Below are 201,911 nucleotides of genomic sequence, written 5' to 3' on the forward strand. Positions count from 1 at the left end.
TTTACAGAACAAACGTGATCTGCCATGGCGAAAAACGACCAATCCATACCTAATTTGGCTCTCAGAAATTATGTTGCAACAGACCAGAGTTGCGCAAGGAATGCCCTATTTTTTTTCTTTTACAAAGGAATTTCCTACTGTTTTTGATTTAGCAAATGCCGATGAAGAGCAGGTTTTGAAACTTTGGCAGGGGTTAGGGTACTATTCTCGTGCCCGAAATCTGCATAAAACGGCTCAGTACGTCGCCAATGAGTTGAATGGTGTTTTTCCTCCTTCCTATAAAGACTTACTAAAATTGAAAGGAGTTGGAGAATATACAGCCGCTGCAATAGCCTCTTTTTCTTATAATGAAGTGGTGCCTGTTGTAGATGGAAATGTATTTCGCGTGCTTTCTCGTTACTTTGATGTTGAATCCGATATTGCATTGCCTGCGACTAAGAAGGAATTTACAGCACTGGCACATGAATTAATGCCGAAAGACAATCCGGCTATCTTTAATCAGGCGATTATGGAATTTGGAGCTTTGCAATGTGTTCCTAAAAGTCCCAATTGCCCTGTTTGTGTCTTTACTGATAGTTGTGCGGCGCTGCAAAAAAAGAAAGTCGATGTTCTGCCCGTTAAATCCAAAAAGATAAAAGTGACGAATCGGTTTTTTAATTACTTGATTCTGGAGGATGATTTAGGGAATACTTTGATACAAAAAAGGACTTCAAAAGGCATCTGGCACAATCTGTATGAATTTCCGCTTTTAGAAACGCAGGAGATTGTTGGTTTTGATTTTGTCTCAAAAGCAGCTGCGAATGATATTTTTCCTGCCTATACTATTATAGGTATAGAGGAGTGTAGTGATGCGACCGTTATTCATAAACTTTCGCACCAGCATTTACATATTCAGTTCTGGAAAATTAAAATAAAAGACAGAATTGAAAACGGTATAGAAGCTAACAATTTGAAAACGTTTCCTTTTCCAATTGCCATTTATAATTTTATCGAAAAGCAGGAAATAAATTGCTAAAATAATGTATCTTTGGGATAAATACCACAATTAAACCATGAACGGAACATTAAATAAAGTGATGCTCATTGGCCATTTGGGCGATGATGTAAAGATGCATTATTTTGATGGAGGAAACTGCATCGGACGTTTTCAGTTGGCAACAAACGAAGTTTACATTAATAAAACTACGAACGAAAAAATAACTTCGACAGAATGGCACAATCTGGTTGTGCGCAATAAGGCAGCTGAGATTTGCGAAAAATACCTTTCTAAAGGAGATAAAATATATATCGAAGGACGCATCAAGTCACGCCAGTGGCAAGCGGAAGACGGTACAACAAAGTATACGACCGAAATTCAGGTGACGGAGTTTACTTTCCTGACAACCAAAAAAGAAACTACAGGACATAAACCGAATTCCGAGTCAGAATCCGCAAAAAATGCTAACTTTGACGCGACTAACGAAGGCTTGCCTGTAAATGACCTGCCTTTTTGATTGTTTAACTAATTTTTTTCAGTTTGGACCCGGAGCCCAGTTTACTTTTTAATGCAAATTTAGACGTCAATTTAATAATTGGATTTGTCGGAATATTTATTTTGCTGTTTTTGTCGGCAATTGTTTCAGGTGCAGAAGTCGCACTTTTTTCATTGTCGCAAAAGGATATTGACGAGGCATTACAGGAAAATTCACCAAAAGGAAAAATTATTTCCACTCTTTTAGACCGCCCCAAAAAACTTTTAGCAACATTACTGGTAGCCAATAACTTTTTGAATATTGGAGTTGTGATTCTGTTCTCCTTTGTAGGGAAGAACATTTTTGCCGATGTAGATTCACCGGTTTTAAAATTTATTCTGGAGGTAATTCTGGTTACTTTCTTTATTTTATTGTTTGGTGAAGTTTTGCCAAAAGTGTATGCCAGTCGTAACAATATAAAATTTGCGAAATGGGTGGCTTATCCCGTAGTCGTTTTAGATAAATTACTTTCTCCAATAAGTTTGCCTATGCGCAGTGTTACCCTATATTTGCAAAATAAATTAGGGAAGCAGAAAAATAATTTCTCCGTAAATCAATTGTCACAAGCTTTAGAACTTACAGATTCTGAAGGAACATCAAGTGAGGAGCAAAAAATATTAGAAGGAATTGTCTCTTTTGGTAACACGGATACCAAGCAGGTAATGAGTCCGAGAATTGATATTTTTGCTTTAGAAATTTCAGAATCATTTGAAGCTATTTATTCGAGAATAGTAGAAAAAGGATTTTCGAGAATTCCGGTTTACAGAGATAATATTGATCAGATCGAGGGTGTTTTGTTTGTTAAGGATTTATTACCTCACCTTGATAAAAAAGAATTTGATTGGGTGTCTTTAATTAGAGAACCCTTTTTTGTTCCTGAAAATAAAAAGCTGGACAACTTGCTAAAAGATTTTCAAAGCCTTAAAAGCCATTTGGCAATTGTGGTCGATGAATATGGAGGAACCTCCGGATTGGTTTCTTTAGAAGATGTTATCGAAGAAATTGTGGGTGATATTAGTGATGAATTCGATGACGAGAATTTGAATTTTTCGCAAATTGACGAAAAGAATTTTCTCTTTGAAGGAAAGATTAATATGAAAGATTTTTACAGAATTGTAGAAGTAAACGAGGATGCTTTTGAATCTCGTAAAGGAGAAGCAGAAACGCTGGCCGGTTTTATTTTGGAAATTCTGGGTAATTTCCCTAAAAAGGATCAGAAAATTGCGTTTGAAAACTGTGTCTTCACTATCGAAACAGTAGATAAAAAACGTGTAAAACAAATAAAAGTAACATTAGATTAAAATGCTTAAAAAGATATTTTCAACAATTATAATTTTGCTGGTTTTTACAATGTTAAGTTGTAAAAATGAAACATTACCTAAGCCGTCAAGTTATTTACGTTTAGATTACCCGGAAGCGAAATATGTGAAATTTGAAAATAATTGCCCATTTACTTTTGAAATGAATGAAGGTGCAATTATTAAAGGAGAGAAAAATTGCGGGTTTGCTATTACCTATCCTAAGATGAAAGCAACAATCTATCTGACGTATAAACCGGTAAATAACAATATCGATAAATTGCTAAAAGATGCGCAAAAGCTTACTTATGAACACGTAATTAAGGCAGATGATATTTTAGAGCAACCTTATTTGAATCCCGAAAAAAAGGTGTACGGTATGTTTTATCAGGTGGATGGAAATGCGGCCACAAACTCACAGTTTTATGTAACAGACAGCACGAAGCATTTTATTACAGGATCGGTTTATTTTTACGCAAAACCTAATTTTGATTCTATAATGCCGGCAGCCAGTTATATTAAAAACGACATGCGCGAATTAATGGAAACATTGAAGTGGAAATAAAGATTTTAGATTTTAGATTTTATAAAAAAAGCATCCTTTGGATGCTTTTTTTATTTGAAATCTTTGTGATTATGATTTTACGTTTGAAACCTTGTAGGTTTTTCCGTCTCCGGTTGCCTGAACTACTTTGGTTAGGTTTTCCGGGTTTTGGATTGTTTTGTCAAAGGTTACGGTAGCTGTTTTTTTGTCAAAATCTACAGCTGCTTTCTCAACGCCTTCCAGGTTCGACAATTCTTCTTCGATGGTTTTTGCACATCCAACAGCACAAGTCATTCCGTCGATAGTGAAACTTGCTGTTTGTACATTCTCAGCGGCAATGGCAACTTGTTTTTTAGGTGCTTCTTTTGTCTCAGTTGTTGCTGTCGTTAAGGTTTCGGTTTCTGTTTTTTTGCATCCAACGAATACTAAACCTGTTAGTGCTAAAGTGGCTATGATTTGTGTAAATTTCATCCTATATATGTTTTAAGTTTATTATTGATATTCTTTGCAAAATTAATAAAAAAGCGAAGGTCAATTCATAAAAATAGTACAAATTTGTAATAAAAACAAGATTTATGGATGCAAAACGATTGAAGTGGTTTTATTTGCTGTTACTTTCTCTTATCTGGGGAAGTTCTTTTATTTTAATCAAAATTGGCTTAATTGGTTTGACAGCAATTCAGGTGGGTTCCCTCCGAATTATTTTTGCAGCTGTATTTTTGCTGATTATCGGATTTTCCAGTTTAAAGAAAATTTCGCGTCGTCAATGGAAATTTATTGCACTGACATCTGTTTTTGGGACTTTTATTCCGGCTTTCTTTTTTGCGATTGCAGAAACCCGTGTTGACAGTTCGATTGTTGCTATTATGAATTCACTTACGCCATTAAATACCTTAATTCTTGGTGCGATTGCCTTTGGAATCCAATTTCAAAAAAGGCAAATTCTGGGAGTTTTTGTAGGCTTTGTGGGTTGTTTGCTGCTGGTTTTAAGCGATGCTATGACGCATTCCGGACAAGATTATTATTATGTAGTTTTGGTGGTCATTGCAACGATTTGTTATGCTATAAATGTAAATTTAATCAAGAGATATTTGTCTGATTTGAATTCGTTAAGTATTACAACGGGGAATTTTGCTGTTTTGCTCGTGCCGGCATTAATCATTCTAAGCACAACCGATTTTACACAAAGAATAAGTCTTGAAGTATCACAACATTCTATTTTATTTGTGTTGATTTTAGGAGTTTTGGGAACGGGAATTGCAAATGTTGTTTTTTTTAAATTGATCCAAATGTCATCGCCTGTATTTGCAACTTCAGTAACTTATCTGATTCCGATAGTAGCTTTCTTCTGGGGATTATTAGATAATGAAATGCTGACACCAATCCAGTTTTTTGGAGCGTTTATCATACTGATTGGAGTCTATCTCTCGGCAAAAAAATAATTTCGCAAGTGAAAAGGTTTTTTTTGTGAAGTGTAAAATGTGAAATGCAGAATAAGGAATGCAAGATGTGAAATATAGAGCAAGAAAAATCGAAGATTTTAAGTGCTAAAAAAAAATCTCAGAATCTCAGAACCTCAGAACCTTTGCAACTTAAAAAAGAAAGACTATCAATATTGACAGTCTTTCTTTTTTTTTGAGAGTTATTTGAAATCCGCTTCAGAAACGCCTTCGTTGATTTTGATATCAGACATTTTAATATCCAGTTCAAAACCTGCATTTTGAATGATATTGAAAGGGACTTTTATGCCCTTTACCTCTTTGTAGTCATTAAAGTAAGTGGTTTGTGTGGTAGATTGACCACTTTGTTCTTTTACTTTAAGTTTAGCTACTTTTAAACCCGATTTTACATCATAGTAATAAACAGTTTTGCCGTCTTTTATAGTGTAAGATTCCTGTCCGTTTATAGATTCAATTCCATCCACTTTTAGATCGGTTCTTTTGCTTAGGCGTAATTCTTCAAATGGAGTAGCGCTTGCTTTCATTTCGGCTAAATCATCGCCTTCTAAGTTTTTGCGTTGTCCTTGTTGTTCTACGTAAGCACCATTTGCATTTACAACTTGTTTCATTAAAGGCATGCTACCAAGGTTTAGCGAAACCATCATTTTTCCTTGTGAATCTAATTTCGAAGTAAAACTCAAGGGAGATGGGGCTTGCGGAATTGTAGTAGTCCCGGTCATGAAAAGTGTTTTAGCTGTAGAAACCGTTTTTTCGCCACCAATTGCTTTAATGTAGTTTTGAAAAACCGTTTGTGCAGTAACTCCGGCTGGAGCTTCTTTTTTAGAAACAGGTTTGTCAATTGGATTTCCGTACTTGTCAAAATAGTAAATAGGGATCTGAAGTTTTTCAAGACCAGGAAGCACTTCAGCGCCTTTTCCGGCAATTACAATACGCATATGATCCAGTAAGAAATATTTGTTGGCTACACGATAAATATCATCAGGAGTAACATTGTTAATCGTTTGAATGTATTTTTCGTAGAAATCTGCAGGAAGTTTTTCTGTTTCAATGTTTAGTGCATAACGTGCGACTGTTTGTGGTTTTTCAACCTGCATTACAAATCTTCCGATATAACCCGCTTTTACATTTTTTAAAACATCATCAGCCACTTTTTCAGTTCGGATTCTTTTTATTTCTTTTACAAATTCAACAACTGCACTATCGGTAACGGCATTTCGTACGGCAGATGAAGCTCTGAATTTGGTAATGTATTTTCCGCTTCCAATATTTGAACTTGCTCCGTAGGTCCAGGCGTGTTGCTCACGTAAGTTCATGTTAAGGTAACTGTTAAAATCACCGCCCAGAATCTGATTTGCTATTACAGCAGAGAAGAAATCAGGGTCGCTCATTTTTAAATTCAGCGTATTAACTAATGAGATTTCAGATTGAACTGCATTTGGCACATCTACAAAATCAATTTGAAGTTTAGAAACATTTTCGGGATCCGGATATGTGTTTTTTGGAGCAGTTTGTTTTTTCCATCCGCCAAAAAGTTTTTCAACCGCCGCTTTTGTTTCTTTGAATTTTACATCGCCAATTATAACTAAATAGGCATTTTCGGGAACAAAATAAGTAGCGTAGTTTGCCTGCACATCGGCAAGAGTAACATTTTTTAAGGTTTCTTCAGAAACGTACTCTCCTGCAGGGTGGTTTTTTCCAAAAGCCAAAACATCAACAACACGATTTGCAATTGCGGGAACGCTTTTTTCGTCGGCTTTAAGGCCTTCAGATAATTTTGCTTTTTCCTTGTCAAATTCGGTTTGTGTGAAATTGGGTTGTAACGCACCTTCAGCTAAAAGCTCTAAAATACGTCCGGAGTATTTTGAAAGTGAACTGGCATAGGCTCCCTGTGAGTTGAAATTGATCTGCGCTCCGTAAAAGTCGATCTCTTCGTTAAAAGCTTCTTTAGCTGTTTTTTTAGTTCCGTTTCCAATCAGGCTGCTGGTAAGTTCATCTACGCCTTTTTTGTTTCCTTCGATGAAAGGAGCGTTGTCCAGGCTTAGGTTGAAGCTTACTCGGGGTAGCTTATGGTTTTCAACTACCAAAACTTTCATTCCGTTTGCCAAAACAAAGGTTTGTGGTTTTTTGATATTGACGACAGGAGAGTTTCCTGGTTTCGGTTGTGGACGATCTTGTGCTTGCATAATTCCGCTGAGGAATAAAAGGATTAAAACGGTATGTATTTTTTTCATGATTCGATTCTTAGTTTTGAACTTTTGTTGAAGGAACATAATCTAAAATTAAACGCTGGTTAGGGTTTAAATACTTTTTGGCAACCTCTCTGATTTCTTCTCTGGTGATAGAGTGATAGAGGTCGATTTCGGTATTGATCAGATTGACATCTCCATAAAGTAAATAGTAAGAAGCCAAATTTTCTGCAATTCCTTCAACGCTTGCATTTGCGTTGACAAAATTGTTATCGAATTTGTTTTGTAATTTTTCATAATCTTTTTCAGAGATCAAATCGGTTTGGATTTTTACGATTTCTTCATCGATTTCTTTTAAAAGGTCTGTCGTTTTGTAGATTCCCATTGGTAAGCCGTACAAAATATAGGTTCCGTAATCTTCCTGGCTGAATCCTACAGCGCCAATTTGAAGCGCCATTTTTTTATCGTCAACAATTTTTTTATACAATTTGGAACTTTTTCCGTCGCTCAGATAAGAAGAGATTAGATCCAGAACTCTGGCATCTCTTGTTTTCATCGAAGGGGTTCTGTAAGCTGCCACCACCATCGGAATCTGAATGTTGGGATCTTCATAGGTTGCTTTTATAGTCTCAGTAATAGGGGCCTCGGTAAAAGTTTGTTTTTTTACGTCTTCTCCTTTTGGAATTGGTCCAAAATATTTCTGAATCCACTCTTTGGTTTTTGCTTTGTCGAAATCTCCGGCAACAACCAGAACAGCATTGTTTGGGGTATAGAATTTTTTATTGAAAGCTTGAAATTCTTCTAAAGTAGCAGCATCAAGATCTTTCATAGAGCCAATAGTAGTCCAGCGATACGGGTGATTTTTGAATATGTTTTTCTTTACCTCAGGAAGGATATTTCCGTAAGGCTGATTGTCGTAACGCATTCTTTTTTCCTCTTTGACTACCTCGTTTTGCGTGTCAACTCCTATTTTATTAATAATAGGATGCATTAAGCGCTCCGATTCCAGCCATAAGCCAAGTTCTAAGTTGTTTGATGGGAAAACCTCGTAGTAATACGTTCGGTCATCAGAAGTGTTGGCGTTGTTTACACCGCCATTGGCAGTGACGATTTTCATCCATTCGCCACGTTTTATATTTTGAGTTCCTTCAAATAATAAATGTTCAAAGAAATGGGCGAAACCCGTTCGATCCGGACGCTCGTCCTTAGAGCCGACATGGTACATTACAGAAGTAATGACAACAGGAGCCGAAGGATCGTTATGCAGAATGACATGCATGCCGTTGTCTAAGTTGTATTCTTCAAAAGCTACTTTTTGAGCATGAGCTACTCCGCCAAGCATTAGTGCCGCGCTTAACATCATTATTGCATTTTTCATAAAGATTAATAATTTTATATACCTAATAGTGTAGGCAGCTAAGATTTAGTTACATCAAAAATAACTTTTTTTTAATTACCAGATTGCAATAATTATGATTTTAGTAATAATTAACTTATAAAATGACATTTATTAGAGTAAAAACCCCTGAAAGACAGCTCTTCTATCATTGAAAATATTTTTGAAATAAGGGATTGCATACTAAATTATTAATTGTATATTTGCAACCTTAAAAATCAATAAATCAATTTGGTATGTATGCAATCGTAGAGATAGCAGGGCAACAATTCAAAGTAAGCAAAGACTTAAAGGTTTATGTTCACCGTTTGACTAATGAAGAAGGTTCAAAAGTTTCTTTTGACAAAGTTCTTTTATTAGACGATAATGGAAACGTAACTTTAGGCGCCCCAGCTATAGAAGGTGCTTCAGTAGAAGCTAAAGTGTTACAACACTTAAAAGGAGACAAAGTTATCGTTTTCAAAAAGAAAAGAAGAAAAGGATACAAAAAGAGAAATGGTCACAGACAATATCTTACTCAAATTGTAATTGAAGGTATTACTGCAGCTGGAGGAACTAAAAAAGCAGCAGCTAAAAAAGCGGTTGTAGCAGAAGATGCAGCTACTGAAGAAGTAGAAGCTCCAAAAGCTAAAAAAGCAGCTCCAAAAGCAAAAAAAGAAGCTACTAAAGAATAATAACAATATTTAAACTCATACGTCATGGCTCACAAGAAAGGTGTCGGTAGTTCGAAGAATGGTAGAGAATCAGAATCAAAACGTCTAGGCGTTAAGATTTTTGGTGGACAAGCTGCTATTGCTGGGAACATCATCGTTAGACAAAGAGGTTCAAAACATAATCCAGGTGAAAACGTTTACATCAGTAAAGATCACACCCTACACGCAAGAGTAGCTGGAGTTGTAAAGTTCCAAAAGAAAAGAGATAACAAATCTTATGTATCTATCCTTCCATTCGAAGCATAATTCATTAGACTACTTATTACAAAACCCGTTCTGAAAAGAGCGGGTTTTTTGTTTTTGGGAGGGTTGGGATTTTAGGTTTCGAGTTTTAAGTTTTAGGTTTCAAGTTTCAAGTTTCAGGTTTTGATGCGAATTTGTGTCATTTCGAGGAACGAGAAATCACACCCAATATTCGACAACGATGCGCCCTTAGCTTGTGCGATTTCTCGTTCTTCGAAATGACATAAATAACGCAAAAAAAGAAGAACGAGAATCACGCAAGAAACTTCCGTAGAGACGCACAGCAGTGCGTCTAACTCCATATTACAAAATCCGTTCTGAAAAGAGCGAATTTATTATTTATAGGTACAAGAAATCACACAAGTTAAGGATGCATTGTTGTCGAATATTGGATGCGATTTCTCCTTCGTCGAAATTGACGCAAATGGCGTGAAAAGGAAAATAAAAGTGAACAAGAATCTTCCGTAGAGACGCACAGCAGTGCGTCTCCTTCCATATTAGTTACAAATGCAATTGATAATAAAAAGTCTCCGTATAATTTGTTATTCGAAATTTATACATTACAATTTAAACAAAAAAACCTGCTCATTTAAGAACAGGTTTTCAAATACTTTCATTCCAGTATTGGAATTTGGAATTTCAAAAATTTGGAATTTTACTTCATGTTATTCAGAATCTTTAGTTTCTTCCAGATCATCAGATTTTCTTCCCAGTTTTATTTTTGGATTATCCTGAGTTCCGGTTACGGTCAACGGAATTCCGAAGATACCTAGCGGAGGAAGACCTAAACGCATTTTTAGGTTTAGTTTTCCGTCCAGGCTTGTTGTTCCTTCAATTCGGGGTCTGAAGCCTGCAAATTTAAATTTAAAACGTTCTACCGTCATAATATTATTCTTGATGGTGGTTTTGATGTCTACTTTGGAAACATCGGGATTCTTGATAGCTTCAGAACTTGTTTCTTTACTTACGGCAGTAAACATTTTTAAGCCTCTTATTTTTACATCTTTTACAGAAAGTGTTCCACCACCAACAAGAGAAGGGTATACAGGGCTCATGCTGCTGTTTAATCTTCCTTTTAATTGATAGTCTAAAGAAACAATTCCTTGCGCTTTCTCTGCCGCACTGGCCATTTTTCTGAAAACGTCAATTTCGTTATAAGCTCTTTTAATATCAAAATCAGTTGCTTTGATAGCGTAATCAAAATTTGCTTTTTTCGGTGTAATCGCTTGATAATTTGCATTCATGGTAACATTACAGCCGATTAAGTTGAAACCGGTGTTTTGCATGCTTAGTTTGCCCTTGTTCATTTTTAGATTACCTGTTGCATTCAGTAGATTTAATTTGTCAAAATATACTTTTTGTGCATTTGCTAGTAATTGCAGATTCAAATTAGTAGGTATAATAATTACTCCTGTTTGTGCAGCTTGTGTTTGAGGTGCTTTATTTGGGTCTTCCGTTGGTGTTACTGTTGAATTTGCAGCTGTATTCGACATGAATTCATCCACATTAATGTATCGGGAAGTAACTTTAAACGATCCTTTTAAAATTCCTGTAGTGGTCGTTGCGTAGTTAAAAACGTTTTGCAAATACCCATTCATCCTAAAATCAGATTGGCCGTATGCAGCCAGAAAGTTATTAAAGGACATTTTATCCTGATTGATTTTAAAAATACCCTCTTTAATAATGAAGCGTTGCGGAAGATACTCAGACGTAATCGCAATATTTCTAAGTTCAAGAGTTCCTTTGTTGTGCAGTTTGCTGTAATTTCCTCTCTCAGCATCGCTTTGTTTTCCTTTTAGGGCTAAATCTGCTTTTACAGAACCGTCTAAATCAAGTCCTTTCTGAGAAAAAACATTGTATATTTTGCTGATATCAAGTTCTCCTTTCGCTTTGATGTCATACGTTAGATCATCAAAATTACTTAGTTCGGCCTCGACAAAAACAGGTTTTCCTTCAAAAGTAAACTGCGTTGGTTTTAGGCTTACTTTTAAGTCATCAAAAGTTCCTTTGTTGTTTTCTATTTTCGATTTAACAATAATATTAGTGATCGGATTGGGGTAATATTTGGTTTTCAAATACCCGTTATCCAGATTGATAAAGCCATTAGTTACAGGGAAAATTCTGTTTTTCTGATCAAATTTACCGTTTGTTTTTACGTCACCTGCTAAAGTTCCTTTTAGTGTTAAATCAGGTATTCCGAGCGCTTTAGTTAGTTTTTCGAGGTCAATTTTGGCTTTAAAGTCACCTTTTATATCCGGTGTATTGATACCTTTTATATAAAATTTTGACTTCAGATAATCCTGATTGATATTTAAAGATAAATTTTGAGCATCAACAATCAGAAGATCCGGATTTAAAGAAGGAACGGTCGTTTTTAGTTGCAAGTTTAAGTTTGAAATCGGGAAAGCACTTTTGTTATAATTCACCAAACCGCTGTCTATTTTTAAATCTAAATTCAAATCAGGAGCGACGTGTTGTGAGGCAATATAATCTCCTTTTAGCGTTAAAAGTAAATTGGTGTTTCCTTTTATGTCTGTTTTAGAAAGCCAGGTAATGTATTTTGGAGGGAAGGCAGTAAATACATCGTGCAGATCGCTATTGTTTGATTTAATAACAAAATCCATGTTGTAACCGTCTTTCAGGAAATCAAATTTTCCTTTAAAATCAACCAAAAGATCATTGATTTTTAGATCGTTTTGTTGGAAATAAAAAGACAATGAGTTCACATTTACCTTGGTAATCAGGTCTGCATTTATCTTTTTATTCATTAAATACGGTTCGTTTTCATAAACAATATTCAGCTTTTCAATTTTTGCTTTAGAATACAAATCAAATACCGCTTTATTCAAATCACCTTTCCCAAGATAATCAAAGCCCAGAGCGTCAAAATGAATCTTAGTGGATTTATCATCGTAAACAATCTTGCTGTTTTGAATCTCAATATGTTCTAATTTTAAGGCTGTTTCAGAACTGTCCTTTGGGTTTGAAGCCTTCGGTGACGATTTGTATATGTTGTAGTTGGCTTCCCCTTTCTCATTTACTTTTACATTAATAAAAGAGTCGGACAAATAGATCTGGTCAATTTTTACCGATTTGCTAAAAATCAAACTTGCGACATTGATTCCAAAAGAAACCTCTTTTGCCGTGATGAATTTTTCGTTTTTGTAAGGTGCCGAACCATTAAGCTTTAAATCGTTTAAAGTTAAAGTTAAGGAAGGGAAATGATGAAAAAACGAAATCGAAACATCCGAATAATTAAGCTCTGCACTTAATTTTTCATTGGCGGTTTTCTTGATTTGATCTTTAATCTGATCTGCAAAAACAATAGGAGTTAAAAATAACAACCCTAAAATAACAACGAAAGTTATTCCGGTGTATTTTGCGATTTTTAGTAAGACGGATTTTAATTTGCTTTTTGACATAACAAAAGAGTTAGACGGTGTGGTATTATAAATGGCGACTATTTAAAGAAAAAGAAACTGTAGACTATCCGTGTACAGTTTCTTTTTTTCCATAATTTGTAATGATAGAACCTTCGAATTCAATCCATTCTTTCCAGCGTTTATCGATATCTATATTATCAGTATATTTTCTGGCAAAACCTAAAAAAGTAGTATAATGTCCAGCTTCAGAAATCATCAGATCGCGATAGAATTTGGCTAATTCCGGATCTTGAATGTTTTCTGATAAAACTTTAAATCGTTCACAGCTTCTGGCCTCAATCATGGCAGAAAACAGCAAGCGGTCACAAAGTGCGTCTTTTCGGCTTCCGTCTTTCTTCATAAATTTGAAAAGTTCATTCACGTAATGATCTTTTCTTTCGCGTCCCAAAGTCAAACCTCTTTTTTTGATTAAGTCATGAACCATTTGCAAATGCTCCAGCTCTTCTCTGGCAATCACCAGCATTTCGGTTACTAATTCCTCTAATTCAGAGTTATAAGTAACTAAGCTAATGGCATTTGAAGCCGCTTTCTGCTCGCACCAGGCATGATCCGTCAGAATTTCTTCGATATTTGATTCGACTATATTTACCCAGCGAGGGTCCGTGGCTAATTTTAATCCCAACATAATTTACAAGAGAATTGTTTCCTGCAAAATTAGTCTTTTTATAACCGAAAATGAGTAATTATTGCGTAATTACGCTCAAAAAAGCATTATTTTGTAGCTTCAAAGAACTAAAATGAATAAAATAAAAAAACTTTTAATTATTGGTTTCGTATGGCCTGAACCAAATTCCTCAGCAGCAGGCGGCAGAATGATGCAATTGATTTCTATTTTTAAAGAAAATGGATTTGAAATTACCTTTGCAAGCCCTGCTTTAGACAGTGATTTCATGGTCGATCTGACCGCTTTTGGAGTGGAGAAAAAAGCCATTGAATTGAATAATTCGAGTTTTGATGTTTTTATAAAGGAATTAAATCCTGATGTCGTTTTATTTGATCGTTTTATGATCGAAGAGCAGTTCGGATGGCGCGTTTCTGAAAATTGCCCCAAAGCGATTCGAATATTAGATACCGAAGATTTACATAGTTTGAGAACGGCCAGGCAAAAAGCCTTTAGAGAAAATAGAACTTTCGGGCCGTTTGATTTGTTTTCTGAGGAAGTGGCAAAGCGCGAAATCGCCAGTATTTTGAGATGTGATTTGTCATTAATTATTTCACAATTTGAAATGAAGATCCTCAATGACATCTTTAAAATTGATTCGAGACTCTTGTTTTACCTGCCTTTTTTGGTTGATGAAATGAAAGAAGAGGACTTTTTGGAGCTGCCTTTATTTGAAGACCGTGAAAATTTTGTTTTTATTGGAAATTTTCTTCATGAACCCAATTGGAATACTGTTCAATATTTAAAAGAAGCCATCTGGCCTTTAATCAGAAAACAATTTCCGGAAGCAATTTTGAAGGTTTATGGTGCTTATCCGTCACAGAAAGCATTGCAATTACATCAGTCAAGAGATGGTTTTCTTATTATGGGAAGAGCTGCCGATGCAACTGAAATTGTCAAAAAAGCCAAAGTAGTTTTGGCTCCAATTCGTTTTGGAGCAGGTTTAAAAGGAAAGTTGTTGGAAGCCATGCAATGCGGAACACCCAGTGTAACATCAGAAATCGGGGCAGAGGCTATGCATGCTGATTTACCTTGGAACGGATGTATTACAAATGATATGGAATTTTTTGCAAAACAAGCCATTGCCTTATATCAGAATGAAAAGTTGTGGAAGCAATCTCAAAAAAACGGAGTTGCAATTCTAAACCACTGTTACCAAAAAAGTGCATTTTCTTCGGTATTAGTGGACATAATTAGCGCCTTAATGATGGATTCAGAAAACCATCGTCTGCATAATTTTATGGGAAGTCTGTTGCAACATCATACCTTAAAAAGTACCAAATACATGTCAAAGTGGATTGAGGCTAAGAATAAAAATTAAACCATTCTCCCAAATCCTATTGTTTCGCGATACAGTTGAGGCGAGACATCCGCATTGGTTTTGAAAAAGCGACTGAAATAATGTTCGTCATCATAACCCAGTTCGTAGGCAATTTCTTTTACCGTTTTGTTGGTCATGTACAATTCTCTTTTTGCTTCAATGATTATTCTTTCGGCAATGAGGTCTGTAAGTGTTTTGTTGAAATAGTTTTTAGATAATTTAGCCAAAGCCTTAGGTGAAATATTCAGTAACTCGGCATAATGTCCGGCGGAATGTTTGGTTTTGAAATTATCTTCGATTGCGTCTTTAAGGTTTTGAAGTATAAAAGGTTCCTTGGAATCGGGGAGTGGCTTTGGTTCTTCTGATTGATCTGTTTTCAAGCGAGTGGCAGTAATCAGGAAAATTTTCAAATAAGAAATAAGCAATTCATATTGTGCGATTGCGGTATTTTGAAGCTCCGTTTTTATTTGGTCAATGACCATTTGAAAGGTGGCTTTTGCCTGATCGGTAACGGCAGTAAAAGGAGGTTGATATACATTATTGAACAAAACGCCATTGCACGAAACTTCTTTCTGATGTTTAAGAATGCAGTAAAAGTCCGGATGAAAATGAATCGCAATTCCTTGAATGTCTTCTTTTGTGCCAATCATGAAAGGTTGATAGGGTGAAAAAGCGAGCAGCGAATCCGCGTTGAAATGATGCTCTGCAAAATCAGCCTTTATGGTGCCTTTTCCTTTTGTAATCCAAATTAAAGAAAAATAATTATTGCGTTGAATATGGTCAAAATGGCTGTTGTCATCAAACGAAAGTAGTTTGAAGGCCAGATTGCCATTTTGTGGATTTATTAAGGTAGAAACACTTTGGTTGGACATTATTTGGAAGCGTTAAAGTTTGCGATCAGCTTCATCAATAGCCAAATCATTAATACTGGCGAATCGTTTTTGCATATAGCCATTTTCATCAAATTCCCAAAGTTCATTTCCGTAGCTGCGAAACCATTGTCCGGCATGATCGTGCCATTCGTATTCAAATCTTACAGCCATTCTGTTGTCTTTAAATCCCCACAATTCTTTTTTGAGTTTGTAGTTTAATTCCTTTTGCCATTTTATGGTTAAAAATTCTTTTGCTTTCTCACGACCATTGATAAAATCAGTTCGATTTCTCCATTCGGTATCAATAGTATACGCCAGAGAAACTTTTTCAGGATCTTTTGTGTTCCAGGCATCTTCTGCTATTTGCACTTTTTGCAAGGCGGTTTCCATTGTGAATGGGGGTAAAGGATGTCTTTGTGGTTCCATAATGATTTTTTTATACTAAGATAGTCATGAAATCAATCATGACTATCGTTAGAGATTCTTTTTTTAGCAATTAGTTTTGCAGTTCTAAAGGTTGTACTGTAGGGAAGTCAATTTCTGTGTTGACAGCGTTGTTGAAATAGTTGGTTAAGATATTTAAGGCTACATGTCCTATAATTTCAGCTAATTCTGCTTCAGAAACACCTGCGTTTTTTGCCAGATTTACATCTTCATCGTTTATTGAGCCTCTTTTGTTTGTTAAAGTAGTAGCAAATTGCAAAATGGCAGCCGTTTTAGGATCAGCTGAATTTCCTGATCTGGCAGCATGTAAAAGTTCCGGATCTGTTTTTGCCAGGTTTTCTCCAATAAAAGTATGAGCGGCTAAACAATAATTACAAGCGTTCTTTTCAGAAACAGCCATAGCGATAAGTCCGCCGATTTTTGAACTCAATTTCCCTTGACCCAAAGCACCACTGAAGTTTAAGTAACCTTCTAATAGGGCGGGAGAATTTCCCATTGTTCGCATCATATTAGGAATGACTCCTAATTTAGCTTGTACAGCATTGAATAAATCTTTTGTTTTTCCTGTTGCTTCTTCCGGGTTTAATGCAGTTAATCGTGCCATTTTAATTTGTTTTATGAGTTGTTGTCTTTTGACATTACAAAGATGCGATGGCGGCAGATTTTAGAACATGGAGAATTTACGCTATGTGATGGACAATTTTTCCTTTGGTGTTTTTGAATAAAAAAATCCCCGAGTTACAAGAAGTAATCGGGGATTTGTAAGATGAAAACTGTTTACTGTTACTGTAAACTTTATTTCAGCAAATCTTCAACACTTTGAATAGTCGTGGCGTGATAACCGGATTTTGCTTTATCGAAAATCTGTTGTGCCCATTTTTTTCCTTCGGGAGTTTTTGCCATTTCTTTGTAAAGCATCATTACAGATCCTGTTCTGCTGCTTGTTAGTAAAAATTGCTCAATGGCAGGATAAGCTGCAGTGTATTTATAGCGAATAGAAGGAACAAACCATTGGCGTTTGATGATGAAATTACCTCCTTTTGTGAAGTTAAATTCAGCGTCAAGCTCCTGCATTTCTTTTGGAGTGATATCAGTTGGAAGGTTGTCTATAAAATGTTGTTTTTCTGGCGTACTTGTGATTTTTTGACTTAATCCTTTTACTCCTGTTTGTCTCCAGGTTTTTTGAATTTGATCAATTGCATCAAACTCAGGAGAGCTTACCGGTGTAATATTAGCCGGGATTCCAGGCTTGTAGATCCAGTCTTCCAGTTGTATTTTATCGGCCAAAGCTTTATCGCCTTTGATTAAATTTTCGTTTAAATATTTTACAAAATCTTCTGTTGTAATGGATTTAAAAGCGTGTGCGTCGAAATAATTTTTAATAAAGACATCGAATTTTTCGCGTCCAACCGCATTTTCAATTACTCTTAAAAAAGCGTATCCTTTTACATATGGAATTTGGTTAATTCCATCATCAGGATTTCTTCCCGTTAAACTAACTTTAAGTCTGGTGTCCGGATTTGTATCACCATATTCTGCTACGTTATCTGTTAATTCTTTGCGAGTGATAACATTTTGCATTTCAAATTCTTTTTTACCAAAAATGGCTTCGCCAATGCGATGCTCTACATAGGTGGTGAATCCTTCGTTCAACCAAATATCATCCCAGGTAGCATTGGTTACTAAGTTTCCGCTCCAGCTGTGTCCTAGTTCATGTGCTAATAAGCTTGTTAGGGAGCGATCTCCTGCGATAACACCCGGAGTTAAGAAAGTCAGGTTTGGATTTTCCATTCCCCCATAAGGAAAGCTTGGAGGTAAAACCAATACGTCATAACGTCCCCAACGGTACGGGCCGTATAATTTTTCGGCGGCAACAACCATTTTTCCTAGTTCGGCAAATTCCCAAGCTGCTTTTTTAAGTACAGATGGTTCTGCATAAACACCGGTTCTGTTGTCTATAGATTGAAATTGAAGATCTCCAACGGCAATTGCCATTAAATAAGACGGTATCGCCTTGTCTTGTTTAAAAGTATAAACTCCCGTATCATTTTTTTGCTGTGGATTTACAGCACTCATTACCGCTAATAAATCTTTAGGAACAGTAACTTTTGCGTTGTAAGTAAAACGAACGCCCGGAGAATCCTGACAGGGAATCCAGGTGCGCGACCAGATGCTTTCTCCCTGAGAAAAAAGGAATGGTTTCTTTTTGTCTGCTGTTTGTTGTGGGGTTAGCCACTGTAACGCAATAGCTTCCTTGCTTGTGGTATAGTAAATCGTAACTTTGGTAGTGTTAGGTTCAATAGTAACATGAAGTGGTTTTCCGTGAAATTCTACTTCTTTCCCAAGATCGAATTTGGTTTCTTTTTCGTCATCGCCTAAAGTTACTTTGGTAATGTCTAATGTGTTTTCGTCGAAAATAATTTCGGTTCCTTTACTGATATTGTCAATTTGCCAAGAGGCTTTTCCTGAAATGGTCTGCGTGTCAAAGTCAACTTTAATATCAAGGTCTAAATGTTTTACAACTGCCAGATCCGGTTTTGAAAACGTATGTTCGTCTTTTATGGTGGTGGATTCTTTATCCGTTTCTTTGGTGGTTTCTTTTTTTTGACACGCAATAGCAGTCAAAAATAAAGTGAGGAGGAGTATTTTTTTCATAGTTTGATGATTAAATTAGGAAACTAAATTAAATAAAAAATCCCGTTTTGAAAGTTCAAAACGGGATTTTAATATAAATAACCTTAGACTCGGTTCAGACTGACAAAATTACGCCAACATAGTTACCGGACTTTCGATGTATTGTTTTAATGTTTGTAAAAATTGAGCTCCGGTAGCACCGTCAATTGTTCTGTGGTCACAAGCCAATGATAACATCATGGTGTTTCCTACTACAATCTGACCGTTTTTAACAACCGGTTTTTCTACAATTGCACCTACTGAAAGGATCGCAGAGTTAGGTTGGTTGATAATTGAATTGAATTCAGTAATACCAAACATTCCAAGGTTAGAAACTGTAAAAGTGCTTCCTTCCATTTCTTGTGGTCCAAGCTTTTTGTTTTTGGCTCTTCCGGCAAGATCTCTTACGCTACCTCCGATTTGAGATAAACTCATAGCGTCTGTAAATTTCAATACAGGAACTACCAATCCGTCTTCAACCGCAACAGCAACTCCAATATTTACGTGGTGGTTGATGATAATGGCATCTTCTTTCCACTGAGAGTTGATTTTTGGGTGTTTCTTCAAGGCTAAAGCACAAGCTTTAATTACCATATCGTTGAAAGATACTTTTGTATCCGGAACCGAATTGATTGTTGCTCTTGCTTGCATTGCGTCGTCCATGCTTACTTCGATCACTAAGTTGTAGTGAGGTGCTGTAAATAAAGATTCTGCCAAACGTTTCGCGATAATTTTACGCATCTGAGAGTTTTTGATCTCTTCTGTGAAAACTTCTCCGGCAGGAACAAATACTTTCGGTGCAGCTGGTGCAGCAGTTTCCTGTGCTTTAGCGGCTGGTGCCGAAGTAGTAGCTTGTTGAGCAGCTGGAGTAAAGTTTTCGATATCGCTTTTTACGATACGTCCGTTTTCTCCTGAACCTTTAACCTGGTTTAATTGAATTCCTTTGTCAGAAGCAATTTTCTTCGCTAATGGTGAAGCTAAGATTCTTCCGTTTGAAGTTTCAACAATTGCTTCCGGTGCTTTTTCAGCAGCAGGAGCTGTTTTTGCCTCTTCAGTTGCTGGAGCACTTGCAGTACCTCCGGCAGTATAATTTTCAGAAATTCCTGAAATATCAGTTCCCGCAGGTCCGATGATCGCTAGTAAGCTGTCAACAGGAGCTGTGTTTCCTTCTTGAATTCCAATGTATAATAAAGTTCCGGCATTGAAAGACTCAAACTCCATAGTAGCTTTGTCTGTTTCAATTTCTGCCAAAATATCTCCTTCAGCAACCGCATCACCTACTTTTTTCAACCAGGTAGCTACAGTTCCTTCTGTCATAGTATCACTCAAACGAGGCATAGTTACAACGATAACGCCTTTTGGTAATTCAGTTGCAGCTTTTGCCGGAGCAGCTTCTGTTTTTGTTTCAGTAGCAGCTTCCGCTTTTGGAGCTTCAGCAGCAGGGGCGTCACCACCGGCTAAAAGAGCAGAAATATCTTCTCCTTCATTTCCGATGATCGCTAATAAAGAGTCTACTGGAGCAGTTTCTCCGGCAGGGATTCCAATATGTAAAAGAGTTCCTTCGTTAAAAGATTCGAACTCCATTGTTGCTTTGTCTGTTTCAATTTCAGCTAAGATGTCTCCTTCGCTAATTTTGTCACCTACTTTTTTTAGCCAAGTTGCTACCGTTCCTTCCGTCATAGTATCGCTCAAACGAGGCATTGTTACTTTTATCGCCATAATATTTTATAGTTTATGAGGTGTAAATGGATAGTCTTCTTGTGCGTAAACTACATCGTACAATTGTTGTAATTCAGGATATGGAGACTCTTCAGCGAATTTCACACACTCTTCAACCAAATCTTTAACTCTTTGGTCAATTGTTTCAATTTCTTCTTCTGTAGCATATTTTTGATCCATAATCACATCTAAAACTTGTGTAATAGGGTCAATTTTTTTGTACTCTTCAACTTCTTCTTTCGAACGGTACAATTGTGCATCAGACATTGAGTGTCCTCTGTAACGGTACGTTTTCATTTCAAGGAAAGTTGGTCCGTCACCACGACGAGCTCTGTCAATAGCTTCTGTCATTGCTTCAGCCACTTTTACAGGGTTCATTCCATCAACTGGTCCGCAAGGCATTTCGTACCCTAAACCAAGTTTCCAGATATCTGTATGGTTGGCAGTTCTTTCTACAGAAGTTCCCATTGCATAACCGTTGTTTTCAACGATAAATACAACCGGTAGTTTCCATAACATAGCCATATTGAATGCTTCGTGTAAAGAACCTTGTCTTGCAGCTCCGTCACCAAAGTAAGTCATAGTTACTCCTCCGGTTTCAAAATATTTGTCTGCGAAAGCTAAACCTGCTCCAACAGGAATTTGTCCACCAACGATTCCGTGACCTCCGTAAAAACGGTGTTCTTTAGAGAAAATGTGCATAGAACCTCCCATACCTTTAGAAGTTCCTGTTGCTTTTCCTAAAAGTTCAGCCATTACACGTCTTGGATCCACTCCCATACCAATTGGTTGAACGTGGTTTCTGTAAGCCGTGATCATTTTGTCTTTGGTTAGGTCCATAGCGTGTAAAGCACCTGCTAATACAGCTTCCTGACCATTATATAGGTGTAGAAAACCTCTAACTTTTTGTTGAATGTATAATGCTGCAAGTTTGTCCTCAAACTTTCTCCAAAGCAGCATGTCTTCGTACCACTTTAAATATACCTCTTTTGTAACTTCTTTCATTTGAATTCTCTCTTTTGCTAAAGTTGTTTGTGTTATCGATTGTGCCTGTAACGCAAAATAGTTTCCTCCCACAAATTTGCGCCCGAAAAGGTCGGGATGCAAAAATAAGACATTCCGTTTAAGAACTAAAATTTAAAAGGCACTTTTTGGGCTTTTTTTACAAGAACTTTTTATCGAACATAAAAGGGAGTAAGTTTTTTAGGGATGCCGATCTGTAAATCGCTCCAATTTCACCCATGAAATAAATCTCGATTGGAGTGTCTTGTTTGATTTCATATTCGGCAATTGATTGCCTGCAAGACCCACAAGGAGGAATTGGCGCTTTTGTCTGATTCGTATCGGATGCGGCTGAGATCGCTATCTTTAAAATTTTGGCTTCAGGATAAACACTTCCCGCATGAAATATAGCCACACGTTCTGCACATAATCCTGACGGATATGCGGCGTTTTCCTGGTTAGATCCCAGAACTATTTTTCCATTATCTAATAATAAGGCGGCTCCAACTTTAAATTGAGAGTAAGGGGCATACGCTTTTTTGCGAATTTCGACTGCCTGATTCATTAATTCCTGAATGTCTGTTGGAAGTTCTTCAAATGAATCATAAGATAAAAATGAGGAGGTAAAGTTTATTTCTTTCATTCTTTTTATGGGAAAAAAAATCCAAATTCCTAAAAGTAGAAATTTGGATTGTTGTTATTCTTTTAATTTATTTTCGTTTAGTATACTTCGTATTTGTCACCAAAGTTAAAGGTTAAAGAGAAACGAAGTGTATTTTCTAACGGATTTTTAACTTTTGAAGCTGAAAATAAGTAAGAGACGTCAACTTTTACGGCGCTATACTTAAAACCTGCTCCCAAAGAGAAGAACTGACGGCCTCCTTTTTCAGGGCTTTCGTGAAAGTAACCTGTTCGTATGGCAAACGAATCCTGATACAGGTATTCTCCAGCTATACTATAGGTGATTTCTTTTAATTCTTCGCTAAAGCCACCCGGTGCGTCTCCAAAAGATTTAAAGATTCCCGAAACCCAACCAATGTCGTTGTAGTTTTTATAGTTTATGGCATTCGCTTCCGTTTGGTTAATATCTTCCGGATCGGTAAAGTCTCCGTCACCATTAACATCAACAGGAGTTCCAGGTCCCGGAGGAGTTGGAACTAAAAGTTTTGTAAATTCGACACTAACGCCAATTTTGTTGTAATCATCAAGGATAAAATCGAAACCACCACCCAAACGCAGGTTGGCAGGTAAAAAGTTAGAGCTTATGTTGTCGTGGTCGTAGCTTATTTTTGGACCTATGTTTTGCATGTTAAAACCACCTCTCCATCTTCCGTTAAAAGTGTTGTAAGCAATTTCTTCTGACTGATAAAATCCGGCAACGTCTACAGCGAAAGAACCTGCTGCTGATGCATCAATATTTTCTGAAGCAATTTTTAAGTTAGAGCGTATGTATCTTGCTGCAACCGCCATTGAAAATTCATCACTTAATTTTAAGGAATAAGATCCGTCTAAAGCAAATTCATTTGGGGACACAATGTTTGGATCATCGTTTGGATTAGCTCTTAGTTCAATATCTCCAAAACCAAAATAACGCAAACTACCGGCAAAAGCACTTCGTTCGTTGATTTTGTTGTAGTACGTTACTTGCCCAAGGGAAATATCGTTGGCTAAATCTGTTAAATAAGGAGTGTAACTGATAGAGAAGCCTTGTTTGTCTTCTGAAAAGGCATACTTGGCAGGATTCCATTGTTGTGAGAAAACATCAGCTGATGTGGCAACACCCTGATCCGCCAGACCGGCTGCTCTGGCATCTGCTGCAACTAATAAAAATGGAACTCCAGTTGTAATTGGAACAATTTCCTGAGCTTTTACCTGTGAAAGAACTAAAAAACAAATTAAGAAGAGCGCTATTTTTTTCATTTATTGAACTAAAATATGATTACGATACAAATATAGAAATTTTTACAAAATGACAAGCTTTTCATATTTTTCTGCCTTTTTATTTGTTAAGGTAGATTTTACGGTCAGTTTGTAAATGTAAACACCTTTTCCGATTTTGTCGCCAAAATCATCTTTTCCGTCCCAGGTTATTTCTCTTGATAAAAATCCTTCAGTGGTAATGATTTGATTTTTTGTCCAAACAACTTTTCCGGTAATAGTCATTACCTGAACCTGAGCTTCTAAAGGCTCGTAAGGTCTGTTGTGTGAAAACCAAAATTGAGTGTAGGTCGAAAATGGATTGGGGTAATTAAGAACGTGTGACAGTGTCAGAGATTCGTCTCCAACTACTATAAATTGTATTTCGCTTGTTATGGGATTGTTGTAAACGTCCCATGCCGTAAAGCTTATAGTGTGCATTCCGGCAGCTAAATTTCGTAAAGGGAAACGCAGGTTTCCATTTGTATAATCGTCTAATTTGGTTTGATAGTAATCGTTTAATACGAACGGATTGCTAACATCGCCATCTAAAATGGCTATAATGTCATGACCAATTCCGCTCGCGGTATTTATACCATTTTCGTCCTCCAGAAACGCCAATAGAAAAGGAGAACTATTTGTAATTCCACCTGAAACAAATGTTTCATCGTTCATATATAACTTAACTTTTGGACTTATATTGTCCTGTGGTGCATTTTCGTTTACACCACCAATTTTAATGGTATTGTTAAAGCCGGTTTGGTTTTCCGGAAGGCCTTCTTTTTTGGAATAAAAGCTAATTCGGCCATTGTCAACAGGGATTCTGATGTCTCTGGGTACGATAAAGCTAAACTCGAATTGTCCGTTTTTAACAGAGGCATTTCCTCTGAAAATCGTTTCGCCAAGGATTTTAAACGACATGGGAGGGCTGAAGCCATCGTTGTTTAAGGTGGTGGTTGTAATTAGTTTGTCAAAAATAGCGGTAGATAATTCTCCGTTATAATTGCTTAACAGATTGTTGTTTTCATCGGTTATTTCACCCGTAAGTTTGATTTTTGAAAGGGACTTTAAATCAGGGATCGGTTGTGAGATAACAATATCGTTTACTTTTGTTAAATTAATTTTAGGTTTTGGAATGGCTAACATCAAAGCCGGGTCACCTAAGTACAAAATTACGTTACTGGAGGAACTAGGGGTGTCATTTTTAGAAATTCGCAGTGTTTCGGCAATGGTTGTATATTGATTGGATCCGTAAGCAAGTAAGTTTCTGCTCAGATTGTCATTGAAGTTTTCGGCATTAAATTGACCAATGGCGCGGATAGTGGTAAGCATCGAAATGGCACCTCCTCTGGGATTCCAGAAGACGTATTCTCCTGCCGTTGGTTTGGTAGGGTCGTCAAATCGGGAGAAGTCACAGGTGATGGTGATAAATAAGGGATATTTGTATTGATTGTTTAGGTTTTGCCCGTCTGCTTTTTCCCAAATACGTTCACTTGCCAAGCCATCTTCACCACCGTGTCCCAGATAATTAAACACCAAAGCACCTTTTTCAAAAGCATTAAAGAAATCTGTTCTTGCTTTCGGATATCTCGATCCACCCGAAGAAGCTTCCTGTGTGTAAGAGTCAAGGAAGATTTTATCAATGTTAAAAAATGGTTTTTCAGTAGCAATAACATCTGCTAAACTGTTTTGTCTGGCTTGTAAAGAGGCATCTGAACTTTTGTCTGCATCATCGCTGATTAGGACAAAGTTATTTCTCCAGTTTCCAAAAGACTTAATGTTGTGATAGTCGAGAACCTTATTAACCATTTCCTGCGCCTGACCATTGTCGGAAACCAACATTCGTCCAACGGCTATATCGATCCCTTTAGCAAAAGAAGTCAGGTTTCCTTCGTTGGGATCCATTAGTCCAAAAAAATCATCAGATGCAAAGGAGGCTTCTCCGGTTGTGTTGCTTATTAAAGATTGATATATAGGTACAATATTGTTGTTGTTTCGGGTGCGGTTTTTATAATCAAAAGAAGCGTCTCCAAATAAATTCAGGTATTTTATCTTTTTTTCAGGTGAAGAAGCATTATCGTAAATGTATTTAATGCAGTTTCTGATCGCTGCTATATCCTGCTTTCCGGAAGAGAATTCCTGATAGATGTTTTCCAATGCGATTACTTTTACACTTAGATTGGAATTGTTGCGGTGAAAATTAGCCAGATTTTCAGCTTGTGAAAGTAAAAATCGTGGTGTAACGATGACATAATCGATGTCCTGGAAAACATTTTGATTGTTCTTTAAAAGAGTTCCTTTTAAATTCTGATTGCCGATTTTTGATTGGTTTTCTTTTGAAGGACTGTAATAATCGGCAGGAACAAGTGTGATGTATTTTCGTATTTCTCCCAGCGAAGCTTTGAAGCTAAAATTAGTCAGATTTGGGTTTTCAATTTTCGATACATTATATAGGTCTGTAATATCCCAAATTTGTGCGATTCCTGCGGCATTGCCAATAGTGTAATTTACGATTCCTGCTGTTGAACCGGCTAAATCATATTGAAATCTAAATTGTTTTCCGGTTCCCAGTAGTTTTCTTTTGGCTACTAAGTTGATGTAATCCAGGTATCCTTTTGATCCGGGCACACCATTATTGATGTACGTTAGTTTTATTTTTACATTTTCACTGCCTAAAAAAGAAGTGTTTTGAGGGAGTTGAGCGCTGAAAAATTTTAAATCAGGATCCGATCCTAAGCTGTTAAAGTTAAGAGTGCCGATGTTTTGTTCATTTGCAGAAATTTTAAATGAAGTGGCTGTATAGGCTGCTGAAGCTGCGTTTAGCTGTATTTTTATAGGAGTTGCCGTTTCAAGATTGGGGAAGTTAAAATTGAATTCCTGCTCGGTGTCGATGTCGAATGCTTCTCCGTACCATTGACGACCGGTGTGGGCAATGTTTATTTTGTCAATTTCATGGTATTGATAGTCGTCATAGGTGCTTAATTCTAAGGTGCTGTTATTTGTTGGTTGATTGGCAGTTGGAATTCGCTTCCCGTCTCCACCGCTGATGGTAATATAATAGTACGATTTTGTGTCAAAGACATTCGAATTTGTTTGGCTTTCCGTGTTCCAGTTGTCTACTCCTTCGCCATAAAAAAGAATGTGGTCATCATTGTCGAAAGTACCGTCATTTTCTCCAATAACCACAATTGCATTTTCGGTTAAATCATCAGGGTAGTAAATGTTGTTAGCGAGAGGAAGCATTCTGCCCCCGTTTCCGTAGATTTTGATTCGCCTCGGGTCGACTTTTCCCGCATCAAAACCTAAGCTTTGCAAAAACGATTTGGAGATGCTGTAAATACCTGATTTTTCGATATAAAAGCGATACCAGTCCCCTGTTGCTAAAACCGAATTTTGTATTCCGCTTGATTTTTGAAAGGAAGAAGAGTTACTATTTCTGGATGTAGTGTTGTTTATTGAATACGAAAAAGAGCGGACACGTTTGAAGCTGTTTCCTTCTTTTATAATTGGATAAAGTGCGATGAAAGCTTGCTTTTTATCACGTGCCGAAGCGATTTCCAGCGTTTCGTTTAGCTTGGAAGGGATGTTTTCGAGTGTTAAATCTCCCAGTTCCGAAATCGAAATTGGTTCGTATACCACATTCGTAACCTGAAGCGAATTGGTGTTTGAGTAGTTGGATTCTCCTAAACTAAGAAGTAATGTTATGTTTTTTTTAGTAGTATCAAACCGGAATGCCGCTCCCGAAAAGAAAGGAATAACGATTTTATTGTCGCCAATGCCCGTCTCTTTTTTGCTTTTCCAATCTAGTGTAAAGCTCCCGTTTGTCTGGGAAAATGAGGCAAATGAGAGGAGTAGCAGGTATAGAAATAAGACTTGTTTCATAGACTGAAAAAACGTGATTATTTTTAAAATATTTTAGTAAGTAAAAATATAGTATTTCATGTTATAGTAAATAATAAAAAGTATATTTTTGCGTTCGTAACTATAGGTTATTTTCTGGTAAAAAACAGCTAAATAAAATTATTAGAACAGATGTTGCTAATTAAATGTTAATTATTATATTGCAGCACCTAAATTTATCACCTAAGAATGAGTATGAAAGTAAACAAAATTGTAGCCTTGCAATTAATGATGTCAATGGTATTGATGTTAGGCACGGCTAGTTGTAGCAAAAAATCGAGTTCCAGTCACGCTTCCAGAGCTACTGGTTGGGATGTAGATAGTCAGAATGGAACTGCAGCCAGAAACGCAGGCAAAAAACAACAGGCAGGTCCTGGTTTGGTTTTTGTTGAAGGAGGTACATTTACTATGGGTAAAGTACAGGATGATGTTATGCACGATTGGAATAACACACCAACTCAACAACACGTTCAGTCATTCTATATGGATGAAACAGAAGTTACCAACGGTATGTATTTAGAGTACCTGGAATGGCTTAAGAAAGTTTTCCCACCAACAGAAGAAAATTACAAAAACATTTACGAAGGAGCATCTCCTGATACTTTAGTATGGAGAAATCGTTTAGGATACAACGAAACGATGACGAATAACTATTTAAGACACCCATCTTATGCAAACTACCCGGTAGTTGGTGTGAACTGGATTCAGGCTGTTGAATTTAGTAAATGGAGAACAGACCGTGTAAACGAAGCTGTTTTAGAAAAAGACGGATATCTTAAAAAAGGAGCTAAAACTCAGGATGTAAGTGCTGAGAGTTTGTTTAATACAGAAGCTTACCTTGCATCACCATCTACTACTTACGGTGGTAATGAAGAATTGGTGTTGAAGAAAAATCCAAGCGGTAGAAAATTAAAAGCAGGGAAAGACGGTGTAGTTCCGGATGCTAAAAATGTATACGCACAACGTTCTTCAGGTGTGATTTTACCGGAGTACAGACTTCCTACAGAAGCAGAGTGGGAATACGCTGCTGCAGCTGATGTTGGACAAAGAGAATACAATATATATAAAGGACAAAAGAAATATCCTTGGTCCGGAGATTATACACGTTCTTCTAAACGTAAAAATAAAGGAGATCAATTGGCTAACTTTAAACAAGGAAACGGTGATTACGGTGGAATTGCTGGTTGGTCAGATGATGGTGCAGATATTACAAATTCTGTAAAAAGTTATGCTGCAAATGATTTCGGATTGTACGACATGGCAGGTAACGTTGCAGAATGGGTAGCTGACGTTTACAGACCTATTATTGATAATGAGGCGAATGATTTTAACTACTATAGAGGAAATCAATATGCTAAAAACAAAATTGGTAAAGACGGTAAACTTGAAATTATTACGAAAGAGAATATCAAATACGATACTTTAAGTAATGGTAAAGTTGTAGCAAGAAACCTTCCTGGTGAAATTGCTCAAGTACCAGTTGATGAAAACGAAACGTATTTGAGAACTAATTTCAGTACAAGCGACAATATCAACTATAGAGATGGTGATAAACAATCATCTAAATATTTTGACTTTGGAGATTCTGAATCTGGTGCAAAAGCTGATCAAGCAATGTACAATTCACCAAAACATAATATCACTACTGATAGTTTAGGTAAAATGATTAGAAAATATGACAACACTAGTAAACGTACTACTTTAATCGATGATAAAGTGAGAGTTTACAAAGGTGGTTCTTGGAGAGATAGAGCGTATTGGTTAGATCCTGCTCAAAGAAGATATTTCCCTCAGGATATGGCAACTGATTACATCGGATTTAGATGTGCAATGTCTAGAGTAGGTTCAAAAGCCGAAAAAAGAAAATCGCCTAGAAACTAAGTTTTAGAAATTTCAATATAAAAAGTTCCAAATTCCAAATGCTGAATATTTCAGTATGGAATTTGGAATTTTTTTATGTTTTTTTTCTATTTTTATGACCCTTAAAATTTTATATATGAATATTCAGGACATTCATAATTTGTTTTTACAATGTAAATCTGTTTCAATTGATACAAGAAAAATTGAAGCAAATTCTATGTTTTTTGCCATCAAAGGAGAGAATTTTGATGCCAATACGTTTACGCAACAAGCTCTTGATTTAGGAGCTCTGTTTGTTGTTATTGACAATGCTGCTTACTTTATTGACGAAAGAACAATACTGGTTGAGAATAGCCTGGAAACCTTGCAGGAATTAGCAAAATTTCACCGTACTTATTTAGGATTACCAGTTGTTGCTTTAACGGGTAGTAATGGTAAAACGACCACAAAAGAGCTTATAAATGTAGTTTTGTCTAAAAAATTCAGAACAAAAGCGACTATCGGAAATCTGAATAATCATATTGGGGTGCCGTTAACGATTTTGTCCTTTACAAAGGAAACAGAACTCGGGATTGTCGAAATGGGAGCAAATCATAAAAAGGAAATTGCATTTTTATGTGAAATCGCACAACCGGATTATGGCTATATAACCAATTTTGGGAAAGCGCATTTAGAAGGTTTCGGTGGAGTTGAAGGCGTGATACAAGGTAAAAGTGAGATGTATGAATATCTCGTTAAGAATAAAAAAACAGCTTTTATAAATCTCGAGGACCCTATTCAGGTCGATAAGTCTAAAGCCATTCAATCGTTTACTTTTGGTCTTAACAAAGAAGGGGCTGACATTAAAATCAGGAGTGTAGAGGCCAATCCTTTTGTAGCGATTCGTTATGACGGATTTGCTGTCCAATCGAATTTGATTGGACTTTATAATGCTAATAATATCAATGCTGCCGTGGCGATCGGTACTTATTTTAAAGTGGCTGATAGTGATATAAAATCAGCTATTGAAGCTTATACACCCGACAATAACAGGTCCCAATTATTGAAAAAAGGATCCAATCAGATTATATTAGATGCTTATAATGCGAATCCAAGTAGTATGGCCGTTGCAATTGCCAATTTCATACAACTGGACAATCAGAACAAAATAATGATTTTGGGAGATATGTTTGAACTTGGAAACGAAAGTGAGCAAGAACATAAAATTATTATGGATGCTGTGGTCGGTCAAGATCAATCTGTCTGTTATTTAATCGGAAAAGCTTTTTACCTGCATAAAATTTCAAACGAGAAGGTTCGTTTTTTTGAAACCTTTGACGTTTTTGCAGACTTTTTAAAATCGATTAAACTGGAAGATCACACTATTTTGATCAAAGGCTCCAGAGGAATGGCATTGGAGCGTACTTTGGATTATATGTAAATGAATAAAAGAGAATGCCATCTGTTAATGATGGCATTTTTTTTACACACTCATTAAAAAGCCAATCAGATTTTCTTTTTTATTCAGTTCCAGTTTTTTTCTTAAACGGTATCGGGCCAGTTCTACTCCTCCCGTTGAGATGTTCATGATTTCGGCAATCTCTTTGGTAGACATATTCATTAATAAATAGGTAGATAAATCCAGTTCTCGTGGCGAAATCGTGGGGTACTTTTCTTTTAGTCTTTTCAAAAACTCAAAATGCACGTTTTTAATGTGCTTCTCCAGATCTTTCCAGCTTTTATCGGTATTTACTTCTTTGACAATGCTTTTGTGTAATTTGTTGAATTCAAATTTTGTTGAATCGTCTAAAGTATTGGTGTCTATGTCTTTTATTTTTTGGATGATTCCATTTAGAACTTTATTTTTTTTCACGACCTGAAGCGAGTTGCTGACCAATTCTTTGTCTTTGGCAAGGATTTTTATTTGAAGTTTATCGCTTTTTAATCTTTCGATTTCTTTCTCTAACTCGTGTTGATCGTGTCTGATTTTGGATTCTTTTTCGAGATACAATCTTCTTTGTTCTATGGTTTCATAATATTTGTTTCTTCTAATCTTAAGTTTGATTCTGTTCGAAATGATATAAACTGCGGCAAGAATTAAAAAGAAGTAAGTCAGATAGGCTAAAAAGTGCCTGTACCAAGGCGGTGCTATTCTAAAATCAATCTGCGATACATCAGATTCGATCCCGTAGCTGTTCTTTGCTTTGATCTGCATTTTATAATTTCCTTCTCTCAGATTGGTGTATTCTTTGACTGAAACGGTGGACCAACTGCGCCAGTTGTCTTCAAAGGGCTCTAGTTTGTACGAGTACGTTATGTTTTCCTGATTTTCGTAAGTAGGAGAGGAGAAAGTAAATTTTACATGATTCGAGTTGTAAGGGATTCTAAGTTCTGTAATTGGTTTTTCGAGATTACCGGTTATGATGGTGTCGGTTGAGGAAGAAAAGCTTTCAAAAAAGACTTTCGGTTTGGTTATGAATTTGTTTGAAATTTTAGAATCATAATGCGCTAACCCATCCGTTAAGCCAATAAAAATGTTGCCCGGGTCAATGGTGTTTATAGAAAGGTAATTGTTTACCAAATTGCCTGTCAGGTTTGAAAACAAGGCTTCTTTGCGTTGGTATTTGCCATTTGCTGTTTTTACTAAAACGCCCAGTGACTCCTTATAAGAATACCATAAATTATGGTCGCGATCTTCTATTAAGGTGTTGATGGTTGGGATTCCATGAAACAATGCCGTTATTTTTTTGTCTTCAAAAAAACCTTCCTGTTCATTGCTATATCGATAAAAGTGATTTTTAGACTGAAAGTAAACCTTGTTGTGAATCGATTGTAAACTTCCAATTCCTTTATTGGAATTGGAAACGTTGGCGTGTTTTTTTATGTAATCGAATTTCTTTAAATCTTCGGACAGTTTCATTTGATAGAGGTAAGGATCTTTTTTTAGCCACAAAAAATTGTTGTCTAACTCCATTTCGAAAGTGTTAGTTGTCTCGTAGAATCCACCGATCTGATTCACGTAATGGATTTCATTATTGGTATTCTTAAATATAGAAAACCCATCGTAACTTTCTCCAATAATATAGCCCGGATGACTTGGAATTGTTTTAAAACCAAAGTATCCTCTTTTGTCTAAAGTTTTGGATACCCGATTTTGATCTATTACCAAAGCCCCGCTATTACTGGCGCACAGCAGAATATTGTTAATGACCTGAATGTTCCAGGCTTGAGCAATCGTTCCCTCAACCCGATTAAACGGTTCGTCTTTAAAAGGAGCGGACCAGGAATGATAAAAAAGGCCCTGATTGGTTGCTACGTATAGATTTTTGTTGAAAATAACCGAAGCGTAAACGGTACCTATATTATAACTGTAATCGAAAAAGGTAAAAGGTGAGTTTTGATTCACAAATGTGATTCCATTATCCAAACCCAACCAGAGATTGTTTTTATTGTCGACATAAGAGGTTAGTACGGTGTTGTTTTGTAATCCTTTTTGTCTGTTTAAATGCTGGATTATTTTCCCGTTCAAATCACAGATTATTACGCCGCTGAGAACGGAGTTCAAAACGATAAATTTGTTTTTTATAATAGATCCGCCTAACGAGGTGTTTTTTTTGATAAAGGCATTGGCTTCTGTTTCCCAGGATTTGACACTGTTATAGTCATAGACAAAAAGCCCTTTTTCCAGTGTTGCAAGAAGTATTTTGTTATTGGGCAGCGGAAACATAGCCCATATTTCTTTATCGTTTAAGTCTGTAGTACCTTTGAGAGCAATCAATTTATGATTACGGTATTCTAAAATACCCAATTCCTTGTCTTGAAAATAGAGATGGTTATTTATAAGAAAAGAAAATTGAAACTTTTTGGGTGCATTTATAACTTTCAATTTGTTGTTTTTATAAAAAAACACTTTGGTGAAAGATTGAAATACAACCTCATCTTTATAGAGGTGTATGCGCCAGATTAAATTGATGTTTTTGCTGTCGTTTTTACTAATTAAGTGTGTTAACGAATAGTATTTTAGTTTACCTTTCTGATCACTTTTAAAAAAACCAAATTCATTATTTCCTCCAACATAAATTTTTCCTGACGGATCGATTTTTAAACTTCTGATCGCGGTATTATTTGGAAGCGCATATTTATTCCAGATAGAACCGTCAAATTGAATCAACCCACTATTGTTTGCAAAGTAGATATTGCCATTTTTATCCTGATCAATATTCCAGTTTTGAGTGCCTCCTTTATACTCGGAACGTTTATAATTTTTAATTGCCGGTAATCCGATGTTTTTTACTTGGGAAAAAAGGGCAAAAGGCAGGATGAAAAGAATGAAAATTGAAATATAGTGGTTTATGAATTTCATAATTTAAAAACGGTATTTTTAATAGTAATGTTTTATAATCTACTTTTTTTCTGATTATAGTAATTGTGATAGTGTCTTTTTTTGGATATTTTTTTAATAAAAGTGAAAATAATTCATTTAAGGTAAATGTAGTGTTTATTTTAGTTAGTTAACAATTCTATAACAATATAAAAAATATTTTAAAATGCTTAATATTAGTATTTTAAAAAATATTTGATGTGTTTTTGTAATATAGTAATTTATCTTTTGATGTGTTTTTGTAGGGAATATAAAATGCAAATAGTAGAAATTTAACTTTATTATTGCATCAAATTACTAATTAATTAACCAAAATTTTTAGAAAAATGAAATTAACAAAATTACTTATTTTTTGTATTTCATCTTTATTGTTTTCAGTTATCGCAATGGCACAGGATGTGACGGTAAATGGAGTTATAAACGATGAAAGTGGGTTACCCGTCCCGGGGGCAACTATCTTACTTAAAGGCACTACTAAGGCAACTGCCTCTGATTTTGACGGTAAGTTTCAAATTAGTGTTCCTTCAAATGGTATTCTGACAATTAGTTTTGTAGGTTATATGACCGTACAGGAAACTGTAAACGGACGAAGTAAAATTGAAATTAGGTTAAAACCTGAATCTCAAAACTTAAATGAAGTTGTAGTAGTAGGATATGGTACACAAAAGAAAAGTGTAGTAACAGGTTCTATCTCCAGTGTCAAAGCAAAAGATTTGGAAAGTCTTCCTATAACAAGAGTAGAACAAGCCTTGCAAGGTAGAGTTTCTGGAGTTTCTATTGCTGCAAATGCAGGACAACCAGGATCTGCTTCTACAATCCGTATACGTGGTTTTACTACTTTAAACAATAATGATCCTTTATGGGTAGTTGATGGTGTAATCGTTGATAATGGCGGAATAGGCTATTTAAATCAATCTGATATCGAATCGATTGAGGTATTGAAAGATGGTGCTTCAGGTGCTATTTACGGTTCTCGTGCTGCTGCAGGGGTTATTCTTGTAACAACTAAAAAAGGTAAAGCAGGTAGGATTTCGGTAAGTTATACAGGTTTCTCAGGAACTTCACAGGCGGCAAAAAAATTAGATTTATTAGATGCCAGTCAATATGTAACGATTATGAATGAAGCGCATATAAATGGTGGTAAACCAGCGTTATTTCCAACACGTACTGCACCGACTCCGGGGAATCCATTAGGGTCTCCAATTGATTACGGAAAGGGAACGAACTGGCAGGATGTTATTTTTAATGATCATGCACAACGTTATTCTCATGAGTTAAGTTTTAGTGGTGGTAATGATGTTTCTACCTTTTATATGTCTTTTGGTTTAACCGATCAAGAGGGGATTATCACATCTGATATTTCTAACTATACCAGAAAAAACATTCGTTTAAACTCTAACCATAAATTGGGTAAGTATATTAAAATTGGTCAGACTTTAGGATATTCGAACGAAAAAACGGTAGGTATCGGTAATACAAATGATGAATTTGGAGGTCCATTATCATCTGCGATCAATTTAGATCCGTTAACTCCGGTACTTGTTGCACCGGGTCCTTTAACCGGAGCAGGTACTCCTTACGAAAATAAAAATGCGCTTAGAGATGCAAACGGAAATTACTATGGTATTTCTACAAATGTAACTCAGGAAACTTCAAACCCATTAGCGTACACGCAAACAAGACTGGGGAATAATGATTTCGCAGATAATTTTGTTGGAAATATTTTTATTGAAGCGGAAATTTTACCTGGTTTAAAATTTAAATCTACTGCAGGTGGAAAATTAGCGTATTACGGTTCAGATAACTTTACTCCGGTTTATTATTTAAATGGAGCTACCAAAAAAGATGTCAACGAATTGTTCCGATCGTACAAAAAATCGTTTAGCTGGAACTGGGAGAATACGTTGAACTATGATAAGAAAATTGGAAATCACCACTTCGGTATTTTATTGGGTAAAGGAACTTATGTAGATAATATTACATCCGGTAATGACATCACGTACAGAGGTGTTCCGGCAACAACACATGCAGAAGCGTCCTTTAATGTTGATATCCCAATCAAAGATAAAATAGCCAATGCTTATAATGGACAAGCGATGGAACACCGAGTAGAGTCCTTGTTTTCCAGATTAAACTATGATTACAAAGAGAAATATATTTTTACAGGTATTCTTCGTCGTGACGGTTCTACACGTTTTGGACCCAACCATAAATATGGAACTTTCCCTTCTGTATCTTTAGGATGGGTGCCTTCAAAAGAAGGTTTCTGGAAAGATAATAATGTAGTAAATACGTTAAAAATAAGAGGGGGTTACGGGGTGACCGGTAACGATTCATCTCCTGATTTCTTATACATTTCTACGGTTGGAATTCAAAGAAATTATACTATTGGCGGAGAAATAGCGAATGGACAAAGTCCAAATGCAATTCCAAATCCTGATTTAAAATGGGAAGAAACCAAACAACTTAACATTGGTTTTGAGACTACACTTTTGCGTGATTTCAATTTGAGTGTAGATTTATTCAACAAAAAAACGGAAGGAATCTTAATGAAAGTGCCAATTCCAGGATATGTTGGAGCAACAGGTAACACCTATGCGAACTTAGCAGATATGGAAAATAGAGGTATCGACATTGAATTAGGATACCGCAAAAAATTTGGAGCATTAAATCTTTCTGTGAATGGAAACTTCTCTTACATCAAAAATGAGATTACCTATATTGATAAAGGAGTTAATTTCATTGTTGGAGATGAGACCGTACAATCGAGCTCTTACGAAATCAACAGAACACAAGTTGGTCATGCTTACAATTCCTTCTACGGATTTAAAACAAATGGTATTTTCCAAACTCAGGCAGAAGTTGATTCTTATAAAAATGCTGCCGGAAAAGTGATTCAACCTAATGCAAAACCGGGAGATTTCCGTTGGCAGGATTTAGACGGAGATGGTGTAATCGGAGCAAACGACAGAACTTTTTTAGGAACATCACTACCTAAATTCACTTATGGATTAACGATAAATTTAGATTACAAAGGATTCGATTTGTTAGTATTCGGTCAGGGTGCCGGTGGAAATATGATCTATCAGGGACTAAGAAGACTTGATATTGCAACTGCAAATTACCAAACAGACGTTTTAGGTCGTTGGACAGGACCGGGATCAACAAACAGTTACCCAAGAGTCACTACAACTGATAGCAATAAAAACTTTACTAACCCGTCTGACTTCAATTTAGAAAAAGGAGATTTCTTCAGATTCAAAACAATTCAATTGGGGTATTCATTTCCAAAAGAATGGATCGAAAGCATTTCATTGCAAAAGGTGAGATTGTATGTAACAGGAGAAAATCTATGGACAATTACAAAGTACACTGGTTACGATCCTGAAATCGGAGGCCCTACTACAGCCGGTATGAACAATGTACAAGGAGTAGACAGAGGGTATTATCCTCAGGCAAAATCGTACATGTTGGGAGTTAATTTGCAATTTTAATTAAAAAAGAAAATATTATGAAACTTATACGTTTTAAACAATCATTTATTGCTTTCGGAGTGCTACTTACACTCGGAGCTTGCGATACCGATGAAAAATTAGAAGTGAAAGGTGATGGTGTAGTGTATGAAGATAATTTTTACAGAAATGAAACCGAAGCCTATTCAGGTTTGGTTGCCGCTTACGATAAATTAGGAAAGTTCGCAGGAGCAATGGAAAATGCGCCGCTATTATTCTTAAATTCTGCCTCTGATGATTTCTTTGCAGGAGGAGGTGGTTCAGACGATCAACCCGGACTTCAGGTTGCTTCTAACTACACTGTAAGTCCGGCAAATATTCCACCCGCAATTTGGGCAGATTATTACAAAGGGGTAGCAAGATGTAACATTATGTTGATCAAACTTCCGGGTATTCCAATGGATGCTGCCAAGAAAATAAGATTCGCAGCAGAAGTAAAAGCATTACGTGCTTACTATTATTTTGATCTGGTTAGAATGTTTAAAAACATTCCTTTGATATTGACACAACTAACTAAAGATGAAATTCCGTTAGTTATGCAAGCCAAACCGGAGGATGTATATGTACAAATCGAAAAAGATTTGAACGAAGCAATTCCAGATTTACCAATGACATTGCCTCCGGCTGAATTAGGAAGATTTACTAAGGGAGCGGCAACGGCACTTTTAGGAAAAGTATATTTATACGATAACAAAAAAACACAAGCCGCTGTTGAATTAGCGAAGGTTAATGGTACTCCGGGCGGAACAAGCAGCTACGGATATAAATTGATGCCTGCTTTTGCAGATTTATGGAACCACGCCAATAAATTTAATACAGAATCTATTTTTGAAATTACCTATACCGATAAATCGAATGCGGACTGGGGTAATTTTGAAAGAGGTGATGATGAAGGAAATGTTGCCGCTCAGTTAATGGGAATCAGAGATTACTCAAGAAAACCTAAAGGGATAGACGCACTTTTGCCGAATTATATTAACGGTTGGGGTTTCATGGTAGTGACACCTCAGTTGGTGGCTGTTTTGAAAGATGACCCTCGTTATGCTTCTACTATTTTTAATGCCGCTGCCGCAAGAGGTGTTGATAATGATGATGTAAATGGGCTTATAACGTACAAGGACAGTTATCAGGAAACAGGCTATCATTTTATTAAGTATGCCGCTTTTAATGCAGATATCAAACCGGGTAATCCTTTCCTGAATTTTGGGATCAATACTTATATTATTCGTTTAGCAGATACTTACCTATTAGAAGCTGAAGCTTTAGGAGGAACAGGAGCAAGAGCTCAGGCACTTTTAGATGCGGTTAGATTAAGAGCAGGATTAACAGCTGTGCCCGTTTCTATCCCTGCTATTTTAGCAGAAAGAAGATTAGAACTGGCAGGTGAAGGACATCGTTGGTTTGATTTAGTTAGAACGGGTGAAGCCGCTGCTAAATTGGCTTTTAAAGGATTTCAGGCGAATAAAAATGAAGCTTTCCCAATTCCTTATAGTGAATTCAATAACACTAAAATAGTTCAGAATACAGGATATCCACAATAATAGTACTGTTGAGAATTGATAGTAGAAACAGCTGTCTAACAGCTGTTTTTTCAAAGCAATCTCCTATAAGTTAGTTTAAGTTCGGTTGTTGAAATGGCCCATAATCGTTATGAGTATGGGCTATTTTTAAATCAAATGAGAGCTGATTTGGCGAATGAATTTTATAAAAGTCTTACCGATTAAAACATACTCAATGAAAAAAATGGGCTTTATTATTGCGTTTTTGTGTTTTTCTTTAACTGTTTTTCCACAGCAGAAAGATCAAAAAAAGCAACAGAAATTTACAACTACGAATAAAAAAATTACAGTTTATACCACGGCATCAAATACAGAATTAAGATTAACTCCTACAGCTAATTTAGATTTTACAGCATCAAAACAACCCGTAGAAACCGAGTTGTCAGTTTTTGTGGAACCTTCAAAACAATTTCAGCATTTTCTCGGAATTGGAGGGGCAATTACAGATGCCAGTGCCGAGATTTTTGCCAAATTATCAAAAGAAAAGCAAACTGAATTTTTAAACGCTTACTACGATACTCAAAAAGGAATCGGATATTCATTGCTAAGAACAACTATTCAAAGTTCTGATTTTAGCAGCGGAAGTTATTCTTATATCGAAGAAGGTGATAGAGATTTAAAAACGTTTTCGATTGATCATGATCGCAAATACCGCATACCCATGATCAAAGAAGCCATCAAAACGGCTGGTGGAAAATTGATAACCTATGTTGCACCATGGTCGCCGAATGCTTTCATGAAAAGCAATAAAAATGTATTAAAAGGAGGGAAGTTATTACCGGAATATTTTCAGTCATGGGCTAATTTTTATGTGAAATTTATAAAGGAATACAACAAAGAAGGAATTCCAATTTGGGCAACTTCAGTTCAAAATGAGCCAATGGCAACCCAAACATGGGAATCTTGTTTGTATACCGCCGAGGAAGAAAGAGATTTCCTGAAGAATTTTCTTGGACCAACATTAAAAAAAGACGGATTAGGGGATGTAAAACTAATCGCCTGGGATCATAACCGTGATTTAATGGTACAAAGAGCAAATGTAATTTTCTCTGATCCCGAAGCTTCTAAATATGTTTGGGGAATGGGTTTTCACTGGTACGAGACCTGGACAGGAGCAAAACCGATGTTTGATAATGTAGCGAAAGTACACGAAGCTTATCCCGATAAAAAATTAATTTTTACAGAAGGTTGTGTGGAGAAATTTGACGCGACAAAATACCAATTCTGGCCAAATGCAGAAAAATACGGTTTGTCGATGATTAACGATTTTAACAACGGTACCGTGGGCTGGACAGACTGGAACATTCTTTTAGACCAGTTTGGAGGACCCAATCATGTAGGCAATTTTTGCTTCGCACCGATACATGCAGACACCACTACAGGAGAATTAATTTACACCCCTTCGTACTATTACATTGGACATTTTTCTAAATTTATTCGTCCAAATGCGGTTAGAGTGAGTACTTCGGTAAGTCGTAGTTACCTGTCAAGTACTTCTTTTTTGAATACGGACGGTAAAATGGCGACGGTAGTAATGAACAATACAGACAATGAGATTACCTACAACTTTATTATTGCAACCCAACAAGCAATTGTAAAGATTCCTGCACATGCTATACAAACGCTGGTGTATTAATATTTTGTAAGTTAGTTAGGGGCTAATTTGAATCATCCCTATTAGTCCCATTTTTTAATGAGATATTAATTTAATAAGATCAAATGAAAAATACAAAGTTTCTAGTAATTGCCTTCCTTTTTTGTGGAGCAACATGGAGTCAGGAAGTCAAAAAGACGAGAGCTGAAATAGATGCTAAAGTTTCTGAGTTATTGTCTAAAATGACCTTGGAAGAAAAAGTGGGTCAAATGACTCAAATTACGGTTACTGTTTTTGAAGATGCAAAAAGACCGGGATATTTTGATGCCGCCAAGTTAAAACAAGGAATTCAGGAATATCATATTGGTTCTATTTTGAATGTGCCAAATCCCGGAGCGCCAACACTACAAAGGTGGCAGGAAACGATGACGGCTATTACAAATGAAGCCAATAAATCGAGACTTAAAATTCCAATATTGTATGGTATTGATGCGATACACGGAGCTAGTTATACGGCCGGAGCTACCTTATTTCCACAACAAATTGGATTGGCAGCCACTTTTAATACCGATTTAGTACAACGTGGTGCTGAAATTTCGGCTTACGAAACCAGAGCGTCTTCAATTCCATGGGTTTTTTCTCCCGATTTAGATTTTCCACGAAATCCCGCCTGGTCCAGAATGTGGGAGTCATTTGGAGAAGATGCCTATTTATCTTCCAAAATGGCTGTGGCTTTGGTAAATGGTTTTGAAAGAAACAATGTAGGTTCTAAATACAGTGTTGCATCCTGCATGAAACACTACATTGGTTACGGAAGTACCACAACCGGAAAAGACCGTACACCAAGTATTATTCCCGAACGTATTTTAAGACAATACGACCTAACAATCTATCAGGCCGCTATAAAAGCCGGAGCAAAAAGTGTGATGGTAAGTTCCGGAGAAATCAACGGAACTCCGGTGCATTCAAGCAAACATTTAATCACAGATATTCTTAAAAACGAACTGGGTTTTGAAGGTGTTGTAGTGACAGATTGGAAAGATATTATCTATTTGAATACAAGACATAAAGTAGCAGAAACAAAAAGAGACGCCGTTCGTATAGCTGTTATGGCCGGAATAGATATGAGCATGGTACCCGAAGAATTTACCTTTTATACGGATTTGGTTGATTTAGTTAAAAAAGGAGAGGTACCAATGTCTCGTATCGACGATGCGGTAACGAGAATTTTAAGAATGAAATTCGAATTGAATCTGTTTCAAAATACAGTAGCAAATCTAAAAGAGTATCCAAAATTTGGTTCTGCCGAACACATTGAGGAAGCCTATAAAACAGCAGCCGAATCGATTACTTTATTGAAAAATAATGATGCAGTTTTACCTTTAAATAAAAACGAAAAAATCCTTGTAACAGGAGCAACGGCCAATAGCATGAAAAACCTGAATGGAGGCTGGTCTTATAACTGGCAAGGAGAAAATGCAGATACCTATGCAGCCGAAAAATTAACCATCTTAGAAGCTTTTCAAGCCAAACTGGGGAAAGAAAATGTGTTGTACACAGCTGGTGCGGATATTGAAAAAGAAGACGATGGCGAAATTCAAAAAGCAGTAGAGTTGGCCAAAAGTGCTTCAAAAATTGTCTTGTGTCTTGGAGAGAAAAATTACACCGAAACTCCCGGAGACATCAGCAATATCTTTATGAGTAAGTCTCAGATAAAATTGGCTTTGGCATTAGCTAAAGTAAACAAACCAATCATTTTAGTTTTAAATGAAGGCCGACCACGATTAATCAGTGATTTTGAAGATAAAATGAGTGCCGTCGTGCAATGTTATTTACCCGGAAATGAAGGAGGAAGAGCGTTAGTCGATATTTTATACGGAGAGGTAAATCCAAGTGGAAGACTACCTTACAATTACCCGAAATACCCGAATTCATTAGAAAAATACAACCGAAAATACACCGAGAGCTTAGCCGACGAAGAGCAGAATAACGATGCCCAATACGAGAAAAGCTATTCCCCGCAATTCGAATTTGGAACCGGATTATCCTATACTACTTTTACCTATTCAAATTTAAAAATTGACAAAACAGAAATTAACAATACAGAGGAAGTAAATGTTTCTGTCGAGGTAACCAATACAGGTAAAAGAGCTGGAAAAGAAGCCGTTTTACTCTATCTGTCTGATAATTTTGCTTCGATAACGCCCGAAGTCAAAGCACTAAAAAGATTTGAAAAAATTAGCCTAGAACCAAACGAAACCAAAACAGTAAAGTTTACTTTAAATCAAAAAGACCTGCAATTTGTAAATGAAGACCTGAAATGGATTTCCGAGAAAGGAACGTTCACAATTCAAATCTCAAATCTAAAAAAGGATTTTCTACTTAAATAACCAAAAAGGACCTAAACCTGCAAAGTTTCCCAAACCTTGTAGGTTTAATTTCAAAACCAGTCAAATGCAGTTTTTTTTTAACGAGATAATATGAAAAAAATAATTTTACTACTACAATTATTGCTTTCCGTCACTTCATTCGCACAAGGGTTTTTACACCGAGACGGACAGAAAATCGTTGACGGCAGCGGAAAAAATATACTATTACGAGGACTAGGAACCGGAGGCTGGATGGTGCAGGAAGGGTATATGTTACAAACGCAGCCCTTTGCCAGTCCGCAATATGTTATTAAACAGAAAATTCAGGATGTCATTGGCGAAGAGGGAACAAAGGAATTTTATGCCGCCTACAAAGCAAACGGAATTACAAAAAGAGACGTTGATTCGTTAGCCGCCTGGGGATTCAATTCCATTCGTTTACCGATGCACTATAATCTATATACACCACCAATTGAAGCTGAGAAAAATGGTGAAATTACCTGGATTGAAGAAGGTTTTACCATGACCGACAACTTATTGAAATGGTGTGCCGAAAACAAAATGTACCTTATTTTAGACCTGCATGCAGCTCCGGGCGGACAAGGAAATGATGCCGCCATTTCGGACTATGACACTACCAAACCATCTTTATGGCAAAGTGAAGCAAATCAGAAAAAAATGATTGCTTTATGGAAAAAGTTAGCCGCTCGTTACAGAGATAATGCATGGATCGGGGCTTATGATATTATCAATGAACCCAACTGGAATTTCACAGGAACCAATAAAAACGGTTGTGATGAAAACGGAAACGGACCATTGAGAGATTTAATGGTAGCCGTTACTAAAGCGATTCGTGAAGTAGATACAAACCATTTAATTTTCATTGAAGGAAATTGCTGGGGCAATAACTACAACGGAATTTTTCCTTTATGGGACGAAAACATGGCTCTGAGCTTTCATAAATATTGGAATTACAACACCACAGAATCGATTCAGAAAATGCTAAACTACCGAACACAATACAATGTTCCGATTTGGTTGGGTGAAAGTGGTGAAAATTCAAATGTCTGGTTCAAAGATGTCCTTACATTGATGGAAGGAAATAATATTGGATGGGCTTTTTGGCCAATGAAAAAAATCGAAAATATTGCCGGAGTAACTTCAGTAACCAAGATTCCGGAGTACGATGTTTTATTAAAATACTGGAAAGACGGAGGTGAAAAACCATCGGCCGATTTTGCGAAAAAAACGTTGATGAAAATAGCAGATAATTATAAAATGGAGAACTTAACGGTGAAGCCGGATGTAATTGATGCCATGTTCAGACAGGTACAAACCAATGCTACAAAGCCTTACAAAAAAAACGCAATTCCGGGCAAGATTGCGGCAACACATTACGACTTAGGAACCACTGGGTTTGCATATTACGATAAAGATTTTGTAAATTACAGAATTGAAACAGGGAAATTTGACGAATGGAACAAAGGAAATACCATGCGAAATGATGGTGTTGACATTCTGCCTTGCAACGATTCAGGTTCAAATGGTTACCAGGTTTCGTTTATAGAAAACGACGAATGGTTGCAGTATACAGTCGAAGTTGCAAAACAAAACAGTTATAAGGTTTCGATTCGCTATTCGTCTGAAAATGAAGAAGGAAAGCTTCATCTGGAAATGGATAACGGAAAGAAAACAGAAAGTATTTCACTTCCTTCAACGGGAGGAAAAAATAATTGGAAAACAATTTTTTTGTATGATGTGGATTTGAATAAAGGAACCAATAAAATCAAAGTAGTTTTTGACAAAGGAAATTTCAATTTGAATTATTTAGAGTTTGCCTCCAGTAGTAAAAAAGCGCTCAAAAAGTAATTAAAAACAGATGTGAAATTTATAATTGGCATTTATTTTTTAATTATTTTTTTTTCTCAAAGCACTTACAAAGACAAGTTTTGAGAAATTAGATTTTTAATAGGGAAAAAATAAACACTATTGTTTCAACACAAATATTGTTTTTTGTCAGCGGTTTATTTTGTGGAGAGAATTTAAAAATTCAGAAACAGGCAGTGTTAATTGATTCCAAAAACTTAAAATACGCATCAGATTATTTACCGGTTTTAATAGAAGATAATTAAATTAATATGAAGAGAATAACGACAATTAGTTTGTTGATGGTTTCCTTTTTCGCGATAGCGCAACAACAGTCAATAGATCAGAAAGTAAATGATTTATTGAAAAAAATGACTCTGGAGGAAAAAATTGGCCAGCTTAATCAGTACACAGGCGATAATGCTGCAACTGGGCCAATTACGATCAACGCAAACAAACAAGCCGAAATAAAAGCAGGAATTGTAGGTTCAATGCTAAATGTTGTCGGAACAAAATATACCCGACAATATCAGGAATTGGCGATGCAATCCCGTTTAAAAATTCCGTTGTTATTTGGTCAGGATGTTATTCACGGATACAAAACTACCTTTCCTATTCCGCTGGCAGAAGCGGCAAGTTGGGATTTGACGGCTATAGAGTTAGCCGCCAGAGTTGCCGCTACCGAAGCAGCTGCAAGCGGAATTCATTGGACATTTGCCCCTATGGTTGATATCGGGCGTGATCCACGCTGGGGAAGAGTTATGGAAGGAGCAGGAGAAGATACTTATCTGGGGTCTAAAATTGCTTATGCGAGAGTAAAAGGATTTCAGGGCAATAAACTGGGAGATCTAAATTCTGTTATGGCTTGTGTGAAACACTTTGCAGCTTATGGCGCCGCTACCGGCGGAAGAGATTACAACTCGGTAGACATGAGCGAAAGAATGTTGTTTGAAACCTATTTGCCGCCTTTTAAAGCGGCACTAGATGCAGGAGCAGCGACGTTTATGAATTCCTTTAATGATTTAAATGGAATTCCGGCTACAGGAAATGTTCACTTACAGCGCGACATTTTAAAAGGAAAATGGAATTTTCAAGGTTTTGTGGTTTCAGACTGGGGTTCTATCGGAGAAATGGTAGCCCACGGTTATTCAAAAGATCTTAAAGCCGCAGCGCTTTCTGCAATCACAGCAGGAAGTGATATGGATATGGAAAGTAATGCGTACCGTTATCATTTAGCGGAGTTAGTAAAAGAAGGAAAGGTAGCTGTTGACTTAATCGATGATGCCGTAAAAAGGATCCTGCGCAAGAAATTTGAACTGGGATTATTTGAAGACCCCTACCGATATTCAGATGAAAAAAGAGCCGAAAAAGTATTAAATAATCCGGAGAACAGAAAAGCAGCCAGAGAAGTAGCGCAGAAAAGTATCGTTTTATTAAAGAATGATAACGAAACATTACCGCTTTCTAAAAATTTGAAAACAATTGCATTTATTGGCCCAATGGTCAAAGAATACAAAGCCAATATGGGTTTCTGGTCGGTTGAATTACCGGATGTTGATTATAATAAATGGGTAGTTTCGCAATGGGATGGATTGCAAAATAAAGTCGGCAAAAACACCAAATTGCTTTACGCCAAAGGTTGTGAGGTTGACGGAGACAATAAAGACGGTTTTGCAGAAGCCGTTGCCACAGCCCAACAAGCCGATGTTGTTGTTTTGAGTATTGGTGAAAGACGTGACATGAGCGGAGAAGCCAAAAGCCGAAGTGATCTTCACCTACCGGGAGTTCAGGAAGATTTAGTAAAAGCAATTCAGGCTACGGGGAAACCGGTTGTTGTTTTGGTAAATGCGGGCAGACCACTTATTTTTAACTGGACAGCAGACAATGTTCCTGCTATTGTATATACTTGGTGGCTGGGAACAGAGGCCGGAAATGCTATTGCCGATGTTTTGTTTGGCGATTACAATCCTTCCGGAAAATTGCCAATGACTTTCCCTAGAGAAGTAGGGCAAATTCCAATTTATTACAATCACTTTAGTACCGGAAGACCGGCTCCGAATGAAAATTCGACAGGTTATGTTTCTTCTTATATCGACTTAAAAAATTCACCAAAGTTTCCTTTTGGATATGGATTGAGTTATACAAAATTCAATTATTCGGATTTGAAATTTTCGTCTTTAAAAATGAAGAATAACGAAACAATTAAAGTTTCTTTTCAGCTATCAAATGTTGGGAAAGTTGCGGGAGAAGAAGTGGTTCAACTCTATATAAAAGACAAATTTGGATCTGTGGTAAGACCTGTTTTAGAACTAAGAGATTTTCAAAAAGTAAAATTAAATGCGGGAGAATCTAAAAATATAGAATTTACAATTGACAAAGAGAAGCTTTCTTTTTACAATGATAAATTAGAATGGAATGCTGAACCGGGAGATTTCGAGGTTATGATCGGAGCTTCATCAGCAGATATTAAATTGAAATTTGGCTTTGAATTAGTATATTAAAGTCAATTAAAATTGGGGTTATGGATTATTATCCACTTTTTTGAATTATTTCAAAACCGTGTTTATAAAATCCATAGCGCCAATTCCTTTATAGGATGCATATAAGGCTTTATCAAAAGCTTCGCGTTTTTCTTTTTTGTTTTTGGTTTCCGTTTCAACAATCATTTGGTTGAAAATTCGCTCCTGTTCTTCACTATATTTCAAAGAGGCCTCTAAAAGATAAGTTTTAGAGACAAAACCAAAAGAAGTCCAGATTTTAGTTTGGATCGTTTTATTTATGTTTTTTAACGGATTGGTAATCATAACTCTTGCGTTAATTTTTGATTTTTTATCTTCTTGTAAAAGCAACAAACACAAACACAATTTGTAGTTGTATTCTTTTTTACATCAAATAATAACAATTTATTTATCAAATGTGTTATTATGACGCAATGTACTTCTTTTTTTAATTCGATTTTAATTTTAAGTAAAAATTATGAGTCATTTAGTTTGTTCCGTTTTTCTAAGAAAATAGAGGTTATAAGGAGCTGATTTGTAAAAAAATATTTTCTTTTGTAAAAATGGCTTAAATTGCACGTTCGTTTGAAGAAGAGCGTATTGATTTAAGAAAACACATATTGAAAGAGATACTATTAAATAGCGAAAATTACCAGCCGGGTCTCTCGATCGACTGTGTTATTTTTGGGTTTCATGACAATCAGCTTAAAGTTTTATTGATTAAAACATCCTACGATAATAAATGGTCATTGCCGGGTGGATTTGTACCAATTAAGGAAGATATCGATACTGCTGCCGTTACCGTTTTGAATGATCGCACGGGAATGCAGGGGATTTTTTTAAGACAATTTGCCACTTTTGGCAGTATAAAACGAAAAGATCCTAATTTTGATAGTACAGTGCTGGATTATTTTGAAATTCCAAAAGACGCCGGTCAATGGTTTACACAAAGGTTCGTAACAATCGGATACTATGCATTAGTCGATTTTCTAAAAGCCATTCCTCAAAAAGACAACAATCACGAAATTATAGAATGGATTGACCACAAAGAAGTTCCGGAACTGATTTTAGATCATAAAGAAATTCTCGATAAAGCCCTGCATACACTTCGGATAGAATTGAATTTGATGCCAATTGGCTATAATTTATTGCCCGAAAAATTTACGATTCCGGAGCTTCAGAAGTTGTATGAAACCATTCTGGATAAAAAGCTCGACAGAAGAAATTTTTTGCGGAAAATAACCCATATCGGAATCCTTAAGAAACTCGACGAAAAGAAAAGTAATGTAGCGCACAAAGCCCCAAATTTGTATACTTTTGATAAAGACAAATACGAAGAAGTCCTTAAAAACGGATTGAATCAGGGTTGGTAAGAATAAAAGTTTAATTTTAAAATAAACGATTATGATCACTATTGAAGCATTTAGGACTTTAGCTTTGGCACTTCCCGAAGCAACAGAAGAACCTCATTTTGAGAAAATCTCTTTCCGAATAAAGAAAAAAATATTTGCTACCATTGATGAGAAAAAGAACCTGGGCGTTTTTAAATTCAATGAAATAGACCAATCTGTTTTTTGTGCCTCAAGTGAAATGATTTTTTACCCTATTCCCAACAAATGGGGAAAGCAAGGTTGGACATTTGTAGATCTTGCCAAAGTTCCAACCGAAATGTTTGAGGATGCTTTGTCGATTTCCTATAATACTGTAGCACCTAAAAAAAGATAATTTACCCGTAGTATATTTAGTAAAAGACATATAATAAGTATTTTTTTAGTAGCCGTTGGTTTTAACCAACGGATCTAAAAAGGCATCGATGCGGGCTTTAGCCAAAATCTTGAGCGCAATATTTTGGCTAAAGCCTATTAATTGAAATATATGTGACCGTTGGTTAAAGCCCAATGTCATTAAGTTAAGAGCTTTTTCACGCAGATTTTGGGGATTTTGGGGATTTTTTTATTTGATTCTGCTAAAATCTGCGTGAGACTTTTTTAACAATCTTTAACCTAATGACATTGGGTTAAAACCAACGGCTATTGAAATCTAGATTGATTATTTTCAATTGAAATGCTAATTTTAACAGTGATATACAGTATTTGAAATAATTTTTATTGGCTTATTTTCTAAATATACTATAGAAACAATTTACAAATCAATAGTCCTGAAAGTAAGATTCACTCTGGGTTTTGATGTTGTTTTTGTTGGCGGTAAACGATGCAACCAATTTGTTTGGGTCGTATCTTTCATCACTAATAAACTACCATGTTCGAGAATTAAAGAAACAACTTCTTTGGTTTCTTTATGTTTGAAAGCAAATTTGCGTTCAGCGCCAAAACTTACAGAAGCGATTGCTCCATTCTTTTTCAGATCTTTTTCGGCATCACTGTGCCAGGCCATTCCTTCGTCGCCGTTATGGTATAAATTCAACAGGCAGGAATTAAAGGTTTCGCCGGTTTTTTCTTCAATCACTGCTTTGAGTTCCAGTAATTCTTTGGTCCACGGTTTGGCTTTTTTGGTCGTGTTAGAGTAGGTGTATTCAAATTCCTGATCGCCATACCAGGCTACTTTTCGTTTGGTTAAAATCAATTTTCCAAAGATAATGGCCTGATCATTTTTCCATTCGATAGTTTCCAGGAGATTGTCACGATAGAAGTTGGCTTTTTCTCTTAAAAACAATCTGCCGTAATAATTTACAGTGCCATCTTTAGGTAATAAATTGGTATTTTCGTCTGTTTCAGGATTAAATAAGTCCATTTTTCCATTTTTGATATTCGGTTCTCATGCAATGTCCACAAGGTCTGAAACCATTTTGTATGGCTTCTTTTTCGGAAAGGAAGAAAACCCGATTTTCGTGTTTCATTCGTTTACCGGAAGAACATTTCAGCGTTCCGTAAATTTTTAGTTTTTGGTTGCCGCCAAAGCAAATTTCGCCATTTTTAATTTTATTCCACAGATCGCGATCGGAAATTTTATGGTGTTGTATCATGATTGTGTGTTTTGGATTAATTACGTCCGTAGAGACGCACTGCTGTGTGTCTCTACAACCACAATTTTAAATTTACGACAATGCATCATGAAAAATAATTCCCAAGGTATGTCGCTCCCCTTCATGGATCTCGCTTACACCATGTTTCATATTTACCCGATAATATCCTTTTGTGCCTTTTATTGGACGGAAATTGGTTGTAAAAACAAGCATATCGCCTTTTCTGGGTTGAAGAACAATTGCTTTAGATTGTGCTCTAGGCGTTTGTTGTGTGAGAACAAATTCGCCTCCCTTAAAATCTTCATCGGGTTCGTTTAGGAAAAGCACTGTTTGAATCGGAAAATAGACATCGCCATATAAATCCTGATGCAAAGTATTGTGTCCGCCTTTTCCGTATTTTAAGATTAGAACCGTAGCTTTTAGTTGTTCGTTTTGATGACATTGTTCTAAAAGTTCTTCATGTGTTTTAGGAAAAAGGGTAATGATGTTTAAAGCTTTCATCCAGGCATTTGCAATAGGGGCCAGTTTTGGATAAACTGAAGTTCGAATCGTTTGAATTAATTCCGGAAGCGGATAATTGAAATATTTGTATTCGCCCAAACCAAACCGATAGCGCTCCATCACAACTGTTTTGCGATACAAAGCAGGGTTGGAATAAGCGGTTTTTAAAGTTTCGCATTGTTCGTCTTCAAGAAGCTTTGGAATTAAAGCAAAGCCTCTTTCGTGCATAGATTCGGTGATGCTGTCCCAGTTAAGAGATGCAATTTTGGATTGTAAATTTTTCATGGAAATGGTTTTAAATGGTCCATCGTAGAGACGCATATGTAGTAGAGACGCACAGCAGTGCGTCTCTACGGTGCGTTTTGGTTAAGATCCGGATTGGTTTGCACACCTTCCCAGCCAATAATGGCCGTTTTTCGGGTATTTCCCCACATATAACCACCAAATGTTCCTGTAGATTGAATCACGCGGTGACAAGGAATTAAAAAGGCTACAGGATTATGACCAATTGCAGTTCCAACAGCTCGTGAAGCATTTGGTTTTTCGATTTGTTTTGCAATCGAACCATAAGTAGAAAGCTGTCCCATTGGAATTTTTAGCAGTGTTTCCCAAACTTTTAACTGGAAATCGGTACCTTTTAAATGCAGTTTTATTTCAGATAGTTTACTCCAGTCATTTTGAAAAATAAACAACGCATTTTGCTGTGCTAAATCTAGTTTTCGGGAGAAGGCTGCATTGGGGAATTTGTGTTTTAAATCTTCAAAACCCATTGCTTCATTTTCGGCGAAAGCCATAAAACAAACTCCTTTTAGAGTCGAAGCGACCATGATATTCCCAAACGGGCTTTCGGCAAAACTGTAGTTTATAAAGAGATTTTTTCCACCGTTTTTGTATTCTGCTGGAGTCATTCCTTCGATGTTTACAAATAAATCGTGCAAACGACTGGTGCCTGAAAGTCCTGTTTCATAAGCGGCATCAAACAAAGTAGTCTGATTGTCTTCTTTCAGGATTTTCTTGGCGTGTTCAAGACTTATATATTGTAAAAATTTCTTCGGACTTGTTCCTGCCCATTCGGTAAACAAACGCTGAAAATGAAACGGACTTAAATGTACTTTTTCGGCAACGGCATCAAGATTCGGTTGTTCCCGAAAGTTGGTTTTGATATAGTCTATTGCTTCTGCAATGCGATTATAATTGATGTTTTCCTGTGTGTTCATTTTGTTCAATTTTATAATACAAATATCGGTCGGGTTTTGCGGTTATAAAATCCGAAACTTGCGCAAGTTTTCTCGGCTTCTCGGTTTCTCGGGTTGTTGGTTTTGTTTCAGGTTTCAAGTTTCAGGTTTTGCGTAACTTGAAACTTGAAACCTGACACCTGAAACAACCTTTCTCTACTCGAGGTTCTTTTCCATCTTGTAGTTGATAAGTTCAACTCCTGATTTGATGTTTTTTTGTTTGGCTTTTACCATAAATCCTTTCTTTTCGAAAAAAGGTTTTGCGGTTATGCTGATATCGGAGGTTATGGTTTTTGAACTTCTTTTTTTGGCTTCGAGTTCTAAACGGGTTAAGAGGTTATTAGCGATTCCTTGTCTTTGGAAATCTTTGTGAATGTAAAAGAAATCTATATAATTGGAGTCTTTCAGCGTTCCGTAGCCGACTATTTTATTTTCGATAAGGGCTAATAAAACAAATTGCTTTTCAATAACTTCAATCCAGCGCTCTGTGTTGTTCACTCCTGAAGCCCAGACCTCTATTTGTTGTTCGTTATATTCTTTTTGACAGACAGATTTAATGGTAGCAACAAATAGTTCCTGCATTTCTTTTAAGTCCGGGAGCGTTGCTTTTCTGAAATTCATTGTTGTTATTTAAGCGTGCTTTGTCGCGGTTTTTTCGCAGTAAAAATTTTAATTAATGCGTCACAGTTTTAGAAAAAACATTGATTACAAGGACTCCGATAAGGATCAACAGTAACCCAATAATCGCAGGTAAATCTGGTATTTGTTTGAAAAAAACAGCTCCGATAATCGTGATTAAAACAATTCCTACTCCGGACCAGATGGCATAAGCAATTCCGACAGGGATAGTTCTAATGGCAAAACTCAAAAAATAAAAGGCACCACAATACCCAATGACCGTAATGATACTCGGTATTAATTTGCTGAATTCTTCCGATTTTTTTAACGCAGAAGTTGCAATGATTTCGAAGATAATAGCAATGCCTAAAAATAAAAAGTTTTTCATAATTCCTGTTTTTTACAAAGTTAAGAAAACCCGACAGCTTTTAGAATCTATCGGATTTATTGTTTGATTTGTAAATTTTACGGATTGAGTGACAAGCCAACACTAAAAAACAACCTCACTTTGTCGATATTATTTATCCACGAAGTATCAAGATGAATAGGGCCTAAAATGGATTGGTAGGAGATAGTGGCTCCTCCGGAAAGGACAAGACTAGGTTCCTCATTTAGAGCCCAATTTCCTTTTGGGGTCAAGGCTTTATCGATGTAATTGTTAAAATCTTCAAAACCAATAGTGGCAACATTAAAGTGAGGGGTCAGGTATATTTTTCCCATTAGGTTTACTTGAGCACCAAGATTCATTCCTATAAATTGCGTAAGATTGACTTCGTCTTCATGGAGTCCCGGAAAGCAAAAACGATTACTACCGGAAGAAGGGGTGACACCTCCTAAAAAATACTTTACGGCATAACCTAAATCAGTAAAGGATTCTTGATTGCTTTTAAGTTTGTCCAGGAATGTAAAATTTGCATCAAGCCCTATTATCCCTGTTATTCTTTTTGTTAAAAATATTCTTTTTTCAAACCCCAATCCAAATCTGGTGTACGCATTTGTTGGACCGGAAACAGCTGTTATGTTTGAGTCGCTGAAGGAAACATCGATATCTGAAAGTAGTGATCTGCTTAGATTGGCTTTTATTATAGTTCCGTTGTTTGCAAAAAAAACTTTGTCCATGTCATTGTAAGAATAATGCATGTTTAACTCTATCGTATTAAAATTGTAATTATCAATAGACGTTATACTAGGATTATAGTCGGTATTGTATTTTGGTTTTAATAGTACGTACTGGTAATTTAAACCAAAACCGACGTAACTTTTAAGAGAATTTAAATTTTTATTGGCTTCATTTTTAAACTCGAAAGTATTAAAAAGCACATTGTCTGCGGATTTTCCATCTATAAAAATTTCTTGGTTTAAAAATGAGGTATAAAGTTCAGTTGCCCACCACCAGTCTTTGTTTTTTCCAAAATTTTTCTGAAAATTGATTCTCGCTTTGGGTTGTTCGGCAATATCTAATGTTACAAGAAGACGAGAGGATTCAGCAATGACATTTCTGGCGGTGTAATTAAAAATAAGCCCGACACCTCTATAAGTGTCATAATGTAATGACATGTTGATTTGGTTCTTGGCACGTTCAAATCCAATTATTGTAATTCCCAGTTTATCTTTATTTTTTATGAAGTAGTGATACGTTATTTCGTCAAAAAGATTGGTACCCATGGCTCTGTTGACCCCTGCCATTAAATCTTCGGTGGTATATTTTACATGTGTTTTGAGGTTTGCTCGGGCCATCACTAAAGGAAGGTTTTCGGCACTTATTTTTTTATAAACAATGGTATCAAGAATAAATTCCCGGGGCATTTTCGGCAGCTCGTGAATGCGTTGAGGATATCCTTTTAATTGATTTGCAAGAGCAATTAAAGCGGGTAGATTTTGCTCGGTTGCAATTTTTCCATCTTTGTAGATTTCATTACTTTTTCCAAAATCAGCGGTAGAAAAACGTAAGTTTGGCGGATGATCGACTAAGATCGTACAGAGGGCTCTATTTGCCGGATTTTTAATATTACTTGGAAACATACTGGTTTGCATCAATATAGTCACAAGACTATTTAATTTGTCAATGGGTTGCATTCCTCCCCCTACATCGCTGCCAATAATGATGTCGGCACCCATTTGTTTCGCAACGTCTGTTGGAAAATTATTCAAAACCCCTCCATCAACTAATACTGTTTTTTCGTAAACCATTGGCTTAAAGATAGCTGGCAACGACATACTGGCTCTCATAGCATAGGCTAAACTGCCTTTGCTTAAGATGACTTCTTTTCCCTCGACCAAATCAGTAGCCATGGCTCTAAAGGGAATCGGTAAACTGTCGAAATTTTTGACATTATAAACAGGAAAGGTCAACTCGGAAAGGTATTCTCGTAAATTTTGATCGTTTAAGAGCGAGCCAACCCTGTTTAGTTTTCCCTCTTTGATTCCTATTCCAACTAAATACCTCTGAAATTCTCTTTTTTCTTCTGCACTTGCGGTTCTTAAGGACTGACCTCCACCAAGTAATTTATCCCAATAAATATTTTTGGTGATTTTTTCAATACTATCTCCCGAATATCCCATTGCATATAAACCTCCGATGATGCTTCCCATACTATTTCCGACAATCAGATCGGGAACAATGTGCAAAGAATCGAGTTTTTGTAAAAGCGGAATATGTGCAATTCCTTTTGCGCCGCCACCACTTAACACTAATACGACTTTAGGTTTCTTCTCCTGAGAAAAAATAACGTGCGGAAGCGTTAGTAACAATAAGAAGACAAATAAATAAGATGTTTTTTTCAAGGTTATAGTATTTATGTCGCTGATAAATAGAGACTTATTTCGGTTCTTAAAAATAAGTAGTTATTTATAAAAGTACAATTTTTTGAATGAATGTTAAAAAGAGTTGTTTTTTTAGATGTTTTAAACAGGTTAGGAACTGGAATGTTTTTTAAAGATCTAAAATCTTAGTAGGGCAATTTGCCTGCTGAGTGGACTGTAAAATTACTTTTTGATTAAGCTATATCAGGGCCAAACTGAATTTCTTTGGCTTCATCATAACAATTTGCGCATAACATTTTAAAATCGGCTCGAGCTTCAAATGCGTCGTTCCATTCTTCTCCATTATCCAGTAACCATTGTTCGCATGTTCCGCACCAGGCAATTTGGGGAAGATCTTCCTCTGCTTCTGAATAGAAAAAACCAACTTTTCTTTTTTTGTCTATTGCCATTGCAATGTGAATACAGGTAAAAGACATATCCTGTGAACCATGTTGTTCACATAAAACTTTTTCAATCATATTTTTTGAAGGTTATCGGTTTAACAAAATTTATTTTCCGACAGTTTCTTAGCTAATATATAAATATAATCAGGAATTACTTATTGATTAGAAAAAGAAAACCCTCACATTACTGCAAGGGTTTCTAATATTCAATTTTTTAAAGAAATCTAAAATCTAAATTCAGAAATCTAAAATTATCTAGTATCTGTAGTATTCCGGTTTGAATGGACCTTGAACTTCAACACCGATATAAGCAGCTTGATCGTCACGTAAAACTTCCAATTCAACTCCTAATTTAGCTAAGTGTAAAGCCGCTACTTTTTCATCTAAATGTTTTGGTAACATATAAACGTCATTGTTGTAAGCAGCGCTGTTTTTCCATAATTCGATTTGTGCCAAAGTTTGGTTTGTAAACGAGTTACTCATTACAAAACTTGGGTGACCTGTAGCACAACCAAGGTTAACTAAACGACCTTCAGCAAGGATGATGATATCTTTTCCTGCGATAGTATATTTGTCAACTTGTGGTTTGATTTCGATTTTAGAAGCACCGTGGTTTTTGTTCAACCAAGCCATGTCAATTTCGTTATCAAAGTGTCCGATGTTACAAACAACAGTTTTGTCTTTCATTTGCTCGAAATGACTTCCAAGAACGATATCTTTATTTCCTGTAGTAGTAATGATGATATCAGCATTAGCAATTACAGTGTTTAATTTTTTAACTTCATAACCGTCCATTGCAGCTTGTAAAGCACAAATTGGGTCAATTTCAGTAACTGTTACAATAGATCCTGCACCTCTGAAAGAAGCAGCAGTTCCTTTTCCAACATCACCGTATCCACAAACGATAACTCTTTTTCCAGCCAACATTAAGTCAGTAGCACGACGTACAGCATCTACAGCAGATTCTTTACATCCGTATTTGTTATCAAATTTAGATTTAGTAACAGAGTCATTAATGTTGATAGCAGGCATTGGTAAAGTTCCGGCTTTTACTCTTTCGTAAAGTCTGTGAACACCAGTTGTAGTCTCTTCAGATAAACCTTTGATTCCAGGAACCAATTCCGGGAAACGGTCAATAACCATGTTAGTTAAATCTCCACCATCATCTAAGATCATGTTCAATGGTTGTCTGTCTTCACCAAAGAATAAAGTTTGCTCAATACACCAGTCAAAAGACTCTTCGTCAAGACCTTTCCAAGCGTAAACTTGAATTCCGGCAGCAGCAATAGCAGCAGCAGCCTGATCCTGAGTAGAGAAAATGTTACAAGAACTCCAAGTAACTTCAGCACCAAGAGCAATTAAAGTCTCGATCAAAACTGCAGTTTGGATAGTCATGTGCAGACATCCTGCAATACGCGCACCTTTAAGAGGTTGCTCGTCTTTATATTCAGCACGAAGCGCCATTAAACCTGGCATTTCAGCTTCAGCCAGTTCAATTTCTTTTCTTCCCCAAGCCGCTAGAGAAATGTCTTTTACTTTGAAAGCCACAAAAGGCGTAGTTGTAGTACTCATTTATAGTATATTTGTAATTGTAAATTTTTGGCAAATTTACGGAATAACTTTAAATTTTTACTAATTTCTGTAAGATTTGTGAAATGTTTAATTGCTTAATCTTTTGTGCCTTAGATAAATATTTGGTTGACCTGTTAAGCAACATCAAAGTAAGAAGCTAATCCTGCTGTCTATTGTATCTTTTGTTGCTCCCGATAACGTATCGGGATGTCTCAGAAAGATGTTGTTCTTATCGGGACGGTTATAAAAACTTTTGATTTTTTAACAGATTTGATGAATTTTTATCCTGTGATTTCAAAATATTGCAACGCGTACATTTATAAATTATAATCCATAATAAAAAAAATGCCCTTATTTCAGACTATACAGCACAACGAAACGACCAAAATTTTAATTTGGGAAATAACAGAATCTTTAGAGGAGCTGCTGGATAAAGTCGTGTTAAAAGAAAAAACACAGTTGAGGTTGAACGGAATGAAATCTCAAATGCATCAACGTGCATTTTTGAGTGTTCGTATGTTAATTCAGGAAATGGGTTTTACCGATCATGATTTACACTATGATGAATTTGGAAAGCCTTATTTTTATTGCCAGAATTATATTTCGATCACACATTCGCACAACTTCGCTGCCATCATTATCAGTGAAGAAACGGTGGGGATTGATATGGAACTGCAACGCGAAAAAATCCTTCGCATTGCAGATAAATTTACAGATTATGAATGCAGTTATTTAAAACCCGATTCAACGCTGAAATATATTAAAAAGCTAACGGTAATCTGGGGAGCAAAAGAAGCGATCTTTAAAATCAGAAACGAAAAAGGGATCAGTTTCAAAGATCATATTCGGGTTAATTCTTTTTCTTTAAAAGAAAACCAAACACAAGCCAGTCTTCATTTTGATGATTTAATAAAAGATTTTGAAGTACATTATAAAGAGATCCAATCGGAGGTTTCGGAGCAAAAATTCACACTCGTTTATGCTTTTGAGCAGTAGATCGTATTCTCAGCCAATTTCTTCCGGTGTTCAAACATGCTGATAAAAAGAAACGTTCCCATCTTTCTGGCGCGTCTTTTTAGGGTCTCTGCATTTTCGCCTTCAAAAAGTTCTTCTAAAGTCTGAAACCAGTAGTTGAGCCAGATTCCAAATTCATTTGAAGTGATTTTACCGTCAAAGTAAGTGTCAACTTCATTATGTACGGCATGGGGACTTCCTTTGTATTTTTTAACAGCAAATAGATTTGTTTCCCAAAAATCAGTCAACTTCTCCAGATGTGCGTCCCAGTCTTTGATCATCGTATTAAAATAAAAACCAATTTCAGCATCGGCCCTTATTTTAGTGTAGAAGGTATGGACCAGGATCGCTATATCTGCTCTGTTTTCTATTTGTTTTCTCATACTATAATGTTGTTGATAATTATAAATAAGATGCTAAAGAATACACTTGTAATAATTAAGTTAAAAACAGTTTTGTGACTCATCTGAGCCAAGATAGAAGTATTGGCAAATATATTGATAAATACAATAATTGCCAGTTGAATCATTTGTGTTACAGAAGTTCCGTTTGCAAGAACAAACATGGCTGCGGTTGCTCCAAGACAGCTTTGTCCAATTATTGCCATAGAAGCAGAACCAAAGTAACTTTTGTTAAAATTTTCGAATGTTGTGTTATAAAGTGTCATGATGTATAATTTTATAGTAACAAATTTACGGCTACTATACACCATGGTTTTATGACTTTAATCATAAAATAAGAACTTTTTTAGCGGTATACTTTTCTGTTAATGATCTTTAAAAGTCCCTTTTTTTCTAAAGTTTTAATCGTTCTGATGACGGTTTCAACACGCAGTCCCGTTAAGTCACCAATCTGTTGTCTCGTGAAATTGATACAGTACCCATTGGCATCTTTTTTAAAATTAAAATAAGCAATTCCGTGATCTATTAGTTTCAGAATTCGATGCTCGGGTTCCTGAGTTGACATTTCTGCCGCCATAACAGATTTGTAATACAAACGCTGTGCTAAATTCTCGATTATTTTAAGGCTGATGGATGGATTGTCTTCCAGAAGTTTCATGAAATCGGATTTAGGAACACAAAGGATTTCCGTATCGGCAACCGCAACAGCACTTGCCGGATAGTTTTGATTTAAAAATAAAGGAGGTTCACCAAAAGATTGGTCTTTGTAAAAGATGCCCTGAATAAATTCGCGTCCATCATCATTGTAATTGTTCATTTTTATTTCACCTGAAACAATTTGATAATAGTGTGTGGGTAGTTTTCCTTCTTCAAAAACAGTAGCAGTTTTTTCGTAGAATTTCTTTAGAGCACCATATTTTTCTAAAAGACTGTTAGCAATCATAAGTTGTTTCTTTTGTATCAAAAGCGATTACACAAATATAATTTATTCAAAATAGTTCTTCAGGATTAAAAAACTTTTACTTTTACTCCCGATTATGAAACAAAAAATAGCCAATATCTACGAACAAATTATTCAGGCCAAGATTGATGGGCAAAAACTGCTTGCCGTTCTTTTGGATCCCGATAAAATTGTCTGGGAAAATTTGGACCACCTTTTACTTAAAATAAGACAATCTCCTGCAACCCATATTTTTGTTGGAGGCAGTATTGTTCAGGCAACTATTTTGGAAGAATTAATGACAGCGTTAAAACAAAAAACAAACTTGCCCGTTGTTATATTTCCGGGTGATCCGTCTCAGATTTCTTCTCAGGCCGATGCTATTTTGTTTTTGTCATTATTATCCGGACGAAATGCGGATTATCTCATCGAGTATCAGGTTCAGGCAGCACCAATTCTGAAAAAGACAAATCTTGAGGTTATTTCAACAGGTTATATTTTAATAGAAAGTGGTAATGAAACTGCCGTAGCAAGGGTAAGTAAAACACAACCTTTGGATCGTCAAGATTTAGACTTAGTTTTGGCAACGGCACAGGCTGGCGAAATGTTAGGAAATAAATTAGTTTATTTGGAAGCAGGAAGCGGAGCAAAAGAAGCTGTTCCGTTAGAAATGATAACGTTAGTTGCTCAAAATGTTGAAATTCCGGTAATTGTTGGCGGAGGAATTGTAGATTTGCAAGGAATTCAAAAGGCGTATACCGCAGGTGCAGATTTAGTAGTGATTGGAACTGCTTTTGAGAATAACAGTCGCTTTTTTGAAGCCTAAAATGTAAAAAGTAACAACCGGAAACAACCTGCTAAAATGATTGATTTTTTTCTTGAGAGTTATAAAAATGTTCCGCAATGGCATATTGCTTTGGAGTTTTTAGTTTTTGTGTGTGGAATTTTGAGCGTTTGGTTTGCCAAGAAAGAAAATATTTGGGTCTATCCGACAGGTTTAATCGCAACCGTAATTTCTGTTTACCTTTTATATATTGCAGGTTATATCGGCGATATGATCATTAACGGTTATTTTTCTGTGATGAGTATTTATGGCTGGTATGTTTGGGCAAAAGGAGGAACTGTTGAGGATAATCTGCCCATTACACGAACTAATTTTAATGAAAAAATAATAGGAGTTATATTGTTTTTTGTAACTGTTTTTGTAGTTTTCGGAATTTATAAATATTTCGATTACGAAATCAAGAATGACAACTATATTGATATAATTTCATCAGGAATATTTTTTTCAGGAATGTGGTACATGGCCCGAAAAAAAATCGAAAACTGGACACTTTGGATTATAGGTGATATTATTGTAGTGCCTCTTTACGCTTATCGTGGTTTAGGGATGTTATCACTTCAATATTTAATTTTTACAATTTTAGCTATTTCAGCTTATTTAGAATGGAGAAAAATCTTAGACAGCAAAAAACAACTATCATAAAGATTGCTTTGTTTGGTCCTGAAAGTACAGGAAAAACAACCTTGGCAAAACAACTTGCTCAGTATTATGAAACAGAGTGGGTTCCTGAGTTTGCACGTGATTATTTGCAGGAAAAATGGGAAGAGAATCAGCATATTTGCGTAGCTGAGGATATGATGCCTATTGCTTACGGACAGGTAGCGCTAGAGAATCAAAAGCTTTCTGTGGCTAAAAAATATTTGTTTTGCGACACAAACCTGATGGTTACTAAAGTTTTTTCTGAGATGTATTACGGCTTTTGTGATGCCCTTTTAAATGAAGCTGCACTAGAGCACGATTACGATTTGTTTTTCCTGACGGATATTGATGTTCCGTGGGAAAAAGACGATTTGAGAGATACTCCCGAGGGAAGAGAACCGGTATTTTCTGTTTTTAAACAAACCTTAATTGATGCTAAAAAACCATTTATTACGCTTTCAGGGGATAAAGAAAGTCGTTTAGCAAAAGCTACAGCCATCATTGATAATCTGACAATTGCTAAAGAAAAAGGTTTTTCATCTGCTGATTTTGTAGAGATTTATGAGCACGGAATTCCTTTTGAGAAGATTTTAAAACAACTAAAAATCTTTAAAAACGGAATTGCAAAGAGTAATTTAATAAGTCCCGCAACAGTAAACAAAGGGATTTTAAGTCTTACGGAAAGGGATTTTGAGGAGAAAGCTAATTTTTTTGATCTCCAAAAAGCAGCGCTGAAATTAAAGAAATTTGTTCCGGCTTCAGGAGCTGCGAGCAGAATGTTTAAATTTTTGACAGCCTTTCTGAATGATTTTGATATACAAACAGAAACTATAAATGCTTACATAAACAGAAAAAAAGACAGCAATCTGTCTATTTTTATTGTAGCAATGGACAAGTTTCCGTTTTTTGAAGCTTTAGATAAAAAATTACGGGAAATTTATCCGGATTTTGAAACTTTAGACAGAGATTACAAAAACTATTATTTTATAAAACTATTACTGTCAAGTGATTATTTTGATTTTGCAAACAAACCAAAAGCAGTTTTGCCATTTCACCAGTATACCACCCATATTGCCAATCCGATAGAAGAACATTTAAACGAATGTTTACACTACGCTACGGCAAATCAAATTTCAAATTTACATTTTACAGTTTCGGAAGCCCATCAAAATCAGTTTGAAAAAGCGGTTGCTTCGGTTAAGGAAAAAGTAGAAAAGGCATCAGGAGTTCAAATTAAGATCGGTTACAGTTATCAAAACAAAAGTACAGATTCTATTACGGTTGATGTTAAAAACAAGATCGTCAGGGACAATAAAGGCGCACTGGTTTTCAGACCGGGTGGGCATGGGGCTTTGATTGAAAATTTAAATGAATTGGATGCCGATATTATCTTTATAAAAAATATAGATAACGTAATTCAAAATCATATTGATAAAATTACCTTATACAAAAAGGCTTTGGCGGGAGTTTTAATTGAAATTCAGCAGAAAGTTTTTGGTTATTTAGAAGTGATTGAAAGTCAGAAAATAAAAGAAAATGAGCTTGAGGAGATGGTTGTATTTCTAACTCAAAAGCTCAACATTCAGATGACCAAAGATTTTGATAAATTTACTTTTGAAAACAAAATCATTAAAATTGAAAGTTTGCTAAACAGACCCATCAGGGTTTGCGGGATGGTTAAAAATGAAGGGGAACCCGGAGGTGGGCCATTTTGGGTTATGAACAGTAAAGGAAAGATTTCTCTTCAGATTGTTGAAGCATCTCAAGTCGATTTAACCAATAAAAAACAACTTGAAATCTTAGCCGAAGCAACACACTTTAATCCGGTAGATTTGGTTTGTGGAATAAAGAATTATAAAAACGAAAAATTCAATCTGGGTGAATTTGTAGACTCAAAAGCCGGTTTTATAGTTGAAAAAAGTGTTGAAGGAAAAGCTGTAAAAAGTTATGAGTTACCGGGTTTATGGAATGGTGCAATGGCAAATTGGCTGACTATTTTTGTTGCAGTACCCTTAATAACTTTTAATCCTGTAAAGACCGTAAATGATTTATTGAAACCAGCACATCAACCACAGTAATGAATACCGAAAAAATACAATCAGAATTAAATTTCAAAGCCGTTAGAAGTAGTGGTGCCGGTGGACAAAATGTAAATAAAGTATCTTCAAAGGTAGTTTTGACTTTTGATTTAAATGCATCCGATTCTTTATCTGAAGAAGAAAAAATGCTTTTAAAGGCCAATCTGGCTTCCCGTTTAACATCAGAAGGGATGTTGATCTTAAACTGTGATGAAGACCGAAGTCAGATTAAGAACAAAGACCTAGTTGTAAAACGTTTTTTTGAAATCATTAAAAAAGGATTATTCGTTCCTAAAGTTAGAAAGGCGACTAAAATTCCTAAAGCAGTTATCAAAAAAAGAATCAAAGAAAAAAAGAACATCTCAGAAATAAAACAATCCCGCAGAAAACCAAATTTAGATTAAGTTTGGAATTTGGTATTTAAATTTTCAGTTTTGGAATTTGGAATTTCAGTTTTGGATTTTAATTTTTCAAGATTGTATTTTAACTTTTTAGTCCTACCTTTGCCCCGTCTCAAAGGGGTGCTCTAAATAACGAGCTGAGATCATACCCAAAGAACCTGAGCGAGTAATGTCGCTAAGGGAAAAACGACAAATTTTAGCGTATAAACTCTATTTTGTCGTGAAACAATTTTATTAATTTAACAAAAGAATAATTCCCCCTTTTATTCGTAATTTTTTTACGGATGAAAACTATTTTAAGTATTTCAGCTGCAAAGGTTCAAAGTAGCAGCAGTTCAAAGTTTTTTAAAATGACCCACTACAAGTCATTTTTCCTTGTTTTATTTTCTTTATTTACTTCTCTGGTTTCTTTTTCGCAACAACAAGATTCAACCAAAGTCAATCAGCTTGACGATGTATTGGTTTCGGCCGTTCGTGTGACCACAAAAACACCAGTATCTTTTAGCAATATGAGTAAAAAGGAAATCCAATTTAGAAACCTGGGTCAGGACATTCCAATTCTTATGAATTACTTGCCCTCTGTCGTGACCACTTCTGATGCAGGAAATGGTATGGGATATACCGGAATCAGAGTACGTGGTAGTGATGCTACAAGAGTTAACGTTACGATCAACGGAATTCCGTACAATGATGCCGAAAGTCAGGGAACATTTTGGGTAAATATGCCCGATTTTGCTTCGTCGGTTGAGAGTTTGCAATTGCAGCGTGGTGTTGGAACTTCGACGAATGGTTCGGGAGCTTTTGGTGCCAGCTTAAATATGCTTACAGATAAATATGCTTCAAAAGCTAATGGAGAAATTTCAAATTCCTTTGGAAGTTTTAATTCCCGTAAACATACCGTAAAATTCAGTACCGGGCTTCTTAATGACCATTTTGAAATCGCCGGACGTTTGTCAGCCCTAAAATCTGACGGATATGTAGACAGAGCAAGTTCTGATTTGAAGTCTTATTTTTTACAAGGTACTTATGTTGGTAAAACTACTTTAATCAAAGCCTTAGTTTTTGGAGGAACAGAAAAGACGTACCAGTCATGGAACGGAATTAGTGCGAAAAAATTAGACGAAGATCGTACGTATAATTCTGCCGGAAAGTTCGAGGACGAAGCAGGAAATACACGCTTTTATGACAATGAAACGGATAATTACAAACAAGATCATTATCAATTACACTGGAGTGAATCGGTTTCAGATAAATGGAGTACTAATTTAGCTTTTCATTATACCAAAGGACTTGGCTATTTTGAGAATTACAAATATAATGAGCCTGTTGAGGGTTACGGAGGAATACTGCCTACAAAAATGGTTGAAAATGATAATGGAGATTTAGTTCCCGGAACAGATTTAATTCGCCAAAAATGGTTGGATAATGATTTCTACGGAACCACTTTTTCTGTAAAGTATAAAGACGAAAAGCTGGATATCATCTTTGGTGGTGGTTGGAATAAGTACGAGGGAAGTCATTACGGAAAAGTAATCTGGGCAAGAAATGCCGGTCAAACAGAATTAGGAGACCGTTACTATGATGATTTTTCGACAAAAACGGACGGAAATATTTTTGCGAAAGCCAATTATCAATTAACGGATAAATTGAGTTTCTATGGTGATTTGCAATACAGAAAAGTGACTTACAAAGCGAATAGTGCCGAAACAGGTTTGGTTGATGATCATTTTAATTTTTTTAATCCAAAAGCGGGTTTGAATTTTGAAATCAACAATAAGAATATTTTATACTTTTCATACGCCAGAGCGAATCGTGAGCCAAATAGAAGCGATTACGAAGGTGGAAATGTAAAACCGGAGAAATTGAATGACTTTGAGTTGGGTTGGAGATTTAATTCAGATAACGTTCAATTGAATACCAATTTCTATTTTATGGGATACAAAGACCAACTTGTTTTAACCGGTCAGTTAAATGATGTAGGTGCTCCTTTGCGTGCCAACAGCGGCGATAGTTACCGAGCAGGTATTGAGGTTGACGCAACACTTAAGTTGTCAGAACAATGGTATATTCAACCTAATATTACGTTGAGTCAAAATAAAAACAAGGATTATCATTTTACCAGAGATGGAGTTTTACAGAATCTGGGTGAAACCAATATCGCTTTTTCTCCTGAAGTAATTGCAGGTAATCGTTTGACTTTTATACCAATTAAAGACTTGCAAATTTCATTGCTTTCTAAATTTGTAGGAGAGCAATTTATGGGAAATATTGATTCGGATGTTTCAAAACTAGATAGTTATTTCGTAAATGATTTGAATGTTTCTTATGAAATTAAACCTAAAAAAGTTTTTAAATCAATTATGTTATCAGCATTAGTCAATAATATTTTTGATCTAAAGTATGAGAGTAATGGATTCTTTTATACGTATGATATAAAAGACCCGGTTACTTCTGCTGTTAGTACTTTTGATGTACCGGGCTATTATCCTCAGGCGGGAATTAATTGCCTGGTAGGATTAACGTTGAAATTTTAATAAGATATTCAAAAACAAAAAAGCCTGAAAGTTTTACATTTTCAGGCTTTTTTTATTAATTGTATATATGAAGTACAGTTCCAGTTAACTGAGCCCGATATTGTTTTAAGGGGTATTCTTTGTTACCAAGTCCCGAGAAAAGATTGTAAGCGCTTTTATCACAGGAGCAAACTGCATTTAATCCGTCAATTTTCAATGGAGCACAAGCATTTGCAGCTTCGTTAGGACAAGCGGCATCAAAAGCATTGTAAGTTCCTTCGCCCGTTTTTATTACGATTAATCCTTGTGCACCGAAATTGGGAACAAATACAGGATTACTGATAAATTTCAGATTGCTGTATAAAGGCAAATTAGTGTCCAGATACGCATTAACAGAATAATTCGGCAGATTCGGGTTTTTGTTGCTCTTACCGCTGTCGCTACAAGAAAAAAGCACAGAAACAAAGAGGGTTAACAGCCAGATTTTTTTCATTATTTAAAGTTGAATTAGTGAAACAAAAATAAATTATTTAGATTTGAATTCCATATGATTAACATATAATTATGTACTATAAAAAATAATAGTATATTTGTAATAAGAAATCCCGTCCCGATGGGATTTTTTGTATTTATATAAACGACGAAGTTATGAGTAAAGTATCTTATTATACAGCAGAAGGATTAAAAAAACTAAAAGATGAATTGGAGCACTTAAAAAGTGTAATGCGTCCAAAGGCATCTCAGGATATAGCAGAAGCAAGAGACAAAGGAGATTTATCTGAAAACGCAGAATATGATGCCGCTAAGGAGGCACAAGGGCTGTTGGAAATGAGAATTGCCAAATTAGAAGAAGTATATTCGAACGCCAGATTAATAGATGAATCACAATTAGATGTTTCTAAAGCATTGGTGCTTTCAAATGTTAAAATCAAGAACCAAAGCAACGGAATGGAAATGAAATATACATTAGTTGCAGAAAGTGAAGCAGATCTTAAAACCGGAAAAATTTCAGTAACATCTCCTATTGGAAAAGGTTTACTTGGAAAATCGGTTGGAGAAGTTGCCGAAATCACAGTACCTAATGGTGTTTTGAAATTTGAGATTCTTGAAATTTCAAGAGACTAATTTTTTTAAGTTTAACGGTTTAATCATGCAATCGGTTAAACGATTTACCAAACAAACGAATAAACAATGTCAATATTTACCAAAATAGTTAACGGAGAAATTCCGGCTTATAAAATTGCTGAAGACGATAATTATTTGGCTTTTTTAGATGTAAATCCAAACGCCAAAGGACATACGCTTTGTATTCCAAAACAAGAAATCGACAAGATTTTTGAGATGGAAGACGAATTGTATTTAGGGTTAATGAAGTTCTCTAAGAAAATTGCCATTGCCTTAGAAAAAACAGTTCCGTGCAAAAGAGTCGGTATCGCTGTTGTAGGTTTAGAAGTTCCGCATGCCCACGTACATTTAATTCCTTTGAATGAAATGGATGAGATGCGTTTTCAAAACAAAGTATCACTTTCTAAAGAAGAATTTGAAGCTTTAGCTAAAAGTATTCAGGCGAATTTATAATAAGCCTTAAAAATAGTTCAAAGTGCAGTTAAATTAGATTTTACTGCACTTTTTTATTTAATTGAATCTGAAAAGTAGTTCCTTTTCCTAATTCGGAGTGTAAAACTTTTATTTTACCATTGTGATATTCTTCTACGATTCTTTTCGTTAGCGAAAGTCCTAATCCCCAGCCGCGTTTTTTAGTTGTATAACCGGGTTCGAAGATGGTTTTGTATTGTTTTTTCTGGATTCCTGTTCCGGAATCTTTTACATTTATTTTTACATGATGGGCGTCCTGCTCAATTTGAAGCTCTAAAGTTCCTTTTCCTTTCATGGCATCAATGGCATTTTTTACCAGATTTTCGATAGTCCAACTGTGCAGAATCGGGTTTATGGAGACCAAAATAGGCTCTTTTGGAACCTGATGTGAAAAAGCAACCTGTTTAGAGAAACGAGATTGTAAATATTCGTAACTGTTTAAAGTCTCTGTCACAATATCGTGAACTTCTAAAACTGGAACGGATCCAATTTTTGAAAAACGATCTGTAATGGTTTGAAGACGTTCGACATCTTTCTCGATTTCTGATGTGATCGATTGATCTATTTCTTCTGTTTTTAAGATTTCAACCCAGCCAATTAAAGAAGATAAAGGGGTGCCAATCTGATGTGCTGTTTCTTTAGCCATCCCCGCCCACAATTTATTTTGAATGGCCATTTTGGTACTTCTGTAAAAATTATAAATCAGAGCGCCAAAAAGAAAGATAATCAGCAATAAAGCAATCGGATAATATTTAAGTTTATTCAGTAAAGACGAATTACCATAATATAGTTTTTGATATTTTCCCGGTGCATATTCAAAGACAATAGGCTCATTTTCATTTTTTAAACCATTCAGAAAAGCGATTGATTTTTTCTCGTCCTGCAAGACTGTTTCAGGAACATTTCTTGTAGTCAGAATTTTGTCATACATCGTAAGAATGACCGGAATAGAGTTGTTGTTGCTGGAAATCTGGAGCGGAAGTTCGAGATCCGTATTTTCATCCGCATTAATCAATGCAATCTGAGCATTGGCTAATAGTTTCATTTTTATCCTTTCTTCATTTTTAAAAATTTGAAAAAAAGTATAAGTGTTCCAGAGAATCAGAGAAATGATTAAAAAGGAGATGCTGATAATAACCCAACGGGTAGTATTTCTTCTTTCAGAAAAAAACATATTTTTATTTTTGTGGTATAAATATAACGAAATAAACACAGTTAAATTTTGTGGTGCTCAAAAGTTTTTTTGTTTTTAAGTCTAAAGTATTTCTTTGGCAGAAACGATTTCTATACTTTTGTACTCGCCGGAAAAGAGATTCGGTTAAAACCAAAAAATTATGATTACCATTGACCCAAAAGAGATTCCAACAGCAAAATTGCACGGCTATTTGCAGAGTGCCGTTGGGCCGAGACCTATTGCCTTTGCAAGTACTATCAGCGAAAAAGGAATTCCGAATCTGTCGCCGTTTAGTTTCTTTAATGTGTTTAGTGCTAATCCGCCAATTTTGGTTTTTTCACCCTCAAGACGCGTGCGCGACAATACGATTAAACATACTTTAATCAATGCCGAAGCAACTCGTGAGGTGGTAATCAATGTGGTGAATTATGATTTGGTGCAACAAACTTCGCTGTCCAGTACAGAATATGGAGAAGGTGTAAATGAATTTATAAAGGCCGGACTGACACAAATTCCGTCAGATTTAGTAAAACCATATCGTGTAAAAGAATCTCCGGTGCAATTTGAGTGCAAAGTCACGCAGATTATTCCATTAGGAACCGAAGGAGGGGCAGGAAATCTAATCCTGTGTGAAGTAGTGAAAATTCATATTCACGAAGCTATTTTGGACGAAAACGGAGCAATCGATCAACATAAAATTGACTTGGTTTCAAGATTGGGAAGTAATTGGTATTCAAGATCAAATCAAGGACTTTTTGAAGTGCCAAAACCACTTACAACTCTAGGGATTGGAGTAGATATGATTCCGGATTTTATCAAAGAAAGCAATGTTTTTGACGGAAATGATCTGGGCAAACTCGGAAATATAGAAACCTTGCCCACAACAGAAGAAGTTAGTATATTTGTAAAAGAAAACTTTTCTGTGAAAGGAGTTTTAAGCTCTGATGATGTGGAAAAAGTACATTTAGAGGCTAAAAAATATCTAAATGAAGATGATATAACATCTGCATGGAAAGTGCTTTTGGCTAAGAAATAAGAAAAGAAACAATAATTAATATAAACGAAGATGGAAGTTACAGGAAAAGTAAAAGTGGTTAACCCGGAGCAACAAGTTAGTGCCTCATTTAAAAAAAGAGAATTAGTTGTTACTACTGATGAGCAATATCCACAACATATTTTAATCGAATTTACGCAAGATAAATGCGATTTGTTAAGTAGCTATAAGCAAGGAGAGGCAGTAAAAGTTTCTATCAATTTAAGAGGAAGAGAATGGGTTAATCCACAAGGAGAGGCTAAATATTTCAATAGTATTCAAGGTTGGAGAATCGAAAGAGTAGGTAACGAAGCACCTTCACAAGCGCCACCAATGCCTAGCGCGGAAACTTTTGCTCCGGCTACAAGCATAAACGAAAACGAACCGGACGATTTACCTTTCTAAGAGTTAATCCAAAAGGTTAAATTCCAATCCCGATTGTTGTCGGGAAAAATTCCAAATTCCAATTCGTTCGTACAATTGGAATTTGGAATTTGTTTTTTGTATTGATAGTTAGATTAAATGCCTTTTTTTGTCATTTCGAAGTATGAGAAATCACACAAGGTGCTCCGTTTCTATTTTTCGCAATTTTGTCATACTGAGGAACGAAGTATCCTCACAAGATAATCCGTAAAGTGAAGCTCAACAGTGTCGATTCAGCAAACGTAGATCCTTCGTTCCTCAGGATGACAAACTGTACGGAGTTTCTTGTGTGATTTCTCATACTTCGAAATGACGCAAGAAGAGCACGTCCAATACTCAATTCAGTATTTAAGCAGGAATAAACTTGACCTTTCGTAGAAAGCATCAAAATCACAAAAGTTTGGAATTTGGAATTTCAGTATTGTAATTTATTATTTTTTGTCATTTCGAAGTATGAGAAATCACACAAGGTGCTCCGTTTCTATTTTTCGCAATTTTGTCATACTGAGGAACGAAGTATCTTCACAAGATCATCCGTAAAGTGAAGTTCAGCGGTATCAATTCAGCAAACGTAGATCCTTCGTTCCTCAGGATGACAAACTGTACGGAGTTTCTTGTGCGATTTCTCGACTTCGCTCGAAATGACATAAGAAGAGCACTTCCAATATTTAAATTAGCATTTTGGAAGGAATAAAATTTGCCTTTCGCAGAAAGCATCAAAATCACAAAAGTTTGGAATTTGGAATTTGGAATTTCAGTATTGGAATTTCAGTATTATATTTAGTTATAGAAAAAAAGATGTACTACATGTCTAAAGATTTATTTTTCCCGCCAGTTTCAGAAGCCGACGAAGAAGGAATTCTCGCTATAGGAGGAGATTTAAGCCCGGAACGCCTGCAATTGGCCTATAAAAGTGGAATTTTTCCTTGGTTTAATGAAGGTGAACCTATTATTTGGTGGTCACCCGATCCTCGAATGGTTTTGTTTCTCGATGAACTGATCGTGTCTAAAAGTATGCGGAATATTTTGAACAGAAATCAGTTTAAAGTTACCGTTAATAAAAATTTTAAAGACGTTATTTCAAACTGCCAGAAAATAAAACGGGACGGTCAAAATGGAACCTGGATTTCAAATGAAATGATTGATGCCTATTGTAAGTTAAACGAAATGGGAATTGCAAAATCTGTTGAGGTTTGGCAGGATGAGGTTTTGGTAGGTGGTTTATACGGAATTGATTTAGGCCATGTTTTTTGTGGAGAAAGTATGTTCTCGAAAGTGTCAAATGCATCCAAAGTAGCTTTTATTGCTTTGGTTGAATATTTAAAAAGAGCGAATTACAAACTTCTCGATTGTCAGGTTTATAATTCGCATTTAGAAAGTTTAGGCTGTAGGGAAATTGATAGGGAAGAGTTTATGGAAATATTGCTTAAAACTTCAGTTTAGTAAAGTTCCAGTTTAGGGTATCAAAAAGTACCAATTCGTTTTTTAATGTAGGTAGTCCTACTATTAGTTTTAAAGTTTCGTGGGCCATTTTAGTGCCAATAATTCCCGGTAATGTTCCTAGAACTCCATTCAGGTTGCAATTTGGGACTTCTTTTGGGTCAGGCATTTCAGGGAATAAATCGCGTAAGTTTTTACTCCCCATATGGTTAAATACGGCAAGCTGTCCTTCAAATTTTAAAATACTGCCATAAACCAATGTTTTTCCTAAGCTTACACAAGTATCGTTGACCAAATAACGGGTAGTGAAATTATCGGAGCCATCCACAATAATGTCAAAATCGGAGAGGAGTGAAATGGCATTTTCAGCAGTAAGTTTTTCTTCAAAAGCAACAACAGTAATTAGGGGATTTAATTGCTCAAGTTTCTTTTTAGCGGTTAGGGCTTTACCCTGTCCAACCTGATCTTCGGTATACAAAATCTGACGATGCAAATTGTGTATCTCGATGGTGTCAAAATCGACAATGCCAATTGTTCCCACTCCTGCGGTAGCTATATATTGTAAAATTGGACAGCCTAAACCACCCGCACCGATCACCAATACTTTTGCGTTTTTGATTTTCTCCTGACCTTCGTCGCCGATTTCAGGGAGTATAGTTTGTCTGTTATAGCGTAGAAATTCTTGTATGATGCTCATTATTTTTGTGTGAAATGTAAAATGTGAGATGTATTTAGACCGTCTGACTAAACGTTCTGTCCCAGTCTTTCCAGACCGGTTCGTAGCCTGATTTTTTTATGACTTGCGCTATTTCTTCTGCGGATCTTTCGTCACTGATTTCAAATTGCTCCAGAGATTGCGGGTCGACAACATAACCACCCGGATTGGTTTTAGAACCGGCACTCATGCTTGTTGTTCCAATCGGAATGATGTTATTTCTGAATTTCTCATTTTCACGCGTTGAAATAGAGATTTCAAGATCCTCATTCCACAAACGGTAAGCGCAGATCAGCTGTGTTAGGTCTTTGTCATCCATTATAAAATTAGGTTCAATAATTCCTTCCGCAGGACGTAATCTCGGGAAGGAAACCGAGTATTTCGTCTGCCAGTATTTTTTCTGAAGATAATCGATGTGTAGGGCATTAAAAAAACTATCGGTTCGCCAGTCTTCCAAACCTAATAGTACACCTAATCCTATTTTATGAATCCCTGCTGTTCCAACTCTGTCCGGAGTCTCTAATCTGAAATCGAAATTTGACTTTTTGCCTTTAGTATGGTATTTTTTATAAACTTCCTGATGATAGGTTTCCTGATAAACTAAAATCGAGTAAACACCGGCTTCATGCAAACGTTCGTATTCTTCGGTAGAAAGTGGTTGTACTTCTGCTGAAATAATCGAAAATTGCTCTTTGATCTGGGTGATGGCATTTAGAAAATAGTTAATATTCACCGTATAATTGGCTTCGCCGGTAACCAGTAAAACATGATCAAAACCGGTTTTTTTTAGAGCTTCTACTTCAAGTTTAATTTCTGCGTCTGAGAGTGTTTTTCGTTTGATTTTGTTGTCTAAACTAAAACCGCAATAGGTACAAATATTTTGACATTCGTTACTTAAATACAAGGGTGCATACATCTGAATCGTTTTCCCAAAACGTTTTTTGGTGAGTTCATGACATTGCTGCGCCATGGTCTCCAAATAAGGCAATGCGGCGGGTGAGATCAACGCCAGAAAATCGTCCAGATTGCGTTTGGTTTTGGCCAATGCTTGTTCGACTTCACGAGTTGAAGTTTGGTATATTCTGGATTGAATGGTATCCCAATCGTAGTTTTTAAATACCGATTTAAATGTTTTCATTTTATTGTTTTTTGCTCGCAGATTTTGCAGATTAAACGGATTTTTTATCTGCAAAATCTGCGTGATAAAAAAAATTAGTCATATAAAAAAGAAGTCAAAGGACTGGAAGCAATTGCGTGATTGTATTGTTTTCCGAGTTTGGCTTCAAAGGCTTTTCTTCCTGCGATTACGGCTTCTTTAAAAGCTTGTGCCATTAATTCAGGATTTCCGGCGACTGCAATAGCGGTATTCACTAAAACAGCATCAGCACCTAATTCCATTGCTTTTGCGGCATGAGAGGGAGCTCCGATACCGGCATCTACAATCACCGGAACGGTACTTTGCTCTATAATTATTTCTAAGAAATCTATAGTTTTTAAACCCTTATTGCTTCCAATAGGCGAGCCTAACGGCATGACAGCAGCAGTTCCGGCATCTTCCAAATGTTTACACAAAACGGGATCAGCATGAATGTAAGGGAGAACGATAAAACCTAATTTTGCCAGTTCTTCTGTGGCTTTTAAGGTTTCAATCGCGTCGGGCATCAGGTATTTAGGATCCGGATGTATTTCGAGTTTTAGCCAGTTTGTTTCTAATGCTTCACGGGCTAATTGCGCGGCAAATATGGCTTCTTTGGCATTTCTGGCTCCCGATGTATTGGGTAACAAATTAATTCCGGGATGTTTTAAATGCGTTAAAATAGTCTCCGTATCGGTTTCCAGATCAATTCGTTTTAAGGCAACAGTTACTAATTCGCTTTCTGAAGCTAAAATGGCACGTTCCATCTCGAGATTGGAACCAAACTTCCCTGTTCCTAAAAACAGGCGTGAGGTTAAGGTTTTATCACCAATATTAAATAACGACGTTTGCATATAATTTTTCGTTTAATTGTTGAATGAGCTTTTCTTTTTGATCACTTTTTGTGATGAGTCCGGAGACGGCGATGCCGTGAACACCAATTTCCATTAATCTGTCGATATCGGTAGAAATAACTCCGCCAATAGCATAAACCGGAATTTCAGAATTGTTGTCTTTTAATTTTTGAAAGATTTCAAAATAACCTTCAAAACCAAGAACCGGACTTAATTTTTCCTTTGTCGTGGTGAATCGAAGTGGTCCCAAACCAATGTAGTCACAACCGTTTGTAATGTGATTTTGAATATCTTCAAATGTATTAGCGGTTGCTCCAATGATTTTAGTATCTCCTAAAATGGCTCTTGCTTCTTCAATTTTGGTGTCCGAAAGACCTAAATGCACACCGTCGGCAGCAATTTGTTGTGCCAGATATACATTGTCGTTTACAATAAAATTGGCCAGGTATTCTTCGCATAAAAATTTTACTGCTTCAGCCAGCGCAAAAGAGTTTTTAGTATTTTGATTTTTGAAACGCATTTGAACCCAATCACAACCACTATCAAGTGCTTCGTGAATGTTATACAATTGTTTTGAGATTGTATTTCCTTGCGAGATGTATTGTAATTTATTGTACATAATGATATCCGATTAATGTTGAAGTTGAACTCAGGTATGTTTCTATGTAGGTTTTGGCATTGATACAAGCTTCTTTTTCATCTTGGTTTAATGCGAGATTTGCGGCTATAGCTGCCGAAAGAATACAGCCGGAGCCGTGTTTCTCGAAGCATTTTTTTTCAGAAGGCAATAATTCAACTATTTCATTTTTCAAAAACAAACAATCTGTTCCGATTTTAGTAGGGTTGTGTCCTCCTTTGAGTAAAATAGTTGTTGGAACTTCGTTTTTTATCCAAAGATTGTTTGATAAAAACCCAGGGAACAAAAGTTCTATTTCATTGTAATTGGGTGTAATCAAATCAATTTTGGATAGAATTTTATGAAAATCCAAATCAGCCGTAATTTTCATAAACTCGAATGCTGTTGTTGATTTCAGAACCGGATCCCAAACAATTTTTGTGGTCGGAGACAGCAGTTTTATAGTTGAAAGAATGCGATTTAAATAAGGTAAGCTAGGTGTAATTCCGATTTTTACGGTTTTGATTTTATAGTTTTCAAACAAAGTTTCAATAGAGCGAAGCACAAAGCTTAAATCAGTCCATTGAATGTGATGGAATTGATTTTCGGTTTGAATGGTATTGGCCGTTGAAATAGCAAAACCCGTAACCTGATGTTGTTCGAAAGTTTTAATATCTGCCAGAATACCTGCCCCTCCAGTGGGGTCTAAACCGGCTATAGTGAGTACGTAAGGACGATTTTCTGACATAATATAAATTGGTTTACAGGGTTTTCATGATTCCATATCGCTCCCAGAAGGGCAATACCATCGAAACCATTTTCTAACGTTGTTTTACTATTTTCAGGAGAAATTCCGCCCAAAGCAATCATCTTTGTCTTAAAGTTTTTTCTTGATTTTACTGCTTCAAAAAGATTAATTTCAGAAGCATAATTTTCTTTCGAAATACTTTTAAAAACAGGACTTAAAAAAGCATATTCAAAGTTTGGATCTAAAGCGTTAAAATCCGCAATCGTGTGGGAAGAAGTAGAAACCGTTTTGCTTTCAAAGGGAAATAGTAACGTCTGATTTCGTTCTCTTTCAGAAAAATGAATTTTACTAATACCAAAAGCATCAGCAATTTGATGCTGTGTATGCAGGACCAATTTTGACCTGAAATCAGGTTTTATTTGCTCAATAAATTGCATCATCTCAATCTCAGTAAACTCCGGTTTTCGGACATGAAATAGCGCTAATCCCTCCTCAAAAAGAGAATGGATTAGGCTGATTTCGTTTGCTACCGCAACTGGATTTGATATAACGATCATTATTGTGAAATGTGAAATGTTCTTTTGTGAGATGCTTTTTGTGAAATGTTAAATGTTTTTTGTGAGATTTGAAATGACGACAACTTGTCTCATTTTACATCTCCCATTTTACATTTCACTATAAACATTTAGATGTAAATTTCTTTTCCTTGTTCAATAAACTCTTCTGATTTTTCTTGCATCCCTTTTTCTGCGGCAGCTACATCACGAATTTCCTGTGATATTTTCATCGAGCAGAATTTTGGTCCACACATCGAGCAGAAATGGGCAATTTTAGCACCCTCAGCAGGAAGTGTTTCGTCGTGAAATTCTCTGGCTGTGTCCGGATCCAATGATAAATTAAACTGATCTTCCCAACGGAATTCAAAACGGGCTTTACTCAAGGCATTATCGCGATATTGTGCTCCCGGATGTCCTTTGGCTAAATCAGCAGCATGGGCTGAGATCTTATAGGTGATTACGCCGTCTTTTACGTCTTTTTTATTCGGTAGCCCTAAATGTTCTTTTGGTGTAACATAACACAGCATCGCACAACCGTACCAGCCAATCATAGCTGCTCCGATGGCAGATGTAATGTGATCGTAACCAGGTGCAATATCCGTTGTTAAAGGTCCAAGGGTATAAAAAGGAGCCTCGTTACAATGCTCTAATTGTTTGTCCATGTTTTCTTTAATCATATGCATCGGCACGTGACCAGGACCTTCTATAAAGACTTGTACATCGTGTTTCCAGGCTATTTTTGCCAGTTCACCTAAAGTTTCTAACTCGGCAAATTGTGCAGCATCATTAGCGTCGGCAATAGAACCGGGACGTAAGCCATCTCCTAAAGAAAAAGCGACGTCATATTGTTTCATGATTTCGCAGATTTCTTCGAAATGAGTGTATAAAAAGTTTTCTTTGTGGTGAAACAAACACCATTTCGCCATGATTGATCCGCCGCGGGAAACAATTCCCGTCACACGTTCTGCGGTTAAGTGAATGTAGCGCAGTAAAACTCCGGCATGAATCGTAAAATACGAAACTCCTTGTTCTGCCTGTTCAATTAGTGTATCGCGGAAAACCTCCCATGTTAGATCTTCAGCGATTCCTTTAACTTTTTCTAAGGCCTGATAAATAGGCACCGTTCCAATAGGTACCGGAGAGTTACGAATGATCCATTCTCTGGTTTCGTGAATGTTTTTTCCTGTTGATAAATCCATTATCGTATCTGCTCCCCAACGGCAAGCCCAAACAGCTTTTTCTACTTCTTCTTCAATAGTTGAAGTCACAGCGCTATTTCCGATGTTAGCGTTTATTTTTACAAGGAAATTTCGGCCTACAATCATCGGTTCACTTTCTGGGTGGTTGATGTTGTTTGGGATAATGGCGCGTCCAATGGCAACTTCACTACGAACAAATTCAGGTGTAATTTTACTTTTCGGTGTATTTGCTCCAAAACTATGACCTGCGTGTTGGCATTGCATGGCTTTGGTTTGTTCGTTTAAAAGTTCGATACGTTGGTTTTCACGAATCGCAATATATTCCATTTCAGGAGTGATGATTCCTTGTTTGGCGTAATACAATTGGGTTACGTTTGCTCCTTCTTTAGCTCTTTTAGGCTGATGTAAATATTCGAATCTTAAATGGTTTAAGTTTTCGTCTTTTAATCGCATTTGTCCGTAATCGGATGTTATTTCAGATAAGATTTCAACATCATTTCGTTCTAAAATCCATTCCTCTCTTAGTCGTGGCAGCCCTTTTCGAATGTCAATGGTGATATCCGGATCGGTATAAGCACCGGAGGTATCATAAATAGTTATCGCCGGATTCTTTTCAGTTCCGCCATTAGAAAGTCGCGTGTCGCTTAATGCCACTTCACGCATGGCGACTTTTATTGGATGTATTTCACCATTCACATATATTTTTTTGGAATTTGGAAATGGCGTTCTGGATATTTTTTCTTCGTTTGTCATTTTTTTTATTTTTTTTATGTAAAATGTGTGTTGTAAAATGTGAAATGGTTTCTCGAAGAGACGCATTGGAGAGGTGCATTGTAGAGACGCACAGCAGTGCGTCTCTACGGAGGTTGGAATTTGGAATTTACCCCCACAACAATTATAAAAATTGGAATTTTAACTCCTACCCCCCTTGGGTGGCAGAAATAATCAGAATATCATCAGTTTCCCGAATAAAATGAGAGTCCCATTCAGGTTTTGGAATTACGGTGCTGTTTATAGCAATGGCAATTCCGTTTTGTTTGTTCGGAATTTCGAGATCGAGCAATGACTGAACGCTAAGTGTTTCAGCATTGAAATGTTTGATTTGTTGGTTGATTTTTAGTTCCATTCCTTCTAGATTTAGTGTGTTGAAGAAAGGCATTACTGCATTTCTTTACTCTAGGAATGGCTACAATTGCACATGAAAGTGCATCAGAAAGTCATCTTACTTTTCCCTACGCTAGTATGAACTAGATCAGGTTCAGAGGGTAAAATCTCAGCCTGCAATGTTGCAGACACCCCTAAAGTGTGAAGCAAATGTAAGAAAGTTTTTTTAATAATCAGTTTTCAGTCACAGTTTTCACGATCAAGACTGCAAACCGAGACTGCAAACTGCGACTGAATACTGCGACTGAATACTGCGACTGAAAACTAAGCCCGAGTCCAGCAGTCTCCGACGTGATCGTTGACCATTCCGGTGGCTTGCATGTGAGCGTAAATCACGGTAGAACCTACAAATTTAAAGCCTCTTTTTTTTAAATCTTTGCTGATTTCGTCAGACAGAGGTGTGGTCGCAGGAACGTCTTTTAAGGTTTTTGGCGTATTGTGTATAGGTTTTCCGTTGGTGAACTTCCAGATATAATCGGAGAAACTTCCAAATTCTTCCTGTATTTTTATAAAGGCCTGTGCGTTGGTAACGGCGGAACGAATTTTTAATTTATTGCGAATAATTCCCGTATCTTCAAGTAAAGATTCGATTTTATCTTCGGGATAATTGGCGATTTTTTTATAGTCGAAATGATCAAAGGCAGCTCTGAAATTTTCTCTTTTATTTAATATGGTAATCCAGCTTAAACCGGCCTGAAAAGTTTCAAGGATTAAGAATTCGAATAATGATGCGTCGTCATAAACGGGAACGCCCCATTCTTCATCATGGTATTTTTTGTATAATTCACTGGAAGTGCACCAGCCACATCTTATTAAATCCATTTTTATTTCAAATATAAAAAAAAAATCTCAAGCGGTTTAGGTTTGAGATTTTAAGTATTGTAAAAGATTTTTTATTTTATTGCTGTTGCAAGCTGCAGTTTGAAACTTTCTAATTTGATCAAATAAAAGGTAGAGAACAGTAAAATCCAACTGATAAGGATCAAAAATAAATTGGTGTAATTTTGATTTGTAAATTCCAGATAATGACATAAAAAGCCAAAAAAGAGAATTAATATAAAATTGTATACGATAGCGTTTTTTAAACTCATTTTGATGGCACCGGTTAAAAAATTCCAGAAAACAAGTTCGTCTTTTAGTATGATTTTTTCGGGATTTGAAACATCAATCAGAACATTTTGTGATAGCTCAAGATTAACTGTTATTGTTTTATTGTTTGAAGTGTAGGTGTAATTGTGGTTTTGTAAAAAAGTAATAATTTCATTAGATTTCATGTTTTGGTTTTGTTAGTTGGTTTTGGTTATAAAATAGGAATGGTTCTGCTTCTCAAAACTCTGATATTTGAACTATTTTTTAGAATATTAGCACATCAAAATTTTAAGAGTCAGTATTTTAAGATGATCTTATTGTTTTTCGGTAGTCTTGGTTTTATCTTCAGTAGTAGGGTCCTGCTCGAGATATTTCTTTATTAAGTGATGTCCAAGATAAATTAATGGCGTCAGTAAAATAGCAACAGAAAGTTTAAAAATGTAGCCCGTTAATCCAGATGAAATAAAGGTGTCAAAATCAATTTTTCCGGGTAACCAGAAAGCAATTCCAAGAACAATAAAAGAATCAAATAATTGAGAGATTACAGTTGATCCCGTGGTTCTGAGCCATATTTTCCCTTCGCCTGTTCTGTTTTTAAAAAACCAAAAGATCCAAACATCAATTAGCTGAGAAATTATAAAAGCGATAAGACTACCGACAATAATCCACATACTCTGTCCAAAAACAGCTTGAAACTGTTCGTCGTTTACCGGACTAATGCCTTTTGCGGCCGGAACCACAATCGCCATAAATAAGATCAGGAATGCATAAGCAATCAGGCAGGCTGTTATAAAAGAAAGTTTTTTAACGCCTTTTTCTCCAAAATATTCATTGATCAAATCTGTAGTAAGAAAGACAATTGGCCAAGGTAGAATCCCGATACTCATTACAAATGGGCCAATCTGGATTAGTTTTCCTCCAATTAATTCTGCGACGACTGCATTAGTAATAAAAATTCCTGCAAGAACAACAAAGACAATTTCTTTTCTGGTTTTAAACATGTGTTTTTATAATTGATGGGTCAAATTTAAGTTATTTCTTTAAAAGTTGGGATAGTTTGAATTTAAATTAGGCCAAGGTTTTTAAAATGGACGAGAAGTTAAAATTTTCTTTGCAATGCTGTTTTTAGTTATTTTTGAAGGAATTACAAAATTCATTTATACCACAACAAAGTGATGATAACAAAAAAAATAATTGGAATTATTCTTATGGGGACAACCTTTTTTGCGTCGAACGCACAAACCAATACTGAAAATCCGTTGCTTAAAAAATGGACAGGTCCGTATGGCGGAGTTCCTGCATTTAATCTGTACAAGGTTTCAGATTTTAAACCGGCACTTCAGTTTGCTATTCAGGAGAAACTGGATGAAGTTGATGTTATTGCAAATAATTCAAAAGCACCAACTTTTGATAATACGATTGCGGCTTTAGAGCGCTCCGGTAAAACGATTACAAGAATTTCTACTGTCTATGGGATTTACAGATCTAACATAAGCAGTCCGGAATTTAATGTTGTGGATACTGAAATGTCTCCAAAATTTTCTGAGTTTACGGATAAAATCAATCAGAATAAAAAACTTTTCGAAAGAATTGAGGCTCTATATAATTCAAAAGAAAGTAAAAAACTTACCAGCGAGCAACAAAGATTGATTTGGTTGTATTACACTGATTTTGTTCGTGAAGGAGCAAAATTAAATAATGCCGACAAAGAAAAAGTAGCTAAAATCAATAAAGAACTAGCAACGCTTTTTACCCGATTTAATCAAAATTTATTGGCAGAAGAAAACAATCAGTATGTAGCTTTAAAAACAGAAGCTGATTTTGATGGTCTTCCGGCTGAAGAAAAAAATGCCGCAATAGCAGAAGCAAAAGAAAGAAAATTAGACGTTATGGGCTGCGTTGCCAATACACGTTCTTCGATTGAGCCTTTTTTGACGTTCTCAACGCGCAGGGATTTAAGAGAAAAAGCATTTGATATTTTTGTGAAACGTGGAGATAACGGAAATGAGAATGATACTAATTCGACTTTAGTTGAGATTTTGAAATTGCGTACTGAAAAAGCAAAAATTCTTGGTTTTCCATCCTTTGCGCATTGGAGTTTGTCTAATAAAATGGCAAAAGACCCACAGAAAACATTAGATTTAATGATGTCGGTTTGGAAACCTGCGGTAGAAAAAGTGCAGCAGGATGTGGCTGAAATGCAGAAAATTGTTGATACTGAAGGTGGGAAATTTAAGATTGAACCTTGGGATTATCGTTATTATGCCGAAAAAGTCAGAAAAGCAAAGTATGATTTAGATCAAAATGAAGTGAAACCTTATCTACAATTAGAGAATTTACGTGAAGGAATGTTCTGGGTTGCCGGGGAATTATTTAATTTAAAATTCAAACAAATCACAGATGTTCCGGTTTATCATCCGGATGTGCGTGTTTGGGAAGTAAGTAATAAGGTAACAGGTAAAGTAGTGGGATTATGGTATTTTGATCCTTATGCGCGTTCAGGAAAACGTTCCGGTGCGTGGATGAATTCTTACCGTGATCAGCAAAAATTAGACGGAGATATTCTGACAATCGTATCTAATAATTGTAATTTTATTAAAGGAACTGCAAACGATCCGGTTTTAATTTCGTGGTCGGATGCGACTACGTTATTCCATGAATTTGGCCATGCACTTCATGGTTTATGTTCAAATGTTACCTATCCAAGTTTGTCGGGAACAAGTGTTGCAAGAGATTATGTAGAGTTTCCTTCTCAATTGTTAGAGCACTGGTTGGCAACTCCGGAGGTCTTAAATAAATTTGCGTTACATTATAAAACCAATGAGCCACTGCCTCAGACATTAGTTGATCGAATAGAGAAAGCAGCCGATTTTGGCGAAGGTTTTGCAACAGTTGAAACGATTTCAAGTTCACTGATTGATATGAAGCTTCACTTAGCAACAGAGGCTATTGATCCTCATAAATTTGAAAAAGAAACCTTAGATGCGCTAAATATGCCGTCAGAGATTGTAATGCGTCACAGAATCCCACAGTTTGGGCATATTTTTTCAAGTGACGGTTATGCGGCAGGATATTACAGTTACTTGTGGGCAGATGTTATAAATGCAGATGCTTATGAAGCTTTCTTAGAAGGAAAAGGACCTTACGATAAAGAAGTTGCCAAACGACTTTATGACAATGTTTTTAGTACCGGAAATACGATTGATCAGGAAAAAGCATATGAAAACTTCAGAGGAAGAGCGCCTAAGTCAGATGCTTTGATGAGAGCGAGAAATTTTCCTATTACAGATAAGAAGTAAGACTTGAAATGTAAAATGTGAAATGATTAAGTTCGTCTAAGGATAAAATAGATTTGATTTTTCGCATTTTACAATTCACATAAAATCTTTGCGGTTAAAAGAACCAATGGGATGTAATAAAAAAGCCCGAATAAATTAATATTCGGGCTTTTTGTATTGAAAAAATAATATATTAACCTAAAGTAACTCTTTTGAAACCTGTGATTTCAACGTTGAATCCTTTAACATAATCACTAACTTTTTTACTATCGTCTTTGATAAAGTTTTGATCTAATAAAGCTTTTTCTTGATCTAAAGTAGTATTGTCAGAGATGAAACGTTGTACTTTTCCTGGGATAATTTTGTCCCAAATTTGCTCTGGTTTACCTTCAGCTTTTAATTCAGCTTTAGCATCTTCTTCCGCTTGTTTAATAACTTCTTCAGTTAATTGAGAGAAAGAAATATATTTAGGAACATTTTTTAAAGTTTTTCCTAAACGTTTTGCTTCTTCATTATCTTTTTCGATTACAGCAATACGAGCAGCAAGTTCAGATTCAACGAAAGCAGGATCAAAATCTTTGTAAGATAATGTATCAGCTCCCATAGAAGCAACTTGCATAGAGATGTCTTTAGTTAAAACTTCAGCGTTGTCAACTGATTGAGAGATTGCTGTTAATGCAGCAATTTTGTTAACGTGAACATAAGATCCAACGAAAGCACCTTCTAAAATTTCAAAACCACCGATTTCGATTTTTTCACCAATAACACCAGTTTGCTCAATTAGTTTTTCAGCAACAGTAATTCCGTTGAAATCTGAAGCTAAGAAATCTTCTTTAGAAGAAAAGTTAATAGCTCTTTCTACTAATTCTTTAGCTAAAGTTACGAAAGCTTCATTTTTACCTACGAAATCAGTTTCGCAGTTTAAAGTGATGATCGCTCCTTTAGTTTTATCAGCATTAACAAAAGAAACAGCAGCTCCTTCAGAAGACTCACGGTCAGAACGATTAGCAGCAACTTTTTGTCCTTTTTCTCTAAGGTTTTGTATCGCTTTATCGAAATCTCCTTCAGCTTCAACTAAAGCTTTTTTACAGTCCATCATTCCGGCACCTGTAGTTTGTCTTAATTTATTTACGTCTGCAGCAGTAATTGTTGCCATAATATTTTGAATTTTAATGTTAAAAGTAAAAATTCCATCTTTTAAATTCCAAATTCCAATTTTATTAAATTATCAACATAATGTTTTTAATTTTTATTTGGATTTTGGAATTTAAAATTTGGAATTTAAAATTTGATTTATTCTTCAGTAGCAGGAGCAGCAGCTTCAACAGCTGGAGCAGCTTCTACAGCAGCAGGTGCAGCAGTAGCATCTTCTGTTGTAGCTTCAGTTTCTTTGTCAGAACCTCTGTCAGAAAGACCGTCGATTACAGCAGCAGTTACTAAAGATAAAATTTTGTCAATTGATTTAGAAGCATCATCATTTGCAGGAATAACGTAATCAACCTCTCTTGGGTCAGAATTCGTATCAACCATTGCGAAAACTGGAATGTTTAATTTTTGTGCTTCTTTTATTGCGATATGTTCTGCTTTGATATCTACTACGAACAATGCTGCAGGTAGTCTAGACATATCAGCGATTGAACCTAAGTTTTTCTCTAATTTAGCACGTAGACGATCAACTTGTAAACGCTCTTTCTTAGAAAGTGTCATGAAAGTACCGTCTTTCTTCATTTTATCAATAGAAGACATTTTTTTAACTGCCTTTCTGATAGTTACAAAGTTAGTTAGCATTCCACCAGGCCATCTTTCAGTGATGTAAGGCATGTTTGCAGCTTTTGCTTTTTCAGCAACGATGTCTTTTGCTTGTTTTTTGGTAGCTACGAATAAGATTTTTCTACCTGATGCAGCGATTTTTTTCAAAGCTTCGTTAGCTTCTTCAATTTTAGCTGCAGTTTTATATAGATTGATAATGTGAATACCATTACGCTCCATATAAATGTAAGGAGCCATATTTGGATCCCATTTTCTAGTCATGTGTCCGAAGTGAACACCTGCTTCTAGTAAGTCTTTTACTTCTATTTTGTTTGCCATTTTTGTACTAGTTTACGTTCTGTTGATTAGCAATGCATAAATGGCGGTTTCCCAGGCTTTATACATTTAGATGCTAAACTATTTCCTACCTCGGTAGGAGAGCAACAACAACTGTGTTTTTTAATTTCAATAAATAATTGATCATGTCTTGTCCCAAATGAACAAGACAGGTAATATTAACGTTTAGAGAATTGGAATCTCTTACGAGCTTTCTTCTGACCGAATTTCTTACGTTCAACCATTCTTGGATCTCTTGTTAATAAACCTTCTGGTTTAAGGATAGCTCTGTTTTCAGCATTTACTTCACACATAACACGTGCTAATGCCATTCTTACAGCTTCTGCCTGACCAGTTGAACCACCTCCGTAAACGTTTACTTTTACATCAAAGTTGTTTACATTTTCTGTCATAGACATTGGTTGTAAAACTTTGTATTGTAAAGTTGCCGTTGGAAAGTAAGTTGCGAATTCTTTTTTGTTTACAGTGATTTTTCCTGTTCCTTCAGAAACATATACACGTGCAACAGCGGTTTTTCTTCTACCGATTTTGTGAATAACTCCCATTACTTAAGATCGTTTAGGTTAACAGTTCTAGGTTTTTGAGCTCCTTGTTTGTGCTCAGCTCCTACAACAACATTTAGATTTCTAAAAAGTTCAGCTCCTAATTTGTTCTTAGGTAACATTCCTTTTACAGCTTTCTCTACTAATAATGCAGGGTTTTTAGATTGCAATACTTTAGCAGTTAAAGTTCTTTGTCCTCCTGGGTAACCTGTATGACGCATGTAAATTTTGTCATTCATTTTTGTACCTGTAAGGTTAATTTTTTCTGAGTTGATAACAATTACGTTATCTCCACAGTCAACGTGCGGTGTGTAACTTGGTTTGTACTTACCTCTTAAGATCATTGCAACCTTTGAAGCAAGACGTCCTAAGTTATGACCCTCAGCGTCAACAACAATCCACTCTTTAGTTACAGTGGCTTTGCTAGCTGAAACTGTTTTGTAGCTTAATGCGTCCATAATATTATTTTAATTAAACATTCCATCCCCAATAAAGGGGATGCAAAAGTACAATTAATTATTTTAAAACCAAATACCTGAAAAGATTATTTTAACTCCTGATTTTCAGGAGCTATTTTTTTATCTAAAACAATAAAAAAACCATCTTTACAAAAGTACGTAAAGATGGTTTCAAGTAAGGCAGATAAAAAAGTAAATTATACTATAAAGAGGTTGGCGATATCTACAACTTGCTGTGTAGTAAGTGGTTCATCATAAGCTTCAGATCCTGCTGCGGCACCAAATAAGGTTGATGTATTAAATCCTGCCTGCATCGTAAGGCCTTCGCCATCATAGACAGCTTGTGTTGCGGCGGGCATTCCTGCGCCTCTTTCGCTATTGGAAATCCATCCTTTTAAACCACGCAGTCGTCTTACTTCAGACGCATGTCGTGCTTCAACAGAGTGTATTTGAAGTGCTGCGGTTAATAAATCAGGTGTAGAAATCAGATTTGCTGCCTGTCCTTTGTAGGCTCTTACGCCCGTATCTTCAAATGCCTGAGCTAAGGCTAAGAAGGTCGGATAATCTCCAAAAGGATTAAAAGCGCCTCCAACTGTAAAGTCAAAAGTTGGTTTAGGGACAAAATTGGGACTCATTGTTCCACCTAAACCTGCAATTAGAAATTTTACGTGATCGGCTTCATGATCTGCAATTTGCTGAAATACTTTCAAATCACGACCGCTATTTTCTGATGCGGGAATTACTCCTGAATCTAATGCCATAGCATAAAATTCATTTTCAAGATATTCTAAAGTTAATGCAAACTGCAAGGCTCCGATTGGTGTTGCCGGAGTAGGGGTTATATCTTTTGCCATTGCTTTGTTAGCCAATGCGGATAGTCCGAATGGAATGGATGCAAATGCTAAATTTTTTCCAAGATTTCCAAATTGTGTAAAACTGTCTCTTCTTGAACCTGTGCTAGTCATAATACCCTCATTGGTAAAAGACTCTATAAATTTTAATATATTCATAATTTCTAATTTTTAAATTGGGTTATATTAAGGTAAATATTTAGCAGTAAATTGAGTTGTGATAAATCCGCCTGCAATGGCTAAAATTTTCGAAGGATCTTTTGCGTCATCCAATCCGGTTGTCATATTGATGATGTCATCTCCGGCAAAATCTTTAGAATTCGGATTAATTAAACTTCTGATGGCAGAGGCGTGTCTTGCTTCTACAGAAACAATTTTCCCGGCCAACAATAAGTAATCCGGATTTTTGATCAGTTTTCCTGCCCCGTTATATGCGGCTACACCGGTATCTTCAAGTGCTTTGGCTGTAGCCAGAACATCGTTGCGACTATTAAAGTTTAAAGCGCCGTAATTGAATGCTAATGTAGGGAGTAGTTGAGAACTCGGATCCGGTAGTCCGCCGGTTAAAGCAGCTTTAAAGAAATCTCTGTGTACTACTTCGTGGTAATATAAATCAGTAAGGACTTGTTTTTCTATAGCATTAAAGGTGGTGTTGAAATTGGAAGCGTTTACCACTTTGGTATAAAAGTCAGCCTCTAATTGTTCTAAGGCATATGCGTAGGTCAGAACGCCAAAATCTCCGGCTCCTAAATCGAATTTTCCGTTTTTGACTCCTGGTAACATATTATCTATTATAGGATCATCATTATCATTGTTGTCACTACATCCGGCCATAAGTAATCCGGCACTGGCAATAGTTAGTCCGCTTAGTTTGAGAAAATTCCTTCTGTTGTTCAATGAAGTGTCTACCTCTTGAACTCGTACTTCGTTTTTCATAATTATTACTTTTTTAAATGGTTATTAATAGGAATTGCATTTTTGCGTATTAGGTTACTTACGGGCTTTCTTACAGAGTAGTTTTAGAAATTAGATTTATTTTTTATTTTTTTTATAATTCTCTTAAGACATAAGGGAAAACATGATAAGATTTTGATGTAGTCTGCGATGATTTTTGTTGTAATTTCAGTAATTCTACTATATTTGTATTAATTCCATAAAACATGATAGAATGAAAGCTAAAGCAACTTTAAAACAAATCGCAAAAGAACTCAATGTTTCTGTATCAACAGTTTCTAAAGCGCTTAATGATAGTCCTGAAATTAGTGAGCAAACAAAAATTAAGATTAAAGAATACGCGAAATTGAAAAATTACAAACCGAATGTGATTGGTTTGAATTTGAAAAATCGTAAAACAAAAACAATTGGAGTTATTATACCTAATATATTGAACTCGTTTTTTGCGAAGGTTTTTAGTGGTATCGAAAAAGTAGCAGACAAAAAAGGATATAATGTAATTACCTGTATTTCTAATGAATCTTTAGAAAAAGAAATTCATACACTGGAAATGTTGAGTAACGGAACCATTGATGGTTTTATATTATCAGTTTCAGAAGAAGCGCAAAAATTACAGGAATACAATCATTTTTCGGCAATTATAAATGATGGAACGCCAATCGTAATGTTTGATCGAATTGCGGAAGGTGTAGAATGTGATAAAGTAGTTGTAGACGATTACGATTCTGCTTTAAACTCGACACAACATTTGATTAATTTAGGTTGTAAAAATATTGCCTTAATCTCTTCTGTTGATAATTTAAGTGTTGGAAAATTGAGAGCTGACGGTTATTTGAAAGCTTTAGAGAACAATAACATTGCGATAAACGAAAAAATCATCCTCAGAACCGATTCTGAAGAGGATATGAAAAGTAAAATTGATGCTATTTTTGAACAAAAAATTGACGGAATTTTTGCTTTGGATGAAAATGACTCCGTTGCAGCTCTGCGCGTAGGATTGAAAAAAGGATACAGAGTTCCGGAAGATATCTCGATTATTGGTTTTGCAGATGGAATTTTAGCTTCAAGACGTTTATCACCAAGTTTGACAACAGTAAGTCAACACGGTATTGAGATTGGTGAAGTTGCTGCCAAAAGGTTAATCAAAAGACTCGAAGAAAACGAAGAAGAAACTTCAGATTATGAAACCATCGTAATCAAAACGGTATTAAAAGAAAGAGAATCAACTCGTAAAGTATAGTTCAAAAAAAAATCCATTCAAATCGAATGGATTTTTTTTGCTTGGTACTATTTTGGGGTAGTAAAATTTTATTGTGATTGGAGCAACCAAGCTTTTATATCCTTGAAAACTTCATCCCAGTGATAAGTACTTTCGGTTTCTTTTTTATTTAAATCAAATTCTTGTTTTTCGAAATTATGACCGTAATCTGGATAAGCTTTAATTTTAATATTTTTTTTCGGGAGTAAAAAAGGGAGTAAGTCATTGTGTGCCGATCCAATATCATTTGTTCCATAAATTATCAGGATGGGATTCTTGAATTTTTTAAAGCTTTCATAACTTAAAGTTCTGTTATAACTTGCCCAATTGGTAAAATCAATGTCGTCTTTAAATTCTTTACTGTCTTTTTCGATGTTTTTATATTCACTAGTTAATTTGTCAATTTTAATTTGACTTTCCGAATCGTCATTGTTTTTAAAACACTGGACTCTTTCTCTTAATATGTATTCCGTTATTCTATTAAATGGATCAGCAGACATGCAAACTAATTTGGATATTTTGGTGTTATTTGCCGCTACTTTTGCTGCTACACGATAGCCTTCCGAATGGCCTACAACAAAGAGAGAGTCTTTTTTAACGCTATTATTTTTAAATAAATTGTCTATAACGGTTGTGACTTGATTAACTCTATAATTTAGGTTATCATTTTTAATGTAATCATCGGGAATATTTCCTTTTTCAGTTGTATATCCTTTAGAATCTCTTTCGTAAGAACCTATTAAAGGAATTCCTTTTCTGGCAATTATTACAAAATTAAATTTTTCAAGATAAGGTTTAACGTCAAAAGGAATAGCTGAATTTACGCTTTTGTCATCATAGAAGATTATAGGTAATGGATTTGAACCTTGGATGAATAAAATCGTAGCCTTTGGTAAAATGGAGTTACTAATGGAAGTTAAAAAAGAAATGGAGTCGGTTTTTGTTGTTATTACAGTTTTAGTATAACCGGCTTTCTTTAAATAATAGTCTTCCTTGTTTTGGGAAAAAGAGGTTTGAGAAAAAAGCAAAAAAAAAGGCTAATACAACTGAAGATTTAAGCAGGTTCATAGTTATCTGTAAATTGGTTTATTATTTCCGCATAATTTAAAAATTCAATACCCGATTGATTTATAATCTCAAGAGGTGTTTTTTTTAAAATTTCATCAACATTCTACATACTTTTAAAGGGTGATGATTTAATTTTGTAGGATAATATTTTCAAAAATAGTAAAAATAGCGATGATCTGTATTTTTTCAACTGTTAAAAAAATTAAGCAAAAAAAACTCCATTTACTACTAGCAAATGGAGTTTTTAATATTTCATTAAATTGATGAATCTAAAATCATCAATCTAAAATCATCAATCTAAAATCTACAATAATCTTAGTGTGCTTCCAACCAATCTTTACCCAAACCTAATTCTACTTCTAACGGAACCGCCATTATAAAAGCGTTTTCCATTTCGTGTTTGATCATAGGCTGGATTTTTTCGAGTTCGTCATTGTGAACATCGAACACAAGCTCATCATGCACCTGAAGTAACATTTTTGATTTCCAGTTTTCTTCTTTTAATTTTTTATGAATGTTGATCATTGCAATTTTAATCACATCCGCAGCACTTCCCTGAATAGGAGCATTCACGGCATTTCGTTCTGCTGCGCTTCTTACAACAGCGTTGGCAGAATTAATATCTTTTAAGTAACGACGACGTCCTAAAATGGTTTGTACGTATCCTTTTTCACGTGCAAACTCGATTTGCTCTGAAATATAAGATCTCAATTTTGGATAGGTTTTATAATATGCTTCAATCAAAGCAGCACTTTCGCTTCTTGATAGGGAAGTCTGATTACTCAATCCAAAAGCAGAAACACCGTAGATAATTCCGAAGTTAACTGTTTTGGCATTACTTCTTTGTTCGCGGCTCACTTCATCCAAAGGAACGTCAAAAACTTTAGCAGCTGTTGCTTTGTGAATGTCTTCTCCGTTTTGGAAGGCCTTGATCATGTTTTCTTCACCACTCAGAGCGGCAATAATTCGCAATTCTATTTGAGAATAATCCGCAGAAATCAAAGTGTGGTTTTCGTCACGGGCTACAAATGCTTTACGAATCTGACGGCCTCTTTCGGTACGAATCGGAATATTCTGTAAGTTCGGATTATTAGAACTCAAACGGCCTGTTGCAGCAACAGTCTGCATATAATCGGTATGAACTCTTTGTTTTTTTTTATCTACTTGTTCCGGTAAAGCCAGAATATAAGTACTCTGTAGTTTTACCATTTGACGCCAATCCAGAATCTCTTTTACAATCGGATTGTCGTTGGCTAAATAAGTTAATACTTCCTCACCGGTAGCGTACTGACCTGTTTTGGTTTTCTTTTGTTTGGTACCGCCAATTTTCATTTTATCAAACAAAATATCACCCAACTGTTTTGGAGAAGCCAAATTGAATTTCTCGCCCGCAGTTTCGTAGATATTTTGCTCCAAAGTTTTAATCTCAACATCCATTTCTTTAGACATTGCTTTTAAAAACTCAACATCAAGACGAATACCTTCTGTTTCCATAGCAGCCAAAACGCTTACTAACGGAATTTCGATTTCGTCAAATAGTTTTTTGGTTTCCGTTTTGTCTAATTCAGTGGTGAAGATTTCTTTCAACTGTAAGGTTACATCAGCATCCTCGGCAGCATATTCTTTGATGTCTTCCAAAGCAACATCACGCATTGAGATTTGATTTTTGCCCTTTTTACCAATTAAATCTTCAATTGGTTTTGGGGAATATTTCAAATACGTTTCTGCTAGAATATCCATATTATGACGCATATCCGGATTGATCAGATAATGTGCAATCATCGTGTCAAAAAGTTTTCCTTTTACCGTAACACCATAATTAGAAAGAATTTTTAAATCGTATTTTAAATTCTGACCGATTTTTTCAATATTCTCATTTTCAAAAAACGGAATAAATTTGGTAATCAGGGCTTTTGCTTCTTCCTGGTTTTCCGGAAACGGAACATAAAGTCCTTTTCCTTTTTCATAAGAAAACGAAATACCAACCAATTCTGCATGTAAAGCATCTAAACCGGTAGTTTCGGTATCAAAACAAACAGCAGTCTGTTTTTGTAAATTTTGTAAAAGTAATTTAATACCTAAATCGCCTTCAATAGCCTGATAGGAGTGAGGTGTATTTTCTAAAGTAGTATAAAAAGAAGTTCTTACGGCTTCCGGATTTTCGGCGGTATCACCGGCTCCGAAAAGGTCAAACTGATCTTCGTTTTTAGGTTGCGCTTTCTTGTATAATTTGGCATCAGGAGTTGTCTCCGTAGTTTGTGCTCCACCTGTTTTAAACAAATTATCAAATTGTTCCGCCATTCTTCGGAATTCTAATTCCTGAAAAATAGCATCTGTTTTTTCGATATCGGGACGTGTTAGCTCGTAATCATTTTCGTCAAAAGTAACCGGGCAGTCCAATAAAATAGTGGCTAAAGTTTTAGAGAGTAGTCCCTTTTCTTTGTTGGCCTCGATGTTTTCTTTCATTTTTCCTTTCAGCTTGTCGGTATTAGCCAAAAGGTTTTCCATTGTACCAAATTCTTTTAAAAACTTTTTAGCCGTTACTTCACCAACACCCGGAAGTCCCGGGATATTATCGGCAGCATCACCCATCATTCCAAGGAAATCAATTACCTGTTCCGGTCTTTCGATTTCAAATTTTGCCAAAACTTCCGGAACACCCCAAATTTCAATTCCGTTACCCATTCGGGCCGGTTTGTACATGAAGATGTTTTCAGAAACCAATTGAGCAAAATCCTTATCGGGAGTTACCATGAAAACTTTGTAATTCTGTTTTTCGGCTTGTTTGGCAATCGTTCCAATTAAATCATCGGCTTCAAAACCGGCAACTTCAATAATAGGAATGTGCATGGCTTTTAATAATTCGCAGATATAAGGCACTGCAATTTTTATAGCTTCCGGTGTTACATCGCGATTGGCTTTGTATTCGGGGAATATCTCGTTACGAAGTGCACTTCCTCCTTTATCGAAAGCAACAGCCAGATGATCCGGTTTTTCTCTTCTAATAACATCCAAAAGGGAATTCATGAAGCCCATAATGGCGGACGTATCCATTCCTTTGGAGTTGATTCTTGGGTTTTTTATGAAGGCATAATAACCACGGAATATTAAAGCGTAAGCATCAAGTAAAAAAAGGCGTTTTTGTGACGACATAAGTACAATTTATCAATTCAATTTTCAAAGTTACGAATATCACTATAATATTAAGTTAGAAATTGCTTTGTTATTTGTTAATCCAAAATAGTAGAAGGATGGATTGTTGGTTTTCGAAAACTTTAAAGGCTTGAAAACCAAAAGGTTTTTTTTGTCGTAGATAATTAATTAAAACACTACATTATGAAAGATACCTTACTTACGCCGAGATCCTTTTTATTGATGGGATTAATGTCATTTTTTGGAGCCTGTTCTAATGATGACGATAGAACTCCAGTGCAGCAACCAGAACCCGTGCCAATGCCAAGTACAGCACCTCCGGTAGATTTTACTGCCTTGTCCAATGATAATAAAGTCTTTTATTTTAATGCTAAAGATTTAAAAATGCCCATTCGTTCCTATACGATAACAGGATTGCAGTCAGGCGAAAGTATCCTGAGTATTGATTACAGACCGGCAACGGGACAATTGTACGGTCTAGGGTCTACAAGCAGATTGTATAGTATAAATGAAAATTCAGGATTAGCGACACCACTTGGGGCGGCTTCTTTTTCTCCTGCGATCGAAGGAACATCCTCTTCTATAGATTTTAATCCAACGGTTGATCGTGTGCGTTTGATTTCTAATAATGGAAAAAATCTGAGATTACACCCCGAACTCGGAACTGTTGTGTCAACAGACGGAAATCTCAATGGAGTTGCAAGCACTCAGGTTGATGCCATTGCTTACACGAATAGTTTCTCCGGAAGTACAACAACCCAATTATTTGATATCGATTATACAACGGACAAATTATACTTGCAGAATCCGCCAAATGATGGGAAACTTCAGGAAGTAGGAAGTTTAAAAGTAGATTTTTCAGGAACAGGAGGGTTTGATATACAGCCGGATTCTAATTTAGGAATCGCGGTTAACAATAAAAGCAGTGAATCCAGACTTTATACGATTAATTTAACGAATGGAGAGGCTGTATGGGTTGGGACTTTTACACAGCAAATTGTTGAAGTTGCATTTAAATCAAAACCTATTGCCTATGCGACAAGCGCAACAAATTCTTTGTACCGATTAAATCCCGTTACAGGAACTTCCAATTCGGTTGCTTTGATGGGGATGAATAGTAGTGAGGAAGTAGTAGGGTTGGATTTCAGACCTTCAAACGGAGCTCTTTATGCGGTGACCAATCAAAACAGGTTGCTAACGGTTAATACTTCAAACGGCCAGGTAACAGCGGTTGGCTCCGTATTATCGCCGATATTGTCAGGACAGAATTTCGGATTTGATTTTAATCCAACCGTAGACCGAATAAGGTTGGTGAGTAATTTGGGACAAAATTTTCGTTTGAATCCTGACACAGGAGCAGTTGTGGGTACAGATAGTTTTCTGAATCCGGGTACACCTTCCGTTTCGGCAGCAGCTTACACCAATAATTTTGCACAAGCCTCCTCGACACAGTTGTTTGTAATTGATTCAGGAAATAATAATTTGTACCTACAAACCCCTCCAAATAATGGGACTTTGGTGCCAGTGGGAGCTTTGGGTGTAACGACCACAGGAATGAATGGTTTTGATATAGGAGGAAATAGCGGTGAAGCGTTTGCTATATTAACGGTTAGTACTACGCAATCTATTTACAAAATTAACCTGACAACCGGTACCGCAACAAAAACGGTTGATTTTTCTCCGGCTGTCACTTCGATGACTTTAGGATTAGGTTTTTAAAAGGATAGCGAAAATTGATATAGAAGAAGCGGCTGGAGCATTTCGGCCGCTTTTTTATAAATTAAAGTTAAAATTTTTTAGTGGTCTCGTTTCTTCATTTTCTCTTCATTTTCTCGAAGTAAATTTGATCTGTAATTGAAAAGGTTATTAATTCAAAATTATAGAAATCATGAGAAATTTTTTAATGTTACTCGTAGCAATTTTAGGTACAACAGCAATGGTAAATGCTTTTCCTCCTGTAAAAGTGGGACCCGCTAAAGAAATTAAAGCAACTCCGACAAAAGAGACAAAAGCAACCAAACATCCAAAACACAAAACGGATAAAAAAGCGAAATCTACTAAAAAAGAAGCTCCGAAATCAGAAACAGCAAACATGAAAAAATAAAAGTTGTTTTTGTTTTGCTTTTTAAGGATTGTAAAGAAAGCAAAACAGAAAGGATAATTATGGAGAAAGCTGATGAAGAAATTTGTCAGCTTTTTTTATTCGTTAATTTTTTAAATAATAAGGAGCTAATTTTTTCATAATTGCTTAAATTTAGTTGCTTTTAGAACTTTGAACTATGAATATTTTAATTGTTGAGGATAATAAAGAACTTGCCGTAGAGGTCTATGATTTTTTATGCAATGGCGGTTATGTCTGTAAAGTGGTTCATAATTGTGCGGATGCATTAGAGGAAATCGGCTGTAATGAGTACGATGCCATGCTGTTAGATCTTGGTTTACCGGACGGAGATGGCTTCGAAATTCTGACAGCGGTGCGAAAAACGAAATCCAAAATGGCAGTTATCGTCATTACGGCTCGTGGAGAATTAGACGACAGAATAAATGGTTTGCATTTGGGTGCCGATGATTATCTGACCAAACCTTTTGCTTTAACAGAACTGAGTGCGCGTCTTTATGCCGTGATCAGGAGAATGCATGGTTTTACTTTAAATGATTTAGTAGTACACGGTTTCTCACTGCAATTGCAGGATTATAAAGTAAGTTATGACGCTATCCCGATCAATCTGACAAAAAAAGAATTTGATATTTTTCAGTATTTGGTTTTGAATAAAAATCGGGTCATTACCAGATTGCAATTAACGGAGCACATTTGGGGAGATATACTGGAGGTAAATTCAGACTCGAATTTTATTGATGTCCATGTTCGGAATCTTAGAAAAAAATTAGACAAACATACCGATATTAGCTGGTTTGAAACCGTTAGAAATGTCGGATATCGAATTAATGTTTAAAAAGTAACGACTTTGAAAATAAAACACCAATTGGCTATTTTTAACGCACTGTCAAGATTATTACTGATCTTTATTTTGTGGTTAATGTTGCCTATTTTGGTCGAGAAAGTAGTTTACAGGCACATCAACAATAGTTTGGTCGAAAAGGAGAAAAAGTTCCTGGATCATTTGGACAAGGAAGAAATCAACAATTTTATCCAGAATACGGGTGATACCACAGATACGTATTCGCAGTTTTCAACTTTGCACAGCGAATTTCTGGTACTTTCAAGAACCACAACGAAGTCCCATCAAAAGAAAACGACTTTCAGTAATGCTTACAGGGTGATCGAAGGTGAAGAAAATGAATATCGAATTCTACAGCATCATTTTACCTATGCCAATGAAAATTATAAACTGGAGATTGGAAGCAGTCTTGCCGAAATAAAAGACCTTACTTTTATCATCCGGTTCTTTATTATTATTGTGTTTGTGATCATTCTTTTAATTACTTTTTTAGCAGATACTTTTTTTATTGAATATTTATTGAAGCCTTTTTATAAAATTATAGATACCAAAATCAGGCGGGTCAATGAACCCGAAGCTTTTGATCATACACCGATAAAAGCAACATCGCGTGATTTCAGAGAGCTTGATTTTGTTCTGAATCAAATGATGGATCGTATTGCGGAACTTTTTAAAAAAGAAAAACAATTTATTTCTAATGTTTCCCATGAGTTACTTACGCCCATTGCACTGCTCAAAAATAAGTTCGAAAACCTATTGCAAAATGAGTCTTTAGATGATCTGGCGGTTGATAAAATTGCGGGCTCGCTCAGAACTTTAGATATGCTCAAAAAGATCATCAATAATCTGTTGCTGATTTCCCGAATAGAAAACAATCAGTATGCAACAGACGAAGCAATTCATTTTGGTGAAATTGTAAATGATATGCAGGAAGATCTTCAAGACCGAATTGAAGACAAAGGGATTCATTTTTCGAATGAAATGCAGCATGATTTTAGTTTTAAAGGAAATAAAACCCTGATTCATATTCTGATCTACAATTTAATTACGAACGCAATTAAATACAATAAAGAAAAAGGAGAAATCATTGTTTCGGACGGATTCTTGAACGGGCAGTATTTTATCTCCATCAAAGATTCCGGCATTGGTATGGATGCCTCTCAGATTGAAAAAGTATTTAACAGATTTGCCAGAATCAGTTCAGATCAAGATGGGCAAGGGTTGGGGCTTGCTATTGCAAAAAGTATTGCTTCTTTTCATCATATAGAAATCGGTGTTGTTTCAGAAATTAATACCGGAACAAGTTTTAAACTTTTACTGCCTGAGGCTGCAAAACTTAATTAAAAGTTAATTTTTTTTAACACTACATATCTTCATTTAAACTTCATTTAGTGATTATATCTTTGGTCTATAAATAATCAAATAATAATAATCTATAAATTTAAAGTCATGAGAAAATTAGCAATTTTAGCAGTAGCAGTTTTAGGAACAGTAGGAATGGTAAACGCTCAAACAGCCCCGGCACAAACAGCTCCGGTAAAAGAAGCAAAAGCGCCTAAAAAAGAGAAAAAAGCAGATAAAAAAGCGAAAAAAACAGAAGCTAAACCAGCAGCGTCTAAAACAGAAATGAAATAATTATAAGTCGTTTTTATTGTAATTTCATGGCTTTTGGTTTGGTTTATGAAATGGTTAATAGGGATAAATTTTAAGTAGATTAAAAGGCTGACAGAGAAATTTGTCGGCCTTTTAATTTATATTTGAGTTAAATTTTTGATAATAAAAAGCAATAAAAAATCCATTCTTTGTTACTTTGCTTAAAACTATAACTAATGATCATTCGTTTTGTAATTCTTTGCGCTCTTTTTTTATTTATTGAGTTCTATTCTTACCAAGCCATCCGTACTTTAATTAAATTAAGATGGGTTTTGGTTAGTTATCAAATTATAAGTTTACTGCTTTTAATTTTTATCATTTACTCTTTTTCGCAAGTAGATCGTTCCGTTGGACAAACGAAGCAATTCATGTTTACAACTGGCCTGATGTTGTTGATTTATGTGCCTAAAATTGTAATTACGTTGGTTTTATTAGGAGAAGACGTTTTTAGATTAGGTGCAGGAGCAGTTAACTATTTTGTAGAAAATTCAAATGAAACAAATATTCTTCCCTCGAGGCGAAAATTCATCAGTCAGATTGGTTTAGGGTTGGCAGCAGTTCCTTTTCTGTCTTTGATTTATGGAATTTTTGAAGGAAAGTATAATTATAAAGTAATCAAACAGACCATCTTTTTTCCGGATCTTCCGGAGGCTTTTGATGGTTTTAAGATCACTCAGATTTCAGATGTACACAGCGGAAGTTTTGACAATCCTGAGAAAATCAGCTACGCGGTTGATCTGATCAATGAGCAAGAAGCAGATATGATTTTGTTTACAGGTGATATTGTGAACACGCATGCAACAGAAATGCATCCCTGGCTGGAGACTTTTAATAAAATAAAAAGTTACAAATACGGGAAATTTTCGGTTTTAGGAAATCATGATTACGGGGAGTACGTGACTTGGCCTTCTGAAAAAGAAAAGGATGATAATTTTCATGCGATAAAAGAATTATATAACCAGATTGGATTTAAACTTTTACTGAATGAGCACACTTTTATTCAGAAAGGGGAGGATAGGATCGCTTTAGTTGGTGTTGAGAATTGGGGAAAGAATTTTAAAAAAGCAGGCGATTTAAACAAGGCTTCACAGCACGTAGATCAAAACGATTTTAAAGTCCTGATGAGTCATGATCCAAGCCATTGGGAATATGAAATAAAGAATCATCCTAAAAACTTTCATTTAACGCTGTCAGGTCATACACATGGCATGCAGTTTGGTATTGAAATACCGGGATATTTTAAATGGAGTTTAGCACAGTACATCTATAAACAATGGGCTGGCTTATATGAAGAGGTAGGCAGGTATGTTTATGTGAACCGCGGTTTTGGTTTTCACGCTTATCCCGGAAGAGTGGGTATCATGCCGGAAATAACGGTCATTGAACTAAAAAAAGGTAACAATGTCGCTTAGTTAAGTAAAAATGCTACATTTGTAAAATATTTATCTCTTTTTAGTAGATTTAAAAAAATTAAATTTTTGGTTTTATGTCAAAATTTGGAGAACTAATAAATGCTCAGGTCCCTGTGTTAATCGATTTTTACACAGATTGGAATGAATCGTCAGTTTCTATGCATCCTGTTATTAAGGATGTTGCCGCTGCGCTTGGTGATAAGGCCAAAGTAATCAAAATTGATGTAGATAAAAATCAGGAACTGGCGGAGGCACTTCGTATAAAAGGACTTCCGACTTTGATGATCTATAAAGAAGGTCAGATGATTTGGAGGCAGTCAGGTGAGCTTGATGCAAATACTATCATTGGTATTGTGCAGGAACAATTCGATATGTAATACTACACACGGTTTGCTGTTATTTAGTGAATAATATCAAACGTATATCCATTTTCTTTTAAAAAATGCAAGGTTTTAGGCAAGGCGAATTTTAAATTCGGTGAAGCCTTTATGCTGTCATGAAATACAATCACACTTCCTGACTTTACATTTTTCGTAACATTCTCCAGACATTTTTGAGGAGTAATAGAACGGTCAAAATCAGCACTCAGAACATCCCACATTACTATTTTATAGCCTAGTTTGCGTAGAATTTTAGATTGCGCTTTTTTGATTTTCCCGTAAGGAGGACGAAAAAGCAGACGACTACCTGTTTTTTCCTGTTCTTCTAGTACGTGTGCGCAATTTTTAACATTTTCGATATAATCATTCGTGTGAATTTTCCATCCGTTTACGTGGTTCATCGTGTGATTTCCAATGGAGTGTCCTTCTGTGATCAATTTCTCAAATAACGACAAATTTGCTTTTATGTTTTTTCCGATACAGAAAAAAGTGGCTTTGGCATCAAACTTTTTCAACTCAGATAAAACCCAATCCGTAATCTCCGGAGTAGGGCCGTCGTCAAAGGTGAGGTATATCTTCTTTTCGTTATTGGGAATGTCCCAGCAATATTTAGAAAATACCCTTTTTATAAATGAATTTGTTTTTACCCAATAAAAGCTCATTGTAAAATGATTTAGAGATATGTAAAATTAAAAAATGCAGTGCTATTTATCAAACAGCACTGCATTTTTTTAATTGCTAAATTTTTCGTATATTATTCTTTTTCTCTTCCGAAACGTTCGAAAACATTTACGTAAGTGTTAAAAGTTACTTTATGTTTTTCGTAGAAAGTGATGTCGTTGTTGTTTTTCATAACCTCCAATAAGCTTCTGTAACGCTCGATATCAGTGATAATATCAATAGCTAAGTCCGTTTGGTCAGAAGCGCTTAATGTGGCATAATAGTTCAGATCTTCTTTGTATTTCTGTACTAGTTTAGTTAGCAAATCATGTGCTTTTGCTGTTTCGCCAACTTTATAATAGCCACCGGCAAAAGGTTCAACTAACGAATAATAACCAAATTTATCGATCGGCATTTTTGTCATAGCTAAATTAATGACTTTTTTTGCTTTGTCAATTTTGCCTTCAGCGATCAATTGGTTCATTAAACGAGATAAGTTTGTGCGGTATGTGATGCTGTTTTTTCTTGTTTCAGGATCGTGATAGATTTTGTCGCTTTCGCTATTGCCCCAATCCCATTTCATTACAATATCATACATTTTGTCAGCATCAATTTGTCCCATGTCTAATGGTCCGCCTTCTTTTGAAGCAGTATTTTTTACCGGAACTAATTTATAAACCATTCCGTCTAATTGTAAATAGTCTTTTAGCCATAAGTAATCTTCACTGTCAAAAGCACCACCACTAAAGTAGATTGGTCTTTTCCAGTTGTTATTAGCCAGGATATCCAACATCATCAAACGATTTTTGTATAACGCGCTTCCTTTGATATCAATGTCCATATAAGGAACGATAGAATCATTGTATTTTGGATTAACGACTTTATTTTTGATAATTAAGTCTTTGTCAACGGTAACTCTGATTTTATTAGTTGGGTAAAAATGAATCGTTTGCCCGTTTTGTAAACCTACAGTTGATTTTGGATTTTTAATAAAGCTGATGAAGTCATTAATATTCCAACGCGTTTCTATTTTTGGAATGTGAGCCACATAATCCAGTTTATCACCTACATATTCAGCATGTGTAAAAGAGATTGGTAATGGGTCAGATTCATACGATTTGGCTTTCATTTGATCAATGTACCAATCCGTCATGAAAAGGCTTGTATTGACAATTTTTACATCTGTTCGTACACCTTCGATTTCCTGGGCATACCATAATGGGAAAGTATCGTTGTCTCCAATTGTAAATAAAATAGCGTTCTTGTCGCAGGAAGTCAAATAAGCTTTTGCCATTGCTACAGCAGTATATTTACCTGATCTGTCATGATCGTCCCAGTTTTGAGAAGCCATTAAAACAGGAGCGGCAAGGAAAGTCGCAGCAATAATTACTGGTCCGGCGATTTTTGGAGCTATGTATTTCTGAATCGTTTCGTACAGCGAATAGACTCCAAAGCCAATCCAGATAGCAAACACATAGAACGATCCTACCAAAGCATAATCTCTTTCACGGGGCTCAAAAGGTCTTTCGTTTAAGTAAATTTTTAATGCGATTCCTGTAAATAAGAATAAGGCCAAAAGAACGTAAAAGCTTTTAAGGTCTCTGTTCGCATGATACATAAGTCCGATAAGTCCCAGGATGAAAGGCAGGAAGAAGTACGTATTTCTTCCTTTGTTGTTTAGTACATCTGTAGGTAAGTTGTCCTGAGAACCAAGGTGGATGGAGTCAAGGGCTTTGATTCCGCTAATCCAGTTTCCGTCCAGATTGTCGTATTTCCCCTGAACATCGTTCTGGCGTCCGGCGAAATTCCACATCAGGTATCTTCCGTACATATATCCGAATTGATATTCAAACATAAAAAAGAAGTTGTCAGAAGCTGTTGGTTTTTCGATAATTAAGTAATCGCCGTAGCTTTTCAGGAATTTTACGTAGCCTTCGTTGTCAATTTGTTTTTGAGCATATGCTTTTCTGAATTCAGAAATCGTTTTCTCAACTTCGTTACGCAATTGAGCAGTAGCTTTGTTGTATTCCTCTTCGCTTAATTGACTGGCGTCTATGCCATATTTTGCCAAATCATCTTCGTAAGGATAATTTGGGTTTATCTTGAAGCCCGGAGGGTGTGTGAAACCAATATAATTCTCAATGTGTCCCGGTTCGGTGCTCCACATTCTTGGTAGTATGGTTTTTTGATTGTCGTCCGTATTTTGTTCTGCGTTTTTATAGTTGTTGGTAATGATGTATTTACCAGTTTTATAATCTCTTTCGTAGTTCGGTTTTTTGTCTAAATAAGGTGTTTTAGCGTCTAAACCTGCAAAAACTTCTGTGTATTGTGGTCCGTAGAACAACGGATTTACACCGTATTGTTCACGATTGTAATACGCTAAAACTTCAGTAGCATCTGATGGTTTGTTTTCATTGATTACCGTATTTGCGTTAGCACGAACCGGTAACATCATCCAGGTTGAGAATCCTATTAAAATAAACAAGATGCAAAGAATGATGGTGTTATAGAAAATCAGGCCTTTTTGTTTGGTGAATTTTAACCCAAAATAAAAGAAAGCAATTAATAGTAAAGCAACAAAAATGGTTCCGGAGTTAAAAGGAAGTCCCATGCTGTTTACCATGAATATTTCGGTTTTACCGAAGAACGCCATGGTTAGCGGAAGGAGTAATTTGAAAATAAACAACAATACTCCAATAACTACAACATTGGCAATTAAGAAGTTCTTGATGGTAACTTTTTCGTAATGTTTAAAATAGTATAGAAATCCTATTGACGGAATGGTTAATAAAGCCATAAAGTGGACTCCAAAAGAAAGACCAATAACGAGAGAGATAACCAATAACCATTTGTTTCCTTTAGGTTTGTCCATGTCTTGTTCCCAACGTAGGCCAAGCCAAAAAAGTAAAGCAATTAACAAAGAGGCCATTGCATAAACTTCGGCTTCAACAGCGTTAAACCAAAAACTATCTGAAAAAGTAAAAGCCAGGGCTCCGATAAAAGAGCTTCCTAGGATAACAATTGAATTATTTTGATTGATTTCGGAAAAACGGGCTATGATTTTTTTCAGGATCATAGAAGAAGACCAAAACAAAAATAGAATCGTGAATGCACTGGAGAAAACAGACATCATATTGACCATTAAGGCTACATGTTGGTTATCTGTTGCAAACATGGCAAAAAACGCACCCATCATTTGGTATAAAGGAGCTCCGGGTGGGTGACCAACTTCTAGTTTAGCTGCTGTAGCGATATATTCGCCACAATCCCAAAAGCTCATGGTAGGTTCAACAGTTAGTGTGTAGGTGATTAAAGCGATTGCAAATGCAAACCAACCAATAATTGTATTCCATTTATTGAAATTGAATTGTGCCATATTTAGGTGTTATAATTTTAGATGTTTTCTATCCTACAAAGAAAATGTTTTTTTGTGTAAAGAATAGAGCATTAACAAAAAAATCTAGAAAACTATTTGGTTAAAGTAATCTGTTGTTGGTGAAATACTTGCGAAAACATTAGCAGTTTTAAAGGAGAAAAAACGAAAAAAAATGAAAATTTTTGCCCAAAAAGTTTGTGCAAACTAAATAAAGCTCTAAATTTGCACTCGCTTAACCGCACTGCTGGTCTATGGTGTAATGGTAACACAACTGTTTTTGGTGCAGTCTTTCAAGGTTCGAGTCCTTGTAGACCAACATAAAAGCCTCTCAATCGAGAGGCTTTTTTTATGGAATAAATTTTTTTAAAAAAAGTTTGTGTAAACTAAAAAAAGTTTTAAATTTGCACTCGCTTAACAGCACTGCTGGTCTATGGTGTAATGGTAACACAACTGTTTTTGGTGCAGTCTTTCAAGGTTCGAGTCCTTGTAGACCAACATAAGAAGCCTCTCAATTTGAGAGGCTTTTTTTATGCAACAAAATTTCTTGAAATTCCAAATCTCAAAATTCCAAATCTTTCTCAAATTCCAATTTTTGAAATTCCAAATTCCAAGTCTGGAATAGGAGGGGATTTAGTCTGTTTTAAAAAAAAACGCTCCGTTTGTACGATACACGCACGGTTTGTTCTTTCGAGGAATGAGAAATCACAATAGGAATTCGGTGTAGAAGAGCACTGGTTTTTGTCGGGGCATCAGTGTGATTTCTCTTTCCGAAAATAATATTGTACGGCAAAATTGTTTTCTATTATTTTTATGGGTCAAAGCTGACAGGTTTTTAAAACCAGCTTTAGTTTTTGAGGTGTTTAGGTCGGTTTTAATGGAGAATTCAAAACTTATAGTTTTTATTCAAAAAAAACGCTCAAGTGAGAAGTTTTTTAGTGTTGTGTTTGAATTTAGTGGAAATCTCGCAAAGTCGCAAAGCTGTAAAGTTTAAAAAAAGATTAGGTGCTTCGTTTGTTCTCTTGATGAAGGAGATTCGAGCGAAAGTGAATAAAATAAATCACAATAGAAATTATGGATCAAAGCTGACAGGTTTTTAAAACCTGTCAGCTTTAATTTTTTTGAGCTGTTTAGATTTTGAAAGTTATAACAGGTCTGACAGCGTGATTGACTAGTCCTTCGCTGATGCTTCCGTTGAAAAAATGAGCAAATCCGGTTCTTCCGTGTGTGCACATTGCAATAACGTCTGCGTTTTTGGTGTTCGAAAAGTTTAAAATTCCTTTTTCGATATTGGTATCGTTGTAGATATTTGTGGAGTAATTGGTCATATTAAATTCGGCGATAAATTCGTTCATCGCTTTTTGAATAACATGAGTTGGTTTGAAGCTGTTTGGAGTACAAATAGTGACCAAATGAATGGTTGAGTCAAAGAATTTGGTGAAATTTAAGAATTTTTCAAAAGGTTTTTTGGTCTCTTCAGAAAAATCAGAAGCAAAGACAATGTTTGCTGCATTAAAATTTGAAATGTCTTTTTTGATGACTAAAACAGGGATTTCGGAATTGCGTACTACTTTTTCGGTGTTGGATCCTATTAGTAATTCTTCGACACCTGAAGAGCCGTGTGATCCCATTATGATTAGGTCTATTTCGTGATCTTTGCTTACTTGTGTGATGCCGTGGATGGGTTTGTCCATTTTTACAATTTCGGTCACACTAACTCCGTCAAGGTAGGGTCTGTTGGAGATTTCATCGAGCATTTGATTTGCTTTTTTCATGAAAAGCATGGTTTCGGGAATGCTTGCGCCCCCTGTAATTGCGTCATTCATTTGATGCGGCAGCTCGAGCATGTGTAATACAATGATTTCCGAATTGTTTTTTTTGGCAATTTGTGCAGCGACTTTTAAAGCGTCTTCTGCATGTTCTGAGAAGTCGGTAGGTACTAAAATTCGTTTCATAGTTTTTTGGGTTAGATAGTAGGAATAATCTCTTGTGTTTTATGCTACATAAAGATAAGAAATATTTTTAGAGCAATCTATTTATTTTGATTTATAAAAAAAACACTATATTTGCACCGTTATTTATTAAAATCTAAATAATGAGGGGACTAAGTGTCCCCTCTTTTTATAAAATTATGACATTTAAAGAAAAAGTAAACACATTAATTTCAGAAGCTCTTCAGGAAAAGCCATCAATCTTTTTGATTGATTTGTCTATTTCGGATTCTTTCAAGGTTAGTGTAGGTTTAGACGGGGATAATGGAGTAGCGTTGCAGGATTGTATTGATGTTAGTCGTGCAATCGAGAATAATCTGGATCGTGAAGAACAGGATTTTTCTCTTGAAGTAGCATCGGTTGGTGTTGGATCACCCTTGAAAATGACAAGACAATACAAGAAAAATATTGGTAGAACGTTGATTGTTACTACAAATAATGAAAAAATTGAGGCAGAATTAGTGGAAGCTAACGATGTTTTTATAATTTTGTCTTGGGAAGCAAGAGAACCGAAAAAAGTAGGAAAAGGAAAAGAAACAGTTCAAAAAGAGCAACAAATACCTTATACAGAAATTAAAGAGGCAATTGTTACAGTAACATTTTAATTAAAGAATTCGCATGGAAAATTTAGCATTAATCGATTCATTCTCAGAGTTTAAAGATAATAAACTTATTGATCGTGTAACGCTTATGGCAATTTTAGAGGACGTGTTTAGAAATGCATTAAAGAAAAAATACGGTTCTGATGATAACTTCGATATTATCATTAATCCTGACAAAGGAGATATGGAGATTTGGAGAAGAAGAGTAATCGTTGCTGATGAAGATCTGGACTTTGAGAACGAAGAAATTACCTTGACTGAAGCTAGAATGATCGAAGCGGATTTTGAAATTGGTGAAGAAGTTTCTGAAGAGGTTAAATTGATTGATTTAGGGCGAAGAGCTATTTTGGCTTTGCGTCAAAACTTGATCTCTAAAATTCACGAACACGATAATACGAATCTTTATAAGCAATTTAAAGATATTATTGGCGATATTTACACCGCAGAAGTACATCACGTGCGTCCAAGAGTTGTAATCTTGGTAGATGATGAAGGAAATGAGATTGTACTTCCGAAGGAAAAACAAATTCCATCTGACTTTTTCCGTAAAGGAGATAATGTTCGTGGAATTATTGAAAGCGTTGAATTAAAAGGAAATAAGCCTCAAATTATCATGTCAAGAACTTCTGAAAAGTTCTTGGAGAAATTATTTGAACAAGAAATTCCGGAAGTATTCGACGGTTTGATTACAGTTAAGAATGTAGTTCGTATTCCTGGTGAAAAAGCAAAAGTAGCGGTAGATTCTTATGATGACAGAATCGATCCTGTTGGAGCTTGTGTTGGTATGAAAGGATCTCGTATTCACGGAATTGTTCGTGAATTAGGAAACGAAAATATTGACGTAATCAACTATACAAACAATATTCAATTGTTTATTACAAGAGCATTAAGCCCTGCAAAAGTTTCTTCTATCAAAATTGATGAAGAAAACAAAAGAGCTGAAGTTTTCTTGAAATTAGAAGAAGTTTCTAAAGCTATCGGTAGAGGTGGTCATAATATAAAATTAGCGGGTCAGTTGACAGGTTACGAATTGGATGTAATTCGTGAAGGAGACGTTGCAGGTGCAACAGCAGATGAAGATGATGTTGAATTAACAGAATTTTCAGATGAAATCGAAGGCTGGGTAATTGAAGAATTTGCTAAAATAGGTTTAGATACTGCAAAAAGTATTTTGAAACAAGAAGTAGAAGATTTAGTAAGAAGAACAGATCTTGAAGAGGAAACTATTCTTGATGTTATGAAAATACTAAAAGAAGAGTTTGATAGCTAGTTATCTGCTCTAACAACACAACGAAAAAGGTAATAATAAAAAGGTTATATGTCTGAAGAGAGAGTAATAAGAATAAACAAGGTTTTAAGGGAATTAAATATTTCGTTAGAAAGAGCTGTTGATTATCTAAAAGATAAGGGAATTGCTATTGACGCAAATCCGAATGCAAAAATTTCTGATAGCGAATTTAATATCCTACAAAGCCAATTTGCGGGCGATAAGGGGAATAAGGAAGCTTCTAAAGAGGTAGGAGAAGAGAAGAGAAAAGAGAAAGAAGCATTACGTGTAGAGCGTGAGAAAGAAATTGAAGACAAACGCAGACAAGACGAAGAGCGTCAAAAACAACAAGAGATCATTAAAGCGAGAGCTGTTGTGACAGGACCTGTTCAAGTGGGTAAAATTGATTTGAATCCAAAAAAACCTGAGAAACCTGCAATTGTTTCTGCTCCTTCAGAGGAACCAGTGAAAGCTGAAGAACCTAAAGTTGTTGTTGCTACTCCATCTCAAGAGGAAAAACCTGTTCAGAAAGAAAAAGAAATAGTACAGCCTGAGCCGGTAGTAGTGGCTCCTCCTGTAGTTTCTGAGAACAAAGTTGAAAAACCTATTATTACAGAGAAAAAAGAAGTGAAAGAAGTGAAAGTGGAAGCTCCGAAAGTAGCTCAGGAACCGATTATATCAACGGATCCTTCAACTGCAGAAGAGACAATCACTACTCAATATCAAAAGTTATCAGGAACGACACTTACAGGTCAGACAATTGATTTATCTCAATTTAACAAACCTAAGAAGAAGAAAGAAGATCCGAAAATAACACCTAATAAACCGGGAGCTCCGGGTGCAGGAAATAACGCTAACAAAAATAAGCGTAAAAGAATTGCACCTAAGCCAGGTACACCGGGAGCACCAAAACCTGCAACAGGTAATGCACCGGGAACACCAAATCCTAATAAAATTACACCAAATACTGGTGGAGGAGGTTTTAATGCTAACAGAAGTGCTAGACCTGGTTTCGTAAAAGGAAACCGTCCTGCAATTGTAGCTAAAGTAGAGCCTACTGAAGAGGAAGTAAAAAACCAAATTAGAGAGACTCTTGAAAAACTTCAAGGGAAAGGTGGAAAATCGAAAGCTGCTAAATACAGAAGAGATAAAAGAGAAACGCACCGTCAGAAATCTGATGATGAGCAAAGAGCTATCGACGAAGGAAGTAAAACAATTAAGGTTACAGAATTCGTTACAGTAGGTGAAATTGCAATCATGATGGATGTGCCGATTACCAAAGTAATTGGAACTTGTATGTCACTTGGAATCATGGTTACCATGAACCAACGTTTGGATGCTGAAACATTAACTATTGTGGCTGATGAATTCGGTTACGAAGTTGAGTTTATCACAGTTGATATCGAAGAGGCTATAGAAGTTGTTGAAGATAAAGAAGAAGATTTAGTTACAAGAGCGCCGATTGTTACAGTAATGGGTCACGTCGATCACGGTAAAACCTCTTTACTGGATTATATCCGTAAAGAAAATGTTATCGCTGGTGAGTCGGGAGGTATTACACAGCACATTGGAGCTTATGGAGTGACTCTTGATAATGGTCAGAAAATCGCATTCTTAGATACACCGGGTCACGAGGCGTTTACCGCGATGCGTGCACGTGGAGCTCAAGTTACCGATATTGCAATTATCGTAGTGGCGGCAGATGATGATATCATGCCACAAACAAAAGAAGCAATTTCTCACGCACAAGCTGCGGGAGTACCAATTATATTTGCAATCAATAAAATTGATAAACCAAATGCGAACGTTGAGAAGATCAAGGAACGTTTGGCTAGTATGAATTTACTTGTTGAAGACTGGGGTGGAAAAATTCAATCACATGATATTTCTGCAAAAGTAGGAACAGGAGTAAAAGAACTATTAGAAAAAGTTTTATTAGAAGCAGAAATTTTAGATTTAAAATCTAATCCTAACAAAGCAGCGCAGGGAACTGTAGTAGAAGCTTTCTTAGATAAAGGAAAAGGATACGTTTCTACCATTTTAGTTCAACACGGAACTTTAAAAGTAGGAGATTATATGTTGGCTGGTAAACACCACGGTAAGATTAAAGCAATGCATGATGAAAGAGGGCATATTGTTTTACAAGCAGGTCCTTCAACTCCGGTTTCTGTTTTAGGTTTAGATGGTGCGGCTACTGCCGGTGATAAATTCAACGTTTTTGAAGACGAAAAAGAAGCAAAACAAATTGCCTCTAAACGTTCTCAATTAATGCGTGAACAATCGGTACGTACACAACGTCATATTACTCTTGATGAGATTGGTCGTCGTATTGCTCTTGGTCAGTTTAAAGAATTGAACGTAATCCTTAAAGGAGACGTTGATGGATCTGTTGAAGCATTATCAGATTCGTTCTCTAAACTTTCTACAGAAGAAATTCAAATTAACATTATCCATAAAGGTGTTGGAGCCATTACAGAGACTGACGTTATGTTGGCTTCTGCTTCTGATGCGATCATTATTGGATTTAACGTTCGTCCTGCTGGAAATGCGAGACAACTTGCAGATAAAGAAGAAATCGATATCCGTTACTACTCTATTATCTACGCTGCTATCGATGATTTGAAAGATGCGATGGAAGGAATGTTAGCTCCTGAGATGAAAGAAGAGATTTTAGGAACTGCAGAAATCCGTGAGATTTTCAAAATTTCTAAAGTTGGTTCTATTGCAGGATGTATGGTGATGGACGGTAAGATCATGAGAACTTCTAAAATCAGAGTTATCAGAGAAGGTGTAGTAGTGCATACAGGTGAACTTGTAGCATTGAAACGTTTCAAAGATGATGTAAGAGAAGTTTCTAAAGGTTACGATTGTGGTATCCAGATTAAAGGATACAATGATATCGAAGAAAGAGATGTTATTGAAGCTTACCATGAGGTAGCAATCAAAAAGAAATTGAAATAAAATTCAATACTTATAGTTTAAAGTTCCAACTTTTGTTGGGACTTTTTTTTTGGCGTTTACCGAAGAGAAATCCGGTTTTTGAAGTTGGTTTTTAGTTAAAATAATACTTGCCTTATGTCAGATTTTAGTGTTATTTTTAACTAAAATTATTTAACTATGAAACCATTACTATATTCAGTACTACTTTCTTTGTGTCTTTCCAGCTTGTGCTTTTCGCAGGAAGCTGTAGAAAAAAAAGCTCCGCCGGCAGGAAATGCTTTAGTTGGGGATTATTATGGAGCTAATGTTTCTAAAGTGTCTGAGGGCAAAGCTATCTCGGTTGAAAAACTCGAAAGTGGATTAAAGAATACGAAAAAGGTTGAAAATGTTGCTGTGAAAGGATTGGTAACGGATGTCTGCGAAAAGAGAGGATGTTGGTTGACCATTAAAACAGAAGACGGCTCTCCCTTTTTTGTAAAAATGAAAGAGTATGCTTTTTTTGTACCAACCAGTCTGAAAGGTAAAAATGTTGTTTTAGAAGGTGTTGCTGAGAAGAAAATCACCTCGGTGGAAGAACTGAAACATTATGCAAAAGATGCTAAAAAAGCACAATCGGAAATAGATGCTATTACGGCTCCAAAAGAGGAAATTCGTTTTTTGGCTGATGGAATTAGGGTAGTCAACTAATTTCGTTTTTTGGTTTAAAAGCATCCTTTATATTTTAAAGTCTCAATGAAAATTGAGACTTTTTTTTTGTTTAATGGTATATGATGATTATGTTGATTTTGCCGATTTTGTGATACATATAATTTTTTGTCCCTCGTTTACATATTGATTGTCAGAAAATACTTATTGTGTAATAATTTGAAAATTGATCTGATATTATTAGAGCAAATTGATTTAACGAATACAACTACCAAATTAAATATTGCCAATACCACTACGAATCTGGAAGGTGAGGTGCTGAGTGGTTTTAAAATTGATGAAGGGACTGTTTCCGGGGTTTATGATCTGGAGCAGGCTAGTGCAATAGATTCTATACCGTTAAGGAAGGTTATCATATCTGGTCGTAGCAGATCTGTTCTGCTTCTTGGAAATGATCCATGCTTAAGGATGAGTTATCAATTTATAAGATCGCAGAATAATAGTTCGACTATGGAGCAAGGATTGACAAGTCCTGATGTTCCTGGACATACATTGGCTGATTCCTATAACGAAACGAGAGGTATTAGAACAGTGTTTGGTGTTTTCTTATTTCTAATGCTACGGAGTTATCTTGGGTAAAAAACAATGTTACAGAGGTCAATTCACACCCATTAACATATTTTGGGTACGAAATGTAAATTATCCAATAATGATAGAAATATGGGGTAAAAGACATTCTTTGAACCAAAGGAAACATGCTGAAATTACTAAAGCTGTAAGTTTAGTAGATGCTGCTGTATAAACTTTATGGTCTTAGTGAAGGATATGAATTAGAGAATCAGTTTTGCCAAGATATGGCTTGGGATGGTCTTGAAGAAACGGTAGTCTTTTTTGGCATTGCCTGAAGTAGAAAGAAAAAGAATTTCCGATGCCGTTAACATCGGGTTATAGGGTACAGATATGAAAGGAAAGTCAAAAGCTCAAAAAGGTAAAAAGGTAGGTTGTTGATTATTTTTATTATGAAGAAATGTAAAACTATTTTAAGGTTGCTTATTTTGGTTCTGGTTGGATGTTCTTCTTCAAAAAAGAAACTATGTCGACCAATAACAAAGGTGCTTATACGGTGGCTAAAGGTCTATTCGAAAGTAAAGCAGAAACCGTTGATACTTTGCTGAAAGAAGCAAAGAGTGTTGCAATCCGTGGGCATATTTTTGATCTAAGAACAGGTAAATCACTAATTAATGCGCAGATGACAGATGGTTGTTTTGAATTTTACGCAACAGATGTAAGGGGAATACTCTTACAGGACTCGAAATCTGTCAAGGAATTCTTTTAATATGGAAGTGGTTATTTTCCTTATTTATAAGTAGTGACAGATTACATTGATATGTATAATTAAAAAGTAAGTTATGATAGATTTTTATTTAATTATGGATTTAAGGCCTCTGTTTGATTGTGTGCCAAAGGGAGTGATACGTGATCGAATGCAAGACGAGCTTAATAATTTGAAATAAAAGAGACTATACTACAGTCTATAAGATCCGTTTTTGATTATAAAGAAAAAACCACTTAAAAAGTGGTTTTTGTTTTTTCTGTTTAGCTGTTACTATCTTCCCGGTTTGATTAAAAAGACACTTTTGTATCGTTTTTTGATCTCTGCCAAATTGCGTTCGGCTTCAATTTTTGTTTTGAAATTCCCAACGATTACCTTGTAGTTTGGCGTGTTGAAAATTATCGTTCCGTCAATAGTGTTGTATTCCTTCTTGAAATCTGTAAGTGTTTTTTTAGCCTCATCACTTTTACCACTAAAAATTTGAATTCTATAGGTGTCGTTTGTACTTATTGATGTGTTAATTTTGCGTTTGTCGTTCAGTAATTGCTCAAATTTCGGGTCCTGATTTAAGGTTAAATTTTGGTCTTGAGCATTAATGTTATAAGCTAAAGTGATCATTGTTAGTGTTAGGTAGACTCTTTTGGAGGGAGTTAAAATTCTCATAATGTGATAGTTTTTATGCAAAAATAGTATTTAATGTTTGTGTGGAAAATTTTAATTTTATTTAGAATTGATATAAATTGGTATTTAAGGGTATTTTAAGGTTTTGAGAATAGTTCATAAGTCGTATTTTTGTGCAAGTTTTAAAAGAAGGTGTTCGGTTTTTGCTGTTTTTGTTACAGAAAAAATCATACCAAAAAATTAGTAGATAATTTTATACTATATGAAAAAGGTGGGTAACCATAATTCGATCTCAAGAAAATTAATGCTTAGCTTATCGCTAACGCTGATTTTCTCCCTAACTTCATTTGCTCAAGATGCTGCTGCTCCTGCAGCGCCTGAAGCTGCTGCTCCGGCTGCAACTGCAGGTGGTGATCCAGTAAAAGGGAAAGAACTTTTTAATGCAAATTGCGCTGCATGTCACAAATTAGATGCCAAATCAACAGGTCCCGCTTTGAGGGGAGTTGCCGATAAGCATGATAAAGCTTGGATTTACAAGTGGGTGCACAACAGTTCTGACATGATTAAGTCAGGTGATGCTGTAGCAGTAAAACTTTTTGAAGAAAACAACAAGTCTGTAATGACTTCTTTTCCTCAATTATCAGAAGGTGATATTGATAATATTTTAGCGTATACTTCTGAAAAGAAAGCAGAGCCGGTTCCTGGTACTGCAACTGCATTGCCATCAGGTCCTCAAGATGGTGGAAGCGGAATTTCAAATAATATTATTTTAGGTGCTCTTGCTCTTGTGATGGCTATCTTGGTTGTGATGTTGTTCATGGTGAACAAAGTATTAACTAAAGTAGCAAGTAATAATGGTATTGTAGTAGCTCCAAAAGAAGCAAGAACTCCAATCTGGAAAGCATTTGCCAGAAACCAATTCTTGGTTTTAGTAACTTCTATATTTTTGCTATTGGCAAGTGGTTATTTTGTATACGGTTACCTGATGCAGGTAGGTGTTGACCAGAATTATGAGCCAATTCAACCAATACATTATTCTCATAAAATTCACGCAGGTGATAATGAGATCAATTGTAAATATTGTCACTCTGCTGCTCGTGTGAGTAAAACAGCTGGTATTCCTTCTTTGAATGTTTGTATGAACTGTCATAAAAACATTTCTGAAGTTGCTGAAACTACTGCTACTCCTGAGTACAGCAAGGCTTTCTACGATGCTCAAATTCAAAAATTATATGATGCAGTTGGATGGGATAAAGCAAAACAAGCTTATACCGGAAAAACACAACCAGTAAAATGGGTTCGTATTCATAATTTACCTGATTTTGTGTATTTCAATCACTCACAGCACGTTTCTGTTGCAGGTGTTGAGTGTCAAACTTGTCATGGACCAGTACAAGAATTTGAAATCATGAAGCAATACTCTAAATTAACAATGGGATGGTGCGTTGATTGCCATAGAAAAACTGATGTTAAGATGGAAGGAAATGCTTACTATGATAAAATTCATGCTGAACTTTCTAAAAAATACGGTGTAGAGAAATTGACTGCAGCGCAAATGGGAGGTTTAGAATGCGGTAAATGCCACTATTAATCGAATTATTAAGATTTTAATATTTATATACAATGTCATCAAACAAAAAATACTGGAAAAGTGTTGAGGAACTAGAAAATAGTTCTATTGTTGAGGCGCTTAGAAATAACGAATTTGTTGAAGAAATTCCAACAGATGAATTCTTAGGTAATGCTGATGCATTAGCTTCATCTGGAACTTCACGTCGTGACTTTTTAAAGTACGTAGGGTTTAGTACTGCAGCCGTAACGCTAGCAGCTTGCGAAGGCCCTGTTCACAAGTCTATACCTTATGTGTTACAACCGGAACAAATCATTCCTGGTGTTGCAGATTATTATGCAACTACTGTTTTTGATGGTTTTGATTTTGCTAACCTTTTAGTGAAAACTCGTGAAGGTCGTCCAATTAAAATTGAAAACAATACTATTTCCGGAGCTAAGTTTTCAGCCAATGCAAGAATTCACGCGTCTATCTTGTCATTATATGACAGTATGCGTTTGAAAGAACCTAAATTGGATGGAAAAAATAGTAGCTGGTCTGCTGTTGATTTAAGAATCAAATCAGGGATTGCTGCTGCGAAAGCTAAAGGAGGTCAAGTGGTATTGTTGACAAATACTTTGGCGAGTCCGTCTACTGAAAAATTAATTGCTGATTTTATTGCTAAAAACCCAAATGCTAAGCATGTGGTTTATGATGCAGTTTCTTCATCAGATGCTTTAGATGCATTCGAAACAGTTTACGGTGAAAGAGCTTTAGTTGATTATGATTTCTCAAAAGCTTCTTTAATTGTTGCTGTTGGAGCTGATTTCTTAGGAGATTGGCAAGGTGGTGGATACGATTCAGGATATGCAAAAGGACGTATTCCTCAAAATGGAACAATGTCTCGTCACTTCCAGTTCGAATCTAACATGACATTGTCTGGAGCTGCTGCTGATAAGCGTATTTCGATGACTGTTGAAAATCAGAAACAAGCTTTAGTTCAAATATATAATGTTATTGCAGGTACTTCTATTGGAGTTACTTTAGATCCTACAGTGAAAGCTGAAGTAGTGAAAGCTGCTCAGCAATTAAAAGCTGCCGGATCAAAAGGAGTCTTAGTATCTGGAATTGAAGATAAAAATGCTCAGTTATTAGTTTTAGCTATCAACCAAGTGTTGGCTAGTGAAGCTTTTAGTACTGCTGGAACAAGACAAATTAGAAAAGGTTCTAATGCAGTTGTTGCTCAGTTGATCAAAGATATGAATGCAGGTAGTGTTCATACTTTAATTATGAGTGGTGTTAACCCGGTTTACACATTAGCTGATTCTGCTGCTTTTGTTTCGGGATTGAAAAAAGTAGATACGTCTGTTGCTTTTTCTTTAAAAGAAGACGAAACAGCTTCTATTGTTAAGATTGCTGCTCCTGTTGCTCACTACTTAGAAGCATGGGGTGATGTTATGATAACAAAAGGAACGTATAGTTTGACTCAGCCAACTATCCGTCCTATATTTAATACAAAACAATTTCAAGACGTTTTATTATCGTTAAACGGAATTTCTGGAACTTTCTATGATTATATCAAAGCTAATTCAGCTGGTGTTGTTGTAGGTTCTTCTTGGAACAAAGTTTTACATGATGGTGTTTTTGTAATGGGATCATCTGCTTTAGCTGCTGGTTCATTTGATTATAATGCAGCTGCAACCGCAGTTTCTAAATCAAAAGCAGCCGGAGACTTCGAATTAGTATTGTACACTAAAACGGGTATGGGTGACGGACAACAAGCAAACAATCCTTGGTTGCAAGAGTTTCCGGATCCAATCACAAGAGTTTCTTGGGATAACTATGTTACCGTTTCGAATGCAGATGCTAAGAAATTAGGTTTAACAAATGAAATCGTTGCCAATGGTGGTTTGAATGGTAGTTATGCTACAATTACAACAGCTGATGGTGTTAAGTTGGAAAATGTTCCTGTAATTGTTCAACCAGGACAAGCAGTTGGTACAGTTGGTATGGCTGTAGGTTACGGACGTAAAGCGGCTTTAAAAGAAGAAATGCAAGTAGGTTTAAACGCTTACGCTTTATATAAAAACTTTAATAGTGTTCAGACTATCTCTATTGCTAAGGCAAATGGAGAGCATGAGTTTGCTTGTGTTCAAGGTCAGAAAACATTAATGGGTAGAGGAGATATTATTAAGGAAACTACTCTTAAGGTATTTAATACTGAAGATGCAGAGCATTGGAATCCACAACCAATGGTATCTTTAGATCACGAAGAAGTTGAAGCTACAACAGTTGATTTATGGGAGTCATTTGATCGTTCTACAGGACATCACTTTAATCTTTCTATCGACTTAAATGCTTGTACAGGATGTGGGGCATGTGTTATTGCTTGTCATGCTGAAAACAATGTACCGGTTGTAGGTAAAGCAGAGGTAAGAAGAAGCCGTGATATGCACTGGTTGCGTATTGACAGATACTATTCTTCTGAAAGTACTTTTGAAGGAGATAACGAAAGAAAAGAAAATATAGCTGGTTTATCTAGTTCATTGTCTACATTTAACGAAATGGAAAAACCAGGGGATAACCCGCAAGTGGCTTTCCAACCGGTAATGTGTCAACACTGTAACCACGCACCATGTGAAACGGTTTGTCCTGTTGCTGCGACTTCTCACGGTCGTCAAGGTCAAAACCATATGGCTTACAACAGATGTGTTGGTACTCGTTACTGCGCAAACAACTGTCCTTATAAAGTACGTCGTTTCAACTGGTTCTTGTATAACAAAAACAGTGAATTCGATTACCACATGAATGATGACTTAGGTCGTATGGTATTAAACCCAGACGTTAACGTTCGTTCTCGTGGAGTAATGGAAAAATGTTCTTTCTGTATTCAAAGTACACAAGCGGTTATTCTTCAAGCTAAACGTGAAGGAAGAGTAGTAGCGAAAGATGAATTTAATAATACTTGTGCATGTTCAGCTGCTTGTTCTTCTGGAGCAATGGTTTTTGGAGATGTTAATGATAAAGAAAGTGAAGTTGCTAAACTTGCTGAAAGTGAAAGAATGTATCACTTATTAGAGCATGTTGGTACAAAACCAAACGTTTTCTATCATGTTAAAGTTAGAAACGTTTAGTAAAAAATAATTATTAATTAGAAACAATATAAAGGATTATGTCGTCTCATTACGAAGCACCCATTAGAAAACCTTTAGTTATAGGTGATAAATCTTATCACGATGTAACAGTAGATGTAGCTGCACCTGTTGAAGGTAAAGCAAATAAACATTGGTGGATTGTATTTACAATCGCATTAACGGCCTTCCTTTGGGGATTAGGTTGTATTATTTACACTGTATCTACCGGTATCGGAACATGGGGATTAAATAAAACAGTTGGTTGGGCCTGGGATATCACTAACTTCGTTTGGTGGGTTGGTATTGGTCACGCAGGAACATTGATTTCTGCCGTATTATTACTTTTCCGTCAGCGTTGGAGAATGGCGATTAACCGTTCTGCAGAAGCTATGACTATCTTCTCAGTAGTTCAGGCAGGTTTATTTCCAATTATTCACATGGGTCGTCCATGGTTAGCATACTGGGTTTTACCTATTCCAAATCAATTTGGATCATTATGGGTAAACTTTAACTCACCGCTACTTTGGGACGTATTTGCAATCTCAACGTACCTTTCGGTATCATTAGTATTCTGGTGGACTGGATTGTTACCTGACTTTGCAATGCTACGTGATAGAGCAATAACACCTTTCCATAAAAGAGTATATTCTATCCTAAGTTTTGGATGGAGTGGTAGAGCAAAAGACTGGCAACGTTTTGAAGAAGTATCTTTGGTACTTGCAGGATTAGCTACGCCACTTGTACTTTCTGTACACACTATTGTATCTATGGACTTTGCTACTTCTGTAATTCCAGGATGGCATACTACAATTTTCCCTCCATACTTCGTTGCTGGAGCGGTATTCTCAGGATTTGCAATGGTAAACACCTTGTTGATCATTATGAGAAAAGTTTCAAACTTGGAAGCTTATATTACACTTCAACATATCGAATTAATGAATATTGTAATCATGATTACAGGTTCTATCGTTGGGGTTGCTTACATCACTGAGTTATTTGTAGCTTGGTATTCAGGTGTAGAATATGAGCAATATGCGTTCTTAAACAGAGCTACCGGACCTTACTGGTGGGCATATTGGTCAATGATGACTTGTAACGTTTTCTCTCCGCAATTTATGTGGTTCAAAAAACTAAGAACAAGTATCATGTTTTCATTTATTATTTCGATTGTAGTAAACATCGGAATGTGGTTTGAAAGATTCGTAATTATTGTTACTTCTTTACATAGAGATTACCTTCCATCTTCTTGGACAATGTTCTCACCAACATTTGTTGATATTGGAATTTTCATCGGAACAATTGGTTTCTTCTTCGTATTGTTTTTATTATACTCTAGAACATTCCCTGTAATTGCTCAGGCAGAGGTGAAAACAATTTTGAAAGGAACAGGAGATAATTATATTAGAGAAAGAGCAGCAAATAAAGATTCACATCATGAGTAATAAAGTAATATACGCCATTTATAATGACGATGATATTTTGATGGATGCAGTAAAGAAAACCAGAGCTGCACATCATCATATTGAAGAAGTTTTTACTCCATTCCCAGTTCACGGATTGGATAAAGCTATGGGATTAGCACCAACTAGATTAGCAATTTGTGCTTTCTTATACGGTTGTGTTGGTATCTCTGTTGCAACAACAATGATGAGTTATATTATGATTCATGACTGGCCACAAGATATTGGTGGAAAACCAAGTTTCAGTTTCATTCAAAATATGCCGGCATTTGTGCCTATTATGTTTGAGATGACTGTATTTTTTGCTGCCCACTTAATGGTTATTACTTTTTATATGAGAAGTAGATTATGGCCATTTAAAGAAGCTGAAAATCCTGATGTAAGAACAACAGATGACCATTTTTTAATGGAGGTTGCTGTAAACGATAACGAAGCAGAACTAGTTTCTTTTTTCGAAGGTACAGGAGCAGTTGAAGTTAAAGTAATTGAAAAGAATTAATTGTAGCTATGAAAAGGATATATAAAATAACACTTTTAGTTGGTATAACTATTTTAGTTTCATCATGCCACAATAATTCGGCACCAAACTATCAGTATTTCCCTAATATGTATGAGTCTGTGGCTTACGAGCCATATACAGAGGCAAAAATATTTAAAGGTGGAAAAGAAGGACAGCTTCCTGTAGAAGGAACTATCAATAGAGGTTTTGAACCTTACGAGTATGAGAATTCAACGGCTGGTTATGAATTGGCGAAAGCAAATTTAAAATCACCTTTGACTGAAGCAGAAAGAAGTTCTGAAAAAGGAAAAGAGCTTTTCGAAATTTACTGTATCAGTTGTCACGGTGCAACTGGAAACGGTAAAGGTAAATTGGTTGAAAGAGAAAAATTTCTTGGAGTACCTAGCTATAAAGACAGAGTTATCACAGAAGGAAGTATCTTTCACGTTGAAACTTATGGTTTAAATGCAATGGGTTCACATGCAAATCAATTAAGTGCCCACGAACGTTGGTTAGTTGCTGACTATGTTCTGAAACTAAAAAGCCAATTATAATTGTTGAACAAACTGATCGTAATAGATATGTATACATTTTCAAGTAAATTAAAAACTTTTTCTATCATCCTAATGGCCGTTGGTTTATTAGGGATTGGGTATGGTTTTTTAAGTGCGCCTAAAGATATTCAAGAAGTTGAAAAAATACTAGCTGCAGATGCACATGGTTCTCATGGTGCTGCACATGCAGAAGCTCCGGCAGCTTCTCATGAGGCTGCAGGTCACGAAGCTACAGCAGCTTCACATGATTCACACGAAGGTGCAGCACACGCAGAAACTCCGGTAGCTTCTCCTGAAGTTGCAGGTCATGAAGCTACAGAAGCAGCACATGATGCTCACGCAGATACTGCACACGCAGAAGCTCCAGTAGCTTCTCCTGAAGTTGCAAAAGCTTCACATGATTCACACGAAGGTGGGGAGCATGCTAAAGTTGATGGTGCCGGTGAGCATGAAAAACATTTAAAACACGTATTGCACCAATTGCAAAACAAACCTTGGTCAGCATTATATGTTGCGGCTATTTTCTTCTTGTTGCTTTCTATGGGAGTTTTAGCATTTTATGCAATCCAACAAGTGGCACAAGCAGGATGGTCTCCGGTTTTGTTCAGAGTTATGCAAGGAATAACAGCTTACTTACCTGTAGGTTCTGTAGTTTTCTTTATAATTTTAGTTTTATGTGGACTTCACTTTAATCATATTTTCGTATGGTTAGGAGAAGGAGTAACAGATCCTAAGAGCGAGAATTACGATGCTATTATAGCAGGTAAAGCAGGTTACTTAAACTTTCCTTTCTGGATTGTTAGAGCAGGTATCTTTTTATTAGGATGGAACTTATACCGTTACTATTCTAGAAAAAACTGTTTAGCTCAAGACGAAGCTAATGATGATTTGTACTACAAAAAGAATTTCAACTATTCTGCGGGATTTTTAGTTTTCTTTATCGTATCTGAGTCTATCATGTCTTGGGATTGGATTATGTCATTTGACCCACACTGGTTCAGTACTTTGTTTGGTTGGTATGTATTCGCTTCTTTCTTTGTAAGTGGTATTACTACAATCGCTTTAGTTACTATATACTTAAAATCTAAAGGATACTTAGAATTCGTAAATACAAGTCACATTCATGATTTAGCTAAATTTATGTTTGGTATCAGTGTATTCTGGACCTACTTATGGTTCTCTCAATTCATGTTGATCTGGTACGCTAATATTCCTGAAGAGGTAACGTATTTCGTAACAAGAATCCAATTATACAACCTTCCTTTCTTTGGAGCTGTTGTTATGAACTTTGTTTTCCCATTGTTAATATTAATTAATACTGATTTCAAACGTCTAAGCTGGGTTATCGTAATGGCTGGTGTTGTAATCTTATTAGGTCACTACCTTGATTTCTTTAATATGATTATGCCTGGTACTGTTGGAGATAAATGGTTTATTGGAGTTTCTGAAATTGCATCTATTCTTTTCTTCTTAGGTTTGTTTATTTTTGCTGTATTTACTGCATTAACTAAATCTCCTTTGTTAGCAAAAAGAAATCCTTTCATAGAAGAAAGTAAACATTTTCATTATTAATATTTAAAGAGATAAACAGATGACAAGTTTGTTGGTAATTATAGTTTTAGTTTTATTAGCAGTTGCATTATGGCAATTGACCAGAATATTTGATCTTACTCAGGTAGGAGCTTCTTCTGACGATTCTCAGGTTGCATCTGATAATGATAATAATATTCAAGGATATATTATGTTTGGCTTCTTGGCTTTCATATATATATTTACGATTTACGGTTTACTAAAATGGGGTAATTTAGCACTTCATACACCTGCTTCTGAGCACGGTATTTTAGTAGATAGTTTAATGAACATTACTTGGGTTTTAATTTTTATAGTTCAGGCTATTACACAAGGTTTATTATACTGGTTTTCTTTTAAAAACAGAGGACATAAAGATAGAAAAGCATTGTTTTTTGCTGACAGTAACAAATTAGAGGCAATGTGGAGTATTATTCCATCTGTAGTTTTAGCTTGTTTAATCCTTTACGGATTGTATGCTTGGAACAACATTATGTTTGTTGATAAAGATGAAGATGTTATTGAAATTGAATTATATGCTCAACAGTTTAAATGGACAGCAAGATATGCCGGAAACGATAATACTTTAGGAAAAGCAAACGTTCGTTTGATCGAAGGTATTAATACTTTAGGTGTTGATATGTCAGATAAAAATTCTGAAGATGATATTATTGTAAGTGAATTGCATATTCCAAAAGGTAAAAAAGTACATTTCAAAATGCGTTCACAAGACGTATTACACTCCGCTTACATGCCTCACTTTAGAGCGCAGATGAACTGTGTACCGGGAATGGTTACTGAATTTGCATTCGTTCCTACTTATACTACTGCTGAATACAGAGAGTTGCCATTTATGGTTGAAAAAGTAGCACACATCAACAAACTTAGAGCTGAAAAAAGCCTTGAGTTAGTTGCTAAAGGTGGTACCGCTCTAGATCCTTATACATTTGATTATTTATTATTGTGTAATAAAATTTGTGGAGCTTCACACTACAACATGCAAATGAAAGTGGTAGTTGATACTCCTGAAGATTATAAAAAATGGTTAAGCGAAAAAACAACTTTATCTCAGGATATTAAAGCGGCTGCCGCTGCTGAAAAACCTGCGGAAGGTGCTAAAGCAAACACTACAGATAGTACAGCAAAAGATACAGTAAAAGCAGTTATTGATACTGTAAAAGCGGTTATTGCTAAAGTGGCTACGAAATAATATTTATTAAGAAAATTTAAAGTATACATATATGTCAGCAGAAGCACACGATCACGGACACGAACACGATCACGAGCACGAACATCACCGTAAGGACACTTTCATTACCAAATATATATTTAGTATTGATCACAAAATGATTGCCAAACAATACTTGATTACAGGTATTATTATGGGGATTATCGGTATTGCAATGTCATTGCTTTTCAGAATGCAATTGGCTTGGCCGGAAGAGTCTTTTAAAATATTTAATGTTTTATTAGGAGATAAATTTGCACCGGACGGTGTAATGGCTAATGATATTTATCTGGCTTTAGTTACAATTCACGGTACCATCATGGTATTCTTTGTACTGACGGCCGGTTTGAGTGGAACGTTTAGTAACTTACTTATTCCACTTCAAATTGGAGCAAGAGATATGGCTTCCGGATTTATGAACATGATTTCATACTGGTTGTTTTTCTTATCTGCTGTAATAATGTTGTCTTCTCTATTTGTTGAAGCTGGACCAGCTTCTGCAGGTTGGACAATTTACCCACCTTTAAGTGCTTTACCACAAGCGATCCCGGGATCAGGTACAGGTATGACTTTATGGTTAGTTTCAATGGCGATCTTCATTGCATCTTCTTTAATGGGATCTTTGAACTACATTGTAACGGTTATCAACTTAAGAACTAAAGGAATGTCTATGACAAGACTTCCACTTACAATCTGGACATTTTTCGTAACAGCTATTATTGGTGTTATTTCATTCCCGGTATTGTTATCTGCAGCACTATTATTGATTTTTGATAGAAGTTTTGGAACTTCATTCTTCTTATCTGATATTTATATCGCAGGAGAGGTTTTACATTACCAAGGAGGTTCTCCGGTTTTGTTTGAGCACTTATTCTGGTTCTTAGGACACCCTGAGGTATATATTGTAATTTTACCTGCAATGGGACTTGTTTCTGAAATTATGGCTACGAACTCTCGTAAACCAATCTTCGGATACAGAGCGATGATTATGTCAGTTCTTGCAATTGCCTTTTTATCTACAATTGTTTGGGGTCACCACATGTTTATTTCAGGTATGAATCCTTTCTTAGGATCTGTATTTACTTTTACTACTTTATTGATTGCAATTCCTTCTGCTGTAAAAGCATTTAACTGGATTACGACTTTATGGAAGGGTAACTTACAATTCAACCCTGCAATGTTATTCTCTATCGGAATGGTTTCTACTTTCATCACTGGAGGTTTAACAGGGATTATTTTAGGAGATAGTACTTTAGATATTAACGTTCACGATACATATTTTGTAATTGCTCACTTTCACTTAGTAATGGGTATCTCTGCACTTTACGGAATGTTTGCTGGTATTTACCACTGGTTCCCTAAAATGTACGGAAGAATGTTAAACAAAAACTTAGGTTATATTCACTTTTGGATTACAGCAGTTTGTGCTTACGGAGTATTCTTCCCAATGCACTTTATTGGATTAGCTGGTTTACCAAGACGTTATTATACCAATACAAACTTCCCATTATTTGACGATTTACAAAATGTGAATGTATTGATTACAACATTTGCTCTTGTTGGAGGAGTATTCCAATTAGTATTCTTATACAACTTCTTTAGCAGTATTTTCTACGGTAAAAAAGCAGTTCAGAATCCATGGAAATCTACAACATTAGAGTGGACTACTCCGGTAGAACACATCCACGGTAACTGGCCAGGAGAAATTCCTCATGTATACCGTTGGCCATATGACTACAGTAACCCGAATCACGATGTAGATTTTGTTCCTCAAAATGTACCAATGAAAGAAGGTGAAGAAGTTTTACACCACTAAAAATATTTTAAAGAGACTGTCTGAAAAGACAGTCTCTTTTGTTTTATGCAAGTTTTATTAGCGAGCATGATATAAGATTTATTGTTTTTTAACCGCAAGGGTCGCAAAGGAAAAACGCAAGGTTCGCAAAGTTTAGTTATAGCTTTGCGGACTTTTCGGTTATTTTATAGTTTTGAATCATGTTGTAACCCGCTTAGGAATTTAATTTTTTTTCAAATCCGAAGTAAATACAAAGAATACAAAGCCAACTCTAAAATGGACTTACATAACTTGTATGGTTAAAAAATTCAAAGAGAAAGCATGTTTTCGGACTTGATTTGCAAGAATTGTTTTTTAGTGTCACTTTTTTTTGAAAAAACTACTTTTTCGATGTAACAAATACTATAGCACTGCATCAAAAGGAAAACCTTTAAAAAACTAAACATTATGAAAACTAAATCAATTTTACTTATCGTATGCATGCTTCTTATTTCTAAAACTGTTTTTTCTCAAACTGCCTTTAAGGTAGAAGTAAAAGGGAAAGGAGCCCCTGTTTTATTGTTCCCTGGTTTTGGTTGTACAGGTGAAGTGTGGAAGGAGACCGTAGCTGAACTTTCTAAAACCAACGAATGTCACATTTTTACTTTTGCGGGATTTGGGACTGTTCCTCCAATAGAAACTCCGTGGCTCTCTACAATAAAAAACGAAGTTGTATCTTATGTAAAAAACAAAAAACTAAAAAAAGCCACCTTATTAGGTCATAGTTTGGGAGGAACTTTAAGTTTGTGGTTAGCAGCAGAAGAAACGAATCTGTTCAAAGAAGTAATTATTGTGGATGCTTTACCTGCAAGTGCAGCATTGATGATTCCAAATTACAAAGGAGATGTGATTCCTTATGACAATCCACAAAGCAAAATGATGTTGGCTATGGATCAAAATGCGTTTAAAGCAATGAATGCGCAGTCGACTCCATACATGTGTCTAAACAAAGAAAAGCAAAAAACAATCAACGAATGGATGAATGTTGCCGATAGAAAAACTTTTGTATACGGTTACATTGATATGCTTAATTTAGATTTGAGAAAAGAAATTGCCAAAATAAAAATTCCAGTCGTAATTTTAGCTGCCACAAATCCGGATCTTAGTACAGTTCAAAAAACGTATACAGCGCAGTATGAAAATCTGCCGTCTGTTAAAATTTATTATGCAGAAAAGGCGGCTCATTTTGTTATGTACGATCAGCCGGAGTGGTATATGGAAAAAATTAAATCAGAAATAAAATAAGGTGGTCAAAAAAGAGCAATTTAACGATATATACAACAAGCATTACGCTAAAGTATTTCGACTGTGCAAAGGTTATTTTTGCGGAGAGATCGAATTGGCTTCTGATGCCACTCAGGAAATTTTCATTAAAGTTTGGGAGAATTTAGACGCATTTCGAAATGAATCTAGTATTAGTACATGGATTTATAGGATAGCGGTAAACACCTGTCTTCTTTACTTGCGAAAATCAGCTACGAAGAAAGAAATTCGAACTGATATTTTACCTCAGGTTGTTTCAGAAAGCTATTCGAATGAAAAAGAAGAGCAACTTCAACAAATGTATCAGTGCATACAAAAGCTTGAAGAAACAAACAAAATGATCATCCTGATGACCTTAGACGGAATCGATTATCCGGAGATAGCCGAAGTAATCGGGATCACCGAAGAAACACTTCGAGTTAGAATTCATCGAATTAAAAAAAGTTTAACTCAATGCGTACAACAATGAAAACATTTGAAGACTTACAAAATATTTGGGATCAGCAAACAGCACCCGAAGCAGTACCAACAGCATCCGAGATTATTAAAAAAGGGGAGGCACACACAAAAAAAATTAAACACAATCATCTTTGGACGAGAATTATTCTAAGTCTGACTTCAATCGTATTAATCGCTTATTATGTTTGGGTTGGGGCATATAAGCAGACCCTATTCAGTTTAGGATTGGGGATTATGATTTCTATGCTTCTAATTCGTATAATCCTGGAGTGGATTAGTGCGAGAAAATTAGAAAACTTAAAAACTGACGTGACCTTATTAGAGTACAGTAAACAAGCACATCAGTTTTATGAGTGGAGAAAGAAAATTCATTATATCTTCACACCTATAGTTTATCTGAGTTATATGGCGGGTTTTGCTTTTCTTTTGCCTATTTTTAAAGAGAGTTTTTTCAATGGATTTTATCTTTATATCGTGTTCAGTGGATTCGGGTTTTTACTTTTCTTTGGATTAGTAATGATCAGAATAATTAGAAGAGAAATGAAACTTTTAGATTTCTTGAAAAATATCTCTTAGAAAAATGCAGACAGGACTTTTCAAAAGGCATAATTGAAGATCCGAGGATTAATAGACTTAAAAATTCATAAGTTAATTTTTTAAGGACTGAGAAAATAACAACATCCAAATCCCGCCGTTATAACAATCATTGTCGGGATTTGGATTTTTATTTGGAATTTAACTGTTTTACAAACTGATTACTTTGTTTATCTTTGTAAGATGAATGAAAACCTAGATCCTACCACAAAAGGATACAACCCGGAAGAGCTAGATCTTGAAAAAAGATTGCGTCCCCTGTCATTTGATGATTTTGCCGGACAAGACCAAGTTTTAGAAAACTTAAAGGTTTTTGTTGCAGCAGCCAATCAACGTGGCGAGGCTTTAGATCACGCCTTGTTTCATGGTCCTCCCGGACTTGGTAAAACAACATTGGCTAATATTTTGGCTAATGAACTTCAGGTTGGAATAAAAATCACCTCAGGTCCCGTTTTAGATAAACCCGGAGACTTGGCCGGTTTGCTTACTAATCTTGATGAAAGAGATGTTTTGTTCATTGATGAAATCCATCGTCTGAGCCCAATTGTCGAAGAATATTTGTATTCGGCAATGGAGGATTTTAAAATTGATATTATGATTGAATCTGGTCCAAATGCCAGAACCGTTCAGATCAATTTGAATCCTTTTACTTTAATTGGAGCCACAACGCGATCCGGATTACTGACAGCACCGATGCGTGCGCGTTTCGGAATCTCCTCTCGTTTACAATATTATACTACCGAACTTTTAACGACTATTGTCGAGCGAAGTGCTTCTATATTAAAAATGCCGATTTCACTTGAAGCTGCTATCGAAATTGCCGGACGCAGCAGAGGTACACCTCGTATTGCAAATGCGTTACTGCGCCGAGTTCGTGATTTTGCACAGATAAAAGGGAATGGAACTATTGACATAGAGATTGCGCGTTATGCCTTGAAAGCATTACATGTCGATGCCCACGGCCTTGATGAAATGGATAATAAAATTTTACTGACTATCATTAATAAATTTAAAGGAGGTCCGGTTGGTTTGTCTACTTTGGCAACAGCAGTATCCGAAAGTAGCGAAACGATCGAAGAGGTATACGAACCTTTCCTGATTCAGGAAGGTTTTATTATGCGTACGCCACGTGGACGCGAAGTCACAGATAAAGCGTATAAACATCTAGGTAAAATCAATACAAATATTCAGGGCGGATTATTTTAATTCTTTTGAAAATGTCTGAGCATACAAAATACAGTTATCCGGAGAAACTTTCCATTCTCCGGTTCTTTTTAGATGCTGAAGGGGTTCGTAAGAATCCTATTCCGTTTCATAAAAGATACTTTGATAAGTTTGGTGATTCCTTTTCCATTCAAATTGGTCGTTCACAACATATCATTTTATCAAGAGATAATGAAGTTGCCCAATATATATTACAGAAAAATCAGAAGAATTATCATAAGTCAAGGTTTCAGTCTGTTTATCTTTCGAAGTATTTAGGGAAAGGACTTTTGACGGTTGATGGGGATTTTTGGTTAAAACAAAGAAGGCTTATTCAACCTGCTTTTCACAAACAAAAAATGAATCAGCTTGTTGAGACCATGAGACAGACCATTGTTTCGGAGATGGACGGTCTGGCTGAAGAACAAAAAGTGGATCTTTTTCCGATAATGAGTGAGTTGGCATTTAATGTCGTGGCCAAATCATTATTCCAATTTTCAATTGCGGAAGAGAAATTAGATCGGATAAAATTTATTATTGAAGAAGTTCAAAACTTCCTCATCAAAGAAATTAGGCTTCCTCATAAAGCCTGGTGGTTTTCGGTTAGCGGTCAGGTAAAAAAACACCTGGAATTAGCAGAAGAGAATAATACAATTATTCAGGAAATCATCGAAGAAAGAGTGGCTTCTAAAAGCGAAATTAACGATTTGCTTAATATGCTTCTAGAAACACGTTATGAAGATAGCGGTGAAGGAATGTCAACTCAGCAATTGATAGATGAGATAAAGATTCTTTTTACGGCAGGACACGAAACGACAGCCAATGCTTTGACTTTTACATTACATCTTTTGGGTAATAACCCTGATGTACAGCAGAAAGTTTTGGAGGAGATTCTCAAAATCGAAGCTGAAACCGAAGATGTTGTCGAGCAGCTTCAGAAAATGACCTATACAAATGCCGTTTTAAACGAATCGATGCGACTGTATCCGCCAGCTTGGATTACAGACAGACAAAATGTTGAAGACGATACTTTAGGCGGGTATAATATAAAAAAAGGAACCTTAATTGGAGTCTCTTTTTATGAGTTACATCGAAATGTGAAGTACTGGGAAAACCCCGATGACTTTAATCCCGGGCGATTTCTGGGAGAGCAGAAAAAGCAATCAATGCCTTATTTTTACCCTTTTGGTGCCGGACCCAGAATGTGTATTGGAGCCGGGTTTGCGATCTACGAAATGTGTTTGGCAATTGCTTATATCGTTAAAAAATACAAGATTGCTTCCGTGGAAACTACGGTTCAGTTTAATCCTTTAATTACCTTAAAACCGGTGGGTGTAGAAGTTATTTTTTCAAAGAGATAATGATTAATTCTAAAGAGACATATTCAAAATTTATCAAGGAAGAAGCAAAAAGACTTGGTTTCTTATCTTGTGGAATCTCTAAAGCTGGTTTTTTAGAGCAGGAAGCCCCGCGTCTGGAAAATTGGTTGAAGAAAAACCATAACGGTCAGATGGCCTATATGGAAAACTATTTTGATAAACGTTTAGATCCTACCTTATTGGTTGATGATGCCAAAAGTGTTGTCTCTCTTTTGCTTAATTATTATCCGGAAGAAGTTCAAAATCAAGAAAGTTTTAAAATATCAAAATATGCTTACGGGCAAGATTATCATACGGTCATAAAAGAAAAGTTAAAAGAGTTTCTTTTCTCGATTCAGGAACATATTGGCGAAGTTTCGGGTCGCGCATTTGTTGATTCAGCACCTGTTTTAGACAAAGCGTGGGCTGCCAAAAGTGGTTTGGGCTGGATTGGTAAAAACAGTAATCTGCTCACTCAAAAAGTAGGATCCTTTTATTTTATCGCCGAACTTATTTTAGATCTTGATCTGGAATATGATCACGCCACAACAGATCATTGCGGTTCCTGCACCGCCTGCATCGATGCTTGTCCAACACAAGCAATAGTGGCTCCTTATGTGGTTGATGGGAGTAAGTGTATTTCGTACTATACGATTGAACTCAAAGAAAATATCCCAATGGAAATGAAGGGTAAATTCGACGAATGGGCATTTGGCTGTGATACCTGTCAAGATGTTTGTCCTTGGAATCGGTTCTCTAAACCGCATTCAGAGCCCTTATTTAACCCCAATCCCGAAGTACTTTCTTTTTCCAAAAAAGACTGGATTGAAATTACCGAAGAAACATTTCGAGCAGTCTTTAAAAATTCACCTATCAAGAGGACGAAATTTGATGGACTAAAACGTAATATTAAATTTCTAGAATAAAATTTATAAAAATTCCAATTTTTTAAATTCCAAATTCCAACTTTTGGGTAGAAACTGTGACTGCAAACTGCGACTGCTCTGTTTTATGATTTCAGATTTAGACTACTAACTGTGACTGAAAACTGTCACTGGAAACTGTCACTGAAAACTACGACCGTAAATACATTCCATGATAACAGTACCCGCCCTTAGAATGTCATCTCGACGGAGGAGAGATCACACTAGAGAATCACACACAGTTGTCGAGTATTAGGATGTGATTTTTCTTTTGTTGAAATGATACAAACAAAGGAAGAGCTGTTGTCGAATATAGGATGTGATCTCTCCTTCGTCGAGATGGCACAAACAGAGAGGATTGTTGTCGAATATAGGATGTGATCTCTCCTTCGTCGAGATGACACAAAAAGATGGAAGTCAGTTGTCTGTTGCAAGAAAAAAAATAGCGGCCCTTGCCTTTATTTTGTGATTAAAAAATTAAATGCAAGGTTCACAAAGGTTTTTATTACTTTGAAAACGGTTGTTTTTTTGACGCAAAGAGCGCAAAATTTTCTTTTTCACGCAGATTTAGCAGATTGAACAGATTTTTTATAAGAGGTAAACAGATCAGCCTAATCTGCTAAATCTGCGTGAAAAAAAAGTAGGTACAAAATTTAAAAGGATTTACTATACCATAATTTAACTTCGCGCCCCTTGCGTAAAACCTTGTGAACTTTGCGGTTAAATTCGCAACAAAAGTCTTTAATCCCCAAAAACCTGTCTTTTCTGCAAAAAAACTTTAGAAATAGTCCGCTTCTTTATTGGAAAAATCTAAAATCTAAAAATTAGATGTATTATGTTTAAAATGAGTTGGTTGGATTGTGAAAAATAACAATATTTGTTATTTCTGTTCCTTTTTTTTTAACTTTATAGAACTAAAATTTTTCAGATATGACTGTAGATCAAATACTAAACGCAAAAGGGAAAAATGTTTATTCCGTGCTTTCAACGACGACTGTTTATGAAGCACTGAAAGTAATGGGAGAAAAAAACATAGGAGCAATTCTGGTTATAGACGGATCCGATTTAAAAGGAATATTATCCGAAAGAGATTATGCCCGAAAAATTGTTTTGAAAGACAAATCTTCAAAAGAGACCTTTGTGCATGAAATTATGGAAACGAATGTTTTTTCGGTACAACTTTCTAATAAAATTGAAGATTGTATGGAGCTTATGAGCACAAAGCGTATCAGACATTTACCGGTTTTAGAAAACGGAATTGTAGTCGGAATCATTTCTATCAGTGATGTTGTTAAGGCAATTATAGAAATTCAGAAAGATACTATTAATCACTTAAATTCGTATATTTCGCAGTAAGTGAAATTCAAAAAATAAACTTTAAAAAATAGTCCAAATCTTGCTGGACTATTTTTTTTTGGATTACGAAAACGTTATTTTAACAAAAGAAAGCAACAAAAACATGCCATTTTAAGTGAAGACTTATATCTTTGTAAGCTAGAATAAAAGCTAAAAACAATGAATAAAGACAGTAAAAGAGAAGAGGCGTTATTATATCATTCGAAGCCGACTCCCGGAAAAATTCAAGTAGTTCCAACAAAAAAATATGCAACTCAAAGAGATCTATCTTTGGCATACTCACCAGGTGTTGCTGAGCCATGTTTAGAAATTGCAAAAAATGTTGACGACGTATACAAATACACAGCAAAAGGAAATTTAGTTGCTGTAATTTCAAACGGTACAGCCGTTTTAGGACTTGGGGACATTGGTCCGGAAGCTTCTAAACCAGTTATGGAAGGAAAAGGTTTGTTGTTTAAAATATTCTCTGACATTGATGTTTTTGATATTGAAATCGGAACAAAAGATGTGGAAGAATTTATTCAAACCGTAAAAAATATTGCTCCAACTTTCGGAGGAATCAATTTGGAAGATATCAAAGCACCAGAGTCTTTTGAAATCGAAAGAAGATTGGTAGAAGAATTGGATATTCCTGTAATGCACGATGATCAACACGGTACGGCAATTATTTCGTCTGCTGCATTGATCAATGCACTTGAATTGGCAGGAAAAAAAGCAGAAGATGTAAAAATGGTAGTTTCCGGTGCAGGTTCGGCTGCATTGGCATGTGCTGATTTATATGTTTTGTTAGGAGTAAAAGTAGAGAATATCTTAATGTTTAATAGTAAAGGACTTTTAACAAAAGACAATCCTTCTCTATCAAGCTTACAACTAAAATATGCTGTTGATATCGCTCCAATCGATTTAGCAGAAGCTTTAAAAGGAGCAGATATTTTCTTAGGATTATCTTCAGGTGATATCATGTCAGCAGAAATGTTGTTGACTATGGCCGATAATCCTATCGTTTTTGCCATGGCAAATCCAAATCCTGAGATTAGTTATACTTTAGCGGTTGAGACGCGTAAAGATGTTATTATGGCTACAGGGCGTTCGGATTTTCCTAATCAGGTAAACAACGTTTTAGGTTTTCCTTATATTTTTAGAGGAGCTTTAGATGTTAGAGCGACTAAAATTAATGAGGCTATGAAAATGGCAGCTGTTAAAGCATTGGCTTTATTAGCAAAAGAACCAGTTCCGGAGCAAGTAAATGTGGCATACGGAGCAACAAAATTAGGTTTCGGTACAGAATATATCATTCCTAAACCATTTGACCCTAGATTGATTACAGTAGTAGCACCGGCGGTTGCAAAAGCAGCAATGGAATCTGGTGTTGCAAAAAATCCTATTACAGACTGGGCAGCTTATGAAGAGGTGCTTTTGGAAAGAATGGGGAATGATAATAAAATGGTACGTTTGATTACAAACCGTGCTAAATTAAATCCAAAAAGAATTGTTTTTGCAGAGGCAGATCAGTTAAATGTTTTGAAAGCAGCTCAAATTGTTTATGAAGATGGTATTGGTTTCCCTATTTTGTTAGGAAACAAAGAATCAATCTTAGAACTTAAAGAAGAATTGGGTTTTGATGCTGAACTTGAGATCATTGATCCTAAAACTCCAGAAGAGGAAGCAAGAAGAAACAGATTTGCTAATTCGTATTGGACAACAAGAGAAAGAAGAGGTATTTCATTGCTTGATGCTCAGAAATTCATGCGCGAGAGAAACTACTTTGCTGCCATGATGGTGAATGAAGGTGAAGCTGATGCTTTGGTTACCGGATATTCAAGAAGTTATCCAAGTGTGGTAAAACCGATGTTACAATTGGTAGAAAAAGCACAAGGAGCTTCATTAGTAGCAACAGCAAACATGATGTTGACTTCTCGTGGACCAATGTTTTTATCAGATACAGCAATCAATATCAATCCTTCAGCACAAGATATGGTAAATATCGCTGTGATGACTGCCAAAACGGCCAGAATGTTTGGAGTTGAGCCTGTTATTGCAATGGTTTCTTTTTCAAATTTTGGTTCTTCTACAAGCGAAAGTGCTTCAAAAGTAAGAGAAGCAGTAGCTTATTTGCATAAGAACTACCCTGATATGATCGTTGATGGAGAAATTCAAGCAGATTTTGCTTTGAATCCGGAAATGCTTAAAGAAAAATTCCCGTTCTCTAAATTGGCAGGAAAAAAAGTAAACACTTTAATTTTTCCAAACCTAGAATCAGCGAATATTACTTATAAAATGTTAAAAGAATTGTATAAAGTAAATTCAATCGGTCCGATTATGATGGGTCTGGGTAAACCGGTTCACATTTTCCAATTAGGAGCAAGTGTTGAAGAAATGGTTAATATGGCTGCAATTGCGGTTATTGATGCTCAGGAAAAAGAAAGTAAAAAAAATAAATTAGCTAAGTAGTATATATAGTTAGGAACTGTTAATGTTGTCTTATTTTTATTATATTTGACAATAACAAATTATACTATGATAGCACATTTGCAAGGGAAATTGGTAGAGAAAAATCCAACGGAAGTCGTAATTGACTGTGGTGGAGTGGGTTATCATGTTAATATATCCCTACACACATTTTCTTTGCTTCCCAATGCTGATTTTATAAAATTGTATACGCATCTTCAAATCAAAGAAGATGCGCATACTTTATTTGGTTTTGTAGAAAAATCAGAACGAGAAATATTCAGAATGTTATTATCCGTTTCGGGGATAGGGGCTAATATTGCCAGAACAATGTTATCTTCAATAGAGCCAAAACAAATTATAAACGCCATTGCCTCTGGGGATGTTGGAGTGATACAATCTATAAAAGGGATTGGAAACAAAACGGCACAGAGAGTTATACTTGATTTAAAAGAAAAAGTGTTAAAATTGTACGATTTGGACGAAGTTTCAGTGGTTCAGAACAATACAAACCGTGATGAAGCGTTATCTGCTTTGGAGGTTTTAGGTTTTGTTCGTAAAACTTCAGAAAAAGTAGTCGAAAAAATCGTAAAAGAAGATCCGGAGGCGACTGTCGAAACGATCATTAAAAAAGCATTAAAAAGCTTATAAACTCAATTTATATAAACGAATTGTATGCGTAAAATTTGTATTTTTTTACTGGTTTTATTTTGCGGTAATGTTTTGCGGGCGCAAGTAAATCCAGCAGTTCAAGATACAACTAAAACTCAATTTTCTGTCGGGAAATTAGAGTTAGAAAACCCACCCAGTATACTTTCGGCTTATAAATATGATCCCATTACAGACCGTTACATTTATACCAAATCGGTAGATGGGTTCTCTATTAATTATCCAATTGTCTTAACGCCAAAAGAGTACGAAGCTTTAGTTTTGAAAGAATCCAGAAGAGATTATTTCAGAAAAAAATCGGATGCGATTGATGGTAAAAAATCAGGAAGTGAAGCCGCCAAAAAGGATTTGCTACCCCGATATTATATTAACTCAAGTCTTTTCGAAAGCATTTTTGGAAGTAATACAATTGATGTAAAGCCCACAGGATCAGTTGAAATGGATCTTGGGATTCGCTATACCAAACAAGACAATCCTTCTTTTTCTCCAAGAAACCGATCCAATCTAACCTTTGACTTTGATCAGAGGATTAGTATGAGTTTAATGGGTAAAGTGGGAACGAGATTAGAGGTAAATGCTAATTACGACACCCAATCTACATTTGCTTTTCAAAATTTATTCAAACTGGCTTATACGCCTTCAGAGGATGATATTGTTCAGAAAATTGAAGTTGGTAATGTTAGCATGCCACTGAATAGTACTTTAATCAGAGGAGCTCAAAGTTTGTTTGGGGTAAAAGCACAACTGCAATTTGGGAAGACAACTATTACCGGAGTTTTCTCAGAACAAAAGTCACAAACCAAGAGTATAGTTGCAGAAGGTGGCGGTACGGTTCAGAATTTTGATTTGTATGCTTTAGATTATGATAATGACAGACACTTCTTTTTATCTCAATACTTTAGAAATAAATACGATGCCTCTTTAAAGAAGTATCCCTTTATTGACAGTCGTGCTCAGATCACAAGACTTGAAGTTTGGGTAACCAATAAACAAAACAGAGTAAGTACAACCAATAATAACTTGCGTAATGTTATCGCACTTCAGGATTTAGGAGAAGCACAAATTCAGGGAATTCCGGATAATGAAGTGGTAGTGATAGGGAGTACAGCAAACTTTTTTGTGGCTGGAATCGGTACGCCAAGCGACAATAAAAATAACAAATACGATCCGGCGACTATCGGTACCGGTGGTTTTTTGAATCAGAACGTTAGGGAAATTGTAACGGCAAGAAAAGGTTTTAATGTAGATGTAAGCGAAGGAACCGATTATTCCGTATTAGAAAATGCACGTAAATTAACCACAAATGAGTATACTTTTAATGCACAATTAGGATATATCTCTTTGCAACAGCGTTTGGCCAATGACGAAATTTTGGCTGTAGCTTTTGAATATACGGTTGGAGATAAGATATACCGTGTCGGGGAATTTGGTAGTGATGGTGTTGATGGTACTTTAGTAACAGGAAATAATACTCCGAATCAAACCATTATTACGCAGAGTTTGATTTTGAAAATGTTGAAAAGCAGTTTGACAAACGTAAAAAATCCGGTTTGGAATTTGATGATGAAAAACGTTTATCAGATCCCTCAGGCTTATCAGATCAAACAAGACGATTTCAGGTTAAATATTCTTTATACAGACCCATCTCCTATAAATTATATTAGTCCGGTTACGGGAACTCATTTCCCGGATGATGATCCTGTTAATCCAAATCCGGCGAATTATTATGTGACAAAAACGCCTTTATTAAATGTCTTTAATATTGATCAGTTAAATTATAATAATGACCCTCAGAAGGGTGGAGATGGTTTTTTTGATTATATACCGGGGATTACTGTTGATGCACAAAACGGACGAATTATTTTTACAACCAAAGAGCCTTTTGGAGAACTGATGTTTCAAAAACTAAAAGGTGCAGCGGGAGAAGATTATAATAGTCCCGATACTTACAACTTAAATCAAAAGAAATACGTGTTTAGAAACATGTATAGAAACACCCAATCCGGAGCTTTGCAGGATGCCGATAAAAATAAATTCTTATTAAGAGGTAAATACAAATCTACAGGAAATAACGGTATCCCGATTGGGGCCTTTAATGTACCGCAAGGTTCTGTTGTGGTAACGGCCGGCGGACGTGTTTTGGTTGAAGGTATTGATTACAGTGTCGATTATCAATTAGGAAGAGTTCAGATTTTAGACCCTTCACTTCAGGCGTCCAACACACCGATTCAGGTTTCGTTAGAAAATAATTCTATTTTCGGACAACAAACCAGAAGATTTATGGGGGTGAATGTGGAGCATAAAATTTCAGACAAATTTGTTGTTGGTGGTACTTTTTTAAAAATGACAGAAAGACCCTTTACACAAAAATCAAGTTATGGTCAGGAATCTGTAAATAACACGATTTTTGGGTTTAACGGGAATTATGCAACAGAAGTTCCTTTCTTTACCAGATTGGTAAATAAACTGCCTAATATTGATACCGACGTTCCTTCTAATCTTTCCATTCGTGGTGAAGTCGCTTTTTTGAGACCTGATGCCCCAAAAGCCAGTGATTTTGAAGGAGAAGCTACCATATATATTGATGATTTTGAAGGTTCACAATCGACCATTGATATGCGCTCGGCTTATGCATGGAGTTTAGCGTCAACACCATTTGTAAAATCAGATTTGATTGCGGATGATAAGTTTAAGGCTAGTTCAAGTACTTTAGAGTACGGGTTTAGAAGAGCAAAATTATCCTGGTATACCATTGATCCTGTTTTTTATTCGTCGAAACCATCCGGTATTTCAAACGATGATTTGTCGCTAAATACAACAAGAAGAATTTATAGTAGAGAGTTGTATCCAAATACCGATATTGCCCAGGGGCAAATACAGGTGATTAATACACTGGATTTAAGTTATTATCCGTCTGAAAGAGGTCCGTATAATAACAATCAAAGGTTTAATACAGAACCGGCTGCCTCTAATTTTGGAGGGATCATGCGTGCGATAAATTCAACCAATTTTGAACAAGGAAATGTCGAGTACATCCAATTTTGGGTACTCGATCCTTATATAGGAACGGGGCAGTCGCCAGCCAATAATACGGGAAAAATTTATTTTAACTTAGGGGAAGTTTCAGAAGATGTATTAAAAGACGGAAGAAAACAATATGAAAACGGGTTAGGACCAGATCAGTTAATGGTGAAACCACGTGCGCTTTGGGGAGAAGTTCCTGCATCACAATCTTTAATTTATGCCTTCGATACCAATGAAGGGAATCGTAGAAATCAGGACGTTGGTTTAGACGGTTTACCGGATTCCAGAGAGAGTGAGGTTTATTCTAATTATGCTTCTGAACCGGATCCGGCTGCAGATAATTATACCTACTATCTAAACAGAGAAGGAGGAGTTAAAGATCGTTATAGAAATTATAATGGTGTCGAAGGCAATTCACCTGTTAGTATCAATGACCCAAATCGTGGATCTACAACATTGCCTGACGTCGAAGATATCAATCGTGACAATACCATGAATACGATTAATGCTTATTATGAATATAGTATTGATATTAAGCCTGGAATGCAGGTAGGACAAAACTATGTTACTGATATTCGTGAGGTAAGCAATGCTGATCTGCCTAATGGAAGTACGACTAACGCAAGATGGATTCAGTTTAAAATTCCGGTATCTCAGCCTGAAAATACAATAGGAAATATTACCGATTTCAGATCGATTCGATTCATGCGTATGTTTATGACTGGTTTTAGTGATGAAATGACGGTGCGTTTTGGAGCCTTAGATTTGGTAAGAGGAGAATGGAGAAGATACACAGGAACATTAGATGCCAATGACACAAATGCAGAGGATGATAATACGGATTTTGATGTTTTAGCAGTCAACGTACAGGAGAATGCTACAAAATGCCCTGTTAATTATGTAATTCCTCCGGGAGTACGAAGAGAACAGTTGTATAATAATAATACGGTTATCAATCAAAATGAGCAGTCGCTGGCTTTACGCGTTTCAGGTGGTGGATTGCAATTCAGGGATTCAAGAGCTGTTTTTAAAAATGTAAGTGTTGACATGCGTCAATACAAAAAACTAAAAATGTTTTTGCATGCTGAAGCATTGCCTAATGGAGAGCTGGAAGATGGTGAAATGATCGGATTTCTTCGTTTTGGTAACGACTTTACGCAGAACTATTATCAAGTTGAAATTCCTTTAAAAGTCACAAGACCAGCTGGTTCTTGTGCAGTAACCCCCGAAGATGTCTGGTTTGATGAAAACAGTATCGATTTGGCACTGGAGTTGTTGACCCGTATGAAAATTAAAGCAATGCCACTCGATATTAATTCGGATAAGAGAGATATTAATGGTGTTTATTATCCCGATGATGATGCCACTGTGGCAGATGGTGATGGAGACAGTAAACTGCGATTAGGTATAAAAGGAAATCCAAATTTTGGTTTGGTTCGAAATTTAATGGTCGGAGTAAAAAGTGCTGCGGATCATAAAGATATAAAAGGAGAAGTCTGGTTTAATGAACTCCGTATGGCGGATCTGGAGAATAAAGGAGGGATGGCAGCGGTATTAAGCATCGATACCAATATGGCTGATTTTGCTACCGTTTCGGCTACCGGACGTAAAAGTACTATTGGTTTTGGATCTCTTGAACAAGGAGCAAATGAAAGAGACAGAGAAGACATACAGCAGTACAACATTGTAACTAATTTAAATTTAGGGAAGTTATTGCCTCCTAAATGGGGAATCAATTTGCCGTTTAATTATGCGATCGGAGAAGAGGTAATTACGCCCGAATATGATCCTTTTAATCAGGATATAAAATTAGATCAGTTGTTAAGAGAAACGACGAATCAGGCTGAAAAAGAAAATATCAGAACCCGTGCTGTTGATTATACAAAACGAAGAAGTATTAACTTTATTGGTGTTAGAAAAGACAGAGCTCCGGAGCAGAAACCACATGTGTATGATGTTGAGAATTTTACATTTTCACAATCCTACAATCAGGTCGAACGTCATGATTATGAAATTGAAGAGTTTCAGGACGAGCAATCGAGTACTGCGGTAAATTATGCCTATACTTTTCAACCCAAAGAAGTGGTCCCTTTTAAGAAGACCAAGTTCATGAAAAAAAGCGACTATTGGAAGATGTTAAGTGATATTAATTTCAATTACCTGCCTTCAAATGTTACCTTCAATACTAATATTTTAAGACAAAGTAATCGTCAGCAATTTAGAGAAGTTGAAGTCGAAGGAATTGGACTTAGACCACTTTACAGAAGAAATTTCGCCTTCAATTACCAATATGGTTTTGGGTATAATTTGACAAAATCGCTAAAACTGAATTATACGGCAGCCTCTAATAATATTGTTAGAAATTTTCTAAATGATGATAATTCGCCAAAAGAAGATTTTACAATATGGGATGATTATTTGGACATCGGAACACCAAATCAGCACATGCAACAGTTAGTGTTGAATTATGAGATTCCGATCAACAAAATTCCGGCTTTAAGTTTTATAAAAGCAAGTTATTCGTATACGGCAGATTACAGCTGGCAACGTTCTTCAACGGCCTTTTCTGAGTATGAAGCACCAGATGGATCGGTTTATGATTTAGGAAATACTATTCAGAATGCCAACTCCAATACGTTGACAACAACCTTTAATATGGGGATGTTGTATAAATATGTTGGTCTGACGCCGGGCGGTAGAAAACCGGCAAAACCTAAGACGACAGCACCGCCAAAACCGGGAGAGAAAATTGTAAATACACCAAAACAGGTTTCGAGTAGCAGTCCTTTTTATGACGGACTTATCGGTGTGCTTACGAGCGTAAAAAACATTCAGGTTAATTATACTAAAAATAGCGGAACAGTTTTACCCGGGTATACGCCAAGCGTTGGTTTCTTCGGAACTTCAAGACCAACATTAGGATTTGTTTTTGGTAGTCAGGATGATGTACGTTACGAAGCTGCAAAAAGTGGATGGCTTACCACGTATCAGGATTTCAATCAGAGTTTTACACAAGTAACCAATACGCTTTTAAAAGTAACGGCTAACGTGGATTTGTTCCCTGATTTAAAGATTGATTTGGCGATGGACAGGGCTTATTCTCAAAACAGCTCAGAGCAATATAGTGTAAGTGAAAACGGAATGTATAATCCTTTATCACGTTACAGTTATGGTATGTTCTCGATTTCAACGGTATTGATTGGAACTTCTTTTTCAACAAGTGATGCTACTCAATCAGCCGCTTTTGATGATTTTAGAAGCAATCGTCTGGTAATTGCGAACAGATTGGCTGAGGGTTATTATGGAGCCGGGAATGAAATACCTCGTTATAATGTTAGTGATGTTCCGGGACCACCGTTAGATCCAACAGCCGACGATCCATTTAAAAAGAAAAGAGATATATATGCTTCAAATCAAGGATATCCTATAGGATTTGGGAAAAGTAATCAGGCTGTATTGTTACCATCATTCTTAGCGGCTTATTCCGGCAAAGATGCTTCGGGAGTATCTACCGATATTTTTAGAAGTTTTCCAATTCCAAACTGGAGTGTTAAGTATAATGGATTAATGCGCTATAAGTACTTTAAAGATAAATTTAAACGTTTCTCTTTGCAACACAATTACCGTGCTTCTTATACTATTAATCAATTTAGATCTAATTTTGATTTCTACAACCCTCCGCCAAAATCAAACGGACTGGATGTGAATTACAATTTCTACAATAAGACCGTGATGTCAAATGTCAATTTGGTAGAGCAGTTTAGTCCGCTTATTCGTGTGGATTTTGAATTGAAAAGTTCGTTGAGAGTGCTTACGGAAATCAAAAAAGACAGAGCATTGTCTATGAGTTTTGATAATAATTTATTGACCGAGGTAAAAGGAATGGAATATATAATTGGTTTAGGATACCGTTTCAAAGATGTTATTTTCTCTTCCAGACTTGCTGATACTCCAACGGGAATTATTAAAAGTGACATTAATATAAAAGCGGATTTCTCTTTGCGTAAAAACGAAACTTTGGTGCGTTATTTAGATTACGATAACAATCAGTTGGCCGCAGGACAAAATATATGGTCGGTAAAAGTAACGGCAGATTATTCGTTCAGTAAAAACTTAACCGCTATATTTTATTACGACCACTCGTTTTCTAAAGCGGTGATTTCAACATCATTCCCATTAACTAATATTCGATCTGGATTTACACTACGATACAATTTCGGAAATTAATTTTGAATTTCTAAAGTAGATTTCATTAGAAGATTATTACATTTGTGGCTGAAATATTCAAATATCAATTTTCAAACATAACTATTATGAGCATACCAACAAATTTAAAGTACACAAAAGATCACGAATGGATTAGCATCGAAGGAGATGTAGCAACTGTAGGAATTACTCATTTCGCTCAAAAAGAGTTAGGTGATATCGTGTACGTTGAAGTAGAAACTTTAGATCAAACCTTAGATAAAGACGAGGTTTTTGGAACTGTTGAAGCTGTAAAAACGGTTTCTGATTTGTTCTTACCATTAACTGGAGAAATCATTGCTTTTAATGATAGTTTAGAAAGTGCACCTGAAACGGTAAATTCTGATCCTTATGGAGCAGGATGGATGATCAAAATAAAAATTGCTGATGCATCAGAAATTGATTCATTGTTAAGTGACGAAGCTTATAAAGAATTAATTGGTGCCTAAACAAATATTGCTTTGCTGGGCCATTATTTGTTCCGGAATTATTAGTTATTTCTGTTTAACGGATTCCAGTAATATTCCTGCGGTAAGTTTTCCAAGCATTGACAAAGTAGTGCATTTTTGTTTTCATTTCGGATTTACGATTTCCTGGATTTTGTTTTTTAAAAAAGAATTAAAAGGAAAAAGTACAGATGATTTTAAAGCCTATCTGATTTCGTTTATCTTCTCCGTTTTCTTCGGAATTACAATCGAAATTTTGCAAGGTGTTCTTACGACTACCCGAGCGGCAGATGTAGCAGACGTTTTAGCAAATACAATTGGAAGTACGACGGCAATATTTACAGCAATAGCTTTAAAGAAGCAAATCGATAAAATATAAGAATATAAAGACCCACTTCGGTGGGTTTTTTATTGCCCAAAAATGAAGCACAGTCCAGGAGTGTTTTTTTTCTGAATTTTAAACGTATTTTTGTCCCCGATTATAATTCTCAATATCATGAACGTTAAGTACTATTTGGATTCTACTTACTTAAAAACAGCTTCGCAAGCGGGACTTTCTGAAGCAGCAAATCTTGCTGTGGTTAAAAAGACGATTGCCGAAGCAATTGAGGAAGGATTTAAGCTTGTTATGATTCGTCCTGAACAGGTGAGTTTGGCTAAAGAAATGATTCTAAAAGCCAATTCGACTTTGCTTGTTGGTACTGTTATCGATTTTCCGGAAGGTAAATCAGATTTAGAAACAAAAATTAAAGAAGCAAACGAAGCAATAGCAAACGGAGCCGACGATTTGGACTTTGTATGTAATTACGAGGCTTTCAAAAATGGTGACAGTGCGCTGATAAAGGAAGAGGTTTTAATCGGTACACAAGTTGGACTGGCGCACAATAAAACCGTAAAATGGATTATCGAAGTGGCCGCTTTGACGGATAAGGAGATTATTCAGCTTTCGGCTTTGATTAAAAATGTGGTCATATCAAATTTTAAAGAAGAAAATTATACTACTGTTTTTGTGAAATCATCCACCGGTTTTTTTAAAACCAAAAATGATTTGCCAAACGGTGCTACGGTCCCAACTATAATTATGATGTTAGAAAATGCATCCCCTTTATCGGTAAAAGCTGCCGGTGGAGTGCGATCGTATGATGAAGCAATAGAAATGATTCGTTTAGGAGTTAAACGCATCGGAACTTCGGCGGCAAAAGCAATTGCCGAAGGAGAAAATACCTCAAATCAATATTAAATGAAAACCCAATTCTACGTGAACAAGATTTTTTTAACCTTCGTTTTTACATTATCCGCCTTGTTTGCTTTTTCGCAGGAAAATACGAATTCTTCCATTACTCCCGGTTTTGCATCAGAGCAATTTCCTGTTTTTCCTAATTGTGAAAATCTGCAATCTAAAAAACTAGAAAATTGTTTTTACAAAGAAGTGCAGGATTTTGTCTTTCATAATTTTGAAGTTCCTCAAGATTTAAAACAAGCAGAGTATAAAGGAGAAGTAAGAGTTCTTTTTGAAGTGGATGAAAAAGGGGCGTTTAAAGTGATTTATGTAAATGCATTGAATGAGGCATTGTCGCAAGAAGCAAAGCGTGTTTTTGGGAAGTTTCCTATTGTGAAACCCTCTACTTATAATGGAAAACCGACCTATTCAAAATACACCATTGTGATTGGAATACCGTTAAAAAGTGCGGATCAGATTGCAGCAGAAGCTTTGGCGGCGGCTGAGATTTTAAGACCGGTAGAAAAACCAATGACAGAACTGGACAGTATTGTCTATAAAAAATACAACAATCAGGAGTTTGATAGTCATTTAAACATTCCGTTTTCTCATAGTTATTATGCGCAATTTGACGGAGCAATGAATCAGGTTGGAAGTAATAATCACACTGCTTCTAAACCTTATACCTATAATGAGGTTAAGAAATACTATAACTTAAAAGCGGTTAACGAATCGCTTCAGAAAAAAACAACGACCTGGTTAGGGAGAAAATTCTGGAATGAGAATTTAGTACAAATTCAAGGCGAAGATTATTGGCTGGCATTAAACCCTATTCTTGATTTGCAAGTGGGTAAGGCTTCAGATATTGATCCTTCGACTTATGTCAATACTCGTGCTTTGAATTTTAGAGGTGGTTTAGGGAAACAGATTAATTTTACCACTACAATTTTTGAAAGCCAAGGTCGATTTGCAGGTTATTTTAATGATTATGCAGAGTCTATAAAGCCATCCGGAGGAAATCCGGCGATTATTCCCGGAGTTGGAATTGCAAAACGATTTAAAACAGATGCATACGATTTTCCTTTAGCGGAAGCCAATATTACATTTGCTCCAAGTAAGTTTTTTGATTTGCAATTGGGTTATGGTAGAAACTTTATCGGAGACGGATATCGTTCGCTGTTGGAAAGTGATGGACCAAGTCCGTATCCATACTTTAAAATTAATACCACTTTCTGGAAGATAAAATACACCAATACCTATATGTGGCTAAAAGACGTTCGTCCCGATGTTACGGTTGAAAAAACCTATGCAACAAAATTTATGGCGAATCATTATTTAAGCTGGAACGTTTCAAATAAGCTGAATTTAGGTTTCTTCGAATCGGTGGTCTGGACTGATAGTAACAACAGAGGATTTGATGTTAATTTTATTAATCCGATTATTTTTTACCGTACAGTCGAGTTTACATCATCATCAAAAAGTGGTAATGCGCTTTTGGGAATGTCTGCAAAATACAAATGGAACAATGAACTTAATTTATATGCGCAGCTTTTAATCGATGAATTTTCATTCGGAGATATAAAAGGAGGCGATAACAGCTGGAAAAACAAAATAGGGTACCAGATAGGAGCCAAGTATTTTAATGCCTTCAAAGTAAAGGATTTGTTGTTGCAGGTCGAATACAATCATGTGCGTCCGTATGTGTATTCACATAGTGCTGTTATTACCAATTACGGTCATAACAATCAGAGTATGGGGCACCAATGGGGAGGGAATTTTGAGGAATTAGTTGCAATCGCACGTTATCACAAAGGACGTTATTTTGCCGATGCGAAATTTACAACCGGGAAACGTGGTTTGGATTTTAATACCACGGCAGACAGTTTTAATTACGGTGGTGATATTTATAAAAGTTACGACGAAAAACGTCCGTATGACACTGGTGTAAAAGTAGGGCAGGGTAATAAAACCAGTATTTTTATTGCCGACATACAAGGAGGATATTTGATTAACCCGATGACAAATTTGAAATTCTTCGGAAGTTTTATCTACAGGAATTTTGATCCGACACAGGAAACGGCAACTACATTTAAACAAAGTACTACCTGGTTTACGATCGGATTGCGTTCTGATATCTTTAATTGGTATTTTGATTACTAGGATATTTAATAAGATTTTTCGAAAAGATTGTGTTAAAAATCTGCAAGACCTTATTTTGTAAAGGTTTTATTGAAAAAAATATAATTTTATAGGTTCTGATTCTATAATCAATTTGTACATTTGCACCACTCAAAAAAAACATTCAAAACAATTATCGTATTGAACGCTACTAAAAACACATTTTCATTTAAATCATTGTTTCTCGATTTTAAAGAGATCACTAAAGCTGGTTTAGCAATTAGTGTTTTGTTTTCTTCTATTGCGGGGTATTTGTTAGGTGTTAATGACGAGCATCCTTTTAAATGGAGTGTTCTGATCGTTTTGATGATAGGAGGATATTGCATGGTTGGAGCTTCAAATGCTTTTAATCAGGTAATCGAAAAAGATATCGACTCTTTAATGGATCGAACCAAAAACCGTCCCGTTCCTTCAGGGCGTATGTCTCCAAAAATGGCTTTGTTTGTAGCAAGTTTGTTAACCATTGTTGGAATTGCGTTGCTGTATAGCATCAATGCAAAATCGGCTATGTTTGCTGCTATTTCTATATTTTTATACACCAGTATCTACACGCCTTTAAAAACAGTGACGCCGTTGTCTGTTTTTGTTGGTGCTTTTCCGGGAGCAATTCCTTTTATGTTAGGATGGGTTGCAGCCAGCGGAGAATTTGGTATAGAAGCCGGAACCTTGTTTTTGATTCAGTTTTTCTGGCAATTCCCTCATTTTTGGGCAATTGGATGGTTTTTGTATGAAGATTATGAAAAAGCAGGAATCTTTATGCTTCCAACAGGAAGAAAAGACAAAGGAACTGCCATGCAAATTATGTTGTACACCGTTTGGTTGATTATAGCTTCTCTATTGCCATGTTTAGGGTATACCGGACAATTGTTTATCTCGCCGGTTGCCGCAATTTTGGTTTTCTTATTAGGATTATGGATGTTGTTTTATGCGGTACGATTGTACAAATTGCGAACTGCAAAGGCAGCAAGAACACTAATGTTGGTTAGTGTTTCGTATATTTCGTTATTGCAAATTATATATATAGTAGATAAATTTTTAAGATAGTTATGGAAATGACAATGAAAATAAGTGAAGAACAAGAAAGAAAATCAAAGTCGGCTAAGCTGATTTTGTTGTTCGCAATGGCAAGTATGACCATGATGTTTGGCGGTCTTACAAGTGCATTTGTAGTGAGCAGATCGAGACCGGATTGGTTGAAGAATTTTGAATTTCCAACAGCATTTTACTTTAGTACTGCTGTAATTATAGGATGTAGTGTTACTTTTTACTTGGCTAAAAAAGCCATTCAAAAGGACAATAGAAGCGCAACTACGGCTTTTCTTTTGGCTACATTAGCGTTGGGTGTTTTGTTTGTGGTTTTGCAATTTGTAGGATTTGGACAGATTGTAGAAAGTGGTTATTATTTTACAGGACAGGGTAGTTCAATTACTACAACTTTTCTTTATGTAGTTACCGTTACACACTTATTACACTTGGCTGGAGGGTTGATTTCACTTTTAATTATAATTTATAATCATTTTAAACAAAAATACAATTCGACTCAAACTCTTGGTATAGAACTAGGTGCGATGTATTGGCACTTTTTGGATTTATTATGGGTATTATTATTTTTATTTTTATATTTCTTTAAATAAGAAAAAAACGTAAATTTGGGAACTTTTTAACGAATATCTTTTATGAAAGCGACAGTTACTACTGCAAATAACGACGAAAAAACTTGGGGAGGCGGTCATGAGATCCAGCCATTAGGAGCAAGTTATGGTAAAATGATGATGTGGTTTTTTATCGTGTCAGATGCCTTGACATTCTCTGGATTCCTTGCTGCTTATGGTTTTTCAAGATTTAAATTTATTGAAACCTGGCCTTTGGCTGATGAAGTGTTTACTCACTTTCCATTTATGCACGGCGTTTCGGCTCCGATGTATTATGTAGCCTTAATGACTTTTATTTTGATTTTCTCATCTGTAACTATGGTGTTAGCGGTTGATGCAGGTCATCAATTGAAAAAAACAAAAGTTGCAATCTACATGTTCTTAACTATTATTGGAGGTTTTATTTTCGTTGGCTCACAAGCTTGGGAATGGAAAAACTTCATTAAAGGAGAATATGGTGCTGTTGAAACAGCAGGAGGAAGTTTGTTGCAGTTCGTTGATAAAGACGGTAAAAGAGTAGCTTTAGCTGACTTTGCTGTTAAATTACCGGAGCAAAGAGAAGCTTTGACCAGAAGTAAAACTTCTTGGTTCATGGAAGATACTGAAACAGTAGCTTCTTATTCTGTTGCTGAAGTTCAGGCTGGTTTTAAAGCACACCCTGAATTGTTGGTGAGAACAGAAAAATTGACAGAGAAAAAGAAAAAAACTGTTTTAGACAGAGCCGAATCTGAAGCTCGTTTAAGTACTGCGAAATATGTAGTAGAAGGTGCAAACCTGACTAGAAATGAATACGGAAGTAAATTGTTTGCTGATTTCTTTTTCTTCATTACAGGATTCCACGGATTCCACGTATTTTCTGGAGTTATCATCAATATCATTATCTTCTTTAATGTATTGTTAGGAACTTACGAGAAAAGAAAAAGCTATGAAATGGTAGAGAAAGTTGGTTTATACTGGCACTTTGTCGATTTAGTTTGGGTATTTGTATTTACAGTTTTCTACTTAGTTTAATTTTAGATTTTAATTATTATGTCACACGAGCACGTATCAAATACAAAAAGAATCTGGTCTGTTTTTCTATTATTGTCTATGGTAACTACTGTAGAGGTAATCTTAGGGATCTACAAACCTGGAGTTTTAGAATTTAATCATTTTGTAGGATTGAATTTATTGAACTGGATATTTTATATCTTAACTATATACAAGGCATACTACATTGTATGGGCATTTATGCACATGGAAGGTGAAACAAGTAGTCTTAGATGGTCTGTCGTATCACCGGTTATTTTCCTGGTTTTATATTTATTATTTATTTTACTTACAGAAGGACATTATATTTATGGTGTTTTTAAAGATTCTACTATTAAATGGAATTTTTAACATGATATTAATTCGAAAAGAGGCTCCGTTTAACGGAGCTTTTTTTATTTTTGTACCTCAATAACTTCTACTGAAATAATGAAAAAAAATATAGTTCTCTTTGTGCTTTTTGTTTTACCAATTGTCGCCTATTTATTTTTTGCCTCAGGAGTAAACAGTTTTACTACACTTCCCGTAATAACGCCAAAAATCAAGGATTTTGGAGATTGGAAATCTTTAGACGGTAAAAAAGTTTCGCTCGATAAAAAGATCACCGTTTTAGGTTTTTCTGGCGATGATATTTTAGCCAATCGCGGTAATTACTTTAACTTAAACGAGAAAATATACAAACGCTACTACGGTTTCGAAGACCTTCAGTTTGTGGTGCTTTGTCCAACCGGTACCGAAGTGGAAGCACAGAAAGTATTAGATGCTCTGAAACCTTTTACAGATGTGTCAGGATGGAAGTTTGTTTTTGCATCACCTGACGAAATCAAAGCCTTTTACAAGCAACTCAATTTAAAAGGGAAACTGGATGATACCTTAGGGACTTCCAATGTCTACATCATTGATAAAGAAAGAAATTTGAGAGGCAGAAAAGATAAGAAAGACTACAAAGAAGGATACGATACTTTTCACCCGTCTGAATTGAGTAACGAAATGTTAGATGATTTTAAGATTATCTTATATGAATATCGTGCCGCTCTTAAAAAGAATCACAATGCCACTAAACAACTTTAAATTTCAATCATAATGTTTAAAAATAAATCATATATCGGAATTTCGTTTATTGTTTTAATCTTTGGAATTTACGCTGTGCCAAAAATTGTGGACAGGGTAACAAAAGGAGAAATTGTTAAAGGGAATCGCCTGGATAATGTTGGTTTGAAAGATTCAAAATCGGCAGCAAAATTGCTTACGATAGGACCGGCACCTAAGTTTGAATTGACCAATCAGGAGGATAAGAAAATCTCAAACGAATCGTACAAAGGAAAAGTATATGTACTGGAGTTTTTCTTCACCACCTGTCCTTCTATCTGTCCAAAGATGAATTTGAGTATGTTGGAAATCGAGAAAACATTTTTCGGAAATCCTAATTTCGGAATCGTTTCTATTACAATTGACCCAGGTCATGATACACCTCAGGTTTTGAAAGATCACGCTAAATTACTTGGAGTAAAATCGTCTAATTGGAATTTCCTGACGGGTGATAAAGCAACAATTATGGATTTGTCCAATAAAGGCTTTAATCTGTATGCAGGTGAAAATGCCAAAGTAAATGGCGGTTTCGAACATTCCGGTTTGTTTGCCTTAATTGACAAAGATGGAAACATTCGTTGTCGTAAAGACGAATTCGGGAATCCGATTTTGTATTATGACGGATTAGACAAAAAAGGCGTTAGAGACATTCAGGAAGATATTAAAATATTATTAGAAGAATAAAATGGAAGACAATTCATTAGAAAAAAAGTACAGCAAGTTAATTATTGCAGTTTCAATTATAATTCCGCTTGTAGTAGCTATTTTGTTTGGAGTTAAATTAAAAGATTTAGGATACGATGTAGAACCCTTATCATTTTTGCCTCCAATTTATGCTACAACAAACGGTATTACGGCGATTGTTTTAGTTTTGGCTGTAATCGCTATTAAAAACGGAAATCAAAAGCTACACAAAGGGTTAATGACGTTTGCTATTGCATTGTCGGTTGCCTTTTTGGTAATGTATGTGGCTTATCACATGACTTCTGATTCGACTAAATTTGGTGGCGAAGGAGTAATACGTTATGTGTATTTCTTTATTTTGGTAACACACATTTTATTGTCTATTGCTATCATACCGTTGGTGTTAATTACTTATGTGAGAGCCTTGGCAAAACGATTTGACAGGCATAAAAAAATTGCAAAAATTACGTTTCCGCTTTGGTTGTACGTTGCTGTGACGGGTGTGGTGGTTTATTTAATGATATCTCCTTATTATGTTTACTAAAAATAAAATTCAAAGTTCGAATTCCAAATTCCAAACGTTTGTTTTTGGAGTTTGTTTTTTCCTTTTGGCAATTTCAGCCAATGCGCAATGCGCCATGTGTCGTGCTGCTTTGTCAGGGGATTCAAATATAAAAAAAGCAGAGGCCGTAAATGATGGAATTGTTTATCTAATGGTAATTCCTTATCTGTTGGTCGTAATAATTGGCTTTCTGATTTACAAAATGTACAAGTCAAAAAAGAAAACAAAGCTGTCTGAATAGACGGCTTTTTTTTTGAGATCGTTTTTTTAAGGTTTAGAGGAGCAAATGAACAAAGGTTCAAAATTGGGGACTTTACGTAAATCCTTTGGGCTTTGTGGTTAGAAAAACACAAGAAAAAACGCAAAGCTAGCAATGATTTTTTTACACGCAGATTTGCTTCGCCAGTTCGCTATCGCTCGGGTAGCGGATTAGGCTGATCTGTTTACCTTTTATAAAAATCTGTTCAATCTGCTAAATCTGCGTGCAAAAGAAAAACTTTGCGCTCTTTGCGTCAAAAAAATAACCGTTTTCAAAGTAATAAAAGGCTTTGCGAACCTTACGGTTAAAAAACAACTATTATACAGTCTCCTCTCAATCTATTTCAACCCATCCACCGAAACATTAACGGTACCGTTTATCTTTATAAAAGCAATAATAGCCTGATTGGTCAATTGTATTTTATCAAATTGAATGTCTTCCATTTTTCCGTTTACAAAAACACCAGGCATCGGAGAGTAGTTTTTAAGATAGGCAGCCATACTTTTTTTGCCCTCATCCAAATTAGGTTGAATAGAATAACGACAGCTTTCTTCCATTTTTCTTAAAATGTATCCTTGAGCCAACCAGCTTGCAGTGCGCATTAGCTTGCTCTTGGTATCTAAAACATAATCCAGTTTGTCAAAATAAATTTCTTTGGTTTGTGGGTTGTATTGAGGAAATCCGTTTAGATAAATAGTTCCGTTAATAGATCCCAGAACATCCAGCGCAATGACCATTTTGTCGTTTTTGTGCCAAATGGCTACATTTTTTACCGTAATTTTTTTGCTTCCCGATCCAAATTCCTGACCTGCAAAATTTTTGGTCATGATTTTAGAAGCATCGGTATAAGTTGAAATAGCAGCAATATTGGCCGAAATTTGATTTGGAATTTTAGCGACAGGTTTTAAAACAATCTTATTGGCATTAAATTTTGATTCCGGTTGTTTGCCGACAATGGTTTCCATATTACACTTCATTCCCATGTCCAATAAAAACTGATCATTTTTAAGTTTTGCATTGGTAGCATACACTTCGATCGGAACAATGCGCAACCAGCTTTCGTAGGTGTCACTCATTTGAAAAGGAGTACAGATTTTTTCTAAAGCAGATAAAACATTAGGTTTAAAATCCATAGATTTTTCGATCGCGTCATCTATGCTTTTTTCAATTTTAGATTTAAAAATAGAGATTGCCGGATTAATTAAATAGGTAATTGGCAGGCTTTTTCCAAAAACCAGCATGGTAGGACTTTCGTTCCAATCCAGAGATTTGAACTCCGTTTTGGTATTCAGTTTCCAGTTTGTTAAAGCCACTTCACTTGAGAGGGTGATTACACCATTCAGATTAAACTCACGAATGTCGTAAAGTTCAACGCCTAATTTCTTGGTACCGATTCGGTATTTAACAGTTGCTTTTAGCGGCAGGATCGTTTTTATTTTTTTATCGGGATTTGCAGGATCATTTTGAATTTTAATGGGAGCCAGTTTCCAGATTTTCATTTCGATATCATCGTCTTCTATGTTGGTATCCTCATAAATTAAACCATTCAAAATAGTATTCGTCTGGTTTTCTATATCTCGAAGTTTTACCGTAATGGGTAAGTTTATAAACGATGGATTGCTTTCATAAACCAAAGGGCTGGCGTCATCCGGCTCCGGTTTTAAAGTTTCTAATTTTTGAGTAGAAGAGCATCCAACAAGTAGATTAAGTACCGTGAACAGGGAAAGAGCAGAAAGAAACTTCATTAGTGCGATTTTTTAGTAATGCAAAATTAAGAAAACAATTATATTATCTTAAAAAAGTGTAACAATTGATAAGAAATGGAGTCTTATTGAAATAGTAAGGCAGAATTATTAACGTTTTCTTACCACAACTGACTTAATAAAAATGTTATTATTGTTTTAAAATTTAACAATACCATGATTGAAATCAAAGATTTGCACAAGTCCTATAAGATGGGAAGTTCAGAGTTACATGTGTTAAAAGGAATTAATTTTAATATTGCAGAAGGCGAATTGGTTGCTATCATGGGGTCCTCGGGTTCTGGAAAGTCGACACTTCTTAATATTTTAGGAATTTTAGATGAGGCAGATTCGGGCAGTTATATTTTAGATAAAACACCAATCAAAAAACTGAACGAAACGATAGCTTCAAAATATCGGAATAAATTTTTAGGATTTGTTTTTCAATCGTTCAATTTGATCAATTATAAAACGGCACTTGATAACGTTGCTATGCCCTTGTATTATCAGGGAGTAAAAAGAAAAGAGCGTTATGATATTGCAATGAAATATCTGGAAAAAGTAGGTTTAGGGACGCACTCGCATCACTTGCCAAGTGAACTTTCCGGAGGTCAGAAACAACGTGTGGCTATTGCACGAGCGCTAGCCTCAAACCCAAAAGTGCTGTTGGCAGATGAGCCAACCGGTGCTTTAGATACTAAAACTTCGTATGAAGTAATGGAACTTATTCAGGGAATTAATGATGAGGGTAAAACGATCCTGATTGTAACCCATGAGCCCGACATTGCCGCAATGTGCAAAAGAAATGTGGTCCTGAAAGACGGATTAATTATCGACGATAAAATGGTAGAACAAGTTAGAGCTACATCTTATGTTTAATATTGAACGTTGGCACGAAATATTTGAAGCCATTTCCAAAAACAAGTTGAGAACCTTTCTTACGGGAATTTCTGTGGCTTCAGGAATTTTTATTCTGGTGATTTTACTTGGAGCAGGAAAAGGACTTCAGAATGGAATTGAAAAACAATTTGAACGCGACGCTGCGGGGATTATTGAAGTTTGGAGTAATACAACAACAAAAGAGTATAAGGGTTTAAATCCCGGAAGACAGATACAGTTTAGAAATAGTGATTACTCGCAATCCATTCAGAAATTTGAAGATAAATTAGATAAAAGAGCTTCAACCTTTAATTTTTGGGGAGCAGTTATTTCATATGGAAAAGAATCGGGGGCTTATCAATATAGAGGGGTTGATCCGGATTATGGAGACATAGAAAATGTTACGGTTGTAGAAGGGCGATTTATAAATAGTAGAGATCTTGCTAAAAATGAAAAAGTCGCTGTTATTGGAATGAAGGTTAAAACGGATTTGTTTAAAGGGAAAGAAGCGCTTGGGGAGGAGATTTCAATAAGTAACATTAATTTTAAAGTAGTAGGGGTCTTTACAGATCCTGCTGGTGAAAGAGAGGAAACAAGAGCTTATCTGCCATTAACTACTGTGCAAAGAGCTTTTGGAGGAGGAGATAAAATTAGTAATTTGTTTTTTACTCTAAAAAAGACAGATGATTATGATCAAGCTTTGGCACAATCAAGAAAGTTTACAGAGGATTTAAAGCAATTATTAAAAAGTAAAAATATTATTGCACCTGATGATGATAGTGCAATAGGAGTGAATAATACAGTTGAAGATGCCAAACAAGTTTATGATTTAAATCTGTACATCAGATTGTTCTTTTGGTGGGTAGGTATCTGTACCATTGTTGCCGGAGTTGTGGGGGTAAGTAATATTATGTTGATCATTGTAAAAGAGCGAACAAAAGAAATAGGAATCAGAAAAGCATTGGGAGCGTCACCGTTTTCTATTATTTCGATGATCCTTCACGAGTCTATTTTTATTACTACAATAGCAGGTTTTGTTGGTTTACTGGCAAGTTTATTATTGTTGGAATTTGTTGGGCCAATGGTTCAAAGTGAATATTTTCAAAATCCTCAAGTTGATTTTACGGTGGCCTTAACCACGTTGGTTTTACTGGTATTTGCAGGAGCAATGGCCGGCTTTTTTCCAGCATACAGAGCCGCCAAAATTAAACCTATTGTAGCACTTAGAGACGAATAATTATGTTTAAAAAAGATAATTGGGATGAAATTTTACAGGCCTTAACAGCCAATGTCTTTAGGACAGTGCTTACAGCATTTGGGGTGTTTTGGGGGATATTTATTCTTGTAATACTGCTAGCGGCAGGAAATGGTTTAGAAAACGGAGTTAAAAAAGGTTTTGACGGAATTGCGACCAACACTATGTTTATGTGGAGTCAGACGACCTCAAAAGCTTATAAAGGTTTACCTAAAACCCGTCGTTACGATTTCAGAAACAGCGATGTTATGGCTTTAAAACAGGCGTTTCCGGATTTGTTATATGTTTCACCAAGAAATCAGTTGGGTGATTTTAACGGAACTAATAATGTCGTTCGTGGTACCAAAACGTCCTCTTTTACGGTTTATGGCGATTATCCGGAGTTGATCAAGCAACAACCGATGGATATTATAAAAGGTCGTTTTGTAAATCAGCAGGATATTGCCGAAAGAAGAAAAGTCGCGGTTATTGGTAAAGGCGTGATCACGGAACTGTACGGAAAAGAAGAAGAATCGATCGGGAGTTACGTAAAAATAAACGGAATTAATTTTATGGTAATTGGCGTTTATAAATCCAAACAACAGGGAGGGAATGCAGAACAGGAACAGAAAAATATTTTTGTTCCGTTTACGACTTTTCAACAAGCTTTTAATTTTGGAGATAAAGTGGGCTGGATGGCGCTTACGGCAAGAGACGAGGTGTCGATTACAGATTTAAAACCAAAAATTTTAGAATTGATCAGAGCACTGCATTCGGTAAATCCTACAGATGACAGGGCGGTGGGAAATTTTGACTTGTACGAACAATTTAAGAAGGTGCAAAGTTTGTTTGACATTCTAAAAATCATTGCTTATTTTGTGGGAACCTTAGTTTTAATATCAGGGGTAATTGGGATCTCTAACATTATGCTTATCGTAGTAAAAGAACGTACAAAAGAAATTGGAATCCGAAGAGCCTTAGGAGCAACACCGGCAGCCATCAGGGGGCAAATTTTATCAGAGTCTATCTTTTTAACTATTATCTCGGGGATGTTAGGAATAGCAGTAGCAACCGGAATTATAGCGATTCTGAACCTGGTTTTAGATTCTATGCCACCTGATAGTAATACCATGTTTGCCAGTCCAAGCGTAGATTTAGGAGTAGTGTTTGTAGCATTATTAATATTAGTTGGATCGGGTTTGCTGGCAGGATTTATTCCGGCGCAGACCGCAATCAATGTAAAGCCTGTAGATGCTTTACGAGCAGAATAAATTATCAATCAAAAAAATAATCGATTAAACCAAAAACAAAATGAAAAAAGGAGTAACGGTAACTATTTTAATTTTTATTGCTGTAGTTTTCTTTGGCGCACTATATTACTTGTACGCTAAAAATCAGGAGTCACCTATCGTCTTCAAAACGGAGAAAGCAGAAATTAAAACGATTGTAAAAAATACCATAGCGACAGGTAATATTCAACCGAATGAAGAGGTGTTAATCAAACCAAATATTTCGGGTATTATCGAAGAAGTGTATATCAAAGCAGGAGAAAAAATCAAGGCTGGTGATATGATTGCGAAAATTAGAGTAGTAGCCAATGTGTCTAATGTAAGCAGTACACAAAATCAGGTACAAACGGCTAAAATTGCTTTAGACAATCAGGAGAAAATCTTTAAAAGACAAAAAACGTTATTCGATAAAGATGTTATTTCGGCAAACGATTTTGATGCTGCACAATTGGCTTACACACAAGCCAAACAAACTTATCTGGCAGCCAAACAAAGTTTAGATATTGTAAAAACAGGAACAACAACTTCTTTGGGAAATTATGCTAATACGCTAATTCGTTCTACGGTAAACGGAATGGTTCTGGCTGTTCCCGTGAAAGTGGGGAATCAGGTTATTGAAAGTAATAACTTTAATGAAGGAACTACAATTGCAAGTGTTGCCGATGTTGGAAGAATGATCTTTATTGGAAAAATTGACGAATCTGAGGTAGGAAAAATAAAAGAAAATTTGGCGATTGAAATTACAGTCGGAGCGATTGAAAACAAAAAGTTTGAAGCTGTTTTAACGGATATAGCGCCAAAAGGAGTAGTGGAGAATGGAGCAATTCAATTTGAAATTAAAGCATCATTGCCTAATAAAGAGAAAACTTTTATCAGAGCCGGTTTGAGTGCAAATGCGTCTATCATTTTAGAAAAAGCAGAGAAAGTACTTGCTATTAAAGAATCATTAGTTCAATTTGACAAAAAGACACAAAAACCTTATGTAGAGATTGAGACAACGCCTCAAAAGTTTAAAAGAAAAGATTTAGTTTTGGGGGTAAGTGATGGGATTTATGTTCAAATTAAGAGTGGTATTAAGAGTACAGACAATATTAAAATCTGGAATCAGGGCCTGATAACAGAGGGGGAGAAGAAATAATTTAAAAATTTGTAGATTTTTTGCTTTTAAAATAAGTTAAATTTGTGTAGTATTGATGCTATACTATCATTCAAAATATATGAAAATAAATAAATACAACACTCTTGTTTTTACAATGCTTCTTGGATTTGGATTATCAGGTCAGGCGCAAACAAAAAAATGGACTTTAGAAGAATGCGTGAGATACGCAATGGAAAATAATATCACAATTAAAAATACAGAATTAGATATTAAAAACGCAGCTATTGATAAAAGAGGGGCAATCGGTAGTTTTTTACCAAATATAAGCGGAACTGCTTCCCACTCTTGGAATATAGGTCTGAACGTAAATCCTGTTACCAATATTGCTGCAACGCAGACAACACAATATTCATCAATTGGAGTGAATGCCGGAGTAGATATTTACAAGGGGTTACAAAATCAAAATGCACTTAGAAAAGCGAATCTTTCAATCGTGGCTTCAAAGTATCAGCTGCTTAAAATGCAGGAAGATATTGGTTTAAATGTGGCAAATGCTTTTCTGCAGATTCTTTTTAATAAAGAAAATCTAAAGGTAAAAACAGAGCAATTGTCTATCGATGAAAAAAGACTTACCCGCTCTGAAGAAATGGTAAATGCGGGTACAATTCCTCGTGGTGATTTGTTTGACTTAATGGCTACAGTTGCTACAGATAAGCAAAACATTATTATTGCCGAGAATAGTTTATTGATTTCTAAGTTAAGTTTGGCACAGCTTTTACAGCTTAAAGAATTTACAGAATTTGATGTTATTGATGATACCAATGCGAAAGATGAAAATAATATCATGGCACAAAGTCCAACTGATATTTATAATAAAGCAAAAGAAATCAGAACAGAATTAAAATTAGCACAGACTAATCTTGAAATTGCTGAAAAGAACGTTGCTATTGCAAAAGGAGCCTATCAGCCGACACTTGCAGGTTTTTATAGCTTTAATACAAGAGCAAGTTATAGTGAAATACCAGTTGGTAAAGATGCTGATGGAAACATTATTTATGGTAATGCACTTCCTGTTTTTCAGCAATTTAGTGATAATAAAGGACATAATTTTGGTGTTCAATTGAATGTTCCGATTTTTAATGGCTTCTCCGTTAGAAATAATGTAGAACGTAATAAAGTAAGTTTAGAGAAATCTAAAATAGATTTAGAGCAAAAAAGTTTAGATTTGCAGCGTAATGTTTATACTGCCTTTACAGATGCAAAAGGGGCTTTAAATGCGTATGAATCATCTAATGTAACTTTAGAAGCAAGACAACAAGCTTATAATTATGCAAAAGAAAAATATGACGTAGGTTTAATGAATTCATTTGATTTTACACAGTCTCAAACCTTGTTGACCAATGCACAATCAGATGTTATCAGGACTAAATATGATTACATGTTTAAGATTAAAATAATTGAGTTTTATTTCGGAATTCCAATTGTCCCAATTATCACAAAATAATTTAGTATGTCAAAAAAAACAATTTATTTCTTAGTCGGCGGTGCGATGGTTGTTATCGCAGTTTTGGTTTTTCTTTCAAAATCGGGTGTACTGGGAAATAAGGATAAAGGAAAAGAGGTAGAGATTTCAAAAGTAGTAGCTTCAACAGTTGTTGAAACGGTTTCTGCTACAGGTAAAATTCAACCCGAAATTGAAGTGAAAATAGCTTCAATGGTCTCGGGAGAAATCATTGCATTAAATGTAAAAGAAGGGCAAGTTGTTAAAAAAGGAGATTTGCTTGTTAAAATAAATCCGGATTTATATACTTCCGGATTAGATCGTTCCGTGGCTAACTTAGCGGGATCTAAAGCAGGTTTAACACAATCTGATGCTAGTTTTAAAGAAGCTAAATCAAATTATGAGAGAAATAAAACCTTGTATGATAAAGGCGTAATTTCAAAATCAGATTGGGACAAAGCGGTCGCTTCTTTTGAAGTAGCGAAAGCCACCAAACAAAATGCTTATTATAACGTACAAAGTGCTTCGGCTTCTGTAACTGAGGCAAAGGATAATTTGGGACGTACTACTATTTATGCTCCGGCTGATGGAACCATTTCTGTATTAAATGTAGAATTGGGAGAACGTGTTTTAGGAACACAACAAATGGCAGGAACAGAGTTGTTAAGAGTAGCGAACCTCAATAATATGGAGGTTGAAGTAGATGTAAATGAAAATGATATTGTAAAAATAAAAATTGGTGATGAAGCCAATGTTGAAGTGGATGCTTATCTGAAAAAGAAATTCAGAGGTGTTGTGACGAGTATTTCTAACTCAGCAAGTACCGCTTTGACTTCAGATCAGGTTACTAATTTTAAAGTTAAAGTTCGCATTTTAAAAGAATCTTATCAGGATTTATTAGAAGGTAAACCGTCCACCTATTCTCCTTTCAGACCAGGGATGACCGCTACGGTTGATATTAGTACACAGACGAGGAATAATGTTTTAGCAGTGCCAATTAGTGCTGTTGTGGTCAAATCGGATACCGCAGCTGTAAAGGATTTTACAGTAGAAGATCCTAATGAAGATAAAAAAGCAGCTCCAAAAAGCGATAAGAAATTTGAATGCGTTTTTGTGAAATCGGGCGATAAGGCCAAAATCAGAATCATCAAAACAGGTATTCAGGACGATACGAATATCGAAGTAATATCGGGTCTGAAACCAGGGGATGTTGTCATTACTGGGCCTTATACTACGGTTTCTAAAGATTTAAATTCGGGAGATAAAGTGAAGCTTAAAAAAGCAGATACTTCTAAAAAATAATTCAGGTTAAATAATTCAACTTAAAAAGTAATACATTGTCTTTTATTCTCAATATTGAAACCGCTACCAAAAATTGTTCTGTAGCAATTGCAAAAAATGGTGAAACAATTTTATGTAAAGAAATCGCAGAAGAGGGATATTCCCATGCCGAAAAATTACATGTTTTCATCGAAGAAGTAATTGCCGAAGCGGGGATTTCTGTTCAAGATTTAGCAGCAGTAGCGGTAAGTCAAGGACCGGGTTCTTATACCGGTTTACGAATTGGAGTTTCGGCTGCAAAAGGCTTGTGTTACGCATTAAACGTTCCATTGATTGCGGTTGATACCTTATTGACTTTGGCTTCTCAGGCTCAGGTTACGGATGGGAAAATTATCCCCATGCTTGACGCAAGAAGAATGGAAGTGTACAGCGAGATTTTTAATGCTAAATTAGAAGTTGAAAGAGCAATTCAGGCAGAAGTTATAGACGAAAATTCTTTTGGAGACATCAGTGAGACGATCTATTTTGTTGGAGATTGCGCCGAAAAAGGCAAAGCAGTTCTGACAAAAGAAAATTTTATTTTTTTAGAGAATATCAAATATCCTTCGGCAGCAGCAATGAGTAAAATCAGTTTTGATAAATATCAAAAAAGCGACACCGTAGATGTCGCTTACTTTGAACCTTATTACTTAAAAGATTTTATGATGACTACGCCATCAAAAAAATAAAAAGTACTTCTTATTTTTGAATGGTGTACGGTTGAATTGCAATTCCGGCTTCATCTAAAGCAGTTTTGCAATTTTCCAGAGTTTGAGAGAAAACAACACCATAATTTTCATTCTTTGCCCACGGACGTACCGAAAATTCGATGGCACTTGTTGTTAGGTTTTTAACGAAAACTTCAGGAGCAGGATTTTTAAGGACGTTAGGGTTTTTAGTTAAAACCTCTAAAAGCACTTCTTTCGCTTTTTTAATGTCTGAATCATAAGAAACAGCAAAAGTTAAATCAGCTCTTCTTTCTCCCTGCATGGAGTAGTTAATGATTGTTCCGTTAGACAATGAACCGTTAGGAACAAAAACCGTTTGGTTGTTGGCAGTTAACATCTTAGTAACGAAAATCTGAATTTCAACTACAGTTGCGATTACACCTTGTGCTTCAATAGTGTCTCCAACTTTAAAAGGTTTGAAAACAATAATCAACATTCCTCCTGCAAAATTAGAAAGAGAACCTTGTAAGGATAAACCAACTGCAAGTCCCATTGCTCCTAAAATGGCAACAAACGAAGAAGTTTCAATTCCAAGTTTTGAAATAAAAGTTACAAATAATAAAATTCGTAAAGCCCATAGTAGAATGTCAGCAAGAAATTTAGTTAAGGTAGGGTCTAGATTTCTCTTAACCATTATCTTTCTAATGATTCTGTTTATTAATCTTATGGCGTATAAGCCGATAAATAAAATTACAAATGCCGAAATGAATTTTGGCGAATAATCAAGTAATACGTCCACGAATTTGTTGGCGTAATTACTAATCTGATCTGAATTGATGTACATATTATAAGAATAAAAAAACCTTCTCAATAGAGAAGGTATATTAGTGGTGCAAATATAAAGATATTTATTTTTATAAGAAAAGATGTGGCTTTTTATTCCTTGTCTGTAGCCTCATCAGCAATCTCATCTTTGGCTATTACGGTTTTTTCATTAACATCGGCTACAGTATCTGAGATAGCGGTTTTGGTTTCTCCGGTTAGCTCACCTGCTTTTTCTTTTACAGAATCAATAACGTCACTTATAGAGTCAGAAGCTTTTTCAACATATTCGCTAACTGTTTCTTTGGCCTGACTGGCATATTCTGCAGCAGTATTAAGTAGCGGTTCCGAAGCTTCTTTGGCTTTGGCCAGCGTTTCTTCAGCAAAAGTCTCTGCTTGGTCTATATAGGGTGCAGCAGCTTCTTTAGCCTGTTCAAAAGTACTTTCTGCCTGATTGGCCAAATCGGTGGCTGATTCTTTGGCGGTGCCAAATAAATTCTTGAAAAACGAAGATAATCCCATAGTTTCTGATTTTGATTGGTTTATGCTACAATATTAATTATTTCTACAGAATTTATAGTATTATAATTGAAATAATTTACTGAAAATTAGAGAGATAGGGTGAAATAAAAAAAGCGCCTCGATGAAGGCGCTTCTGTTTTTATGCTTTTTTGTTTTATGCGTTTACAGCTTCTACTTTAATCGCTTCATCGTTTAACATGCTTTTTAGCATGTTTTCGATACCGCTTTTTAGTGTAAAAGTAGAGGAAGGACAACCACTGCAAGCTCCTTGTAAAATTACTTTTACCGTTTTGTCATTTTCATTATAAGAGTCAAATGCAATATTACCACCATCAGCTGCTACTGCAGGTTTTACGTATTCTTCCAGGATATTAATGATTTGCTGAGAAGTAACATCTAATTTGTCAAAAGCTTCATCTTTAGTGATGTCGTTTTTAGTAGCCACTTCGATTAATGTTTCATCTAAAACAGTTCCTCCGTTTTCAATGAACTGTTTGATGAAAGTTCGTACTTCAAGTGTGATTTCCTGCCAGTCATTGATGTCATATTTAGTTACCGAAATATAGTTTTCATCAATAAAAACTTCTTTAACATAAGGAAATTTAAACAATTCCTTTGCCAATGGAGAAGAAGCAGTCTGGTCAATGTTTTTGTATTCAACAGCATTTCGGGTCAGCATTCTGCTAACTACGAATTTTAATGCCGCAGGATTTGGAGTTGTTTCGCCATAAACCGTAATAGGCTGTTTTTTAGTACTGCTTTCCTCAATTTTTATGATCACACCACCTTTGTCTACAAAAGACTCGATTTGTTCTGCTACAGCGTCTTTTACATCATCCCATTCCACAATACTGTATCTTTCAATAGCAATAAAATTCCCTGAGATATAAACTGTTTTTACAAACGGAAGATAGAACAATTGCTGCGCCAATGGCGAAGATTGTGCGTCATCGATATTTTTGAATTCAAAGTTTTGATTCTGAGTGATGAAATCTTCAAATTCGAACTTTAAGATCGTTGGATTTTGAGTTTCTTTTATAGTGATTTTTGTCATGAGCTTTATTTTTTTGCAAATTTAGTAAAGTTATTTTCTACTAATACCTATATTTGGTTTTTTAATAAAATAATTAAGACTCTTTTCAAATTAATCGTATAAAATGCGAAGAGTTGTAAGTATATCTAAGCAAAGTTGCCTTTATGGAATTTAGAATCAGAGTATTATTTGTTTTTTTGATTACCTCTCTTTATTCTTATTCACAAGAAGGAATCCCCGTATATTCAGATTACTTGTCTGATAATTATTATTTAATCCACCCTTCGATGGCTGGCGCGGCAAATTGTGCTAAAATCAGACTTACGGCCAGAAAACAATGGTTTGGCCAGGAGGATGCTCCATCTTTGCAAACATTAAGTTTTAATGGTAGGATAGGAGAGCGATCCGGAGCCGGAATTATTGTTTTTAACGATAAAAACGGATACCATTCTCAAAAAGGTTTTAAGCTTACCTACGCACATCATATCATGTTCTCCAGAGACGAAATCGATTTGAATCAGCTTTCTTTTGGAATTAGTGGGGGATTGATTCAGAATCAGTTGGATGAAACACAATTCGGAACAACTTTTGACCCGCTTATTTTCGGTTCTGTGCAAAAAGATTCTTATTTTAATGTTGATGTAGGAGCTTCTTATAACTATCTGAATTTTTATGCTCACGCTACTGTTCAGGGATTATTGGAGACCAGAAGACAATTGTACAGTGATCTTGAAAGTGATAACCTGAGAAAGTTGCTGCTTAGTGTAGGGTATGTTTTTGGTAAGAAGGAGAATATAACCTGGGAACCTTCTGTTTTATTTCAATACTTTGATAAGACCAAAGAAAAATCAATTGATTTAAATTTAAAAGCTTACAAAAACATGGATTTTGGAAGTTTATGGGCAGCATTGTCTTATAGAAGAAGTTTTGATGGAGCTGAATATAGCCCGGGAAGTGGAGTTGCTTCTCAGAAATTACAATATATTACACCTATAATAGGTATAAATTATAAAAATTTCATGTTTGCCTATACTTATTCTCAAGTTACGGGTAATGTGAAATTTGATACTGGTGGTTACCATCAGATTACTTTGGGAATCAATTTGTTTTGTAAAAAGGAACGTTACGATTGTAATTGTCCTGCTATTAATTAAAAATCTTTTTTATGTTAATTAAATCTGTAAAAGGAAAATCACCTGCAATTCCTGAGGATTGTTATGTGGCCGAAAATGCAACTATTGTCGGAGATGTTACTTTTGGAGACTCTTGCAGCGTTTGGTTCAATGCTGTTATTCGCGGTGATGTTCACTATATTAAAATCGGAAATAAAGTTAATATTCAGGACGGAGCCGTTATTCATTGCACCTATCAAAAGCATCCGACTATTATAGGTAATAATGTTTCAATAGGTCATAATGCAATTGTTCATGGCTGCACGGTTCATGACAATGTTTTAATCGGAATGGGCGCTATCGTAATGGACAACTGTGTGATCGAAAGCAACTCTATAGTAGCAGCCGGTGCTGTTTTAACGCAAAATACGGTGGTGACTTCAGGAAGCATTTATGCAGGTGTTCCGGCTAGAAAGGTAAAAGAAATTGACCAGTCTGACTTTGCCGGCGAAATCGAACGCATTTCGAACAATTATGTTATGTATTCCGGTTGGTTTAAAGACGAAGAATAATTTACAAAAGGATTTGTTCTTAAAAATCCTTTTGTATAACCTCGTATTTGTCGTTTAAGATCGATTTTAAAACCGATGGATTTGAATTGACATAAAAGACAGATTCGCTTTTTTCTGCAGCTGTAAAGCCCACTTTTTCGCGTAATACATTTTGAGTCTGACGTGCTACAGCTTCCCCTGAATCTATAATCTGAATGTGTTCCGGCAGGATTTTTTTGATTTGTGGAATTAAGTACGGATAATGACTGCATCCTAAAACCAAATAATCAATATTAGCCTCGATCATAGGTTGCAGATAAGTTTCTAATAATTGCGTCATTTCTGGCGAATTAAGATTACCCTCTTCAATAAGCTGAACGAGTCCATGACCTACTTGTTCAATGATGGTCGTGTTCTGAAACATTTCGGCAGTTTTGTTAAACAACTCACTGTTGAGAGTGCCTTGAGTAGCGAGGATCCCAATAACCTGTGTTTTCGAATTCGTAGCGGCAGGTTTTATAGCAGGTTCAATTCCGATAAAAGGAATGTTGTAGCTTGCACGAAGTTCACGAATAGCATTTGTAGTAGCAGTATTGCAGGCAACCACAATTAGTTTGCAATTGTTTTCGATTAAAAAATCAACATTTTTTTTGCTTAGTGCTACAATTTCTTCCTTGGTTTTTTGACCGTAGGGCGCATTTTTGCTGTCAGCTAAGTAAATGGTTCTTTCATTCGGAAGTAGTTCATGAATGGCACTCCAAATGGAAGTTCCTCCGATACCGGAATCAAAAACACCTATAGGATTATTATTCGTCATAAAGCAAAGTTACATATTTCTGCGTTTCTCTACAATCCGGATTTTAAATAAAAATAAGATTTAAGGAAGAATAAAAAGGCGTGATGGATGTAGTTGGTTAAAACGATTCTGAAGGTAGAAACTTGTAGTAAATGTACTCTGAAATCTGTAAAATGTATGTTGAGGTTTGTCAATTTCGAGCGAAGTCGAGAAATCACAGTAGAAACTCCGTACAGTTTGTCATCCTGAGGGACGAAGGATCTTCGTTTGCTGAATCGATACCGTTGGGCTTTACTTTACGGAATTACTTGTGAAGATACTTCGTACCTCAGTATGACAAAATTGAGAAAAATAGAAACCTCGTACAGTTTGTCATCCTGAGGTACGAAGGATCTACGTCTGTCGAATCGATACCGTTAAGCTTCACTTTACGGAATTACTTGAGAAGATACTTCGTCCCTCAGTATGACAAAATTGTGGAAAATAGAAACGGAGCAGCTAATGTGATTTCTCATTCTTCGAAATGACATAGACAAGCACAGCTTTGACTTCTCCATAACTTTTAGGTTTGAAATTTGGAATTTCAAAAATTTGGAATTTAACCCTTGTGGTCATTGCTCTAAAATAAAAAAACGGCTCCAACTTAAAAAGCAGAGCCGTTTTTTTATAATAAGAAAGTGTTTCTTAGAATCCTAAGTCTTTTTTAACGTCAGCTGTAACGTTTGGACCGTCAGCTAATAAAAGAGTAGAACCGTCTAATACGTATTGGAAACCTTTAGCTTTTCCAACTTTTTGAATAGAAGCTCTTACTTTTTCCATTAATGGTTTAACGATATCAGTTTCTTTTTGTTGTAGTTCTTTTTGTGCATTGTCTCTGTAATCAACAATTCTTTTTTGCATGTCTTGAACTTCTTTAGAACGCTCACCGTTTACAGCTTCTGTTACTGTTGCAGCTTCAGCCTCATACTTTTTGATTTTTACTTGATATTCGTCAACCATTTTTTTGTATTCAGCATCATATGTACCACTTAATTTTTGTAGTTGGTTTTGTGCGTCAAGCATTGCAGGCATTTTCGACATAATCTCGCTAACATCAACATGGGCTACCTTAGCTTGTGCGTTCATTGTGTTACTTGCTCCTAATATTAGCATAGCAGCGATTAGTAAAGTTTTGATTTGTTTCATCATTTTTAAAATATTAATTAATTATTGGTCGTATTTGTTTTCTGTGCTGCGGCTTCTTTTGCTTTTTTGGCCGCTTCTCTTTCTTCTAAAATTTTCTTCTTTCTTTCTTCTAATTCTTTTTTACGCTGCTCGTAAAGTTTTTGTCTTTCTTCTGCTTTATTTTCTGTTGCCGCTGGCTGAACTGTTGTTGTTTTTTGCTCTGTCGTGGCAGTAGGTTTATCAGTAGACGGACTTGTTTTAGTAGCGTCTGTTTTTGCTGGTTCAGAAACCGTGCCATTTTTTCTGGCCTCTCTTTCTTCTAATAATGCTTTTCTTCTGTCTTCGTATTCTTTCTTTTTAGCTTCCTGCTCTAGTTTTCGATCTAAAATTAATTTCTCTCTTGCTGCTTTTCGGTCATCCAGAACTTTTTGTCTGTCTTTCATGGCAGGATTCTCATCGATAGCGTTTTCAAGATTTTCTTTTTTCTCTTGTTCTTTCAATTGTTTTTTAGTCAATTGTTCACGCTTATCAGTTCGGTTTAAGATACGGATAACCTGATCGCTAATATCAAACTTTTTATTGCTAAAAAGCATTGTTAAATCAGAAGACTTGTCAAAAACAAAATCATAATTTTTGGCTTCGGCAATATCCTGAACGGCTGTGAAAACCTGATCTTGAATTGGTTTTGCTAAAGCTGCCTTATGTCGGATTAAATTTCCGTCAGCTCCAAATTGCTTTTGCTGATAATCCAGCATTTCTGTTTCCAGAAATTTAATCTCTGTTTCTCTTTCATCGATAAGCTCTTTAGTCAGTAATGCTTTTTCAGCTTTAAGACTTTCTTTGAGATTATTGATGTCCGTTTTTTTGGTCTCAATTTCTTGTTTCCATTTTTGAGCTTTTAGCTCTAATTGTGCATTTGCTTCTTTATAATCAGAGACATTTTCTAAGATATACTCCATATCTATGTAGCCAATCCTTGTCGATCTTGTCTGTGCCTGACTTGTATTTGCTACAATCAAGGCTAAAAATATAAATAAAAATTGTCTTCTCATAACATTACTTTATTTGAAAATTTTTAACCAAATATAATCTTCTTAAAATTGCTGACCAATAATAAAGTGTGGTTCCCAACCATTTGGTCTGTTATTAATTGCTCCCGGTGCAGCATCGAAACCATACCCGAAGTCAAAACCTAATAGTCCAAACGCCGGCATAAATACACGAACACCAAGACCTGCAGAACGATATAAATCGAACGGGTTGTAAGCTTTAAACGTTGGATAAGCAGCTCCGGCTTCTATAAATGTTAAAACATAAATGGATGCCGATGGTTTTAAGGTTACTGGATAACGAAGCTCCATAGAGAACTTATTGTAAATCGTCGCTCCAATTTGCTGTCCATATCTAGGATCTTTAGGATCTTCAATAATAGGTGTCAACGTATTGTTTTTATATCCTCTTAATCCAATAGTCTCTCTACCGTCCATAGAGTAGTTGGCCATTCCATCTCCTCCCATGTAAAAACGTTCGAAAGGTACTACACCTCGTTCTTGATTATAAGCACCCAAGAAACCAAATTCGGTTAATGTTCTTAAAACTAATTTACCATACACTTTAGTATACCAGTCTGCTTTAAATTTAATTTTATAATATTCTAACCAGTTGTATTTCTTCTGATCGACTTTTGCAATGTCAGTATCTGCATTTTGGTAATTTGTACCTACACTAGATAATCCAGTATTTCCATTTACTACTTCAGTCTTAACGTAATCACCAGTATTTAAAGGTTTACCATCTATTCCGTTTCCAGATGTTCCTGTATATTGTGTTTTGTATTCTTTTTGATTCCCCAGATCACCATAATCAATACCATTAAACATAGAGTAAGGAGGTGTAACTTTTGCAGAAATACTAAACTCCGAACCATAAGTAGGGAATATAGGATTGACCCCTTTATTGCTTCTTGAAATTCCAATAGTATACGCAAGGTTTCTTGACGCTCCGTTACCAAAGGTAAACAATCCTGTGTTATAATTGTTCAGGTCATAGTGTTGGTAACTTACGGATTGTGATAATACGAAGTAGTCATCCGGCACTGTAAGTCTTTTAGCAAGACCAACTTGTAACGTTAAGATGTTAAAACTTTTGCTCTTATCTACATCTCTTGTCACAAAATTGTTTAAGAATTGTTTACTGTAAGAGATAGAAGAACTAAACTGTACCGGTTTTTTTCCACCAAACCATGGTTCTGAGAACGATAAACTATACGTTTGGAAATAAGTACTTCCTTGTAAACGAAGTGATACTTTTTGTCCGTCTCCCATTGGTAAAGGTTTGTAAGAGTCTTTCTTAAATAAATTTCTGGCTGAGAAATTATTAAAAGAAAGTCCTAAGGTTCCAATGAAACCACCTCCACCGTAACCTCCTTGAAGTTCAACCTGGCTAGATCCTTTTTCAACAACATGGTATTCGATGTCTACTGTTCCGGCACCTGCGTCTACGTTCTTGAATTTTGGATCTATCGCCTCAGGATCAAAAAATCCTAATTGTCCAATTTCACGAATCGTTCTTACTAATTGTTCTTTACTGTATTTTTCACCTGGTTTGGTTCTTAATTCGCGGTAAATAACATGATCATTTGTTTTGTCGTTTCCAACAACTGTAATTTTGTTAAAATAAGCGATTGGACCTTCTGTAATTCTGATCTCAAAATCGATTGTATCATTAGCGGTTTTTACCTCTACAGCATTGATGTTTGAAAACAAATATCCATTGTTTTGGTACAAATTGGTAATGTCTTCTGCATCCGGTTTTGTTTTGTCTGCGATCCTTTTTTCAAGTAAAACACCGTTATATGTTTCTCCTTTTTTGATCCCTAAGTAGCGATTCAAAAGGTGATCAGGATAAACCGTATTTCCTAAAAACTTAATATTTCCAAAGTAATATTTATTTCCTTCTTCCATTTTAATTTTAATGGCAAGCATATTTTTCTCTTTGTTGTAAGCAACAGAGTCATAAATAATACGTGCATCACGGTATCCTTTTTCTTTATAGGTAGAAATAACTTTTTCTAAGTCGGTCTTGTATTTTTCAGGTATAAATTTTGAAGATTTAAGAATGCGGAAGACATTTTTTTGTTTAGTGTCTTTCATAGCGGCTCTCAGTTTAGTATCGCTAAGTTGGGTGTTCCCTTCAAAATCGATACTGCTGATTTTTACTTTGTCGCCTTTATCTACCCGCACAACCATATTTACCTGATTTCCTGCAGTGGTATCGGGAGTAGTAGTAATAGTGACTTTGGTGGTGTAAAAACCGTCTTTTTTATACTTGTTTTCGATGTAATTTTTGGTAGTGGTAATAAGGTTTTCATTAACAATTTTGTTTTTAGTCAAATTGTTATCTTTAATTAAACCTTCTACTTTGTTCTTTTTGATACCAACAAATTTGACCTCATTAAGCTTAGGAAGCTCAATAATATTCAGGTCTAAATAGATACTGTCTTGTTCGATTTTATTTACATAAAACGAAATTTCGTCAAAAAGTCCCAGTTTACCCAATTTTTTAATTGCGCCACTGATTTCTTCTCCGGGTACCGTTATTTCCTGTCCTTTTTGAAGACCAGAGAAAGTAACCACTGTTTGTTCATTGAAGCTTATTTTACCAACGACAGAGACTTTAGCAAGAATGTACTTTTTTCCTTGATCAAAAGGAACTCTTTCTTGTGCTTTTATTTGTGAAAAACTACCCATTAGAATCAGGGTAAGGACTAGTTGTATTCTTTTTTGTAACACTAAAAAATTATTTAATTTGTTCACTGGTTTTTCCAAATCTACGTTCTCTTTTTTGATAACTAATAATAGCCTCATATAAATCTTGATCTTTAAAGTCTGGCCACAAGACATTAGTAAAATATAATTCTGCATAGGCGATTTGCCATAGCAAAAAATTACTTATTCTATGTTCTCCACTTGTTCGTATTAATAAATCTACGTCAGGTAAATTTTGCGTGTAAAGATGCTCATTTATAATTGAATCGTCAATAGCGTCTATTGAAATTATATTATTTTTAACTTTATCACTGATGATTCTAACGGTATTTACCAATTCTTCTCGTGATCCGTAACTTAAGGCCAGAGTAAGAGTAAGGCGGGTGTTGTTTTTTGTCTTATCAATTACATCTAAAAGTTCTTTTTGAGCACTTTTTGGTAACTTATCAAGGTTTCCAATAGCATTAAGTTTAATGTTATTTTCCTGTAAAGTACCAAGCTCTTTTTTTAAAGAATTGATTAGAATTTTCATTAAAGCTTCCACTTCGAGTTTTGGACGATTCCAGTTTTCTGTTGAAAAAGCATATAAGGTTAAATACTTAATGCCAAGTGTAGCACAAGTAGTAATTGTTTTTTTTACAGACTTTGTTCCGTTTTCGTGACCAAATGCTCTTAAAAAGCCTTGTTGTTTTGCCCAACGCCCATTTCCGTCCATAATAATGGCCAGATGTTGTGGTAAGTTTGTTTGATCTATAGAGTCTAGTAAGTTCATTGTATTAATATGCGCAATAGCAAGGTTTTTGTCCAAAGGTATACGTTAAAGTAACACCTGAGAATACATACCAATCATTATTATTTAAATTTCCAAAACGTAAAGGAGCTAAATTTCCATTGCTGGGATTGCTTCCGTCAATATTATCAGTAAAGGTATAACGCACTCCGGCTTCTGCAGCTAAAATCAGATGTGGCGTTATATTCGATTTTATACCTAATATAATAGGTATTGCAAACGAATTTGAATTTTTGATTTTTCTTGTTTGTCCACCCGAGATATATAAATCATCATAGTTGAAGAAACTCAATCCCGAAAACAGATACGGTGTAACTTTAGGATGATAATCGTGAAGATTAAAATCAAAAAAGTTAAATTCCAGACCAGCTGACAGTTCTTTTATGTTGTTTTTAAATTTATAACCTCTGTTGCTTCTTCCGGTTTCTTTAGAATCAAGGTCATTTCCTATTACGGTAGACTGAGTGTAAGAGAAACGGTAGGAGTGGCGTGGGCTTCGGTTCCATTTATACAGTATACCAAAAGCCGGTTTTTCAGGAGCGATATAGGTGGTCTTTCCTACGTCTCCTACAAAGTTACTTCCACCCAAGAAAACACCAATCTCATTTATTTGAGCGCTTAGTGTTAAGAAGGGGAAAAAACAGAACAATAAATTAAAAATTTTCTTCATTTAATTCAGAATTGCGTGCAAATATAATAATTATCAATACGAATCAAAGTTTCTTTAGTAAAATGTGCTTTTTTTTCAATTTACGATATGATTTTTAGACATTTAATGATGATTCGCTACATGCAGAACGGGAAAAAGTACTGCAATAGTATACTTGTGAATCAGAAAAGAGATTAATTTCTTTTGTCCTCTCCCCAAAGCAATTTGTTTCTCAAGGTTTTCAAGAAAGTCTCGCCCGGGATTTCGACCATTTTTATTTTAAAATTGGTCTTTTTTATGGTTAAAATGGATTCGTTTTTTACAGAAGCAACTCTGGAATCCAGTGAAACTAAATATTGATCGTCTCTGCCTGAAACACGAAGTTTTACCTCGGTATCATCCGGAATTACAAGAGGTCTTGCCGTTAAATTATGAGGGGCAATAGGGGTAATCACTAAACTTTTGACATCTGGCGTTAATAATGGTCCTCCGCAACTTAAGGAATATCCTGTAGATCCTGTTGGTGTAGAAATGATTAAACCATCTGCCCAGTACGAGGTCAGGTACTCATTGTTCAAATGCGTTTCAACTGTAATCATGGAGGTGGTGTCCTTTCTGCTTATGGTAACCTCATTCATGGCAAAGTTTAATTCGGCTATAGCATCATTTTTTGGCTCACAAGTCAGACTTAATAAAGTTCTCTCAGAGATCGTGTAGTTTTTGTCGACTACAAACTGTAAAAAACTATCAATCTTTTCTTTTTGTACGGTGGCTAGAAAACCGAGCCTTCCTGCATTTATTCCTAAGATTGGAACGCCTGAATCCCGAACTAGAGTAGCTGCTCTCAAAATAGTCCCGTCACCGCCAATACTGATCAACATTTCAAAGCTATCATCTAAAGAAGTAGTCGAAGAAAAGGTGTTGTACTCCGCATTAATAAGTTGCTTTTCATAAAGCATTTTTAGAAAATTTTCTTCAATTACCATTTCAACGTTGTTCGAATTGAAGAACAAGAAAATGTCTTTTATGATCGGTTCCGTACTGTTTTGATAATATTGTCCGTAAATCGCTACTTTCATTCTTTTTGTTTAGATAATGAGAAAATTTGATGATGTGTCAATGTCTTGGGGGACGATCTGATTGACTCATTTTCTGCTTGTTATATTTTAAATTAAATATTAAGGTACTTGTCCAGATAATCAGAACGTTCTTTTAAACTGTTGATATAGGTGTCTTCCTGATGTTCTGAAATAATTTCGTAGTTGTATCTTCTGAAAGTCTGAATGATTTCATTCATGGCTCCCAACCCGATTTTTATCGTGATTTGAACATTCTCGAGATCGGCTTCAGAGATAAAACAACCCAGAATTTTACCGTTATTGCTTTCTACAATCTGAGTGATCTGACTCATGGAGTAGTCTATAAGTCCTTTTTGAACGATAATGATGCCACCTTGTTCTTTTAAAAATGGAGTTTCTTTAAAAAACTTCATTATATCTTCCATTTCATAATAGCCGATATAGGTGTTGTTTTCGTCCAGAACAGGAACGGTGTTGGTGTGATTTTTAGCAAAAACCTCTAAAAGATCTAACCAAATCATTGATTTTCGCGCAAAAAAACGTTCAAACGTATATTTATAGTCGATTGTTTTTTTGTCCGTATCAAAAGTTTCAACATCATCAGAGGAGATGCTCCCAATGTAAATACCATTCTCTAAAACCGGAAAATGGGAAAAACTTAGGTCAGCAAAAAAGTCCTGAACCGACGCTATCGTTTCCTGGCTGTCGATTGCTCGAAAATCGTTTGTGATATAGTTGGTAATTTCTGTCATAGATCAATTGTGGATATTTGATGCAAAATAATCAAAAAATAGCAAAAACTGCTACCTTTTACTTTGTATTTTTGTGGTAACAAATATAATGTTACTAGAATTAATTATCTATTTATATGACAAAATTAAGTGTAAATATCAATAAAATTGCAACGTTGCGAAATGCCCGTGGCGGAAATGTTCCTGATTTATTAAAAGTGGCAACAGATATCCAGAATTTCGGAGGACAAGGAATCACGATTCACCCACGTCCGGATGAACGACATATTCGCTATCAGGATGCACGTGATCTAAAGGCCATTGTACATACTGAATATAATATTGAAGGAAATCCACAGCATAATTTTATTGATTTGGTTTTAGAGTGTAAACCAACACAAGTTACCTTAGTTCCCGATGCCATTGGGGCAATTACTTCTTCTGCCGGTTGGGATACTATAAAAAATGAATCTTATTTAAGTGAGGTTATTCAGGAATTTCAGCGTAACGGAATCAGAACTTCGATTTTTGTAGACCCCGTTTTGGGAATAATTGAAGGTGCTAAAAAAACAGGAGCGGACCGAATTGAATTGTACACAGAAGCTTTTGCACATCAATACGGTTTAGGAAATAAAAACGGAATTGACCCTTACGTTGAAGCAGCAAAACTAGCCAACGAATTAGGTTTGGGGATCAATGCAGGTCATGACTTAAGTTTGGATAATATTCAGTTTTTCAAACAAAACATTCCGGGATTATTAGAGGTGTCTATTGGGCATGCCTTAATTTCAGAAGCGCTTTATCTTGGTTTGGATAATGTGGTGAATATGTATTTGCAAAAATTAAAATAAGACTTTATGCTTTATTCAAAAATAGAAGGCGAAGGGAAATCTTTCGTCATCATGCATGGTTTTTTAGGAATGTCAGATAATTGGAAAACGCTTGCTTCGCAATATGCAGCGTCAGGTTTTCAGGTTCATGTTTTGGATTTGCGAAATCATGGACGCAGTTTTCATTCCGATGAATTTACCTATGAAGCGATGGCAAAGGACGTGTTCGAATATTGTCAGGCAAATCAGTTAAGCAAAATTGATATTTTAGGACATTCGATGGGAGGGAAGGTAGCGATGCTTTTCGCGACGACTTATCCGGAATTAGTAGATAAATTAATTGTGGCTGATATTGGTCCGAGATTTTACAACCAGCACCATCAGGATATTTTGGCAGGGTTAAATGCAGTTGATTTTTCTGTAAAGCCAAGTAGAAATGACGTAGAGGCTATTTTGACACAATATGTTCCGGATTTTGGAACCCGTCAGTTTTTAATGAAAAATTTATATTGGCAGGAACCCGGACAATTGGCTTTTCGTTTTAATCTGGCTGTTTTCAATGGTAATTTAGATGCAATCGGAAAAGCGTTGGCAGACGGTTTGGTTTTTGATAAACCGACCTTGTTTATACGTGGAGGAAGTTCCGGTTATATTAAGGACGAAGATATGGAACAAATACGTCAGCATTTTCCCGATGTGAAATTAGATACTATACCTAATGCGGGACATTGGCTTCATGCCGAAAATCCAAAATTGTTTTTTGAACTGACAACGGCATTTTTAAAAGAGTAAGTTTTGAGGAAGACGATTACTGTTATTAAAGTTAAAGGATGAAAGTTTTAATTGTACTGGGGTCTCCAAATTCAGAACTTGGAAACTTAGGGCAAATAGCATTGGACCGATTAGATTATTGTTTGGATATTTTTGATCCGAAGGATAACTATATTATTTGTACAGGAGGTTTTGGAGCGCATTTTAATACAGCGCTTTATCCGCATGCAGACTATGCAATGAATTATTTAACAGAGAATGGACTTAGTGCAGAAAACTTCTTAGAAGCGGCCTTGTCTGCTAATACAGTTGAAGACGCGGTATTAGCAAAAAAGATATTGATTAAACATCACTTTGATACGGTTGTTGTGATTACTTCTGACTATCATGTCGAAAGGGTGAAGCTTATTTTTGATGAAATTTTAGGATTTGATAACGTGGAATATGCCGGAGTAGTCCATGCTATTTCTGATACAGAAAAAGAGCGATTGGTGATCCATGAAAAAAAAGCAATCAATGGAATTTTAAGCAAAGGCTTATATTATTAAATTTTAGTACTTTTAAGTAAATTTTAAACCATACAATTATGAATTTATTACTCAGACTTCTTGTTACCGCTGCCTTGGTTTTGGTGATCGCTCACTTTTTGCCAGGTGTTCATGTTGCCAGTTTTACCACCGCTGTAATTGTTGCGGTAGTTTTAGGGTTGCTGAATCTTTTTATAAAACCAATATTGGTCATTCTGACTTTTCCCGTTACGATTGTGACGTTGGGCTTGTTTTTACTGGTGATTAACGCCATTATTATTCTACTGTGCACTAATATTGTCGGAGGTTTTAAAGTAGAGTCTTTCTGGACCGCATTATTCTTCAGTATTATATTGTCTATTCTTCAATCTATTACTTATAAAATTGTAGGAGACGATAAATAAACTAAAATCAAAGCCGAATAAAAAAGGGCTTCAAATACAATAGGTTAAAAACTTGGTTGGGTTGCAAAAATTTTATAATTTTGCAACCCAATTTTATTACGTAAATTAAAGAACACGATGGATATTAAAAGAGTAGCAATAGACGCTGTTAATGAAGTGATTGTGATGAACGTTGTTCACATGGACTACAAAGGGCAGGTGCAAAAAAGAATAAACGAAAAAATGCCTTTAGCAACTGTAAAAGGTTTTAGAAAAGGACAAGTACCTAAAGACCTTGTTGAAAAACAATACGGAAAAGGTATTAAACAAGAAGAAATTCAAAAAGTAGTTGATTTAGCTTTAGAGCGTTTTGTACAATCTGAAAGATTAAATCTATTAGGAACTCCTCTTGCTAAAGTAAACGAAAACTTCGATTGGGATGCTGAAGAGTTAACTTTCGAATACGAAATTGGTTTAGTGCCAAACTTCGAAATTAATTTAGAAGCTAAAAATGATATCGTAAAATATATCGTTACAGCTGATGCTAAATTAATCGACGGTCAGGTAGAGCGTATCCAAAAACAATTCGGAAAAGCAATTCCTCAAGAAGCTGTTGTTGCAGATTCTGACTTAACAGGAACTTTTTCTAACGAAGAAAACGGAATCAATAACACGACTACCATTTCTGTAGCTACTTTCAACAAAGCTGCCGGAGATAAATTCATCGGTAAAAAAGTAGGAGATGTTGTTGCAGTAAGCACAAAAGGTTTATTCGAAGATGATCACCAATTAATGGACTACCTAAAAGTAGGTCATGATAATGTTCACGGTTTAGATATCGAAGTAAACTTTACTATCGAAGCTATCAACGGAGCTGAATTGGCAGAATTAAACCAGGATTTATTTGATAAACTTTTTGGTGAAGGAAAAGTAGCTTCATTAGAAGACTTAAAAGCTAAAATCAAAGAAGATGCTGAAGCGCAATTTGCACAACAAGCAGATCAAAAATTATTGTTAGACGTTCAGGATTTCCTTATCGAAAGCACAAAATTTGATTTACCGTCAGAATTCCTTAAAAAATGGTTGCAAACTGTTGGAGAGAAAAAACTTTCTGCAGAAGAAGCTGAAGTAGAATATGCAAGATCTGAAAAAGGATTGCGTTTTCAATTGATTGAAGGAAAAGCAATGGCTCAAAGTAATATCCAAATTACATTTGAAGATTTGAAAGCTTTTACAACAAACGCGATCAGACAACAAATGGCTCAATTTGGTCAAACAAACCCAACTGACGAAGAAGTACAAGGAATCGTGGCTAGAGTTTTATCTAACCAAGAGGAAGTAAAAAGACTTTCTGAGCAAGTTGTTGCAGAGAAATTGTTAGAGTTGTTTAAAGAAAAAGCAAATCCAACAACTAAAGAAGTAACTTACGAAGAATTTATTGCTGCATCATACGGAGAATAATTTCTGAAAAAATAAGTATATTTGAGCGTCAATTGATATTTTCTTTTGACGCTCTTTTTTTTGTTTCAGGTTTCAAGTTCATGAACCTGAAACCTGAAACCTGAAACTTTTTTTAGCGAAAAGAAGACATATTGGCATTATTCATAAAAAGGTATGACCTTTGATAAATTAAAATAGACATCAAATAAACTTAAACTTAGAACAGATACATATGAACTACGGTAAAGAATTTAAAAAATTTGCTACAAAGCACCAAGGAGTAAATGCCATGTACTATGATAAAATCGTAGCGGCAATGAACCCAACTAATATGACTCCATATATTATCGAAGAACGTCAGTTGAATATTTCTCAATTAGATGTTTTCTCCCGATTAATGATGGACAGAATTATCTTTTTAGGAACAGGTATCGACGACCAGATCGCTAATATCGTTCAGGCACAATTACTTTTCCTGGAAAGTGCTGATGCATCAAAAGACATTCAGATTTATTTAAATTCTCCGGGAGGAAGCGTTTACGCAGGATTAGGGATTTACGACACCATGCAATACATCAAACCTGACGTAGCGACAATTTGTACCGGTATGGCAGCTTCTATGGGAGCCGTTTTACTATGTGCAGGAGCAGCAGGAAAACGTTCTGCTTTACCACATTCAAGAGTAATGATTCACCAACCATCAGGAGGAGCACAAGGAGTAGCTACCGATATGGAAATCAACTTACGTGAAATGTTGAAACTAAAAGATGAATTGTACAACATCATCTCACAACATTCAGGACAAACTTTTGATAAAGTACACAAAGACAGCGAGCGTGATTACTGGATGATCGCAGACGAAGCTAAGGAATACGGAATGATTGATGAGGTGTTGAGAAGAGGATAAAAATTGGTTTAAAGTTTCAGGTTTTAAGTTGCTATTGTTAACTTGGAACCTGAAACTTGAAACTTGAAACATAAGAAATGGCAAAAGTAGTATTAGAATGTTCGTTTTGTGGAAGAAAAAAGCCAGAAACCAATTTATTGATTGCAGGTATCAATGCACATATCTGTGATAAGTGTATTGAGCAGGCACACGGAATTGTATTAGAAGAATTAAAATCAAGCGGAAGTGCAAAACTAGTTGGGGACTTAATCTTAAAGAAACCAAAAGAAATTAGAGCTTTCTTGGATCAATATGTAATTGGTCAGGATCAGACTAAAAAAGTAATGTCGGTTGCGGTTTACAATCACTACAAACGTTTAATGCAACAGCAATTAGACGACGAAGTAGAGATCGAAAAAAGTAATATCATTATGGTAGGTCAGACCGGAACCGGAAAAACATTGGTGGCAAAAACGATTGCTAAGATGTTAGACGTTCCTTTGGCTATTGTTGATGCAACGGTACTTACAGAAGCAGGTTATGTAGGAGAAGATGTTGAAAGTATTTTGACACGTTTGCTACAAGCCGCTGATTATGATGTAACCAAAGCAGAAAGAGGAATCGTATTTATTGATGAAATTGATAAAATCGCCCGTAAGAGCGATAATCCATCTATAACACGTGACGTTTCAGGTGAAGGTGTACAACAAGCATTATTGAAATTATTGGAAGGAACAGTTGTAAACGTACCACCAAAAGGAGGTCGTAAACATCCGGACCAGAAATTTGTCGAAGTAAATACCCAAAACATCCTGTTTATTGCAGGAGGTGCTTTTGATGGAGTAGAACGTATTATTTCAAAACGTTTAAACCGTCAGGCAGTTGGATATTCAACTTCAAAAAATGTAGACAATATCGACAAAGACAATTTGTTGCAATATATTATTCCAAAAGACATTAAAGATTTCGGATTGATTCCGGAGATTATCGGTCGTTTACCGGTTTTAACGCACATGGATCCTTTGGACAGAGAAACGTTACGTGCAATCTTAACACAACCTAAAAATGCTTTAATCAAACAATATCAAAAGTTATTTTTGATGGACGAAGTTGAATTCAGTATCACGGATGAAGCTTTAGATTTTATTGTTGACAAAGCATTAGAATACAAATTAGGAGCACGTGGATTGCGTTCGTTATGTGAAGCAATCTTAACCGATGCGATGTACGAATTACCAAGTTCAGACGACAAAACACTGACAATCGACAGAGAGTATGCCGAACATACACTAAGCAAAAATTTATTGAAGAGAATGGAAATTGCTTCGTAAAACAATACTATAAAACGCCTCATCTGAGGCGTTTTTTTTTGACTGAAAAGTGGTTTTTTAATTCTCGACGCAGTAAAAAAAAGAGATTGATCTTTTAGTTGTTAAGCTAATGAGGGGCGGTTTAAACCATATAAGTGATGTAAGTTCATTTAATTCTATGCTTATATTTTCTTCAATGACTTGTATAGTTTAATTTTTTGCGACTTTCCGTCTTTGCGAGAGAAATAGTTCCAATGTTTGCAAGACATTTGTTGCAAGGAGAGTTATAAGTTAATCTAATTCAAAACTTATATTTTCTTCTATGACTTATATGGTTTAATTTTTTGCGACTTTGCAAGAAAAATAGTTCCAATGTTTCAAGACATTTTTCACAAAGAGAATTATAAGTTCACTTAAGTTAAAGCTTATATTTTCTTCTATGACTTATATGGTTTAATTTTTTGCGTCTTTGCGAGAAAAATAGTTCCAATGTTTACAAGACATTTTTCACAAAGAGAATTATAAGTTCACTTAAGTTAAAGCTTATATTTTCTTCTATGACTTATATGGTTTAATTCTTTGCGACTTTGCGAGAAAAATAGCTCCAATGCTTACAAGACATTTGTCACAAGGAGAGTTATAAGTTAATCGAATTCAAAACTTATATTTTCTTACATCACTTATATGGTTTAAAATTTTTTGTGACTTTGCCTTTTACTCCAAAAAGCGTAATTTACTGCACCCTAAACTTGTCGCGATATTCAATAGGTTTCATGCCGACCATTTTATAAAACACTTTTCTAAATGCTTTAGGATCATTATAACCTGTTTTTTCTATAATTTCAGAGATTGAAAGCTGCGTTTGCTCCAGGTATTTCTTTGAACTTTCTACTCTTATATTCTGTAAATATTCAATAGGCGGAATTCCCGTAACCAGTTTAAAACGACGTGTCATGTTTCGGGCGCTGGTGGGAATATCTTTGGTGATTTCTTCCAGTTTTTCTATGGTACTATATTGATTTTCTATTTTTTGCTGTAACATGGCAACCAGACTGTCATTATGCAAATGATTGGGTCTGAATGTGCTGAAATAACTCTGTTTGTATCGGTTTAAATCAATCGAGAAAATCTTGGCAATCTGAACCGCAATCTCATTTCCGCAATATTTCTGAACCAATAGAATCAATAAATGAAAGGTTGAGGTAGAGCCTCCACTGGTGTACAAACTCCCATCTGCTGTTAAAGTTTCCTCTGATTTTAGTTTGACTAATGGAAATGCTTTAGTAAAGGCACTACAGGCATCTACATGTGTGGTAGCCAGTTTTTCATTTAGCAAACCTGAAGCGGCAAACAAAAACGCACCGGTACAAAAACTAGCCAATTCGGCTCCTTTTTTGTGTTGCTTTTGTAACCACGGAATAAAACTTTTGTTCTTTGCAATCACCTCACTCATATTGTCCGTGGTAAAAGCGGGAATCAAAATCAATTCCGGATGTTCTTCAGAAGTTTCTATTGGTTGTACTTCATATCCGAACAAGTGTTCCTGATTGATCTGTTCGGAAGATTGAAAGACCATAATCTCAAAAGGTTTTTCAATTCCGTTATGCAATTTATTAGTGGTTTCAAAAACTTCTAAAATCGCTGCAATGCTCAATAATTTATAGTCATGCGGTACAATTAGACCTATTTTTTTGCTCATGGTTTGTTGCTTTTTGAAAGTTAATCTCTACACAAAAGTATAAAAATTGTCTCATATGACCCTAAAAATGACTTTTATTGTATTCTTAAGGATTGTTTAAAATTCTAAATTTGTCTTAAATAATTAGTAATTTTATAAATATGAAAACAGAAATTTTCTTAAATCTTCCTGTAAAAGATTTAAAACGGTCCATGGATTTTTTTACGGAATTGGGTTTTACATTCAACCTAAACTTTACAGATGATAAAGCAGCTTGTTTGGAAATTGGTGAAAATATTTTTGCCATGCTTCTCTTGGAGGAGTTTTTCAAAACCTTTACTAATAAACAAATTTGTGACACCTCCAAAAGCACCGAATTTTTGACGGCTTTATCCGTTGACAGTCGTGAAAAAGTAGATGAGATAATAGCAGCAGTTGTAAAAGCTGGAGGAACAGAATATATGGAGGCAAAAGACTATGGTTGGATGTATCAAAAAGCCTTTTTAGATCCGGACGGACACCATTGGGAAATCTTCTTTATGGATGAAAGTCAGGCTCCTTCAAATTAAATTTTTAACTAACAATATAAACTTAAACAACTATGATTACAGTAAAGAATACAATCGATGCACCGATAAGTAAAGTTTGGGAATTTTGGACATTACCGGAACACATTACAAAATGGAACACACCTTCGCCGGACTGGCATACCCCTTATGCTGAAAATGATGTAAAAGAGGGCGGAAAATTCAAATCGACTATGGCTGCAAAAGATGGCAGTATGAGTTTTGATTTTGAAGGAGAATATACGTTGGTCAAACAAAACGAAGCCATCAATTATGTAATAGCAGACGGACGTAAAGTGGAGATTAGCTTTAAGCAAACGCCAAACGGAGTAGAAGTGGTTGAAAGTTTTGACCCTGAGACAGAAAATTCAGAAGAAATGCAACGCGGAGGCTGGCAGGCTATTATGGATAGTTTTAAAAGTTATGTAGAAAGTGCAAACTAAAACGGACAAAGATGACAAAACAAATTTGGTTGAATCTACCTGTTAAGAATGTAGCAAAAGCAAAAGCCTTTTTTTTGAAAGTAGGGTTTACTTTTAATGAGCAACAGGATACGCCCAGCTCGACTTGTATGTTGGTTGGAGAAAAGAATTTTGTAGTAATGCTTTTTGAAGATGCTTTGTTTGAGAGCTTTTCTCAGAACAAAATTACAGATACACAATCGAGTTCAGAAATCCTGATTTCGATTGATGCCGAAAGTAAAGAGGAAGTAGATGCATTAGCAGAAAAGGTAAAAGCAGCCGGAGGGATTGTTTTTGCTCCGCCGGCAGAAAACCAGGGTTGGATGTATGGTTTTGGTTTTGCCGATTTAGACGGTCATCGCTGGAATGTTTTATATATGGATTTTAGTAAACTACCACAACAAAATTAGATATGGAAAGATTAGAATTTGCAATTAGAATAAAGGCTTCACGAGAGAAAATATGGTCAGTTTTATGGGAGGAGGAAACGTATAAGAAATGGACAGAAGTTTTCTGCGAAGGTTCCTCCACAATAAGTAACTGGAACGAAGGAGATACAATACATTTTTTATCCCCCGGAGGTGAAGGAATGTATAGCATTATTGAAACAAAGATTCCTAACGAATATATGGCTTTTAAACATTTAGGTGAACTAAAAGATTTTAAGGAAATGCCCATTGATGAGGAAACAAAAAAATGGAGCGGTGCCATGGAAACGTATCGATTAACAGCTGACGGCGAATTTACTGATTTGGTGGCTCACGTTGATGTAGTCGAAAAATACCTGGATTACTTCAAAGAGACTTTTCCAAAAGGACTGGAAAAAGTAAAAGAATTAGCAGAATAAGAATAAATGATCAATGACAATAAATAATAACAACAAACAATAAAATATCATGGCAACAGTAAACCCTTATTTAATATTTAATGGAAATTGCGAAGAAGCATTCCTATTTTATAAATCAGTTTTTGGAGGAGAATTTCCATATATCGGAAAATTTAAAGATATGCCTGAAGGCGAAGAAGGATGTACAGGTGCATCAGAAAAAGATGCAGACAGAATCATGCACGTTTCTTTACCAATTGGAGATACTATTTTGATGGGAAGCGATAGCAGCGAACAATCCGGAGATGTAGTAGTTGGCGGAAATTTCTCCGTTTCAATTAATGTCGCAAGTACAGAAGAAGCAGATCGAATTTTTAACGGATTATCAGCTGGCGGAGCGGTTTATATGCCGATGGAAAAAACATTCTGGGGTGCGTATTTCGGAATGTTCAAAGACAAATTTGACATCAGCTGGATGGTGAATTTTGATGAAAATATGCCAAGTAAATAAAGACTGATAAGCAATTATTTTATCTTTAAAAGACCAAAAAATGATTCCTCAAAAAGGAGTCATTTTTTGTTTGAAGTTACCAAAAGTATATTTATTTTAATAATTAGTGTTAAATGTTAAATTAATTAAAAAATAGCCATTGATTTGTGTTTTTTAGGTCTAAAAAAACAATGATTATTCTTTTTTATCAACAATAGATTGCCGATTTTTGTCGCTTCGTAATCAATAAAGAAAACATGGCAGCAGAAGGCAAAGAGATTATTTTATTAAAAGTTTCCGGTCATGATAAGCCGGGAGTTACAGCTGGTTTAACAGCGGTATTGGCAACTTATGATGCTGTTATTTTAGATATAGGTCAGGCCGATATTCACGATACACTTTCATTAGGAATTTTATTCGAAATTGAATCCGGTTCAAGTTCCGGACCTGTTTTAAAAGATTTGCTGTTTAAAGCTTACGAACTGGAAATCAAAGTAAAATTTACTCCGATTTCTATTGAAGATTACGAAACCTGGGTAAAATCGCAATCAAGACAACGTTATATCATTAATATTTTAGGGGAACAATTGGCCGCTTCACAATTGGCCGCAGTGACTAAAATATTGTCGGATCAAAATCTGAATATTGATTCCATTATAAGATTAACAGGCAGAACTTCTATTATTGAGATAGAAGAAAATCCTCGTTCTTGCATACAATTAGCGGTAACCGGAGAAATTGTAGATAAAATTGTCATGACGGCCAGTTTTATGCAGATTTCAAGAACTCTGGATGTTGATATTTCTTTCCAGGAAGACAATATTTACAGAAGAAACAGACGCTTGGTTTGTTTTGATATGGATTCGACATTGATTCAGACCGAAGTAATTGATGAGTTAGCCGAATTAAACGGAGTAGGTGAGCAGGTAAGAGCAATTACAGAACAGGCAATGAATGGTGAAATTGATTTTAACGATAGTTTCAAGCAGCGCATGGCTTTATTGGAAGGGCTGAGCGAAGATGTTTTACGATCCGTTGCAGAAAAATTACCCATAACAAAAGGAGCCCATCGTCTGATGAAAGCCTTAAAATATTACGGATATAAAACAGCAATCCTTTCCGGAGGATTCACCTATTTTGGCGAATACTTGCAAAAGGAATTAGGAATTGATTATGTTCACGCGAATCAGTTGGAAATTATAGACGGTAAACTGACCGGTAAATATTTAGGAGATATTATTGACGGACAGAAAAAAGCAGAGCATTTAAAAGCTATCGCCGACAAAGAAGGGATTCATATTAACCAAACAATAGCGGTTGGTGATGGTGCAAATGACTTACCGATGCTAAACTTAGCCGGTTTGGGAATCGCTTTTCACGCCAAACAAAAAGTAAAAGAAAATGCCGCAACCTCAATTTCAAGCTTAGGACTTGACGGTGTTTTGTATCTGTTAGGATATCACGACAGGTATATTGATATGATGTAGGCTTCGACTTCGCTCAGCCTGACAATGGGAGTTATTGAGCCTGACAGTTAGATTCATTAAGTCTGCGAATAGAACAGCAGATTTTAATTTGTGAAAATTAGAGTGATTTCGGCAAAACTAAACCTTACGCAAGTAGATTTATATAGTGTAACAATTAAGGTGTCACCCTGAGCGAAGTCGAAGGCTTGAAAGCGATAAAGGGGCTTCGACTTCGCTCAGCCTGACAGTTGGATTTTTTCAGCCCAACAGTTAGGATTTTTTAAGTCTGCGAATAGAATAGCAGGCTTTAATTTGTGAAAATTAGAGTAATTCGTGGCAAAAACTACATTTTATGATAGGCACATTGATATGATTTAAAAATATGGTGTCACCCTGAGCGAAGTCGAAGGCTTATAAGGGATAAAGGGGCTTCGACTTCGCTCAGCCTGACAGTTGGATTTTTTCAGCCCAACAGTTAGGATTTTTTAAGTCTGCGAATAGAACAGCAGGTTTTAATTTGTGATAATTAGAGTAATTCGTGGCAAAAAAAAACGACGGCACCTTCAATCATTCCAGATCCCCAAAGCTCTACCCCAGATTTGGAATTTGGAATTTCAAAAGATTGGAATTTCAAAAAAGACTATAGCACCTTCAATCATTCCAGATCCCCAAAGCTCTACCCCAGATTTGGAATTTGGAATTTAAAAAGTTTGGAATTTAAAAAATTTGGAATTTCAAAAAAATCACGACATTTCCTTCAATTGTTCCAAATAATCTCTCTGATTCGAAAGTCTCGGAATTTTATGTTGACCACCCAATTTGTCTCTTTCCTTTAGCCAGTCGTAAAACAAATTTTCTCGGGCAATGTTAATTACCAGAGGATTTAAGGTCATATTGTTGTAGCGCTTGGCTTCGTAATCGGAGTTTAAAGTCTGCAAGGTTTCATCCAGCACTTTTTGGAAAAGCCCTACATCTGCCGGTTTTTTCTTGAATTCGATCATCCATTCGTGTGCTCCTTTTTCTTTGTCCTTCATGAAAATAGGGGCAACCGTATAATCGATTACTTCTGTTTGAGTAAGTTGGCAGGCTTTGGCAATGGCCTGATCGGTATTTTCGACCATTAATTCTTCACCAAATACATTGATGTGATGTTTGGTTCTTCCGGTAACTCTGATTCTATAAGGGTTTAAAGAAGTAAAACGAACCGTATCACCAATTAAATAGCGCCATAGACCCGAATTTGTGGTAATAACAATAGCGTAGTTTTTATTTAATTCAACGTCAGCCAGGCGAATTACTTTCTGATTTAGAGTTCCGAAAGTATCCATTGGGATAAATTCATAGAAAATTCCATAATCCAGCATCAATAATAAATCACTCGAATTATTTAAATCCTGAATCGCAAAAAAGCCTTCTGAGGCATTGTATATTTCGTAATATTGGAAATCCTTGCTAGGCAGGATTTTCTTGTATTGTTCTTTGTAAGGAGAAAAACTCACACCGCCGTGAAAATAAACTTCAAGGTTGGGCCATAGCTCCAATAAACTTCCTTTTCCTGTATCTTCTAAAACTTTATTCATTAGAACCAACATCCACGACGGAACTCCGGCAAAGCTGGTTACATTTTCGTTTTTGGTTTCATTGATGATGGCTGCAATTTTAGCTTCCCATTCGGTCATTAATGAAGTTTTGCTGCTTGGAGTACTACTAAATTCGGCCCAGATTGGCATGTTTTCGATCAGAATGGCAGAAAGATCTCCAAAAAAAGTATTGTTGTTTTCGTAAATCTGAGAGCTTCCGCCTAAACGAAGACTTTTTCCTAAAAACAATTCTGAATCTTCATTGTTGTTCAGGTACAGACAAAGCAAATCCTTACTTCCTTTATAATGACAATCTTCGAGAGCTTCATTACTTACGGGTATAAATTTACTTTTGGCATTAGTAGTTCCGCTTGACTTAGCAAACCATTTGATTGGCGTTTCCCAAAAAACACCCTGTTCTCCCTGACGCGTTCGTTCAATTAGAGGTTGCAATTCCTCGTAAGTAGCAATAGGCACCCGCTCAGCAAAAGTCTGATACGAGTTTATGGACGAAAATTCATATTGTTTTCCTATAATCGTGTTTTCAGAAGCAGTCAATAAGTTGTGTAACAATTCTTCCTGAACTTCATTCGGGTATTTTAGAAAGAGCTCTATTTGATGAATTCTTTGCTTAAGAACCCAAGATGCAAACGAGTTGATTATTGATAAGGGCATGGATAATTTTAGATTTTAGATTTTAAATTTCCGATTTGCGTTTTAGTATCAAAAAGCAGAAGATTTAAAATTTGAATATCGATATACAAATACTAACTTTGTCGTCATACCAAAAATAGTGTATTTTTTACAAAATACAATTTATTTAAGTTAAGAATCTAATTCAAAATTTGAATTTAAAAGGCAGAATTCACCGCCCTTAAAAGTAAATCTAAAGTCTAAAATCAGCAATCTAAAATCCAATGACATATCAAGGCGTACTTACAAAAATGCAAACAGAAATCGGAAACCCTATTCAGTATTATTTGGTTTTTGAAGATAGTTTTCTCAATATGAATCAATTATTGAATAAAGAAATTGAAGTCAGTTTTGTGGGATATCAATGTCTGAATTGTGGTAAAAAGAAAAAGATCTACAGACAAGGATTTTGTTACGAATGTTTTTATTCAAGTGCGGCTGTTGGAGATTGGATTATGAGACCCGAATTGAGTACAGCGCATTTAGGAATTGCAGATCGTGATTTGGAATACGAACAAAAAGTGCAATTGCAGCCTCATATTGTGTACCTGGCGGTAGCGAGTGATATAAAAGTTGGGGTAACCCGTAAAACGCAAGTGCCAACCCGTTGGATTGATCAGGGAGCGAGTCAGGCGATTGCAATTGTTGAGGTTCCGAATCGTTATTTGGCCGGGATTACCGAAGTTGCTTTAAAAAGCCATTATACAGACAAAACCAATTGGCGAAAAATGCTTCAGAACGAAACACAGACTTTTGACTTAATTAAAGAGAAAGAAAAAGTAGAAAGTTTAATTCCGGAAGAAGCGCGCGAATATTTTTACAGTCAAAAAAATGATTTGTATGAATTACAGTATCCGGTTTTAAATTTTCCGGCAAAAGTAACGAGTCTAAATTTAGATAAAACACCTACATTTCGAGGGAAACTAACGGGAATAAAAGGGCAGTATCTGATCTTTGAAAATGGCACTGTTTTTAATGTTCGAAGCTCAGAAGGCTATGTTGTAACCATTGCAGTTTAGTTTTTTATTGTTTGGTTAACTAGTTTATTCTGTTGGTTTTACGTGCTGTTTTTTCTGCGAAAAGCATGAAGAAGTTGATACATTTGATTACAATTTTATAATAATTACTTATTAGAAGATTTTTATTTTAGAGAACAAAACAATTTAGATTTGAACAGATTCAAATTATAGTTGTTTTCTTGAATAAAGAGCTGTTTTTTCTAATACGTAAATTATATAGTTATGAGTGTTTTAACTGCCATAAATGTTTTCAGAAGGCGCGTAATGCACAGTCTGACTAAGAATGTTGGGAAATCAAAAAGAGACTTAGATATTGTTTTAGTAGATAAAACAGAAATAAAACGAATTTTGATTTGCAGACCCAATGCGCGACTGGGAAATCTTTTATTGATTACGCCACTGGTTCAGGAAGTCTCAGAAATGTTTCCAAATTGTAAAATCGATTTATTTGTAAAAGGACCGCTGGCGCCAATTATTTTTAAAAACTACGATACGGTCCATAATACAATTCATTTACCCAAAAAGCCTTTTAAAAGTTTGCTGAAGTACTGTAAAGTCTGGATTTCGATAAGAAGACAGCCCTACGATATGGCGATTAATGTAGATCAGAATTCTTCGTCGGGACGTTTGGCGATCATTTTTTCAAGAGCAAAATATAAATTCTACGGAGATTTAAGTGATCAGCAGCAACATCAGCATGTAAAAAGTGATTATGGACATATTGCGAAGTATCCCGTTTATAATTTCAGGAACTATTTAACAAAACTGGGATTAGCAAAAAGCAACAGCATAATTCTGCCTTTAGATCTGAAATTAACACTGTCTGAACTCAAAAAAGGTAAAAAGACGCTAAAGAAAATAGTAGACGGTAGTTCGAAAAAAACAATTTGTTTGTTTACCTATGCTACCGGGACAAAATGTCTGTCACAAGACTGGTGGATGGATTTTTACCAAACGCTTAAACAGCAATACGCAGACTATACCATAATCGAAATCTTGCCAATCGAAAATGTATCACAGATTGGTTTTGAAGCGCCGTCATTTTATAGTAAAGACATTAGAAAGATTGGAGCAGTAATAGCAAATGCAACGGTTTTTATAGGAGCCGATAGCGGTATGATGCATTTAGCAAGCTCGGTTCAGACCCCGACAGTAGGTTTGTTTTCGGTCTCAGATCTTAAAAAATATGAGCCTTATGACAACAGTAGCATTGGAGTTGATGTTACTACTTGTTCTCTAAAGGATTATTTTAAAATATTGAATGGAATTTTAAACAACGGAAAACTAAAAGCCTATTCAAAAGCCGTTTAAGCATAAAAAAAAGGTCAATCGCGAGATTGACCTTTTTTTTGTTATTTAGTTTTTCTTCTTAAACAAACCGTTCAACAAGTCGCCTGCTTTTTTGGTAACTTCCTGAGTCTTTTTCTCTTTTTCAGTTGCCGCAGCTTTCGTTGTATCTTTAGATTTTGTGTTTTTATTAATCAAATCCGTAAGAGCTGATGTACCTTTTTGGGTCAGTTTATCTTTCTGTTGATTCACTAATTGAGTCGTCAAACTGGTCACGGCGCTTTTCATGTCGGTTGTTACCTTCGGATTAGAGAAATTACCGGTAATCATGGCATTCACAGGAATATTATCCAGTTTTGCGGCATCTGCAGGAGACATTTTAGCGATCAATGCGTTTGCTTCACTTCCTAAATATTTGGCCGGAACATCTAATTTTAGATTGTAATTCATAGTTTGGTCAAAACCGTGCGTTCCTCCAACTGTGATTTTGATATCCTGGTATTTAATGTCAAATGGTTTTACATTTACTTTTCCGTTTTCAAAAGTCAAAGCCATTTTCAAATCATTTAAATTCAATTTGCTTGCGTCAAGGAATTTGATGTTTGAAGTTAAAGAATTTAATACCGTAGAATTTTTAGCATTTAGCGTACTCGAAAGCAACTGCCCCAGTAAATCTCCCGAAATTGATTTTAAGTCCGGAGTTAATTCTTTGGCATCTAAATTTCCGTTTAGTTTAATCGTAGAGTTTAATTTTCCGTTGATGATTCCTGCCAGAGGAGCAATTTTTTTCATCATGTCCAATTGCGTAAAAGTCTGAGCAATATCTACTTGATTAAAACCTAAATTCATGTCAAAAGTAGGTACTTTAGATTTGGTAGAAACTGCTCCGTTTAAGCCAATTGTTCCTCCGAAAATAGACGTTTTAAAGTTCTCTAAAGTGGCTTTTTCATCTTTAACAATCAATCTTCCCGAAACATCTTTTAGTTTTAAATTATCGTATAAAACTGTAGTTGCTTTTGCGTTTAGGGTGCAATTTAAAAACGCGGGAATCTTCATCGCTTCGGTAGGTTTTGCTTGCGTTGTGGCTGTTGCCGGCTCGCCCGAAGTCATGAAATCATCAACAGCAAGTTGGTTAGAACTCATGTTGAAGTTTCCTCTAAGTTCTTGTTTTTTGAACATAAAACCATAGAAGTTTTCCAGAACTCCGTTGATGCTGATATCGCTTTTTCCTGTAGTAGCATCAAATTGCTTAAGGTTGATTTTACTTGGATTAAATTCAACCAAAGCCGTACTGATGTTCATTGATTTGTTATTCTCATCCGTATACTTAAAACCGGATAAACGCATTGTTCCTGCATTTTTGATGTTTTGATACTGGCTTTTCTCTACAGAAGCCATATCAAAATTGGTAGTTACATCTGCTTTTAAAATACCGGCCAAAGGTTTGTCTAATTTGATTGGATAGGCTTTTGAAAGGTTAGCCAGATTGATGGTTCCTTTTAAAGCCGCATCTACAATCGGATTTACCGTTATGTTTTTTATATTGGCTTTTGCGCTAAAAACATCCTGGTCAATTCTAAAAGAAAGTTTGTCTAAATTAACATAAGTGTCATTTAAAATCCCCGTTTCATTGATGATTTTGGTGTCAATTACAATGTTCTGAACCGATTTTGGCAAGTTCGGATATTGAAAAGAAGCATTGTTTGAAGCAATTGCAATATTGAATTTTGGTACCGTTGTTTCGGTTAATTCTCCTTTTGCAAAACCAGCTACAGTAAAGTCTCCCGTAGTTTTTACACCGTCTAAACCAGCGGCATAGGCAGAAGGAATTAATCCTAAGAAGTTCGTAAAGGAAGAAGTAGGTGTTTTAAATTTTAAATCATAAATCTGACCTACTTCAACCATTTGAATGAACCCGTCAAATTCCAGTGGCAATTGGTTAATTAAAGCTTTGTTTTCTTTAAAAGTGTATTTGCTTTTCTCTAAGTCAATTCCAAGAACAGCATCTAAAGTCAGAGATACTTTATTCATGAAATTGGTTTTATCCATGTCTAAAGAAACTTTTGCAGTAGATTTGGTAGTCAAATCCAGTTTTGAGTTGGTGAAGTCACCAGTTCCTTCGTGATTTAAACTGTCAATTACCATTTTAATCTTAGACCCCTGATCAATGTATCTAAAAGTAAAATTCTCGATTTTGTAGTTTTGAATTTTTAAAGCAAGAGGTTTTCCGGCTTCTGTTTTTTCTGTTTTTTCTTTGTTTTTTAAAGCAATATCAAAGTTCCCGACACCGTCTTTGTTAAAAATAATATTGATTAAACCATTTTCAGAACTAATTCCCTCGATATTTAAAGGTTCTTCTTTTCCTTTGAAAAGTTCTTTAATGCTCATCTTTAGATTTAATTTACCTAACGATACCAAAGTATCTCCTTCAAAAGGGGCTTTGTTGATGATAACTAATTTATCAATTCCAACAGTGGCATTCGGAAAGTTTCGGAACAAACTTAAATCAGCATCTGCAAAACTCACTTTGGCGTCTACACTTTCGTTAATGGCTTCGGAGATTTTTGCTTTAATCTGATCTTTAAAAAAGTAGGGAATGGCGAATAAGGCGGCAATAAATACCACGAGGACAATGGCTGAGATTTTTAAAATTTTCTTCAACATAATTAATTGTAAGTTTGAGGTTTACGATTCTGATTTGAGATGTACTATACTTGCAAAAATAGACTTTTATACTTGAGTTTATTTGAAAATTTTCATAAAAAACAATAGCCTGCCGTCGATCGAATTTCGATTAAGGCAAGCTATCAAAAAAAAATAAATTAATTTTCTATGTTTTTAATACTTTATCAAGGGCTGATTTTGATCTTACTGGAATGCTGCAATTTTCGGCTAAAATAGATTAGATGACAGGTTAAACATGTTAAGTAGAAATTAACTTTTGGTTAATTAAAATAAAAAACCCGCCTGAGTTTGTCTCAGACGGGTTGTATTGATTTTTATTCTTTTTGAACTTGTTTGTAAAAATAGAATTAATGCAGTTTAATATATTAGAAACATAGATTCAAAACTAATGCTCGGAGATGTTTCAGGAAAATCAGCTTTCTTTTTCGAATAGTCTATGTGATTTATTTTAAGTGAAACGTCTTTTTGAGACTATGCAAACTATGATTCTATGTGTTGAAAAATGAATATATGCAACAAGTTTCTTTTATTGAATGTTTATTCCGTATGGCAGCATAGCCTGAACTCCTTTTTGTTTTTGGAATCTTTTTACCTGTTCTAAAATCCTGTAATTTTCCTCACCAATTTCTTCTTTTATGAAAGCTTCTTTTGATTTTGCAAAAGGCAGACCGGATAATAAATCATCAAATGATTTTTCGTACTCCGGATAATTCTGTGTGCTGTATGATTTTATTTTAGCAATTTTAGCAGCTTCCGCAATAGCGGCGTTTAGTCCGCCAATTTGGTCAACCAGACCAATTTTTATAGCCTCACTACCGGACCACACTCTTCCCTGAGCGATAGCATCTACTTGAGCAAAAGACATTTTTCTACCTTCAGCTACGCGCGTTACAAAAGTTTTATAGATGTTTTCTACACCTTCTAAGGTAAAGGCTTTAAAGTTTTCGTCTAATGGCACAAACGGACTGTAATTGGCTGAATTTTCGTGTGTTTTTACTTGTTCAGTATTAATCCCTAATTTAGTTGCTAAGGGCGTAAAATTGGGTAATACTCCAAAAACTCCAATCGAACCGGTTATTGTATTGCTCTCAGCAAAAATTTTATTTGCGTTACAAGCAATGTAATATCCGCCGGATGCCGCGTAATTACCCATAGATACTACAATAGGTTTTACTTTTTTGGTAATTTCAATTTCTCTCCAGATCAAATCAGAAGTCAAAGCGCTTCCGCCCGGACTGTCAATTCTAAGAACAATAGCTTTAACGTCTTTGTTTTTTCGGGCTTCCTGCAAAGAACGACGCATGGATCCTTCACCAATTACCGTAACATCACCTTCACCGCTTTGAATTTCGCCTTGAGCGTAAATAATAGCAATCTGATCACTAGAGGTATTCGCTAAAGCTGTTGTGATGTTATTTTGTGTGTAATCTAAGATCGAGATTTTGTTGTACTCTTCATCATCAGCAACTTTTAATGCTTTTTTGATGGCATTATGATAAACATCCTCATAAGCGACAATGTCAACTAAGTGCTGTGCTTTGGCCATTTCCGGTGTTCTTGCTAAGAGACCGTTTGCAATTTCATTTAGTTTGGCTACCGGTATATTTCTGCTTTTTGAGATGTCGTTAGAAACCGTTGACCAGATCGAATTTAAAAGAGCGGTTACTTGCTCTCTGTTAGCATCGCTCATTTTGTTTTCTAAAAAGGGTTCAACAGCACTTTTGTATTTTCCGTGGCGTATCACTTCCATGTGAATGCCGGATTTGTCCTGGAAATCTTTAAAAAACATGATTTCAGACGAAAGACCTTTAAAATCTAAATCTCCTGCAGGGTTTAAATAAACCGTATTGGCAACGGAGTTTAAATAGTACTCTTTTTGAGAGTAAGTATTAGCATAAGCCCAAACGAATTTGCCAGACTTTTTGAATTTTTCCAGCGCATTTCTTAAATCTTTACATTGCGCAAGCCCCAACGAAGATTGATCGTTTAAGATTGAAATACCTTTAATATTATCGTCAGCTTCAGCGGCTTCAATGGCGTTAATAACATCACTTAAACCAACATCTTTTTGGTCTGAAAAAACGGTAACCCAAGGGTCTTTGTATTTTCCGGCATAGTCATTTCTGATTTTTCTCAGATCTAATTCGATAACAGAATCAGCTTTGGCAGAAACGGTTTCGCTTCCTCCAAAAATAGCTCCAATTAGAAGTACTCCAAAAAAGAATAGCATAATGAATACAAAAATACCAATCACAGTGGCAATTACATTTCCTAGAAATTTCATAAATATGTTTTTTTTAATAAGTAGCGATAAGAGGCAATATGTTACAAGTTTTAAAAACAAGTTCTGAATTAAATTGAGAACTCGTTTTACAAATATATTGTTAATTCTAAAATAGTTTTAGTTAATTTGCATTTATTATGAAATCACAGCATCAGGTCGTATTATCTATAGGAAGTAACGAAGGAAATCGTTTAGCAAACATCGAAGATTGTATTCGTTTGATACATCAGGAAGTAGGGACCATAATTCAGGTTTCAAAGCTATATGAAACACCTGCCTGGGGTTTTGAAAGTGATGCTTTTTATAATTGTGCTCTTATTTTGCACACCAATGCTTCTGCGCAGAAAGTACTCAATCAGGTGCTGAAAGTAGAAAAACAATTAGGACGCATCCGTGGAAATCAGGAAGGATATCAAGCCCGTACGATTGACATTGATCTGATTGTTTTTGACGATGAAATTATTGAGTCGGAAAAACTTCAGATTCCGCACCCGTTAATGCAAAACAGAAAATTTGTATTGCTGCCCATGCAGGATTTGAAATTAGATTGGAAACATCCTGTTTTTCAGAAAACCATATCCGAATTAATTGCAATTACACCGGACGATAGCGTTTGTACTGTTGTTCAGGATTTGAAAAACCCGTTGGGAGATATTCCGCTTGAGAAGTTTAATTATATTGCTTTTGAAGGCAATATTGGGGCAGGAAAAACGACTTTATCACATAAAATAGCGGAAGATTTCAATGCTAAAACCGTTTTAGAACGTTTTGCAGACAATCCTTTTTTACCTAAGTTTTATAAAGATCAAAATCGATATGCCTTTCCGTTAGAGATGTCTTTTCTGGCAGACCGATACCAGCAGCTATCAGATGATTTGGCTCAATTTGATTTGTTTAAAGATTTTGTGGTAGCCGATTACCATATTTTTAAATCGCTGATTTTTGCTAAAATTACACTTGCTGAAGATGAATATCGTTTGTATAGAAATTTATTTGATATCATCTACAAAGAAATGCAAAAGCCTGATCTGTATGTTTATTTGTATCAGAATACAGGCCGACTGCTGGAAAACATCAAACGACGCGGACGAAATTACGAGCAAAATATTTCGGCCGAATATTTAGATAAAATCAATACCGGTTACTTGGATTATATTAAATCACAAACAGATTTGAATGTTCTGATTATTGATGTCTCAGACCGCGATTTTGTAAAAAAACACGAAGACTACCTTTTTATTCTGGATGAAATTCGGAAGAAGATCTAAAATTAGATAATGTGTCAATTTGATAATTTGATAATTATTCTGAACATGGTAAACATGGCAATTATCAGGTTAATACATTTTCAATTAACACATTTCCAAATTGACACATTTCCAAATTGGCACATTATCTAATTAACATATTGCCACATTATCTATTTCGGCCAGCTGAGTTTTTGGAACAAATCCCAGACTACAATTCCGGCACTTACAGAAATGTTTAAAGAGTGTTTGGTTCCCAATTGCGGAATTTCGATACAGCCATCGCAAAGAGCAACAGCTTCCTGAGCAACTCCGTAAACTTCATTTCCGAAAACCAAGGCGTATTTTTGATCTTTCTTTACTTCAAAATCCTGAAGAAAAACAGAACTTTCTACTTGTTCGATGGCAAGCGTCAGTACGTTTTCTTTTTTTAAGTTTTCAATAACCTCCAGTACATTTTCATGATGTTCCCAGGCTACAGTTTCGGTAGCGCCAAGAGCGGTTTTGTGAATTTCTTTGTTGGGAGGAGTAGCGGTAATACCACACAGGATTATTTTTTCAATCAAAAAAGCATCAGCGGTTCTGAATACAGATCCTATATTGTGTAAACTGCGAATATCATCCAATACTAAAATCAGCGGTGTTTTTTTGGATTCTTTAAAATCTTCAATTGATTTTCGGTCTAGTTCACTATTTTCAAGTTTTCTCATTTGCATTGCATTCAGGTCATAAAAAAAGCCTCCAAAGATAAGGAAGCTTTTTCGATTATTTTAAATTGTTTTTCAGATTAGCTTTTAACCGGATCTGGTAAAACAGTACCTTTAATGGTAAGTACTTTTGTTGGTTGTCCTTCAGCATTAGAAGTAACCGTTACCGTTTTTGTAAAAGCACCAACTCTGTCAGTAGCATATTTTACACCGATAGTACCTTTTGCACCCGGAGCGATTGGCTCTTTTGGTGAAGTTGGTACCGTACAACCACAAGATCCTTGTGTGTTAGTAATGATAAGTGGTTTACTTCCGTTGTTTACAAAAACAAACTCACGTTTTCCATCTGCATTGTGAGCGATAGTTCCGTAGTCAATTGTTTCAGTTTCGAAAGCCATTCCAGCTCCTTCAACTTTAGCTGCTTTTTTCTTAGTACTTTGAGCGTTAGAAGCTGTAATTCCAACTACAGTCAACATTGCGATTAAAATTATTTTTTTCATCTTTTTTAGGGTCTTATTTAATTAGTAACAAATCTAGATAAAATTCTTATATGTGCGCTTAAAAAAAGCTTAAAATATTTTAATTTTTGAAGCTCTTCGATATTTCTTTAAAATAGCATAAATTCGCTGTCATAAATTTTTTCATTTAAAATACAATAATTTGGCAGCGAAAGAGAAAGTGGTGAAGGAAACACCCTTAATGAAACAGTACAATGAAATCAAGAGAAAATATCCTGATGCCTGTTTGCTTTTCAGAGTAGGAGATTTCTACGAAACCTTTGGAGAAGACGCCATCAGAGCTTCTAAAATTCTGGGTATAACACTAACAAAAAGAGGTGCGGGTTCTGAAACCGAAACAGCTTTGGCAGGGTTTCCACACCATTCTATTAATACCTATTTGCCAAAATTAGTAAAGGCAGGACTTCGTGTAGCAATTTGCGATCAGTTGGAAGATCCTAAAATGACTAAAACAATCGTGAAACGTGGCGTTACCGAATTGGTGACTCCGGGTGTTTCTTTAAACGATGAGGTTTTACAGTCTAAAACAAATAACTTTTTGGCCTCTGTTTATTTTGCTAAAAACAGTATCGGAGTTTCTTTTCTGGATGTTTCCACAGGTGAATTTTTAGCAGCGCAGGGAAATGCAGAGTACATTGATAAATTATTACAGAACTTTAGTCCAAGTGAGGTTTTAGTTCCAAAGAATAATAAAAATGATTTTAAGGAGGCTTTCGGAGAGACTTTTCATAGTTTTTATCTGGAAGACTGGATTTATAAAGAGGATTATGCTTTAGAGACCCTTACCAAGCATTTTCAAACCTCTTCGTTAAAAGGCTTTGGTATCGAAGAGTTGAAAGAAGGAATTATTGCTTCGGGAGCGGTGTTGTATTATTTGTCGGAAACACAACACAACCGCGTACAGCATATCACAACAATTCAACGAATTGCAGAAGACGCTTATGTTTGGATGGATCGTTTTACCATTCGAAATTTAGAATTATACCACAGTTATAACCCAAATGCAGTTACGCTTCTGGATGTTATTGACAGAACCCTTTCGCCAATGGGAGGACGTTTGTTGAAACGTTGGTTGGCACTTCCTTTAAAAGATAGTACTAAAATAAAAGACCGTCATGAAGTGGTTTCTTATTTGAAATTAAATCAGGAAGTCCTGCAAGACATTCAATATCAAATCAAACAGATTTCAGATTTGGAGCGTTTGATTTCAAAAATAGCAACAGGGAAAATTTCACCGCGCGAGATTGTGTATCTTAAAGAATCGCTGGATGCTATCATTCCAATCAAAACTTTGGCACTTGATAGTCCTCAGGAAGCGGTAAAAGTGATTGGAGACAGTCTGCATGCCTGTGATTTGTTAAGAGAAAAAATTAAAACTACTTTAAATCAGGATGCGCCTGTTGCCGTGGCAAAAGGAAATGTAATTGCAAAAGGCATCAGTGAAGAATTAGATGATTTAAGAGCGATTTCAACCTCCGGAAAAGAATATTTAGAAGGTATTGAAAAAAGAGAATCAGAGCGCACAGGAATTTCTTCGTTGAAAATTTCATTCAATAATGTTTTCGGGTATTATATTGAAGTTCGAAATACACATAAAGATAAAGTGCCGGCGGAATGGATTCGTAAACAAACCTTGGTAAATGCAGAGCGATATATTACCGAAGAATTAAAAGAGTACGAAACAAAGATCTTAGGTGCGGAAGAGAAAATTCATAAAATCGAAACGGATCTTTTTGAGAAGTTGGTTTCCTGGATTTCGACTTATATAAAGCCGGTTCAGATGAATGCTTATTTGGTGGCACAATTAGATTGTTTGTGTTCTTTTACGCAACTTGCTATAGAGAATCAGTATGTATGTCCTGAAATTGATGAGACTTTTGAGTTGGAAATTAAGAACGGTAGGCATCCGGTTATCGAGAAACAATTACCGGTTGGAACACCTTATATAGCCAATGATGTTTTCTTGGACAGAGAAACACAGCAACTTATTATGATTACCGGACCCAATATGTCTGGTAAGTCGGCTATCTTGAGACAAACGGCTTTAATTGTATTGCTGGCTCAAATGGGAAGTTTTGTTCCTGCAGACAGTGTGAGGATGGGGATCGTGGATAAAATTTTTACCAGAGTAGGGGCATCGGATAATATTTCGATGGGAGAATCGACTTTTATGGTAGAGATGAATGAGACGGCTTCTATTTTGAATAATATTTCAGATCGTAGTTTGGTGTTGCTTGATGAAATTGGTAGAGGAACCAGTACGTACGATGGTATTTCTATTGCGTGGGCTATTGCAGAGTTTTTGCATGAGCATCCGGCAAGACCAAAAACTTTATTTGCGACGCATTACCACGAGTTAAATGAAATGACAGAATCATTGCCGAGGATTCAGAATTATAATGTTGCAGTAAAAGAATTAAAAGATACCGTTCTTTTTGTTAGAAAGCTTGTAAAAGGGGGTAGTGCACATAGTTTTGGTATTCATGTAGCGAAAATGGCGGGAATGCCACAAATTGTTATTTTGAAAGCACAGAAGTTATTGAAGAAATTAGAGAAGAATCATTCCAGTGATGCTTTAAACGGAATCAAATCCGGAGAAGAAGAAATGCAAATGAGTTTCTTTAATTTAGATGATCCTTTGTTAGAAGAGATAAAAGAAGAAATTATGGGGCTTGATATTAATGCGATCACACCGGTTGAAGCGTTAATGAAGCTTAATGAGATTAAAAGAATGTTAGTGAAAAAATAATTTCATATTTAAAGATTAGGTTATCAGAAAGTTATAAAATAAGTGAAAAATATTTTCAAAAAACGCTTGTATAACTCAATAAATGTCCTAAATTTGCAACCGCAATACAGAACAAGTCAAGTATTGCGGTTCTTATTAGAATGTGAAATGCGAAAATAGCTCAGTTGGTAGAGCGCGACCTTGCCAAGGTCGAGGTCGCGGGTTCGAGCCCCGTTTTTCGCTCAAAACCATATAATGCTCGGATGGTGAAATTGGTAGACACGCTGGACTTAAAATCCAGTGAACAGCAATGTTCGTGCGGGTTCAAGTCCCGCTCTGAGTACTAAAGCCTCTTCTTTTGAAGAGGCTTTTTTTATGGCGTAAACTCATGTCTTTTAAGCGTGAGGTGATAAAGTGATTTTTTGCATATCCGGTAATCTATAGCTGGAAATTAAAAATCAAAGTCAGCAATCAATAATCTAAAATCTAAAATCAACAATCAAAAATGGGTGCCTTTGTAATTAGTAAGCGGTTTAACGACGAGTATAAATTTGTTTTTACTTCGAGAAAGGGAAAAGTGATCTTTACGAGTTTGAGTTATGAATTGAAGTTTGAGTGCGAAGAAGATATTGAGAAATTTAAAGCAAATATGGATCAGGCTAAGTTTTTAAAATTTAAAGGCTCAGGAGGGAAGTACTTTTTTAAATTGATGTTAGGTGAGCTTCACTTTGCAACAAGCCGTAAATACACAACAGAATTGCTTTTGCAGAAAGGAATCAAGGAGATTGTTACGTACGGCTCAAGATCTGAGATTTTGGACTTCTCATCAAGTGAATCGATTTTCGAAGACGAAGAGGAAGGAGAGGAAGTTTTGGATGAAGAGATGATGGAGGGGTAAAGTTCCAAAATTTTGAAATTCCAAATTCCAACTTTTGAAACTGTTTTTTTTTTTTTTTTTTTTTTTTTTAAGGCTTGTTTTTGTCATTTCGAAGAATGAGAAATCACACACGCTGAGCGCGCACTGTGTGGGATATTGGATGCGATTTCTCGTGCCTCGAAATGAACTGTGTTTAAAAGCAAATTTATTTTTAATTATTTAGATAAATAAAACTCATTTTTTGATGCTAAAGCAAACGCTTGTTTAAGTAGTTTGTTTGCTACAGCAATTAAAGCTATTTTT

Annotated in this window: 172 protein-coding genes, 4 tRNA genes and 1 riboswitch (1 of these 177 running past the window's edge); of the genes, 105 read left to right on the plus strand and 71 right to left on the minus strand. The window is 35.6% G+C overall.

Annotated features, from left to right (window positions below):
• The 4 genes in view from mutY to gldD are tightly spaced (at most 37 nt apart) and all read left to right on the plus strand, a layout consistent with a single transcriptional unit that may run on beyond the window.
• Positions 1-1,015 carry the 3' portion of an A/G-specific adenine glycosylase gene (mutY, locus tag ACHRV5_RS09685; protein WP_395426600.1) on the plus strand. The gene continues 32 nt to the left of window position 1, outside the view, so only the last 1,015 of its 1,047 coding nucleotides appear in the window; its start codon lies beyond the left edge, outside the window; the stop codon is at positions 1,013-1,015.
• A gap of 37 nt (positions 1,016-1,052) precedes the next feature.
• Positions 1,053-1,493 carry a single-stranded DNA-binding protein gene (locus tag ACHRV5_RS09690; protein WP_047772927.1) on the plus strand — a complete coding sequence of 147 codons (441 nt, stop codon included), beginning with the start codon at positions 1,053-1,055 and terminating at the stop codon, positions 1,491-1,493.
• Between the two features lie 23 nt (positions 1,494-1,516).
• Entirely contained in the window at positions 1,517-2,812 is a 1,296-nt protein-coding gene (locus tag ACHRV5_RS09695) for a gliding motility-associated protein GldE (protein WP_047772929.1), read from the plus strand.
• Between the two features lies 1 nt (position 2,813).
• Positions 2,814-3,374, plus strand: a complete 561-nt coding sequence (gldD, locus tag ACHRV5_RS09700) for a gliding motility lipoprotein GldD (protein WP_395426601.1) — start codon at positions 2,814-2,816, stop codon at positions 3,372-3,374.
• A 69-nt stretch (positions 3,375-3,443) separates the two neighbouring features.
• Here gldD and ACHRV5_RS09705 read toward each other — a convergent pair whose 3' ends face one another.
• Positions 3,444-3,824 (minus strand): heavy-metal-associated domain-containing protein, encoded by a 381-nt coding sequence (locus ACHRV5_RS09705; RefSeq protein ID WP_047772933.1) that lies wholly within the window; start codon positions 3,822-3,824, stop codon positions 3,444-3,446.
• Between the two features lie 104 nt (positions 3,825-3,928).
• On the opposite strand from ACHRV5_RS09705, the gene ACHRV5_RS09710 reads away from it, so the two are divergent.
• Positions 3,929-4,795 carry a DMT family transporter gene (locus ACHRV5_RS09710; RefSeq protein WP_395426602.1) on the plus strand — a complete coding sequence of 289 codons (867 nt, stop codon included), beginning with the start codon at positions 3,929-3,931 and terminating at the stop codon, positions 4,793-4,795.
• Between the two features lie 200 nt (positions 4,796-4,995).
• Here ACHRV5_RS09710 and ACHRV5_RS09715 read toward each other — a convergent pair whose 3' ends face one another.
• Together ACHRV5_RS09715 and ACHRV5_RS09720 are read right to left on the minus strand one after the other, a co-directional pair.
• Positions 4,996-7,044: an insulinase family protein gene (locus ACHRV5_RS09715; protein ID WP_395426603.1), complete on the minus strand. Its 2,049-nt coding sequence runs from the start codon at positions 7,042-7,044 to the stop codon at positions 4,996-4,998.
• Between the two features lie 10 nt (positions 7,045-7,054).
• Positions 7,055-8,377 (minus strand): pitrilysin family protein, encoded by a 1,323-nt coding sequence (locus ACHRV5_RS09720; RefSeq protein WP_047772937.1) that lies wholly within the window; start codon positions 8,375-8,377, stop codon positions 7,055-7,057.
• Between the two features lie 254 nt (positions 8,378-8,631).
• Here ACHRV5_RS09720 and rplU point away from each other — a divergent pair, with 254 nt between their 5' ends.
• Positions 8,632-9,069, plus strand: coding sequence for a 50S ribosomal protein L21 (rplU, locus tag ACHRV5_RS09725; protein ID WP_047772939.1), 438 nt, complete (start codon positions 8,632-8,634; stop codon positions 9,067-9,069).
• A gap of 24 nt (positions 9,070-9,093) precedes the next feature.
• A complete protein-coding gene (gene rpmA, locus ACHRV5_RS09730) occupies positions 9,094-9,354 on the plus strand; it encodes a 50S ribosomal protein L27 (protein ID WP_035685981.1) in 261 nt (86 codons plus the stop codon).
• Positions 9,355-10,016: 662 nt separating this feature from the next.
• Here the strand turns inward: rpmA and ACHRV5_RS09735 are convergent.
• Entirely contained in the window at positions 10,017-12,773 is a 2,757-nt protein-coding gene (locus ACHRV5_RS09735) for an AsmA-like C-terminal region-containing protein (protein WP_395426604.1), read from the minus strand.
• A 64-nt stretch (positions 12,774-12,837) separates the two neighbouring features.
• On the minus strand, positions 12,838-13,419 hold the full coding sequence (locus tag ACHRV5_RS09740; protein WP_047772945.1) for a tRNA-(ms[2]io[6]A)-hydroxylase: 582 nt from the start codon (positions 13,417-13,419) through the stop codon (positions 12,838-12,840).
• 112 nt (positions 13,420-13,531) lie between these two features.
• On the opposite strand from ACHRV5_RS09740, the gene ACHRV5_RS09745 reads away from it, so the two are divergent.
• Positions 13,532-14,776, plus strand: a complete 1,245-nt coding sequence (locus ACHRV5_RS09745) for a glycosyltransferase family 4 protein (RefSeq protein ID WP_395426605.1) — start codon at positions 13,532-13,534, stop codon at positions 14,774-14,776.
• Here ACHRV5_RS09745 and ACHRV5_RS09750 read toward each other — a convergent pair.
• The 9 genes from ACHRV5_RS09750 to porU all read right to left on the minus strand — a co-directional run bounded on the left by ACHRV5_RS09750 (position 14,773) and on the right by porU (position 27,285).
• On the minus strand, positions 14,773-15,648 hold the full coding sequence (locus ACHRV5_RS09750; protein WP_395426606.1) for a helix-turn-helix domain-containing protein: 876 nt from the start codon (positions 15,646-15,648) through the stop codon (positions 14,773-14,775). The two genes, ACHRV5_RS09745 and ACHRV5_RS09750, sit on opposite strands and share 4 nt — an antisense overlap.
• Before the next feature lie 12 nt (positions 15,649-15,660).
• The gene (locus tag ACHRV5_RS09755) at positions 15,661-16,074 is read right to left on the minus strand and encodes a DUF1348 family protein (RefSeq protein ID WP_395426607.1); all 414 of its coding nucleotides are present in this window, start codon (positions 16,072-16,074) and stop codon (positions 15,661-15,663) included.
• A gap of 70 nt (positions 16,075-16,144) precedes the next feature.
• Complete coding sequence (locus ACHRV5_RS09760; RefSeq protein WP_395426608.1) at positions 16,145-16,696, minus strand: carboxymuconolactone decarboxylase family protein; 552 nt, start codon at positions 16,694-16,696, stop codon at positions 16,145-16,147.
• 191 nt (positions 16,697-16,887) lie between these two features.
• Positions 16,888-18,747: a leukotriene A4 hydrolase C-terminal domain-containing protein gene (locus ACHRV5_RS09765; protein ID WP_395426609.1), complete on the minus strand. Its 1,860-nt coding sequence runs from the start codon at positions 18,745-18,747 to the stop codon at positions 16,888-16,890.
• Positions 18,748-18,855: 108 nt separating this feature from the next.
• Positions 18,856-20,484: a 2-oxo acid dehydrogenase subunit E2 gene (locus ACHRV5_RS09770; RefSeq protein ID WP_395426610.1), complete on the minus strand. Its 1,629-nt coding sequence runs from the start codon at positions 20,482-20,484 to the stop codon at positions 18,856-18,858.
• A 6-nt stretch (positions 20,485-20,490) separates the two neighbouring features.
• Positions 20,491-21,489, minus strand: coding sequence for a pyruvate dehydrogenase (acetyl-transferring) E1 component subunit alpha (pdhA, locus tag ACHRV5_RS09775; protein ID WP_047773266.1), 999 nt, complete (start codon positions 21,487-21,489; stop codon positions 20,491-20,493).
• A gap of 157 nt (positions 21,490-21,646) precedes the next feature.
• Positions 21,647-22,129, minus strand: coding sequence for a cytidine deaminase (gene cdd / locus ACHRV5_RS09780; protein WP_047772964.1), 483 nt, complete (start codon positions 22,127-22,129; stop codon positions 21,647-21,649).
• 77 nt (positions 22,130-22,206) lie between these two features.
• Positions 22,207-23,406: a type IX secretion system outer membrane channel protein PorV gene (gene porV / locus ACHRV5_RS09785; RefSeq protein ID WP_395426611.1), complete on the minus strand. Its 1,200-nt coding sequence runs from the start codon at positions 23,404-23,406 to the stop codon at positions 22,207-22,209.
• Between the two features lie 42 nt (positions 23,407-23,448).
• Positions 23,449-27,285 carry a type IX secretion system sortase PorU gene (gene porU, locus ACHRV5_RS09790; RefSeq protein ID WP_395426612.1) on the minus strand — a complete coding sequence of 1,279 codons (3,837 nt, stop codon included), beginning with the start codon at positions 27,283-27,285 and terminating at the stop codon, positions 23,449-23,451.
• Between the two features lie 213 nt (positions 27,286-27,498).
• Here porU and gldJ point away from each other — a divergent pair, with 213 nt between their 5' ends.
• Entirely contained in the window at positions 27,499-29,184 is a 1,686-nt protein-coding gene (gene gldJ, locus ACHRV5_RS09795) for a gliding motility lipoprotein GldJ (protein ID WP_230005143.1), read from the plus strand.
• A 115-nt stretch (positions 29,185-29,299) separates the two neighbouring features.
• Positions 29,300-30,583 carry a UDP-N-acetylmuramoyl-tripeptide--D-alanyl-D-alanine ligase gene (murF, locus tag ACHRV5_RS09800; RefSeq protein ID WP_395426613.1) on the plus strand — a complete coding sequence of 428 codons (1,284 nt, stop codon included), beginning with the start codon at positions 29,300-29,302 and terminating at the stop codon, positions 30,581-30,583.
• 42 nt (positions 30,584-30,625) lie between these two features.
• Here the strand turns inward: murF and ACHRV5_RS09805 are convergent, their stop codons facing one another.
• Positions 30,626-33,505, minus strand: coding sequence for a triple tyrosine motif-containing protein (locus ACHRV5_RS09805; RefSeq protein ID WP_395426614.1), 2,880 nt, complete (start codon positions 33,503-33,505; stop codon positions 30,626-30,628).
• Between the two features lie 344 nt (positions 33,506-33,849).
• On the opposite strand from ACHRV5_RS09805, the gene ACHRV5_RS09810 reads away from it, so the two are divergent.
• The 6 genes from ACHRV5_RS09810 to ACHRV5_RS09835 all read left to right on the plus strand — a co-directional run bounded on the left by ACHRV5_RS09810 (position 33,850) and on the right by ACHRV5_RS09835 (position 46,924).
• Positions 33,850-37,017, plus strand: coding sequence for a TonB-dependent receptor (locus ACHRV5_RS09810; RefSeq protein WP_047772983.1), 3,168 nt, complete (start codon positions 33,850-33,852; stop codon positions 37,015-37,017).
• A gap of 17 nt (positions 37,018-37,034) precedes the next feature.
• Positions 37,035-38,576, plus strand: a complete 1,542-nt coding sequence (locus ACHRV5_RS09815; RefSeq protein WP_395426616.1) for a RagB/SusD family nutrient uptake outer membrane protein — start codon at positions 37,035-37,037, stop codon at positions 38,574-38,576.
• A 193-nt stretch (positions 38,577-38,769) separates the two neighbouring features.
• Positions 38,770-40,230 (plus strand): glycoside hydrolase family 30 beta sandwich domain-containing protein, encoded by a 1,461-nt coding sequence (locus ACHRV5_RS09820; protein ID WP_395426617.1) that lies wholly within the window; start codon positions 38,770-38,772, stop codon positions 40,228-40,230.
• 83 nt (positions 40,231-40,313) lie between these two features.
• Entirely contained in the window at positions 40,314-42,578 is a 2,265-nt protein-coding gene (locus ACHRV5_RS09825) for a glycoside hydrolase family 3 N-terminal domain-containing protein (protein ID WP_395426618.1), read from the plus strand.
• 90 nt (positions 42,579-42,668) lie between these two features.
• A complete protein-coding gene (locus ACHRV5_RS09830) occupies positions 42,669-44,426 on the plus strand; it encodes a cellulase family glycosylhydrolase (protein ID WP_395426619.1) in 1,758 nt (585 codons plus the stop codon).
• A gap of 269 nt (positions 44,427-44,695) precedes the next feature.
• Positions 44,696-46,924, plus strand: a complete 2,229-nt coding sequence (locus ACHRV5_RS09835) for a glycoside hydrolase family 3 N-terminal domain-containing protein (RefSeq protein ID WP_395426620.1) — start codon at positions 44,696-44,698, stop codon at positions 46,922-46,924.
• 45 nt (positions 46,925-46,969) lie between these two features.
• Here ACHRV5_RS09835 and ACHRV5_RS09840 read toward each other — a convergent pair whose 3' ends face one another.
• Positions 46,970-47,227, minus strand: coding sequence for a hypothetical protein (locus ACHRV5_RS09840; protein WP_047773272.1), 258 nt, complete (start codon positions 47,225-47,227; stop codon positions 46,970-46,972).
• 311 nt (positions 47,228-47,538) lie between these two features.
• Between ACHRV5_RS09840 and ACHRV5_RS09845 the strand changes: the two genes are divergently transcribed.
• Both ACHRV5_RS09845 and ACHRV5_RS09850 read left to right on the plus strand, forming a co-directional pair.
• Entirely contained in the window at positions 47,539-48,294 is a 756-nt protein-coding gene (locus ACHRV5_RS09845; protein WP_047772992.1) for an NUDIX domain-containing protein, read from the plus strand.
• Positions 48,295-48,325: 31 nt separating this feature from the next.
• A complete protein-coding gene (locus tag ACHRV5_RS09850) occupies positions 48,326-48,646 on the plus strand; it encodes an MmcQ/YjbR family DNA-binding protein (RefSeq protein WP_230004481.1) in 321 nt (106 codons plus the stop codon).
• Between the two features lie 417 nt (positions 48,647-49,063).
• On the opposite strand, the gene ACHRV5_RS09855 is transcribed toward ACHRV5_RS09850, so the two are convergent.
• The 9 genes from ACHRV5_RS09855 to ahcY form a co-directional block, all read right to left on the minus strand.
• Complete coding sequence (locus ACHRV5_RS09855; RefSeq protein ID WP_395426621.1) at positions 49,064-49,672, minus strand: alpha-ketoglutarate-dependent dioxygenase AlkB family protein; 609 nt, start codon at positions 49,670-49,672, stop codon at positions 49,064-49,066.
• Positions 49,659-49,904 (minus strand): Ada metal-binding domain-containing protein, encoded by a 246-nt coding sequence (locus ACHRV5_RS09860; RefSeq protein ID WP_395426622.1) that lies wholly within the window; start codon positions 49,902-49,904, stop codon positions 49,659-49,661. The genes ACHRV5_RS09855 and ACHRV5_RS09860 overlap by 14 nt, the downstream gene beginning before the upstream one ends.
• Before the next feature lie 72 nt (positions 49,905-49,976).
• Positions 49,977-50,690 carry a 2OG-Fe(II) oxygenase gene (locus ACHRV5_RS09865; RefSeq protein WP_395426623.1) on the minus strand — a complete coding sequence of 238 codons (714 nt, stop codon included), beginning with the start codon at positions 50,688-50,690 and terminating at the stop codon, positions 49,977-49,979.
• A 65-nt stretch (positions 50,691-50,755) separates the two neighbouring features.
• Positions 50,756-51,622, minus strand: coding sequence for a methylated-DNA--[protein]-cysteine S-methyltransferase (locus ACHRV5_RS09870; protein ID WP_395426624.1), 867 nt, complete (start codon positions 51,620-51,622; stop codon positions 50,756-50,758).
• Between the two features lie 174 nt (positions 51,623-51,796).
• The gene (locus ACHRV5_RS09875) at positions 51,797-52,261 is read right to left on the minus strand and encodes a GNAT family N-acetyltransferase (RefSeq protein ID WP_395426625.1); all 465 of its coding nucleotides are present in this window, start codon (positions 52,259-52,261) and stop codon (positions 51,797-51,799) included.
• Positions 52,262-52,313: 52 nt separating this feature from the next.
• Positions 52,314-52,646: a DMT family transporter gene (locus ACHRV5_RS09880; protein ID WP_395426626.1), complete on the minus strand. Its 333-nt coding sequence runs from the start codon at positions 52,644-52,646 to the stop codon at positions 52,314-52,316.
• 77 nt (positions 52,647-52,723) lie between these two features.
• A complete protein-coding gene (locus ACHRV5_RS09885) occupies positions 52,724-55,042 on the minus strand; it encodes a patatin-like phospholipase family protein (RefSeq protein WP_395426627.1) in 2,319 nt (772 codons plus the stop codon).
• Positions 55,043-55,254: 212 nt separating this feature from the next.
• Positions 55,255-55,539, minus strand: coding sequence for a hypothetical protein (locus ACHRV5_RS09890; RefSeq protein WP_047773006.1), 285 nt, complete (start codon positions 55,537-55,539; stop codon positions 55,255-55,257).
• Between the two features lie 180 nt (positions 55,540-55,719).
• The gene (gene ahcY, locus ACHRV5_RS09895; RefSeq protein ID WP_047773007.1) at positions 55,720-57,036 is read right to left on the minus strand and encodes an adenosylhomocysteinase; all 1,317 of its coding nucleotides are present in this window, start codon (positions 57,034-57,036) and stop codon (positions 55,720-55,722) included.
• 345 nt (positions 57,037-57,381) lie between these two features.
• Between ahcY and ACHRV5_RS09900 the strand changes: the two genes are divergently transcribed.
• On the plus strand, positions 57,382-58,032 hold the full coding sequence (locus tag ACHRV5_RS09900) for a 4'-phosphopantetheinyl transferase superfamily protein (RefSeq protein WP_047773009.1): 651 nt from the start codon (positions 57,382-57,384) through the stop codon (positions 58,030-58,032).
• Here ACHRV5_RS09900 and ACHRV5_RS09905 read toward each other — a convergent pair.
• The 3 genes from ACHRV5_RS09905 to ACHRV5_RS09915 all read right to left on the minus strand — a co-directional run bounded on the left by ACHRV5_RS09905 (position 58,014) and on the right by ACHRV5_RS09915 (position 59,394).
• Positions 58,014-58,433: a group III truncated hemoglobin gene (locus tag ACHRV5_RS09905; RefSeq protein ID WP_395426628.1), complete on the minus strand. Its 420-nt coding sequence runs from the start codon at positions 58,431-58,433 to the stop codon at positions 58,014-58,016. The two genes, ACHRV5_RS09900 and ACHRV5_RS09905, sit on opposite strands and share 19 nt — an antisense overlap.
• On the minus strand, positions 58,430-58,717 hold the full coding sequence (locus ACHRV5_RS09910) for a hypothetical protein (RefSeq protein ID WP_047773013.1): 288 nt from the start codon (positions 58,715-58,717) through the stop codon (positions 58,430-58,432). Before ACHRV5_RS09910 ends, ACHRV5_RS09905 begins: the two co-directional genes overlap by 4 nt.
• A gap of 80 nt (positions 58,718-58,797) precedes the next feature.
• Positions 58,798-59,394: a Crp/Fnr family transcriptional regulator gene (locus ACHRV5_RS09915; RefSeq protein ID WP_395426629.1), complete on the minus strand. Its 597-nt coding sequence runs from the start codon at positions 59,392-59,394 to the stop codon at positions 58,798-58,800.
• Between the two features lie 94 nt (positions 59,395-59,488).
• Between ACHRV5_RS09915 and ACHRV5_RS09920 the strand changes: the two genes are divergently transcribed.
• From ACHRV5_RS09920 to ACHRV5_RS09940, 5 genes are all read left to right on the plus strand, one after another.
• Complete coding sequence (locus ACHRV5_RS09920; RefSeq protein WP_047773016.1) at positions 59,489-60,217, plus strand: geranylgeranylglyceryl/heptaprenylglyceryl phosphate synthase; 729 nt, start codon at positions 59,489-59,491, stop codon at positions 60,215-60,217.
• A 36-nt stretch (positions 60,218-60,253) separates the two neighbouring features.
• Positions 60,254-60,877, plus strand: a complete 624-nt coding sequence (gene pnuC, locus ACHRV5_RS09925) for a nicotinamide riboside transporter PnuC (RefSeq protein ID WP_047773018.1) — start codon at positions 60,254-60,256, stop codon at positions 60,875-60,877.
• Positions 60,838-62,952: a DUF4301 family protein gene (locus ACHRV5_RS09930; protein WP_395426630.1), complete on the plus strand. Its 2,115-nt coding sequence runs from the start codon at positions 60,838-60,840 to the stop codon at positions 62,950-62,952. Before pnuC ends, ACHRV5_RS09930 begins: the two co-directional genes overlap by 40 nt.
• A complete protein-coding gene (gene arfB / locus ACHRV5_RS09935) occupies positions 62,952-63,356 on the plus strand; it encodes an alternative ribosome rescue aminoacyl-tRNA hydrolase ArfB (RefSeq protein ID WP_395426631.1) in 405 nt (134 codons plus the stop codon). Before ACHRV5_RS09930 ends, arfB begins: the two co-directional genes overlap by 1 nt.
• A 281-nt stretch (positions 63,357-63,637) precedes the next feature.
• The gene (locus ACHRV5_RS09940; protein ID WP_395426632.1) at positions 63,638-65,887 is read left to right on the plus strand and encodes a TonB-dependent receptor; all 2,250 of its coding nucleotides are present in this window, start codon (positions 63,638-63,640) and stop codon (positions 65,885-65,887) included.
• A gap of 55 nt (positions 65,888-65,942) precedes the next feature.
• Here the strand turns inward: ACHRV5_RS09940 and ACHRV5_RS09945 are convergent, their stop codons facing one another.
• Positions 65,943-66,359: a hypothetical protein gene (locus ACHRV5_RS09945; protein WP_047773023.1), complete on the minus strand. Its 417-nt coding sequence runs from the start codon at positions 66,357-66,359 to the stop codon at positions 65,943-65,945.
• A gap of 155 nt (positions 66,360-66,514) precedes the next feature.
• Between ACHRV5_RS09945 and greA the strand changes: the two genes are divergently transcribed.
• Together greA and ACHRV5_RS09955 are read left to right on the plus strand one after the other, a co-directional pair.
• Positions 66,515-66,991 (plus strand): transcription elongation factor GreA, encoded by a 477-nt coding sequence (greA, locus tag ACHRV5_RS09950; protein WP_029271926.1) that lies wholly within the window; start codon positions 66,515-66,517, stop codon positions 66,989-66,991.
• 66 nt (positions 66,992-67,057) lie between these two features.
• Complete coding sequence (locus ACHRV5_RS09955; RefSeq protein WP_047773024.1) at positions 67,058-67,444, plus strand: HIT family protein; 387 nt, start codon at positions 67,058-67,060, stop codon at positions 67,442-67,444.
• 40 nt (positions 67,445-67,484) lie between these two features.
• On the opposite strand, the gene ACHRV5_RS09960 is transcribed toward ACHRV5_RS09955, so the two are convergent.
• A complete protein-coding gene (locus ACHRV5_RS09960; protein WP_395426633.1) occupies positions 67,485-68,636 on the minus strand; it encodes a sensor histidine kinase in 1,152 nt (383 codons plus the stop codon).
• A gap of 160 nt (positions 68,637-68,796) precedes the next feature.
• Here ACHRV5_RS09960 and ACHRV5_RS09965 point away from each other — a divergent pair, with 160 nt between their 5' ends.
• From ACHRV5_RS09965 to aat, 3 genes are all read left to right on the plus strand, one after another.
• Positions 68,797-69,672, plus strand: a complete 876-nt coding sequence (locus tag ACHRV5_RS09965; RefSeq protein WP_395426635.1) for a flavin reductase family protein — start codon at positions 68,797-68,799, stop codon at positions 69,670-69,672.
• Positions 69,673-69,702: 30 nt separating this feature from the next.
• Positions 69,703-70,074 carry a DUF3127 domain-containing protein gene (locus ACHRV5_RS09970; protein WP_047773029.1) on the plus strand — a complete coding sequence of 124 codons (372 nt, stop codon included), beginning with the start codon at positions 69,703-69,705 and terminating at the stop codon, positions 70,072-70,074.
• Between the two features lie 816 nt (positions 70,075-70,890).
• Positions 70,891-71,535, plus strand: a complete 645-nt coding sequence (gene aat / locus ACHRV5_RS09975; RefSeq protein ID WP_395426695.1) for a leucyl/phenylalanyl-tRNA--protein transferase — start codon at positions 70,891-70,893, stop codon at positions 71,533-71,535.
• Here the strand turns inward: aat and ACHRV5_RS09980 are convergent.
• The 11 genes from ACHRV5_RS09980 to ACHRV5_RS10030 form a co-directional block, all read right to left on the minus strand.
• Positions 71,519-72,229: a HesA/MoeB/ThiF family protein gene (locus ACHRV5_RS09980; RefSeq protein WP_395426637.1), complete on the minus strand. Its 711-nt coding sequence runs from the start codon at positions 72,227-72,229 to the stop codon at positions 71,519-71,521. The two genes, aat and ACHRV5_RS09980, sit on opposite strands and share 17 nt — an antisense overlap.
• Positions 72,230-72,263: 34 nt before the next feature.
• Positions 72,264-73,385, minus strand: coding sequence for a 2-iminoacetate synthase ThiH (gene thiH, locus ACHRV5_RS09985; protein ID WP_395426638.1), 1,122 nt, complete (start codon positions 73,383-73,385; stop codon positions 72,264-72,266).
• 74 nt (positions 73,386-73,459) lie between these two features.
• The gene (locus ACHRV5_RS09990; RefSeq protein ID WP_047773034.1) at positions 73,460-74,236 is read right to left on the minus strand and encodes a thiazole synthase; all 777 of its coding nucleotides are present in this window, start codon (positions 74,234-74,236) and stop codon (positions 73,460-73,462) included.
• A complete protein-coding gene (locus tag ACHRV5_RS09995; protein WP_395426639.1) occupies positions 74,217-74,855 on the minus strand; it encodes a thiamine phosphate synthase in 639 nt (212 codons plus the stop codon). The genes ACHRV5_RS09990 and ACHRV5_RS09995 overlap by 20 nt, the downstream gene beginning before the upstream one ends.
• Positions 74,845-75,600, minus strand: coding sequence for a bifunctional hydroxymethylpyrimidine kinase/phosphomethylpyrimidine kinase (locus ACHRV5_RS10000; protein ID WP_395426640.1), 756 nt, complete (start codon positions 75,598-75,600; stop codon positions 74,845-74,847). The genes ACHRV5_RS09995 and ACHRV5_RS10000 overlap by 11 nt, the downstream gene beginning before the upstream one ends.
• Complete coding sequence (locus ACHRV5_RS10005) at positions 75,567-76,157, minus strand: thiamine phosphate synthase (protein ID WP_395426641.1); 591 nt, start codon at positions 76,155-76,157, stop codon at positions 75,567-75,569. Before ACHRV5_RS10005 ends, ACHRV5_RS10000 begins: the two co-directional genes overlap by 34 nt.
• Positions 76,158-76,285: 128 nt before the next feature.
• Positions 76,286-78,109: a phosphomethylpyrimidine synthase ThiC gene (gene thiC / locus ACHRV5_RS10010; RefSeq protein WP_047773040.1), complete on the minus strand. Its 1,824-nt coding sequence runs from the start codon at positions 78,107-78,109 to the stop codon at positions 76,286-76,288.
• 166 nt (positions 78,110-78,275) lie between these two features.
• Positions 78,276-78,482: a sulfur carrier protein ThiS gene (gene thiS / locus ACHRV5_RS10015; RefSeq protein ID WP_047773278.1), complete on the minus strand. Its 207-nt coding sequence runs from the start codon at positions 78,480-78,482 to the stop codon at positions 78,276-78,278.
• An 86-nt stretch (positions 78,483-78,568) separates the two neighbouring features.
• A riboswitch (TPP riboswitch) is annotated at positions 78,569-78,666 on the minus strand.
• Positions 78,667-78,784: 118 nt separating this feature from the next.
• Positions 78,785-79,342, minus strand: coding sequence for a DNA-3-methyladenine glycosylase I (locus ACHRV5_RS10020; RefSeq protein WP_395426642.1), 558 nt, complete (start codon positions 79,340-79,342; stop codon positions 78,785-78,787).
• Between the two features lie 71 nt (positions 79,343-79,413).
• Positions 79,414-79,794: a hypothetical protein gene (locus ACHRV5_RS10025; protein WP_230004504.1), complete on the minus strand. Its 381-nt coding sequence runs from the start codon at positions 79,792-79,794 to the stop codon at positions 79,414-79,416.
• Positions 79,795-79,923: 129 nt separating this feature from the next.
• On the minus strand, positions 79,924-80,610 hold the full coding sequence (locus tag ACHRV5_RS10030) for a queuosine precursor transporter (protein ID WP_395426643.1): 687 nt from the start codon (positions 80,608-80,610) through the stop codon (positions 79,924-79,926).
• Positions 80,611-80,784: 174 nt separating this feature from the next.
• Between ACHRV5_RS10030 and ACHRV5_RS10035 the strand changes: the two genes are divergently transcribed.
• Positions 80,785-82,908, plus strand: a complete 2,124-nt coding sequence (locus ACHRV5_RS10035; protein ID WP_395426644.1) for a M3 family metallopeptidase — start codon at positions 80,785-80,787, stop codon at positions 82,906-82,908.
• A 172-nt stretch (positions 82,909-83,080) separates the two neighbouring features.
• Here ACHRV5_RS10035 and tsf read toward each other — a convergent pair whose 3' ends face one another.
• From tsf to ACHRV5_RS10065, 6 genes are all read right to left on the minus strand, one after another.
• Positions 83,081-84,043 carry a translation elongation factor Ts gene (tsf, locus tag ACHRV5_RS10040; protein ID WP_047773047.1) on the minus strand — a complete coding sequence of 321 codons (963 nt, stop codon included), beginning with the start codon at positions 84,041-84,043 and terminating at the stop codon, positions 83,081-83,083.
• Positions 84,044-84,180: 137 nt separating this feature from the next.
• The gene (gene rpsB / locus ACHRV5_RS10045; RefSeq protein ID WP_047773049.1) at positions 84,181-84,975 is read right to left on the minus strand and encodes a 30S ribosomal protein S2; all 795 of its coding nucleotides are present in this window, start codon (positions 84,973-84,975) and stop codon (positions 84,181-84,183) included.
• Positions 84,976-85,151: 176 nt separating this feature from the next.
• Positions 85,152-85,538, minus strand: a complete 387-nt coding sequence (rpsI, locus tag ACHRV5_RS10050) for a 30S ribosomal protein S9 (RefSeq protein WP_007808909.1) — start codon at positions 85,536-85,538, stop codon at positions 85,152-85,154.
• Entirely contained in the window at positions 85,538-85,993 is a 456-nt protein-coding gene (gene rplM, locus ACHRV5_RS10055) for a 50S ribosomal protein L13 (protein ID WP_047773051.1), read from the minus strand. The genes rpsI and rplM overlap by 1 nt, the downstream gene beginning before the upstream one ends.
• 197 nt (positions 85,994-86,190) lie before the next feature.
• Positions 86,191-87,003: a ferritin-like domain-containing protein gene (locus tag ACHRV5_RS10060; protein WP_395426645.1), complete on the minus strand. Its 813-nt coding sequence runs from the start codon at positions 87,001-87,003 to the stop codon at positions 86,191-86,193.
• Between the two features lie 27 nt (positions 87,004-87,030).
• Positions 87,031-87,780 carry a ferritin-like domain-containing protein gene (locus ACHRV5_RS10065; protein WP_047773054.1) on the minus strand — a complete coding sequence of 250 codons (750 nt, stop codon included), beginning with the start codon at positions 87,778-87,780 and terminating at the stop codon, positions 87,031-87,033.
• Between the two features lie 232 nt (positions 87,781-88,012).
• Here ACHRV5_RS10065 and ACHRV5_RS10070 point away from each other — a divergent pair, with 232 nt between their 5' ends.
• Complete coding sequence (locus ACHRV5_RS10070; RefSeq protein ID WP_047773056.1) at positions 88,013-89,038, plus strand: LacI family DNA-binding transcriptional regulator; 1,026 nt, start codon at positions 88,013-88,015, stop codon at positions 89,036-89,038.
• A 68-nt stretch (positions 89,039-89,106) separates the two neighbouring features.
• On the opposite strand, the gene ACHRV5_RS10075 is transcribed toward ACHRV5_RS10070, so the two are convergent.
• Both ACHRV5_RS10075 and polA read right to left on the minus strand, forming a co-directional pair.
• Complete coding sequence (locus ACHRV5_RS10075) at positions 89,107-90,084, minus strand: hypothetical protein (protein WP_395426646.1); 978 nt, start codon at positions 90,082-90,084, stop codon at positions 89,107-89,109.
• 355 nt (positions 90,085-90,439) lie between these two features.
• Positions 90,440-93,277, minus strand: a complete 2,838-nt coding sequence (polA, locus tag ACHRV5_RS10080; RefSeq protein ID WP_395426647.1) for a DNA polymerase I — start codon at positions 93,275-93,277, stop codon at positions 90,440-90,442.
• Between the two features lie 183 nt (positions 93,278-93,460).
• On the opposite strand from polA, the gene ACHRV5_RS10085 reads away from it, so the two are divergent.
• The 7 genes from ACHRV5_RS10085 to ACHRV5_RS10115 all read left to right on the plus strand — a co-directional run bounded on the left by ACHRV5_RS10085 (position 93,461) and on the right by ACHRV5_RS10115 (position 99,679).
• Entirely contained in the window at positions 93,461-94,996 is a 1,536-nt protein-coding gene (locus ACHRV5_RS10085) for a DUF4394 domain-containing protein (protein WP_395426648.1), read from the plus strand.
• A gap of 169 nt (positions 94,997-95,165) precedes the next feature.
• Positions 95,166-95,381, plus strand: a complete 216-nt coding sequence (locus tag ACHRV5_RS10090) for a hypothetical protein (protein WP_395426649.1) — start codon at positions 95,166-95,168, stop codon at positions 95,379-95,381.
• A gap of 175 nt (positions 95,382-95,556) precedes the next feature.
• Positions 95,557-96,231, plus strand: a complete 675-nt coding sequence (locus ACHRV5_RS10095; RefSeq protein WP_047773066.1) for a response regulator transcription factor — start codon at positions 95,557-95,559, stop codon at positions 96,229-96,231.
• A gap of 12 nt (positions 96,232-96,243) precedes the next feature.
• Complete coding sequence (locus ACHRV5_RS10100; RefSeq protein ID WP_395426650.1) at positions 96,244-97,581, plus strand: sensor histidine kinase; 1,338 nt, start codon at positions 96,244-96,246, stop codon at positions 97,579-97,581.
• Between the two features lie 105 nt (positions 97,582-97,686).
• The gene (locus ACHRV5_RS10105) at positions 97,687-97,872 is read left to right on the plus strand and encodes a hypothetical protein (RefSeq protein WP_395426651.1); all 186 of its coding nucleotides are present in this window, start codon (positions 97,687-97,689) and stop codon (positions 97,870-97,872) included.
• A gap of 194 nt (positions 97,873-98,066) precedes the next feature.
• On the plus strand, positions 98,067-99,302 hold the full coding sequence (locus ACHRV5_RS10110; protein ID WP_395426652.1) for a metallophosphoesterase: 1,236 nt from the start codon (positions 98,067-98,069) through the stop codon (positions 99,300-99,302).
• Positions 99,303-99,376: 74 nt separating this feature from the next.
• Positions 99,377-99,679 carry a co-chaperone YbbN gene (locus tag ACHRV5_RS10115; RefSeq protein WP_047773070.1) on the plus strand — a complete coding sequence of 101 codons (303 nt, stop codon included), beginning with the start codon at positions 99,377-99,379 and terminating at the stop codon, positions 99,677-99,679.
• Between the two features lie 23 nt (positions 99,680-99,702).
• Here ACHRV5_RS10115 and ACHRV5_RS10120 read toward each other — a convergent pair whose 3' ends face one another.
• Together ACHRV5_RS10120 and ACHRV5_RS10125 are read right to left on the minus strand one after the other, a co-directional pair.
• Entirely contained in the window at positions 99,703-100,344 is a 642-nt protein-coding gene (locus ACHRV5_RS10120) for a polysaccharide deacetylase family protein (protein ID WP_047773072.1), read from the minus strand.
• Between the two features lie 92 nt (positions 100,345-100,436).
• Positions 100,437-103,718 carry a DUF2723 domain-containing protein gene (locus tag ACHRV5_RS10125; protein ID WP_395426653.1) on the minus strand — a complete coding sequence of 1,094 codons (3,282 nt, stop codon included), beginning with the start codon at positions 103,716-103,718 and terminating at the stop codon, positions 100,437-100,439.
• A 245-nt stretch (positions 103,719-103,963) separates the two neighbouring features.
• On the opposite strand from ACHRV5_RS10125, the gene ACHRV5_RS10130 reads away from it, so the two are divergent.
• Both ACHRV5_RS10130 and ACHRV5_RS10135 read left to right on the plus strand, forming a co-directional pair.
• A tRNA-Gln gene (locus tag ACHRV5_RS10130) sits at positions 103,964-104,034 on the plus strand.
• Between the two features lie 108 nt (positions 104,035-104,142).
• A tRNA-Gln gene (locus ACHRV5_RS10135) sits at positions 104,143-104,213 on the plus strand.
• A gap of 632 nt (positions 104,214-104,845) precedes the next feature.
• On the opposite strand, the gene ACHRV5_RS10140 is transcribed toward ACHRV5_RS10135, so the two are convergent.
• Complete coding sequence (locus ACHRV5_RS10140) at positions 104,846-105,670, minus strand: universal stress protein (protein ID WP_395426654.1); 825 nt, start codon at positions 105,668-105,670, stop codon at positions 104,846-104,848.
• A gap of 176 nt (positions 105,671-105,846) precedes the next feature.
• Between ACHRV5_RS10140 and rimP the strand changes: the two genes are divergently transcribed.
• The 6 genes from rimP (at position 105,847) to ACHRV5_RS10170 (ending at position 112,496) form a co-directional block, all read left to right on the plus strand.
• Positions 105,847-106,311: a ribosome assembly cofactor RimP gene (rimP, locus tag ACHRV5_RS10145; RefSeq protein ID WP_230004514.1), complete on the plus strand. Its 465-nt coding sequence runs from the start codon at positions 105,847-105,849 to the stop codon at positions 106,309-106,311.
• A 13-nt stretch (positions 106,312-106,324) separates the two neighbouring features.
• Positions 106,325-107,578: a transcription termination factor NusA gene (gene nusA, locus ACHRV5_RS10150; RefSeq protein ID WP_017498147.1), complete on the plus strand. Its 1,254-nt coding sequence runs from the start codon at positions 106,325-106,327 to the stop codon at positions 107,576-107,578.
• A gap of 48 nt (positions 107,579-107,626) precedes the next feature.
• Positions 107,627-110,536 carry a translation initiation factor IF-2 gene (infB, locus tag ACHRV5_RS10155; RefSeq protein ID WP_395426655.1) on the plus strand — a complete coding sequence of 970 codons (2,910 nt, stop codon included), beginning with the start codon at positions 107,627-107,629 and terminating at the stop codon, positions 110,534-110,536.
• 156 nt (positions 110,537-110,692) lie between these two features.
• Complete coding sequence (locus tag ACHRV5_RS10160; protein WP_047773080.1) at positions 110,693-111,202, plus strand: DUF4920 domain-containing protein; 510 nt, start codon at positions 110,693-110,695, stop codon at positions 111,200-111,202.
• Positions 111,203-111,328: 126 nt separating this feature from the next.
• A complete protein-coding gene (locus ACHRV5_RS10165) occupies positions 111,329-111,799 on the plus strand; it encodes a hypothetical protein (protein WP_395426656.1) in 471 nt (156 codons plus the stop codon).
• A 454-nt stretch (positions 111,800-112,253) separates the two neighbouring features.
• Entirely contained in the window at positions 112,254-112,496 is a 243-nt protein-coding gene (locus ACHRV5_RS10170; protein WP_395426657.1) for a hypothetical protein, read from the plus strand.
• A gap of 270 nt (positions 112,497-112,766) precedes the next feature.
• Here the strand turns inward: ACHRV5_RS10170 and ACHRV5_RS10175 are convergent, their stop codons facing one another.
• Positions 112,767-113,156, minus strand: a complete 390-nt coding sequence (locus ACHRV5_RS10175; RefSeq protein ID WP_047773085.1) for an SPOR domain-containing protein — start codon at positions 113,154-113,156, stop codon at positions 112,767-112,769.
• A 220-nt stretch (positions 113,157-113,376) separates the two neighbouring features.
• Between ACHRV5_RS10175 and ACHRV5_RS10180 the strand changes: the two genes are divergently transcribed.
• From ACHRV5_RS10180 to ACHRV5_RS10325, 30 genes are all read left to right on the plus strand, one after another.
• Positions 113,377-114,705: a cytochrome c3 family protein gene (locus ACHRV5_RS10180; RefSeq protein WP_395426658.1), complete on the plus strand. Its 1,329-nt coding sequence runs from the start codon at positions 113,377-113,379 to the stop codon at positions 114,703-114,705.
• Between the two features lie 32 nt (positions 114,706-114,737).
• Positions 114,738-117,797, plus strand: a complete 3,060-nt coding sequence (locus ACHRV5_RS10185; RefSeq protein ID WP_395426660.1) for a TAT-variant-translocated molybdopterin oxidoreductase — start codon at positions 114,738-114,740, stop codon at positions 117,795-117,797.
• Positions 117,798-117,835: 38 nt separating this feature from the next.
• Positions 117,836-119,239 (plus strand): NrfD/PsrC family molybdoenzyme membrane anchor subunit, encoded by a 1,404-nt coding sequence (nrfD, locus tag ACHRV5_RS10190; protein WP_047773090.1) that lies wholly within the window; start codon positions 117,836-117,838, stop codon positions 119,237-119,239.
• A complete protein-coding gene (locus ACHRV5_RS10195; protein WP_041516373.1) occupies positions 119,232-119,756 on the plus strand; it encodes a DUF3341 domain-containing protein in 525 nt (174 codons plus the stop codon). Before nrfD ends, ACHRV5_RS10195 begins: the two co-directional genes overlap by 8 nt.
• An 8-nt stretch (positions 119,757-119,764) precedes the next feature.
• Positions 119,765-120,310, plus strand: coding sequence for a cytochrome c (locus ACHRV5_RS10200; protein WP_047773093.1), 546 nt, complete (start codon positions 119,765-119,767; stop codon positions 120,308-120,310).
• A gap of 27 nt (positions 120,311-120,337) precedes the next feature.
• Positions 120,338-121,882: a quinol:cytochrome C oxidoreductase gene (locus tag ACHRV5_RS10205; protein ID WP_395426662.1), complete on the plus strand. Its 1,545-nt coding sequence runs from the start codon at positions 120,338-120,340 to the stop codon at positions 121,880-121,882.
• A 19-nt stretch (positions 121,883-121,901) separates the two neighbouring features.
• Positions 121,902-123,089: a cytochrome c oxidase subunit II gene (locus tag ACHRV5_RS10210; protein WP_047773095.1), complete on the plus strand. Its 1,188-nt coding sequence runs from the start codon at positions 121,902-121,904 to the stop codon at positions 123,087-123,089.
• Positions 123,090-123,120: 31 nt separating this feature from the next.
• Complete coding sequence (locus ACHRV5_RS10215; RefSeq protein ID WP_395426663.1) at positions 123,121-124,923, plus strand: cbb3-type cytochrome c oxidase subunit I; 1,803 nt, start codon at positions 123,121-123,123, stop codon at positions 124,921-124,923.
• A gap of 426 nt (positions 124,924-125,349) precedes the next feature.
• Positions 125,350-126,186 (plus strand): alpha/beta fold hydrolase, encoded by an 837-nt coding sequence (locus ACHRV5_RS10220; RefSeq protein ID WP_395426664.1) that lies wholly within the window; start codon positions 125,350-125,352, stop codon positions 126,184-126,186.
• Between the two features lies 1 nt (position 126,187).
• The gene (locus tag ACHRV5_RS10225) at positions 126,188-126,673 is read left to right on the plus strand and encodes an RNA polymerase sigma factor (protein ID WP_395426665.1); all 486 of its coding nucleotides are present in this window, start codon (positions 126,188-126,190) and stop codon (positions 126,671-126,673) included.
• Complete coding sequence (locus tag ACHRV5_RS10230) at positions 126,670-127,239, plus strand: hypothetical protein (protein WP_395426666.1); 570 nt, start codon at positions 126,670-126,672, stop codon at positions 127,237-127,239. The genes ACHRV5_RS10225 and ACHRV5_RS10230 overlap by 4 nt, the downstream gene beginning before the upstream one ends.
• A 201-nt stretch (positions 127,240-127,440) precedes the next feature.
• Positions 127,441-128,463 carry a Holliday junction branch migration DNA helicase RuvB gene (ruvB, locus tag ACHRV5_RS10235; RefSeq protein ID WP_047773104.1) on the plus strand — a complete coding sequence of 341 codons (1,023 nt, stop codon included), beginning with the start codon at positions 127,441-127,443 and terminating at the stop codon, positions 128,461-128,463.
• Between the two features lie 11 nt (positions 128,464-128,474).
• Positions 128,475-129,821, plus strand: coding sequence for a cytochrome P450 (locus ACHRV5_RS10240; RefSeq protein WP_395426667.1), 1,347 nt, complete (start codon positions 128,475-128,477; stop codon positions 129,819-129,821).
• Positions 129,821-130,744: a tRNA epoxyqueuosine(34) reductase QueG gene (gene queG, locus ACHRV5_RS10245; RefSeq protein ID WP_047773108.1), complete on the plus strand. Its 924-nt coding sequence runs from the start codon at positions 129,821-129,823 to the stop codon at positions 130,742-130,744. Before ACHRV5_RS10240 ends, queG begins: the two co-directional genes overlap by 1 nt.
• Before the next feature lie 927 nt (positions 130,745-131,671).
• Complete coding sequence (locus tag ACHRV5_RS10250) at positions 131,672-132,097, plus strand: CBS domain-containing protein (protein WP_047773110.1); 426 nt, start codon at positions 131,672-131,674, stop codon at positions 132,095-132,097.
• 159 nt (positions 132,098-132,256) lie between these two features.
• Complete coding sequence (locus ACHRV5_RS10255; protein WP_047773111.1) at positions 132,257-134,548, plus strand: NADP-dependent malic enzyme; 2,292 nt, start codon at positions 132,257-132,259, stop codon at positions 134,546-134,548.
• Between the two features lie 66 nt (positions 134,549-134,614).
• Positions 134,615-135,196: a Holliday junction branch migration protein RuvA gene (gene ruvA, locus ACHRV5_RS10260; RefSeq protein ID WP_047773113.1), complete on the plus strand. Its 582-nt coding sequence runs from the start codon at positions 134,615-134,617 to the stop codon at positions 135,194-135,196.
• A gap of 24 nt (positions 135,197-135,220) precedes the next feature.
• Positions 135,221-142,465 carry a cell surface protein SprA gene (gene sprA / locus ACHRV5_RS10265; protein ID WP_395426668.1) on the plus strand — a complete coding sequence of 2,415 codons (7,245 nt, stop codon included), beginning with the start codon at positions 135,221-135,223 and terminating at the stop codon, positions 142,463-142,465.
• A gap of 86 nt (positions 142,466-142,551) precedes the next feature.
• The gene (gene gcvH, locus ACHRV5_RS10270) at positions 142,552-142,932 is read left to right on the plus strand and encodes a glycine cleavage system protein GcvH (RefSeq protein WP_047773117.1); all 381 of its coding nucleotides are present in this window, start codon (positions 142,552-142,554) and stop codon (positions 142,930-142,932) included.
• Entirely contained in the window at positions 142,925-143,308 is a 384-nt protein-coding gene (locus tag ACHRV5_RS10275) for a VanZ family protein (protein WP_047773285.1), read from the plus strand. Before gcvH ends, ACHRV5_RS10275 begins: the two co-directional genes overlap by 8 nt.
• A gap of 117 nt (positions 143,309-143,425) precedes the next feature.
• Complete coding sequence (deoC, locus tag ACHRV5_RS10280) at positions 143,426-144,169, plus strand: deoxyribose-phosphate aldolase (RefSeq protein ID WP_395426669.1); 744 nt, start codon at positions 143,426-143,428, stop codon at positions 144,167-144,169.
• On the plus strand, positions 144,170-146,308 hold the full coding sequence (locus tag ACHRV5_RS10285; protein ID WP_395426670.1) for a gliding motility protein RemB: 2,139 nt from the start codon (positions 144,170-144,172) through the stop codon (positions 146,306-146,308). It abuts the gene before it with no gap.
• A gap of 159 nt (positions 146,309-146,467) precedes the next feature.
• Entirely contained in the window at positions 146,468-147,370 is a 903-nt protein-coding gene (cyoE, locus tag ACHRV5_RS10290) for a heme o synthase (protein WP_047773125.1), read from the plus strand.
• A gap of 2 nt (positions 147,371-147,372) precedes the next feature.
• Positions 147,373-147,960 (plus strand): cytochrome c oxidase subunit 3, encoded by a 588-nt coding sequence (locus ACHRV5_RS10295; RefSeq protein ID WP_047773126.1) that lies wholly within the window; start codon positions 147,373-147,375, stop codon positions 147,958-147,960.
• A 42-nt stretch (positions 147,961-148,002) separates the two neighbouring features.
• Complete coding sequence (locus ACHRV5_RS10300) at positions 148,003-148,989, plus strand: cytochrome c oxidase subunit 3 (RefSeq protein ID WP_047773128.1); 987 nt, start codon at positions 148,003-148,005, stop codon at positions 148,987-148,989.
• Positions 148,990-149,007: 18 nt separating this feature from the next.
• Positions 149,008-149,358, plus strand: coding sequence for a cytochrome C oxidase subunit IV family protein (locus tag ACHRV5_RS10305; protein ID WP_047773130.1), 351 nt, complete (start codon positions 149,008-149,010; stop codon positions 149,356-149,358).
• 78 nt (positions 149,359-149,436) lie between these two features.
• A complete protein-coding gene (locus ACHRV5_RS10310) occupies positions 149,437-150,078 on the plus strand; it encodes a hypothetical protein (protein ID WP_047773132.1) in 642 nt (213 codons plus the stop codon).
• Between the two features lie 12 nt (positions 150,079-150,090).
• Positions 150,091-150,780 (plus strand): SCO family protein, encoded by a 690-nt coding sequence (locus ACHRV5_RS10315; protein ID WP_230004533.1) that lies wholly within the window; start codon positions 150,091-150,093, stop codon positions 150,778-150,780.
• A gap of 1 nt (position 150,781) precedes the next feature.
• Positions 150,782-151,324 (plus strand): DUF420 domain-containing protein, encoded by a 543-nt coding sequence (locus ACHRV5_RS10320; RefSeq protein WP_047773135.1) that lies wholly within the window; start codon positions 150,782-150,784, stop codon positions 151,322-151,324.
• Positions 151,314-151,583 carry a hypothetical protein gene (locus ACHRV5_RS10325; RefSeq protein WP_047773137.1) on the plus strand — a complete coding sequence of 90 codons (270 nt, stop codon included), beginning with the start codon at positions 151,314-151,316 and terminating at the stop codon, positions 151,581-151,583. Before ACHRV5_RS10320 ends, ACHRV5_RS10325 begins: the two co-directional genes overlap by 11 nt.
• A 356-nt stretch (positions 151,584-151,939) precedes the next feature.
• Here ACHRV5_RS10325 and ACHRV5_RS10330 read toward each other — a convergent pair whose 3' ends face one another.
• The gene (locus ACHRV5_RS10330) at positions 151,940-153,346 is read right to left on the minus strand and encodes a DUF4403 family protein (RefSeq protein WP_395426671.1); all 1,407 of its coding nucleotides are present in this window, start codon (positions 153,344-153,346) and stop codon (positions 151,940-151,942) included.
• A gap of 174 nt (positions 153,347-153,520) precedes the next feature.
• On the opposite strand from ACHRV5_RS10330, the gene ACHRV5_RS10335 reads away from it, so the two are divergent.
• The 7 genes from ACHRV5_RS10335 to tsaB all read left to right on the plus strand — a co-directional run bounded on the left by ACHRV5_RS10335 (position 153,521) and on the right by tsaB (position 161,354).
• Entirely contained in the window at positions 153,521-154,222 is a 702-nt protein-coding gene (locus tag ACHRV5_RS10335; RefSeq protein WP_047773140.1) for an ABC transporter ATP-binding protein, read from the plus strand.
• Entirely contained in the window at positions 154,215-155,459 is a 1,245-nt protein-coding gene (locus ACHRV5_RS10340; RefSeq protein WP_047773141.1) for an ABC transporter permease, read from the plus strand. Before ACHRV5_RS10335 ends, ACHRV5_RS10340 begins: the two co-directional genes overlap by 8 nt.
• Positions 155,460-155,461: 2 nt before the next feature.
• Complete coding sequence (locus tag ACHRV5_RS10345) at positions 155,462-156,727, plus strand: ABC transporter permease (protein ID WP_047773142.1); 1,266 nt, start codon at positions 155,462-155,464, stop codon at positions 156,725-156,727.
• 40 nt (positions 156,728-156,767) lie between these two features.
• Entirely contained in the window at positions 156,768-157,883 is a 1,116-nt protein-coding gene (locus tag ACHRV5_RS10350) for an efflux RND transporter periplasmic adaptor subunit (RefSeq protein ID WP_047773143.1), read from the plus strand.
• 79 nt (positions 157,884-157,962) lie between these two features.
• Positions 157,963-159,348, plus strand: coding sequence for a TolC family protein (locus ACHRV5_RS10355; protein ID WP_395426672.1), 1,386 nt, complete (start codon positions 157,963-157,965; stop codon positions 159,346-159,348).
• Positions 159,349-159,354: 6 nt separating this feature from the next.
• Positions 159,355-160,647 carry an efflux RND transporter periplasmic adaptor subunit gene (locus ACHRV5_RS10360; protein WP_230004536.1) on the plus strand — a complete coding sequence of 431 codons (1,293 nt, stop codon included), beginning with the start codon at positions 159,355-159,357 and terminating at the stop codon, positions 160,645-160,647.
• A gap of 35 nt (positions 160,648-160,682) precedes the next feature.
• Positions 160,683-161,354 carry a tRNA (adenosine(37)-N6)-threonylcarbamoyltransferase complex dimerization subunit type 1 TsaB gene (tsaB, locus tag ACHRV5_RS10365; protein ID WP_395426673.1) on the plus strand — a complete coding sequence of 224 codons (672 nt, stop codon included), beginning with the start codon at positions 160,683-160,685 and terminating at the stop codon, positions 161,352-161,354.
• A 10-nt stretch (positions 161,355-161,364) separates the two neighbouring features.
• Here tsaB and ACHRV5_RS10370 read toward each other — a convergent pair whose 3' ends face one another.
• The 3 genes from ACHRV5_RS10370 to ACHRV5_RS10380 form a co-directional block, all read right to left on the minus strand.
• Complete coding sequence (locus tag ACHRV5_RS10370; protein ID WP_395426674.1) at positions 161,365-162,177, minus strand: mechanosensitive ion channel family protein; 813 nt, start codon at positions 162,175-162,177, stop codon at positions 161,365-161,367.
• 92 nt (positions 162,178-162,269) lie between these two features.
• Positions 162,270-162,677, minus strand: coding sequence for a YtxH domain-containing protein (locus tag ACHRV5_RS10375; RefSeq protein ID WP_395426675.1), 408 nt, complete (start codon positions 162,675-162,677; stop codon positions 162,270-162,272).
• A gap of 154 nt (positions 162,678-162,831) precedes the next feature.
• Positions 162,832-163,731, minus strand: a complete 900-nt coding sequence (locus ACHRV5_RS10380) for a NifU family protein (RefSeq protein WP_395426676.1) — start codon at positions 163,729-163,731, stop codon at positions 162,832-162,834.
• Between the two features lie 143 nt (positions 163,732-163,874).
• Here ACHRV5_RS10380 and ACHRV5_RS10385 point away from each other — a divergent pair, with 143 nt between their 5' ends.
• Together ACHRV5_RS10385 and ACHRV5_RS10390 are read left to right on the plus strand one after the other, a co-directional pair.
• On the plus strand, positions 163,875-164,864 hold the full coding sequence (locus ACHRV5_RS10385) for a type IX secretion system membrane protein PorP/SprF (RefSeq protein WP_395426677.1): 990 nt from the start codon (positions 163,875-163,877) through the stop codon (positions 164,862-164,864).
• An 11-nt stretch (positions 164,865-164,875) separates the two neighbouring features.
• Complete coding sequence (locus tag ACHRV5_RS10390) at positions 164,876-165,394, plus strand: gamma carbonic anhydrase family protein (RefSeq protein WP_395426678.1); 519 nt, start codon at positions 164,876-164,878, stop codon at positions 165,392-165,394.
• A 19-nt stretch (positions 165,395-165,413) separates the two neighbouring features.
• Here ACHRV5_RS10390 and murI read toward each other — a convergent pair whose 3' ends face one another.
• The 8 genes from murI to ACHRV5_RS10430 all read right to left on the minus strand — a co-directional run bounded on the left by murI (position 165,414) and on the right by ACHRV5_RS10430 (position 174,370).
• Positions 165,414-166,190: a glutamate racemase gene (gene murI / locus ACHRV5_RS10395; protein WP_395426679.1), complete on the minus strand. Its 777-nt coding sequence runs from the start codon at positions 166,188-166,190 to the stop codon at positions 165,414-165,416.
• Between the two features lie 663 nt (positions 166,191-166,853).
• Positions 166,854-167,357 carry an OmpH family outer membrane protein gene (locus tag ACHRV5_RS10400; RefSeq protein ID WP_205625349.1) on the minus strand — a complete coding sequence of 168 codons (504 nt, stop codon included), beginning with the start codon at positions 167,355-167,357 and terminating at the stop codon, positions 166,854-166,856.
• A 14-nt stretch (positions 167,358-167,371) separates the two neighbouring features.
• The gene (locus ACHRV5_RS10405) at positions 167,372-168,385 is read right to left on the minus strand and encodes an OmpH family outer membrane protein (RefSeq protein WP_395426680.1); all 1,014 of its coding nucleotides are present in this window, start codon (positions 168,383-168,385) and stop codon (positions 167,372-167,374) included.
• A 42-nt stretch (positions 168,386-168,427) separates the two neighbouring features.
• A complete protein-coding gene (bamA, locus tag ACHRV5_RS10410; protein WP_047773164.1) occupies positions 168,428-171,199 on the minus strand; it encodes an outer membrane protein assembly factor BamA in 2,772 nt (923 codons plus the stop codon).
• Entirely contained in the window at positions 171,132-171,872 is a 741-nt protein-coding gene (locus ACHRV5_RS10415; RefSeq protein WP_047773166.1) for an isoprenyl transferase, read from the minus strand. The genes bamA and ACHRV5_RS10415 overlap by 68 nt, the downstream gene beginning before the upstream one ends.
• A gap of 4 nt (positions 171,873-171,876) precedes the next feature.
• Positions 171,877-172,560: a DUF6089 family protein gene (locus ACHRV5_RS10420; protein WP_047773168.1), complete on the minus strand. Its 684-nt coding sequence runs from the start codon at positions 172,558-172,560 to the stop codon at positions 171,877-171,879.
• A gap of 173 nt (positions 172,561-172,733) precedes the next feature.
• Entirely contained in the window at positions 172,734-173,618 is an 885-nt protein-coding gene (locus ACHRV5_RS10425; RefSeq protein WP_047773169.1) for an NAD kinase, read from the minus strand.
• Between the two features lie 92 nt (positions 173,619-173,710).
• Complete coding sequence (locus ACHRV5_RS10430; RefSeq protein WP_047773171.1) at positions 173,711-174,370, minus strand: CBS domain-containing protein; 660 nt, start codon at positions 174,368-174,370, stop codon at positions 173,711-173,713.
• A gap of 116 nt (positions 174,371-174,486) precedes the next feature.
• Here ACHRV5_RS10430 and ACHRV5_RS10435 point away from each other — a divergent pair, with 116 nt between their 5' ends.
• The 7 genes from ACHRV5_RS10435 to clpX all read left to right on the plus strand — a co-directional run bounded on the left by ACHRV5_RS10435 (position 174,487) and on the right by clpX (position 180,517).
• A complete protein-coding gene (locus tag ACHRV5_RS10435) occupies positions 174,487-175,200 on the plus strand; it encodes a pyridoxine 5'-phosphate synthase (protein ID WP_395426681.1) in 714 nt (237 codons plus the stop codon).
• Positions 175,201-175,206: 6 nt separating this feature from the next.
• Positions 175,207-175,971 carry an alpha/beta fold hydrolase gene (locus ACHRV5_RS10440; protein WP_395426682.1) on the plus strand — a complete coding sequence of 255 codons (765 nt, stop codon included), beginning with the start codon at positions 175,207-175,209 and terminating at the stop codon, positions 175,969-175,971.
• A 38-nt stretch (positions 175,972-176,009) separates the two neighbouring features.
• Entirely contained in the window at positions 176,010-176,498 is a 489-nt protein-coding gene (locus ACHRV5_RS10445; protein ID WP_395426683.1) for a YdcF family protein, read from the plus strand.
• Positions 176,499-176,536: 38 nt separating this feature from the next.
• Entirely contained in the window at positions 176,537-176,881 is a 345-nt protein-coding gene (locus tag ACHRV5_RS10450; RefSeq protein WP_047773176.1) for a phage holin family protein, read from the plus strand.
• A 117-nt stretch (positions 176,882-176,998) separates the two neighbouring features.
• On the plus strand, positions 176,999-178,321 hold the full coding sequence (locus ACHRV5_RS10455; protein ID WP_047773178.1) for a trigger factor: 1,323 nt from the start codon (positions 176,999-177,001) through the stop codon (positions 178,319-178,321).
• A 211-nt stretch (positions 178,322-178,532) separates the two neighbouring features.
• Positions 178,533-179,207, plus strand: coding sequence for an ATP-dependent Clp endopeptidase proteolytic subunit ClpP (gene clpP, locus ACHRV5_RS10460; RefSeq protein ID WP_047773182.1), 675 nt, complete (start codon positions 178,533-178,535; stop codon positions 179,205-179,207).
• Positions 179,208-179,284: 77 nt separating this feature from the next.
• A complete protein-coding gene (gene clpX / locus ACHRV5_RS10465) occupies positions 179,285-180,517 on the plus strand; it encodes an ATP-dependent Clp protease ATP-binding subunit ClpX (RefSeq protein WP_047773185.1) in 1,233 nt (410 codons plus the stop codon).
• A 712-nt stretch (positions 180,518-181,229) separates the two neighbouring features.
• Here clpX and ACHRV5_RS10470 read toward each other — a convergent pair.
• Positions 181,230-182,195 (minus strand): GlxA family transcriptional regulator, encoded by a 966-nt coding sequence (locus tag ACHRV5_RS10470; RefSeq protein WP_395426684.1) that lies wholly within the window; start codon positions 182,193-182,195, stop codon positions 181,230-181,232.
• A gap of 140 nt (positions 182,196-182,335) precedes the next feature.
• Between ACHRV5_RS10470 and ACHRV5_RS10475 the strand changes: the two genes are divergently transcribed.
• From ACHRV5_RS10475 to serB, 6 genes are all read left to right on the plus strand, one after another.
• A complete protein-coding gene (locus tag ACHRV5_RS10475) occupies positions 182,336-182,743 on the plus strand; it encodes a VOC family protein (protein WP_047773188.1) in 408 nt (135 codons plus the stop codon).
• A gap of 32 nt (positions 182,744-182,775) precedes the next feature.
• Positions 182,776-183,183, plus strand: coding sequence for an SRPBCC family protein (locus ACHRV5_RS10480; RefSeq protein WP_395426685.1), 408 nt, complete (start codon positions 182,776-182,778; stop codon positions 183,181-183,183).
• Positions 183,184-183,194: 11 nt separating this feature from the next.
• On the plus strand, positions 183,195-183,611 hold the full coding sequence (locus ACHRV5_RS10485; RefSeq protein ID WP_047773192.1) for a VOC family protein: 417 nt from the start codon (positions 183,195-183,197) through the stop codon (positions 183,609-183,611).
• Positions 183,612-183,613: 2 nt separating this feature from the next.
• Complete coding sequence (locus tag ACHRV5_RS10490) at positions 183,614-184,048, plus strand: ATPase (RefSeq protein WP_047773194.1); 435 nt, start codon at positions 183,614-183,616, stop codon at positions 184,046-184,048.
• A gap of 49 nt (positions 184,049-184,097) precedes the next feature.
• Positions 184,098-184,538: a VOC family protein gene (locus tag ACHRV5_RS10495; protein ID WP_047773196.1), complete on the plus strand. Its 441-nt coding sequence runs from the start codon at positions 184,098-184,100 to the stop codon at positions 184,536-184,538.
• A 236-nt stretch (positions 184,539-184,774) separates the two neighbouring features.
• Positions 184,775-186,004 carry a phosphoserine phosphatase SerB gene (gene serB / locus ACHRV5_RS10500; protein ID WP_230004550.1) on the plus strand — a complete coding sequence of 410 codons (1,230 nt, stop codon included), beginning with the start codon at positions 184,775-184,777 and terminating at the stop codon, positions 186,002-186,004.
• Between the two features lie 722 nt (positions 186,005-186,726).
• Here serB and ACHRV5_RS10505 read toward each other — a convergent pair.
• Positions 186,727-188,238, minus strand: a complete 1,512-nt coding sequence (locus ACHRV5_RS10505) for a GH3 auxin-responsive promoter family protein (protein WP_395426686.1) — start codon at positions 188,236-188,238, stop codon at positions 186,727-186,729.
• A 242-nt stretch (positions 188,239-188,480) separates the two neighbouring features.
• On the opposite strand from ACHRV5_RS10505, the gene ACHRV5_RS10510 reads away from it, so the two are divergent.
• Entirely contained in the window at positions 188,481-189,275 is a 795-nt protein-coding gene (locus ACHRV5_RS10510; RefSeq protein ID WP_395426687.1) for a DUF2797 domain-containing protein, read from the plus strand.
• A 222-nt stretch (positions 189,276-189,497) separates the two neighbouring features.
• On the plus strand, positions 189,498-190,586 hold the full coding sequence (locus ACHRV5_RS10515) for a glycosyltransferase family 9 protein (protein WP_395426688.1): 1,089 nt from the start codon (positions 189,498-189,500) through the stop codon (positions 190,584-190,586).
• Between the two features lie 45 nt (positions 190,587-190,631).
• Here ACHRV5_RS10515 and ACHRV5_RS10520 read toward each other — a convergent pair whose 3' ends face one another.
• Together ACHRV5_RS10520 and sppA are read right to left on the minus strand one after the other, a co-directional pair.
• A complete protein-coding gene (locus tag ACHRV5_RS10520) occupies positions 190,632-193,226 on the minus strand; it encodes an AsmA-like C-terminal region-containing protein (protein WP_395426689.1) in 2,595 nt (864 codons plus the stop codon).
• A gap of 547 nt (positions 193,227-193,773) precedes the next feature.
• Positions 193,774-195,531, minus strand: a complete 1,758-nt coding sequence (gene sppA, locus ACHRV5_RS10525) for a signal peptide peptidase SppA (protein ID WP_395426690.1) — start codon at positions 195,529-195,531, stop codon at positions 193,774-193,776.
• 137 nt (positions 195,532-195,668) lie between these two features.
• Here sppA and folK point away from each other — a divergent pair, with 137 nt between their 5' ends.
• Positions 195,669-196,799 carry a 2-amino-4-hydroxy-6-hydroxymethyldihydropteridine diphosphokinase gene (gene folK / locus ACHRV5_RS10530; RefSeq protein WP_047773211.1) on the plus strand — a complete coding sequence of 377 codons (1,131 nt, stop codon included), beginning with the start codon at positions 195,669-195,671 and terminating at the stop codon, positions 196,797-196,799.
• Positions 196,800-196,951: 152 nt separating this feature from the next.
• Here folK and ACHRV5_RS10535 read toward each other — a convergent pair whose 3' ends face one another.
• The gene (locus ACHRV5_RS10535) at positions 196,952-197,488 is read right to left on the minus strand and encodes an RNA methyltransferase (RefSeq protein ID WP_047773293.1); all 537 of its coding nucleotides are present in this window, start codon (positions 197,486-197,488) and stop codon (positions 196,952-196,954) included.
• Positions 197,489-197,565: 77 nt separating this feature from the next.
• On the minus strand, positions 197,566-197,985 hold the full coding sequence (locus ACHRV5_RS10540) for a DUF1573 domain-containing protein (RefSeq protein WP_047773212.1): 420 nt from the start codon (positions 197,983-197,985) through the stop codon (positions 197,566-197,568).
• Between the two features lie 160 nt (positions 197,986-198,145).
• On the opposite strand from ACHRV5_RS10540, the gene mutS reads away from it, so the two are divergent.
• The 4 genes from mutS (at position 198,146) to ACHRV5_RS10560 (ending at position 201,629) form a co-directional block, all read left to right on the plus strand.
• A complete protein-coding gene (gene mutS, locus ACHRV5_RS10545) occupies positions 198,146-200,752 on the plus strand; it encodes a DNA mismatch repair protein MutS (RefSeq protein WP_395426691.1) in 2,607 nt (868 codons plus the stop codon).
• A gap of 149 nt (positions 200,753-200,901) precedes the next feature.
• Positions 200,902-200,974, plus strand: a tRNA-Gly gene (locus ACHRV5_RS10550).
• A gap of 14 nt (positions 200,975-200,988) precedes the next feature.
• A tRNA-Leu gene (locus tag ACHRV5_RS10555) sits at positions 200,989-201,074 on the plus strand.
• 162 nt (positions 201,075-201,236) lie between these two features.
• Positions 201,237-201,629, plus strand: a complete 393-nt coding sequence (locus ACHRV5_RS10560) for a DUF1508 domain-containing protein (protein ID WP_395426692.1) — start codon at positions 201,237-201,239, stop codon at positions 201,627-201,629.
• Positions 201,630-201,911: the final 282 nt, after the last annotated feature.

Source organism: Flavobacterium sp. FlaQc-52, assembly GCF_044007495.1.
GTDB classification, from domain to species: Bacteria; Bacteroidota; Bacteroidia; order Flavobacteriales; family Flavobacteriaceae; genus Flavobacterium; species Flavobacterium cupriresistens.

Coding starts and splice junctions, on each gene's coding strand:
- ACHRV5_RS10510 (WP_395426687.1), top strand. CDS start 188,481: ATGACATATCAAGGCGTACTTACAAAAATGCAAACAGAAATCGGAAAC.
- ACHRV5_RS09755 (WP_395426607.1), bottom strand. CDS start 16,074: ATGGAACCACAAAGACATCCTTTACCCCCATTCACAATGGAAACCGCC.
- rpsI (WP_007808909.1), bottom strand. CDS start 85,538: ATGGGAGTTATTCACAAAATCGGTAGAAGAAAAACCGCTGTTGCACGT.
- arfB (WP_395426631.1), top strand. CDS start 62,952: ATGAATACCGAAAAAATACAATCAGAATTAAATTTCAAAGCCGTTAGA.
- rplM (WP_047773051.1), bottom strand. CDS start 85,993: ATGGACGCATTAAGCTACAAAACAGTTTCAGCTAGCAAAGCCACTGTA.
- ACHRV5_RS09825 (WP_395426618.1), top strand. CDS start 40,314: ATGAAAAATACAAAGTTTCTAGTAATTGCCTTCCTTTTTTGTGGAGCA.
- clpP (WP_047773182.1), top strand. CDS start 178,533: ATGAACTACGGTAAAGAATTTAAAAAATTTGCTACAAAGCACCAAGGA.
- queG (WP_047773108.1), top strand. CDS start 129,821: ATGATTAATTCTAAAGAGACATATTCAAAATTTATCAAGGAAGAAGCA.
- ACHRV5_RS09920 (WP_047773016.1), top strand. CDS start 59,489: ATGAAACAAAAAATAGCCAATATCTACGAACAAATTATTCAGGCCAAG.
- ACHRV5_RS10140 (WP_395426654.1), bottom strand. CDS start 105,670: ATGAAACGAATTTTAGTACCTACCGACTTCTCAGAACATGCAGAAGAC.
- ACHRV5_RS10005 (WP_395426641.1), bottom strand. CDS start 76,157: ATGATCGTTATATCAAATCCAGTTGCGGTAGCAAACGAAATCAGCCTA.
- ACHRV5_RS10310 (WP_047773132.1), top strand. CDS start 149,437: ATGAAAAAAAATATAGTTCTCTTTGTGCTTTTTGTTTTACCAATTGTC.
- ACHRV5_RS10030 (WP_395426643.1), bottom strand. CDS start 80,610: ATGTTTAAAACCAGAAAAGAAATTGTCTTTGTTGTTCTTGCAGGAATT.
- ACHRV5_RS09875 (WP_395426625.1), bottom strand. CDS start 52,261: ATGAATTTCAGAAAAGCAACGCTCCCGGACTTAAAAGAAATGCAGGAA.
- rimP (WP_230004514.1), top strand. CDS start 105,847: ATGACATTTAAAGAAAAAGTAAACACATTAATTTCAGAAGCTCTTCAG.
- ACHRV5_RS10560 (WP_395426692.1), top strand. CDS start 201,237: ATGGGTGCCTTTGTAATTAGTAAGCGGTTTAACGACGAGTATAAATTT.
- rplU (WP_047772939.1), top strand. CDS start 8,632: ATGTATGCAATCGTAGAGATAGCAGGGCAACAATTCAAAGTAAGCAAA.
- ACHRV5_RS10445 (WP_395426683.1), top strand. CDS start 176,010: ATGAAAGTTTTAATTGTACTGGGGTCTCCAAATTCAGAACTTGGAAAC.
- ACHRV5_RS10425 (WP_047773169.1), bottom strand. CDS start 173,618: ATGAAAGTAGCGATTTACGGACAATATTATCAAAACAGTACGGAACCG.
- ACHRV5_RS10495 (WP_047773196.1), top strand. CDS start 184,098: ATGGCAACAGTAAACCCTTATTTAATATTTAATGGAAATTGCGAAGAA.
- bamA (WP_047773164.1), bottom strand. CDS start 171,199: ATGAGGCTATTATTAGTTATCAAAAAAGAGAACGTAGATTTGGAAAAA.
- ACHRV5_RS10355 (WP_395426672.1), top strand. CDS start 157,963: ATGAAAATAAATAAATACAACACTCTTGTTTTTACAATGCTTCTTGGA.
- tsf (WP_047773047.1), bottom strand. CDS start 84,043: ATGGCAACAATTACTGCTGCAGACGTAAATAAATTAAGACAAACTACA.
- ACHRV5_RS09745 (WP_395426605.1), top strand. CDS start 13,532: ATGAATAAAATAAAAAAACTTTTAATTATTGGTTTCGTATGGCCTGAA.
- ACHRV5_RS10105 (WP_395426651.1), top strand. CDS start 97,687: ATGAGAAAATTAGCAATTTTAGCAGTAGCAGTTTTAGGAACAGTAGGA.
- ACHRV5_RS10505 (WP_395426686.1), bottom strand. CDS start 188,238: ATGCCCTTATCAATAATCAACTCGTTTGCATCTTGGGTTCTTAAGCAA.
- nrfD (WP_047773090.1), top strand. CDS start 117,836: ATGTCGTCTCATTACGAAGCACCCATTAGAAAACCTTTAGTTATAGGT.
- ACHRV5_RS10295 (WP_047773126.1), top strand. CDS start 147,373: ATGGAAATGACAATGAAAATAAGTGAAGAACAAGAAAGAAAATCAAAG.
- murF (WP_395426613.1), top strand. CDS start 29,300: ATGAATATTCAGGACATTCATAATTTGTTTTTACAATGTAAATCTGTT.
- ACHRV5_RS10470 (WP_395426684.1), bottom strand. CDS start 182,195: ATGAGCAAAAAAATAGGTCTAATTGTACCGCATGACTATAAATTATTG.
- ACHRV5_RS10035 (WP_395426644.1), top strand. CDS start 80,785: ATGATAACAAAAAAAATAATTGGAATTATTCTTATGGGGACAACCTTT.
- ACHRV5_RS10250 (WP_047773110.1), top strand. CDS start 131,672: ATGACTGTAGATCAAATACTAAACGCAAAAGGGAAAAATGTTTATTCC.
- ACHRV5_RS10360 (WP_230004536.1), top strand. CDS start 159,355: ATGTCAAAAAAAACAATTTATTTCTTAGTCGGCGGTGCGATGGTTGTT.
- ACHRV5_RS10090 (WP_395426649.1), top strand. CDS start 95,166: ATGAGAAATTTTTTAATGTTACTCGTAGCAATTTTAGGTACAACAGCA.
- ACHRV5_RS10335 (WP_047773140.1), top strand. CDS start 153,521: ATGATTGAAATCAAAGATTTGCACAAGTCCTATAAGATGGGAAGTTCA.
- ACHRV5_RS10060 (WP_395426645.1), bottom strand. CDS start 87,003: ATGAATATATTAAAATTTATAGAGTCTTTTACCAATGAGGGTATTATG.
- ACHRV5_RS10120 (WP_047773072.1), bottom strand. CDS start 100,344: ATGAGCTTTTATTGGGTAAAAACAAATTCATTTATAAAAAGGGTATTT.
- ACHRV5_RS09990 (WP_047773034.1), bottom strand. CDS start 74,236: ATGCAAACGTCGTTATTTAATATTGGTGATAAAACCTTAACCTCACGC.
- ACHRV5_RS10230 (WP_395426666.1), top strand. CDS start 126,670: ATGAAAACATTTGAAGACTTACAAAATATTTGGGATCAGCAAACAGCA.
- ACHRV5_RS09960 (WP_395426633.1), bottom strand. CDS start 68,636: ATGTTTTTTTCTGAAAGAAGAAATACTACCCGTTGGGTTATTATCAGC.
- ACHRV5_RS10170 (WP_395426657.1), top strand. CDS start 112,254: ATGTCGACCAATAACAAAGGTGCTTATACGGTGGCTAAAGGTCTATTC.
- ACHRV5_RS10345 (WP_047773142.1), top strand. CDS start 155,462: ATGTTTAAAAAAGATAATTGGGATGAAATTTTACAGGCCTTAACAGCC.
- ACHRV5_RS10160 (WP_047773080.1), top strand. CDS start 110,693: ATGAAACCATTACTATATTCAGTACTACTTTCTTTGTGTCTTTCCAGC.
- ACHRV5_RS09720 (WP_047772937.1), bottom strand. CDS start 8,377: ATGAAAAATGCAATAATGATGTTAAGCGCGGCACTAATGCTTGGCGGA.
- ACHRV5_RS09735 (WP_395426604.1), bottom strand. CDS start 12,773: ATGTCAAAAAGCAAATTAAAATCCGTCTTACTAAAAATCGCAAAATAC.
- ACHRV5_RS10115 (WP_047773070.1), top strand. CDS start 99,377: ATGTCAAAATTTGGAGAACTAATAAATGCTCAGGTCCCTGTGTTAATC.
- ACHRV5_RS10085 (WP_395426648.1), top strand. CDS start 93,461: ATGAAAGATACCTTACTTACGCCGAGATCCTTTTTATTGATGGGATTA.
- nusA (WP_017498147.1), top strand. CDS start 106,325: ATGGAAAATTTAGCATTAATCGATTCATTCTCAGAGTTTAAAGATAAT.
- greA (WP_029271926.1), top strand. CDS start 66,515: ATGAGTAAAGTATCTTATTATACAGCAGAAGGATTAAAAAAACTAAAA.
- ACHRV5_RS09915 (WP_395426629.1), bottom strand. CDS start 59,394: ATGATTGCTAACAGTCTTTTAGAAAAATATGGTGCTCTAAAGAAATTC.
- ACHRV5_RS09945 (WP_047773023.1), bottom strand. CDS start 66,359: ATGAAAAAAATCTGGCTGTTAACCCTCTTTGTTTCTGTGCTTTTTTCT.
- ACHRV5_RS09890 (WP_047773006.1), bottom strand. CDS start 55,539: ATGATTGAAAAAGTTTTATGTGAACAACATGGTTCACAGGATATGTCT.
- cdd (WP_047772964.1), bottom strand. CDS start 22,129: ATGAAAGAAATAAACTTTACCTCCTCATTTTTATCTTATGATTCATTT.
- polA (WP_395426647.1), bottom strand. CDS start 93,277: ATGTCGTCACAAAAACGCCTTTTTTTACTTGATGCTTACGCTTTAATA.
- ACHRV5_RS09865 (WP_395426623.1), bottom strand. CDS start 50,690: ATGAAAAATTTACAATCCAAAATTGCATCTCTTAACTGGGACAGCATC.
- gcvH (WP_047773117.1), top strand. CDS start 142,552: ATGAGCATACCAACAAATTTAAAGTACACAAAAGATCACGAATGGATT.
- aat (WP_395426695.1), top strand. CDS start 70,891: ATGTACTACATGTCTAAAGATTTATTTTTCCCGCCAGTTTCAGAAGCC.
- ACHRV5_RS09690 (WP_047772927.1), top strand. CDS start 1,053: ATGAACGGAACATTAAATAAAGTGATGCTCATTGGCCATTTGGGCGAT.
- ACHRV5_RS09930 (WP_395426630.1), top strand. CDS start 60,838: ATGGAGAAAAATCTTAGACAGCAAAAAACAACTATCATAAAGATTGCT.
- ACHRV5_RS10065 (WP_047773054.1), bottom strand. CDS start 87,780: ATGAAAAACGAAGTACGAGTTCAAGAGGTAGACACTTCATTGAACAAC.
- ACHRV5_RS10320 (WP_047773135.1), top strand. CDS start 150,782: ATGGAAGACAATTCATTAGAAAAAAAGTACAGCAAGTTAATTATTGCA.
- ACHRV5_RS09830 (WP_395426619.1), top strand. CDS start 42,669: ATGAAAAAAATAATTTTACTACTACAATTATTGCTTTCCGTCACTTCA.
- ACHRV5_RS10125 (WP_395426653.1), bottom strand. CDS start 103,718: ATGGCACAATTCAATTTCAATAAATGGAATACAATTATTGGTTGGTTT.
- ruvB (WP_047773104.1), top strand. CDS start 127,441: ATGAATGAAAACCTAGATCCTACCACAAAAGGATACAACCCGGAAGAG.
- ahcY (WP_047773007.1), bottom strand. CDS start 57,036: ATGAGTACTACAACTACGCCTTTTGTGGCTTTCAAAGTAAAAGACATT.
- ACHRV5_RS10205 (WP_395426662.1), top strand. CDS start 120,338: ATGTATACATTTTCAAGTAAATTAAAAACTTTTTCTATCATCCTAATG.
- ACHRV5_RS10455 (WP_047773178.1), top strand. CDS start 176,999: ATGGATATTAAAAGAGTAGCAATAGACGCTGTTAATGAAGTGATTGTG.
- ACHRV5_RS10180 (WP_395426658.1), top strand. CDS start 113,377: ATGAAAAAGGTGGGTAACCATAATTCGATCTCAAGAAAATTAATGCTT.
- rpmA (WP_035685981.1), top strand. CDS start 9,094: ATGGCTCACAAGAAAGGTGTCGGTAGTTCGAAGAATGGTAGAGAATCA.
- ACHRV5_RS09995 (WP_395426639.1), bottom strand. CDS start 74,855: ATGTACAATAAATTACAATACATCTCGCAAGGAAATACAATCTCAAAA.
- clpX (WP_047773185.1), top strand. CDS start 179,285: ATGGCAAAAGTAGTATTAGAATGTTCGTTTTGTGGAAGAAAAAAGCCA.
- ACHRV5_RS09855 (WP_395426621.1), bottom strand. CDS start 49,672: ATGGACTTATTTAATCCTGAAACAGACGAAAATACCAATTTATTACCT.
- ACHRV5_RS10325 (WP_047773137.1), top strand. CDS start 151,314: ATGTTTACTAAAAATAAAATTCAAAGTTCGAATTCCAAATTCCAAACG.
- ACHRV5_RS10415 (WP_047773166.1), bottom strand. CDS start 171,872: ATGAACTTACTAGACTCTATAGATCAAACAAACTTACCACAACATCTG.
- ACHRV5_RS10305 (WP_047773130.1), top strand. CDS start 149,008: ATGTCACACGAGCACGTATCAAATACAAAAAGAATCTGGTCTGTTTTT.
- ACHRV5_RS10520 (WP_395426689.1), bottom strand. CDS start 193,226: ATGTTGAAGAAAATTTTAAAAATCTCAGCCATTGTCCTCGTGGTATTT.
- ACHRV5_RS10340 (WP_047773141.1), top strand. CDS start 154,215: ATGTTTAATATTGAACGTTGGCACGAAATATTTGAAGCCATTTCCAAA.
- ACHRV5_RS10175 (WP_047773085.1), bottom strand. CDS start 113,156: ATGAGAATTTTAACTCCCTCCAAAAGAGTCTACCTAACACTAACAATG.
- ACHRV5_RS10485 (WP_047773192.1), top strand. CDS start 183,195: ATGACAAAACAAATTTGGTTGAATCTACCTGTTAAGAATGTAGCAAAA.
- ACHRV5_RS10285 (WP_395426670.1), top strand. CDS start 144,170: ATGAAAACCCAATTCTACGTGAACAAGATTTTTTTAACCTTCGTTTTT.
- ACHRV5_RS10020 (WP_395426642.1), bottom strand. CDS start 79,342: ATGGATTTAATAAGATGTGGCTGGTGCACTTCCAGTGAATTATACAAA.
- gldD (WP_395426601.1), top strand. CDS start 2,814: ATGCTTAAAAAGATATTTTCAACAATTATAATTTTGCTGGTTTTTACA.
- porV (WP_395426611.1), bottom strand. CDS start 23,406: ATGAAAAAAATAGCGCTCTTCTTAATTTGTTTTTTAGTTCTTTCACAG.
- deoC (WP_395426669.1), top strand. CDS start 143,426: ATGAACGTTAAGTACTATTTGGATTCTACTTACTTAAAAACAGCTTCG.
- ACHRV5_RS09850 (WP_230004481.1), top strand. CDS start 48,326: ATGATCACTATTGAAGCATTTAGGACTTTAGCTTTGGCACTTCCCGAA.
- ACHRV5_RS09970 (WP_047773029.1), top strand. CDS start 69,703: ATGGAAGTTACAGGAAAAGTAAAAGTGGTTAACCCGGAGCAACAAGTT.
- ACHRV5_RS09820 (WP_395426617.1), top strand. CDS start 38,770: ATGAAAAAAATGGGCTTTATTATTGCGTTTTTGTGTTTTTCTTTAACT.
- ACHRV5_RS10440 (WP_395426682.1), top strand. CDS start 175,207: ATGCTTTATTCAAAAATAGAAGGCGAAGGGAAATCTTTCGTCATCATG.
- ACHRV5_RS10185 (WP_395426660.1), top strand. CDS start 114,738: ATGTCATCAAACAAAAAATACTGGAAAAGTGTTGAGGAACTAGAAAAT.
- ACHRV5_RS09880 (WP_395426626.1), bottom strand. CDS start 52,646: ATGAAAAACTTTTTATTTTTAGGCATTGCTATTATCTTCGAAATCATT.
- thiH (WP_395426638.1), bottom strand. CDS start 73,385: ATGAAAACATTTAAATCGGTATTTAAAAACTACGATTGGGATACCATT.
- ACHRV5_RS10095 (WP_047773066.1), top strand. CDS start 95,557: ATGAATATTTTAATTGTTGAGGATAATAAAGAACTTGCCGTAGAGGTC.
- ACHRV5_RS10350 (WP_047773143.1), top strand. CDS start 156,768: ATGAAAAAAGGAGTAACGGTAACTATTTTAATTTTTATTGCTGTAGTT.
- porU (WP_395426612.1), bottom strand. CDS start 27,285: ATGAAACAAGTCTTATTTCTATACCTGCTACTCCTCTCATTTGCCTCA.
- ACHRV5_RS10490 (WP_047773194.1), top strand. CDS start 183,614: ATGGAAAGATTAGAATTTGCAATTAGAATAAAGGCTTCACGAGAGAAA.
- ACHRV5_RS10370 (WP_395426674.1), bottom strand. CDS start 162,177: ATGTACATCAATTCAGATCAGATTAGTAATTACGCCAACAAATTCGTG.
- ACHRV5_RS09900 (WP_047773009.1), top strand. CDS start 57,382: ATGCCCTTATTTCAGACTATACAGCACAACGAAACGACCAAAATTTTA.
- ACHRV5_RS10515 (WP_395426688.1), top strand. CDS start 189,498: ATGAGTGTTTTAACTGCCATAAATGTTTTCAGAAGGCGCGTAATGCAC.
- ACHRV5_RS09760 (WP_395426608.1), bottom strand. CDS start 16,696: ATGGCACGATTAACTGCATTAAACCCGGAAGAAGCAACAGGAAAAACA.
- ACHRV5_RS10330 (WP_395426671.1), bottom strand. CDS start 153,346: ATGAAGTTTCTTTCTGCTCTTTCCCTGTTCACGGTACTTAATCTACTT.
- ACHRV5_RS09805 (WP_395426614.1), bottom strand. CDS start 33,505: ATGAAATTCATAAACCACTATATTTCAATTTTCATTCTTTTCATCCTG.
- ACHRV5_RS10435 (WP_395426681.1), top strand. CDS start 174,487: ATGACAAAATTAAGTGTAAATATCAATAAAATTGCAACGTTGCGAAAT.
- ACHRV5_RS09715 (WP_395426603.1), bottom strand. CDS start 7,044: ATGAAAAAAATACATACCGTTTTAATCCTTTTATTCCTCAGCGGAATT.
- ACHRV5_RS10315 (WP_230004533.1), top strand. CDS start 150,091: ATGTTTAAAAATAAATCATATATCGGAATTTCGTTTATTGTTTTAATC.
- ruvA (WP_047773113.1), top strand. CDS start 134,615: ATGATAGCACATTTGCAAGGGAAATTGGTAGAGAAAAATCCAACGGAA.
- ACHRV5_RS09870 (WP_395426624.1), bottom strand. CDS start 51,622: ATGAACACACAGGAAAACATCAATTATAATCGCATTGCAGAAGCAATA.
- ACHRV5_RS10215 (WP_395426663.1), top strand. CDS start 123,121: ATGTCAGCAGAAGCACACGATCACGGACACGAACACGATCACGAGCAC.
- ACHRV5_RS10255 (WP_047773111.1), top strand. CDS start 132,257: ATGAATAAAGACAGTAAAAGAGAAGAGGCGTTATTATATCATTCGAAG.
- ACHRV5_RS09815 (WP_395426616.1), top strand. CDS start 37,035: ATGAAACTTATACGTTTTAAACAATCATTTATTGCTTTCGGAGTGCTA.
- ACHRV5_RS10400 (WP_205625349.1), bottom strand. CDS start 167,357: ATGATGAAACAAATCAAAACTTTACTAATCGCTGCTATGCTAATATTA.
- ACHRV5_RS10220 (WP_395426664.1), top strand. CDS start 125,350: ATGAAAACTAAATCAATTTTACTTATCGTATGCATGCTTCTTATTTCT.
- ACHRV5_RS10535 (WP_047773293.1), bottom strand. CDS start 197,488: ATGAGAAAACTTGAAAATAGTGAACTAGACCGAAAATCAATTGAAGAT.
- sppA (WP_395426690.1), bottom strand. CDS start 195,531: ATGAAATTTCTAGGAAATGTAATTGCCACTGTGATTGGTATTTTTGTA.
- ACHRV5_RS10450 (WP_047773176.1), top strand. CDS start 176,537: ATGAATTTATTACTCAGACTTCTTGTTACCGCTGCCTTGGTTTTGGTG.
- folK (WP_047773211.1), top strand. CDS start 195,669: ATGAAATCACAGCATCAGGTCGTATTATCTATAGGAAGTAACGAAGGA.
- ACHRV5_RS10430 (WP_047773171.1), bottom strand. CDS start 174,370: ATGACAGAAATTACCAACTATATCACAAACGATTTTCGAGCAATCGAC.
- ACHRV5_RS09705 (WP_047772933.1), bottom strand. CDS start 3,824: ATGAAATTTACACAAATCATAGCCACTTTAGCACTAACAGGTTTAGTA.
- thiS (WP_047773278.1), bottom strand. CDS start 78,482: ATGGAACTAAAAATCAACCAACAAATCAAACATTTCAATGCTGAAACA.
- ACHRV5_RS10405 (WP_395426680.1), bottom strand. CDS start 168,385: ATGAGAAGACAATTTTTATTTATATTTTTAGCCTTGATTGTAGCAAAT.
- ACHRV5_RS09750 (WP_395426606.1), bottom strand. CDS start 15,648: ATGTCCAACCAAAGTGTTTCTACCTTAATAAATCCACAAAATGGCAAT.
- ACHRV5_RS10385 (WP_395426677.1), top strand. CDS start 163,875: ATGGAATTTAGAATCAGAGTATTATTTGTTTTTTTGATTACCTCTCTT.
- pdhA (WP_047773266.1), bottom strand. CDS start 21,489: ATGAAAGAAGTTACAAAAGAGGTATATTTAAAGTGGTACGAAGACATG.
- ACHRV5_RS10475 (WP_047773188.1), top strand. CDS start 182,336: ATGAAAACAGAAATTTTCTTAAATCTTCCTGTAAAAGATTTAAAACGG.
- ACHRV5_RS09940 (WP_395426632.1), top strand. CDS start 63,638: ATGAAAACTATTTTAAGTATTTCAGCTGCAAAGGTTCAAAGTAGCAGC.
- ACHRV5_RS09980 (WP_395426637.1), bottom strand. CDS start 72,229: ATGAGCATCATACAAGAATTTCTACGCTATAACAGACAAACTATACTC.
- ACHRV5_RS09765 (WP_395426609.1), bottom strand. CDS start 18,747: ATGAAAAAAATACTCCTCCTCACTTTATTTTTGACTGCTATTGCGTGT.
- ACHRV5_RS09860 (WP_395426622.1), bottom strand. CDS start 49,904: ATGATACAACACCATAAAATTTCCGATCGCGATCTGTGGAATAAAATT.
- ACHRV5_RS10070 (WP_047773056.1), top strand. CDS start 88,013: ATGAAAGCTAAAGCAACTTTAAAACAAATCGCAAAAGAACTCAATGTT.
- infB (WP_395426655.1), top strand. CDS start 107,627: ATGTCTGAAGAGAGAGTAATAAGAATAAACAAGGTTTTAAGGGAATTA.
- ACHRV5_RS09770 (WP_395426610.1), bottom strand. CDS start 20,484: ATGGCGATAAAAGTAACAATGCCTCGTTTGAGCGATACTATGACGGAA.
- ACHRV5_RS09910 (WP_047773013.1), bottom strand. CDS start 58,717: ATGACACTTTATAACACAACATTCGAAAATTTTAACAAAAGTTACTTT.
- ACHRV5_RS10210 (WP_047773095.1), top strand. CDS start 121,902: ATGACAAGTTTGTTGGTAATTATAGTTTTAGTTTTATTAGCAGTTGCA.
- ACHRV5_RS10300 (WP_047773128.1), top strand. CDS start 148,003: ATGAAAGCGACAGTTACTACTGCAAATAACGACGAAAAAACTTGGGGA.
- ACHRV5_RS10195 (WP_041516373.1), top strand. CDS start 119,232: ATGAGTAATAAAGTAATATACGCCATTTATAATGACGATGATATTTTG.
- ACHRV5_RS10380 (WP_395426676.1), bottom strand. CDS start 163,731: ATGACAAAAATCACTATAAAAGAAACTCAAAATCCAACGATCTTAAAG.
- ACHRV5_RS10110 (WP_395426652.1), top strand. CDS start 98,067: ATGATCATTCGTTTTGTAATTCTTTGCGCTCTTTTTTTATTTATTGAG.
- thiC (WP_047773040.1), bottom strand. CDS start 78,109: ATGACAAACGAAGAAAAAATATCCAGAACGCCATTTCCAAATTCCAAA.
- ACHRV5_RS10000 (WP_395426640.1), bottom strand. CDS start 75,600: ATGTCAGAAAATCGTCCTTACGTACTCACTATAGCCGGTTTAGACCCC.
- ACHRV5_RS09835 (WP_395426620.1), top strand. CDS start 44,696: ATGAAGAGAATAACGACAATTAGTTTGTTGATGGTTTCCTTTTTCGCG.
- ACHRV5_RS09740 (WP_047772945.1), bottom strand. CDS start 13,419: ATGTTGGGATTAAAATTAGCCACGGACCCTCGCTGGGTAAATATAGTC.
- ACHRV5_RS10375 (WP_395426675.1), bottom strand. CDS start 162,677: ATGGGATTATCTTCGTTTTTCAAGAATTTATTTGGCACCGCCAAAGAA.
- rpsB (WP_047773049.1), bottom strand. CDS start 84,975: ATGGCAAACAAAATAGAAGTAAAAGACTTACTAGAAGCAGGTGTTCAC.
- ACHRV5_RS10390 (WP_395426678.1), top strand. CDS start 164,876: ATGTTAATTAAATCTGTAAAAGGAAAATCACCTGCAATTCCTGAGGAT.
- pnuC (WP_047773018.1), top strand. CDS start 60,254: ATGATTGATTTTTTTCTTGAGAGTTATAAAAATGTTCCGCAATGGCAT.
- gldJ (WP_230005143.1), top strand. CDS start 27,499: ATGAAAGTAAACAAAATTGTAGCCTTGCAATTAATGATGTCAATGGTA.
- ACHRV5_RS09905 (WP_395426628.1), bottom strand. CDS start 58,433: ATGAGAAAACAAATAGAAAACAGAGCAGATATAGCGATCCTGGTCCAT.
- ACHRV5_RS10025 (WP_230004504.1), bottom strand. CDS start 79,794: ATGAAATCTAATGAAATTATTACTTTTTTACAAAACCACAATTACACC.
- ACHRV5_RS10200 (WP_047773093.1), top strand. CDS start 119,765: ATGAAAAGGATATATAAAATAACACTTTTAGTTGGTATAACTATTTTA.
- ACHRV5_RS10420 (WP_047773168.1), bottom strand. CDS start 172,560: ATGAAGAAAATTTTTAATTTATTGTTCTGTTTTTTCCCCTTCTTAACA.
- murI (WP_395426679.1), bottom strand. CDS start 166,190: ATGACGAATAATAATCCTATAGGTGTTTTTGATTCCGGTATCGGAGGA.
- ACHRV5_RS10540 (WP_047773212.1), bottom strand. CDS start 197,985: ATGAAAAAAATAATTTTAATCGCAATGTTGACTGTAGTTGGAATTACA.
- ACHRV5_RS10240 (WP_395426667.1), top strand. CDS start 128,475: ATGTCTGAGCATACAAAATACAGTTATCCGGAGAAACTTTCCATTCTC.
- ACHRV5_RS09810 (WP_047772983.1), top strand. CDS start 33,850: ATGAAATTAACAAAATTACTTATTTTTTGTATTTCATCTTTATTGTTT.
- ACHRV5_RS09710 (WP_395426602.1), top strand. CDS start 3,929: ATGGATGCAAAACGATTGAAGTGGTTTTATTTGCTGTTACTTTCTCTT.
- ACHRV5_RS09840 (WP_047773272.1), bottom strand. CDS start 47,227: ATGATTACCAATCCGTTAAAAAACATAAATAAAACGATCCAAACTAAA.
- serB (WP_230004550.1), top strand. CDS start 184,775: ATGGCAGCAGAAGGCAAAGAGATTATTTTATTAAAAGTTTCCGGTCAT.
- sprA (WP_395426668.1), top strand. CDS start 135,221: ATGCGTAAAATTTGTATTTTTTTACTGGTTTTATTTTGCGGTAATGTT.
- ACHRV5_RS09965 (WP_395426635.1), top strand. CDS start 68,797: ATGATTACCATTGACCCAAAAGAGATTCCAACAGCAAAATTGCACGGC.
- ACHRV5_RS10480 (WP_395426685.1), top strand. CDS start 182,776: ATGATTACAGTAAAGAATACAATCGATGCACCGATAAGTAAAGTTTGG.
- ACHRV5_RS09955 (WP_047773024.1), top strand. CDS start 67,058: ATGTCAATATTTACCAAAATAGTTAACGGAGAAATTCCGGCTTATAAA.